173 protein-coding genes, 5 tRNA genes and 2 pseudogenes are annotated in these 174,715 nt (G+C 66.2%); 119 read left to right on the plus strand and 61 right to left on the minus strand.

Annotation, left to right across the window (positions count from 1 at the left end; genetic code table 11):
* The 3 genes from DIE04_RS18515 to DIE04_RS18525 all read left to right on the plus strand — a co-directional run bounded on the left by DIE04_RS18515 (position 1) and on the right by DIE04_RS18525 (position 1,006).
* A tRNA-Glu gene (locus DIE04_RS18515) sits at positions 1 to 76 on the plus strand.
* 73 nt (positions 77 to 149) lie between these two features.
* Positions 150 to 226: transfer RNA gene (locus DIE04_RS18520), tRNA-Asp, on the plus strand.
* A 315-nt stretch (positions 227 to 541) separates the two neighbouring features.
* Positions 542 to 1,006, plus strand: a complete 465-nt coding sequence (locus DIE04_RS18525; RefSeq protein ID WP_014896698.1) for a GNAT family N-acetyltransferase — start codon at positions 542 to 544, stop codon at positions 1,004 to 1,006.
* 41 nt (positions 1,007 to 1,047) lie between these two features.
* On the opposite strand, the gene DIE04_RS18530 is transcribed toward DIE04_RS18525, so the two are convergent.
* Positions 1,048 to 1,914, minus strand: coding sequence for a helix-turn-helix domain-containing protein (locus DIE04_RS18530; protein WP_124519979.1), 867 nt, complete (start codon positions 1,912 to 1,914; stop codon positions 1,048 to 1,050).
* Between the two features lie 302 nt (positions 1,915 to 2,216).
* Between DIE04_RS18530 and DIE04_RS18535 the strand changes: the two genes are divergently transcribed.
* The gene (locus DIE04_RS18535) at positions 2,217 to 2,642 is read left to right on the plus strand and encodes a gamma-glutamylcyclotransferase (protein WP_124486168.1); all 426 of its coding nucleotides are present in this window, start codon (positions 2,217 to 2,219) and stop codon (positions 2,640 to 2,642) included.
* 106 nt (positions 2,643 to 2,748) lie between these two features.
* Here DIE04_RS18535 and aceB read toward each other — a convergent pair whose 3' ends face one another.
* Together aceB and DIE04_RS18545 are read right to left on the minus strand one after the other, a co-directional pair.
* Complete coding sequence (gene aceB / locus DIE04_RS18540; RefSeq protein ID WP_124519982.1) at positions 2,749 to 4,341, minus strand: malate synthase A; 1,593 nt, start codon at positions 4,339 to 4,341, stop codon at positions 2,749 to 2,751.
* A gap of 67 nt (positions 4,342 to 4,408) precedes the next feature.
* Positions 4,409 to 5,170, minus strand: a complete 762-nt coding sequence (locus DIE04_RS18545; protein WP_124519984.1) for a haloacid dehalogenase type II — start codon at positions 5,168 to 5,170, stop codon at positions 4,409 to 4,411.
* Between the two features lie 153 nt (positions 5,171 to 5,323).
* Between DIE04_RS18545 and DIE04_RS18550 the strand changes: the two genes are divergently transcribed.
* Positions 5,324 to 6,229 carry a LysR family transcriptional regulator gene (locus tag DIE04_RS18550; RefSeq protein WP_044847957.1) on the plus strand — a complete coding sequence of 302 codons (906 nt, stop codon included), beginning with the start codon at positions 5,324 to 5,326 and terminating at the stop codon, positions 6,227 to 6,229.
* Positions 6,230 to 6,402: 173 nt separating this feature from the next.
* Positions 6,403 to 6,837 (plus strand): universal stress protein, encoded by a 435-nt coding sequence (locus DIE04_RS18555; protein ID WP_044848000.1) that lies wholly within the window; start codon positions 6,403 to 6,405, stop codon positions 6,835 to 6,837.
* Positions 6,838 to 7,066: 229 nt separating this feature from the next.
* Here the strand turns inward: DIE04_RS18555 and aceA are convergent, their stop codons facing one another.
* The 3 genes from aceA to DIE04_RS18570 all read right to left on the minus strand — a co-directional run bounded on the left by aceA (position 7,067) and on the right by DIE04_RS18570 (position 10,934).
* Entirely contained in the window at positions 7,067 to 8,374 is a 1,308-nt protein-coding gene (aceA, locus tag DIE04_RS18560) for an isocitrate lyase (protein WP_124486171.1), read from the minus strand.
* Positions 8,375 to 8,754: 380 nt separating this feature from the next.
* A complete protein-coding gene (locus tag DIE04_RS18565; RefSeq protein WP_044847955.1) occupies positions 8,755 to 10,296 on the minus strand; it encodes a DEAD/DEAH box helicase in 1,542 nt (513 codons plus the stop codon).
* Positions 10,297 to 10,664: 368 nt separating this feature from the next.
* Positions 10,665 to 10,934, minus strand: coding sequence for an acyl-CoA-binding protein (locus DIE04_RS18570; RefSeq protein ID WP_044847954.1), 270 nt, complete (start codon positions 10,932 to 10,934; stop codon positions 10,665 to 10,667).
* A gap of 147 nt (positions 10,935 to 11,081) precedes the next feature.
* On the opposite strand from DIE04_RS18570, the gene tsaB reads away from it, so the two are divergent.
* The 4 genes from tsaB to DIE04_RS18590 are packed head-to-tail and all read left to right on the plus strand — an operon-like array spanning position 11,082 to position 14,368.
* Complete coding sequence (gene tsaB, locus DIE04_RS18575; protein WP_124486172.1) at positions 11,082 to 11,849, plus strand: tRNA (adenosine(37)-N6)-threonylcarbamoyltransferase complex dimerization subunit type 1 TsaB; 768 nt, start codon at positions 11,082 to 11,084, stop codon at positions 11,847 to 11,849.
* The gene (gene rimI, locus DIE04_RS18580) at positions 11,846 to 12,346 is read left to right on the plus strand and encodes a ribosomal protein S18-alanine N-acetyltransferase (RefSeq protein WP_044847952.1); all 501 of its coding nucleotides are present in this window, start codon (positions 11,846 to 11,848) and stop codon (positions 12,344 to 12,346) included. The genes tsaB and rimI overlap by 4 nt, the downstream gene beginning before the upstream one ends.
* Entirely contained in the window at positions 12,333 to 13,412 is a 1,080-nt protein-coding gene (locus DIE04_RS18585; RefSeq protein WP_124519986.1) for a uracil-DNA glycosylase family protein, read from the plus strand. Before rimI ends, DIE04_RS18585 begins: the two co-directional genes overlap by 14 nt.
* A complete protein-coding gene (locus DIE04_RS18590; RefSeq protein WP_124486175.1) occupies positions 13,409 to 14,368 on the plus strand; it encodes a DUF1853 family protein in 960 nt (319 codons plus the stop codon). The genes DIE04_RS18585 and DIE04_RS18590 overlap by 4 nt, the downstream gene beginning before the upstream one ends.
* An 18-nt stretch (positions 14,369 to 14,386) precedes the next feature.
* On the opposite strand, the gene thiD is transcribed toward DIE04_RS18590, so the two are convergent.
* Positions 14,387 to 15,196 carry a bifunctional hydroxymethylpyrimidine kinase/phosphomethylpyrimidine kinase gene (gene thiD / locus DIE04_RS18595; protein WP_124486176.1) on the minus strand — a complete coding sequence of 270 codons (810 nt, stop codon included), beginning with the start codon at positions 15,194 to 15,196 and terminating at the stop codon, positions 14,387 to 14,389.
* Positions 15,197 to 15,254: 58 nt separating this feature from the next.
* Positions 15,255 to 16,562 carry a lysophospholipid transporter LplT gene (lplT, locus tag DIE04_RS18600; protein ID WP_044847948.1) on the minus strand — a complete coding sequence of 436 codons (1,308 nt, stop codon included), beginning with the start codon at positions 16,560 to 16,562 and terminating at the stop codon, positions 15,255 to 15,257.
* 218 nt (positions 16,563 to 16,780) lie between these two features.
* On the opposite strand from lplT, the gene alr reads away from it, so the two are divergent.
* From alr to DIE04_RS18615, 3 genes are all read left to right on the plus strand, one after another.
* Positions 16,781 to 17,851, plus strand: a complete 1,071-nt coding sequence (gene alr, locus DIE04_RS18605; RefSeq protein ID WP_044847947.1) for an alanine racemase — start codon at positions 16,781 to 16,783, stop codon at positions 17,849 to 17,851.
* Positions 17,852 to 17,862: 11 nt separating this feature from the next.
* Entirely contained in the window at positions 17,863 to 19,239 is a 1,377-nt protein-coding gene (gene radA, locus DIE04_RS18610) for a DNA repair protein RadA (protein ID WP_124519988.1), read from the plus strand.
* A 148-nt stretch (positions 19,240 to 19,387) separates the two neighbouring features.
* Positions 19,388 to 19,654 (plus strand): DUF2866 domain-containing protein, encoded by a 267-nt coding sequence (locus DIE04_RS18615; protein WP_044847945.1) that lies wholly within the window; start codon positions 19,388 to 19,390, stop codon positions 19,652 to 19,654.
* A 195-nt stretch (positions 19,655 to 19,849) separates the two neighbouring features.
* Here the strand turns inward: DIE04_RS18615 and DIE04_RS18620 are convergent, their stop codons facing one another.
* Positions 19,850 to 21,781 (minus strand): ATP-binding cassette domain-containing protein, encoded by a 1,932-nt coding sequence (locus DIE04_RS18620; RefSeq protein WP_124486177.1) that lies wholly within the window; start codon positions 21,779 to 21,781, stop codon positions 19,850 to 19,852.
* Between the two features lie 136 nt (positions 21,782 to 21,917).
* Between DIE04_RS18620 and DIE04_RS18625 the strand changes: the two genes are divergently transcribed.
* Positions 21,918 to 22,397, plus strand: a complete 480-nt coding sequence (locus tag DIE04_RS18625; RefSeq protein WP_069745053.1) for a glutathione peroxidase — start codon at positions 21,918 to 21,920, stop codon at positions 22,395 to 22,397.
* A gap of 119 nt (positions 22,398 to 22,516) precedes the next feature.
* Here the strand turns inward: DIE04_RS18625 and cls are convergent, their stop codons facing one another.
* The 6 genes from cls to dapC form a co-directional block, all read right to left on the minus strand.
* Positions 22,517 to 23,956: a cardiolipin synthase gene (gene cls / locus DIE04_RS18630; protein ID WP_124519990.1), complete on the minus strand. Its 1,440-nt coding sequence runs from the start codon at positions 23,954 to 23,956 to the stop codon at positions 22,517 to 22,519.
* A gap of 113 nt (positions 23,957 to 24,069) precedes the next feature.
* A complete protein-coding gene (gene prmB, locus DIE04_RS18635; protein ID WP_124519992.1) occupies positions 24,070 to 24,978 on the minus strand; it encodes a 50S ribosomal protein L3 N(5)-glutamine methyltransferase in 909 nt (302 codons plus the stop codon).
* Positions 24,979 to 24,989: 11 nt separating this feature from the next.
* A complete protein-coding gene (dapE, locus tag DIE04_RS18640; RefSeq protein ID WP_124486180.1) occupies positions 24,990 to 26,129 on the minus strand; it encodes a succinyl-diaminopimelate desuccinylase in 1,140 nt (379 codons plus the stop codon).
* Between the two features lie 88 nt (positions 26,130 to 26,217).
* A complete protein-coding gene (locus tag DIE04_RS18645) occupies positions 26,218 to 26,586 on the minus strand; it encodes an ArsC family reductase (RefSeq protein ID WP_124486181.1) in 369 nt (122 codons plus the stop codon).
* Entirely contained in the window at positions 26,586 to 27,413 is an 828-nt protein-coding gene (dapD, locus tag DIE04_RS18650; protein WP_006478479.1) for a 2,3,4,5-tetrahydropyridine-2,6-dicarboxylate N-succinyltransferase, read from the minus strand. Before dapD ends, DIE04_RS18645 begins: the two co-directional genes overlap by 1 nt.
* A 45-nt stretch (positions 27,414 to 27,458) precedes the next feature.
* A complete protein-coding gene (dapC, locus tag DIE04_RS18655) occupies positions 27,459 to 28,691 on the minus strand; it encodes a succinyldiaminopimelate transaminase (protein ID WP_124519994.1) in 1,233 nt (410 codons plus the stop codon).
* A 167-nt stretch (positions 28,692 to 28,858) separates the two neighbouring features.
* Here dapC and DIE04_RS18660 point away from each other — a divergent pair, with 167 nt between their 5' ends.
* The 5 genes from DIE04_RS18660 to def all read left to right on the plus strand — a co-directional run bounded on the left by DIE04_RS18660 (position 28,859) and on the right by def (position 37,613).
* Positions 28,859 to 29,800 (plus strand): DMT family transporter, encoded by a 942-nt coding sequence (locus DIE04_RS18660; protein ID WP_124519996.1) that lies wholly within the window; start codon positions 28,859 to 28,861, stop codon positions 29,798 to 29,800.
* Positions 29,801 to 29,941: 141 nt separating this feature from the next.
* Positions 29,942 to 33,454, plus strand: coding sequence for a chromosome segregation protein SMC (smc, locus tag DIE04_RS18665; RefSeq protein WP_044847936.1), 3,513 nt, complete (start codon positions 29,942 to 29,944; stop codon positions 33,452 to 33,454).
* An 85-nt stretch (positions 33,455 to 33,539) separates the two neighbouring features.
* On the plus strand, positions 33,540 to 34,829 hold the full coding sequence (locus DIE04_RS18670) for a cell division protein ZipA C-terminal FtsZ-binding domain-containing protein (RefSeq protein WP_124520000.1): 1,290 nt from the start codon (positions 33,540 to 33,542) through the stop codon (positions 34,827 to 34,829).
* 178 nt (positions 34,830 to 35,007) lie between these two features.
* Positions 35,008 to 37,083, plus strand: coding sequence for an NAD-dependent DNA ligase LigA (gene ligA / locus DIE04_RS18675; protein ID WP_124486185.1), 2,076 nt, complete (start codon positions 35,008 to 35,010; stop codon positions 37,081 to 37,083).
* Positions 37,080 to 37,613, plus strand: coding sequence for a peptide deformylase (gene def, locus DIE04_RS18680; protein ID WP_044847933.1), 534 nt, complete (start codon positions 37,080 to 37,082; stop codon positions 37,611 to 37,613). The genes ligA and def overlap by 4 nt, the downstream gene beginning before the upstream one ends.
* Before the next feature lie 108 nt (positions 37,614 to 37,721).
* On the opposite strand, the gene DIE04_RS18685 is transcribed toward def, so the two are convergent.
* Genes DIE04_RS18685 through map form a run of 3 tightly spaced genes read right to left on the minus strand, consistent with a single transcriptional unit; the run spans position 37,722 to position 43,047 of the window.
* Positions 37,722 to 39,584: a pseudouridine synthase gene (locus DIE04_RS18685; RefSeq protein WP_124573161.1), complete on the minus strand. Its 1,863-nt coding sequence runs from the start codon at positions 39,582 to 39,584 to the stop codon at positions 37,722 to 37,724.
* Between the two features lie 16 nt (positions 39,585 to 39,600).
* Entirely contained in the window at positions 39,601 to 42,177 is a 2,577-nt protein-coding gene (locus tag DIE04_RS18690) for a [protein-PII] uridylyltransferase (RefSeq protein ID WP_044843776.1), read from the minus strand.
* A 54-nt stretch (positions 42,178 to 42,231) separates the two neighbouring features.
* Positions 42,232 to 43,047: a type I methionyl aminopeptidase gene (gene map, locus DIE04_RS18695; protein WP_124520004.1), complete on the minus strand. Its 816-nt coding sequence runs from the start codon at positions 43,045 to 43,047 to the stop codon at positions 42,232 to 42,234.
* A 368-nt stretch (positions 43,048 to 43,415) separates the two neighbouring features.
* On the opposite strand from map, the gene rpsB reads away from it, so the two are divergent.
* The 16 genes from rpsB (at position 43,416) to DIE04_RS18780 (ending at position 59,066) form a co-directional block, all read left to right on the plus strand.
* The gene (gene rpsB / locus DIE04_RS18705; protein WP_006483818.1) at positions 43,416 to 44,156 is read left to right on the plus strand and encodes a 30S ribosomal protein S2; all 741 of its coding nucleotides are present in this window, start codon (positions 43,416 to 43,418) and stop codon (positions 44,154 to 44,156) included.
* A gap of 162 nt (positions 44,157 to 44,318) precedes the next feature.
* Positions 44,319 to 45,200: a translation elongation factor Ts gene (gene tsf / locus DIE04_RS18710; RefSeq protein ID WP_044843775.1), complete on the plus strand. Its 882-nt coding sequence runs from the start codon at positions 44,319 to 44,321 to the stop codon at positions 45,198 to 45,200.
* A gap of 156 nt (positions 45,201 to 45,356) precedes the next feature.
* Positions 45,357 to 46,070: a UMP kinase gene (gene pyrH, locus DIE04_RS18715; protein WP_011885142.1), complete on the plus strand. Its 714-nt coding sequence runs from the start codon at positions 45,357 to 45,359 to the stop codon at positions 46,068 to 46,070.
* A gap of 102 nt (positions 46,071 to 46,172) precedes the next feature.
* Positions 46,173 to 46,733: a ribosome recycling factor gene (gene frr, locus DIE04_RS18720; RefSeq protein ID WP_006752152.1), complete on the plus strand. Its 561-nt coding sequence runs from the start codon at positions 46,173 to 46,175 to the stop codon at positions 46,731 to 46,733.
* Between the two features lie 47 nt (positions 46,734 to 46,780).
* Positions 46,781 to 47,563 carry a polyprenyl diphosphate synthase gene (uppS, locus tag DIE04_RS18725; protein WP_044843774.1) on the plus strand — a complete coding sequence of 261 codons (783 nt, stop codon included), beginning with the start codon at positions 46,781 to 46,783 and terminating at the stop codon, positions 47,561 to 47,563.
* The gene (locus DIE04_RS18730; RefSeq protein WP_124486187.1) at positions 47,557 to 48,378 is read left to right on the plus strand and encodes a phosphatidate cytidylyltransferase; all 822 of its coding nucleotides are present in this window, start codon (positions 47,557 to 47,559) and stop codon (positions 48,376 to 48,378) included. Before uppS ends, DIE04_RS18730 begins: the two co-directional genes overlap by 7 nt.
* 15 nt (positions 48,379 to 48,393) lie before the next feature.
* On the plus strand, positions 48,394 to 49,590 hold the full coding sequence (locus DIE04_RS18735) for a 1-deoxy-D-xylulose-5-phosphate reductoisomerase (protein ID WP_044843772.1): 1,197 nt from the start codon (positions 48,394 to 48,396) through the stop codon (positions 49,588 to 49,590).
* An 11-nt stretch (positions 49,591 to 49,601) separates the two neighbouring features.
* A complete protein-coding gene (rseP, locus tag DIE04_RS18740; protein WP_124486188.1) occupies positions 49,602 to 50,990 on the plus strand; it encodes an RIP metalloprotease RseP in 1,389 nt (462 codons plus the stop codon).
* Positions 50,991 to 51,054: 64 nt separating this feature from the next.
* Entirely contained in the window at positions 51,055 to 53,361 is a 2,307-nt protein-coding gene (gene bamA, locus DIE04_RS18745) for an outer membrane protein assembly factor BamA (RefSeq protein ID WP_044843770.1), read from the plus strand.
* Between the two features lie 64 nt (positions 53,362 to 53,425).
* A complete protein-coding gene (locus DIE04_RS18750) occupies positions 53,426 to 53,923 on the plus strand; it encodes an OmpH family outer membrane protein (protein ID WP_040144479.1) in 498 nt (165 codons plus the stop codon).
* A 16-nt stretch (positions 53,924 to 53,939) separates the two neighbouring features.
* Positions 53,940 to 55,019, plus strand: a complete 1,080-nt coding sequence (gene lpxD, locus DIE04_RS18755) for a UDP-3-O-(3-hydroxymyristoyl)glucosamine N-acyltransferase (protein ID WP_124520006.1) — start codon at positions 53,940 to 53,942, stop codon at positions 55,017 to 55,019.
* Positions 55,020 to 55,149: 130 nt separating this feature from the next.
* Positions 55,150 to 55,617 carry a 3-hydroxyacyl-ACP dehydratase FabZ gene (fabZ, locus tag DIE04_RS18760; RefSeq protein WP_006402657.1) on the plus strand — a complete coding sequence of 156 codons (468 nt, stop codon included), beginning with the start codon at positions 55,150 to 55,152 and terminating at the stop codon, positions 55,615 to 55,617.
* A gap of 67 nt (positions 55,618 to 55,684) precedes the next feature.
* Complete coding sequence (gene lpxA / locus DIE04_RS18765) at positions 55,685 to 56,473, plus strand: acyl-ACP--UDP-N-acetylglucosamine O-acyltransferase (protein ID WP_124520008.1); 789 nt, start codon at positions 55,685 to 55,687, stop codon at positions 56,471 to 56,473.
* 3 nt (positions 56,474 to 56,476) lie between these two features.
* A complete protein-coding gene (gene lpxB, locus DIE04_RS18770) occupies positions 56,477 to 57,646 on the plus strand; it encodes a lipid-A-disaccharide synthase (protein WP_124486191.1) in 1,170 nt (389 codons plus the stop codon).
* Complete coding sequence (gene rnhB / locus DIE04_RS18775; RefSeq protein WP_044843766.1) at positions 57,643 to 58,287, plus strand: ribonuclease HII; 645 nt, start codon at positions 57,643 to 57,645, stop codon at positions 58,285 to 58,287. The genes lpxB and rnhB overlap by 4 nt, the downstream gene beginning before the upstream one ends.
* On the plus strand, positions 58,284 to 59,066 hold the full coding sequence (locus DIE04_RS18780) for an RNA methyltransferase (RefSeq protein ID WP_124520010.1): 783 nt from the start codon (positions 58,284 to 58,286) through the stop codon (positions 59,064 to 59,066). Before rnhB ends, DIE04_RS18780 begins: the two co-directional genes overlap by 4 nt.
* A gap of 121 nt (positions 59,067 to 59,187) precedes the next feature.
* Here the strand turns inward: DIE04_RS18780 and DIE04_RS18785 are convergent, their stop codons facing one another.
* Positions 59,188 to 60,003 carry a pyruvate, water dikinase regulatory protein gene (locus DIE04_RS18785; RefSeq protein ID WP_044843764.1) on the minus strand — a complete coding sequence of 272 codons (816 nt, stop codon included), beginning with the start codon at positions 60,001 to 60,003 and terminating at the stop codon, positions 59,188 to 59,190.
* Positions 60,004 to 60,377: 374 nt separating this feature from the next.
* Here DIE04_RS18785 and ppsA point away from each other — a divergent pair, with 374 nt between their 5' ends.
* From ppsA to DIE04_RS18800, 3 genes are all read left to right on the plus strand, one after another.
* Complete coding sequence (gene ppsA, locus DIE04_RS18790) at positions 60,378 to 62,777, plus strand: phosphoenolpyruvate synthase (protein WP_124486193.1); 2,400 nt, start codon at positions 60,378 to 60,380, stop codon at positions 62,775 to 62,777.
* Between the two features lie 210 nt (positions 62,778 to 62,987).
* A complete protein-coding gene (locus tag DIE04_RS18795; RefSeq protein WP_044843762.1) occupies positions 62,988 to 63,422 on the plus strand; it encodes an NfeD family protein in 435 nt (144 codons plus the stop codon).
* Between the two features lie 33 nt (positions 63,423 to 63,455).
* A complete protein-coding gene (locus tag DIE04_RS18800) occupies positions 63,456 to 64,391 on the plus strand; it encodes an SPFH domain-containing protein (protein WP_044843761.1) in 936 nt (311 codons plus the stop codon).
* Positions 64,392 to 64,694: 303 nt separating this feature from the next.
* On the opposite strand, the gene smpB is transcribed toward DIE04_RS18800, so the two are convergent.
* Positions 64,695 to 65,141 (minus strand): SsrA-binding protein SmpB, encoded by a 447-nt coding sequence (smpB, locus tag DIE04_RS18805; protein ID WP_050012888.1) that lies wholly within the window; start codon positions 65,139 to 65,141, stop codon positions 64,695 to 64,697.
* Positions 65,142 to 65,239: 98 nt separating this feature from the next.
* Between smpB and DIE04_RS18810 the strand changes: the two genes are divergently transcribed.
* A complete protein-coding gene (locus tag DIE04_RS18810; protein ID WP_044843759.1) occupies positions 65,240 to 65,677 on the plus strand; it encodes a type II toxin-antitoxin system RatA family toxin in 438 nt (145 codons plus the stop codon).
* Positions 65,678 to 65,681: 4 nt separating this feature from the next.
* Positions 65,682 to 66,005, plus strand: coding sequence for an RnfH family protein (locus DIE04_RS18815; protein WP_124520012.1), 324 nt, complete (start codon positions 65,682 to 65,684; stop codon positions 66,003 to 66,005).
* A gap of 63 nt (positions 66,006 to 66,068) precedes the next feature.
* Here the strand turns inward: DIE04_RS18815 and DIE04_RS18820 are convergent, their stop codons facing one another.
* The 3 genes from DIE04_RS18820 to DIE04_RS18830 all read right to left on the minus strand — a co-directional run bounded on the left by DIE04_RS18820 (position 66,069) and on the right by DIE04_RS18830 (position 69,168).
* Entirely contained in the window at positions 66,069 to 67,052 is a 984-nt protein-coding gene (locus tag DIE04_RS18820; protein ID WP_124520014.1) for a DMT family transporter, read from the minus strand.
* A 181-nt stretch (positions 67,053 to 67,233) separates the two neighbouring features.
* Positions 67,234 to 67,917 (minus strand): glutaminyl-peptide cyclotransferase, encoded by a 684-nt coding sequence (locus tag DIE04_RS18825; protein WP_124520016.1) that lies wholly within the window; start codon positions 67,915 to 67,917, stop codon positions 67,234 to 67,236.
* Between the two features lie 30 nt (positions 67,918 to 67,947).
* Positions 67,948 to 69,168, minus strand: a complete 1,221-nt coding sequence (locus tag DIE04_RS18830) for a helix-turn-helix domain-containing protein (protein WP_124520213.1) — start codon at positions 69,166 to 69,168, stop codon at positions 67,948 to 67,950.
* 113 nt (positions 69,169 to 69,281) lie between these two features.
* Between DIE04_RS18830 and DIE04_RS18835 the strand changes: the two genes are divergently transcribed.
* From DIE04_RS18835 to guaA, 5 genes are all read left to right on the plus strand, one after another.
* Positions 69,282 to 70,046, plus strand: coding sequence for a DUF899 domain-containing protein (locus DIE04_RS18835; RefSeq protein WP_124486198.1), 765 nt, complete (start codon positions 69,282 to 69,284; stop codon positions 70,044 to 70,046).
* Positions 70,047 to 70,076: 30 nt separating this feature from the next.
* A complete protein-coding gene (locus DIE04_RS18840) occupies positions 70,077 to 70,904 on the plus strand; it encodes a DUF2182 domain-containing protein (protein WP_124520020.1) in 828 nt (275 codons plus the stop codon).
* Positions 70,905 to 71,183: 279 nt separating this feature from the next.
* Entirely contained in the window at positions 71,184 to 72,644 is a 1,461-nt protein-coding gene (gene guaB, locus DIE04_RS18850) for an IMP dehydrogenase (RefSeq protein WP_059464274.1), read from the plus strand.
* 6 nt (positions 72,645 to 72,650) lie between these two features.
* The gene (locus DIE04_RS18855) at positions 72,651 to 73,268 is read left to right on the plus strand and encodes a hypothetical protein (RefSeq protein WP_124520024.1); all 618 of its coding nucleotides are present in this window, start codon (positions 72,651 to 72,653) and stop codon (positions 73,266 to 73,268) included.
* A 107-nt stretch (positions 73,269 to 73,375) separates the two neighbouring features.
* Complete coding sequence (guaA, locus tag DIE04_RS18860; protein WP_124520026.1) at positions 73,376 to 74,995, plus strand: glutamine-hydrolyzing GMP synthase; 1,620 nt, start codon at positions 73,376 to 73,378, stop codon at positions 74,993 to 74,995.
* Positions 74,996 to 75,211: 216 nt separating this feature from the next.
* On the opposite strand, the gene DIE04_RS18865 is transcribed toward guaA, so the two are convergent.
* Positions 75,212 to 75,865, minus strand: a complete 654-nt coding sequence (locus DIE04_RS18865; RefSeq protein WP_124486201.1) for a DJ-1/PfpI family protein — start codon at positions 75,863 to 75,865, stop codon at positions 75,212 to 75,214.
* A gap of 108 nt (positions 75,866 to 75,973) precedes the next feature.
* Here DIE04_RS18865 and DIE04_RS18870 point away from each other — a divergent pair, with 108 nt between their 5' ends.
* Positions 75,974 to 76,528, plus strand: a complete 555-nt coding sequence (locus DIE04_RS18870) for a TetR/AcrR family transcriptional regulator (RefSeq protein WP_124520028.1) — start codon at positions 75,974 to 75,976, stop codon at positions 76,526 to 76,528.
* A gap of 154 nt (positions 76,529 to 76,682) precedes the next feature.
* Here DIE04_RS18870 and DIE04_RS18875 read toward each other — a convergent pair.
* The 6 genes and pseudogenes from DIE04_RS18875 to DIE04_RS18900 form a co-directional block, all read right to left on the minus strand.
* Positions 76,683 to 76,995, minus strand: a pseudogene (locus tag DIE04_RS18875) (acetyltransferase); the annotation flags it as partial.
* Positions 76,996 to 77,337 carry a gamma-butyrobetaine hydroxylase-like domain-containing protein gene (locus DIE04_RS18880; RefSeq protein ID WP_124520030.1) on the minus strand — a complete coding sequence of 114 codons (342 nt, stop codon included), beginning with the start codon at positions 77,335 to 77,337 and terminating at the stop codon, positions 76,996 to 76,998.
* Positions 77,334 to 78,296: a HEAT repeat domain-containing protein gene (locus tag DIE04_RS18885; RefSeq protein WP_124520032.1), complete on the minus strand. Its 963-nt coding sequence runs from the start codon at positions 78,294 to 78,296 to the stop codon at positions 77,334 to 77,336. The genes DIE04_RS18880 and DIE04_RS18885 overlap by 4 nt, the downstream gene beginning before the upstream one ends.
* A 38-nt stretch (positions 78,297 to 78,334) precedes the next feature.
* Positions 78,335 to 78,580 (minus strand): ferredoxin family protein, encoded by a 246-nt coding sequence (locus tag DIE04_RS18890; RefSeq protein ID WP_006755644.1) that lies wholly within the window; start codon positions 78,578 to 78,580, stop codon positions 78,335 to 78,337.
* 17 nt (positions 78,581 to 78,597) lie between these two features.
* The gene (locus tag DIE04_RS18895) at positions 78,598 to 80,337 is read right to left on the minus strand and encodes a fumarate reductase/succinate dehydrogenase flavoprotein subunit (protein ID WP_124486206.1); all 1,740 of its coding nucleotides are present in this window, start codon (positions 80,335 to 80,337) and stop codon (positions 78,598 to 78,600) included.
* Positions 80,334 to 81,104 (minus strand): GntR family transcriptional regulator, encoded by a 771-nt coding sequence (locus DIE04_RS18900; protein ID WP_124486207.1) that lies wholly within the window; start codon positions 81,102 to 81,104, stop codon positions 80,334 to 80,336. Before DIE04_RS18900 ends, DIE04_RS18895 begins: the two co-directional genes overlap by 4 nt.
* A gap of 335 nt (positions 81,105 to 81,439) precedes the next feature.
* On the opposite strand from DIE04_RS18900, the gene DIE04_RS18905 reads away from it, so the two are divergent.
* The 11 genes from DIE04_RS18905 to DIE04_RS18955 all read left to right on the plus strand — a co-directional run bounded on the left by DIE04_RS18905 (position 81,440) and on the right by DIE04_RS18955 (position 90,895).
* Entirely contained in the window at positions 81,440 to 81,841 is a 402-nt protein-coding gene (locus DIE04_RS18905) for a DnaJ family domain-containing protein (RefSeq protein ID WP_044843744.1), read from the plus strand.
* Entirely contained in the window at positions 81,838 to 82,419 is a 582-nt protein-coding gene (gene tadA, locus DIE04_RS18910; protein WP_185500377.1) for a tRNA adenosine(34) deaminase TadA, read from the plus strand. The genes DIE04_RS18905 and tadA overlap by 4 nt, the downstream gene beginning before the upstream one ends.
* A 112-nt stretch (positions 82,420 to 82,531) precedes the next feature.
* Positions 82,532 to 83,470 carry a muramoyltetrapeptide carboxypeptidase gene (ldcA, locus tag DIE04_RS18915; RefSeq protein ID WP_124486208.1) on the plus strand — a complete coding sequence of 313 codons (939 nt, stop codon included), beginning with the start codon at positions 82,532 to 82,534 and terminating at the stop codon, positions 83,468 to 83,470.
* Between the two features lie 309 nt (positions 83,471 to 83,779).
* On the plus strand, positions 83,780 to 84,484 hold the full coding sequence (locus DIE04_RS18920; RefSeq protein WP_044843742.1) for a GntR family transcriptional regulator: 705 nt from the start codon (positions 83,780 to 83,782) through the stop codon (positions 84,482 to 84,484).
* A gap of 149 nt (positions 84,485 to 84,633) precedes the next feature.
* A complete protein-coding gene (locus DIE04_RS18925; protein ID WP_124486209.1) occupies positions 84,634 to 86,118 on the plus strand; it encodes an NCS1 family nucleobase:cation symporter-1 in 1,485 nt (494 codons plus the stop codon).
* 10 nt (positions 86,119 to 86,128) lie between these two features.
* Positions 86,129 to 86,965 (plus strand): aspartate/glutamate racemase family protein, encoded by an 837-nt coding sequence (locus tag DIE04_RS18930; RefSeq protein ID WP_124486210.1) that lies wholly within the window; start codon positions 86,129 to 86,131, stop codon positions 86,963 to 86,965.
* 150 nt (positions 86,966 to 87,115) lie between these two features.
* The gene (puuE, locus tag DIE04_RS18935; protein ID WP_124520036.1) at positions 87,116 to 88,069 is read left to right on the plus strand and encodes an allantoinase PuuE; all 954 of its coding nucleotides are present in this window, start codon (positions 87,116 to 87,118) and stop codon (positions 88,067 to 88,069) included.
* Complete coding sequence (uraD, locus tag DIE04_RS18940) at positions 88,066 to 88,587, plus strand: 2-oxo-4-hydroxy-4-carboxy-5-ureidoimidazoline decarboxylase (protein WP_044843738.1); 522 nt, start codon at positions 88,066 to 88,068, stop codon at positions 88,585 to 88,587. Before puuE ends, uraD begins: the two co-directional genes overlap by 4 nt.
* 62 nt (positions 88,588 to 88,649) lie before the next feature.
* A complete protein-coding gene (alc, locus tag DIE04_RS18945) occupies positions 88,650 to 89,663 on the plus strand; it encodes an allantoicase (RefSeq protein ID WP_044843737.1) in 1,014 nt (337 codons plus the stop codon).
* The gene (locus DIE04_RS18950) at positions 89,660 to 90,172 is read left to right on the plus strand and encodes an ureidoglycolate lyase (RefSeq protein ID WP_124486213.1); all 513 of its coding nucleotides are present in this window, start codon (positions 89,660 to 89,662) and stop codon (positions 90,170 to 90,172) included. The genes alc and DIE04_RS18950 overlap by 4 nt, the downstream gene beginning before the upstream one ends.
* A gap of 312 nt (positions 90,173 to 90,484) precedes the next feature.
* Positions 90,485 to 90,895 carry an ACT domain-containing protein gene (locus DIE04_RS18955; protein WP_124486214.1) on the plus strand — a complete coding sequence of 137 codons (411 nt, stop codon included), beginning with the start codon at positions 90,485 to 90,487 and terminating at the stop codon, positions 90,893 to 90,895.
* 99 nt (positions 90,896 to 90,994) lie between these two features.
* Here the strand turns inward: DIE04_RS18955 and DIE04_RS18960 are convergent, their stop codons facing one another.
* Together DIE04_RS18960 and uraH are read right to left on the minus strand one after the other, a co-directional pair.
* Positions 90,995 to 92,188: a urate hydroxylase PuuD gene (locus DIE04_RS18960; RefSeq protein WP_124520038.1), complete on the minus strand. Its 1,194-nt coding sequence runs from the start codon at positions 92,186 to 92,188 to the stop codon at positions 90,995 to 90,997.
* A gap of 53 nt (positions 92,189 to 92,241) precedes the next feature.
* Positions 92,242 to 92,595: a hydroxyisourate hydrolase gene (uraH, locus tag DIE04_RS18965; protein ID WP_011657188.1), complete on the minus strand. Its 354-nt coding sequence runs from the start codon at positions 92,593 to 92,595 to the stop codon at positions 92,242 to 92,244.
* Positions 92,596 to 93,089: 494 nt separating this feature from the next.
* On the opposite strand from uraH, the gene DIE04_RS18975 reads away from it, so the two are divergent.
* Positions 93,090 to 94,508 carry an 8-oxoguanine deaminase gene (locus tag DIE04_RS18975; protein WP_124520042.1) on the plus strand — a complete coding sequence of 473 codons (1,419 nt, stop codon included), beginning with the start codon at positions 93,090 to 93,092 and terminating at the stop codon, positions 94,506 to 94,508.
* 221 nt (positions 94,509 to 94,729) lie between these two features.
* On the opposite strand, the gene DIE04_RS18985 is transcribed toward DIE04_RS18975, so the two are convergent.
* Positions 94,730 to 95,659, minus strand: coding sequence for a LysR substrate-binding domain-containing protein (locus DIE04_RS18985; RefSeq protein ID WP_006762467.1), 930 nt, complete (start codon positions 95,657 to 95,659; stop codon positions 94,730 to 94,732).
* Between the two features lie 245 nt (positions 95,660 to 95,904).
* Positions 95,905 to 96,114, minus strand: coding sequence for a dodecin (locus DIE04_RS18990; protein WP_006755984.1), 210 nt, complete (start codon positions 96,112 to 96,114; stop codon positions 95,905 to 95,907).
* Positions 96,115 to 96,251: 137 nt separating this feature from the next.
* On the opposite strand from DIE04_RS18990, the gene DIE04_RS18995 reads away from it, so the two are divergent.
* The gene (locus tag DIE04_RS18995) at positions 96,252 to 97,145 is read left to right on the plus strand and encodes an NAD(P)-dependent oxidoreductase (protein WP_044843795.1); all 894 of its coding nucleotides are present in this window, start codon (positions 96,252 to 96,254) and stop codon (positions 97,143 to 97,145) included.
* 77 nt (positions 97,146 to 97,222) lie between these two features.
* On the opposite strand, the gene DIE04_RS19000 is transcribed toward DIE04_RS18995, so the two are convergent.
* The 4 genes from DIE04_RS19000 to DIE04_RS19015 all read right to left on the minus strand — a co-directional run bounded on the left by DIE04_RS19000 (position 97,223) and on the right by DIE04_RS19015 (position 100,645).
* The gene (locus DIE04_RS19000) at positions 97,223 to 97,669 is read right to left on the minus strand and encodes a hypothetical protein (RefSeq protein ID WP_185500383.1); all 447 of its coding nucleotides are present in this window, start codon (positions 97,667 to 97,669) and stop codon (positions 97,223 to 97,225) included.
* A gap of 349 nt (positions 97,670 to 98,018) precedes the next feature.
* Positions 98,019 to 98,450 (minus strand): large conductance mechanosensitive channel protein MscL, encoded by a 432-nt coding sequence (gene mscL, locus DIE04_RS19005; protein ID WP_006760677.1) that lies wholly within the window; start codon positions 98,448 to 98,450, stop codon positions 98,019 to 98,021.
* A gap of 232 nt (positions 98,451 to 98,682) precedes the next feature.
* Positions 98,683 to 99,882, minus strand: a complete 1,200-nt coding sequence (locus tag DIE04_RS19010) for a tetratricopeptide repeat protein (protein ID WP_124520044.1) — start codon at positions 99,880 to 99,882, stop codon at positions 98,683 to 98,685.
* 82 nt (positions 99,883 to 99,964) lie between these two features.
* Positions 99,965 to 100,645 carry a PspA/IM30 family protein gene (locus DIE04_RS19015; RefSeq protein WP_044843730.1) on the minus strand — a complete coding sequence of 227 codons (681 nt, stop codon included), beginning with the start codon at positions 100,643 to 100,645 and terminating at the stop codon, positions 99,965 to 99,967.
* Between the two features lie 437 nt (positions 100,646 to 101,082).
* Here DIE04_RS19015 and DIE04_RS19020 point away from each other — a divergent pair, with 437 nt between their 5' ends.
* Complete coding sequence (locus tag DIE04_RS19020) at positions 101,083 to 103,602, plus strand: penicillin-binding protein 1A (protein WP_124486218.1); 2,520 nt, start codon at positions 101,083 to 101,085, stop codon at positions 103,600 to 103,602.
* Positions 103,603 to 103,691: 89 nt separating this feature from the next.
* Here DIE04_RS19020 and DIE04_RS19025 read toward each other — a convergent pair whose 3' ends face one another.
* The 4 genes from DIE04_RS19025 to mfd all read right to left on the minus strand — a co-directional run bounded on the left by DIE04_RS19025 (position 103,692) and on the right by mfd (position 110,170).
* On the minus strand, positions 103,692 to 104,111 hold the full coding sequence (locus DIE04_RS19025; RefSeq protein ID WP_124486314.1) for a DUF3574 domain-containing protein: 420 nt from the start codon (positions 104,109 to 104,111) through the stop codon (positions 103,692 to 103,694).
* A gap of 184 nt (positions 104,112 to 104,295) precedes the next feature.
* Positions 104,296 to 105,315 carry a threonine/serine dehydratase gene (locus tag DIE04_RS19030; RefSeq protein ID WP_044843727.1) on the minus strand — a complete coding sequence of 340 codons (1,020 nt, stop codon included), beginning with the start codon at positions 105,313 to 105,315 and terminating at the stop codon, positions 104,296 to 104,298.
* Between the two features lie 67 nt (positions 105,316 to 105,382).
* Positions 105,383 to 106,603, minus strand: a complete 1,221-nt coding sequence (argE, locus tag DIE04_RS19035; protein WP_124520045.1) for an acetylornithine deacetylase — start codon at positions 106,601 to 106,603, stop codon at positions 105,383 to 105,385.
* A gap of 96 nt (positions 106,604 to 106,699) precedes the next feature.
* Positions 106,700 to 110,170 (minus strand): transcription-repair coupling factor, encoded by a 3,471-nt coding sequence (gene mfd, locus DIE04_RS19040; RefSeq protein ID WP_124486220.1) that lies wholly within the window; start codon positions 110,168 to 110,170, stop codon positions 106,700 to 106,702.
* A gap of 108 nt (positions 110,171 to 110,278) precedes the next feature.
* On the opposite strand from mfd, the gene ispD reads away from it, so the two are divergent.
* Both ispD and ispF read left to right on the plus strand, forming a co-directional pair.
* Positions 110,279 to 110,989, plus strand: a complete 711-nt coding sequence (gene ispD, locus DIE04_RS19045; protein WP_124486221.1) for a 2-C-methyl-D-erythritol 4-phosphate cytidylyltransferase — start codon at positions 110,279 to 110,281, stop codon at positions 110,987 to 110,989.
* Positions 110,990 to 111,018: 29 nt separating this feature from the next.
* Positions 111,019 to 111,504, plus strand: a complete 486-nt coding sequence (ispF, locus tag DIE04_RS19050) for a 2-C-methyl-D-erythritol 2,4-cyclodiphosphate synthase (RefSeq protein ID WP_044843723.1) — start codon at positions 111,019 to 111,021, stop codon at positions 111,502 to 111,504.
* 138 nt (positions 111,505 to 111,642) lie between these two features.
* Here the strand turns inward: ispF and DIE04_RS19055 are convergent, their stop codons facing one another.
* The 4 genes from DIE04_RS19055 to ompR form a co-directional block, all read right to left on the minus strand.
* Positions 111,643 to 112,170, minus strand: a complete 528-nt coding sequence (locus DIE04_RS19055; protein ID WP_124520047.1) for a carboxymuconolactone decarboxylase family protein — start codon at positions 112,168 to 112,170, stop codon at positions 111,643 to 111,645.
* Positions 112,171 to 112,246: 76 nt separating this feature from the next.
* Positions 112,247 to 112,795: a peroxiredoxin gene (locus tag DIE04_RS19060; RefSeq protein ID WP_006478563.1), complete on the minus strand. Its 549-nt coding sequence runs from the start codon at positions 112,793 to 112,795 to the stop codon at positions 112,247 to 112,249.
* Positions 112,796 to 112,984: 189 nt separating this feature from the next.
* A complete protein-coding gene (locus tag DIE04_RS19065) occupies positions 112,985 to 114,346 on the minus strand; it encodes an ATP-binding protein (protein WP_044843721.1) in 1,362 nt (453 codons plus the stop codon).
* A gap of 40 nt (positions 114,347 to 114,386) precedes the next feature.
* The gene (gene ompR / locus DIE04_RS19070; RefSeq protein WP_004192636.1) at positions 114,387 to 115,121 is read right to left on the minus strand and encodes a two-component system response regulator OmpR; all 735 of its coding nucleotides are present in this window, start codon (positions 115,119 to 115,121) and stop codon (positions 114,387 to 114,389) included.
* 258 nt (positions 115,122 to 115,379) lie between these two features.
* Between ompR and DIE04_RS19075 the strand changes: the two genes are divergently transcribed.
* From DIE04_RS19075 to DIE04_RS19085, 3 genes are all read left to right on the plus strand, one after another.
* Complete coding sequence (locus tag DIE04_RS19075; RefSeq protein WP_124486222.1) at positions 115,380 to 115,658, plus strand: hypothetical protein; 279 nt, start codon at positions 115,380 to 115,382, stop codon at positions 115,656 to 115,658.
* 120 nt (positions 115,659 to 115,778) lie between these two features.
* Positions 115,779 to 117,284 carry a DUF1800 family protein gene (locus DIE04_RS19080; RefSeq protein WP_124520049.1) on the plus strand — a complete coding sequence of 502 codons (1,506 nt, stop codon included), beginning with the start codon at positions 115,779 to 115,781 and terminating at the stop codon, positions 117,282 to 117,284.
* Between the two features lie 76 nt (positions 117,285 to 117,360).
* Positions 117,361 to 118,581: a DUF1501 domain-containing protein gene (locus DIE04_RS19085; RefSeq protein WP_124486224.1), complete on the plus strand. Its 1,221-nt coding sequence runs from the start codon at positions 117,361 to 117,363 to the stop codon at positions 118,579 to 118,581.
* 24 nt (positions 118,582 to 118,605) lie between these two features.
* Here the strand turns inward: DIE04_RS19085 and hpnD are convergent, their stop codons facing one another.
* Entirely contained in the window at positions 118,606 to 119,439 is an 834-nt protein-coding gene (gene hpnD, locus DIE04_RS19090; protein ID WP_124520051.1) for a presqualene diphosphate synthase HpnD, read from the minus strand.
* A gap of 245 nt (positions 119,440 to 119,684) precedes the next feature.
* Between hpnD and DIE04_RS19095 the strand changes: the two genes are divergently transcribed.
* The 3 genes from DIE04_RS19095 (at position 119,685) to DIE04_RS19105 (ending at position 121,544) form a co-directional block, all read left to right on the plus strand.
* A tRNA-Leu gene (locus DIE04_RS19095) sits at positions 119,685 to 119,771 on the plus strand.
* Positions 119,772 to 119,945: 174 nt separating this feature from the next.
* Entirely contained in the window at positions 119,946 to 121,154 is a 1,209-nt protein-coding gene (locus tag DIE04_RS19100; RefSeq protein WP_124573163.1) for a phage integrase central domain-containing protein, read from the plus strand.
* Between the two features lie 129 nt (positions 121,155 to 121,283).
* Positions 121,284 to 121,544 (plus strand): hypothetical protein, encoded by a 261-nt coding sequence (locus DIE04_RS19105; protein WP_124573165.1) that lies wholly within the window; start codon positions 121,284 to 121,286, stop codon positions 121,542 to 121,544.
* A 1,155-nt stretch (positions 121,545 to 122,699) separates the two neighbouring features.
* On the opposite strand, the gene DIE04_RS19110 is transcribed toward DIE04_RS19105, so the two are convergent.
* Positions 122,700 to 123,191, minus strand: coding sequence for a hypothetical protein (locus DIE04_RS19110; protein WP_124573167.1), 492 nt, complete (start codon positions 123,189 to 123,191; stop codon positions 122,700 to 122,702).
* Between the two features lie 55 nt (positions 123,192 to 123,246).
* On the opposite strand from DIE04_RS19110, the gene DIE04_RS19115 reads away from it, so the two are divergent.
* Entirely contained in the window at positions 123,247 to 123,936 is a 690-nt protein-coding gene (locus DIE04_RS19115; RefSeq protein WP_124573169.1) for an SOS response-associated peptidase family protein, read from the plus strand.
* 820 nt (positions 123,937 to 124,756) lie between these two features.
* Here DIE04_RS19115 and DIE04_RS19120 read toward each other — a convergent pair.
* From DIE04_RS19120 to DIE04_RS19130, 3 genes are read right to left on the minus strand one after another with little or no spacing between them, the layout of a single operon-like run.
* Positions 124,757 to 125,035, minus strand: a complete 279-nt coding sequence (locus DIE04_RS19120; RefSeq protein ID WP_124573170.1) for a pyocin activator PrtN family protein — start codon at positions 125,033 to 125,035, stop codon at positions 124,757 to 124,759.
* Positions 125,032 to 125,259, minus strand: a complete 228-nt coding sequence (locus tag DIE04_RS19125) for an AlpA family transcriptional regulator (protein ID WP_124573251.1) — start codon at positions 125,257 to 125,259, stop codon at positions 125,032 to 125,034. The genes DIE04_RS19120 and DIE04_RS19125 overlap by 4 nt, the downstream gene beginning before the upstream one ends.
* 43 nt (positions 125,260 to 125,302) lie before the next feature.
* Positions 125,303 to 125,827, minus strand: a complete 525-nt coding sequence (locus tag DIE04_RS19130) for an excisionase (protein WP_124573172.1) — start codon at positions 125,825 to 125,827, stop codon at positions 125,303 to 125,305.
* A 336-nt stretch (positions 125,828 to 126,163) separates the two neighbouring features.
* On the opposite strand from DIE04_RS19130, the gene DIE04_RS19135 reads away from it, so the two are divergent.
* The 15 genes and pseudogenes from DIE04_RS19135 to DIE04_RS19200 all read left to right on the plus strand — a co-directional run bounded on the left by DIE04_RS19135 (position 126,164) and on the right by DIE04_RS19200 (position 134,121).
* On the plus strand, positions 126,164 to 126,511 hold the full coding sequence (locus DIE04_RS19135; protein WP_124573174.1) for a hypothetical protein: 348 nt from the start codon (positions 126,164 to 126,166) through the stop codon (positions 126,509 to 126,511).
* Entirely contained in the window at positions 126,504 to 126,818 is a 315-nt protein-coding gene (locus DIE04_RS19140; protein ID WP_124573176.1) for a hypothetical protein, read from the plus strand. The genes DIE04_RS19135 and DIE04_RS19140 overlap by 8 nt, the downstream gene beginning before the upstream one ends.
* Complete coding sequence (locus tag DIE04_RS29805) at positions 126,811 to 126,987, plus strand: hypothetical protein (RefSeq protein ID WP_185500379.1); 177 nt, start codon at positions 126,811 to 126,813, stop codon at positions 126,985 to 126,987. Before DIE04_RS19140 ends, DIE04_RS29805 begins: the two co-directional genes overlap by 8 nt.
* Positions 126,980 to 127,201, plus strand: a complete 222-nt coding sequence (locus tag DIE04_RS19145) for a hypothetical protein (RefSeq protein WP_124573178.1) — start codon at positions 126,980 to 126,982, stop codon at positions 127,199 to 127,201. Before DIE04_RS29805 ends, DIE04_RS19145 begins: the two co-directional genes overlap by 8 nt.
* A gap of 56 nt (positions 127,202 to 127,257) precedes the next feature.
* Positions 127,258 to 127,527 (plus strand): AlpA family transcriptional regulator, encoded by a 270-nt coding sequence (locus DIE04_RS19150; protein WP_124573180.1) that lies wholly within the window; start codon positions 127,258 to 127,260, stop codon positions 127,525 to 127,527.
* Between the two features lie 96 nt (positions 127,528 to 127,623).
* Positions 127,624 to 128,256, plus strand: coding sequence for a hypothetical protein (locus tag DIE04_RS19155; protein ID WP_124573182.1), 633 nt, complete (start codon positions 127,624 to 127,626; stop codon positions 128,254 to 128,256).
* Between the two features lie 165 nt (positions 128,257 to 128,421).
* Positions 128,422 to 128,685 (plus strand): AlpA family transcriptional regulator, encoded by a 264-nt coding sequence (locus tag DIE04_RS30190; RefSeq protein WP_260426913.1) that lies wholly within the window; start codon positions 128,422 to 128,424, stop codon positions 128,683 to 128,685.
* A 109-nt stretch (positions 128,686 to 128,794) separates the two neighbouring features.
* A pseudogene (locus DIE04_RS30395) lies at positions 128,795 to 128,878 on the plus strand (hypothetical protein); the annotation flags it as partial.
* Between the two features lie 598 nt (positions 128,879 to 129,476).
* The gene (locus tag DIE04_RS19170) at positions 129,477 to 129,686 is read left to right on the plus strand and encodes a hypothetical protein (protein ID WP_124573186.1); all 210 of its coding nucleotides are present in this window, start codon (positions 129,477 to 129,479) and stop codon (positions 129,684 to 129,686) included.
* Positions 129,683 to 130,540: a helix-turn-helix domain-containing protein gene (locus tag DIE04_RS29960; protein ID WP_221621949.1), complete on the plus strand. Its 858-nt coding sequence runs from the start codon at positions 129,683 to 129,685 to the stop codon at positions 130,538 to 130,540. The genes DIE04_RS19170 and DIE04_RS29960 overlap by 4 nt, the downstream gene beginning before the upstream one ends.
* Positions 130,537 to 132,324 (plus strand): toprim domain-containing protein, encoded by a 1,788-nt coding sequence (locus DIE04_RS19180; RefSeq protein WP_124573187.1) that lies wholly within the window; start codon positions 130,537 to 130,539, stop codon positions 132,322 to 132,324. Before DIE04_RS29960 ends, DIE04_RS19180 begins: the two co-directional genes overlap by 4 nt.
* The gene (locus DIE04_RS19185; RefSeq protein ID WP_124573189.1) at positions 132,321 to 132,686 is read left to right on the plus strand and encodes a hypothetical protein; all 366 of its coding nucleotides are present in this window, start codon (positions 132,321 to 132,323) and stop codon (positions 132,684 to 132,686) included. Before DIE04_RS19180 ends, DIE04_RS19185 begins: the two co-directional genes overlap by 4 nt.
* Positions 132,687 to 132,691: 5 nt before the next feature.
* The gene (locus DIE04_RS19190; protein ID WP_124573191.1) at positions 132,692 to 133,045 is read left to right on the plus strand and encodes a hypothetical protein; all 354 of its coding nucleotides are present in this window, start codon (positions 132,692 to 132,694) and stop codon (positions 133,043 to 133,045) included.
* On the plus strand, positions 133,042 to 133,395 hold the full coding sequence (locus DIE04_RS19195; RefSeq protein WP_124573193.1) for a hypothetical protein: 354 nt from the start codon (positions 133,042 to 133,044) through the stop codon (positions 133,393 to 133,395). Before DIE04_RS19190 ends, DIE04_RS19195 begins: the two co-directional genes overlap by 4 nt.
* A 498-nt stretch (positions 133,396 to 133,893) precedes the next feature.
* The gene (locus DIE04_RS19200; protein ID WP_124573195.1) at positions 133,894 to 134,121 is read left to right on the plus strand and encodes a hypothetical protein; all 228 of its coding nucleotides are present in this window, start codon (positions 133,894 to 133,896) and stop codon (positions 134,119 to 134,121) included.
* Positions 134,122 to 134,132: 11 nt separating this feature from the next.
* Here DIE04_RS19200 and DIE04_RS19205 read toward each other — a convergent pair whose 3' ends face one another.
* Positions 134,133 to 134,312, minus strand: a complete 180-nt coding sequence (locus DIE04_RS19205; RefSeq protein WP_124573197.1) for a beta-lactoglobulin I — start codon at positions 134,310 to 134,312, stop codon at positions 134,133 to 134,135.
* 67 nt (positions 134,313 to 134,379) lie between these two features.
* Entirely contained in the window at positions 134,380 to 134,655 is a 276-nt protein-coding gene (locus DIE04_RS19210) for a hypothetical protein (protein WP_124573199.1), read from the minus strand.
* A 539-nt stretch (positions 134,656 to 135,194) separates the two neighbouring features.
* On the opposite strand from DIE04_RS19210, the gene DIE04_RS19215 reads away from it, so the two are divergent.
* The 22 genes from DIE04_RS19215 (at position 135,195) to DIE04_RS19310 (ending at position 152,943) form a co-directional block, all read left to right on the plus strand.
* Complete coding sequence (locus tag DIE04_RS19215; RefSeq protein ID WP_124573201.1) at positions 135,195 to 137,198, plus strand: hypothetical protein; 2,004 nt, start codon at positions 135,195 to 135,197, stop codon at positions 137,196 to 137,198.
* 2 nt (positions 137,199 to 137,200) lie between these two features.
* Positions 137,201 to 137,362, plus strand: a complete 162-nt coding sequence (locus tag DIE04_RS29810; RefSeq protein ID WP_185500380.1) for a hypothetical protein — start codon at positions 137,201 to 137,203, stop codon at positions 137,360 to 137,362.
* Positions 137,363 to 137,364: 2 nt separating this feature from the next.
* Positions 137,365 to 137,541: a hypothetical protein gene (locus tag DIE04_RS29815; RefSeq protein ID WP_157380965.1), complete on the plus strand. Its 177-nt coding sequence runs from the start codon at positions 137,365 to 137,367 to the stop codon at positions 137,539 to 137,541.
* Between the two features lie 7 nt (positions 137,542 to 137,548).
* A complete protein-coding gene (locus tag DIE04_RS19220) occupies positions 137,549 to 139,738 on the plus strand; it encodes a hypothetical protein (RefSeq protein ID WP_124573203.1) in 2,190 nt (729 codons plus the stop codon).
* A complete protein-coding gene (locus DIE04_RS19225; RefSeq protein ID WP_124573205.1) occupies positions 139,735 to 140,079 on the plus strand; it encodes a M48 family metalloprotease in 345 nt (114 codons plus the stop codon). Before DIE04_RS19220 ends, DIE04_RS19225 begins: the two co-directional genes overlap by 4 nt.
* Positions 140,072 to 140,320 carry a hypothetical protein gene (locus DIE04_RS19230; protein ID WP_124573207.1) on the plus strand — a complete coding sequence of 83 codons (249 nt, stop codon included), beginning with the start codon at positions 140,072 to 140,074 and terminating at the stop codon, positions 140,318 to 140,320. Before DIE04_RS19225 ends, DIE04_RS19230 begins: the two co-directional genes overlap by 8 nt.
* Positions 140,317 to 142,719, plus strand: coding sequence for a NosD domain-containing protein (locus DIE04_RS19235; protein WP_124573210.1), 2,403 nt, complete (start codon positions 140,317 to 140,319; stop codon positions 142,717 to 142,719). The genes DIE04_RS19230 and DIE04_RS19235 overlap by 4 nt, the downstream gene beginning before the upstream one ends.
* 152 nt (positions 142,720 to 142,871) lie before the next feature.
* A complete protein-coding gene (locus DIE04_RS19240; protein ID WP_124573212.1) occupies positions 142,872 to 143,390 on the plus strand; it encodes a hypothetical protein in 519 nt (172 codons plus the stop codon).
* 8 nt (positions 143,391 to 143,398) lie between these two features.
* A complete protein-coding gene (locus DIE04_RS19245) occupies positions 143,399 to 144,157 on the plus strand; it encodes a hypothetical protein (protein ID WP_124573214.1) in 759 nt (252 codons plus the stop codon).
* Positions 144,158 to 144,173: 16 nt separating this feature from the next.
* A complete protein-coding gene (locus DIE04_RS19250) occupies positions 144,174 to 145,589 on the plus strand; it encodes a N4-gp56 family major capsid protein (RefSeq protein WP_124573215.1) in 1,416 nt (471 codons plus the stop codon).
* 10 nt (positions 145,590 to 145,599) lie between these two features.
* Positions 145,600 to 146,115: a hypothetical protein gene (locus DIE04_RS19255; protein WP_124573217.1), complete on the plus strand. Its 516-nt coding sequence runs from the start codon at positions 145,600 to 145,602 to the stop codon at positions 146,113 to 146,115.
* 24 nt (positions 146,116 to 146,139) lie between these two features.
* Positions 146,140 to 146,565 (plus strand): hypothetical protein, encoded by a 426-nt coding sequence (locus tag DIE04_RS19260; RefSeq protein WP_124573219.1) that lies wholly within the window; start codon positions 146,140 to 146,142, stop codon positions 146,563 to 146,565.
* Between the two features lies 1 nt (position 146,566).
* Positions 146,567 to 147,271, plus strand: a complete 705-nt coding sequence (locus tag DIE04_RS19265; protein ID WP_124573221.1) for a hypothetical protein — start codon at positions 146,567 to 146,569, stop codon at positions 147,269 to 147,271.
* A gap of 4 nt (positions 147,272 to 147,275) precedes the next feature.
* The gene (locus DIE04_RS19270; protein WP_124573223.1) at positions 147,276 to 148,895 is read left to right on the plus strand and encodes a hypothetical protein; all 1,620 of its coding nucleotides are present in this window, start codon (positions 147,276 to 147,278) and stop codon (positions 148,893 to 148,895) included.
* Between the two features lie 2 nt (positions 148,896 to 148,897).
* Positions 148,898 to 149,719 (plus strand): hypothetical protein, encoded by an 822-nt coding sequence (locus tag DIE04_RS19275; RefSeq protein ID WP_124573225.1) that lies wholly within the window; start codon positions 148,898 to 148,900, stop codon positions 149,717 to 149,719.
* Between the two features lie 45 nt (positions 149,720 to 149,764).
* Positions 149,765 to 149,953 (plus strand): hypothetical protein, encoded by a 189-nt coding sequence (locus DIE04_RS19280; RefSeq protein WP_048806072.1) that lies wholly within the window; start codon positions 149,765 to 149,767, stop codon positions 149,951 to 149,953.
* Positions 149,954 to 149,962: 9 nt separating this feature from the next.
* Positions 149,963 to 150,181, plus strand: a complete 219-nt coding sequence (locus DIE04_RS19285) for a hypothetical protein (RefSeq protein WP_124573227.1) — start codon at positions 149,963 to 149,965, stop codon at positions 150,179 to 150,181.
* Positions 150,178 to 150,660: a glycoside hydrolase family 108 protein gene (locus DIE04_RS19290; protein WP_124573229.1), complete on the plus strand. Its 483-nt coding sequence runs from the start codon at positions 150,178 to 150,180 to the stop codon at positions 150,658 to 150,660. Before DIE04_RS19285 ends, DIE04_RS19290 begins: the two co-directional genes overlap by 4 nt.
* Positions 150,660 to 151,061: a 3TM-type holin gene (locus DIE04_RS19295; protein ID WP_185500381.1), complete on the plus strand. Its 402-nt coding sequence runs from the start codon at positions 150,660 to 150,662 to the stop codon at positions 151,059 to 151,061. Before DIE04_RS19290 ends, DIE04_RS19295 begins: the two co-directional genes overlap by 1 nt.
* Positions 151,058 to 151,621, plus strand: a complete 564-nt coding sequence (locus DIE04_RS19300) for an aspartyl/asparaginyl beta-hydroxylase domain-containing protein (protein ID WP_124573233.1) — start codon at positions 151,058 to 151,060, stop codon at positions 151,619 to 151,621. Before DIE04_RS19295 ends, DIE04_RS19300 begins: the two co-directional genes overlap by 4 nt.
* Complete coding sequence (locus DIE04_RS19305) at positions 151,618 to 151,905, plus strand: cupin domain-containing protein (protein WP_124573235.1); 288 nt, start codon at positions 151,618 to 151,620, stop codon at positions 151,903 to 151,905. The genes DIE04_RS19300 and DIE04_RS19305 overlap by 4 nt, the downstream gene beginning before the upstream one ends.
* A gap of 147 nt (positions 151,906 to 152,052) precedes the next feature.
* Positions 152,053 to 152,943 carry a hypothetical protein gene (locus tag DIE04_RS19310; protein ID WP_124573237.1) on the plus strand — a complete coding sequence of 297 codons (891 nt, stop codon included), beginning with the start codon at positions 152,053 to 152,055 and terminating at the stop codon, positions 152,941 to 152,943.
* On the opposite strand, the gene DIE04_RS19315 is transcribed toward DIE04_RS19310, so the two are convergent.
* The gene (locus tag DIE04_RS19315; protein ID WP_124573239.1) at positions 152,904 to 153,143 is read right to left on the minus strand and encodes a hypothetical protein; all 240 of its coding nucleotides are present in this window, start codon (positions 153,141 to 153,143) and stop codon (positions 152,904 to 152,906) included. The genes DIE04_RS19310 and DIE04_RS19315 overlap by 40 nt on opposite strands.
* 294 nt (positions 153,144 to 153,437) lie before the next feature.
* On the opposite strand from DIE04_RS19315, the gene DIE04_RS19320 reads away from it, so the two are divergent.
* From DIE04_RS19320 to DIE04_RS19335, 4 genes are read left to right on the plus strand one after another with little or no spacing between them, the layout of a single operon-like run.
* On the plus strand, positions 153,438 to 154,430 hold the full coding sequence (locus tag DIE04_RS19320; protein WP_124573241.1) for a hypothetical protein: 993 nt from the start codon (positions 153,438 to 153,440) through the stop codon (positions 154,428 to 154,430).
* The gene (locus DIE04_RS19325; RefSeq protein ID WP_124573243.1) at positions 154,430 to 155,989 is read left to right on the plus strand and encodes a hypothetical protein; all 1,560 of its coding nucleotides are present in this window, start codon (positions 154,430 to 154,432) and stop codon (positions 155,987 to 155,989) included. The genes DIE04_RS19320 and DIE04_RS19325 overlap by 1 nt, the downstream gene beginning before the upstream one ends.
* Positions 155,986 to 157,329 carry a hypothetical protein gene (locus tag DIE04_RS19330; RefSeq protein ID WP_185500382.1) on the plus strand — a complete coding sequence of 448 codons (1,344 nt, stop codon included), beginning with the start codon at positions 155,986 to 155,988 and terminating at the stop codon, positions 157,327 to 157,329. The genes DIE04_RS19325 and DIE04_RS19330 overlap by 4 nt, the downstream gene beginning before the upstream one ends.
* Positions 157,330 to 157,342: 13 nt before the next feature.
* Positions 157,343 to 157,864: a hypothetical protein gene (locus DIE04_RS19335; RefSeq protein WP_124573247.1), complete on the plus strand. Its 522-nt coding sequence runs from the start codon at positions 157,343 to 157,345 to the stop codon at positions 157,862 to 157,864.
* Here the strand turns inward: DIE04_RS19335 and DIE04_RS19340 are convergent.
* Positions 157,800 to 158,612, minus strand: coding sequence for a hypothetical protein (locus DIE04_RS19340; RefSeq protein ID WP_124573249.1), 813 nt, complete (start codon positions 158,610 to 158,612; stop codon positions 157,800 to 157,802). The genes DIE04_RS19335 and DIE04_RS19340 overlap by 65 nt on opposite strands.
* Before the next feature lie 584 nt (positions 158,613 to 159,196).
* Here DIE04_RS19340 and DIE04_RS19345 point away from each other — a divergent pair.
* A complete protein-coding gene (locus DIE04_RS19345) occupies positions 159,197 to 159,490 on the plus strand; it encodes a hypothetical protein (RefSeq protein WP_124520053.1) in 294 nt (97 codons plus the stop codon).
* A 92-nt stretch (positions 159,491 to 159,582) separates the two neighbouring features.
* Here DIE04_RS19345 and DIE04_RS19350 read toward each other — a convergent pair whose 3' ends face one another.
* The 4 genes from DIE04_RS19350 to DIE04_RS19365 form a co-directional block, all read right to left on the minus strand.
* Complete coding sequence (locus DIE04_RS19350; RefSeq protein WP_044843684.1) at positions 159,583 to 159,813, minus strand: hypothetical protein; 231 nt, start codon at positions 159,811 to 159,813, stop codon at positions 159,583 to 159,585.
* Positions 159,814 to 159,910: 97 nt separating this feature from the next.
* Positions 159,911 to 161,020 carry a class II histone deacetylase gene (locus DIE04_RS19355; RefSeq protein WP_124520055.1) on the minus strand — a complete coding sequence of 370 codons (1,110 nt, stop codon included), beginning with the start codon at positions 161,018 to 161,020 and terminating at the stop codon, positions 159,911 to 159,913.
* Positions 161,021 to 161,036: 16 nt separating this feature from the next.
* A complete protein-coding gene (locus tag DIE04_RS19360) occupies positions 161,037 to 162,257 on the minus strand; it encodes an MFS transporter (protein ID WP_124520057.1) in 1,221 nt (406 codons plus the stop codon).
* Between the two features lie 22 nt (positions 162,258 to 162,279).
* The gene (locus tag DIE04_RS19365) at positions 162,280 to 163,326 is read right to left on the minus strand and encodes a porin (protein WP_124486229.1); all 1,047 of its coding nucleotides are present in this window, start codon (positions 163,324 to 163,326) and stop codon (positions 162,280 to 162,282) included.
* Positions 163,327 to 163,628: 302 nt separating this feature from the next.
* Here DIE04_RS19365 and DIE04_RS19370 point away from each other — a divergent pair, with 302 nt between their 5' ends.
* A complete protein-coding gene (locus DIE04_RS19370; protein WP_124486230.1) occupies positions 163,629 to 164,774 on the plus strand; it encodes a helix-turn-helix transcriptional regulator in 1,146 nt (381 codons plus the stop codon).
* A gap of 101 nt (positions 164,775 to 164,875) precedes the next feature.
* Positions 164,876 to 165,874 (plus strand): 2-dehydropantoate 2-reductase, encoded by a 999-nt coding sequence (locus DIE04_RS19375; RefSeq protein ID WP_124520059.1) that lies wholly within the window; start codon positions 164,876 to 164,878, stop codon positions 165,872 to 165,874.
* A 229-nt stretch (positions 165,875 to 166,103) separates the two neighbouring features.
* Here the strand turns inward: DIE04_RS19375 and DIE04_RS19380 are convergent, their stop codons facing one another.
* Positions 166,104 to 166,553, minus strand: coding sequence for a MarR family winged helix-turn-helix transcriptional regulator (locus tag DIE04_RS19380; RefSeq protein ID WP_124486232.1), 450 nt, complete (start codon positions 166,551 to 166,553; stop codon positions 166,104 to 166,106).
* 62 nt (positions 166,554 to 166,615) lie between these two features.
* Positions 166,616 to 167,761, minus strand: coding sequence for a glycerate kinase (locus DIE04_RS19385; protein WP_124520061.1), 1,146 nt, complete (start codon positions 167,759 to 167,761; stop codon positions 166,616 to 166,618).
* Between the two features lie 375 nt (positions 167,762 to 168,136).
* Here DIE04_RS19385 and tig point away from each other — a divergent pair, with 375 nt between their 5' ends.
* The 6 genes from tig (at position 168,137) to DIE04_RS19415 (ending at position 174,715) form a co-directional block, all read left to right on the plus strand.
* Positions 168,137 to 169,483, plus strand: a complete 1,347-nt coding sequence (gene tig / locus DIE04_RS19390) for a trigger factor (protein ID WP_044843676.1) — start codon at positions 168,137 to 168,139, stop codon at positions 169,481 to 169,483.
* A gap of 140 nt (positions 169,484 to 169,623) precedes the next feature.
* Complete coding sequence (clpP, locus tag DIE04_RS19395) at positions 169,624 to 170,277, plus strand: ATP-dependent Clp endopeptidase proteolytic subunit ClpP (protein ID WP_006496351.1); 654 nt, start codon at positions 169,624 to 169,626, stop codon at positions 170,275 to 170,277.
* A gap of 164 nt (positions 170,278 to 170,441) precedes the next feature.
* On the plus strand, positions 170,442 to 171,713 hold the full coding sequence (clpX, locus tag DIE04_RS19400) for an ATP-dependent Clp protease ATP-binding subunit ClpX (protein WP_006754177.1): 1,272 nt from the start codon (positions 170,442 to 170,444) through the stop codon (positions 171,711 to 171,713).
* 197 nt (positions 171,714 to 171,910) lie between these two features.
* Entirely contained in the window at positions 171,911 to 174,334 is a 2,424-nt protein-coding gene (lon, locus tag DIE04_RS19405) for an endopeptidase La (RefSeq protein ID WP_044843675.1), read from the plus strand.
* Between the two features lie 205 nt (positions 174,335 to 174,539).
* Positions 174,540 to 174,615, plus strand: a tRNA-Val gene (locus DIE04_RS19410).
* Positions 174,616 to 174,638: 23 nt separating this feature from the next.
* Positions 174,639 to 174,715: transfer RNA gene (locus DIE04_RS19415), tRNA-Asp, on the plus strand.

Consider the following 174,715-nt stretch of genomic DNA (forward strand, 5'->3'; position numbering starts at 1 on the left):
GTCCCCTTCGTCTAGAGGCCTAGGACATCACCCTTTCACGGTGAGTACAGGGGTTCGAATCCCCTAGGGGACGCCAGATTTCGGCGTCGTTCGAACAAGCGATGCGCCGGCAGGAAGTAACCGACGCCTGCCAGGCAAGAAGCAAGACTGGAGCGGTAGTTCAGTCGGTTAGAATACCGGCCTGTCACGCCGGGGGTCGCGGGTTCGAGTCCCGTCCGCTCCGCCAGAAAATGAAAAAGCCCGCCTCGTGCGGGCTTTTTCATTTGCACCGTTGATCGTGCCCGCGTGCGGGCGCGTGACTGCGGAGTGGAGGAAGCCGCCTGCGCGGCTTCCGGCGGGACGCGAAGGGCTGCGCGTGCACGCGCAGCCGCGGCCTGCAGGATGTAGGCGAGTCCCGTCCGCTCCGCCAGAAAATGAAAAAGCCCGCCTCGTGCGGGCTTTTTCATTTGCATCGCCGATCCGGCGCCACTACGAGAAATTCGCGATTGCATCCACCCGCGACTGCGCTATCGTGGCGGAATGCGTTTTTGACCCCTGCGCGATGCTCGATCCGACCGACCTGCGATTGTTGTATCAGCTCCGGCCCGCGGAGCCTGGCGATTTTCCGTTTGCCGAGGCGCTGACGCACGGCAACATGGGCGGCTATTACAAGCGCCATGGGCTCGTCTGGCGCAGCGACCTGTTCTATGCGAGCTGGCGCGAATCCGAAAACTTCATCCTGGAAGCCGACGGCGAACGTATCGGCGTGCTGCGCGTGACCGAGGAGGGCGATTCGCTGCACATCCGCGACGTGCAGATCGCGGCCGGCCATCGCGGACAGGGCGCCGGCACCTACATGCTCGACATGTCGCATCGCTGGGCGCGCGCCCGCGGGCTGCACGAACTGCAGTTGCGTGTGTTCGTCGACAATCCGGCCGCGCGCCTCTACCTGCGTATGGGCTACCGCGTCACCGGGCCGAGGCTGGCCCAGCTCGGCTCGATTCGCCACATGGTGCGTCCGGTTTGAGCGCGTAACGGTTACCCACGCGGGGGGCCACGCGGCGACGGTCAGCGGGCGGCGTCGATCGCGTCGTCGTCGATTGCGATGCCGTCTTCCGCGCCGCGATGCTCGTAGCCGCGCAGCATGAACGCGCGCGGGCTTTCGCCGAACGCGCGCCGGAACATCGCCGAAAACGCGCTCTGGCTCTGGTAGCCGAGTTCGCGGGCGATATGCGACAGCGGGCGCCCCTGGTTCAACAGCGGAATCGCGCGCGCGAGCAGCGCCTGCTGCCGCCACTGCGAAAAACTCACGCCCAGTTCCTGCCTGAACAGCCGCGAGATCGTGCGCGTGCTCGCACCCACCTCGCTCGCCCAGTGTTCGAGCGATTCCGCATGCGCCGGTTGCGCGAGCACCGCCTCGCACAGCATGCGCAGCCGCTTCTCGTCGGGCATCGGCACCGCGAGCGGCAGCGGTTCGGCGCGGCTCAGCTCGTCGAGCACGAGCCCGCACAGCAGCCGTTCGCGGGTGCCGCTCAGGTCGCGCGCGTCGAGCGCGACGATCAGTTCGCGCAGCAAGCCCGTCACCTCGACCACCCGGCATGCGTCGAGCCCGTCCGGCACGACCGACTCATCGATGTACAGCGTGCGCAAGTACGCTTCCTCGACGATCACGACCTCGTGCGTGACGTGCGGCGGCACCCAGATCGCGCGGGAAGGCGGCACCATCCATGTCGTCCCGGTCGTCGCGACGCGCAGCACGCCGCGCGATGCATACGCGAGTTGCGCCCACGCGTGCGTGTGCAGCGGGATCCGGCGTCCGGCGTCGACCTGCCGTGCCCGGACACGCATCGGGTGGACGCGGGTCGGCGCGAACTCGGGCGGGATGTCGATGACGTCGTACGGGTTCGATGCGTCGGCTTGGGCTGGCGGGTTCATGGACGATTCGGTCGGCGCGGCGGCGATGCCGTCATTTTAGAAGGCGCCGCGCAGGCGCATGCGGCGGTTTTTCGGCCGATAATGCACGGTTCAAATGAACTTTGTATGGGGCAGCACGTGTGCCGGCCGGCGCAAGCCCTGGCCAGCGTGATGCGTCGCGCCGAAAAGAACCATCGTGCCGCCGGCGCGGTCTATCGATGCGGGCGCGTTTTCGCACAAGCAGCGCCCCAACGACGCCGGCGCCCGCGGCACGGCCGCGACGGCCCGGCACGGCAACACCTGAATCGAAGAGGAGGACCACGATGCGCCATGTATTCGTCTACGGCACGTTGAGAGCGGGAGAAGCCAACGACATCGGCCAGGCGGCCGCGCGGAACGGGATCGCCGCGCCGACGCTGCTCGGGGCGGCCGCACTGCCGGGCGAACTGTACGATTTCGGCACGTATCCGGGCATGGTGCCCGGGCCGGCCGGCCGGTCGCTCGTGTGGGGCGACGTCTACGAGATCGACGAGCGACTGGTGCCCGTGCTCGACGAGATCGAGCGCGTCTATCCGGGCGTCGACACGCTGTTCCGGCAGGAGCCGGTGACCGTCGAACTCGGCGGTCGTGCCTATGCGTGCGTCTACTATCCGGTCGCCGCGCATGCGGCAGCCGACCGTCCGCGCATCGTGTCGGGCGACTGGGTCCAGCACCGGCGCGAGCGGGAAGCCGCCGCCGCATCCGCATAGAGAACCCGCTGCCCAGCAAAGGAAAAGCGCCCCGCGGGGCGCTTTTTTCATGCCGCCGTGTTGCGCGACCGGCGGCGGGCAGGACCGGGCGACCCGGCCCGCGTCGTCAGATTTCCTCGTACAGCGGCAGCGTCAGGAATTCGGTGAAGCCTTCCGACGTCGACATCTGTTCGAAGATCGCCGCGGCACGCTCGTACGGCTGCGTGTTGCCGCCGACCGACCGCTTCACGTTGTCGAGCTCGGCCTTCGCGAATTCGCGCACGAGCTCGGCGGTGACCTTGCGGCCGTCGTCGAGCACGCCCTTCGGCGAGCGGATCCACTGCCACACCTGCGAGCGGGAGATCTCGGCGGTCGCCGCGTCTTCCATCAGGTTGTGGATCGGCACGCAGCCGTTGCCGTCGAGCCAGGCGCCGAGATAGTGGATGCCGACGTTGATGTTGTTGCGCAGGCCGGCTTCGGTGATCGGCGCTTCAGGCTGGAAGTCGAGCAGGTTCTTGCCTTCGATCTGCACGTCGTCGCGTTGCTTCGCGATCTGGTTCGGCTTGTCGCCGAGCACCTTGACGAATTCATCCATCGCGATCGGCACGAGGCCCGGGTGCGCGACCCAGCCGCCGTCGTAGCCGTCGGTCGCGTCGCGCTGCTTGTCCGAGCGCACGCCGCCCATCGCCTTGTCGTTCGCTTCCGGATCGTTCTTGATCGGGATCAGCGCGCTCATTCCGCCGATCGCCGGCGCATTGCGCTTGTGACAGGTCTTCAGCAGCAGCAGCGCGTACGCGCGCATGAACGGCACCGTCATCGTGATCTTCGAGCGATCGGCCAGGCAGAAGTCGCGGTCGTTCTTGAACTTCTTGATCGCCGAGAAGATGTAGTCCCAGCGGCCGGCGTTCAGGCCCGAGCTGTGTTCGCGCAGTTCGTACAGGATCTCGTCCATCTCGAACGCGGCGAGGATCGTCTCGATCAGCACCGTCGCGCGGATCGTGCCGCGCGGCACGCCGACTGCCTCCTGTGCCGCGACGAAGATGTCGTTCCACAGGCGCGCTTCGAGATGGCTTTCCATCTTCGGGAGGTAGAAGTACGGGCCCGAGCCGCGCGCGATCAGTTCCTTCGCGTTGTGGAACAGGAACAGCGCGAAATCGAAGATGCCGCCGGACACGCGCTGGCCGTCGACCGTCACGTGCTTCTCGTCGAGATGCCAGCCGCGCGGACGCACGATCAGCGTCGCGACCTTGTCGTTCAGCCGGTACGACTTGCCGTTCTGTTCGAGCGAGATCGTGCGGCGCACCGCGTCCTTCAGGTTGATCTGGCCGTCGATCTGGTTCGTCCAGCTCGGCGCGTTCGAATCCTCGAAGTCCGTCATGTACGAATCGGCGCCCGAGTTCAGCGCGTTGATGATCATCTTGCGCTCGACGGGGCCGGTGATCTCGACGCGGCGGCATTGCAGGTCGGCCGGCAGCGGCGCGACCTTCCAGTCGCCCTCGCGGATCGCCTTCGTGTCGGCCAGGAAATCGGGGCGCTCGCCGGCGTCGAGGCGCTTGGTGCGTTCGACGCGGGCCTGCAGCAGCGCCTGGCGGCGCGGCTCGAACGCGCGGTGCAGCGCCGCGACGAGCGCGAGTGCTTCAGGCGTCAGGATCGCTTCGTAACCCGGCTTGATTTCGCCGGTGATCGCCATGCCTTGCGGCAGCGTGATCGGGGTGCTCATGAGTCTCATCTCCTTGGTCGGTCAGTTGCGGTTTCGGTGAAGGGGGAAGGCGGCAGCGCAGCGAACGTCATGCGCCCGGGCCGGGGCGCGCGCGGTTCGCGGGTCTGCCGGCCGGGGCCGGGGTGGCGAGGAATGCGAGCAGGTCGGCCATGCCGCTGCCGGTGCCGTCGGGCGGCGCGCCGAGTTCCTCGACGGGCGCACCCGTGCGGTTGAGCCAGAACGTCGTGTAGCCGAACCAGGCGGCCCCCGCGACGTCCCAGGCGTTCGACGACACGAACACGATGTCGCGCGGGTTCGCGCCGAACGCGGCGGTGCCGAGCGCGTACGCGGCCGGGCTCGGCTTGTACGCGCGTACCGCGTCGGCCGACAGCACGCGATCGAACAGGCCGGTCATGCCGGCGCTCTTGATCGCGATGTCGAGCATCTCCGGGTTGCCGTTCGACAGGATCGCGAGCGGCGGGCGCGGGTCGAGCGCGCGCAGCTTGCGCAGCGCGGGCACCGTGTCGGGATAGGTGGACAGGCACGCGTATTCGTCCATCAGCCGCTTCTCGGCCGCGCTGTTCAGCGCGAGCCCGAGCCTGCGCGCGGCGAACCGCAACGCGTCGAGCGTGATGTCGCGGAACGGGCGATAGCGGGCGCCGGACGGATCGGCGAGCGTGCGCAACTGCGAGTATTCGATTTGCTTGCGTCGCCACAGCCGCGACAACCGGTCCCCGTGACCGGGAAACATCTGCTCTGCCGCGGCCACGACCGCATGCACGTCGAACAACGTGCCGAATGCATCGAAGAGGATTGCGTCGGGAGAGGAGAGTGTCGTTGTGGCCGACATAGCCTTGCGCTCCAGTTTCAGAGGTCGGAAACGATTTTATTCGTGCTCGTCAGTGCTAAAAAAGACGCTAAACATCACTTGATCTTTTACTTTCATATACCTAATCTTGACGGCTCAAGCTATTTGAAGGGCGGGAGCGCCGCCCTGCGAGTCATGGACCGGTTCAAACAGATCGAAACGTTCGCCGCGGTCGCGGCGAAGGGCAGCCTGTCGGCGGCCGCGCATGCGGAAGGCGTCGCGCCGGCGATCATCGGCCGCCGCCTCGACGCGCTCGAGGAGCGGCTCGGCGTGAAGCTGCTGGTGCGGACTACGCGCAAGCTCACGCTGACCTTCGAGGGGTCGGCCTTCCTCGAGGATTGCCAGCGGATCATCAACGACATGCAGAACGCGGAGGCGAGCGTGTCCGCCGGCGGCGTGAAGGCGAGCGGCCACCTGCGCATTTCCGCGCCGGCCGGCTTCGGGCGGCGCCACGTCGCGCCGCTCGTGCCCGAATTCAGCGGCGCGCATCCGGACGTGTCGGTCACGCTCGACCTGTCCGACCGGATGGTCGACCTCGTCAACGAAGGGTTCGATTGCGCGGTGCGGCTCGGCGAGCTGCCCGATTCGTCGCTGGTGTCGCTGAAGCTCGGCGAGAACCGGCGCGTGTGCGTCGCGTCCCCCGCGTATCTCGCGCGGCGCGGCACGCCGGCCACGCTTGCGGAACTCGCGCGCCACAACTGCCTCGCGCTTGCCGCGAATGCGAACCAGCAGCGCGGCTGGGCGTTCCAGGAGGGCGACAAGGTGGTGTCGATCCGCGTGAACGGCACGATGGAATGCTCGGACGGCGCGGTGCTGCACGAATGGTGCCTCGCCGGCTACGGCCTGGCATGGCGATCGTGGTGGGAGGTCGGCGACGACATCGCGGCCGGCCGCCTCGTCACCGTGCTCGACGCGTTCGCGGCACCACCGATCGGCATCCACGCGGTGTTTCCGCAGCGCCGTCACCTGCCGCTGCGCGTGCGGCTGTTTCTCGATTACCTGAAACATACGTACGAACGGCCGGGGTATTGGGGCGAGTAGGGCGGGGCGAGCAGGGCGCACCGGCCCGCGCGTTTCCGATATGAGGGCGAACCCGCTGCCGGCGCCGGTCGCCCGGTTTCGCGCACTACAATCGAAACTGGCATGCGCGACGCGCCGGAGCCGGCCCGCATGGGTTCGCGGTGCGCGCGGTGCGTCTGACGCAGGAGGGCGCGATGTTCCGGCACATCCTCGTTCCAACCGACGGTTCCGAACTGTCGCAGAAGGCGATCGACGGCGCGATCGACCTGGCGCGCGCGGTCGGCGCGCGGGTCACGGCCTATGCGTGCCTGCCGCAGTATCCGTACTCGCCGTTTTCCGAAGTGATCATCGAGCCGCCCGCCGATTTCCGGGCGCGCAGCGAGCGCGAGGCGCGCGCGCACCTGGACGACGTGCAGGCAGCCGCGAAGGCGGCCGGCGTCGATTGCGACAGCTGGACGAGCGTGCATCCGTCGCCGTACCTCGGCATCATCGAGGCGGCCGAACGTGGCGGCTGCGACGTGATCTTCATGGCGTCCCACGGACGCCGCGGGCTCGGCAGCCTGCTGATCGGCAGCGAAACGCAGCGCGTGCTGACCCATACGAAAATTCCGGTGATCGTCTATCGGTAGACGCGGCGCCCGTCGTTCGTAGCCGCGCGGGCGACAGCACGGCGGCGCCGCTGAAAAAAGGGCGCGCCGGACGAAGCCGGCGCGCGTCGTTGCTGGCGGCCACTGGCCGCGCGCGACCGGTCGCGCGACGTCGATCGCGCGCCAGCCGTCTCCTCCCTGATTGTTGTCCGGTGCCGCCGATGCCGCGCCGTCGCGTGACGGGCCGGCATCGGCGTGACGCTTGCGCGCGTTACGCGACCTTCTTGCCGTCGAAGAACTGTTCGTCTTCGGTCGAGCCGTGCAGCGCGGTCGTCGAGGCTTCCCGCTCGACCGTCTGCGTGACCGCGTCGAAGTAGCCGGTGCCGACTTCGCGCTGGTGCTTGACGGCCGTGAAGCCCTTGTCGGCCGCCGCGAACTCGGCCTGCTGCAGTTCGACGAACGCGCTCATCTGCGTGCGGGCATAGCCGTGCGCGAGGTTGAACATCGAGTAGTTCAGCGCATGGAAGCCGGCCAGCGTGATGAACTGGAACTTGTAGCCCATCGCGCCGAGTTCCTTCTGGAACTTCGCGATCGTCGCGTCGTCGAGGTTCTTCTTCCAGTTGAACGACGGCGAGCAGTTGTACGACAGCATCTTGCCGGGGAACTGCTTTTGGATCGCTTCCGCGAATTTCTTCGCGTACTCGAGATCCGGCTTGCCCGTCTCGCACCAGACGAGGTCGGCGTACGGCGCATACGCGAGGCCGCGCGAGATCGCCTGCCCGATGCCCGGCTTCGTGCGGAAGAAGCCTTCGACCGTGCGCTCGCCCGTCAGGAACGGCTTGTCGTTGTCGTCGATGTCGGACGTGATCAGGTCCGCCGCTTCCGCGTCGGTCCGCGCGACCAGCACGGTCGGCGTGCCCATTACGTCGGCCGCGAGACGCGCCGCCGACAGCTTCGCGACCGCTTCGCGGGTCGGCACCAGCACCTTGCCGCCCATGTGGCCGCACTTCTTTACCGACGCGAGCTGATCCTCGAAGTGCACGCCCGAGGCGCCGGCCTCGATCATCGCTTTCATCAGTTCGAACGCGTTCAGCACGCCGCCGAAGCCGGCTTCCGCGTCCGCGACGATCGGCGCGAAGAAATCGACGTAGCCTTCGTCGCCCGGATTCTTGCCTTCCGACCACTGGATCTGGTCGGCGCGCGTCAGCGTGTTGTTGATGCGCTTGACGACGAGCGGCACCGAGTTCGCCGGGTACAGCGACTGGTCCGGGTACATTTCGCCCGCGACGTTCGCGTCGCCGGCCACTTGCCAGCCCGACAGGTAGATCGCCTTCAGGCCGGCCTTCACCTGCTGCATCGCCTGGTTGCCGGTCAGCGCACCGAGTGCGTTGACGAACGGCTCTTCGTTGATGAGGTGCCACAGCTTTTCCGCGCCGCGCTTGGCCAGCGTGTGCTCGACGGCGATCGAGCCGCGCAGGCGCACCACGTCCTCAGCCGTGTAGCTGCGCTTGATGCCCTTCCAGCGCGGATCGGTTTCCCATTGCTTTTGCAGTTCCTGTGCCTGTTGCTGTCGCGACATGATGAGCTCCTTGATGCGGTGTGTTGCCAGATCGGTCGAATCGGACGGTGCTGATGCTGTTCTCGAAGCGGGGCGCGGTGCGTGCCGCTTTGAGAAGTCTTGTATAAGAGTCTAGGCAAACCGATCCGAGTGAAACAGGGGCTATACCAGGAAGTTTGAAACTTTTTAATCGTTTTTAATCAACAACTTGTGTTTTGTGTTTCGCAATGAGAAACGATTTTTCCCATCTCGCAATTGTAAGGTTGTGCCGCGCAGCATGATTTTTTACGACGCAAAAAAATTTTCCGCATCGTGAAATTTGGCGCGGGACGAAAAAAAACCGGCGCGGGTGCGCCGGTTTGCCGGATGGGCGGGCGGCCACGGGGGCCGCCGGGGCGTGCTTACGACGCCGAATTGCTGCGACGCGGGCCGCCGCTGCGCTGGCCGTCGCGACGCGGGCCGCCGTCACGGCTGCCGCCCGGCTTGCCGCTCCAGCCGCCGCCATTGCCGCCGCCGTAGCTGCGGCCGTTGCCGCCATGACCGCCGCCCGGCTTGCCGCCGAAACGACGACCGCCGTTACCGCCGCCCGGACGGCCGCGGCCGCCGGTGCCGCGATCGTTGCGCGGGGGTGCCTTGCGGGGCTCGAAGCCTTCGATCACGTTGACCGGCAGCGGCGAGCGCACGAAGCGCTCGATGCGCTTGAGCGCGCCTTGCTCGGCGTGGTGCACGAGGCTCACCGCGGTGCCCGAACGGCCGGCACGGCCCGTACGGCCGATACGGTGCACGTAGTCTTCCGCGAACTTCGGCAGGTCGTAGTTGAACACGTGCGTGATGCCCGGGATGTCGATGCCGCGGGCTGCGACGTCGGTCGCGACCAGCACGCGCACGCGGCGCTCGCGCAGCGCACGGATCGTGCGGTTGCGCGCGCCCTGCGGCAGGTCACCGTGCAGCGCGGCCGATTCGAAGCCGGCGTCGGCGAGACGGCCGGCGAGCTGGTCGGCATCGATCTTGGTCGCCGTGAAGATGATCGCCTGGTCGAGCGCGTCGTCGCGCAGCAGGTGATCGAGCAGGCGGTCCTTGTGGTCGCGATCGTCGACGTAATGGACGGTCTGTGCGATGTTCGCGCGCGATTCGAGGCGCTGCTGGATCTCGATGCGTTCCGGATCCTTCAGCAGGCGGCTCGTCAGCGAACCGATCTTGCCGTCGAGCGTGGCCGAGAACAGCATCGTCTGGCGCGACTCGGGCGTCGCGGCGACGATCGTCTCGATGTCTTCGATGAAGCCCATGTCGAGCATGCGGTCGGCTTCGTCGAGCACGAGCATCTTCAGTTCGGACAGGTCGATGCGGCCGCGCTCGAGGTGATCGAGCAGACGGCCCGGCGTGGCGACCAGGATCTCGGGGTTCTTCGCGAGCAGCATCAGCTGCTGGCCGTAGGCGACGCCGCCGAGGATGCTGACCGTGCGCAGGCGCTTCAGGTGCTTGCCGTAGGTCGACGCGGCCGTGGTGACCTGCATCGCGAGCTCACGGGTCGGCGTCAGCACGAGCAGGCCCGGGCGGGCGACGGGCTGCGGGCGGCGCGCACGGCGGTCGCCCTGATTCGGTTCGCGCGGCGCACGCGGTTGCTGCGCCTGCGCCTTCTGGAGCTGCGCGAAACGTTCGATCGCGGGCAGCATGAATGCGGCCGTCTTGCCCGAACCGGTCGGGCTCGACACCAGCAGGTCCCGACCGGCGATGCCGGCCGGAATCGCGCGCTGCTGGACCGGCGTCGGCTTGGCGTAGCCGGCGGCCTGCAGCGCGGAGACGATCTCCGGCGACAACCCGAGCGACGCGAAAGTCGGCTCGTCCGACGCCGGTTCGACCGCGGCCGGTGCGGCGGCGTTCTCGAGACCGAGCGCCTGGTCGGCGATCGCGTTGAGCGGGCTGGAGTTGATGCTCGAAGTCATAACAATCCTTGAAACACAGTGGGTGAAACGTCGGCGCCAATCGCGCATACCCAAGTCGTCGGATTCAGCGAGCAAATCGGGAAACGGGTGCAATCCGCCGAACCGTCGGCGGATGAGGCATTAGAAGCTGTTTTGGGTGCGGCGCGCTTCTGGAGCGGGGGCCGCCAGCCTAGTTGACGACCGCGAGGGTCGAAGCAGGAGGGGACAGGTTCTAAACCGGATTGGAGCTTAACGCTACGAGGCGTCGGGCCGGAACGGCTTGCGAGCCGAGCGCGGGAGGTGACGCAGCCAGCATTATAGAGATATTTGCTGCGCTGCGCCACTGATTTGATTGCCTATTGATTGACTGTCGCGGCAGGCGGGACAGATCAGGACGCCGTGCCGTTCTTCAGCGATTCGACGAGTTCGATGTATTGCTGCTTCGCCGCATCCTGGGTCGTGCCTTTCAGCGCTTCCCACGCGTCGTACTTGTACTTGCCGACGATGTCGGTGAAGCCCGGCTTGTCGCCGTGCGCGTCGCCGTCGGTCGCCTGCTTGAAGAGCGCATACAGGCGCAGCAGCGTCAGGTTGCCCGGTCGCTCTGTCAGTTGCTTGACGTCGACCTGGGCCTGGTCGAATTGGGCGGTGAGTTCGCTCATCGTGTGTCTCCGTAAGGGTTTCAGGTCGGGCGATCTTAACAAGCGCCGCGCCGCGCGGGGTCGAGCGATCCTTCCAAACCGCCAGCCGCGCGGCGCGCGCATCGCGATCGGGTCCGACCGCCCGTGGGAGCGGGGCGCCGCATTACAATGTCGGCCATGACGCAAACAGTGCTCCTCGCCATCGATACGTCGACCGAATACTGCTCGGTCGCGCTGCTGCGCTCGGCTTTCGCCGATGACGCCGTTTCCACCACGCAAACCTGGGTCCGCCACGAGCTGACGGGCGCCGTGTCGAGCACGCGCGTGCTGCCGGCCATCCAGGAACTCTTCGCCGAATCGGGCCTCACGTTCGCCGATTGCGACGCGATCGCGTTCGGCGCGGGCCCCGGCTCGTTCACCGGGCTGCGCACCGCGACCGGCATTACCCAGGGGCTCGCGTTCGGGCGCGGGCTGCCGGTCGTGCCGGTCAGCACGCTGCTCGCGTGCGCCGAACACGCGCGGCTGCGCGCACCCGGCACGACGCGCGTGCTGGCCGCGCTCGACGCGCGGATGGACGAAGCGTACTGGGCCGACTTCGCATGGGACGAGCAGGCGGGCGACTGGCGCACGCTGCATCCGGCGTCGCTCGATGCACCGGGCGCCGTCGGCGTGCCCGACGCGCCGTTCACGCTCGCGGGCAACGCGGCCGCCGCGTTCGGCGCGCAACTGCCGGCCGCGGCGGCCGCGGCCGTGATCGACGGCGACGCGCTGCCGCATGCGCTGGCGGTCGCGCATGCCGCGCTGCGGGCATTCCGCGCCGGCCGGACGGTGCCGGCCGACCAGGCCGCACCCGAATACGTGCGCGACAAGGTCGCGCAGACCACCGCCGAGCGCATGGCCGCGCGTGCCGCGCAGACGGACGGAGCAAAACGATGACGGGCGTCCTGTTGAGCGACCGCTATCTGTCGCCGATGACCGACACCGATCTCGACGAGGTCGTCGCGATCGAGCAGGTCGCGTACGAATTCCCGTGGAGCCGCGGCAATTTCCAGGATTCGTTGCGCAACGGCTATTTCGGCGTGTGCCTGCGGCACGTGACGGGCGCGCTCGTCGGCTATTGCGTGCTGATGCCGGTGATCGACGAAATGCACCTGCTGAACCTGTGCGTCGCGCCGGCCGCCCAGCAGTCGGGCGCGGGCCTCGCGCTGCTGCGCGAAGCCGTGCGCATCTCGCGCGCGGAGGGGCTCGACGGCGTGCTGCTCGAGGTGCGGCCGTCCAATCCGCGGGCGATCCATCTGTACGAGCGCTTCGGCTTCGTGACGATCGGCCGGCGCAAGAACTACTATCCGGCGCGGCATCGCAGCCGGGAGGACGCGATCGTGATGCGTCTGACGCTGAACAAGGACGAAGGGGACGCGCATGGCGTGGGCTGAAGCAGCGCTCGAGGAAATGGGGCTCGCGCAGATCTGGGTGCGGCGCGGGTCGCGCGCGGAAGGCGCCGAAGCGGGTGGGGCGGGGGCCGGGCCGGTTGGCGTGCCGGGCGCGGCCGACGATGCGTCCGCCGTTGCGGCCGCAACCGTCGCGCCCGCGTCGCGGCCGACGTCGGAGCAGCCGCGTGACACGCAGGCGGCTGCACGCGTGTTCCCGCGCGGCGATATGCCGCTGGCGGATACGCCGCCCGCTGGGGGCGCCGCGCGCTCCGCGGCACCGGCTGCGGAAACGGGCAGCGGCGCGCGTGCCGCGATCGACGAAGAGCGCGCATCCGCCGGGCCGGCATCGTCCCCGGCCGCCGCCGCCGCCGCGGACGACCTGCCGCCGCTCACCGAAGACGATTTCGCGTGGTTCGACGCGGCGCCGCCTGGCGATCCGCTGCCGCCGGCCGAAGCGCGTCCTGCTGCAACGCCGGTCGCGATGCTCGACTGGGATGCGCTCGCCGCACGCGTCGCCGGCTGCACGAGCTGCCGCCTGTGCGAGAAGCGCACCAATACCGTGTTCGGTGTCGGCGATCGGGAAGCGGACTGGATGCTGATCGGCGAAGCGCCGGGCGAGAACGAGGACAGGCAGGGCGAGCCGTTCGTCGGCCAGGCCGGCAAGCTGCTCGACAACATGCTGCAGTCGCTCGCGCTCAAGCGCGGCGACAACGTCTACATCGCGAACGTGATCAAGTGCCGCCCGCCCGGCAACCGCAACCCGGAACCGGACGAGGTCGCGCGCTGCGAGCCGTACCTGCAGCGCCAGGTCGCGCTCGTGAAACCGAAGCTGATCGTCGCGCTCGGCCGCTTCGCCGCGCAGACGCTGCTGAAGACGGACGCGAGCATCGCATCGCTGCGCGGCCGCGTGCACACGTACGAAGGCGTGCCGGTGATCGTCACCTACCACCCGGCGTACCTGCTGCGTAGCCTGCAGGACAAGTCGAAGGCGTGGGCCGACCTGTGCCTGGCGCGCGATACGTTCCAGCGGGCGGAGGGCGCCGCCGCGCACGGGCCGGCCGGACAATGACGCGCGGCGCGGCGGTCGCGTTCGTCGATACGCTGCACGATGCCGCGGTCCGCGATCTGGGCTGGCTCCTCGCGAGCCCGAGCCTGCTCACTGCCGCGCCCGGGGCGCCGCTCGCGCATCCGTGGGCGGATGCGGTCGAGCGGGTGGCCGTCGAAGCGTGGCTCGTCGCGCTCGATGCCGCGCCCGAGCCGCTGCACCGCGCGCTCGACGGGCTGCGGCCCGTGCGACTCGGCCGCTATGCCGAATGCCTGCTCGAGTATTTCCTCACGCACGGGCCGTCGCTGCGGCTCGTCGCCGCCAACCTGCCGCTGCGCAGCAACGGCAAGACGCTCGGCGAGGTCGATTTCCTCGTCGATGCGCCGGGCGGGCTGCGCCTGCACTGGGAACTCGCGGTCAAGTGCTATCTATGCGCGCCGGTCGACGGCGACGCGTCGCTCGCGGATTTCGTCGGGCCGAATCTCGTCGACCGCCTCGACCGCAAGCGCAGCCGGCTGCTCGAGCATCAGCTGCGGCTGAGCGATCGCCACGGGTTCGCGCTGCTGGGCTACGGCGCGCCGTCCGATGCGCAGATGTTCATCAAGGGCTGGCTGTTCTATCCGCACGGCGTGCCGCTGCCGCCGGTGGCCGCGGAAATCGCGGCCGATCATCCGCGCGGGTTCTGGCTCACGCACGCGCAGTGGCCGGCGTGGGCATCCGCACAGCCCGACGGTGCGGCATGGAACGTGCTGCCGCGGCTCGCATGGCTCGCGCCGCGGCGGGTGGCGGCCGACGCCGCGCCCGAACCGCTGGCGCATTCGCTCGAATTGCCGTCCGCCTTGACGGCGCGCCAGGCGCCCGCGCTGATCGGCGTCCATCGACTGGACGGCAACGGCGTATGGCGGGAGACGGCGCGCGGTTTCATCGTGCCGGACGACTGGCCCGCGCGTGCGCAGGCGTTCGCTGCCCAGGACCACTGACGCCGCATCAGCCGGCGCTTACCACCAGCGATGGAAGTGATGGACGGGGCCGACGCCGTGGCCGACGTCGAGCTGGCCGCTCGCGGCGATCGCGCCGGTCAGGTAGGCCTTCGCTTCGCGCACCGCGCTGTCGAGATCGGGCCGCTGCGGCAGCAGCGCGGCGATCGCCGACGACAGCGTGCAGCCCGTGCCGTGCGTGTTGCTGACCGGCACGCGCGTGCCGTCGAACCGCACCGCATGCGCCGCATCGACGAGCCAGTCGGGGCTCGCGGCCGCGTCGGGCAGGTGGCCGCCCTTCATCAGCACGGCGCGCGCGCCGGTCTTCAGCAGCGCCTGGCCTTGCCGGACCATGTCGTCTTCGGTCATCGCGGGCGTGTCGCCGAGCAGGGCGGCCGCTTCGGGCAGGTTCGGCGTGACGACGGTCGCGAGCGGCAGCAGCGCGTCGCGCAATGCGTCGACCGCATCGGGCGCGAGCAGCGCGTGCGAACTCTTCGAAATCATCACCGTATCGAGCACGACGAAACGCGGCGCATGGCGCCGCAGCGCGTCGGCGACCGCGTGCACGATCGCCGCGTTCGCGAGCATGCCGATCTTGACCGCGTCGATGCGGATGTCGTCGAACACCGCGTCGAGCTGCGCGGTCACGAACGCGGCGTCCGGAGCGTGCACGCCGGTCACGCCGCGCGTGTTCTGCGCGGTCAGCGCGGTGATCACGCTCGCGCCGTACGCGCCGAGCGCGGAGAAGGTCTTGAGGTCGGCCTGGATGCCCGCGCCGCCGCCCGAGTCGGAGCCGGCGATCGTCAGGACGTTGGGTATCGGGTGCGTCATGATGGCAAGGCGCCGGTTCGAAGACCGGCGCCGACGGACGGAAACAGGAAGTGTAGCGTCAGTGCCGCGATTCGCCGATCAGCGCGACCGAGTCGAACTGGCGCTGGTTCGCCTGGTGGCGGCGCATCACGAGCCACATCGTCAGGCACACGAACGTGCCGAACAGCACGATCACGACGCCGACCGGCACGTCGAGCCAGACCAGCACCGCATACAGGCACAGCATCACGAGCACCGACAGGTTCTCGTTGAAGTTCTGCACCGCGATCGAATGGCCGGCCGACAGCAGCACGTGGCCGCGATGCTGCAGCAGCGCGTTCATCGGAACCACGAAGTAGCCGGACAGCGCGCCGACGCAGATCAGGAAGATGTACGCGACGATCAGGTACACCGGCAGGCGCAGGTGGCCGAAATGCACGGCCCAGTGCGCCGGGAACAGGTCGCGCGTGTAGAACGCCATCAGCATGACCGCGATGCCCATGATGATGCCGACCGGCAGCACGCTGAGCGACTTCTTCAGCGGGATCCGCGCGGCGGCGGCGATCGCACCGCCCGCGACGCCGACCGCGACCACCGCCTGCAGGATCGCGCCTTCGGACAGCGACATGTTGAGCGACACTTCGGCCCACTTCAGCACGATGAACTGCAGCGTCGCGCCCGCGCCCCAGAACAGCGTCGTGACCGCGAGCGAGATCTGGCCGAGCTTGTCGCGCCAGAGCACCATGAAGCAGTCGGCGAAGTCGGTGAGGAGCTTGACCGGGCCGCGCTCCTGCTTCGGGTAGCGCGCGCCGGTATCGGGGATCCGCAGATTGAAGATGGCGGCGATCACGTAGATCGCCATGATGATCACCATCGCCGCTTCGGCGGGCGTGGCGATCCAGGCTGGCGTGTGCGCGATCACGTGCGACGCGATGTGCGGGCTGATCAGCGCGCCGCCGAGCACGGTGCCGAGGATGATCGAGCTGACGGTCGTGCCTTCGATCCAGCCGTTCGCGGCGACGAGCCGGTCGGCCGGCAGCAGCTCGGTCAGAATGCCGTACTTCGCGGGCGAGTAGGCCGCGGCGCCGAACCCGACGATGCCGTATGCGATCAGCGGATGGGCGCCGAGCAGCATGATCAGGCAGCCGACCACCTTGATCGAATTGGTGATGAACATCACGCGCCCCTTCGGACGCGAATCGGCGAACGCACCGACATAGGCCGCCAGCACCACATACGACAACACGAAGAACAGCTTGAGCAGCGGTGTCATCCAGTTGGGGGCGTGGAGGTCTTTCAGCAGGGCGATGGCGGCGATGAGAAGCGCATTGTCGGCCAGCGACGAGAAAAACTGCGCGGCCATGATGGTGTAAAAACCTTTTTTCATCTGATGCGATGCTTTCGTCGCTGCGGCAGGGCCGCGTAGGCCGCCTAGTATGCGATCGGCTTATTCCGTTCGAAATGGGTTGTGCGCACGGCTTTATAACACGAAAATACGGCAATTCGGACTAGCAAGATTCCCCGATCGTTCCGCAAATTGTCGGCTTCGGTGCTCAAAAGGCGCGGTAAGCTGATGATTCGCAAGCGTCTTTACGTAAATTTCCCATGCCGCGCCCGATCTCCGCCACCATCCACACCGCCGCCCTCGCGAACAATCTCTCCGTCGTCCGCCGCTTTGCCGGCCCGTCCAAGGTCTGGGCGGTCGTCAAGGCCAACGCGTACGGCCACGGTCTCGCGCGCGTGTTTCCCGGCCTGCGCGGCACCGACGGCTTCGGCCTGCTCGACCTCGACGAGGCCGTGAAGCTGCGCGAGCTCGGCTGGGCCGGCCCCATCCTGCTGCTCGAAGGGTTCTTCCGGTCGACCGACATCGACGTGATCGACCGCTACAGCCTCACGACCACCGTCCACAACGACGAGCAGATGCGGATGCTGGAGACGGCGCGGCTGTCGAAGCCCGTCAACGTGCAGCTCAAGATGAACAGCGGGATGAACCGGCTCGGCTACGTGCCGGAGAAGTACCGCGCCGCGTGGGAGCGCGCCCGTGCGTGCCCCGGCATCGGCCAGATCACGTTGATGACCCATTTTTCGGACGCCGACAACGAGCGCGGCGTCGCCGAGCAGCTCGCGACGTTCGAGCGCGGCGCGGCAAGCATCGCGGGCGCGCGCAGCCTCGCGAATTCGGCGGCCGTGCTGTGGCATCCGGATACGCACTTCGACTGGGTGCGGCCGGGGATCGTGCTGTACGGCGCATCGCCGTCGGGGCTGTCGTCCGACATCGCCGATACGGGCCTGAAGCCTGCGATGACGCTCGCCTCCGAGCTGATCGCCGTGCAGACGATCGCGAAGGGGCAGGCGATCGGCTATGGCTCGACGTTCTCCGCGCAAGCGCAGATGCGCATCGGCGTCGTCGCGTGCGGCTATGCGGACGGCTATCCGCGCGTCGCACCCGAAGGCACGCCCGTGATCGTCGACGGCATCCGCACGCGGATCGTCGGCCGCGTGTCGATGGACATGATTACCGTCGACCTGACGCCGTGCCCGCAGGCCGGCGTCGGCGCGCGGGTCGAGCTGTGGGGCAACGCGCTGCCGATCGACGACGTCGCGCGCCATTGCGGGACCATCGGCTATGAACTGATGTGCGCGGTCGCCGCCCGCGTACCGGTGCGCGCGGAATAAGGGCAGCACGCGTGGCCAAACAGAAAACCGTCTACGTCTGCAGCGAGTGCGGCGGACAAACCCCGAAGTGGCAGGGGCAATGCCCGTCGTGCCAGGCCTGGAACACGCTCGTCGAATCGGTCGCCGAGTCGCCGGCCGCCCATCGCTTCCAGTCGCTCGCGAAACGCGCGCCCGTGCAGCGCCTCGTCGACATCGAGGCGGCCGACGTGCCGCGCTTCTCCACCGGCATCGGCGAATTCGATCGCGTGCTGGGCGGCGGGCTGGTCCCTGGCGGCGTCGTGCTGATCGGCGGCGATCCCGGCATCGGCAAGTCGACGCTGTTGCTGCAGTCGCTCGCGGACATCGCGAGCGAGCGGCGCGCACTCTATATCAGCGGCGAGGAATCGGCCGCGCAGATCGCGTTGCGCGCGCAACGGCTCGCACTGCTCGACGGCGGCGCGCCGGCGGCCGAGCTGAAGCTGCTCGCCGAGATCCAGCTCGAGAAGATCCAGGCCGCGATCGACGCGGAACGGCCGGACGTCGCCGTCATCGACTCGATCCAGACCGTCTATTCCGAAGCGCTGACATCGGCGCCCGGCTCGGTCGCGCAGGTGCGCGAGTGCGCGGCGCAGCTCACGCGCATCGCGAAGCAGTCCGGCACCGCGATCATCATGGTCGGGCACGTGACGAAGGAGGGCAACCTCGCGGGCCCGCGCGTGCTCGAGCATATCGTCGACACGGTGCTGTACTTCGAGGGCGACACCCATTCGTCGTTCCGGCTCGTGCGCGCGTTCAAGAACCGCTTCGGCGCGGTCAACGAGCTCGGCGTGTTCGCGATGACCGAGCGCGGGCTGCGTGGCGTCGCGAACCCGTCCGCGCTGTTCCTGTCGCAGCACGAGCAGGTCGTGCCGGGTTCCTGCGTGCTCGTCACGCAGGAGGGAACGCGCCCGCTGCTCGTCGAGATCCAGGCGCTCGTCGATACGGCCCACGTGCCGAACCCGCGCCGGCTCGCGGTCGGCCTCGAGCAGAACCGGCTCGCGATGCTGCTCGCGGTGCTGCACCGGCACGCGGGCATCGCGTGTTTCGACCAGGACGTGTTCCTGAACGCGGTGGGCGGCGTGAAGATCACCGAGCCGGCCGCCGACCTGGCGGTGCTGCTCGCGATCCATTCGTCGATGCGCAACAAGGCGCTGCCGAAGGGCCTGATCGTGTTCGGCGAAGTGGGGCTGGCGGGCGAGATCCGGCCATCCCCACGCGGCCAGGAACGCCTGCGCGAGGCGGCGAAGCTCGGTTTCACCGCCGCGCTGATCCCGAAGGCGAATGCACCGAAACAGCCGATCGAAGGACTGAACGTGATGGCCGTCGATCGGATCGAGCAGGCGATCGACCGTGTGCGCGATCTCGAATAGCCGTGGCTGGCCAGCGCCGCCGTGCATTGGCCACGGTGATCTGTCGCGTAATTGAATGTAATGAATATGTAGGCTGATGTAACCCGCCGGACATCGCTTTTCCCTATCCTTTGCCGGATTGTCGAACCGCGCAATGCGAAGGGAACCTATGTTTAAACAGTATGGGGAAGCGCCGAGCGGACGCAGTTACAACCTGCGCGGCTGCCGTGTGTCGGAGCCGATCGTTCAGCCGTGGGGCGGCGGATGCCGGATCGTCGAATGGATCGACGACGAAGGGCGCCTGGCGCGCCGGGTCGTGTCCGAGGACGTGACGGAAGCGGAGGTCGCCGCGGCGATCCGCCGGCCGACCGAAGGGCGGCGTCACCTGATGGGCGATGACGAGCAGATGCCGCGCGATACGTTGCCGCGGCGTTGAGCGGATGGCGCGGCCGGCGGCCGGCGGACGGCCGACGCGATCACGTCGAACGCAACAATGACAAAGAGGCCGGGCCCGGGCGCCCGGCCTTGTCGTTTCCGCGCCCGGTGCGGCCGGGCGGGTTCGCCGGTCGTGGATCGTGCCTAGGCGTGCGGCCGCCGCTGAAACGACCGGCTGACGGCGCGCCGGGCGCGTTCAGCCGATCTGCTCGAGTTCTTCCTGCACGGCGAGCCAGTCCGCCTCGACCGTTTCGAGCCGGGCATTGACCTCGCCCAGCTTGCGGATCGCTTCGGTCAGTTCCGTCTTGCGCGCGGCTTCGTAGCTCGCCGGATCGGCGACGAACGCGTCGAGGCGCGCCTTCTCCGCGTGCAGCGTTTCCATTTCCCTTTCGAGCTTCGTGATGCGGTTCTGCAGCGGTTTCTTCAGCTGCGACAGCCGCTGGCGCTCCTCGGCCGCCTGACGCTTCTGATCCTTGCGGTTGATGCCCGGATCCGTGCCCGCTGCTGCGGCGCTGTCGGCCTTCGCGGCCGCGCGTTGCTCGGCCGCATGCTGCAGCAGCCAGTCGCGGTAATCGTCGAGGTCGCCGTCGAACGGCTGCAGCCGGTGCTTCGCGACGAGCATGAACTGGTCGGTGGTCGCGCGCAGCAGGTGGCGGTCGTGCGAGACGAGGATCAGCGTGCCTTCGAACTGCGCGAGCGCCATCGTCAGCGCGTGACGCGTCTCGAGGTCGAGGTGGTTGGTCGGCTCGTCGAGCAGCAGCAGGTTCGGTTTCTGCCAGATGATCAGCGCAAGCGCGAGCCGCGCCTTCTCGCCGCCCGAGAACGGGCCGACCGGGCTCGTCGCCATGTCGCCGGAGAAATTGAAGCCGCCGAGGAAGTCGCGCAGTTCCTGCTCGCGCGTATCGGGGGCGAGCCGTGCGAGATGCGCGAGCGGCGAATCGTCCTCGCGCAGGGTTTCGAGCTGGTGCTGCGCGAAATAGCCGATCGTCAGCCCCTTGCCGTCGCGCACGTGGCCCGACAGCGGCGCGAGCGTGCCGGCCAGCGTCTTGATCAGCGTCGACTTGCCCTGGCCGTTCGCGCCGAGCAGGCCGATGCGCTGGCCGTTCTGGATCGACAGCGCCACGCGTTCGACGATCGGGATGTCCGTGCCGTCCTCTGCGTGGTAGCCGCAGCGGACGTCTTCCATCACCATCATCGGGTTCGGCGCGGCGTCGGGCGTGCGGAATTCGAACGTGAACGGCGACGCGATGTGCGCGGGCGCGATCAGCTCCATCTTCTCGAGCGCCTTCATCCGGCTTTGCGCCTGCTTGGCCTTGGTCGCCTTGGCCTTGAAGCGGTCGACGAAGCTCTGCAGGTGCTCGATCGTCTTCTGCTGCTTTTCGTACGCGCTTTGCTGCAGCGCCAGCTGCTGCGCACGCAGCACTTCGAATTGCGAGTAATTGCCGCCGTAGCGCTTCACCTGGCGATTTTCCAGATGCAGCGTGACGTTGCAGATCGAGTCGAGGAATTCGCGGTCGTGCGAGATCACGACGAGCGTGCCGGCGTAGCGGTGCAGCCAGTCTTCGAGCCAGACGATCGCGTCGAGGTCGAGGTGGTTGGTCGGTTCGTCGAGCAGCAGCAGGTCGGAGCGGCACATCAGCGCCTGCGCGAGGTTCAGCCGCATGCGCCAGCCGCCGGAGAAGCTGGCGACCGATTCGCGCGTCTGCGCGAGCGTGAAGCCGAGGCCGAGCAGCAGCGCTTCGGCGCGCGCGGGGGCCGTATAGCCGTCGGCGTCGGCGAACGCCGCGTGCGCGTCGGCTTCGGCCGCGCCGTCGTGCGCGGCCGAGGCGGCGGCGATACGCGCCTCGATCTCGCGCAGCGCGGTGTCGCCGTCGAGCGTGTAGTCGAGCGCGGAGCGGTCGACGGCGGGCGTTTCCTGCGACACGTGGGCGATCCGCCACGACGGCGGCATCGCGAAATCGCCGCCGTCGGAATGCAGCTCGCCGCGCAGGACCGAGAAGAGCGTCGATTTGCCGGCGCCGTTCGCGCCGATCAGGCCGGCTTTCTCGCCGGGATTGAGCACGAACGAGGCCGACTCGAACAGCGGCTTGGTGCCGCGCGCAAGGCTGAACTGATTGAAACGGATCACGGCGGGAATGACTGACCAAAACCGCTATTCTAGACTGCGCGCGCGTCGCCCCGGATATCGGCCGTTCGGCAGGTGCCGCAACGGCGCGATTTCGCCTAGACTCCACGTCGATACGGTTTCGTAAAAGGAGTGCCCGATGTCCACCCTGTATTCGTTCAGCGCAGAGACGCTCGCCGGTGCGCCGGCGTCGCTCGACGCGTATCGCGGCAAGGTGCTGCTGATCGTCAATACCGCGAGCGAGTGCGGTTTCACGCCGCAGTATGCGGGCCTGCAGAAGCTGTATGACCAGTACGCGGCCCGCGGTTTCTTCGTGCTCGGCTTCCCGTGCAACCAGTTCGGCAAGCAGGAGCCGGGCGACGCCACGCAGATCGGCGCGTTCTGCGAGCGCAACTACGGCGTCACGTTCCCGATGTTCGCGAAGATCGACGTGAAGGGCGACCACGCGCATCCGCTGTACCGCTACCTGACCGACGAGGCGCCCGGCATCCTCGGCCTCAAGGCGATCAAGTGGAATTTCACGAAATTCCTGATCGACCGCGACGGGCGGATCGTCAAGCGCTACGCGCCGTCGACGAAGCCCGAGGAAATCGCCGCGGATATCGACAAGCTGCTTTGACGGTTCGATGCGGCGAGCGGGCGGTTCGGATCGAGCCTGCCTGGGTCGCGGCGCCGGGGCATGCCGTGCGAAAGCATGCGCCGCCGGGCGGCGGCGCCGGGCCGGCGCTCGCGCAACCGCTACAGGATCGGCGCGAACAGGCGCGCGACGTGCATTGCGATACGCCGCCACGCGGGCGAGTGCCGATACTCGTTCGCATCGACTTCGTAGGCCAGCGCGAAATCGGCGTCGAGCATCGCTTCGACTTCGGCGGCGAACGCGCGGTCGACGGTCAGCACCATGATTTCGAAGTTCAGCCGGAACGAGCGGTTGTCGAGATTCGCGCTGCCGATGGCGGCCGCGACGCGGTCGATCAGCAGCACTTTCTGATGCAGGAAGCCGGGCCGGTAGCGAAACACCTTGACGCCAGCGTCGACGAGATCGCGCGCATAGAGCTTCGACGCTTCGAACACCACGTAGTGATCGCGCCGGCTCGGAATCAGGATGCGCACGTCGACGCCGCGCATCACCGCGAGCTTCAGCGCGGCGATCACCGCTTCGTCGGGCACGAGATACGGCGTCGTGATCCAGATCCGCTCGCGCGCGGCGTTGATCGCCTCGACGAAGAACAGCGAGCCGGTTTCCTGCTTGTCGGCCGGCCCCATCGGCACGGCGAGGCAATGCATCGCGTCGTCGGGCAGCGCCTCCGGCGGCGCGGCGAGCGGCGGCAGCGTCTGCGTGGCCCAGTGCCAGTCTTCGGCGAACACGTACTGGATGCTGGCCACCACCGGGCCGCGAATCTCGATATGGGTGTCGCGCCACGGCGACAGGCGCCGGTTCGCACCGAGATATTCGATACCGACGTTGAGGCCGCCGACGAACGCGCGATTGCCGTCGACGACGACGATCTTGCGATGGTTGCGGAAGTTGAGCTGGAAGCGGTTGACGAACTTGCGGTGGGTCGCGAACGGATGGACCTCGACGCCGCCGCGGCGCAGCGTGTCGACGTAACCGCGCGGCAGGTCGAAGCTGCCGATGCTGTCGTACAGCAGGTAGCAGCGCACGCCGGCCGCCGTGCGGGCGAGCAGCGCGTCGCGCAGCATCTGGCCGAGCGCGTCGTCGCGCACGATGAAGAACTGGACGATCACGTAGTCGCGCGCGGCGTCGATCGCCGACAGGATCGCCGAGAAGGTTGCGTCGCCGTTCACGAGCGTGCGCACCGCATTGCCGCCGACGAACGGCATTCCACCCAGCCGCGTGAGCGCGAGCACGGCGGCCCGGCCGATCGCGTCGGCGGCCTGCCCGTCGGTTGCGTCCGCAGCGAGCCATGGCGCGCGCGGCGTGTGCGTGCGCAGCGCTTCCATCTCGTGGCGTCGTGCATCGACGTAGCCGGAGAACTTGCTGCGGCCGAGGAACAGGTACGGGATGAGCGTCAGGTACGGCATCGCGGCGAGCGACACGGCCCATGCGATCGCGCCTTGCGACGTGCGGGTATTCATGAGCGCATGACACGCCGCGATGATCCCGAGCACATGGATGGCCAGGACCAGGGTGCCGAGATGTAGCCAGTCGAGGGTCATGGGCGCGTGACGGACTCCTGAAGTCGTGCGGCGCGACGGCCGCGTACGCGCATCTTACCCAACCGTGCGGGACAGCGGTGTGCCGTACCGCACGGTTCGGTCGCGGCGCGCCGTCAGGCCTTGCGCGGCAGGTCCGACGCCTGGATCAGGAACACGGCGTCGTCGCCCGCGCTGGTGGGCAGCCACGTGAGCTCGAGGCCGCCGAACGCGGCTTCGACGTGCTCGCGCTCGTTGCCGATCTCGACGACGAGCACGCCGTCGTCGTGCAGCCAGTTGTGCGCTTGCCCGATGATGCGCCGCACGATGTCCATCCCGTCGTCGCCGCCCGCGAGCGCCATTTCCGGCTCGTGCCGGTACTCGGGCGGGAGGGCCGCCATCGACGTCGCGTTCACGTACGGCGGGTTCGTCAGGATCACGTCGTAGCGCGTGTCGGGTTCGGCGCGGAACGCGGGCAGCGGCGTGTAGAGGTCGCCGCGATGCAGGGTGATGCGATCGTCGAGGCCGTAGTCGCGCACGTTGATCTCGGCGACTTCGAGTGCCTTCTCGGACAGGTCGACCGCGTCGATCTCGGCATTCGGGAACGCGCTGGCCGCGAGGATCGCGAGGCAGCCGGAGCCGGTGCACAGCTCGAGCACCGCGCCGACCTGCTCGGGATCGGCGACATACGGCTGCAGCCCGTCGTCGAGCAGTTCGCCGATGAACGAGCGCGGCACGATCACGCGCTCGTCGACGTAGAAGCGGTGGCCGTGCATCCACGCTTCATGCGTGAGATACGCGGCCGGCACGCGGTCGGTCGCGCGTCGCTCGATCACCGCGAGCACGGCCGCGATTTCGTCGGGCAGCAGGCGGGCATCGAGGAACGGCTCGAGCGTGTCGAGCGGCAGGTCGAGCGTGTGAAGTACGAGGTAGGCGGCTTCGTCGTATGCGTTGTCCGAGCCGTGGCCGAACGCGAGCTTCGCCTTCGAGAAGCGCGTGACCGCATAGCGCAGCAGGTCGCGAACAGTTGCAAAAGGTGTCGTCATGCGAGGCTCCGTCAGGCGATCAGTTGTTCGAGCACGCGGCGGTACACGTTCTTCAGCGGGTCGACGAAGCGCACGTCGATGTGCTCGTCGATCTTGTGGATGCTGCCGTTTGGCGGACCGAACTCGATCACCTGCGGGCAGATGCGCGCGATGAAGCGCCCGTCGGACGTGCCGCCCGTCGTCGACAGCTCGGTCGTGAGGCCGGTCTCGGCGCGGATCGCGTTCTCCAGCGCGTTCGACAGGTCGCCGCGCGGCGTGAGGAACGGCAGGCCGCTCACCGACCACTTCAGCGAATATTCGAGGCCGTGCTTGTCGAGGATCGCATGCACGCGCGCCTGCAGGCCCTCGACGGTGCTCGCCGTCGAAAAGCGGAAATTGAACATCAGGTCCGCGTGGCCGGGGATCACGTTGGTCGCACCGGTGCCGGCGTGCAGGTTCGACACCTGCCAGGTGGTCGGCGGGAAGTATTCGTTGCCTTCGTCCCACTGTTCGGCGGCGAGCTCGGCGAGCGCCGGCGCGAGCAGGTGGATCGGGTTCTTCGCGAGGTGAGGGTAGGCGATGTGGCCCTGCACGCCCTTGACGATCAGTTCGCCCGACATCGAGCCGCGGCGGCCGTTCTTCACGACGTCGCCGAGTTCGGTGGTCGACGTCGGCTCGCCGACGATGCAGTAGTCGAGACGTTCGCCGCGCGCTTCGAGCAGCTCGACGACTTTCACGGTGCCGTCGGTGGCCGGGCCTTCCTCGTCGCTCGTGATCAGGAACGCGATCGCGCCGCGGTGGCCGGGGTGGGCCGCGACGAATTCCTCGGACGCGACGACGAACGCCGCGAGCGACGTCTTCATGTCGGCCGCGCCGCGGCCGTACAGCTTGCCGTCACGATGCGCGGGAATGAACGGCGGCGAGGTCCACTGCTCGAGCGGGCCGGTCGGCACGACGTCGGTGTGGCCCGCGAACGCGAGCAGCTTGCCGTCGCGGCCGTCGGCGCCGCGCTTGACGGCCCACAGGTTGGTCACGCCGTGCGACGCGATGGTTTCGCATTCGAAGCCGAGCGCGGCGAGGCGCTCGGTCATGATCTGCTGGCAATGCTGGTCGTCGGGCGTGACGGACGCGCGGGCGATCAGCTGTTCGGTAAGGGCTAGGGTGGCGGACATGGTTCGGACCACTTTCGATAAAAAATGCCGGCGCGGTGGCCGGCAGCGATGAGGCGTCGTGTGCAGCGTGGGCGCCGCGCGGGCCGCCCTAGGCGGCAAACAGCGCCGCGTACTGATCGGCCACGAAGCCGAGCGATTTCACGCGGCCGTTGACGACGAGCACGGGGCGCTTGATGACCGACGGCTTGTGGATCATCAGCGCAACCGCGCCGGACTTCGTTTCCGCGGCCGCCTTCATGGCGTCGTCCAGGCCGCGCCACGTCGTGCCGCGCTTGTTCACGAGCGCGTCGAGCGATACGTCCTTCAGCCAGTCTTCGACCAGCGGTGCGCTGACGCCGAGCTTCTTGAAGTCGTGGAACTCGAACGCGACGCCGTGATCGTCGAGCCACACGCGGGCCTTCTTCACGGTGTCGCAGTTCGGAATGCCGTAGACGACCACGGTGCGCGGCTTCGCCATCAGTCGCCTCGCAGCAGCTCGTTCAGACCGACCTTCGCGCGGGTCTTCGCGTCGACCTTCTTCACGATCACCGCGCAGTACAGGCTGTGCGAGCCGTCCTTCGACGGCAGGTTGCCGGCGACGACGACCGAGCCGGCCGGGATGCGGCCGTAGCTGACTTCGCCCGTTTCGCGATCGTAGATCTTGGTGCTCTGGCCGAGGTACACGCCCATCGAGATCACCGAGTTCTCCTCGACGATCACGCCTTCGACGACTTCCGAGCGCGCGCCGATGAAGCAGTTGTCTTCGATGATGACCGGGTTGGCCTGCAGCGGCTCGAGCACGCCGCCGATGCCGACGCCGCCCGACAGGTGCACGTTCTTGCCGATCTGCGCGCACGAGCCGACCGTCGCCCACGTGTCGACCATCGTGCCTTCGTCGACGTACGCGCCGATGTTGGTGTACGACGGCATCAGCACGACGTTCTTCGCGATGAACGAGCCGCGGCGCGCGATGGCCGGCGGCACGACGCGGAAGCCGCCCGCGGCGAAGTCTTCGGCCGTGTAGTTCGCGAACTTCGACGGCACCTTGTCGTAGAACTGCGAGTAGCCGCCCGCCGGCATCGGTGCGTTGTCCTCCAGGCGGAACGACAGCAGCACGGCCTTCTTCAGCCACTGATGGACGGTCCAGTTGCCGTCGATCTTCTCGGCGACGCGCAGTGCACCCTTGTCGAGCTGCTCGATCGCGTGCGCGACGGCTTCGCGGACGTCGGCGGGCGCGGCCTTCGGCGACAGCTCGGCGCGGTTTTCCCAGGCGGTATCGATGATTTGCTGAAGTTGTTGCGACATGTTCGTTTTCGCAGGAGATGAATGGAATTGATCGGGATGGACGTCTTACCGCGCGAGAGCCCGGCAGAAATCGACGATGCGTTGCGCGCCCTCGACGCATTCGGGGGTGCCCGCGACGAGCGCGATCCGGATGAAATCGCGGCCCGGATTCGTGCCGTGCGCATCGCGCGCGAGGTACGAGCCGGGCAGAACCGTCACATTATAGTCGGCGTACAGGCGGCGGGCGAACTCGGTGTCCGACAGGCCAGTGCGCGCGACGTTGGCCCACAGGTAGAACGCGGCGTCGGGTAGCTTCACGTCGATCACGTCGGCCAGCATCGGCGTGACCGTGCTGAACTTCTGCAGGTACAGCGCGCGGTTCTCGCGCACGTGCGCTTCGTCGTTCCACGCGGCGATGCTCGCATGCTGCCAGACCGGCGACAGCGCGGCGCCGTGGTACGTGCGGTACAGCAGGAATTTCTTCAGCAGCGCGGCGTCGCCGGCGACGAAGCCCGAGCGCATGCCCGGCACGTTCGAGCGCTTCGACAGGCTCGACAGCATCACGAGCCGCTCGAAGCCGCGGCCGAGGCGGTGCGCGGCCTCGAGGCCGCCGAGCGGCGGCGCCGCTTCGTCGAAATAGATCTCCGAATAGCACTCGTCGGACGCGATCACGAAACCGTGGCGGTCGGACAGCGCGAACAGCTCGCGCCAGTCGTCGAGCGTCAGCACGGCGCCCGTCGGGTTGCCCGGCGAGCACACGTACAGCAGCTGGGTGCGCGCCCACACTTCATCGGGCACGGCCGCGTAGTCGCACGCGAAGTTGCGGGCCGGGTCGCTGTTCGCGAAATAGGGTTCGGCACCGGCCAGCAGCGCCGCGCCTTCGTAAATTTGATAGAACGGATTCGGACAGAGTACGATCGCCTTCTTGCCATCCGCGCGCGGGCGCGCGTCGATCACCGTCTGCGCGAGCGAGAACAGCGCCTCGCGCGACCCCGACACCGGCAGCACCTGCGTGGCCGGGTCGATTGCAGGCAGCCCGTAGCGGCGTTCGAGCCAGTGTGCGATCGACGTGCGCAGCGCGTCCGAGCCGGCCGTGGCCGGGTACGACGCGAGACCGTCGAGCGCGGCCACCACGGCGTCGCGGATCAGCGCCGGCGTCGGGTGCTTGGGCTCGCCGATGCCGAAGCTGATCGGTTTCAGGTCGCCGGAAGGCGTCACGTCCTTGAACAGGGCGCGCAGCTTTTCGAAGGGATAGGGCTGGAGCGAGTCGAGTCGAGGGTTCACGGGCGAAGCGGCCATCGCGGCCGGTTGGAGCGAAAGGGCGAAAGGGGCGGCGCGGGTGCCGCACGGCTGCGAGCGGGCGCCGACGGCGCGCGGCTCGCAACGGATGATTATAACGTGACGCAATGCGGTCGCGGCCCGCCGGAACGGCGGCCGGGCCGCTCGAATAAAGGGTAGCGAATCAAATGAATAACGCGGTACGCGGCAGCCTGCCGACGCTGGCCATCCTGATCGGCGCGTCGGTATGGGGCCTGATCTGGTATCCGCTGCGGATTCTCGCGTCGCTCGGGCTCACCGGCACGCTGGCGAGCGCGCTGACGAGCGCGGTCGCGTTCCTGTTCGTGGTCGTCGTGCGGCACCGCACGATCGCCACGCTGCGCTGGCACTGGGTGCTGCCGGGCATCGCGATCACGGCGGGCGTGACCAACCTCGGTTTCGTGTGGGGCACGATCCACGGCGAAGTGCTGCGCGTGATGCTGCTGTTCTACCTGACCCCGGCATGGACCGCGATCTACGCGCATTTCCTGCTGCGCGAGCGGCTGACCTGGGCCGGCGCGGCGCTCGCGGCGCTGTCGATCGGCGGCGCGATGCTGATGCTGTGGTCGCCGCAGCTCGGCGTGCCGCTGCCGGCCAACCCGGCCGAATGGGCGGGGCTCGCGGCCGGCCTGAGTTTCGCGATGAGCAACGTGCTCGTGATCAAGGCGAGCCGCGAGCTGCCGGAGATGCGCGCCGAGATGCGCACGGCGACGCTGTTCGGCGGCGCGGCGGTGTTCGGCGCGGTCGCGTCGCTGTTCGAGGGGCTGCCGGCCGCGCCGGCGGGAAGCCAGCTCGGCGTCGCGGCAGCGATCATCGCCGCGATCGGCGTGACGATGGCCGCCAACAACCTGCTCGTGCAATACGGGCTCGCGCGCGTGCCGGCGAACCGCGCGTCGATCATCATGCTGTTCGAGATCGTGATCACCGCGCTGTCGGCGTGGGTGTTCGCGAGCGAACTGCCGAGCGCGCGAGAGTGGGCGGGCGGCGCGTGCATCGTGCTGGCGACGCTGCTGTCGAGCCGGGTCCATCGTGCCGCGCCGGCATCGGGCAAACCCGGCGACGGGCGGGACGGCGCACGCGCGATGGTATGATGGAAGCCGTTTGCGGGGCCCAACGCTTGAGATGCGCGCGGCCCCGCTTTTGAATTCCGGGGCGCATCGCGCGCACGGGCCGTCCGGCCCCGCGCGTCGCGGCCCCGTCCGTTTCACCTCTTCTTCACATCCGATACCGCCGTGCGTCTGAGCTCGATCAAACTCGCTGGCTTCAAATCCTTTGTCGATCCCACGCATTTCCAGGTTCCGGGCCAGCTTGTCGGCGTGGTGGGCCCGAACGGGTGCGGCAAGTCCAACATCATCGATGCCGTGCGCTGGGTGCTCGGCGAGTCGCGCGCGTCCGAGCTGCGCGGCGAGTCGATGCAGGACGTGATCTTCAACGGCTCGACCGCCCGCAAGCCCGGCAGCCGGGCCAGCGTCGAACTGATCTTCGACAACTCCGACGGCCGCGCGGCCGGGCAGTGGGGCCAGTACGGCGAGATTGCCGTGAAGCGCGTGCTGACGCGCGACGGCACGTCGAGCTACTACATCAACAACCTGCCGGCGCGCCGCCGCGACATCCAGGACATCTTCCTCGGCACGGGCCTCGGGCCCCGCGCGTACGCGATCATCGGGCAGGGCATGATCGCGCGGATCATCGAGGCGAAGCCGGAAGAGCTGCGCGTGTTCCTCGAGGAAGCCGCGGGCGTGTCGAAGTACAAGGAGCGCCGCCGCGAGACCGAGAACCGCCTGCACGACACGCGCGAGAACCTGACGCGCGTCGAGGACATCGTCCGCGAGCTCGGCGCGAACCTCGAGAAGCTCGAGGCGCAGGCCGTCGTCGCGACCAAGTACAAGGAACTCGTCGCCGACGGCGAGGAGAAGCAGCGCCTGTTGTGGCTGCTGCGCAAGAACGAGGCCGCCGGCGAGCAGCAGAAGCAGCAGCGCGCGATCGAACAGGCGCAGATCGACCTCGAGGCGCAGACGGCGAAACTGCGCGAGGTCGAATCGCAGCTCGAGACGCTGCGGGTCGCGCATTACTCGGCGAGCGACGCGATGCAGGGCGCGCAGGGCGCGCTCTACGAGGCCAACGCCGAAGTGAGCCGCCTCGAGGCCGAGATCAAGTTCATCGTCGAATCGCGCAACCGCGTGCAGGCGCAGATCGCCGCGCTGAACGCGCAGCGCGAGCAATGGCGCGCGCAGGCCGAGAAGGCGCAGGACGAGCTCGAGGAAGCCGAGGAAGCGCGCGCGATGGCCGACGAGAAGGCCGCGCTCGCCGAAGACAACGCGGCCGCGAAACACGACGCGCTGCCGGCGCTCGAGGCGAAATGGCGCGATGCGCAGGCGCAGCTCAACGACGAGCGCGCGCGGATCGCGCAGACCGAACAGTCGCTGAAGCTCGAGGCCGCACACCAGCGCAATGCCGACCAGCAGCTCCAGCAGCTTCAACAGCGCCACGAGCGCCTGAAGTCCGAGGCGGGCGGGCTCGACGCGCCCGACGAAGCGCAGCTCGAGGAACTGCGCATGCAGCTCGCCGAGCAGGAAGAAATCCTCGCCGAAGCCCAGGCGCGCCTCGCCGATGCGCAGGAAACGGTACCGCGTCTCGACGGCGAGCGCCGCGCGGCCCAGGAGCGCGTGCAGGCCGAAAGCGCGCAGATCCACCAGCTCGAGGCGCGGCTCGCCGCGCTCAAGCAGCTGCAGGAGAACGTGCAGACCGAAGGCAAGATCCAGCCGTGGCTCGACAAGCACGAGCTCGGCGCGCTGCCGCGTCTCTGGAAGAAGCTGCACGTCGAGGCCGGCTGGGAAGCGGCGCTCGAGGCCGTGCTGCGCGAGCGGCTGGCCGCGCTCGAAGTGTCGAATCTCGACTGGGTGAAGGCGTTCGCGACCGATGCGCCGCCCGCGAAGCTCGCGTTCTACGCGCCGCCCGTGGCCGGCGAGCCGCCGGCCGCCGCGGCCGGGCTGCGCCCGGTGCTGTCGCTCGTGCGCATCGACGATGCAGGCATCCGCGCGGTGCTGAACGACTGGCTCGGCAACGTGTACGTCGCCGACGACGTCGCGCAGGCACTCGCGACGCGCGCGCAACTGCCGGCCGGCGGCGCGTTCGTCGTGAAGGCCGGCCACATCGTCACGCGTGTCGGCGTGCAGCTGTACGCGGCCGATTCGGAGCAGGCCGGGATGCTGGCCCGCCAGCAGGAGATCGAAAACCTGACGCGCCAGGTGCGCGCGCAGGCGCTGCTGGCCGACGAGGCCCGCACGGCGGCGGTGCGCGCGGAAGCCGCGCACACGCAGGCCACGCAGGCGCTCGGCGACGTGCGCGCGCAGGCCGAACGCGCGACCCAGCGCGTGCATGCATTGCAGATGGACGTGCTGAAGCTCGCCCAGGCGCATGAACGCTACACGCAGCGCAGCACGCAGATCCGCGAGGAACTCGAGGAGATCGGCGCGCAGATCGACGAGCAGCGCGCATTGCGCGCGGAATCGGAAGCGAACTTCGAGCGCTTCGACGGCGAACTCGCGGAACTGCAGGCGCGCTTCGAGGACAACCAGCTCGCGTTCGAGGCGCTCGACGAATCGCTGACGCAGGCGCGCCAGGAAGCGCGCGATCTCGAGCGCGGCGCGAACGACGCGCGCTTCGCCGCGCGCAACGCGGTCACGCGGATCGACGAACTGAAGCGCAGCATCCAGGTCGCGCACGAGCAGAGCGAGCGCGTCGCCGCGTCGCTGGAAGACGCGCGCGCCGAACTCGAAACGATCAACGAGCAGACCGCGCACACGGGCCTGCAGGACGCGCTCGAAATTCGCGCGGTGAAGGAAGAGGCGCTGCAGGCCGCGCGGATCGAACTCGACGACCTGACTGCGAAGCTGCGCGCGTCGGACGAGCAGCGTCTCGTCGCCGAGCGTTCGCTGCAGCCGCTGCGCGACCGCATCACCGAGCTGCAGCTGAAGGAGCAGGCCGCGCGCCTGTCCGTCGAGCAGTTTGCCGAGCAGCTCGCGGCGGCCGAGGTCGACGAGGAAGCGCTGCGCGAGAAGCTGACGCCGGACCTGAAACCGTCGTACCTGCAGGGCGAGGTCACGCGCCTGAACAACGCGATCAACGCGCTGGGTCCGGTCAACATGGCCGCGCTCGACGAGCTGAAGGCCGCGAGCGAGCGCAAGGTGTTCCTCGATGCGCAGTCGGCCGACCTGACCGACGCGATCACGACGCTCGAGGATGCGATCCACAAGATCGACCAGGAAACCCGCACGCTGCTGCAGGGTACCTTCGACGAGGTCAACCGTCACTTCAGCGACCTGTTCCCGCGCCTGTTCGGCGGCGGCCAGGCGAAGCTGATCATGACGGGCGACGAAATCCTCGATGCGGGCGTGCAGGTGATGGCGCAGCCGCCGGGCAAGAAGAACGCGACCATCCACCTGCTGTCGGGTGGCGAAAAGGCGCTGACCGCCACCGCACTGGTGTTCGCGATGTTCCAGTTGAACCCGGCGCCGTTCTGTCTGCTAGACGAGGTCGACGCGCCGCTCGACGACGCGAACACCGAGCGTTTCGCGAATCTCGTGCGCGCGATGTCCGACAAGACGCAGTTCCTCTTCATCTCGCACAACAAGATCGCGATGGAGATGGCGCAGCAACTGATCGGCGTGACGATGCAGGAGCAGGGCGTGTCGCGGATCGTCGCGGTGGACATGGAAACCGCCGCGGGTTTTGCCCAGAATTGACGTTTGAAGAAACCGGACCGCGTTCGCGCGGCGCATGGGCGCCCGTTCGCGGTTCCGACGAACAAGAATTGCTGATGGAGCGTGCATGGACGAGTTGACACTCGGTTTGATCGGCGCGGGCGCCGTCGTGGTGGGCGGCGTCGTGGTCTACAACGCGTGGCAGGGCGCGAAGGTGCGGCGCAGGATGCCGCGCCCGATGCCGGAAGAGGCGGTCGAGGCGATGAATCGCCCCGAGCGCGACGAAGAGCTGCCGTTCATCGAGCCGGTGCGCCAGCCCGCACGCCGCGAGCCCGCGGCGCCGGCACCGGCCGCCGCCGCCGCGAGCGCGCCGGTCGAAGCCGCGCGCGTCGAGCCGACCTTCGGCGGCGTGGCGCCTGCCGACACGCCGGCCGACCTGCAGGCCGAAGCCACCGGAGGCGACGCGCCGTCGGGGTCGACCGAGTCGGCCGAGCAGGCCGTCGACGATGCAGCCGCCGCGCAGGAAGCGCCGGCCGCCGCCGCATCGCACGAACCGGCCGAACCCGTGCTGCCGGCCGCCACGACGATTTCGTCGGCGCCGCCCGCGATCGTCGACCGCCGGATCGACTGCATCGTGCCGATTCGCCTCGGCGCGCCGCTGCCGGGCGACAAGATCCTGCCGGCCGCGCAGCGGCTGCGCCGCGCGGGCAGCAAGCCCGTGCATATCGAAGGCAAGCCGGAGGGCGGCCAATGGGAGCTGCTGCAGAACGGCGTGCGCTATGAAGAGCTGCGCGCGGCCGCGCAGCTCGCGAACCGCAGCGGCGCGCTGAACGAGCTCGAATTCTCCGAGTTCGTGACGGGCGTCCAGCAGTTCGCCGACACGATCGACGGCGCACCGGAATTCCCCGACATGATGGAGACGGTCGCGATGGCGCGCGAGCTCGACGGCTTTGCCGCGCAGTGCGACGCGCAGTTGTCGATCAACGTGATGTCGGACGGCGCGCCGTGGTCGGCGAACTACGTGCAGGCCGTCGCGTCCCAGGACGGGTTGCTGCTGTCGCGTGACGGCACGCGGTTCGTGAAGCTCGACGCGAAGCAGAACCCCGTGTTCATGCTGCAGTTCGGCGACACGAACTTCCTGCGCGACGACCTGACCTACAAGGGCGGCAACATCATCACGCTGGTGCTCGACGTGCCGGTCGCCGAAGAGGACATCCTGCCATTCCGGCTGATGTGCGATTACGCGAAGTCGCTGTCCGAGCGGATCGGCGCGCGGGTCGTCGACGATTCGCGCCGGCCGCTGCCGGAATCGACGCTCGTCGCGATCGACCAGCAACTGATGAAGCTGTACGCGAAGCTCGAGGAAGCGGGCATCCCGGCCGGTTCGCCGGTCACGCGCCGTCTCTTCAGCCAGTAACGCGTTGCACGGGCGGCGGCCTGACGTGCCGTCGCCCGTCGGTCGCTGCTGCTGCAGTGCACACACCCCGCCTGGGTGTGCTGCAGCGGGCCTGCGCGGCACGCATCGCGCGCCCCCGTCGCGGCGTCAAACTGAGATAATCGGACATCCGATTTTTCAGAACGAATCTGCCGCCAGCATGGCCCGAACCCAAGCCGAACCGCCAGCCAGCCAGCCCGACGCGCGTGCCGCGTGGCTGCGCGACCAACTCGAGCGGGCGAATTACGCCTATTACGTGCTCGACCAGCCGGACCTGCCCGACGCCGAATACGATCGGCTGTTCGGCGAGCTGCAGCAACTCGAAACCGATCATCCCGAACTCGTGACGCCCGATTCGCCGACGCAGCGCGTCGGAGGCGAAGTGGCGGGCGGTTTCACGCCGGTCGTCCACGACGCGCCGATGCTGTCGCTGAACAACGGCTTCGCCGACGAAGACATCGTCGCATTCGACAAGCGCGTCGCCGATGCGCTCGACAAGACGACTGATCTCGCCGGCTCGGTGACGGACCCGGTCGAATACGCGTGCGAGCTGAAGTTCGACGGGCTTGCGATCTCGCTGCGCTACGAGCAGGGCATGTTCGTGCAGGCGTCGACGCGCGGCGACGGCACGACCGGCGAGGACGTGACCGAGAACGTCCGCACGATCCGCTCGATCCCGCTGAAGCTGAAGGGCAAGCACGTGCCGGCCGTGCTCGACGTGCGCGGCGAGGTGCTGATGTTCAAGCGTGATTTCGCACGCCTGAACGAACGCCAGCGCGCGGCCGAGCAGCGCGAATTCGCGAACCCGCGCAATGCGGCGGCCGGCAGCCTGCGCCAGCTCGACCCGAAGATCACCGCGCAGCGTCCGCTGTCGTTCTTCGCGTACGGGGTCGGCAGGCTCGACGGGATGCCGATGCCGGACACGCACAGCGCGCTGCTCGACTGGTACGAGACGCTCGGCCTGCCGGTGAACCGCGAACGCGCGGTCGTGCAGGGCGCCGACGGCCTGCTCGGCTTCTTCCGCAAGGTCGGCGAGAAGCGCGAGTCGCTGCCGTACGACATCGACGGCGTCGTCTACAAGGTGAACCGGCGCGACGAGCAGGACCGCCTCGGCTTCGTGTCGCGCGCGCCGCGCTTCGCGCTCGCGCACAAGTTCCCGGCGCAGGAAGCGCTGACGAAGCTCGTCGCGATCGACGTGCAGGTCGGCCGCACGGGCGCGATCACGCCGGTCGCGCGGCTCGAACCCGTGTTCGTCGGCGGCGCGACGGTGACCAACGCGACGCTGCACAACGAGGACGAAGTGCGCCGCAAGGACATCCGGATCGGCGATACCGTGATCGTGCGGCGCGCGGGCGACGTGATCCCCGAGGTCGTCGGTGCGTTGCTCGAGCGCCGGCCGGATGATGCGGCCGAGTTCGTGATGCCGACCGAGTGCCCGGTGTGCGGCTCGAAGATCGAGCGCCTGCCGGACGAGGCGATCGCGCGCTGCACGGGCGGGCTGTTCTGCCCGGCGCAGCGCAAGCAGGCGCTGTGGCACTTCGCGCAGCGCCGCGCGCTCGACATCGACGGGCTCGGCGAGAAGATCATCGATCAGCTCGTCGAACTGAATCTCGTACGCACGCCGGCCGACCTGTTCAATCTCGGTTTCGCGACGCTCGCTGAACTCGACCGGTTCGCCGAGAAGTCCGCGCAGAATCTGCTCGACTCGCTCGAGAAGGCGAAGCACACGACGCTCGCGCGCTTCATCTACGGGCTCGGGATCCGCCATGTCGGCGAATCGACCGCGAAGGATCTCGCGAAGCATTTCGGGTCGCTGACCCCGATCATGGACGCGTCGATCGAGGAGCTGCTCGAAGTGAACGACGTCGGGCCGATCGTGGCCGAGTCGATTCACCAGTTCTTCGCGGAAGAGCACAACCGCACGGTGATCGAGCAATTGCGCGCGCCCGGCAAGGTCACGTGGCCCGAAGGCCCGCCCGCGCCGAAGGCGCCGCAGGGCGTGCTCGCCGGCAAGACGGTCGTGCTGACGGGCACGCTGCCGAACCTCACGCGCGACGCGGCGAAGGAGATGCTCGAAGCGGCCGGCGCGAAAGTCGCGGGCTCGGTATCGAAGAAGACGGATTATGTGGTCGCGGGCGCCGACGCCGGCAGCAAGCTCGCGAAGGCCGAGGAACTCGGCATCCCCGTGCTGGACGAAGACGGACTGCACCAACTCCTGGAGGGCAACACGCCATGATTCGCGAGATCCTGAAGATGGGCGATCCGCGCCTGCTCGAAGTCGCCAAGCCGGTCGAGCGGTTCGACACCCCCGAGCTGCACGAGATCGTCGCGGACATGTTCGAGACGATGCATCACGCGAACGGCGCGGGGCTTGCCGCGCCGCAGATCGGCGTCGGGCTGCAGATCATCATCTTCGGCTTCGGCAGCAACAACCGTTATCCGGACGCACCGCCGGTGCCCGAGACCGTGCTGATCAACCCGAAGCTCGAGTACATGCCGCCGGACATGGAAGAGGGCTGGGAAGGCTGCCTGTCGGTGCCGGGCATGCGCGGCGTCGTCAGCCGCTACGCGAAGGTGCGTTACAGCGGCTTCGACCAGTTCGGCGCGAAGCTCGACCGTGTCGCGGAAGGCTTCCATGCGCGGGTCGTCCAGCACGAATACGATCACCTGATCGGCAAGCTGTATCCGATGCGGATCACCGACTTCACGCGCTTCGGCTTCACCGAGGTGCTGTTCCCGGGGCTCGATCCGGCAGCCGACGACTGACCTTGATGCGGCTGCGCGCGCCGTGTTGCGCGTGGTTTCGTACCGGACACGAAAAAGCCCGCTTGCGCGGGCTTGTTTCATGGTGCGGCACGCAGCGCGTGCCCGCTGTCAGAACGACTCGTCGGCCGACAGGTAGCGCCATTGCCCCTGCGGCAGCGCGCCGAGCATCACGCGGCCCATCCGCACGCGCTTCAGGCCGATCACTTCGAGACCGACCAGTTCGCACATGCGGCGGATCTGGCGCTTCTTGCCTTCACGCAGCACGAAACGCAGCTGTTCGCCATTCTGCCAACTCACCATCGCCGGCTTCAGCGGGACGCCGTCGAGTTCGAGGCCGTGGCGCAGCTTCGCGAGCGATTCCGCGGGGAAGTGCTGGTCGATGTCGATCAGCCGTTCGCCGAAGCGCACGCGCACCAGATACTCCTTGTCGATGTCCGACTGCTCGCCGATCAGCTGCTTCGCGATCACGCCATTCTGCGTCAGTACGAGCAGGCCGGTGGAGTCGATGTCGAGCCGGCCGGCCGGCGCGAGCGCGTGCAGGTGCTGCGGCGGGAAGCGCAGCGGCGAGCGGTCGCCGCTCCACTGGTTGGCGCGCGTGATCAGCACCGATGCCGGCTCATAGCCGTCTTCCGCCTGACCCGACACGTAGCCGACCGGCTTGTGCAGCAGGATCGTCACCTGCGCGGCCTGCGCGGCGCTCGCGCGCTCGTCGATCTCGATCTTCTGGTCCGGGCGGACCTTGGTGCCGAGCGTGTCGATGCGTTCGCCGTCGACGAGCACCCAGCCCTTTTCGATCCATTCGTCGGCTTCGCGGCGCGAGCACAGGCCGAGTTCGGACATGCGCTTCGACAGGCGCATCAGGCCGGTTTCGTCGCCGTGGTCGACGTCGGCCGCCGCGCGCTTGACCGGTTGCGCGGTCTTGACCGCACCGAACGAGCGGCGTTCGCCGTCGCGTGCGGGGCGCGTCGGGCGTTCGCCGAAGCTGCGCTTCGCGCCTTCGCCGGATGCCTTGTCGCGATAGGACGGGCGTTTGCCTTCATCGGCGCCTGCGCGGCGCGGGCGGGCGTCGTCATCACGACGCGGCGGGCGATCGGACGACGTGCGACGGTCGCCGAAGCTGCGTTTTGCGCCTTCGCCGGATGCGTTGTCGCGATAGGGCGCACGTGCGCCGCCTTCGCCACCCGCGCGACGCGGACGTGCATCGTCGTCGCGACGCGGCGGGCGATCCGACGACGTGCGACGGTCGCCGAAACTGCGTTTTGCGCCTTCGCCGGATGCGTTGTCGCGATACGGCGCACGTGCGCCGCCTTCGCCACCCGCGCGACGCGGACGTGCATCGTCGTCACGACGGGGCGGGCGATCCGACGACGTGCGACGGTCGCCGAAACTGCGCTTCGCCCCTTCGCCGGATGCGTTGTCGCGATACGGCGCACGCGGGCCACCTTCGCCACCCGCGCGACGCGGACGTGCATCGTCATCACGGCGCGGCGGACGATCCGACGACGTGCGACGGTCGCCGAAACTGCGCTTTGCGCCTTCGCCGGATGCGTTGTCGCGATAGGGCGCACGCGGGCCGCCTTCGCCACCCGCGCGACGCGGACGTGCATCGTCGTCACGACGGGGCGGACGATCGGACGACGTGCGACGGTCGCCGAAACTGCGCTTTGCGCCTTCGCCGGATGCGTTGTCGCGATACGGCGCGCGCGTGCCGCGTTCGGCACCGCCCTCACGCGGCGCACGCTTGGCCGGTGCGCGATCCGCGCCCGGGCGCTCGGCGCCTGCCGCGCCGCGCGGCTTGAACGAGCGTTCGCCGGCGGCGGCCGGCGCGGCCTTCTTCGGGCGCGCCGGCTTGTCGCCTGCGGGTAGCGCGGCTGGGCGCACCGCCTTGCGGGCGACGAGGCTGCCGGAGCGGACAGGGGCGCGGGTCGGCGACGCCGGCTTCGGATTCTTGACGGTTAATTTGGTGCGCATAAACGCTGGGATTCATTCAGACTGCGATCGCGCGCAGCAATTCGGTTTCGAGCTGGATCTGCAGGCGGTTGTCGGACAGGCCGGCACCGTCGAGCAGGAAGATGTCCTCGACGCGTTCGCCGAGCGTATTGATCCGCGCCGCGTGGACGCCGACCTGATGCTCGGCCAGGACGCGCGCGATCGAATAGAGAAGGCCCGGCCGGTCGTTGGCGGACACGGACAGGATGTAGTACTGGCCGCGCTCGTCGGCCCGGAGGTCGACGCGCGGCGTGATCGGAAACGTCCGCGACAACCGCGACAGGCGGCCCTTGGACGGCTCCGGCAGCGACGCGGTTTCGGCCAGGCGCGCTGCGAGTTGCTGTTCGACGAGATTCGCGATGTCGCGGTAGCGCACGTCGCGTTCGGTCTGCGTGACGATGAAGTTGTCGAGCGCATAGCCGTGCCGCGTCGTGCTGACACGTGCATCGAGCACCGACAGCCCGTTGCGGTCGAAGTACGCGCAGATGCCCGCGAACAGGTCGGGGCGATCCTTCACGTACACGAGCACCTGCAGCGCGTCGCCGATCGGCGACGGCCGCGCGCGCACGATCGCGGTTTCGGCGTTCACGTGCCGGTACAGCACGCGCGTCTGCCATGCGATGTCGGCCGCGTCGTGACGCAGGAAGAAGCCGACGTCGAGCTGGTCCCACAGCGCGCGGTGCGCGTCGTCGGGCACGGTCTCTAGGCGCAGCAGCGCGAGCGCCTGCTCCTGCCGCGACTTCAGTTCCGAATGCGCGTCGGGGTTCGCTCCGCCGAGCACCGCGAGCGTGATGCGGTACAGGTCCTCGAGCAGCTTGCCCTTCCACGTGTTCCACACCTTCGGGCTCGTGCCGCGGATATCGGCGACGGTCAGCAGGTAGAGTGCGGTGAGGTAGCGCTCGTTGCCGACGACTTCGGCGAAGCGCTTGATGACTTCCGGGTCGCTCGTGTCCTGCTTCTGCGCGACCTGGCTCATCGTCAGGTGATGCTGGACGAGCCACACGATCAGCGACGCGTCGTCGCCGGTGATCCCGTGCTCGCGGCAGAAGCGCCGCGCGTCGGCCATCCCGAGCGTCGAGTGGTCGCCGCCGCGGCCTTTCGCGATGTCGTGGAACAGCGCCGCGACGTACAGCACCCACGGGCGCTCGAAGTTGCCGATCAGCTGGCTGCAGAACGGGTACTCGTGCGCATGCTCGGCCACCGCGAAGCGGCGGATGTTGCGCAACACCATCAGGATGTGCTGGTCGACCGTGTACACGTGGTACAGGTCGTGCTGCATCTGGCCGACGATGCGGCGGAAATTCAGCAGGTAGCGGCCGAGCACGCTCGTCTGGTTCATCAGCCGGAACGCATGCGTGATGCCTTCGGGCTGCTGCAGGATCTGCATGAACGTGCGGCGGTTCTGCGGATCGCGCCGCCACGTGTGGTTCATGATCTCGCGCGAGTTGTAGAGCGCGCGCAGCGTGCGGGCGGACAGGCCCTTCACGCCGCGGGTCGCCTCGTACAGCAGGAACGCCTCGAGGATCGCGTCGGGATGGCGTTCGAACACGCCGTCGTCGACGATCTCGAGCATGCCCTGCTTCTCGACGAAGCGATCGGGCGACAGCACGCGCGTGATGCCGCTCGTCGCGGGGAACAGCTGCGCCTCGATGTTCTGGATCAGGATCGTCGCCAGCTGCGTGACCGCTTTCGCGGCCCAGTAGTAGCGGCGCATCAGCTGCTCGCTCGCGCGCTTGGCCTGCGTCGGCCGGTAGCCGAAGCTCTCGGCGGCCTGCGTCTGCAGGTCGAACACGAGCATGTCCTGGCGGCGTCCGGCGATCACGTGCAGGCGCGCGCGCAGCGTCTTCAGGAATCCTTCGTTGCGGCGCAGCTCGCGCGCCTCGCGATCGGTGATGAGGCCGCGCGTGTCGAGCTCGCGCCAGCTGCTGCCGAAGCCGGCCGCGCGCGCGATCCACAGGATCGTCTGCAGGTCGCGCAGCCCGCCGGGGCTCTCCTTCACGTTCGGCTCGAGGCTGTACGGCGTGTCCTGGAACTTCGCGTGGCGCTGACGCATCTCGAGCACCTTCGCGGTGAAGAAGGCGCGCGCGTCGAGCGCCTCGTGATACCGCACGGTGAAGCGCTCGAACAGCGCGGTGCTGCCGACGATGCGGCGCGCTTCGAGCAGCGAGGTCTGCACGGTGACGTCCTGCGACGCCTCCTCGATGCATTGCTCGACCGTGCGCACGCTGCTGCCGATCTCGAGGCCGAGATCCCACGCCATCCCGATGAAGCGCTCGATCCGCGCGTCGAGCGCCGGGTCGTGCGCATCGGGCAGCAGCACCAGGATGTCGACGTCGGAGTGGGGCGCGAGCTCGCCGCGCCCGTAGCCGCCGACGGCGACGAGCGCGAGCGTCGCGGGCAGCCCGCAGTCGTCCCACACGCGCTTGAGCGCATCGTCGGTGAGTCTCGACAGCGCGTGCATCAGCGACGTGACGTTCGTCGCGCTGCGAAAGCGCTCGAGCAGGTCGGCCTTGGCGGCCTTGAATTCGGCGCGCCGCGACAGCGCTGCGGGCGAGGGGGCGGCGTGAGCGCTCATGGGCGGCCGTTCAGGTCAGCAGGTGAGGGGTGGGCGGGGCGGGCGCGACGGCGCTCAGACCGCGGCGGCCGGTTGCGCGAACACCGGGCGTGCCGGCGTGCCGGCGGACACGGTCAGCACCTCGTAGCCGGTTTCGGTGACGAGCACCGTGTGCTCCCATTGCGCGGACAGGCTACGATCGCGCGTCTTGACCGTCCACTGGTCGGGCATCGTGCGGATGTCGCGCTTGCCGGCGTTGATCATCGGCTCGATCGTGAAGATCATCCCGGCCTTCAGTTCGATGCCGGTGCCCGGGCGCCCGTAGTGGACGACCTGCGGATCCTCGTGGAACACCGTGCCGATGCCGTGGCCGCAGTATTCGCGCACGACGCTGTAGCCGTGCGCTTCGGCGTGCTTCTGGATCGCGTAGCCGATGTCGCCAAGGTGCGCGCCGGGCTTGACCTGGTCGATGCCGAGCCACATGCACTCGTAGGTGGTCTGCACGAGGCGCTTCGCGAGGATCGAGCCTTCGCCTACGATGAACATCCGGCTGGTGTCGCCGAAGTAGCCGTTCTTGATCACGGTGATGTCGATGTTCAGCGCGTCGCCGTTCTTGATCACCTTCTCGCCGGGAATGCCGTGGCAGATCACGTCGTTGACCGAGATGCAGGTGGCCTTCGGGTACGGCGGATAGCCGGGCGGCTGGTAGTTCAGCGGCGCGGGGATCGTGCCCTGCTCGTTGAGCATGAATTCGTGACAGAGCCGGTCGAGTTCGGCGGTCGTGATGCCCGCGACGACGTGCGGCGTGATGAAGTCGAGCACTTCGCTCGCGAGACGGCAGGCGACGCGCATCTCGGCGATGTCGTGTTCGTTTTTGAGCGTAATAGCCATCGAGGTATGCCTGGAATGCGGTGAATTGACGGATTATCGCACCTTATGGCGGGCCTCGCAGCCCCTGCCGGCGGTGCCGGTGCGGGTTTTCGCGGATTGTCCGGCCGGCTGCCCCGCGGCAGGCGAAAGTGGCGGGCGACTTGAGAGCCGACAAATCGGCGTGCTATACTCTTTGGCTAAGTCGACATCCAAATGCCGAACATGCCCCGATGTGGGGTGGTATCGCGACGGCATCAGGATGAAAGGCTTGCGGCACGGGCAGTTTCGCACGTGCCGAATCGCAAGCCGGCGCAACCAGGGTGCCGGCCGCGCGGAACGCGCGGCGGTACGGCAGCCGGCTTAAGACCCAACCCTCGTGGAGAATTTACATGGCAGTCACGATGCGCCAAATGCTGGAAGCGGGTGTCCACTTCGGTCACCAGACGCGCTTCTGGAACCCGAAGATGGCCCCGTTCATTTTCGGTCACCGCAACAAGATTCACATCATCAACCTCGAAAAGACGCTGCCGATGTTCACGGACGCACAGAAGTACGTGCGCCAGCTGGCAGCGAACCGCGGCACGATCCTGTTCGTCGGCACGAAGCGCCAGTCGCGTGACACGATCGCCCAGGAAGCGCAACGTGCGGGCATGCCGTACGTCAACGCACGCTGGCTCGGCGGCATGATGACCAACTTCAAGACGCTGAAGGTATCGATCAAGCGCCTGAAGGACATGGAAGCGGCAGTCGAGGCGGGCGAGCTCGAGAAGATGAGCAAGAAGGAAGCGCTGCTGTTCGAACGCGAAATCGCCAAGCTGCAGAAGTCGATCGGCGGCGTGAAGGACATGGGCGGCATTCCGGACGCAATCTTCGTCGTCGACGTCGGCTACCACAAGATCGCCGTCACGGAAGCGAACAAGCTGGGCGTGCCGGTCATCGCCGTGGTCGACACGAACCACTCGCCGGAAGGTGTGGACTACGTGATCCCGGGCAACGACGACTCGAGCAAGGCAGTCGCGCTGTACGCTGAAGGCGTGGCCGACGCGATCCTGGAAGGCCGTGCGAACGCGGTCAACGAAGTGGTCCAGGCAGCGCGTGGCGACGACGAGTACGTCGAGGAAAACGCGTAACTGGCCCCGAGCCGGCGCAAAAAGGGGGCTCTCAACAGGCCCCCTTTTTTTAAGCTTGTGCGCCGGACCTGATCGCGCCGAATCGGCGCGGGTCCGGAAACGATTTTCGGCCGTTCGCGTCCAAGCGGGCGGCGTTGTGAATACAGACTCAAGGAGCGAATGATGGCGGCAATTACCGCAAGCATGGTGGCAGAACTGCGCGCAAAGACCGACGCACCGATGATGGAGTGCAAGAAGGCGCTGACGGAAGCCGACGGCGACCTGGCCAAGGCTGAAGAGCTGCTGCGCGTCAAGCTCGGCAACAAGGCGAGCAAGGCGGCATCGCGCGTGACGGCAGAAGGCGTCGTCGCATCGTTCGTCGGCGGCAACGCGGGCGCGCTGGTCGAGCTGAACTGCGAAACCGACTTCGTCGCGAAGAACGACGACTTCCTCGCATTCTCGAAGACGGTTGCAGAACTCGTCGCGACGCAAAACCCGGCCGACGTGGCAGCGCTGTCGGCACTGCCGCTCGACGGTTCGACGGTCGACGCAGTCCGCCTGGCCCTGATCGGCAAGATCGGCGAGAACGTCTCGATCCGCCGTTTCGTCCGTTTCGAAACCGCGAACAAGATCGCAACGTACCTGCACGGCGCGCGTATCGGCGTGATCGTCGAGTACACGGGTGCGGAAGAGCAGGTCGGCAAGGACGTCGCGATGCACATCGCCGCGATGAAGCCGGTCGCCCTGTCGTCGGCCGACGTGCCGGCGGAACTGATCGAGACGGAACGCCGCGTCGCCGAGCAGAAGGCTGCCGAATCGGGCAAGCCGGCTGAAATCGTCGCGAAGATGGTCGACGGCAGCGTCCAGAAGTACCTGAAGGAAGTGTCGCTGCTGAACCAGACGTTCGTGAAGAACGACAAGCAGACGATCGAGCAGATGCTGAAGGCAGCGAACGCGACCGTGCAGAAGTTCGCGCTGTTCGTCGTCGGCGAAGGCATCGAGAAGCGCCAGGACGACTTCGCCGCCGAAGTGGCCGCGCAAGTCGCAGCAGCAAAGCAGCAGTAAGCAGTCAGGCAGTATCCGCGGCGGGCGTCCGCTCCGCCGCGGCCGGCGGCGCCGCCGGCCGGCCGGGAAACCCGGTCCGGTCGCCGGCGCTTGCCCGAATCAGTATTTCGCCCCTACAGTTCGTGGTTGTCATCCTCTCGTCGCTCGGAAGCCCCTATGTCCAATGCCTATAAACGCGTCCTCCTCAAACTCTCCGGCGAAGCGCTGATGGGCGACGATGCCTTCGGCATCAATCGCGCGACGATCGAACGGATGGTGGCGGATATCGCCGAAGTCGTGGGTCTCGGTACGCAACTCGCGGTCGTGATCGGCGGCGGTAACATTTTCCGCGGTGTCGCGGGCGGTGCGGCCGGCATGGACCGTGCGACGGCCGACTACATGGGGATGCTGGCGACGATGATGAACGCGCTGGCGCTGCAGGACGCGATGCGCCACGCCGGCATCGTCGCGCGCGTGCAGTCCGCGCTGCGCATGGATCAGGTCGTCGAGCCGTACATCCGGCCGCGCGCGATCCGCCAGCTCGAGGAAGGCAAGGTCGTGATCTTCGCGGCCGGCACGGGCAACCCGTTCTTCACGACGGACACGGCCGCCGCGCTGCGCGGTTCGGAAGTGGGCGCCGAGGTCGTTTTGAAGGCGACCAAGGTCGATGGCGTATATTCTGCCGATCCGAAGAAGGATCCGTCGGCCACGCGCTACACGACGATCAGCTTCGACGAGGCGATCAGCCGCAATCTGCAGGTGATGGACGCGACGGCCTTCGCGCTGTGCCGCGACCAGAAGCTGCCGATCCGCGTGTTTTCGATCAACAAGCCGGGCGCGCTCAAGCGCATCGTGCTGGGCGAGGACGAAGGTACGCTCGTCCACGTGTAAACTCCCGCGGATGCGGGCAAGCGGCGCGGGTCGCCGGCCGTGGTGCGTGGCGCACCGGGCGCGGCCCGCGTTCATTGAAGGTTGGAAGGTTCGGAGGTTGAAATGAGTGTCGCTGATGTCAAGAAGGGCGTAGAGCAGAAGATGCAGCGCTCGATCGAAGCGTTCAAGAACGATCTGGCGAAGATCCGTACGGGCCGTGCGCATACCGGTCTGCTCGATCACGTGCAGGTCGACTACTACGGTTCGATGGTGCCGATCTCGCAGGTTGCGAACCTGACGCTCGTCGACGCACGCACGATCGGCGTGCAGCCGTGGGAAAAGAACATGGTCGCGAAGGTCGAGAAGGCCATCCGCGAAGCCGATCTGGGCCTGAACCCGGCCACGGCCGGCGACCTGATCCGCGTGCCGATGCCCGCGCTGACGGAAGAGCGCCGCCGCGAGCTCACTAAGGTGGTCAAGAGCGAAGGCGAAACGGCCAAGGTCGCGATCCGCAACCTGCGCCGCGACGCGAACGAAGCGCTCAAGAAGCTCGTGAAGGACAAGGAAATCTCGGAAGACGACGAGCGCCGTGCGAGCGACGACGTGCAGAAGCTGACCGACAAGCACGTCGCCGAAGTCGACAAGCTCGTGCAGAGCAAGGAAGCCGAGATCATGACGGTCTGACGACCGTCCTCGCGCGCCGCCTTCTTCCCGCAACTGTCTCAACGGCCATGACCTATACCAGCTCTACCGTTCGCGTGCCTGACGTCGGCGCCGTGCCGCGTCATATCGCGATCATCATGGACGGCAACGGCCGTTGGGCGACCGAACGCCGCTTGCCGCGCGTCGCGGGGCACACCCGCGGCGTCGACGCCGTGCGGTCGGTGGTCGAAGGCTGCGCGCGCGCCGGCGTCGAATACCTGACGCTGTTCGCGTTCAGTTCGGAGAACTGGCGCCGGCCGAACGACGAAGTGTCGTTCCTGATGCGGCTGTTCATCACCGCGCTCGAGCGCGAGATCGGCAAGCTGCATGCGAACGGGATCCGCCTGCGCGTCGTGGGCGATCTCGAGCGTTTCGAGCCGCGCATCCGCGAACTGATCCGCCGCGCCGAAACCAAGACGGCGCGCAACACCCGCCTGACCCTGACGATCGCCGCGAACTACGGCGGCCGCTGGGACATCCTGCAGGCGACGAAGAAACTCGTCGAGCAGGCCGTGCGCGAGGGCCGCGAGGTCGAGGTGACCGAAGACGCGTTCGCGCCGCACCTGGCGATGGCCTATGCGCCGGAGCCCGATCTCTTCATCCGCACCGGCGGCGAGCAGCGCGTCAGCAATTTCCTGCTGTGGCAGCTCGCGTACGCCGAATTCTATTTCACCGACAAATACTGGCCGGATTTCGACGGCGCGGCGCTGGCCGACGCGATCGCGTCGTATACCGAGCGCGAGCGCCGTTTCGGGCGCACCAGCGCGCAGCTCGAACCGCAATCGCAGAACGCCGATTCCCTTTCATGCTGAAGACCCGTGTGATCACGGCGGTCGTGATGCTGGCCGTGTTGCTGCCGGTGACGCTGTTCGCGCCGCTCGCGGCCTTCGGCGCGCTGATCGGCGTCGTGCTCGTGTTCGCCGCGTGGGAATGGGCGCGCCTGCTGAAGCTCGGCGCGGCCGGTTCGGTCGTTTATGCGATCGTCGCCGCGCTGGCGCTCGCGGCGACCGCGCCGCTCGGCGTCGAGGCCGCTTCGTCCCGTCCCCTTTTCATGGCGGCCGGCGTGTTCTGGCTGCTGGTCGGCCCGTTCTCGCTGCGCCGCAAGCCGGAACTCGCGGGCGGCGTGTGGCGGCCGTTCCTGCTCGCGGCCGGGCTCGTGGTGTTCGCGGCCTGCTGGCACGCGGTCGTCGCGGCGCGTGCGCAGGGCGTTCCGTTCGTGCTCTCGCTGCTGCTGGTCGTGTGGCTGGCCGATATTGGTGCATATTTCGCGGGCAAGGCCTTCGGAAAGCGTAAACTGGCCGTTACGATCAGTCCCGGGAAGAGCTGGGAAGGCGCGATCGGCGGCTGGCTCGCCGTGATGGTCGTCGCGGGAGCCGCGATGGCCGCGCACTGGTTCGAGCCGACCCTGTTTTCCGCATTCGCGACGCGCTACGGGATGCCCGGCGCGTGGGCCGCGCTGACGCTGCTGGTTGCGTACAGCGTGATCGGCGACCTGTTCGAGTCGCTGCTCAAGCGTCAGGCGGGCGTGAAGGATTCGAGCGGCCTGCTGCCCGGTCACGGCGGCGTGCTCGACCGCGTCGACGCGCTGCTGCCGGTGCTGCCGCTCGCAATGCTGCTGCTTGGTTAAACCACTATTTCTGTTATGCAAAAACGTCTGACACTGCTCGGTTCCACGGGCTCGATCGGAGACAGCACGCTCGACGTGGTCGCCCGCCATCCCGAGCGTTTCTCGGTCTATGCGTTGACCGCGCACCGCAATGGCGACAAGCTCGTCGAGCAGTGCCTGCGCTTCGCACCCGAAGTCGCGGTGGTCGGCGATGCGAACACGGCAGCGCACGTCGAGGCGAAGCTGCGCGCGGCGGGCAACAAGACCACGGTGCTGTACGGGCCGCAGGCGCTCGTCGACGTGTCGAACAGCGACGGCTGCGACACGGTCGTCGCGGCGATCGTCGGCGCGGCCGGCCTCGCGCCGAGCCTGGCGGCCGCGCGCGCCGGCAAGCGCATCCTGCTCGCGAACAAGGAATCGCTCGTGATGTCGGGCGCGATCTTCATGGACGCCGTGCGCGACCATGGCGCGATCCTGCTGCCGGTCGACAGCGAACACAACGCGATCTTCCAGTGCATGCCGCGCGACGCGAACGAGCACGGCGGGATCTCGAAGATCATCCTGACCGCGTCGGGCGGCCCGTTCCGCACGCGCGAGCCGGCCACGCTCGTCGACGTGACGCCGGACGAGGCCTGCAAGCATCCGAACTGGGTGATGGGCCGCAAGATTTCCGTCGATTCCGCGACGATGATGAACAAGGGCCTCGAAGTGATCGAGGCGCACTGGATCTTCGGCCTGCCGGGCGACCGGATCGACGTGCTGATCCACCCGCAGAGCGTGATCCATTCGCTTGTGTCGTACCGCGACGGCTCGGTGCTCGCGCAGCTCGGCAACCCCGACATGCGTACGCCGATCGCGCACGCGCTGGCGTTCCCGGAGCGCGTCGACGCCGGTGTCGAGCAGCTCGACCTCGCGCAGATCGCCCAGCTGTCGTTCGAGAAGCCCGACTACACGCGCTTCCCGTGCCTCGCGCTCGCGCTGAAGGCGCTCGAGGAGGGCGGCATCGCGAGCGCCGCGTTGAACGCGGCGAACGAAATCGCGGTCGAAGCGTTTCTCGAGCGCCGGATCGGCTTCATGGCGATCGCGGCGACGGTCGACGCGGTGCTCAACGCACTGCCGAACCGCAACCCGAACGGGCTCGACGACGTCCTTGCGGCGGATGCCGAGGCACGCCGCCTCGCTGCCGAGATCATTGCGAAAGCGCCTGCGCCACGCGTGGAGCGCACTGTCTGAATGAGGTGCTCATGAACGTGCTGGTCGAACTGATCGCGTTTGCGGTGGCGATCGGGGTGCTGGTCGTCGTGCATGAGTACGGACATTATCGCGTCGCGCGCTGGTGCGGCGTGAAGGTGCTGCGTTTCTCGATCGGCTTCGGCCAGCCCGTCGCGCGCTGGGTCAGCCGCAAGACGGGCACCGAATGGACGCTCTCCGCGCTGCCGCTCGGCGGCTACGTGAAGATGCTCGACGAGCGCGAGCCGGGGGCGGGCGTCAAACCCGAGGAGCTCGGCCAGGCGTTCAACCGGCAATCGGTGTTCAAGCGCATCGCGATCGTCGCCGCCGGCCCGATCGCGAACTTCCTGTTGGCAATCGTCCTGTTTTCCGCCGTATTCGCAACCGGCGTGACCGAGCCGGCCGCGGTGCTCGCGCCGCCGGCCGCCGGCACGGCGGCCGCCCGCGCGGGCTTCGACGGCAGCGAGACGATCGTATCGATCCGCGACGTGCGCGTAGGCGACGCGCAGGGCGGCGACGCCGTGCCGGTGCGCTCGTGGTCGGACCTGCGCTGGAAGCTGCTGGCGGCCGCGTTCGATCATCGTGAGGTCGTGCTCGGCGCGCGCGACGGCGGCGCGGCGACGTTCGACTTCCGCGTCGACCTGCGCAATGTTCCCGAAAGCGCGCTCGACGACGATTTCATGCTGCACCTGGGCTTCGAGACCGGCGGCGGCGCGCTGTCGGTGGCGTCGGTGCAGCCCGGCAGCGCGGCCGAGCAGGCGGGCCTGAAGGCCGGCGACAAGCTGCTTGCGCTCGACGGCAAGCCCATCGGCGGCGCCACGCGCTTCATCGACGCGGTGAAGCACCATGCGGGCCAGGCAGTCGAACTGCAGATCGAGCGCGGCGGTGCCTCCCGGACGGTGTCGATCGTGCCGCAGGCGCAGCGCGACGACGAAACGGGGCAGCAGGTCGGCCGCATCGGCGCGGCGCTGTCGATGCACACGCCGTCGGTCGACGTCCGCTACGGGCCGATCGAGAGTCTGCGCCTCGGCGCGCACCGCACGTGGGACATCGCCGTCTACTCGCTGAGGATGTTCGGGCGGATGATCACGGGCGATGCGTCGCTGAAGAACCTGTCCGGCCCGGTGACGATTGCGGACTACGCGGGCAAGAGCGCGCGGCTCGGTCCGTCGGCCTTCCTGTCGTTCCTCGCCCTTGTCAGCATTAGCCTCGGGGTGCTGAACTTGCTGCCGATTCCCGTTTTGGACGGGGGGCATCTGTTATATTATCTGGTTGAAGCCGCGACCGGGAAAGCCGTATCGGAGCGCTGGCAGCTGATTCTGCAAAGAGCCGGGTTGATCTGCATCGTCGCGTTGTCGGCGATCGCGCTGTTCAACGACCTGGCTCGGTTAATCCATTTCTGAAGCGTCAGGCGGCGGCCAGTCGGCCGCCGCCTGATTTGATGCAGCTAAATATTGGGGATGCACGTTGTTCAAACCTCATCGCTTTGTACCTAAGACAGTTGCAGCGGCCGCGCTCGCCGCGCACGGCCTCGCGGCGCATGCAGCGGCACCGTTCGTGGTGCAAGACATCAAGATCGAGGGGTTGCAGCGCGTCGAAGCCGGTTCGGTGTTCGCCTACCTGCCGATCAAGCAGGGCGATACCTTCACCGACGACAAGGCATCCGAAGCAATCCGGGCGCTGTACGCGACGGGCTTCTTCAACGACGTGCGCATCGCCACCCAAGGCAACGTCGTGATCGTGCAGGTGCAGGAGCGTCCGGCCATCGCGTCGATCGACTTCACCGGCACGAAGGAATTCGACAAGGACAACCTGACGAAGGCGCTGCGCGCGGTGGGTCTGGCCGACGGCCGCTACTACGACAAGGCGCTCGTCGACAAGGCGGAGCAGGAGCTCAAGCGTCAGTACCTGACGCGCGGCTTCTATGCGGCCGAGGTCAAGACGACGATCACGCCGGTCGACGCGAACCGCGTGTCGATCCTGTTCGCGGTCGCCGAAGGCCCGAGCGCGAAGATCCGCCAGATCAACTTCATCGGCAACAAGGCGTTCAGCACCAGCACGCTGCGCGACGAAATGCAGCTGTCGACGCCGAACTGGTTCTCCTGGTACACGAAGAACGACCTGTACTCGAAGGAAAAGCTCACGGGCGACCTCGAGGCCGTGCGCTCGTACTACCTGAACCGCGGCTACCTCGAGTTCAACATCGAATCGACGCAGGTGTCGATCTCGCCCGACAAGAAGGACATGTACCTGACGGTCACGCTGCACGAAGGCGAGCCGTACACGGTGTCGGGCATCAAGCTGTCGGGCAACCTGCTCGATCGCGAAGCCGAACTGAACAAGCTGATCAAGATCAAGCCGGGCGATCGCTTCTCGGCCGAAAAGCTGCAGCAAACGACGAAGTCGATCGTCGACAAGCTCGGTGAATACGGCTACGCATTCGCGACCGTCAACGCGCAGCCGGACATCGACCAGGCGAACCACAAGGTGAACCTGAACCTCGTCGTCGATCCGAGCCGCCGCGTGTACGTGCGCCGCATCAACGTGGTCGGCAACACGCGCACGCGCGACGAAGTCGTGCGCCGCGAAATGCGCCAGCTCGAAAGCTCGTGGTTCGATTCGAACCGCCTCGCGCTGTCGAAGGACCGCGTGAACCGTCTCGGCTATTTCACCAACGTCGACGTGACGACGGTGCCGGTCGAAGGCACGAACGACCAGGTCGACGTGAACGTGAAGGTCGACGAAAAGCCGACCGGCGCGATCACGCTGGGCGCGGGCTTCTCGTCGACGGACAAGGTGGTGCTGTCGGCCGGCGTGTCGCAGGACAACGTGTTCGGCTCGGGCACGAGCCTGTCGGTGAACGTCAACACCGCGAAGAGCTACCGCACGCTGACCGTCACGCAGGTCGACCCGTACTTCACGGTCGACGGCATCAAGCGGATCACCGACGTCTACTACCGCACGTACCAGCCGCTTTACTACTCGACGAGCTCGAGCTTCCGGATCATCAGCGCGGGCGGCAACCTGAAGTTCGGCATTCCGTTCTCGGAAGTCGACACCGTCTACTTCGGCGCGGGCTTCGAGCAGAACCGTCTCGACGTCGACTCGAACACGCCGCAGAGCTACCAGGATTACGTGAACGAGTTCGGCCGCGTGTCGAACACGGTGCCGCTGACGGTGGCATGGTCGCGCGACGCGCGTGACAGCGCGCTGATCCCGAGCCGCGGCTACTTCACGCAGGCGAACGTCGAATACGGCGTGCCGGTCGGCAAGATCCAGTACTACAAGGCCGACCTGCAGGCGCAGTACTACTATTCGTTCTCGCGCGGCTTCATCCTGGGCCTGAACCTGCAAGGCGGCTACGGTAACGGCATCGGCAACCCATACCCGATCTTCAAGAACTACTACGCGGGCGGTATCGGCTCCGTGCGTGGCTACGAGCCGAGCTCGCTGGGCCCGCGCGACACGAAGACGAACGACCCGATCGGCGGTTCGAAGATGGTGGTCGGCAACATCGAGCTGACGTTCCCGCTGCCGGGCACCGGCTACGACCGCACGCTGCGCGTGTTCACGTTCCTCGACGGCGGTAACGTGTGGGGCAACGCGCCGGGCGGCACGAGTACCGGCGCGAACGGCCTGCGTTACGGCTACGGTGTGGGTCTCGCGTGGATCTCGCCGATCGGCCCGCTGAAGCTGAGCCTCGGCTTCCCGCTGCAGAAGCACGAAGGCGACCAGTACCAGAAATTCCAGTTCCAGATCGGGACGGCGTTCTGATCGAACGCATGACAACAGTAACGAGAGGGTAATTTTGCTAACCGGTAAGTTTTCGAAACGAGTGATGTGTGCGCTGACCGTTGCGCTGGCCTTGGGCGCGGCGACGGCGCATGCTCAGGACGTCGCCCGCATCGCGGCGGTCAATTCGGATCGGATCCTGCGCGAGTCGGCGCCCGCCAAGGCGGCGCAGACGAAGCTCGAAGCCGAGTTCGCGAAGCGCGACAAGGATCTGCAGGACCTCGCGGCGCGCCTGAAGTCGATGTCCGATTCGCTGGACAAGAACGGTGCGTCGCTGTCGGCGGCCGATCGCGCGCAGAAGCAGCGCGATCTCGCGCAGCTCGACACCGACTTCCAGCGCAAGCAGCGCGAGTTTCGCGAAGACCTGAACCAGCGCCGCAACGAGGAGCTCGCGGCCGTGCTGGAGCGTGCGAACAAGGTCATCAAGCAGATCGCCGAGCAGCAGAATTACGACCTGATCGTGCAGGAAGCCGTGTACGTCAGCCCGCGCATCGACATCACCGACAAGGTGCTCAAGGCGCTCGCGTCCGGCTCGACGAACTGAACGGAGCAGACGACGAATGGCATTGACGCTTGAGGCACTCGTAACGCGGTTCGGCGGCGAGATCGCCGGCGACGCCCAGTGCATGGTGGGCGGCCTCGCGCCGCTCGACCAGGCAGGCCCTCAGCAACTCGCGTTTCTCGCGAACCCGAAGTACCTGTCGCAGGTCGAGACGACCCGCGCCGGCGCGGTGCTGATCGCGCCGAAGGATCTCGAAAAGCTGGGCGCGGCCGCGAGCGGCCGCAACTTCATCGTGACGCCGAATCCGTACGCGTACTTCGCGCGCGTCGCGCAGATGTTCATCGATCTCGCCACGCCGCCGCGCGCGGCCGGCGTGCATCCGAGCGCGACGATCGATCCGGCCGCGCAGGTCGCCGCGACCGCGGTGATCGGCCCGCACGTGACGGTCGAGGCCGGCGCGGTGATCGAAGACGACGTGCAACTCGACGCGAACGTGTTCGTCGGCCGCGGCACGACGATCGGCGCCGGCTCGCACCTGTATCCGAACGCGTCGGTGTACCACGGCTGCAAGATCGGCCCGCGCGCGATCATCCACGCGGGTGCCGTGATCGGTTCCGACGGCTTCGGCTTCGCGCCGGATTTCGTCGGCGACGGCGACGCGCGCACCGGCAGCTGGGTCAAGATTCCGCAGGTCGGTGGCGTGTCGATCGGCCCGGACGTCGAGATCGGCGCGAACACGACGATCGACCGCGGCGCGATGGCGGACACCGTCATCGAAGAATGCGTGAAGATCGACAACCAGGTGCAGATCGCCCACAACTGCCGGATCGGCGCCTACACGGTGATCGCCGGCAAGGCGGGCATCGCGGGCAGCACGACGATCGGCCGCCACTGCATGATCGGTGGCGCGGCGGGGATCGCCGGCCACGTGACGCTTGGCGACTATGTCATCATCACGGCGAATTCGGGCGTGTCGAAGTCGCTGCCGAAGGCCGGCATCTACACGAGCGCGTTCCCGGCCGTCGACCACGGCGAATGGAACCGGAGCGCCGCGCTCGTGCGCAACCTCGACAAGCTGCGCGACCGCATCAAGGCGCTCGAAACCGCGCTGGCCGCCCAGGGCGGCACGCACGCCTGACCGACACCATGCGAGACCACGAACCGGGCACGGCCAGCGCATCCGGCCCGGTTTGCCAGACTGGGCCGCACGGCGGCCCGCTTCAGCCTTTGCATCACCACCGCGCAGCCTCTGCGTGAGACGAACCATCATGAGCACTGAAAAAATCAATCTCGACATCCACAAGATCCTCACGCTGCTGCCGCATCGCTATCCGATTCTGCTCGTCGATCGCGTGCTCGAACTCGAGCCGCACAAGGGGATCAAAGCGCTGAAGAACGTGTCGATCAACGAGCCGTTCTTCCAGGGGCACTTCCCGAAGCGGCCGGTGATGCCGGGGGTGCTGATCCTCGAGGCGCTCGCTCAGGCGGCCGCGCTGCTGACGTTCTCGGAAGAGCAGCCGAAGGATCCGGAAAACACGCTGTACTACTTCGTCGGGATCGACGGCGCGCGCTTCAAGCGCGTGGTCGAACCGGGCGACCAGCTGATTCTGAACGTGACGTTCGAACGTTACATCCGCGGCATCTGGAAGTTCAAGGCAGTGGCGGAAGTGGACGGCAAGGTGGCGGCGGAAGCCGAACTGATGTGCACGGTCAAGACGGCCGACGCGGCGCCCTGAGCGACGCGGCACGCATGGGTAACGTAACGCGGGCAACGCGACACATCACATCGAGAGGCAACGGCGCATGACCAGGATTCATCCTACCGCGATCGTCGAACCGGGCGCACAGATCGACGAGTCCGTCGAGATCGGGCCGTACGCGATCGTCGGGCCGCACGTCACGATCGGCGCGCGCACGACGATCGGCTCGCACAGCGTGATCGAAGGTCACACGACGCTCGGCGAGGACAACCGCATCGGCCATTACGCGTCGGTGGGCGGCCGTCCGCAGGACATGAAGTACAAGGACGAGCCGACGAAGCTCGTGATCGGCAACCGCAACACGATCCGCGAATTCACGACGATCCACACCGGCACCGTGCAGGACGTCGGCGTGACGACGCTCGGCGACGACAACTGGATCATGGCCTATGTGCACATCGGCCATGACTGCCGCGTCGGCAGCAACGTGATCCTGTCGAGCAACGCGCAGATGGCCGGTCACGTCGAGATCGGCGACTTCGCGATCGTCGGCGGGATGTCGGGTGTGCACCAGTTCGTGCGCATCGGCGCGCACTCGATGCTGGGCGGCGCCTCGGCGCTCGTGCAGGACGTGCCGCCGTTCGTGATCGCGGCCGGCAACAAGGCCGAGCCGCACGGCATCAACGTCGAAGGCCTGCGCCGGCGCGATTTCTCGCCCGACGCGATCTCGGCGCTGCGCAGCGCGTACCGCCTGCTGTACAAGAACGGCCTGTCGCTCGAGGAAGCGAAGGTACAGTTGCGCGAGCTGGCGGCCGCGGGCGGCGAAGGCGACGCAGCGGTCACCGCGCTCGTCGAGTTCATCGACGCGTCCCAACGCGGCATCATCCGCTAAGCGATGTCGCTCCCGACCAATCAGCTCCGGCTCGCGATGGTGGCCGGCGAGCCGTCGGGCGACCTGCTCGCGGCGTCGCTGCTCGGCGGGCTTCAGGCGCGGCTGCCCGCATCGACCCGCTACTACGGGATCGGCGGGCAGCGGATGCTCGCGCACGGCTTCGACTCGCACTGGCAGATGGACAAGCTGACGGTGCGCGGCTACGTCGAGGCGCTGGGCCAGATTCCCGAGATCCTGCGGATTCGCGGCGAGCTGAAGCGCCAGCTGCTCGCGGAGCGGCCCGACGCCTTCATCGGCGTCGACGCGCCCGATTTCAACTTCAGCGTGGAGCAGGCCGCGCGCGACGCGGGCATCCCGTCGATCCACTTCGTGTGCCCGTCGATCTGGGCGTGGCGCGGCGGCCGGATCAAGAAGATCGCGAAGTCCGTCGACCACATGCTGTGCCTGTTCCCGTTCGAACCGGCGATCCTCGACAAGGCGGGCGTCGCGTCGACGTATGTCGGCCACCCGCTGGCCGACGAGATTCCGCTCGAGCCCGACACGCACGGCGCGCGCATCGCGCTCGGCCTGCCGGCCGAGGGCCCCGTGATCGCGGTGCTGCCGGGCAGCCGGCGCTCGGAGATCGGGCTGATCGGCCCGACGTTCTTCGCCGCGATGGCGCTGATGCAGCAGCGCGAGCCCGGCGTGCGGTTCGTGATGCCGGCGGCGACGCCCGCGCTGCGCGAACTGCTGCAGCCGCTCGTCGACGCCCATCCGCAACTCGCGCTGACGATCACCGACGGCCGCTCGCAGGTCGCGATGACGGCCGCCGACGCGATCCTCGTGAAGAGCGGCACCGTCACGCTGGAAGCCGCGCTGCTGAAGAAGCCGATGGTGATCTCGTACAAGGTGCCCTGGCTGACCGGACAGATCATGCGCCGGCAGGGCTATCTGCCGTACGTCGGCTTGCCGAACATCCTGGCGGGGCGCTTCGTCGTGCCCGAGCTGCTGCAGCATTTCGCGACGCCCGAGGCGCTCGCCGATGCGACGCTCACGCAGCTGCGCGACGACGCGAACCGCCGCACGCTGACCGAAGTGTTTACCGAAATGCATCTCTCGCTGCGGCAGAACACGGCCGCGAAGGCGGCCGAAGCGGTCGTGCGCGTACTCGAGCAACGCAAGGGGCGCGCATGACGGCAGCCCGTGCACCACGCCGCCGCGCGTCGACCGACGTGCAGGGCGGCTTCGACTTCAGCCGGCCCGACGAGATCGTCTGCGGCGTCGACGAAGCGGGCCGTGGCCCGCTCGCGGGGCCGGTGGTCGCCGCCGCGGTGATCCTCGATCCCGCGCAGCCGATCGACGGGCTCGACGATTCGAAGGCGCTGTCCGCGAAAAAGCGCGACGCGCTGTACGACCTGATCGTCGCGCGCTCGCGCGCGTATTGCGTCGCGTCGGCCAGCGTCGACGAGATCGACACGCTCAACATCCTGCACGCGACGATGCTCGCGATGAAGCGGGCCGTCGAAGGCCTGTCGGTGCTGCCGACGCTCGCGCAGATCGACGGCAACCGCTGCCCGACGCTGATGGTGCGTGCCGAGGCGATCGTCAGCGGCGACGCGCTCGTGCCGAGCATCTCGGCCGCGTCGATCCTCGCGAAGGTCGCGCGTGACCGCATGCTCGTCGAGCTGCACGAACGCTTCCCGGTGTACGGGTTCAACGTGCATGCGGGCTACGGCACCGAGAAACATCTCGCCGCGCTGCGCGAGCACGGCCCGTGTGAAGCGCATCGGCGCTCGTTCGCACCCGTGCGCGCGGCACTCGACCTGATTCGATGAAAAGCATTACTTCCCGCGACAACCCGCTGTACAAGCGCCTGAAGGCGCTTGCGGGTTCGACGTCCCAGCAGCGCCGCGGTGGCCAGGCGCTGCTCGAAGGTTTTCACCTCGCCAGCGCGTATCTCGATACGGGCGCGATACCCGAGCTGTGCGTCGCCACCGAAGGCGCGCTCGCGCACGACGAAGCGCAGGCGATCATCGCGCGCGTCGACGTGCAGCGGGTCGTCACGCTGCCCGATGCGCTGTTCGGACAACTGTCGAACGTGGTGAGCGGCGTCGGTTTCCTGCTGCTCGTCGATCGTCCCGCGCAGCCGCTGCCGGAGCGTGTCACGCACACGTCGGTCGTGCTCGACGGCGTGCAGGACGCCGGCAACGTCGGCTCGATCCTGCGCAGCGCGGCCGCGGCCGGTGTGCGGCACGTGTTCTGCGCGCCGGGCACCGCCTATGCGTGGTCGTCGAAGGTGCTGCGCTCGGGAATGGGCGCGCACTTCCTGTTGTCGATCCACGAGGATGTCGAGGCCGGCGCGCTCGCCGAACGCCTCGACGTGCCGGTCGCGCTGACCGATTCGCACGGCGCGCAGGCGATCTACGACTGCGACCTGGCCGGTCCCGTCGCATGGGTGTTCGGCAACGAGGGCGCCGGCGTGTCGGCGTTCTGGCGCGACGTGGCCACGCATCGCGTGACGATCCCGCAGCCGGGCGGCATGGAGTCGCTGAATGTGGCGGCTGCGGCGGCGGTGTGCCTGTTCGAGCAGGTGCGGCAGCAGCGGCACGCATGACTTGATGACGTGACGCGCGGCGTTGGCCGGGCGGTATCCCGCACCACGAAACAAGGCCGCGATCGACGCGGCCTTGTTGCTTCTGGCGACGGCGGCCCGGCGGCCGCCCGTGCGCCGGTCGTCAGTACGACTGCCGGTCGAGGCGGATTTCCTGCAGGATCGTCGTCGCGATCTCCTCGATCGACTTGTGCGTCGACGACAGCCACTTGATCCCTTCGCGGCGCATCATCGCCTCGGCCTCGTTGATCTCGTAGCGGCAATTCTCGGGCGCCGCGTACTTGCTGCCGGGGCGGCGCTCGTTGCGGATCTCCGACAGGCGCTGCGGATCGATCGACAGCCCGAACAGCTTGTCGCGATGCGGCGACAGCGCCGACGGCAGCTTGCCGCGCTCGAAGTCTTCCGGAATCAGCGGATAGTTGGCGGCCTTCACGCCGTACTGCATCGCGAGATACAGGCTCGTCGGCGTCTTGCCGCTGCGCGACACGCCGACCAGGATCACGTCGGCTTCCGACAGGTTGCGGTTCGACTGGCCGTCGTCGTGCGCGAGCGAGAAGTTGATCGCCTCGATCCGCGTCTTGTATTCCTCGGTGTCGGCGTTCTGGTGGCCGCGGCCCATCGCGTGGCTCGACTTCAGCTCCAGTTCCTGCTCGAGCGGCTCGACGAAGCGCTGGAACATGTCCAGCACGAGCGCGTTCGAGCGCTTGACGATGTCGTTCGACTCGCTGTCGACGAGCGTCGTGAACACGATCGCGCGGCGGCCGTCGTGCACCGCGGCTTCGTTGATCTTCTCGACGGTCGAAAAGGCCTTGTCGAGCGAGTCGACGAACGGCACGCGCACGAGCCGGAATTTCTGGTCGAACTGGGAGAGGATCGAGTGCGCGAAGGTTTCGGCAGTGATCCCGGTGCCGTCGGAGACGATGAAAACGGTAGGCAGCATGAATCTGGGCGTCGAGCGTGAAGGGCGGTTGCGCGGGCGGCTGGAGGTCCGCCTCCAGGCACAGTGACAAGGTCGCGCCACATCCGGCAGCCGGCACGGTAGAATAGCGGCAACCTGTTGGATAAGCAATTGCGGGGGCGGGGTGCGAACGGCACGCCAGACTTGCCGCGAACGTTCCAGAACTCCCGGCAAGTTCGGCGATTCGTCTGAATATATCGCCCTTCTGCCGGGATTTTTGCAAATCGGGTCGGAAGATTTCCCGCCTGCGATTGTTTCTCCAACAGGTTGCGCAAGACGCGCCGCGCCTTTTTGCAAGCGCCCGCGTCCGAGCCCACTTGCGCAATCGAGCATTTTTTTCACACTTAGGGGCTTGTATGACTAACGCAGCAAACGTCGCAAAGGACCAGGCGTATGTAATCCCGTTCGAGCAGTTGCGGATGACCGATGTGGAGATCGTGGGCGGCAAGAATGCGTCGCTCGGCGAGATGATCAGCCAGCTTTCCGAAGCAGGCGTTCGCGTACCCACCGGTTTCGCCACGACCGCGCTCGCATTCCGCGATTTCCTCAAGCACAACGATCTGACCGATCGCATCGCCAAGCGTCTCGAGTCGCTCGACATCGACGACGTGAAGGCGCTCGCCGAAGCCGGTGCCGAAATCCGCAAGTGGATCGTCGACGCGCCGCTGCAGGCACGTCTCGAGGAGGAAATCCGCGCACAGTTCGAAATCCTGAAGAACGGCTCGCCGGGCGAGCTGTCGTTCGCCGTGCGTTCGTCCGCGACCGCGGAAGACCTGCCCGACGCGTCGTTCGCCGGCCAGCAGGAGTCGTACCTGAACGTCGTCGGCATCGACGACGTGCTCGACCGCATGAAGCACGTGTTCGCGTCGCTGTACAACGACCGCGCGATCTCGTATCGCGTGCACAAGGGTTTCACGCACGCTGAAGTCGCGCTGTCGGCCGGTGTGCAGCGCATGGTCCGCTCGGACGTCGGCGCGGCCGGCGTGATGTTCACGATCGACACCGAATCGGGCTTCAAGGACGCCGTGTTCATCACGTCGAGCTACGGCCTGGGCGAAACCGTCGTGCAGGGCGCCGTGAACCCGGACGAGTTCTACGTGTTCAAGACGACGCTCGCACAGGACAAGTACCCGATCATCCGCCGCTCGATCGGCTCGAAGCTGATCAAGATGGAATTCACGCAGCCGGGCGAGCCGGGCCGCGTGAAGACGGTCGACGTGCCGCACGAGCAGCGCAACCGCTACTCGATCACCGACGAAGACGTGATCGAACTCGCGAAGTACGCGGTCATCATCGAGAAGCACTACCAGCGTCCGATGGACATCGAGTGGGGCAAGGACGGCCGCGACGGCAAGATCTTCATCCTGCAGGCGCGTCCGGAAACGGTGAAGAGCCAGGCGAGCGGCAAGGCCGAGCAGCGCTTCAAGCTGAAGGGCCAGTCGCAGGTGCTGGCAACGGGCCGCGCGATCGGCCAGAAGATCGGCGCGGGCCCCGTGCGCGTGATCCAGGACCCGTCGGAAATGGAACGCGTGCAGCCGGGCGACGTGCTGGTGGCGGACATGACCGACCCGAACTGGGAGCCGGTGATGAAGCGTGCGGCGGCGATCGTCACGAACCGTGGCGGCCGCACCTGCCACGCGGCGATCATCGCGCGTGAGCTCGGCGTGCCGGCAGTCGTCGGCTGCGGCGACGCGACCGACGTGCTGAAGGACGGCGCGCTCGTCACGGTGTCGTGCGCGGAAGGCGACGAAGGCAAGATCTACGACGGGCTGCTCGAGACGGAAGTCACGGAAGTGCAGCGCGGCGAACTGCCGGAAATCCCGGTCAAGATCATGATGAACGTCGGCAACCCGCAGCTCGCGTTCGACTTCTCGCAACTGCCGAACGGTGGTGTTGGCCTCGCGCGTCTCGAGTTCATCATCAACAACAACATCGGCGTGCACCCGAAGGCGATCCTCGAGTACCCGAACATCGACCAGGACCTGAAGAAGGCGGTCGAGAGCGTCGCGCGCGGTCACGCGTCGCCGCGCCAGTTCTACGTCGACAAGCTGACGGAAGGCGTCGCGACGATCGCCGCGGCGTTCTATCCGAAGCCCGTGATCGTGCGTCTGTCCGACTTCAAGTCGAACGAGTACAAGAAGCTGATCGGCGGTTCGCGCTACGAGCCGGACGAGGAAAACCCGATGCTGGGCTTCCGCGGCGCATCGCGCTACATCGCCGAAGACTTCGCGCAGGCGTTCGAGATGGAATGCCGTGCACTGAAGCGCGTGCGCGACGAGATGGGCCTGACCAACGTCGAGATCATGGTGCCGTTCGTGCGTACCGTGAAGCAGGCGGAGCGTGTCGTCGGCCTGCTCGAGAAGTTCGGCCTGAAGCGCGGCGAGAACGGCCTGCGCCTCGTGATGATGTGCGAAGTCCCGACCAACGCGATCCTCGCAGAAGAGTTCCTCGAGCACTTCGACGGTTTCTCGATCGGTTCGAACGACCTTACGCAGCTCACGCTCGGCCTCGACCGTGACTCGGGCATGGAACTGCTGGCCGTCGACTTCGACGAACGCGACCCGGCCGTCAAGTTCCTGCTCAAGCGTGCGATCGATACCTGCCGCAAGATGGGCAAGTACGTCGGTATCTGCGGCCAGGGCCCGTCCGATCACCCGGACTTCGCGCAATGGCTGACCGACGAAGGCATCGTGTCGATCTCGCTGAACCCGGACACGATCATCGATACGTGGCAAGCGCTCGCCAACCGGAAGTAACGGTCGGTAACGCTTATTCGGCGCAAGCGCGGTACGCCGCGCTTGCGCTGAAGGCAAAATGCAAGGTTCGTGTTATAAACACCCCGGTAAGCACCGGGGTGTTTTTTTTCGTCGGTACGCACCGCGTTGCGTCATGCGTGTCGACCGCGGCCCACGGACGGGCGCGCAGCGAATATAGTGAGCAGCGGGGACGTTTTTCGGGAGACCACAATGATGTCGGGGCATCTGTTCTGGTGGGTCGGAGTCGGCGTGCTGGTCGTCGCCGAATTGCTGACCGGCACGTTCTATCTGCTGATGATCGCGCTCGGCTTTCTCGCGGGCGCGCTGCTGCAGCTCGCCGGTTTCGCGCCGCACGTGCAGTTCGGTGCGGCCGCCGTGGTCGCGATCGTCGCGATGATCGTGCTGCGCCGCTCGGGGCTCGGGCGCAAGCAGAAGCGCGACACGTCGACGAATCCGGACGTCAATCTCGATATCGGCGCGACCGTCACGGTCGACGCGTGGCACGACCGCCGCGCGCGTGTGCAGTATCGCGGCGCCGACTGGGACGTCGAACTCGCGGCCGGCGAGCGCGACGATGCACGCGTGTATCAGGTGCGTGCCGTGCGCGGCAACAGTCTCGTCGTCATCGCGAAACCCGCGGGCTGATCGTCCACTGATACAACAAGGAGGGAATATTTCATGGATTCGCTGATCATCTGGGTCGTCCTGCTCGTCATCGCCATCGTGATCGTGTCGAAGACGGTGAAGATCGTGCCGCAGCAGCATGCGTGGGTGCTCGAACGCTTCGGGCGCTATCACGCGACGCTGTCGCCCGGTCTCAATATCGTGCTGCCGTTCGTCGACCGGATCGCCTACCGGCACGTGCTGAAGGAAATTCCGCTCGACGTGCCGAGCCAGGTCTGCATCACGCGCGACAACACGCAGCTGCAGGTCGACGGCGTGCTGTACTTCCAGGTGACCGATCCGATGAAGGCGTCGTACGGGTCGAGCAACTTCGTGCTCGCGATCACGCAGCTCGCGCAGACGACGCTGCGCTCGGTGGTCGGCAAGCTCGAACTCGACAAGACCTTCGAGGAGCGCGACTTCATCAACCACAACATCGTGTCGGCGCTCGACCAGGCCGCCGCGAACTGGGGGGTGAAGGTGCTGCGCTACGAGATCAAGGACCTGACGCCGCCGAAGGAGATCCTCCATGCGATGCAGGCGCAGATCACCGCGGAGCGGGAAAAGCGCGCGCTGATCGCTGCTTCCGAAGGCCGCAAGCAGGAGCAGATCAACCTCGCGTCGGGCGCGCGCGAAGCGGCGATCCAGAAGTCGGAAGGCGAGCGGCAGGCCGCGATCAACCAGGCGCAGGGCGAGGCGGCCGCGATTCTCGCGGTGGCCGAGGCGAACGCGCAGGCGATCCAGAAGATCGCGAACGCGATCCAGTCGCAGGGCGGGATGGATGCCGTGAACCTGAAGGTCGCCGAGCAGTACGTCGGCGCGTTCTCGAACCTCGCGAAACAGGGCAATACGCTGATCGTGCCGGCGAACTTGTCGGATCTCGGCACCGCGATCGCGTCGGCGCTGACGATCGTCAAGAACGCGGCACCGGCGGCGAGCGGGCGGGGCTGAGCGGCACGCGCGGGTTACGCGTGCCGGCGATCGCCGCGAGCGTCGCCGGGTGTGCGCCGCTCGTGCGCCCGTCGTGTGCCCGGTATGTGCCGGTCATGTGCCGGTCATGTGCCCGGCATGCGGCGAATCGTCGCGCGACCTCGGGCGCGATCGCGCCCGCATGTCAGCAGTACAGGTTGCGCAGCGGTTCGTCCCGGAAGGCGAGCGGCGGTCCGGCAGCCGCTCATGCGCTTCGCACCGCACACAGCAACACGGCCCGCTTCGAGCGGGCCGTGTCGTTTGTGAGGCTGGCTTTCCCGAGCGTCAGGTGCCGGCGCGCATGATGCGCGCCTTTTCGCGTTCCCAGTCGCGCTTCTTCTCGGTTTCGCGCTTGTCGTGCAGCTTCTTGCCCTTCGCGAGCGCGATGTCGCATTTCACGCGACCGCCCTTGTAGTGGAAGTTCAGCGGCACGAGCGTGTAGCCACGCTGCTCGACCTTGCCGATCAGTTTCTTGATTTCGTCACGGTGCAGCAGCAGCTTGCGCGTGCGGACCGGATCGGGCTTGATGTGCGTCGAGGCTTCGGGCAGCGGGCTGATGTGGGTACCGATCAGGAAGATCTCGGCGTTCTTCACCACGACGTAGCCTTCCTTGATCTGGCCGCGCCCGGCGCGCAGCGCCTTGACTTCCCAGCCCTCGAGCACGAGCCCCGCCTCGTAGCGTTCCTCGATGTGATAATCGAAGTGCGCTTTCCTGTTGTCGATGATGCTCATGAAAGGATCGGGCCAACTCGTTTAAAATCACGATTTTAGCAAAGCAGGGCGGGAATCGCCCGGCTTGCGTTCTCACCTCGAGCGATGCCGCGCGATTTATGGCAGATGTCCAGAAAACCGTATTGATCCGTCATTCGGCGGAACAGATGTTCGACCTCGTCACCGACGTGGCCGATTACCCCAATTTCCTGCCCTGGTGCGGTGGCGTCGAGATTCGCCGTCAGGACGACAGCGGTATGGAAGCGCGCATCGACATCAACTTCAAGGGCATCAAGCAGCATTTCGCGACGCGCAACACGCAGCAGCGCCCGACGCGGATCGACATGGAGTTCGCGGACGGCCCGTTCCGGAAGTTCACGGGCTCGTGGCGCTTCATCCCGCTGCGCGCCGATGCATGCAAGATCGAATTCGCGCTGCACTACGAGTTCTCGAGCATCCTGCTCGAGAAGATCATCGGGCCGGTGTTCAGCCATATCGCGAACACGTTCGTCGATTCGTTCGTCAAGCGCGCCGACCAGCGCTACGGGAAGGGGTGACGCGATGCTGTCGATCGAAGTCTGCTACGCGCTGCCGGATCGCCAGACGCTGATTCCGGTGTCGCTGCCCGAAGGCGCGACCGTGCGCGCGGCGATCGACGCGAGCGGCGTGCTCGCGCTGCACCCGGAAATCGACCTCGCGCACACGAAAACCGGCATATTCGGCAAGCTCGCGCCGCTCGACGCGCCGCTCGCCGACCACGACCGCGTCGAGATCTACCGCCCGTTGATCGTCGATCCGAAGCTCGCGCGTCAGCGGCGCGTCGACAAGACCCGCCGCGAGGGCTCCGTCGAGGGCCGCAAGTGGATGCACAAGGACGCGCGCTGACGCGTCGCGTCGGCGTTGCTGCATCTTCTCCGTTCCGATTCGTCAGACCAGGCGCGGCGGCGCTCAGTGCGCCGTGACGTTCGCGTTCACGGCCGCGCTGCCGGGCGTGTTGCCGCCCGCATGCGTGTCGTTGTGCCGGCGCACCGACCCGTAGACGCCCGCCAGCAGCAGGGCGAGCGCCACGATCTCGAGTACGCGCGGCATCCGCTGATCGTAGACGAACGCATAGAGCATCGCTAACACGGTTTCGAACACGATCAGCTGGCCGGACAGCGTGAGCGGCAGCCGCTTCGACGCCGCGTTCCACAGTCCGTTGCCGAGCCACGACGCGCCGATCGCAAGCACGAGGTTCAGCAGCCAGAACAGGTGCCAGCGCGATGCCGGAACGGCGGCCTGCACCGTGCCGGCCGGCAGCGCGAGGATCGCGAGCCAGCAGAGGCCGCCGATCAGCCCCGTCACGACACCCCACAGCACCGACCACTCGTTGCCGCCGAAATGAGGGTGGCGCTGCAGGTAGCGCGTGTTCGCGACCGCGTACCAGGTCCAGCTCGCGAGTGCGCCGCTTGCGCACGCGATGCCCGCGAGCTTCTGGCCGAGCGTCGTCGCCTGCGCGGCTTCCGACGTGAAGAGGTCGATGTTGATGCAGACGATGCCGGCGATCACCAGCGCGAGCGGGGCGGCGAGGCGCCGCAGCGGCATCGCGCCGTGGTCGCCGAGGCCCGCGAGCGTGACGGTCACGGGCAGCACGCCGACGATCAGCGAGCTGGGTGCGATGCCGATCAGGTGCACGGCACCGGACAGCAGCATGTAGTACGCAACGTTGCCGATCAGCGCGAGCTTCGCGAGCGCGACGAGGTCCTCGCGGGTCAGCCGGGCGAGCAGCGAGCGGGCGGCCGGCAGGGCCGCCGCCAGCGACACGAGGCCGTACATCGCATAGCGGCCCGCGCTCAGCAGCAGCGGCGAGAAGTCGGTCATCAGCCGCGGCACGAGAAAGACCATGCCCCACAACGCGCCCGCGAGGACGCCATACACCACACCGCGCTGCATCGACTGCTCCGAACGAAAGACTGACGAGCGCGCATCTTAACGACGGCTACGCGACCGCGTCTTGTTCATTCCTGCACTCGGGAGCGGGGTGTGGCAGGGACCGGCTGCAAGCGCCGCCGCGCCCCGGTCCTGTTTAACCGGTGGCTGCGGCGGGTCGCGTTGCCCTTCGACGATCAACCGATCAGCGCTCGACCGGCTCGGCCGCCGCCGCACTGTTGCCCGCCGCGGCTGCCCCTGCGGGGCGGCGCACGGCGCGCAGCTTGCCGCTGTTGCCGCCGCCGCAGTAGAAGAGGTCGTGGCCGTCGGACTCCAGCCCCGACACGCCGACGCCGGGCGGCATGTCGACCTGTTCGAGCACTTGCCCGGTGCGCGGGTCGATCCGCCGCAACTCGCTCTCGTCCGCTTCCCAGGTGCCGTGCCACAGCTCGCCGTCCACCCACGTCACGCCGGTGACGAAGCGGTTCGATTCGATCGTGCGCAGCACGGCGCCCGATTGCGGATCCACCTGATGAATCTTGCGTTCGCGGTACTGGCCGACCCACAGCGTGCCTTCCGCCCAGGCCAGCCCCGAATCGGCGCCGCCGCCGGGCGCGGGGATCGTCGCGAGCACGCGGCCGGAGTCGGGATCGATCTTCTCGATACGGTCCTCGACGATCTGGAACAGGTGGCGCCCGTCGAACGCGGTGCCTGCGTGCGCGGCGACGTCGAGTGCGCGCACGGTCGTGCCGCGTTCCGGGTCGAGCGCGTTCAGCTTGTCGCCGGACGCGAACCACACGTGCCGCCCGTCGAACGTGACGCCGTGTACGCCGTCGACGCCCGGAAACGGGCCGTATTCGCGGAGGATGTCTGCGGTGGAGCGTTTCATGTTTGTCACCTCGTCGTTGGTATCCCCATCCTAGTCGCCCGGCAGCGGCGCGGGGAGTAACAAGGTCGTCGCGAATCCGGGCAGCGGCGGCGTCATCCAGCGGCGCGCGCGACCGCGGCCGACCGCCTGCACCTTGTCCGCTTCGGCGAGCGCATCGAGCGCGCGCTGCACGGTGCGCGGGTTCACGCCGAGTGCGAGCGCCAGCGCGGAGCTCGACCACGCCTCGCCGTCCGCGAGCAGCGCGAGCACGGCCGCGTGGCGGTCGTCGACCGGACGCGCGAGCACGACGGCCTCGTGCGGGCCGAGCGGTTCGAGCGCGAAGCCGCTCGGCGTCGCAGTGATGTTCGCGAGCGGCCGCAGCACCGCGCGCAAGCGGCCGATCTCGACGCGCAGGCGGGCGCGATGCGATTCGTCCGCATGTCTCGCGCGAAACGCCGCGGCGACGAGCGTGTTTCTCGACACGTCGCCGGGCCACGCCTCGCCCAGTGCGCGGGCGAGCACGAACAGCACCGGGCGGCGTGCGAGCGACACGGTCGTGCGCGCGTCGCGCACCGCGTGGCGGCATGCATCGACGACCAGCGCGTTCGATGCCAGCAGCGCCTCGACCTCGTCGAGCAGCACGAGCCGCGACGCACCGCGCGCGATGAGTCGCGCGGCCGGCGTATCGAGCATGCGGGCGGCCGTGTCGACTTCGGCCGTCAGCGCGGCGATGCCGGCGTCCCGTGCGGCCGCGCGCGCACGGGCGAGCGCCAGGCGCGCCGCGTGCGGGCGGATGCGGCGCATCGCGATGCCGGCCGCGATCAGTTCATGAGCTGCGCGCGATGCGGCGGGCAGCGGTGCGGGATCGAGGCTCGCGAGCCGCTGTTCGGCATCCCCGACGTGCCCGATCAGCAGCAGCCGGCGCACGCCGAGATAGCGCGCATGCGCGGCGTTCGTGCGGTCGCCGTGTGCGTCGAGCGTCGCGCAGGCGGCGTCGAGGGCGCGCGACGGCCAGCCGAGGTCGCGTGACGCCAGCGCGATCTCGGCCTCCGCGACGACGCAGCGCGCCCGCGCGACGGCTTCCTTCGCGCCGAACGCGCGAGCCGCGCTGCGCACGAGCGCGCGTGCGCGCTCGAAATCGCCGAGCTGGGCCATCGCGATGCCGCGCAACGCGAGCGCCGGTGCGTCGTCGCGCAACGCGACGCGGTTCAGCGCGCCGAGCGGGTCGCCCGCCGCGAGCGCCCGCGCGGCGGCCGTGATCAGCGAATCCATCCGAATCCCGACACAGTTGTCACTCCCTCCGGTTCGACGCCCGGTCCTAATCTAGCACCACGCACACGGCAGATGCGCCGTGCCCGGATATCCATCGAAAGGAGGAACCCGTAATGACGAACCATCTCACCGGAACGCGCGCCGAATGGCTGGCTGCGCGCCGCGCGCTGCTCGATGCGGAAAAGGCGCTGACCCGGCAGGGCGACGAACTCGCGCGGCGGCGCCAGGCGCTGCCGTGGGTGCGCGTCGACAAGGCCTACCGGTTCGACACCGAACGCGGCCCGGCGACGCTCGACGATCTGTTCGGCGGCCGCTCGCAACTGCTCGTCTATCACTTCATGTTCGGCCCCGACTACAAGGCCGGCTGCCCGTCGTGCTCGGCGCTCGCCGACGGCTTCGACGGTTTCGCGGTCCACCTCGCGAACCACGACGTGACGCTCGCGGCGGTGTCGCGCGCGCCGCTTGCGAAGCTGCTGGCATACCGGCAGCGGATGGGCTGGCACTTTCCGTGGGCGTCATCGGACGGCGGCGAGTTCAACTTCGACTTCAACGTGTCGTTCACCGAAGCGCAGCAGCGCGCCGGCGACGTCGAATACAACTATGCGCGGGCCGGCCACGCGATGGACATGGACCCGCCGCCCGCCGCGCTCGCCCAGTTCGCGGCGACGTGCGGCACCGACGCCGCGACGTACGCGCGCGACCGGCCGGGGATGAGCGCGTTCGTGCGCGAGGACGGCATCGTCTATCACACGTATTCGACGTACGCGCGCGGGCTCGACGGGCTGTGGGGGATGTACCAGTGGCTCGATCGCGCGCCGCTCGGGCGCAACGAGACGGGCGTGTGGTGGCGCCGTCATGACGAGTATGCACGCGGTTGAGCACGGCCCGGCGAGCCGCGGGAGCGGGCGATGAGCACGGCGACGAAACGGGCTGTTGCTGCTGACGCGGGCGGCGGCCGGCGGGTGTTCGGCGCCGCGCTCGTCGCGGTATGGGCCGCCGCGATCTGGGCGACGCTCGCGCAGCACGCATCGATGGACGCGATGGGCGGCATGCCGATGGCCGGCGGCTGGACGCTGTCGGCCGGGTGGCTCAGGCCGTGCGGATGGCAGGCTGGGCGCGCGTTCGCCGCATTCGCCGGGATGTGGGGCGCGATGACGGTGACGATGATGCTGCCGGTGCTGGCGCCGGTGCTCTGGCGATGTCGGCAACGTCTCGGCGCGGCGGACGACGCGCGTGCGGCATGGTTCGTCGCGGTCGCGGGCACCGCGTATTTCTCCGTGTGGATGGCGCTCGGCGCGCTGGTGTTTCCGGTCGGCACTGCATGGGCGGCGGCCGCCGCGCGGCTGCCCGCGCTCGCCGCCACGGTGCCGTTCGCGGCTGGCGCGATCGTGCTCGGCGCGGGCGTGCTGCAGTTTTCCGGCTGGAAGGCGCGCCGGCTCGCTTGCTGCCGGCATGCGCCGGACGACGCATGCGCGCCGCGGGCGGCAGCCCGGGCCGCGGTCGCGTGGCGGTACGGCGTGCGTACCGCGCTACGGTGCGGCGCCTGCTGCGGGAACTTGACGGCCGTCGCACTGGCGGCCGGCATGATGGACCTGCGCGTGATGGCCGTCGTGACCGTGGCGGTCGCCGCCGAGCGGCTGGCGCCGGCTGGCGTTCGCGTCGCGCGGCTTGTCGGCGGCGTGGCGATCGGCGCCGGCGCGGCGATGATCGCGTGGGCCGCGGCCGGACTGGCCTAGCGGCGCCCCGGGGGGCTGCCGGTGCGCGTCGAACGGGGCCGGCGCAGGCGCCGTCGGCAGGTCCGGCGTCGTGCGGCAACGGCGGGCGATCGGCCCGATTCCGGCCGGCTGCGCGAATGGGCCGATGCGGGGGTGAAACGAAAGGCGATCGAAAACGAACCGAACGGCGATCCGAACGATTCGGCCCCCGGGCGCCTGAAGGCGGCTAACCCGTTGTTCGTGTTGTGAAAATTCGCAGCGCTTCGCGTATAATTCGCTTTTGCGCCCATAGGATTTGCCATGCGTCTGATCCAAAAAGCACTCACTTTCGATGATGTGCTCCTCGTTCCCGCCTTTTCCGACGTTCTCCCGCGCGACACCAGCCTGAAGACCAAGCTGACCCGCAACATCTCCCTGAACATGCCGCTCGTGTCCGCCGCGATGGACACGGTCACCGAAGGTCGCCTCGCGATCGCGATGGCGCAGCAGGGTGGTGTGGGCATCGTCCACAAGAACCTCACGCCGGCCGAGCAGGCTCGCGAAGTCGCGAAGGTCAAGCGTTTCGAATCGGGCGTCGTGCGCGACCCGATCACGGTTCCGCCGCAGATGAAGGTGCGCGACGTGATCGCGCTGTCGCGTCAGCATGGCATCTCGGGCTTCCCGGTCGTCGAAGGCCCGCAGCTCGTCGGCATCGTCACGAACCGCGACCTGCGTTTCGAATCGCGCCTCGACGAACCGGTCAAGTCGATCATGACGCCGCGCGAGCGTCTCGTCACCGTCAAGGAAGGCACGCCGCTCGCCGAAGCGAAGGCGCTGATGCACAGCCACCGCCTCGAGCGCGTGCTGGTCGTCAACGACGCGTTCGAACTGCGCGGCCTGATGACCGTGAAGGACATCACGAAGCAGACCGAACACCCGGATGCGTGCAAGGACGAACACGGCAAGCTGCGCGCAGGCGCGGCGGTCGGCGTCGGCCCGGACAACGAAGAGCGCGTCGAGCTGCTGGTGCAGGCGGGCGTCGACGTGATCGTCGTCGATACCGCGCACGGCCACAGCAAGGGCGTGCTCGAGCGCGTGCGCTGGGTCAAGCAGAACTTCCCGCACGTCGAGGTGATCGGCGGCAACATCGCGACGGCTGCCGCCGCGAAGGCGCTCGTCGAATACGGCGCGGACGCGGTCAAGGTCGGTATCGGCCCGGGCTCGATCTGCACGACGCGGATCGTCGCGGGCGTCGGCGTGCCGCAGATCAGCGCGATCGCGAACGTCGCGGAAGCGCTGAAGGGCACCGGCGTGCCGTGCATCGCCGACGGCGGCGTGCGTTTCTCGGGCGACGTGTCGAAGGCCCTCGCGGCCGGCGCGAACGCGGTGATGATGGGCAGCATGTTCGCGGGTACCGAAGAGGCGCCGGGTGACGTGTTCCTGTACCAGGGCCGCCAGTACAAGTCGTACCGCGGCATGGGTTCGGTCGGCGCGATGAAGGACGGCGCGGCGGACCGCTACTTCCAGGACAACTCGGCGAACATCGACAAGCTCGTGCCGGAAGGCATCGAGGGCCGCGTCGCGTACAAGGGTTCGGTCAACGCGATCCTGTTCCAGCTGGTCGGCGGCGTGCGCGCGAGCATGGGCTACTGCGGTTGCCGCACGATCGACGAACTGCACGACAAGGCCGAATTCGTCCAGATCACCGCGGCGGGCATGCGCGAGTCGCACGTGCACGACGTGCAGATCACGAAGGAAGCACCGAACTACCACGTGGACTGATCGCCGATGAAACCGCTGCTGCGAGCCGTGCTGATCGTCGATGCCGTGCTGCTGCTGGCGTTCGGCGTGCTGTTCGTGCTGACGCCCTGGCAGGCGCTGTTCAACGCGCTGCAGCTGGCGAACATCCAGCCGGCGATGCTCGGCCAGGCGTTCGGCATCGCGCTGCTCGGCCTCGCGTGGCTCGCGTTTCATGCGGCGCTCAACGGTGATCTCACGGCGCCCGTCGCACGTGCGGTCGGCCATGTGAACTGGCTGATCGGCGTGCTGGCGGTCGTGTGGTCGTTCGGCACCGGCAACGGTCCCGCGCTCGCGGCCGCCGGCCGCGTGCTGTCGGCGATGGCCGGGGTCGCGCTGATCTTGCTGGGCCTCGGCGGCGTGCGGCTGGCATCGACCGTGCGGCGGCGCGAGAAGGCGGAAAGGGTGGAACGGGCGCAGGCGCCCGACGCTCGGGACGCGAAGCGCCCGGCCGAATCAGCGGTGGCCTCCGCGCCGCGGCAGCGGGTCGAACCGGTCGTCAGCCGTCCGGCGGCGCCCTCGGCGCCGGCCGCGGCCACCACGTCGGCCGCATCCGACCGCGCGTCAGGCAGCGTCGCATTCGACGCCCGCCCGCCGTTGCAGGATTGACCGGCGATGCGTCGCGCGAGCCGCCTGCCGCCCGACGCCGCTGTCCATGCTTTTGACGCAGCGCTTCGTGCGCTGCTTTTCTTATTCTCTTCATCCCGTCCGCAGCCATGCACGACAAAATCCTGATTCTCGACTTCGGTTCGCAAGTCACCCAACTGATCGCGCGCCGCGTGCGCGAAGCGCACGTCTACTGCGAAATCCACCCGAACGACGTGTCCGACGACTTCGTCCGCGAGTTCGCGCCGAAGGCGGTGATCCTGTCGGGCAGCCACGCGAGCACGTACGAAGACCACCAGCTGCGCGCGCCGCAGGCCGTGTGGGATCTCGGCGTGCCGGTGCTCGGCATTTGCTACGGCATGCAGACGATGGCCGTGCAGCTTGGCGGCAAGGTCGAGTGGAGCGACCATCGCGAATTCGGCTATGCGGAAATGCGCGCGCACGGCCATACGCGCCTGCTCGACGGCATCGAGGATTTCAAGACGGACGAAGGCCACGGGATGCTGAAGGTCTGGATGAGCCACGGCGACAAGGTTGCCGAGCTGCCGCCGGGCTTCGCGCTGATGGCGTCGACGCCGAGCTGCCCGATCGCCGGCATGGCCGACGAGGCGCGCGGCTACTACGCGGTGCAGTTCCACCCGGAAGTCACGCACACGGTGAAGGGCCGCCAGATCATCGAACGCTTCGTGCTGCAGATCGCCGGCGCGAAGCCCGACTGGATCATGAAGAACCACATCGAGGAAGCCGTCGCGAAGATTCGCGAGCAGGTCGGTGACGAGGAAGTGATTCTCGGCCTGTCGGGCGGCGTCGATTCGAGCGTCGCGGCCGCGCTGATCCACCGCGCGATCGGCGACCAGCTGACCTGCGTGTTCGTCGACCACGGTCTGCTGCGCCTGAACGAAGGCAAGATGGTGCTCGACATGTTCGAGGGCCGCCTGCATGCGAAGGTCGTGCACGTCGACGCATCCGAGCAGTTCCTCGGCCACCTGGCCGGCGTGACCGATCCGGAAGCGAAGCGCAAGATCATCGGCCGCGAGTTCGTCGAGGTGTTCCAGGCCGAGGCGAAGAAGCTGTCGAAGGCGAAGTGGCTCGCGCAGGGCACGATCTATCCGGACGTGGTCGAATCGGGCGGCACGAAGACGAAGAAGGCGACGACGATCAAGAGCCACCACAACGTCGGCGGCCTGCCGGAAACGCTCGGCCTGAAGCTGCTCGAGCCGCTGCGCGACCTGTTCAAGGACGAAGTGCGCGAACTCGGCGTCGCGCTCGGCCTGCCGCCGGAGATGGTGTACCGCCATCCGTTCCCGGGCCCGGGCCTCGGCGTGCGGATTCTCGGCGAAGTGAAGCGCGAATACGCGGACCTGCTGCGTCGCGCGGATGCGATCTTCATCGAGGAGTTGCGCGGCACGACCGCCACCGCGCAGGACGCGGCAGCGGGCCTGTGCGGCGAGGCCGACGTCGGCAAGACCTGGTACGACCTGACGAGCCAGGCGTTCGCGGTGTTCCTGCCGGTGAAGTCGGTCGGCGTGATGGGCGATGGCCGCACGTACGACTACGTGACGTCGCTGCGCGCGGTGCAGACCACCGACTTCATGACCGCGCACTGGGCGCACCTGCCGTACGCGCTGCTCGGCCGTGCGTCGAACCGGATCATCAACGAGGTGCGCGGGATCAACCGCGTGGTGTACGACATCTCGGGCAAGCCGCCGGCGACGATCGAGTGGGAGTGAGCGTCGGCGTCGAGGCGTGCCTCGATGACCGATAGCGGCATCGGATGATGCGCAACGCCCGGCAGGGGAACCTGCCGGGCGTTGTCGTTGGTGCGGTTGGCGGCCGTGATTCGATGGCCGCCGGCGCGCAGTGTTTTCCTTGCCTGCATGCCGGGTCCGGGCACCGAGGTGCGGGACAGCCCGGCCACTACAAGCGACGCGTCTGCATGTCGCGCACTAGGGCAGCCGACGACCGCCGGCATCGATCATCCTGATCGAGCCCGAAGTCTGCCCCTGTCCTTGTCGAATGCTGAATTCGATGATGTCCTCGTAGAGTTCCCGTTGTCCGGCGGGCAGGACCGGCAGCAACGTCTCGCGCCGCTTGTCCGCATCGAACATCGATTCCACGAGCCATCCCGTCAGATAGAGCGCCGCCACGCAGCCGCCCGCCGTCGCAACATTGCCGTGGCACACGAGCGGCTGGTCCGGCACATGCAGCCCGCGATCCGTCAGCCCGTGTCGCGCGTCGGGGTGCGTCGTTGCGCGACGGTCCGGCAAAAGCCCGAGCCGCTCCAGGACGAAGGCGCCCGCGCAGATCGATCCGATGTATTGGCGCGCCGGATCGAGATCGAACGACGGCAGGAAATCCGGGCTCGCGAGCGCGGCCGGGATGCCCAGCCTGCCGCTCGAGAACAGCACGGCGTCGGCGCGATTGGCTTCCTCGAGCGGGCCGTGCACGGGGATGGCCAGACCATGCGCGGAACGCAACAGCGGCTGCGCGCCGAGAATCCGGACACGCCAGTCCGTGGTATTGCGGCCGAGGATGTCCCACATCAGGAACAGGTCGATGTCGGTGAACTGGTCGAATGCGACGAGAGCGATGTCTTTCAACGTGAACTCCGTGAGTCGTGGCGCGTTGCAGGAAGCGGTGGCGGCCGTGATAGAGTTCGCAGCCTATCTGCCCATGCCGCGCCATACACAGCCTGTATGGCGATACCGATGCGCACACTGACTCGAAACGACTGGATCGCCGCGGGCTTCGACGCCCTCGACGGGGAAGGGTATGCGGGGATTTCGGCCGAGCGTCTCGCACGACGGCTGAACGTGACCCGCGGCTCGTTCCATCACCACTTCCGGAATCGGGAGGACTTCGTCAGGACGTTGCTGACCGCGTGGGAGGACGATTACACCGCACGCATGCTCGCCTACGCGGCGGACGGCCGCGGCGCGGCCGACACGCTGACGCGCTACCTGCGCATCGCGGCGGAGAAGCGACCGGGGCGCGAAGCGGCGATCCGCGCCTGGGCAATGCAGGACGCGCTGGTCGCGGAATTCCAGCAGCGCGTCGATGCCACGCGTCTCGCATTCGCGCTCGAGACGTCCCGTCGGTGGGTTCGCATGCCGGGCGAAGCCGAGATCGTCGGGCAGATCGCGCACCTGTGTCTGATCGGCGGCCAGCAGGCCGGACTGCGGCGCGATGCCGAGCGGTTCAACCACTTCATGCAGCGTGCGTTCGCGGTCGCCGAGCGCATGCTGCCACGCCGACGCGCGTAGCGGTGCGATGCCCGCGATGCCCGCGATGCCCGTGCTGCACGGATGGCTCGCGTATCGCAGAGCAGAAGGCGGGCGGGTGCTCCGTTGTAGCGTCGGTGGAAAGCGCGGCTTTCGATGCAGCGCAAGGCGACGTCACGCGCTGTCCCGATCCTGCTCAGTCTTGCCCGCCACTACGATAACGAAGGTGAATCAGCGGATAAGGGCGCCCTTGTCCATCGCGCGCCGATCGTCCGCAGCGCTCGAATCCGAGCCGTTCGTAGAATCCCGCCGCCGCTTCGTTCTGCTCGTTGACGTCTGTCGACAGGTCGGGATGGCGTCGGAGGGCCGCTTCGACCAGCCGCCGCCCGACACTCCGCGCCGTGGTGCGCGGGATCGACGAACAGTGCTTCCATGTGACTGCCGTCGAGCAGCATGAAGCCGACCGGACGATCGTGCTCGTCGACGGCCAGATCGAGCTTCGCCGACGGTCAGTTCGCGGGATGGCCGGATGCGGGCACGTCGGGCGCTGCGACGCCCGCATCCGTCTCGTCTGCGCCGAGTTCCGCCAGAAACGGCCACGGATAGATGCCGCGCGCGTGACCGTCGCCGAACAGCAGGCGGATGCCGTAACCGGCCGCTTCCACGCCGTCCAGCGTCAGGTCGGGTGGCGCGTCGACCTGCCCGCCATCGAGTCGGATCTTCCGGCATGCGGCGCATGGGCAAGCGCTGCGCAAGTGCGCATAGCCGATGTGCTGCGTGTCGGCGTCCGGCCAGCACAGCGTCAATGCGCGGGCCGCATGATCGAGCAGGATCTCGGTCGGCGGCGTCATCGTGCATCTTCCCCGATCTGCGCGATCGCGATCCGCACGGCCTTGCGTACTTCGGGATCGCGATCGTCGAGCGCGTCGTGCAGCGCGGGCAGCGTCGCGGGATCGCGCAGTTCGCCGAGCGCGAGCGCGGCCTCCTTGCGCAGGTTGCTGATCGCGTGCGACAGCAGCGCGGCGACGGCCTGCGCCGCGGCGGCGTCGCGCAATTGCCCGAGTGCGCGCACCGCACGCAAGCGCACTTGCCAGTAATCGTCGTCGAGCGAGGCGACGAGCGGTGCGCGCGCGGCCGCGACACGCAGCTTGCCGAGCGTCGCGGCCGCTTCCTCGCGGACCTGCCATTCGGCGTCGCGCAGCGCCGCCAGCAAGGCGGTGACGACGGCCGTGTCGGCGGACGCCGCGAATCCGACCGCGCCGACCGCGATACGCCGTACGTCCGCATGCGTGTCGGTCGTGGCGATGCGTGCGAGCGGCGCCAGCGCGCGGGCGTCCTTGAGCCAGCCGAGCACGGCGACGGCCTCGGCGCGCACGGCCGACGCCGGCGCGTCGAGTGCGCGCAGCGCCGGCGCGAACGCGTCGGGGTCGCGCAGTTCACGCAGCGCGCGCAGCACGGCGCCGCGCACGAACGGTTCGGCGTGCTCGACCCAGCGGCACAGCGCGGCGCCGGATGCGACGTCCTTCAGTTCGGACAGGCTGTGTGCGGCGGTCGCGCGCACGTCGTCGTCCGGATCGAGCAGCGCGCGGCACAGCGCGTCGACGACGTCGGGCTGCTCCCAGGCGGCGAGCACACGCGCGGCTTCGCCGCGCACGTCGGCGGACGGATCGTCGCGCAGCGCGGCTACGAAGATCGGCACGAGATCGGGATCCTCGAGATCGGCGAGTTCGAGCAGCGCGATCCGGCGCACCGATGCATCGGGTGCGGCAACGCGCGCGACGAGCGCGGCATGGTCGGAAGCAGGTTTCATGTGTCGTGAGTCCGGTAGTGGGGAAGCGGCGCGCCAGGTCAGCGCAACAGGTACGGAATGTCGACCTTGACCGCGCCGGTCGGGCAGTCGCGTTCGCACGGCATGCAGTACCAGCATTCGTCGAACTGCATGTAGGCCTTGCCCTTGGTCACGTCGATTGCGAGCAGGTCGAGCGGGCACACGTCGACGCAGACGGTGCAGCCCTTGTCGGCGATGCAGCGGTCCTCGTCGATCGTCACGGGCGCGCTGCTGCGCAGGAAGATGTCGTGCGGGGTATGGGGCACGGTAAGGCTCCTCGGAGTCAGAGGGCGGCCGCGTGTGCGGCCGGTTCGCGGATGCGCAGGTGCGCGTAGGCGCTGCGTTCGTCGTCGGCGAGCGGCACGACGTAGGGTTCGACCGGTCGTTTCTCGCTGCGCATCGTGCCGTCGGCACCCTTGCGCAGCCACGTGTGGCAGAACCACTCGGCATCGTTGCGATGCGGAAAGTCGACGCGATGGTGGTACAGCCCCCAGCGGCTCTCGGTGCGGAACAGCGACGCGCGCGCGGCCATTTCGGCGCAGTCGCGGATCGCGCGCACTTCGGCCGCGCGCATCAGTTCATGCGGGTGGCTCGCCTTGATTTCTTCGATATCCTCAGTAATGCCGTCAAAACGTTGCAGCCCGATCTCCATCTTGCGCGTCACCTTCGGCGGTTGCAGGTAATCGTTCACCATGCGGCGCAGCTTGTATTCGACCTGCGCCGGCGCGAGGCCGCGCTCGCGCGTGAGCGGCGCAAGCACGCGGGCGCGTTCGGCGGCGACCTGTTCGTCGTCCACCGGCGCGTGAGCGCGGCCGGCCACGTAGTCGGCCGCGTTCTGTCCGGCGAACCAGCCGTAGGTGAATGCGCCGAGCATGTAGTTGTGCGGGACCGCCGCCATGTCGCCGGCCGCGTAGAGCCCCGGCACGGTCGTTTCCGCGCGGGCGTTCACGTAGACGCCGGATGCGCTGTGGCCGCTGCAGAAGCCGATCTCGGAGATGTGCATCTCGACCATCTGGCGCCGGTAGTCGGTGCCGCGCCCCGCGTGAAAGCGGCCGCGGCTCGGCCGCTCGTTGGTGTGCAGGATCTGCTCGATGGTCTGGATCGTTTCTTCCGCGAGATGGTCGAGCTTCAGGAACACCGGGCCGTTGCCGCTTTGCAGTTCCTGGTAGAACTCCCACATCATCTGGCCGCTCCAGTAGTCGCACTCGATGAAGCGCTCGCCCTTGCCGTTCGCGGTGAAGCCGCCGAGCGGGCCCGTCACGTATGCGCAGGCCGGGCCGTTGTAGTCCTTGATCAGCGGATTGATCTGGAAGCACTCGAGGTTCGCGAGCGCCGCGCCCGCGTGGTACGCCATCGCGTAGCCGTCGCCCGCATTGGTCGGGTTCTCGTAGGTGCCCATCAGGTAGCCGGACGCCGGCAGGCCGAGCCGGCCGGCCGCGCCGCAGCACAGGATCACGGCCTTCGCGCGGATCACGTGGAACTCGGCCGTGCGGCAGTCGAAGCCGAGCACGCCGCTCGCGCGGCCCTGCGCGTCGGTCAGCACGCGCGTCGCGACGGTCCGGTTCGTGATCGCGATGCGCGCGCGCTTCAGCTGCCGGTACAGCACCTTCTTGATGTCGTGGCCTTCCGGCATCGGCAGCACGTACGAACCCATGTGGTGGACCTTCTTCACCGCGTAGTCACCGGTGCCGTCCTTCTCGAACTTCACGCCCCAGCGGTCGAGCTGCTCGATCGTCGCAAAGCTGTGCGTCGCATACGCGTACACGGCTTCCTGATCGACGATCCCGTCGTTGGCGATCGTGATCTCGCGCGTGTACTGCTCGGGTGTCGCGTGGCCCGGGATCACCGCGTTGTTCAGCCCGTCCATCCCCATCGAGATCGCGCCGCTGCGCTTCACGTTGGCCTTCTCCAGCAGCAGCACGCGCAGCGACGGGTCGCGCTCCTTCGCCTTGATCGCCGCCATCGGGCCGGCCGTGCCGCCGCCGACCACGACGATGTCGTATTCGAGTACATGGGTATTCATTGAGGATTCCTTGCAGGTTGGCGGGTCTTCTGCCGGTCGATGCGCAGCCGGTACTGGAAGGCGTCGCCGCGGAAGTACAGGTGTTCGTAGTCGATCGGCGTGCCCGACGCGTCGTGCGTCAGGCGCTCGATCCGCAGCACGGGGCTGCTTTCCTCGACGCGCAGCGCGTCGACGATTTCATCGTCGGCGAGGATCGCGTCGATCGACACGTCGGCGTGGCCGAGCGGCACGCCGCAGTCGTTCTCGAGGATCAGGAAGATGTCGCGGGTCGCGAGATCGGCGCCGGCGAGCCGCTTGCCGAGCGCCTCGGGCACCCACGTCTGCTCGAGCGACACCGGCTCGCGGTTCAGCAGCCGCACGCGGTGGATCTCGATGAGCGGCGCGCCTTCCGGCACGTTCAGCTTCGTCGCGAGGTGCCGATCGGCCTTCACGGTGCGAAAGCTGCGCAGCTGGTTGACGATCTCGTAGCCCATCGACGACATCGCCTCGGCGAAGCCCTGAAGCGACGTCACGTTCTGGAACGCCTTCGGCTTCGACACGAACGTGCCCTTGCCGTGCAGCTTGAACAGCAGGCCTTCCTTCTGCAGGTCGCCGAGTGCCTGGCGCACCGTGATGCGACTCACGTCGAACATCGCGCAGAGTTCGTGCTCGGACGGCATCCGGCTGTGTGGTGCATAGGTGCCGTCGAGGATGCGCGTGCGCAGCGTGTCCTTGATCTGCACGTAGAGCGGCGCCGCCGACAGCGGCACGACGTTGGGTGGGGTCATCGGTCAACTTGTTATGACAAGATGGCTCGAGTGTAGTGAGCGCGCTCGCGCGCCCCAACCAACTATTTCTGATTTCGACTTTCCGATTCCGGAAAAGCGGGGCGGCGGCGACCCGCGCGAAAATAAAAAAACAGGGCGCGACACGGCCCGCGCAAACGGCGCCGAATCCGCGCGGAGCCTGCTGCGGCGCAGCACAGCGGCAAGTCGCGGCGATCGGCACGCATGCGCGCCGATTCGGCCCCTAAAAAACACAATATCGAGCATGCGTTCGAAGGGCCTGTCATACGCACGTCACCCTGCTAGAATTCGGCTGCCGCATTTGTTCCGATTGACTGATGAGATTGCTTGACGCACTGGTCGAACAACGCATTGCCGCCGCCGCCGCGCGGGGCGAGTTCGACGATTTGCCGGGTACCGGCGCGCCGCAGGCGCTGGATGACGACCTGCTCGTACCCGAGGAGGTGCGGGTGGCCAACCGTATCCTGAAGAATGCGGGCTTCGTGCCGCCGGCCGTCGAGCAACTGCGCGCGCTGCGCAACCTGCAGGACGAACTGCAGGCGGTCAGCGACCGCGCCGCGCGCTGCCGGCTGCAGGCGAAGATCCTCGCCCTCGACATGGCGCTCGAATCGCTGCGCGGCGGCCCGATGGTGATGCCGCGCGACTATTGCCGGCGCATCGCGGAACGTCTGTGCGAGCGCGGGCTCGACGACGCGCCCGCCGAAGCGGGGCCGATGTGAGCGCCAACGCGCTGCCCGACGCGGCAGCCGGACCGGCTGTCGTTCCCGATGCTCCCGTTCCCGAAGCCGCGCCGGTGTCGGCGCGCGACCTGCATTTCATGCGGCTCGCGCAGGCTGCCGCCGAAGAGGCGCGCGCGGCCGGCGAAGTGCCGGTCGGCGCGGTGCTCGTGCGCGGCGACGAAGTGATCGCACGCGGCTTCAACCATCCGATCGGCGGGCACGACCCGTCGGCCCACGCGGAAATGGCCGCGCTGCGCATGGCCGCGCAGCATCTGCAGAATTACCGAATGCCCGGCTGCGAGCTGTACGTGACGCTCGAGCCGTGCCTGATGTGCGCGGGCGCGATCATGCACGCGCGCATCGCGCGGGTCGTCTACGGCGCCGCCGACCCGAAGACGGGCGCGTGCGGCAGCGTGATCGACGCGTTCGCGAATCCGCAGCTCAATCACCATACCGACGTGACCGGCGGCGTGCTCGCCGACGAGTGCGGCGCCGCGCTGAAATCGTTCTTCGCGGAGCGCCGTCGCGCGCTGCGGGAAGCACGGCTCGCCCGCGACGCCGCATCCGGCGCGTCATAGCGCGCCCGCCGTGCCAGTGCCCGTCGCCCGGAGCGGGCGGGCCGCGCAGTTCCGTGAACCGGAGACGGTTCGGACCCTCTAAGCAGGTTTGACGATCCCGATATCTTTCGCCATGTCCTTCCAGCCCGCCGCGTCCTACACCATCCGCCTGCTGGCGCCGTCCGGTTATCCGCACGACCCCGATGCGATCAACCGCGCGCTCGAGCGCTTGAGCGGCGCGCAGCAGCGCATCGAGAACATCGAGGCGACGCAGCGTCGCTTTCAGCGCTTCGGCGGCACCGACGGCGAGCGGGCCGGCGACCTGAACCGTCTCGCGGATCCGGAGCGCGCGCTGCCGGATATCGCGCTCGCGGTGCGCGGCGGCTACGGCGCCGCGCGCATCCTGCACGGGCTCGACTATCGCGGGCTCGAGCGTCGGCTGCGCGACCAGCCGATCGCGCTCGTGGGCCACAGCGACTTCACCGCGATCCAGCTCGCGCTGTACGCGAAGGCGCGCATCAAGACCTTCGGCGGCCCGATGCTGTCGGCCGACTTCGGCGCGGAAACGCCGAGCGATTTCACGATGCAGCACTTCTGGCGGACGCTGTCGCAGCCGACCACGACGATCGTCACCGAGGCGCCGCAAGTGCAGACCGTGAACGTGACGGGGACGCTGTGGGGCGGCAACCTCGCGATCCTCACGTCGCTCGTCGGCACGCCGTACATGCCCGACATCGAGGGCGGCATCCTGTTCATCGAGGACGTGAACGAGCAGCCGTTCCGGATCGAACGGATGATCTACCAGCTGCACCTGTCGGGGCTGCTCGCGCGCCAGCAGGCGCTCGTGCTCGGCCAGTTCACGGGCGCGCGGCCGTTCGAGTACGACAACGGCTACGACATGCAGGCGATGATCGACCAGATGCGCGCGGTGATCGGCATTCCGGTCGTCACTGGGCTGCAGTTCGGTCACGTGCCCGACCTGCTGACGCTGCCGTTCGGCGCGCAGGCGCAGCTCGTCGCGAATGCGCACGGTTTCCGGCTCACGCTGTCGGACTATCCGCATCTCGGCTGAGGCCGGCAGGGGCCATCGAAAGGCGGGGTTTCCCGCCTTTTTCTTTAAAGTAAATGTGCAACTAACGGTCGGAAATTTTCATCGTCGCCGATCGGGTTGGTGTCGTGGCACGCACCATTTTTGTCAACAAAATGGCGGAGAGGGTATACACCGTGAGCCGCCATGGGCAAACGCGAGAGGCTTGTCGTGCCTGGATATCGGGCACAGCGCACCGCTCTGGCACAGGCCGATGCACACCGGTTGTGCGCATTCTCCGAAAAGAATTGTTGACAATCTTTATGTCCGTCCTAGGATGAGGACCATCACACGATGCAGAACATGAACGACTCCGCTACCCATCCGTCCGGCGCCGCCGGTCCCGAAGCGATCGCCGAGCGGATCCGCACCGCGATCCTCGAGCATCGGCTCGCGCCCGGCGCGAAGCTGACGGAGGCGCAGCTCTGCGACGTGTTCGGCGTGAAGCGCGGGACGATCCGCCAGGCACTTTCGCAGCTCGCCGCCGACAAGCTGGTCGATCTCGAGCCGAACCGCGGTGCGTTCGTCGCGAGCCCGACGCTGCAGGATGTGCACGAGGTGTTCGAGATGCGCCGGATCATCGAGCTGGCCGTCGTCGAGCGGCTCGCGACGGGGCCGGGCGCGAAGCGGTTGAAGGGCGTCGCCGCGCTGATCGACAAGGAACGCAAGGCGTTCGAGCGGCACGACTTCGCGGCGTGGATCCGCCTGTCGGGCGAATTCCATACGGCGCTCGCGGCGCTGACGGGCAACGCGACGCTCTGCGAGTGCCTCGACGGGCTCGTCGCACGCTCGACGCTGATGTCGGCGCTGTACGAATCGCACGGGCGCAGCCCGTGCTCGTGCGACGACCATGACGAGATCCTGACCGCGCTGGAAGCGGGCGATTCGAAGCGGGCGGTGACGCTGATGGCGCACCACCTGCAGCATGTCGAACTGAAGATGCTGGACCGGCCCGCGCAAGGGCAGGTCGATTTGCGCGAAGTGTTCGGCGGCGCCTGAGCGGCGACGCGAACCCGGCCGCGCGCCACACGACGAGAGCAATGCAGGCCGGCGGTTCGCGCCGCCGGCCGCCAGTCCGACTCCGGACGACGATCCGGAGCGATATCGATGACGGTGGAGCGGCTGCCAGGCCGCGTCAAGGAGAAGTCATGGCTCAGTTCAGTGTGGCGCACGACAGTGCGTATCCGGCGGAAGAAGGCGGCGAGGGCGGCGGCCCCGTGTTGCCGGACGGTTACAGCGAACGTTTGTACAACGAAGATTTGGCACCACTAAAGAATCAGACGTGGGGCTCATATAACATCTTCGCGTTCTGGATGTCGGACGTGCACAGCGTCGGCGGCTACGTGTTCGCGGGCAGCCTGTTCGCGCTCGGGCTGACGAGCTGGCAGGTGCTGATCGCGCTGATCGTCGGCATCACGATCGTGAATCGGCTGTGCAACCTCATCGCGCGGCCGAGCCAGCAGATCGGCGTGCCGTATCCGGTCGCGTGCCGCGCGACCTTCGGGGTGCTCGGCGCGAACGTACCGGCCGTGATCCGCGGGCTGATCGCGATCGCGTGGTACGGCATCCAGACCTATCTCGCGTCCAGCGCACTCGTGATCGTCGTGCTGAAGTTCTTTCCGCAATGGCTGCCGTACGCGGACGTCCACCGCTACGGCTTCCTCGGGCTGTCGGCGGTCGGCTGGGCCGGCTTCATGCTGCTGTGGGTGCTGCAGGCGCTCGTGTTCTGGAACGGGATGGAGACGATCAAGAAGTTCATCGACTTCGCGGGCCCGGCCGTCTACGTCGTGATGTTCATCCTGGCCGGCTACATGGTGTGGCGCGCGGGCTGGCGCAACATCGGCCTCAACCTCGGCGGCGTCAAGTATCACGGCGCGGAAGTGATTCCGGTGATGATCACGGCCGTGTCGCTCGTCGTGTCGTACTTCTCCGGGCCGATGCTCAATTTCGGCGACTTCTCGCGCTATTGCCGCTCGTTCGGCGACGTGAAGCGCGGCAACTTCTGGGGGCTGCCGGTCAACTTCCTCGCGTTCTCGCTCGTCACGGTGATCACCACCGCCGCGACGCTGCCGGTGTTCGGCGAACTGATCACCGACCCCGTCGAGACGGTCGGCCGCATCGACCATCCGACCGCGGTGATCCTCGGCGCGCTGACCTTCACGATCGCGACGATCGGCATCAACATCGTCGCGAACTTCGTGTCGCCCGCGTTCGACTTCTCGAACGTCGCGCCGCGGCTGATCAGCTGGCGCGCGGGCGGGATGCTCGCGGCCGTCGCGTCGATCTTCATCACGCCGTGGAACCTGTTCAACAACCCGGCCGTGATCCACTACACGCTCGACGTGCTCGGCGCGTTCATCGGCCCGTTGTACGGCGTGCTGATCGCCGACTTCTACCTCGTCAAGCGCGGCCGGCTCGTGCGCGACGACTTGTACACGATGTCGGAGCGCGGCACCTACTGGTACACCGGCGGCGTGAACCGCCGCGCGCTCGCCGCGCTGCTGCCGGCCGCGGTGATCGCCGTCGTCTGCGTGATGGTGCCGGGCTGGCAGGCCGCCGCGAACTTCTCGTGGTTCATCGGCGCGGGGCTCGGCTTCGTGTTCTACCGGCTGCTCGCGAGCACGAAGGCCTGAGGAGCGCGCGATGAAGATCAAGCTGATCAATCCGAACACGACGCAGCGGATGACCGACGCGATGGGCCGCTGCGCGCGCGAAGTCGCGGCGGCAGGCACCGAGATCGTCGCGGTGAGCCCGCCGATGGGGCCGCCGTCGATCGAAGGCTATTACGACGAAGCGCTCGCGACGCCCGGGCTGCTCGCCGAGATCGCGCAGGGCGAGCGTGACGGCTGCGATGCGTACGTGATCGCGTGTTTCGGCGATCCGGGGCTGTATGCGGCGCGCGAACTCGCGCGCGGGCCGGTGATCGGGATCGCCGAGGCGGCGATGCACGCGGCGAGCGTGCTCGCGCCGGGCTTCTCGGTCGTCACGACGCTCGCGCGCACTTGCGGGATGGCATGGCATCTCGCCGAGCGCTACGGGATGAAGCGGTTCTGCCGCAACGTGCGGGCGACCGACGTCGCGGTGCTCGAGCTCGACCGGCCCGGTTCGGCCGCGCGGCGGATCATCGTCGACGAATGCCGGCGCGCGCTCGACGAGGACGGTGCCGACGCGATCGTCCTCGGCTGTGCCGGGATGGCCGAATTCGCGCACGAGATCGAGCAGCAGATCGGCGCGCCGGTCGTGGAAGGTGTCACAGCAGCCGTCAAGTGGGCCGAGGCGCTCGTCGCGCTGCGCCTCGCGACCGCGAAGCGCGGCGACTATGCGCGGCCGCTGCCGAAGCGCTACGACGGCGAATTCGCGCATTTCAGCCCGCCGGAGGGCGCCTCGTCGGCCACGCCGGCCGCCGCCGGGGCGCGCAGCGGAAGCGCCGCACCGGAACCGGTCCCGACTTTGCCGCAACCGCACATACACGCCGTCTGACCTGCACTATCTGCGCCGCTGTATGGGCGCGTATGAACCTTTTCGCTACACTGGGCCGTCATCGCATCGGCCCGTGCGGCCGGCCTCCGGCACCCGCGCGGGTCGATGCGAACCCATTATTTCAGCACGCTTTCGCGGCACTTCGAACCCATGTCACTCGATCCCAACTATCCTCGCGACCTGATCGGCTACGGCCGCCATCCCGTGCAGGCGAACTGGCCCGGGCGCGCCCGCGTCGCCGTGCAATTCGTCCTGAACTACGAGGAGGGCGGCGAGAATTGCGTGCTGCACGGCGATCCGGGCTCCGAGCAGTTCCTGTCCGAAATCGTCGGCGCGGCCGCCTATCCGGACCGCCACATGAGCATGGAGTCGATCTACGAGTACGGTTCGCGTGCGGGCGTGTGGCGCATTCTGCGCGAATTCGAGAAGCGCGGGCTGCCGCTGACGGTGTTCGGCGTCGGCATGGCGATCGAGCGTCATCCGGAACTCGCGCGTGCCTTCGTCGAGCTCGGCCATGAGATCGCGTGCCACGGCTGGCGCTGGATCCACTACCAGAGCATGACGCCCGAGCTCGAGGCCGAGCACATGCGCCTCGGGATGGAAGCGATCGAGCGCGTGACGGGCGAGCGTCCGCTCGGCTGGTACACCGGCCGCGACAGCCCGAACACGCACCGCCTCGTCGCGGAATACGGTGGCTTCCTGTACGACTCCGACAACTACGGCGACGACCTGCCGTTCTGGATGGATGTCGAGGTGTCGGGCGGCAGCACGTCGCCGCAGCTGATCGTTCCGTACACGCTCGATACGAACGACATGCGCTTCGCGACGCCGCAGGGCTTCAACACCGGCGACCACTTCTTCGAGTACCTGCGTGACGCGTTCGACGTGCTGTACGCGGAGGGCGACGACGCGCCGAAGATGCTGTCGATCGGCATGCACTGCCGGCTGCTCGGCCGGCCGGGGCGTTTCCGCGGGCTGCAGCGTTTCCTCGATCACATCGAGAAGCACGATCGCGTATGGGTGACGCGGCGTGTCGATATCGCGCGTCATTGGCGCGAACATCATCCGTACCAGCCCAGTCATCGAAACGAAGGGAAAGCATGAAGGCGATGCGTTACACGTTGGAGCAACTGAACACGATGGCGCCGAGCGCATTCGTCGCGGCGCTGTCGGGGATCTTCGAACATTCGCCGTGGGTGGCCGAGGTCGCGGCGGGCAAGCGGCCGTTCGCGAGCATCGACGCGCTGCACGAGACGATGTCGAACGCGGTGGAGACGGGCGGCGAAGTCCGCCAGCTCGCACTGATCAATGCCCACCCGGAGCTGGCCGGCAAGGCCGCCGTGCGCGGTGAGCTGACGGCCGAGTCGACGCGCGAGCAGAGCGGCGCGGGTCTCGACCAGTGCACGCAGGAAGAGTTCGACAAGCTGCTGACGCTGAACCGCACGTATCGCGAGAAGTTCGGTTTCCCGTTCATCCTCGCGGTGCGCGGCTATGACCGGCACGGCATCATCGCGAACTTCGAGTCGCGCGTGAATCATTCGCGCACCGAGGAACTGCGCGCGAGCCTCGACCAGATCTACCGGATCGCGCGTTTCCGCCTCGACGACCTGATCGACGCCTGACACCTCACGACGGCCTGCTGCGTCGCAGCGGCCTGATCGCATCACTGAAACAAGGAAACATCATGGCTGTTCCGCTTCTCGATCCCGACGCACCCGACTTCACGCGGCGCTACGTGAACCTCGCCGACCCGCGTCTCGGTGCGCAGGCGCTCGAGGCCAGCGACGACTTCTTCGCGCCGAAGGAGCGGATGCTGAACCCCGAGCCGGCCGTTTTCATTCCCGGCAAGTACGACGACCACGGCAAGTGGATGGACGGCTGGGAGACGCGCCGCAAGCGCACGACGGGCTACGACTGGTGCATCGTCAAGCTCGCGCGTCCGGGCGTGATCAAGGGCTTCGACATCGACACGAGCCACTTCACCGGCAACTTCCCGCCGGCCGCGTCGATCGAGGCCGCGTACGTGGCCGACGGCGCGCCGACGCACGCGACCGAATGGGTCGAGATCGTGCCGTCGACGACGCTGCAAGGCAACAGCCACCACTACGTCGCGGCGAGCGACGCGCGCGCGTTCACGCACCTGCGCGTGAACATCTATCCGGACGGCGGCATCGCGCGCCTGCGCGTGTACGGCCAGCCGCAGCTCGACTGGGCCGGCGCCAGCGCGACCGAGCAGTTCGACCTCGCGGCGATGGAGAACGGCGGCTACGTGGTGGCGGCGAACAACCAGCACTTCGGCGTCGCGTCGAACCTGCTGCTGCCGGGCCGCGGCGTGAACATGGGCGACGGCTGGGAAACCCGCCGTCGCCGCGAGCCGGGCAACGACTGGGCGATCATCGCGCTCGCGCAGCCGGGCGTGATCCGCAAGATCGAAGTCGACACCGCGTTCTTCAAGGGCAACTATCCGGACCGCTGCTCGATCCAGGCCGCGTACGTGTCGGGCGGCACCGACAGCTCGCTGATCACGCAGTCGATGTTCTGGCCGGTGCTGCTCGGCGAACAGAAGCTGCAGATGGACAAGCAGCACTATTTCGAACACGAGATCGCATCGCTGGGCCCGGTGACCCACGTGCGCCTGAACATCATTCCGGACGGCGGCGTATCGCGCCTGCGTCTGTGGGGGACGCTCGACAAATGAAGACGCTCGCAATCGAACCGCTGACCAAGGAAGCTTTCGCGGCGTTCGGCGACGTGATCGAAACCGAAGGCGCGAAGCAGATTCCGATCAATCTCGGCACGACGATCCGCTTTCACGATCTTGCGAAGGTCGACGTGAGCGACGAAGACGGCCGCACGCTCGTTAACCTGTTCCGCGGCCAGCCGCGCACGCTGCCGTTCGAGGTGAAGATGCTCGAGCGCCATCCGCTCGGCAGCCAGGCGTTCGTGCCGCTGAACGACCAGCCGTATCTCGTCGTCGTCGCGCCGGCCGGCGATCTCGATCCGTCGAAGATCCGCGCGTTCGTGACGAGCGGCTGGCAGGGCGTCAATTATGCGAAGGGCGTGTGGCATCACCCGCTGATCGCGCTGGGCGGCGTCAGCGACTTCATCGTCGTCGATCGCGGCGGTGACGGGCTGAACCTGAACGAGCAGGACCTGCCGGAATCGCTGTGGCTCACCGAGGACGCGCTGGACGCTGTGACGGCCTGAGCGGCAGTTCGGCCCCGCCTGTCGAAGCAACCCGCGCGACCTGCGCGGGTTTTTTTATGCGCGCCGCGCGCGTCATGGCGCGACGAGCCGTGCGTGCTCGTACGCACGATGCGGCAGCGCGACGAACGGCGTCGCATCGGGGCGTGTCGCCGAGCCGAGCCGTGCCGTGCATCGTCGCGTCGCGCGGACCGGCTCGCGGACGACGTTGCGCTGACGCGGATGTGACGTTGCGGGGGCGTCGAGGCGGCCGGTCGCGTGCTATCGTGCCCGCATCGCCACCGCCCGACGTCCGGTTCCGGACGCGTTCCCCCGATGAGCCAACCTGAAAACGACCTCACGATACTGCTGCGCACGCTGCAGCCCGAACTGCATCGCGGTGCGTTCGCATTCGTCGCACTGCCGGCCGCTACGGAAATATCGTTATCCGAAACGATCGCGATCTTTCGCGAAGCGGAAGGCGTGACGGTCGTGGTCGACGAGGCGACGGCCGCGCGTCGCGGCTGGCCCGTGCTGTTCCGCGCCGCATGGATCACGCTGACCGTGCATTCGGATCTTGCCGCGGTCGGCCTGACGGCCGCGTTCGCGCGGGCATTGGGTGAGGCCGGCATCAGCTGCAACGTGATGGCCGCCGCGTATCACGATCACATCTTCGTGCCGTTCGACGACGGCCCGCGCGCGCTCGATGCGCTCGTCGCGCTGCAGCGCGACGCGATGCGCGGCTAGCGTACGACGCGCATTCCGCGCACGCAAAAAAACGGGCCCGTTGCCGGGCCCGCGAACGGAGAGGATCGCGCCGGCAATTGATAGCCGGCGCACCGTGGCTTACTTGACCGCGCCACCCTCGAACCAGGCGGCGAGCTTCACGCGCTCGTCGTCGGTCATGTGCGTGACGTTGCCGATCGGCATCGCCTTCAGGCGCACGGCCTGTTCGTAGATGCGTTGCGCGTTCTTCGACACTTCGTCCGGCGTGTCGAACATCACGCCGGCGGGCGCGCTGCCCATCAGCGTCGGCTTGGCCGAGTGGCACTCGACGCAGCGCTGCTGCAGGATCGGCATGATGTCGTTGATCACGATCTTCGGTGCGTTCGCCGCTTGTGCTTCCGGTGCGACCGGCTTTGGCATCGTCCACACCAGCGCGCCCGACAGCAGCGCGACGCCGCCGATCGGCAGGTACCACAGCTGCTTGCCGCGGTGACGCATCACGAAGAACTGACGGATCAGCGCGCCGGCCAGCATGATGAGCACGAGCACGACCCAGTTGAACTTGTTCGTGTACGTCATCGCATAGTGGTTCGACAGCATCGCGAACACGACCGGCAGCGTGAAGTACGTGTTGTGCACCGAGCGCTGCTTGCCGCGCTTGCCGTAGATCGGGTTCGGCTCCTCGCCCTTGAGCATCTTGTCGACCATCTTGCGCTGGCCGGGGATGATCACGAAGAACACGTTCGCCGACATGATCGTCGCGAGCATCGCGCCGACGATCAGGTACGCCGCACGGCCCGAGAAGATGTGGCACGCGAGGTACGCGGCGACGACGACGTAGAGGCCGACACAGATGCCCAGCACGCGATCGTTGGTGCCGAGGATGCGGCACAGCGTGTCGTAGACGATCCAGCCGGCCGCGAGGAAGCCGAGCGCGGACGCGACGGCGACCACCGGGCCCATGTCGAGCACGCTCTTGTCGATCAGGTAGGTGTTCGGCGCGAGCAGGTACAGCACGAAGAACAGCGAGAAGCCCGACAGCCAGGTCGTGTACGACGGCCACTTCGACCAGTGCAGGTCATCCGGCATTTCCGGCGGGGCGACCGTGTACTTCTGCATGTTGTAGAAACCGCCGCCGTGGACGTGCCACAGTTCGCCGAACACGCCGCGCTTGCGCTGGTTCGCGTCGGTCGGCGGTTTCAGGCTGTTGTCGAGCGCGACGAAATAGAAGGACTCGCCGATCCACGCAATGGCGACGATGACGTGCAGCCATCGCAGCGCGAGGTTCAGCCAGTCGGTGATGAAGCCTTCCATGAAACTCCTCCAGACTCAGATCGTTGTCTTTGATGCGGGCGCCGATGCGTGTGTCAGCTGCCGCGATAGGTGCTGTACGACCACGGCGACACGAGCAGCGGCACGTGGTAGTGCGATGCGGTGTCGGCGATGCCGAAGCGCAGCACGACGCGGTCGACGAAGCGCGGTTCGGGCACCTTCACGCCGAGCGACGCGAAGTAGTCGCCGGCATGGAACACGAGTTCGTATTCGCCGGCGGCGAGCGCGGCACCTTCGAGCAGGGGTTCGTCGCAGCGGCCGTCGCTATTGGTCAGCACGGTCTTGATCGCGCGGCGCGATTCGCCGTCCAGCGCGTAGAGGTCCACCTTGATGGCGGCGCCGGGACGGCCGTGCGCCGTATCGAGTACGTGGGTAGTGAGCTTTCCCATTCGCAATTGTCCTTGTGTGAATGCGAGGTTCGGCGGCGACTCGATCCATGACTGTGCGGCGGATCGAGGCTCCACGTCACGTGGCTACATACCCGTCGGCGAGATTGAAGCGAGCGCCGTGCAGGCATTGTAAAAAGGTTCCCCGCGCAAATACGGGCGCGATATCAAAGATAATGCGCCGCGCATGAACCGCTGTCGACGGCGGGAAAAAACCCGCCGCGCCGCGCCCGGCGGGCCGCTGCACGGCCCACGCGCGTACCATATCGAAACCGTGAAGCGCAGTATTCGGCGTCGCGCATTGTGCGGCGCGCGCGCATCGGCGATCCTCCCGCCGTGCGCGTCGGCCCGGCGGCCGGGGCGCACCCCGAAGACGGCGAGCACGCCGGGTAACCGGGCCAGGGCGTTCGAACGGACGCAGGCACCGGGGCGTGCCGCGAATCAGCGTTCGAACGGCTTTGCGACCGCCCGAAAGGGCTGACCGACGCGGAGAACGCATGAATCCCGAGCAACACCCCGGCGCGCACGCACGCGCGCCGCACCCATCCTCATCCCGCCCGACGACCCTGCTGGTCAAGCACGCCGACGTGCTCGTGACCATGGACGACACGCGCCGCGAACTGCGCGACGCGGGGCTCTATATCGAAGACAACCGGATCGTCGCGGTCGGCCCGAGCGCCGAGTTGCCCGATACTGCGGACGAAGTGCTCGACCTGCGCGGCCACCTCGTGATCCCGGGGCTCGTGAACACGCACCATCACATGTACCAGAGCCTCACGCGCGCGGTGCCGGCCGCGCAGAACGCGGAGCTGTTCGGCTGGCTCACGAACCTGTACCGGATCTGGGCGCACCTGACGCCCGAGATGATCGAGGTGTCGACGCTGACCGCGATGGCCGAGCTGTTGCAGTCGGGCTGCACGACGTCGAGCGACCATCTGTACATCTATCCGAACGGCAGCCGGCTCGACGACAGCATCGGCGCCGCGCAGCGGATCGGCATGCGCTTTCACGCGAGCCGCGGCGCGATGAGCGTCGGCCAGCGCGACGGCGGGCTGCCGCCCGATTCGGTCGTCGAGCGCGAGCCCGACATCCTGCGCGATGCGCAGCGCCTGATCGAGACCTATCACGACGAAGGCCGCTACGCGATGCTGCGGGTGGTCGTCGCGCCGTGCTCGCCGTTCTCGGTGAGCCGCGGCCTGATGCGCGACGCGGCCGTGCTGGCGCGCGACTACGGCGTGTCGCTCCACACGCACCTGGCCGAGAACGTCAACGACATCGCGTACAGCCGCGAGAAGTTCGGGATGACGCCTGCCGAATACGCGGAAGATCTCGGCTGGGTCGGCCACGACGTGTGGCACGCGCACTGCGTGCAGCTCGACGATGCGGGGATCGGCCTGTTCGCGCGCACCGGCACCGGCGTCGCGCACTGTCCGTGTTCGAACATGCGGCTCGCGTCGGGCATCGCGCCGGTGCGGAAGATGCGTCTGGCGGGCGTGCCGGTCGGCCTCGGTGTCGACGGTTCCGCGTCGAACGACGGCGCGCAGATGGTCGCGGAAGTGCGGCAGGCGCTGCTGCTGCAGCGGGTCGGTTTCGGGCCCGATGCGATGACCGCGCGCGAAGCGCTCGAGATCGCGACGCTGGGCGGCGCGAAGGTGCTGAACCGCGACGACATCGGCGCGCTGAAGCCCGGCATGGCCGCGGACTTCGCCGCGTTCGACCTGCGCCAGCCGCTGTTCGCGGGCGCGCTGCACGATCCGGTCGCGGCGCTCGTGTTCTGCGCGCCATCGCAGACGGCGTACACGGTGGTGAACGGGAAGGTGGTGGTGCGGGAAGGGCGGCTCGCGACGATCGACCTGCCGCCCGTCATCGAGCGCCACAACGCGCTGGCGCAGGCACTCGTGGAGGCGTCGCGCTGACCTCGTCGACGTGAGGTGAAGGCCGCGCGCCCGCACGCCGCGGATCGGGCGCGCGGCCGTGGCTACGGCTGAGGCTGAAGCTGGGGCTGAGGCTGAGGCTGAGGCTGAGGCTGAGGCTGAGGCTGAGGCTGAGGCTGAGGCTGAGAAGCCGCCAAGGGCCGCGCCGCGCGTCACCCCGGCCCACCCCGCAACGGCGTGGCCGGCGCGCGCGTCGCATGCGCTTACGCCTCGATCAGCGTGCGGGTCGCTTCGGCGACGAGGCTGCGCAGCCAGCGCACTTCGTCGGAGTAGTGGCAGCGTTCGTGCCACAGCTGGTAATACTGCATCGGCGGGAAGTCGAGCGGTGCCGGCACGACCGACAGCGGCAGGAACTTCGCGTAGTGATCGGCGAACAGGCGCGTCGTCGTGAAGATCAGGTCGGACTTCACCAGCACGTACGGTGCGAGGTTGAAGTACGGCAGCGTGACGACCACGTGACGCTTGAGCCGTTCGCGTGCGAGATGCACGTCGATCGCGCCGCGCTGGCCGACCGAGTACGGCGTCGGCGCGAGATGCGGCGCGTTCAGGTACTGGTCGAGCGTGAGCCCGCCGCGCTTCGCGAACGGGTGCGTGTTGCTCATCAGGCAGACGATTTCGTCGACGAACAGGTTCGACAGGTGCAGCTGCTCGGGCGGCTCGGGCCAGTTGCCGACGACGATGTCGAGCTTGCCGTCTTCCAGCGCGAGCTCGTAATCGAACGCGGGGCCGAGCGAATGGAACTCGAGCGTCGCGTTCGGCGCCGCCTGGCGGAAGCGTTCGACGACGGTCGGCACGAACAGCACGTTCAGGTAGTCGGGGCAGCCGATCCGGTAGCAGCGGATCGACGTGGCCGGGTCGAAATTGTGCTGCTGGAACTTGATGCGCTCGATTTCACGCAGTGCGTTCTGCACCGGCTCGAGCAGGCGCAGCCCGTATTCGGTCGGGACCATGCCGGACTTGCCGCGCACCAGCAGCGGGTCGCCGGTGATGTCGCGCAGGCGCCGCAGCGCGGCGCTGATCGCCGGTTGCGACTGGTTCAGTTTGACGGCCGCGCGCGTGACGCTGCGCTCCATCAACAAGGTGTGCAAGACGCGCAAGAGGTACGTGTCGATCGCCTCGCGTTGCTGACTCATGATTTCTCCGGTTTATATGGCTGGGCTGATCGATGGGGGAGGTGGGTATATGGTTTTTAATATGAACTAAAGTCAGCGTCAAGAGATGGATACCCGCAGACACCCGTCGCCGGGCCTCGCCAAGCGGACTGAAGAGGGCCGAACGGGGAGCGGGTGAAGGGGGCGGAATGCGGGCGTGCGCGGTACCGCGCGGATGCGCATTGCACGCATCCGGTGGTCAGGGCACCGCGCGTGACACGCGTGCGTCAGTCGTCGATGCGCATGCCGACTTTCAGCGTGACCTGCCAGTGGATGACTTGGTCGCCTTCGATGTGGCCGCGCGTTTCGGTCACCTGGAACCAGTGCAGGTTGTGCAGCGTCTTGCCGGCTTTCGAGATCGCGTTGCGGATGGCGTCGTCGCACGATTGCCGCGACGAACCGGTCAGTTCGATCAGCTTGTAGACGTGGTCGCTCATGATGCGCTCCCTGGGATGTCGGTGTGTGTGCGGCCGGCGCAAGCGGCGGGCCCGAAGCGGCGCCGCGCGTGTCCGGCTTCTTGAGTGATAGGTATGATGGGCGGCAAGTGCAACCTCAATTGGAGACGAGGAAGATCGTGGAAGTCGGATTTTGCGGACCGGGATTGATGGGCGCGCCGATGATTCGGCATTTGCTGGCGGCGGGCCACCGGGTCAGCGTATGGAACCGCACGCGCGGCAAGGCCGAGGCGCTTGAAAAGGACGGTGCGCAGGTGGTCGACACGCCGCGCGAACTGGCCGAGCGCGTCGACACGGTGTTCGTGTGCGTGCTCGACGGCCGTGCGGTCGGCGACGTCGCGTTCGGCGAGCACGGGCTGTTTGCCGGCGATGCGCATGCACGCCGGCTGAAGCGCATCGTCGATCACTCGAGCATTCCGCCTGCCGCGACGCGCGACTACGCGGCGCGTGCCGCCGCGCTCGGCGTCGGCTGGATCGATGCGCCGGTGTCGGGCGGCGTGCCCGGCGCGCAGGCCGGCACGCTTGCGGTGATGGCGGGCGGCGGCGCCGCCGACCTCGCTGCGGTGCGACCGCTGATCGATACCTACGCGTCGCGCGTCACGCACATGGGCGACGCTGGCGCGGGCCAGACCGCGAAGCTGTGCAACCAGGCGATCGTCACCGCGACGGTGACCGCGATCGCGGAAGCCGTCGGCCTGGCCCAGGCGAGCGGCATCGACGCCGCGCGTCTGGCCGACGCGCTGGCGGGCGGCTGGGCCGATTCGGTGCTGCTGCAGACCTTCGTGCCGCGCATGACGTCAGGCGGTCACGCGCCGATCGGCGCGCTCAGCACGTTCCAGAAGGATGTCGATGCGATCGCCGACGCCGCGCGCGACACGGGCGCGGTGATGCCCGTATCGGCCACGGTGCAGCAGGTGCTGCGCCTGGGCGCCGCGCAGGGGCTTGCCGGCGCCGATTTCGCCGCGTTCATCGACATCGTCCGGCCCGGCAACGGGCGCGGGACGGCGCAGTGAGCGCGCCGCGACGCTGAAGCGGGAGGCCTGAATGGCCGATGGGCCGCCCGGAGGCGGCCCATCGTGTCGGTGTCGGTTCAGCCGAGGGAGCGCGGTGTCGTGTCGCCGGCGTTCTGGCGTCCGAGCCCGCCACGCAGGCTCGCTTTCGTGCCTGCACCAAATTCGGGCAGGATACGCGCGCGGGCGCGGCTCGCGAACACGAGGAAGCCGAAGCCGTTCGCCTCGTACCAGTACCCGCCGTTCTCGAGGCCGTCGAGCGGCTGTTCGAGTGCGTTGGCGATCGATTCGAGGCAGCGCTTGCGCAGTTCGGCGATGGCCGGATAGGGCGGCTGTGCGCCGCGCACGCTGCACAGAAGCACGTCGAGGCCGGGTAGCACGTGCGCATAGAGGACGGGTTCGTCCTGCGCACGGGCGCGGGCAATCTTGGTGTCGAGCTGCGCGAACGGTTTCGAATGGCGCAATACCGCGAGGAAGGACTCCTGGCCATCCTGTTGCGCACGTCGACGTTTTTTCGGGAAGGACATAAACACTCGCCTGAAAAACAATTGCAAGAAATGCGGCACTTTCATGCGACCCACTCCCGGCTATGTACGCCGCATGTCGATCCTTTATAGCACACGAAAATGCTGCACTCCGCACTCGTGCGGTACGACGATCAATGTCTCCCGTCGACCCGCATGCCACGATGATCGACACAGCCAGCGTCTTGGCGCCCGTACTGTCGTTTAGTCTCCATCATAGACCTGCTTTTCCCGCGCGTGCATTCGCGCGTCACAAAAAAGTGAGATAGGCGCTCGCACGACGGTGCACGATGCGTGCCCATGAAAAAGGCCCGCACATGGCGGGCCCGGCAGTCGCAGCGTGGCGCGGTGCTCAGCGTTGCTTGAGCGAATCGCGGATCTCGCGCAGCAGCACGATGTCTTCCGGCGTCGCGGCCGGCGCCGCTTCTTCCGGCTTGCGCAGCTTGTTGATGAATTTCACCATCAGGAAGATGATGAACGCGAGGATCACGAAGTTGATCGCCACGGTGATGAACGAGCCGTAGCCGAATGCGGCGACGCCCGCGGCCTGCAGGTCCTTGAACGAATCGGGATTACCCTTGAACGTCGGGGGGATGGTGCCGAGCAGAACGAACTTGTTCGAGAAATCCAGACCGCCCGTCAGCACGCCGATGACCGGCATGATGAGGTCTTTCACGACCGAGTCGACGATCTTCGAGAACGCGCCGCCGATGATCACGCCGACGGCGAGATCCATCACGTTGCCTTTGACGGCGAACTCCTTGAATTCCTTGATTATGCTCATGAGCGGCTTTCTCCTGGTTGGGCGAGAGGAGGCGTGCCGCGACGCGCAGGGCTGCGAAGCGTCTGATGGGTCGGATCGGGGGCACGCCGATGGCCGCATGATAGCGAACGTGCCCCATTGCCGGTAGCCCATCTTGAAATGATTAACAAATCACCGGGCCGGCGCGAGTGGAAATGAAAGAAAGCGCGGGGGCGGGCGCGGCGCGATGCGTCGACGCCCGCGCGAGCCATGCTCAGGTGTTGTCGTCGGTCCAGCCGTCGTCGTTGCTGCCGAGATCGACGCCGCCGCCGCCATTGCCGTCGCTCCAGTTCGAATCGTCGCCGCGGCCGAGGTCGAAGCCCGGATCGTTGTTCTCCTGGCGCCGGCGCTGGTCGTCGACGATCACGTCGCGTTCGACTACGCGTTCGCGGCCGCCGGACATCGCTTCGCCGAGCAGCACGCCGGTCAGCAGCCCGCCCATTCCGCTGCCGAAACCGCCGCCTTGCTGAACCACGACGGGCGGCTGCTGTTGCGGATACGGTTGCGGCGGATACGGCTGTTGCGGGTACGGTTGCTGCTGATACGGCTGCCCTTGCATGCCGGTCACGCGATCGGCTTCCTGCGCATACACGGAGCCGCTGCCGTTCGCGGGCGCAGCGGGCGGCGCGCTCGGATCGGGGCGGCCTTCGACGCGCGCCTTCACGCTCGCATGCCGCTGTTCGAGTTCGTCGATGCGATACGGCGGCACCGGGTTCTTGCCGTTCGACAGCGCTTCGACGAGCGCGCGTGCATCGGTCTCGATGCCTTCGAGTTCGCTGGTGAGCGCGGCGGCACCGGGCGCCGTCGACAGTTTCGCGTCGAGTTTCAGCGGACGGATGTCGTTCAGCACGTCGGTCGCGCGTTTCAACTGCGCGCGGCGTTCGTCGCCGGCACGGCTGTCGTCGGCCGAGCGTGCGCGCCGCAACGTCCAGCGCAGCACCAGCGCGATGACCGCGACGAGCAGCCCGAGGCCGATCCACATGCCGGTCGACGGACCGTGTTTCGCAACCGGCGCGGCAGGTGCGAGCGACGACTGCAACGAACCGGCCTGCGTGGCCGACGGTGCGTTGCCGCTCGCGCCGCTCACGCGCGCGGCGTCGGCGCGAATGCGCGATTCGGTCTGCGCGAAATGCGACGCGTCGGTGAAGCGCAGTTGCGGATCGAGCGACTTCGCCCGCTGCAGTTGCGCGAGCGCGTCGGACGCGCGGCCTTCGCGGTCCAGCACCTGTGCGTACAGATAGCGCGCATGCGCATTGTTCGGATGGGCGTCGATGACTTGCGACAGCTGCGTGTCGGCGCGCTGCCAGTCACGTTGCGCGATCGACTGCTCGACTTGCTGCAGCGACGGAACCGCAAAGGCGGCGGACGACAGCAGCATCAGCGAGAAGCCGAGTGCGGCGAGAGATTTCTTCATGGTCGAACCGGGCGCGGGCGCCCGTCTCCTGACGATCGGTGCGCGCCGCGCGCCCGGCGGGCCGCGGCGCGGTTGCCTGCCGTTACTGCGCGGGCGTGTCGAGCTGCTTCTTCAGCGCGGCGAGGCGGTCCTCGACCGACGGGCCCTTGTTCAGCGCGGCGAGCTTGTCGTCGAGCGCCTTGCCGCTCGACGTGTCGGCCGAATTCAGGCGGGCGTCCGAACGCGCATTCTGCAGCGCGACCTTGTCCTCGAGCTTCTGGAAGTCCTCGGACAGGTTCTTGCCGCCGATGCCGCCCAACGCGCTTGCCGCGACATCCTTCGCCTGCGCGATTTCCTGCTTGGCCTGCAGGATGTTCGAGCGTGCGTTCAGGTCGTTGCGGCGCTGACGCATGTCGGCGATCTGCCCCTTCAGCTTGTCGACCGACGGCTCGAGCGTCGTCAGCTCGGCCGCGAGCGCATCGCGCTCGGCTTCGGCGTTCGACTGCGCGGCGAGCGCCTCGCGTGCGAGCGCTTCGTCGCCCGCCTGCAGCGCGCGCTTCGCGCCGTCCTCGTACTTCTTCACCTTGTCGTCGGCCGCATCGCGCTTGCTGCGCTGGGTCGCGACTTGTGCCTCGATCTCGATCAGCGAATTCTCGGCACGGCCGATGCTGTCGTCGAGCTCCCGCACGATCTGCCGTGCGTCGCGCGACGGATCCTGTACCGAGTCGGCCGCATCGTTCAGCAGGCCTTTGATCGTGCGCGAAACAGAGTCGAAAAGCGACATGAAATCCTCCGTGGTTGAAAGGTGCCGCGTCGGCGGCAATGCCCGTCGCGAATCGGTTCCGACCCGCGTGAGCCGGCGGATATTACACCGCCGGCCCCTTAAATACGGCTTAAGCGCTGGAGTTCAAGCGCCGTGCGTGTGCAGGTTTCCACCTTTCGCATCTGAAAGAAACGCCGCGGCGCGCACCGGGTCGCGAGTCCATGATAGGCGGAGCATGGCGCCAATACGTTCCGCAATTCATGCTTGTGCGGGAATTTTTACAAAAAATCGCGAAGCCGATCGGTCGATTTCATTAAAATGCGCTGTCACGTCGCGGGAACGGATCGCCGCGCGGCGGGGTCTGTCGACGTGACAGTTGCCACGATGCACCCACTCTGATTCATCCGCTTGCATTTTCCGCATGCGTCCGAGGGCGCCACGCCGCCCGCCATTCCGACATGCCAATCATCAAACGACCGTCTTCTCCTTCCGACCGGAACGAACCTCACTACACGTTGCGCCGTTCGCCGTCGGGGGCCTATTACCCCGATGACGACGAGCGCGGCGACGACCGGCGCGCGCAGCGCCGCGGCGGCGGGGACGGCGCGCGCCGCTCGTTCGGCTCGCGCGTCGCGCTGTGGTTCGTCGGCCTGATCGCGACGCTCGCGATCGTCGGTGCGCTGATCGTCGGCTACGCGCTCGTCGTGATGGCGCCGCAACTGCCGTCGCTCGATGCGCTGACCAACTACCAGCCGAAGGTGCCGCTGCGCGTGTTCAGCGCCGATCACGTGCTGATCGGCGAGTTCGGCGAGGAGCGCCGCAGCCTCGTGCGCTTCCAGGACATTCCCGACGTGATGAAGAAGGCGGTGCTCGCGATCGAGGACTACCGCTTCTACGAACACGGCGGCGTAGACTTCCTCGGCATCCTGCGCGCCGGCGTGGCCGACCTGATGCACGGTGGCGCGCGCCAGGGCGCGAGCACGATCACGATGCAGGTCGCGCGCAACTTCTTCCTGTCGAGCGAGAAGACGTATACGCGCAAGATCTACGAGATGCTGCTCGCGTACAAGATCGAGAAGGCGCTGACGAAGGACCAGATCCTCGAGCTGTACATGAACCAGATCTACCTGGGCCAGCGCTCGTACGGTTTCGCGGCCGCCGCGCGCGTGTATTTCGGCAAGGACCTGAAGGACATCACGCTCGCCGAGGCGGCGATGCTCGCGGGGCTGCCGAAGGCGCCGTCCGCGTACAACCCGGTCGTCAATCCGAAGCGCGCGAAGGTGCGCCAGGAGTACATCCTGAAGCGCATGCTCGAGATCGGCTACATCACGCAGCCGCAGTACGACCAGGCGGTGAAGGAAGAGATCCGCGTGCGCACGCCGGGCAACCAGTACGCGGTGCACGGCGAATACGTCGCCGAGATGGTGCGGCAGATGATGTACCAGCAGTACAAGGACGAAACCTATACGCGCGGGCTGACCGTCACGACGACGATCAACTCGGCCGACCAGGAAGCCGCGTACCAGGCCGTGCGCCGCGGCATTCTCGATTACGAGCGCCGCCACGGCTATCGCGGGCCGGAAGGCTCGATCAACTTGCCGGCGGCCGGCGACGATCGCGACGAGGCGATCGACGACGCGCTCGCCGATCACCCGGACAACGGCGACCTGCAGTCGGCGGTGGTGCTGTCGGCGTCGCCGAACGCGGTCGAGGTGCAGTTCGTCGGCGGCGCCACGACGACGATCGGCCCGGCCGGCCTGCGCTTCGTGTCGGCCGCGCTGAGCCCGCGCGCGAACGCGACGCTGCACATCAAGCCGGGCTCGATCGTGCGCGTGCTGAAGGACGGCAAGACGGGCTGGCAGATCGTGCAGCTGCCGCAGGTCGAAGGCGCGCTCGTCGCGATCGCGCCGCAGGACGGTGCGATCCGTTCGCTCGTCGGCGGCTTCGACTTCAACAAGAGCAAGTTCAACCACGTGACGCAGGCGTGGCGTCAGCCGGGTTCGTCGTTCAAGCCGTTCATTTATTCGGCGTCGCTCGACAAGGGCCTCGGGCCGGCGACGATCATCAACGATGCGCCGCTGTACTTCCCGCCGAGCGTGCCGGGCGGCACCGCGTGGGAACCGAAGGACGACGACCAGCCCGACGGCCCGATGTCGATGCGCACCGGCCTGCAGCGTTCGAAGAACCTCGTGTCGATCCGGATCCTCGCGTCGATCGGCACGCAGTACGCGCAGGAGTACGTGACGCAGCGCTTCGGCTTCGATCCGGCGAAGACGCCGCCGTACCTGCCGATGGCGCTCGGCGCCGGCCTCGTGACGCCGCTGCAGCTCGCGACCGGCTATGCGGTCTTCGCGAACGGCGGCTACAAGGTCGATCCGTACCTGATCGCCGAAGTCGACGACGCGCGCGGCCAGCCGCTGCAGAAATCGCAGCCGGTGATCGCCGGCGGCACCGCGCCGCGCACGATCGAAGGCCGCAACGCATACGTGATGAACAGCCTGCTGCACACGGTCGCGACGGCCGGTACGGGCGCGGGCACCAACGCGCTCGGCCGCAGCGACCTGCAGGGCAAGACGGGCACGACGAACGATGCGAAGGACGGCTGGTTCGCCGGCTACCAGCAGTCGCTCGTCGCGGTCGCGTGGATGGGCTTCGACCAGCCGAAGAGCCTCGGTAGCCGCGAATTCGGCGCGCAGCTCGCGTTGCCGATCTGGGTGAACTACATGCGCACCGCGCTGAACGGCGTGCCCGAGCAGCAGATGCCGATGCCGGACGGCCTGACCTCGATCGACGGCGAGCTGTACTACGCCGATCGCACGCCGGGCAACGGCTTCGTCGGCAGCGTGGACATCAACCCGGCCGCGAATGCGATCAGCGCGAACGACGCGCTCGGCTCGGCCGGCTCGGAGGGGCTCGCGCCGCCGCCCGTCACGCAGCAGGAGAAGCAGCAGATCATGGACATGTTCGAGAACAAGTAAGCGATACGCGGATGTGTCGCATGCGGCGGGCGCCTTCGGGCGCCCGTTTTTTTTATGTGTCTTCGCGCATCAGCCAGCGGGAGGACGAATCAGAACGACGCGCAGGCCGGTACGAGCGTGATGCCGACCGAGTCCTGCCGGAAGCGCTCGCGGTACGCGTGCCGGATCGCCACGAGCCGCGCGTGCGTATCGGCGGTGTCGTCGGCGACGATACGGACCACGAAACTCGCTTCGCCGATGATCCGGCCGGTGGCGCGGTCGCGCCATTGGCCGCGGGTGTCCCAGACCGTGAAACCGTCCGGAAAGCGCGGCGTGACGACCTCGGCGAGGAAGGCCGCGCGTTCCGTTTCGGTGACGGGGCCGCGTCCCGCGATATCGCGCCCGAACAGCAGGTCGGCCTGCAGCATCCGGTGCATGTCCGGCCGCAGACAGCCAACGGAAGCGTCGACGACGGGCGAGGGCGGGGCCGCGCAACCGGCAAGTAGCGCGACGGCTGCCGCGCCGATCATCTGCCGCGTACGACGTTGCCACGCCGCGGGCCATGCGTTCGGCGGCGCTATCTGCCTATTTCGCGTCCGGCGCGCTTCGCGCGCGTAAAACGCTGCGCGCTCAACCACTTGCGTGCTTGTCCGGCGGGTTATCAACAGGGCTGTCAACATAAACTGGGGATAACCCTGAGTATCGTGCGCGGGTTCAGTGCTGCAGTTTTGCGTGCGCGAGATGCATGCCGAGCGTCGCGGGATCGGTGTTCGTGCCCGACAGCAGCACGCCGACCCGCTTGCCCTGCAGCGTTTCGCGCAGCGGGCCGAGCAGCGCCGCGAGCGCAGCCGCGCACGCCGGTTCGACCGACAGCTTCAGTTGCGAGAACAGGAACAACATCGCCGCGCGCAGCGCGTCGTCGGACACCGTGACGATGCGGTCGACGTGGCGCCGGCACAGCTGGTAGCTGTACTCCTCGGTGTGCGGCGCCATCAGCGAGTCGGCGATGGTCTGCATCGCGCTCATCTGGATCGTGTGATTCGCCGCGAAGCTGCGGCTCATCGCGTCGGCGCCTTCCGGCTCGACGCCGTACACGTGCACGCGCGGATTCGCGAGCCGCAGCGCGGTCGCCATGCCGGCCGCGAGCCCGCCGCCGCCGATCGGCACGATCACCGCGTCGAGATCGGGCGTCTGCGTCGCCCATTCGTAGCCGAGCGTCGCGGTGCCGAGAATCGTGTGATAGCCATTGAACGGATGGATGAAGAAGCGACCTTCCTCGGCCTCGATCCGCCGCACGACGTCGAATGCCTGCGACGCGCTGCCGGCGAGCACGACTTCCGCGCGGTACTGCTTGCACTGCGCGATGCGCGCCGGGCTCGCGGTATGGAACATCACGACCTTCGCGCTGCTGCCGAGCCGCATCGCCGCATACGCGACGGCCGCCGCGTGATTGCCGGCCGACACGCACGTGACGCCGGCGTTCTTGCGCGCTTCGTCGAGGGCCAGCAGGTTCGTGAACGCACCGCGCGCCTTGAAGCTGCCGCTCACCTGCAGCAGCTCGAACTTGAAGTTGACGTGCGTGCCCTCGAGGGACGGCAGGTCGGCACGCTCGAACACGGGCGTGCGCGCGACCCACGGCGACAACGCGAAATGCTGCGCGGCGATTTCGTCGAGCGTCGGAATCGGTTCGCCGTCGATCGTCGTATGGGCAGTGCGCTGTTGGTCAGTCGACATGACGTGGCGGGTGGCGGGTGGCGGGAGGGGGCCGGCCCGCACACGCAGGCCGGCGTGGCGGGGGCAGTCAGTGTGCGTCGACCGACATGCTGCGGATGAACTTGCGCAGGAACTGCTCGCAGGCGGCGAGCTGCGCGAGCTCGACATACTCGTTCGGCTTGTGCGCCTGTTCGATGTTGCCGGGCCCGCAGACGATGCTCGGGATGCCCGCGCGCTCGAACAGGCCGGCTTCCGTGCCGTAGGCGACCTTGCGCTTGTCCTGGTCGGCCGTCAGCGCGCGCACCAGCTGCGTGATCGCTGCCTGTTCGGTCGCGTCGAGCCCGGGCGCCGCGGCGATCTTCGAGAACTCGATCGCCGCGTTCGGATGCTCGCGAAGCATCTGCGGCAGCAGCGTTTCCCGCGCATACGCTTCGATGCGCGCGAAGATCTGTTCGGGATCGAGCGTCGGCAGGTTGCGGAACTCGAAGTCGAACCGGCATTCGGCCGGGACCGTGTTGATCGCGTTGCCGCCCTGGATCGTGCTCGTCTGCGCGGTCGTGAACGGCACGTCGTACAGCGCGTCGAACGGGCCTTCGGCGCGAAAGCGCTCGGCGATGTCGCGGATGTGGCAGATGAGGCGCGCCGCATATTCGATCGCGTTCAGGCCCTTCGGCGTCAGCGACGAGTGCGCCGCGTGGCCGCGCACGCAGCAGCGGTACGCGTTGATGCCCTTGTGCGCGATGATCGGCCGCATGCTGGTCGGCTCGCCGACGATGCAGCCGGACGGCTTCACGCCGCGTTTGACCAGATCGGCGATCAGCAGCGGGGCGCCCGCGCAGCCGATTTCCTCGTCGTAGGACAGCGCGAAATGGATCGGCTTCGCGAGCTTCGTCGCCTGCATCTCCGGCAGCAGCGCGAGCGCCGCGCCGATGAAGCCCTTCATGTCGCACGTGCCGCGGCCGTACAGGCGGCCGTCGCGCAACTCCGGCTCGAACGGGTTGCTGTCCCACTGCTGGCCGTCGACCGGCACGACGTCGGTGTGCCCCGACAGCACGATGCCGCCGTCGGTCGAGCCGTCGTGCGCGGGCACGGTCGCGAACAGGTTGGCCCAGCCTTCGCGCGGATCGTGCGTGAGCGTCGACTGGATGCCCTTCGCGGCGAGCGCGTCGCGCACCGTTTCGATCAGGCCGAGGTTCGGCACGCGGCTCGTCGTGTCCATCGACACCAGCTGCTTGATCCAGGGCAGGCTGACGAGCGAGGCGTCGCCTTGGGTTGCGGCGGACGGCGCCGGCGCGTCGAGAGTGGACATGGCAAAACTCCGTCTGAGGAATGGGAAAATCATACTCAAAAACGCGCCGGCCCGCCTTCGCCGGCCGCGATGCGGTGCAGCATCGCGGCCGTGCCGTCAGCGTGCCGCGCTCGCCGCGTCGGCGCGCGGGGCGAGCGCGCGCAGCGTTTCCTTGATCGTCGACACGCGGATCGCGAGATCGGGCGAGCGCGTCTCGATGCGCAGCTTGTCCTGGCCCGCGAGCTTGATGTGCCGGTGCTTCTGCACCATCTCGATGATCCGCATCGGATCGATCGGCGGGTTCGGCTCGAACTGCAGCCCGATCGCGGCCTCGCTCGCGTCGATCTTGACGATGCCGAGCGGCTTCGCGGCGAGCCGCAGCCGGTGCGTCTCGACGAGCGCGTGCGCCTGCGGCGGCAGCTTGCCGAAGCGGTCGATCAGCTCTTCCTGGATGCCGTCGATCGCGTCGCCGTGCTCGCAGTTCGCGAGCCGCTTGTACAGCGACAGCCGCTCCTGCACGTCCACGCAGTAGTCGGCCGGCAGGATCGCGGGCGCATGCAGGTTGATTTCCGTCGTCGCGGCGAGCGGGGCCGTGAGGTCGGGCTCCTTGCCGTTCTTCAGCGCCTTCACGGCGTCGTTCAGCATGTCGGTATACAGCTGGAAGCCGATCTCGTGGATCTCGCCCGACTGCTTGTCGCCGAGCACCTCGCCGGTGCCGCGGATCTCGAGGTCGTGCATCGCGAGATAGAAGCCCGAACCGAGTTCCTCCATCTGCTGGATCGCCTCGAGGCGGCGTTGCGCCTGCTTGGTCAGCGACTGCGGGTCGTGGACCAGCAGGTATGCGTACGCCTGGTGGTGCGAACGGCCGACGCGGCCGCGCAACTGGTGAAGCTGCGCGAGGCCGAACTTGTCGGCGCGATGCATGATGATCGTGTTCGCGCTCGGCACGTCGATGCCGGTCTCGATGATCGTCGTGCACAGCAGCACGTTCGCGCGCTGCGCGACGAAATCGCGCATCACGCGTTCGAGCTCGCGCTCGTGCATCTGGCCGTGCGCGATCACGATCCGCGCTTCAGGCACGAGCTCCTCGAGCATCGCCTTGCGGTTCTCGATCGTCTCGACTTCGTTGTGCAGGAAATACACCTGGCCGCCGCGCTTCAGCTCGCGCAGCATCGCCTCGCGGATCACGCTTTCCTCCTCGCGGCGCACGAAGGTCTTGATCGCGAGCCGCTTCTGCGGCGCGGTCGCGATCACCGAGAAATCGCGCAAGCCCTCGAGCGCCATCCCGAGCGTGCGCGGGATCGGCGTCGCGGTCAGCGTCAGCACGTCGACTTCCGCGCGCAACGCCTTCAGCGCTTCCTTCTGGCGCACGCCGAAGCGGTGTTCCTCGTCGATGATCACGAGGCCGAGGCGCTTGAACTGCACGTCCGACGACAGCAGCTTGTGCGTGCCGATCACGATGTCGACGCTGCCTTCGTTGATCTGCGCGATCGCCGCGTTCACTTCCTTCGCGGTCTTGAAGCGCGACAGCTCGACGATGCGCACCGGCCAGTCGGCGAAGCGATCGGCGAAGGTCTGCGTGTGCTGCTCGGCGAGCAGCGTGGTCGGCGACAGCAGCGCGACCTGCTTGCCGCCCATCACCGCGATGAATGCGGCGCGCAGCGCGACCTCGGTCTTGCCGAAGCCGACGTCGCCGCACACGAGGCGGTCCATCGGCTTGCCGCTCGTCATGTCGCCGATCACGGCCGCGATCGCCGCGGCCTGGTCGGGCGTTTCCTCGAACCCGAAGCTTTCCGCGAACTTCACGTAGTCGCGCGGCTCGAGCGCGAACGCGTGACCTTCGCGGGCCGCGCGGCGCGCGTACAGGTTCAGCAGCTCGGCCGCCGTATCGCGGATCTGCTGCGCGGCCTTGCGCTTCGCGCGCTCCCACTGGCCCGAACCGAGCGCGTGCAGCGGCGCGCTGTCGGGATCGGCGCCGCTGTAGCGCGAGATCACGTGCAGCTGCGCGACCGGCACGTAGAGCTTGCTGTCGCCCGCGTATTCGAGATGCAGGAATTCGGTCTCGCCTTCGCCGAGATCCATCGACACGAGGCCCATGTAGCGGCCGATGCCGTGCTGCGCATGCACGACCGGATCGCCGACCTTCAGCTCCGACAGGTCGCGCACCATCGCGTCGACGTTGCTCGCCTGTTCCTGGCGGCGGCGCCCGGCGCGGCGGCCGAGCGCGCCGTACAGCTCGGTTTCGGTGACGATCGCGTAGCCTTCGCCCGGCACCGCGAAGCCGCTCGCGAGCGGCGCGACGCCGAGCGCGAAGGGCGCGTCGCTTTCGAGCCAGCCCGCGAAGTGGTCGTTCGACGCCGGACGCAGGCGATGCTCGGCGAGCAGTTGCAGGATCGTCTCGCGGCGGCCGGCCGATTCGACCGTCAGCAGCACGCGCTTGCCCGACGCTTCGACGAAGGTGCGCAGCGCGGCGAGCGGATCGTCCGCGTGGCGATCGACGGTGAGCTCGGGCAAGGCCGTCGCCCAGCCGCCGGCCGGCTGCGCGGGCAGCACGACGCGCGCGAACGGCTTCGCGAACGCGAAGAAATCCTCGTCGGACAGGAACAGCCGCTGCGGCTCCAGGATCGGCCGCTCGCGGTCGTGCGCGAGGAACGCATGACGCTGCTTCGTATCGGCCGTGAAGCGGCGGATCGACGCTTCGAGGTCGCCGGCGAACACGAGGTGCGCATCCTGCGGCAGGTAGTGAAACAGCGTGGCCGTCTCGTCGAAGAACAGCGGCAGGTAGTACTCGATGCCGGCCGACGGCACGCCGTTGCCGATGTCCTTGTAGATCGGCGCGCGGCTCGGGTCGCCTTCGAAGGTCTCGCGCCAGCGGCTGCGGAAGGCCGTGCGCGCCGCTTCGTCGAACGGAAACTCGCGGCCGGGCAGGAGGCGCACGTCGCGCACCGGATAGAGGCTGCGCTGCGTATCGGGATCGAACGCGCGGATCGAGTCGACCTGGTCGTCGAACAGGTCGATCCGGTACGGCAGCGGCGAGCCCATCGGGTACAGGTCGATCAGCGAGCCGCGCACGCAGTATTCGCCGGGCCGCACGACCTGGCTCACGTGCTCGTAGCCGGCCAGCGTGAGCTGCGCCTTCAGCTTCGCCTCGTCGAGCCGCTCGCCCTGCGCGAACGCGAACGTGTACGCGGCCATGAACGACGCGGGCGGCATCCGGTACAGCGCGGTGGTCGCGGGCACCAGCAGGATGTCGCAGCGGCCCTCGCCGAGGTCGTGCAGCGTCGCGAGCCGCTCGGAGACGAGATCCTGGTGCGGCGAGAACGTGTCGTACGGCAGCGTTTCCCAGTCCGGCAGCAGGCGCACGCGCGCCTCCGGCGAGAAGTAGCGGAGTTCCTGCGACAGCCGCTGCGCGTCGACCGCGTTCGCGCAGATCACCGCAAGGAGCGGGACCGCGTCGCGGTTGTCGGCGAGATAGCGGGCGATGGCGAGTGCGTCGGCGGAGCCGTGCGCGCCGTCGAAGGCGAACCGCTGGCCCGGCTTGACGCGGGCGACGGGCGAGGCGAACGGGGTGGAAGCGTTGTCTGGCATAGGGACGGCAGGGGTGGCGGGCACGGGCGCGACGCGGCGCGCCGGTCGAGACGAAAGACCTATTATAAAATCCGCTTCTCGATTTCATCTTTCCGGCGTTTCCCCTTCGTGACTCCCCGACTTTTCGCCCTGATTCCTTGCGCCGGCACGGGCAGCCGTTCCGGCTCGGCCGTGCCGAAGCAATACCGCACGCTGGCCGGCCGCGCGCTCCTGCATTACACGCTCGCCGCGTTCGACGCGTGCAGCGAATTCGCGCAGACGCTCGTCGTCCTCGCGCCCGACGACACGCACTTCGATGCGCGCCGCTTCGCGGGCCTGCGCTTCGCGGTGCGCCGCTGCGGCGGCGGCTCGCGGCAGGCGTCGGTGCTCAACGGGCTGCTCGAGCTGGCCGAATTCGGCGCGACCGAGCAGGACTGGGTGCTCGTGCACGACGCCGCGCGCCCTGGCATCACGCCGGCGCTGATCCGCACGCTGGTCGCGACGCTGAAGGACGACCCGGTCGGCGGCATCGTCGCGCTGCCGGTGGCCGATACGCTCAAGCGCGTGCCGGCCGGCGGCGACGCGATCGCGCGCACCGAGTCGCGCGACGCGCTGTGGCAGGCGCAGACGCCGCAGATGTTCCGCATCGGCATGCTGCGCGACGCGATCCTGCGCGCGCAGCGCGAAGGGCACGACCTGACCGACGAGGCCAGCGCGATCGAATGGGCCGGCCATACGCCGCGCGTCGTGCAGGGCAGCCTGCGCAACTTCAAGGTCACGTACCCGGAAGATTTCGCGCTCGCGGAAGCGATCCTCGCGCGCCCCGCGAACGCTTCCTGACTTTCACCTCATCTCAAACCGGATTACGCATGGACTTCAGAATCGGACAAGGCTACGACGTGCACCAGCTCGTCCCGGGGCGCCCCCTCATCATCGGCGGCGTGACGATTCCGTACGAGCGCGGCCTGCTCGGCCATTCGGACGCGGACGTGCTGCTGCACGCGATCACCGACGCGCTGTTCGGCGCGGCGGCGCTCGGCGACATCGGCCGCCATTTCTCCGACACCGACGCGGCGTTCAAGGGCGCGGACAGCCGCGTGCTGCTGCGCGAATGCGTCGCCCGCGTGAAGGCGGCCGGCTTCACGATCCAGAACGTCGACAGCACGGTGATCGCGCAGGCGCCGAAGCTCGCGCCGCACATCGACGGGATGCGCGCGAACCTCGCGGCCGATCTCGGCCTGCCGCTCGAGCGCGTGAACGTGAAGGCGAAGACCAACGAGAAGCTCGGCTACCTCGGCCGCGGCGAGGGCATCGAGGCGCAGGCCGCCGCGCTGCTGGTGAAGCAGGGCGCGTGAGCGCCCGACGCCGGTCCGAAGCGGCGCGCAGGTTGCGCCGCCGGAATGAAAAATGCCACGCGCTTGCGTGGCATTTTCGTTTTGCGGCGCGATCCGGCGCGCTTGACCGCCGTATCGCGCTGCCGTTCGCGTGGCTGCTTATTCGCCTTCGGCGGCGATCACCTGCGCGGCGGCGTTGATCACCGACGCGATGCGGCCGACGTCGCGCAGCTGCGTCGTCGACATCCCTTGCTCGTTCTTCAGCAGCGCGTAGTGCGACTTCACGCAGAAGTGGCACTTGCCGACGATCGACGCGGCGAGCGCGTACATCTCGAAGCGGCGCTTGTCGACGCCGCCGTGCGACGCATACGCGCCCATCCGCAGCTCGGCGCGCTGCGTCTTCAGGTCGGCATCGTCGGCCATCTCGACATACGGATACCAGGTGTTGTTCATCCCCATCAGCGCGGCCGCCGTCAGCACGGCGTTCGTCTCTTCGGGCGACAGCACGCCGGCTTCGCGGATCGTCTTCACGAGCACGGTACTCTTCGCCGCGACCGCCGCCGCCAGCGCGACGCCGACTGCATCGGTGCCTTCGAGCGACGAGCGCGAGATCGTGCCGTCGAGGTTCAGGCGAATGTCCTTCGCGTAGTCGGGGATACGTGCCTTAATCGAATCGATGAATTCCATTGATATCTCCTATGGGTTGGCCGTTAAAAAAGCCCGCAGGCAGGACGTGCGCCGCGGGCTTCGTGCATCGATGCGCTTACAGCGTTGCGCCGCCGACTGCACGGTTGCACGGGCACAGTTCGTCCGTTTGCAGGCCGTCCAGAATGCGCAGGACTTCTTCCGGGCTACGGCCGACGTTCAGGTTGTTCACCGAAACGTGCTGGATCGTGTTGTCCGGATCGACGATGAACGTTGCACGCAGGGCCACGCCGGCTTCCTTGTCGCGCACGCCGAGCTGGTCGATCAGCTCGCCCTTGACGTCGCCGAACGAGTAGTGGTTCAGCTTGTCGAGGTCCTTGTGCTCACGGCGCCATGCGAGCTTCACGAATTCGTTGTCCGAGCTGCCGCCGAGCAGGACGGCATCGCGCTCTTCGAACTGCTTCGTCAGCTTCGCGAACTCGACGATTTCCGTCGGGCACACGAACGTGAAATCCTTCGGATAGAAGTAGATGATCTTCCACTTGCCCGGGAACGACGCTTCGGTGACGGTCTCGAACGCCGACTGGCCGTTTTCCTCGTGATTGTTGAAGCCCGGCTTCGCGGCTACGACGGTGAATGCTTCGAGTTTATCGCCCACGGTTTTCATGCGGATACTCCTGTGTGAGTTGGGAAGAAGACTGAGTCAAGCTACCTCGGTGCTGCAACGTTGATGTGACAGCATGGGCACGACTATAACACTATTAATAAATCGCTTCAATAGTTTTTGGCTAACGATTCCCATAGTTTTTTTCAACCGCGCCGATAGTGTGACGCGCAAGAAGCGTGCGCGAACGCGTCACGCCGTCGCACGCGCCTTGCCGGCGCCGGGGAATTCGAGCGTGACTTCGAGGCCCGCTTCGGGGCTGCGGTTGCGCAGGCGCAGCGCGCCGCGATAGCGGCCGACGAGGCGCAGCACGATCGCCATGCCGAGCCCCGTGCCGTCCGCCTTGGTGCGCGCCGTGTCGACGCGGTAGAACGGCCGCATCACGAGCGGCAACTGGTCCTCGGGGATGCCCGGGCCCTCGTCGCTCACCGACAGCTCGACGCGCGCGTGCGTCACGCGCGTCTCGAGCGTGATGCGCGACACACCGTCGTCGCGGCTCTGGCCGTATTTGCGCGCGTTCTCGACGAGGTTGCCGATCACGCGGCGCATGTCGGTCTCGTCGGCTTCGATCACGGCGGTCGGCGCGAGCCGCGTGCGGATCTCGACGCCGTCCTCGCCCGACACGCGCGCGGCGACTTCGTGCGCGATCGACGACAGGTCGACCGGCTCCGGCTTGCGCTGGGTCGGACGCGCGTAGTCGATGAAGGCCGCGATGATGCGGTCCATCTGCTCGATGTCGTCGACCATCGCGTCCTTGGTCGCCTGGTCGGACGGGCTCATCTCGGTCTCGAGCCGCAGCCGCGCGAGCGGCGTGCGCAGGTCGTGCGAGATGCCCGCGAGCATCAGCGCGCGGTCGGCCTCGAGCTGTTCGAGGTCGCGCACCATCTGGTTGAAGCTGCGGTTGGTGTCGGCCGCGACGCCCATCCCGCGCTCGGGCAGCAGCTCGGGCGTCTGGCCCGAGCCGATCTGCCGCGCGGCGAGCGCGAGCCGCGAGAACGGCCGGTTCACGAGGCTCGTGATGAACGCCGAGCCGAACAGCGACAGCGCGAGCGCGAACAGGCCCCAGCCGGCCCACTGCAGGCCCGTGACGCTGTCGAGCTGGTCGCGGTCGAGCGCGACCCAGTAATCGTCGTCGTCGATCTTGAAGCTGATCCACACGCCCGGGATGTCGTTGACCGACTGCGCGATCACGGTATCGTCGCCGAGCCGGCTGCGGATGTCGTGTTCGATCAGGCGGTTCAGCGATTCGTCGGGCTGCAGCTTGAACTTGTCGGTCTTTTCGCGCGGGTACACGCGCACGCCCTCGTTGCTCTCGAGATCCTGCAGCAGCGCGCGCCGCAGATCGGGATCGGAATAGAGCAGGGCGGTGCGCGTGAGCTTCACGATCGCGACGAGCTGGAGCGCGACGCGCTGCGCGCGCGGCTCGCGCTCGATCACGCGAAAGCTCTGGAACCACGCGGCGAGACTGACCGAGATCAGCAGCGCGATCAGCAGGAAGGTGCGCCAGAACAGCCCGCCGAACGCGAGCTGCAGGAGGCGCCGGTCGATACGCATGGGACGGGCCGTGGACGGGCGAAACCGGAAAGAGAAAAGATCAGGCGGCGCCGTCCGGAATGAACACGTAGCCGAGGCCCCAGACGGTCTGGATGAAACGCGGGCTGCCCGGATCCGGTTCGATCAGCTTGCGCAGGCGCGAGATCTGCACGTCGAGGCTGCGGTCGAACACTTCGTATTCACGGCCGCGCGCGAGCTCCATCAGCTTTTCGCGCGACAGCGGCTGGCGCGGATGGCGCGCGAACACCTTCAGCACCGAGAATTCGCCGGTCGTCAGCGGAATTTCCTGGCCCGACTTCGTCAGCGTGCGCGTCGCGAGGTTCAGCGAGAACTCGCCGAACTCGAACACCTCGGTGGTTTCCGACGGTGCGCCAGGCAGTTCGGCCGGCGCCTGGCGGCGCAGCACCGCGTGAATGCGCGCGACGAGTTCGCGCGGGTTGAACGGTTTCGGCAGGTAGTCGTCGGCGCCCATCTCGAGGCCGACGATGCGGTCGACGTCCTCGCCCTTCGCGGTGAGCATGATGATCGGCGTGCGGTCGTTGCTGCCGCGCAGGCGGCGGCAGATCGACAGGCCGTCTTCACCCGGCAGCATCAGGTCGAGCACCAGCAGGTCGAAGCGCTCGCGCACCCAGAGCTTGTTCATCGCGGTCGCGTTCTCCGCGACGTACACGTTGAAACCCTGCTCGCCGAGATAGCGGCGCAGCAGATCGCGCAGGCGCGGGTCGTCGTCGACGACGAGAATCTTGGAGGGGTTTTTCGTTTCCATGAGCGGCATCTTATCGCGAATGGGAAATCACGCACGGTCGCGTATTTTCGCGCGTTACAGTCCGTTACAAAATTTACCCGTAGTGTCGCGCGGAGTAAAGGCAGGCTATAGAGATTCCTTTACTCGAAGCTGAAATTCGGTAGATACTCCCCTGCACTCCATCTTTCATCTTTGTACACCCGAATTCCGCAGGGTTTTTCAAGTACCAGAGGTAACCGGTTGCCGCGTGACGAAGGGAACAAATCGACCAAAGAAGCGAGGACGGTCATGCGATCTGCCCGGATTGCACTGATGCTGACGATCGCACTTGCCGGTCCATATGCGTCGAACTTCGCGTATGCGCAGCGCCCCGAGCAGGGCGCCTCGTCGCGCAAGCTGCCGCGCGGCAAAGCGCCGCAGCCCGACCGCGCCGCCGACACGGCGGTCCGTTCCGCCGTGCCTCCCGATCTCGATCAGCACCGTCGCGACGGGCACATGACGCCCGAGGAGCGCCACCTGCTGCGCCAGCACATCGAGGACGCCGTTCGCGAGCTGTACAAGCGCTGACACGCACGCGCGTTCGCACGGCGCGGAAAGATTCCGTAGCAATTTTTCGGTCAACTTTCGGATGCGTGCCGCCGTTGAACCGGCATCCGCACCGCCGGTGCGCTCCGGGAGTCCACGACGATGAAAGCGAACGCTGCCGCCCCGGCGCCGTCGCCTGCCATGCAGTCGCCGCTCGATGCCGACGACGCACTGTTTTTCCTCAGCCGCACCGGGTTCTCTCCCGCGCCCGCCGACGTCGCGCGCGTCGTCGGCATGACGCGCGCGCAGGTCGTGGCCGACACGCTCGACAGCGTGCGGCGCGAGCCCGTGACGACGTGGCCCGACTGGATCGCCGAGCTGCCGCCGACGCGCGCGCAGCGTCAGGCGCTGACGCCCGACATGCGCCGCGACGAGCAGCGCGAGCGCAATGTCCGCTACGATGCGCTGCGCGCCGCCTGGGTCAACGAGATGATCGTCACGCCGTCGCCGCTCACCGAGCGCATGACGCTGTTCTGGCACGGGCACTTCACGTCCGGGCAGGACAAGGTCCCGTATCCGCAGACGATGGCCGCGCAGAATGCATTGTTTCGGCGCGAGGCGCTCGGCAACTTCGGCACGCTGCTGCATGCGGTCGCGAAGGATCCGGCGATGCTCCAGTATCTCGACGGCGCGAGCAACCGCAAGGGCCGCCCGAACGAGAATTTCGCGCGCGAGGTGATGGAGCTGTTCACGCTCGGCGAAGGGCATTACTCGCAGCGGGACGTGACCGAAGCCGCGCGCGCGATGACCGGCTGGAGCGTCGATCCCGATACGCTGCGCTTCGAGGTGCGGCCCGACTGGCACGACGCGGGCGACAAGACGATCCTCGGCGAGACCGGCGCGTTCGACGGCGACGGGTTTCTCGACATCCTGTTGAAGCGGCCCGAGACGGCAAGCTTCATCGCCGGCAAGCTGTGGCACGAATTCGTGTCCGATACGCCCGACGCCGGCGCGCTCGATGCCGTGGCCGAGCGGTTTCGCGCCAGCGGCTACGACATACGCGCGGCGCTCGCCGCGCTCTGGTCGACCGACGCGTTCTGGGATCCGCGCAATCGCGGCGTGCTCGTGAAGTCGCCGGCCGAGTTCGTCGTCGGGTCGGTGCGGCTGTTCGACGTCGCGTACGGCGATCCGCAGACGCTCGCGAACACCGTGCGCACGCTCGGGCAGAACCTGTTCTATCCGCCGAACGTGAAGGGCTGGCCGGGCGGCGCGATGTGGATCAACAGCACCACGCTGCTGGCGCGCAAGCAGTTCGTCGAGCAGTTGTTCCGCGCGACCGAGACGGCCGGCATGCGCTCGCCCGCGCATGCGATGGCGCCGCCGTCGCCGAATGCGCGGGCGCAGGCGATACCGGTTGCGGACGCCGCGTCGGTTGCCGGCATGCGCGGCGCGCTGGTCAAACTCGCGCGCGGCGGCCTGCGATTCGACCTCGAACGCTGGCTCGCGCAGTATCGTGCGCGGCCGCAGGCGATTGCGGGATTGTCGACCGAGCTCCAGCTGCAGCATGCGGTGCTGCCGGTGTCGCCGGTCGCGGCGATCGATACGGACTCGACCGGCAGCGCGTATCTCGAGGCGCTACTGATGGATCCGGCCTATCAACTGAAATGACTGAAACGACCGAAACGACGACGAACAGGCACGCTGCCGCGGTGGCCATGCCGCACGGCGAGCCGAAGGATGCACGATGAACCGACGTGATTTTCTGACGCTGACGGGCGCCGCGGCCGCGGCGGGCGTGTCGTTGTGGCAGCCGCCCGCGCAGGCGGCATCGATGGTCGCGGTCAGGCGCCAGCCGGCGACCGGTTATGCGAACGTGCTGATCCTCGTCGAACTGAAGGGCGGCAACGACGGCCTCAACACGGTGGTGCCCTATGCGGATCCGCTCTACTACCAGTTCCGCCGCAGCATCGGCATCAAGCGCGACCAGGTGCTGCAGCTCGACGCGCAGACGGGGCTGCACCCGTCGCTCGCGCCGTTGATGCCGCTGTGGCGCGACGGACAGGTCGCGATCGTGCAGGGCGTCGGTTATCCGCAGCCGAACCTGTCGCATTTCCGCTCGATCGAGATCTGGGACACCGCGTCGCGCTCGGACCAGTACCTGCACGAAGGCTGGCTCACGCGCACGTTCGCGCAGGCGCCGGTGCCGCCCGGCTTCGCGGCGGACGGCGTCGTGCTCGGCAGTGCGGAGATGGGACCGCTCGCGAACGGCGCGCGCGCGATCGCGCTCGTCAATCCCGCGCAGTTCATCCGCGCGGCGCGGTTGGCCGAACCGTCGTCGCTGCGCGAACGGAACCCGGCGCTCGCGCACATCATCGAGGTCGAGAACGACATCGTGAAGGCGGCCGACCGGCTGCGCCCGCGCGGCGGGATGCGCGAGTTCAGGACGGCCTTTCCGGCCGGTACGTTCGGGACCTCGGTGAAGACCGCGATGCAGGTGCTCGCGGCATGCGAGGCGTCCGGGCCCGGCGCGCAGGACGGCGTCGCGGTGCTGCGGCTCACGCTCAACGGTTTCGATACGCACCAGAACCAGCCGGGGCAGCAGGCGGCGCTGCTCAGGCAGTTCGCGGAAGGGATGAGTGCGATGCGCGGCGCGCTGGTCGAGCTCGGGCGCTGGAACCAGACGCTCGTGATGACGTATGCGGAATTCGGGCGGCGCGTGCGCGAGAACCAGAGCAACGGCACCGATCACGGTACCGCCGCGCCGCATTTCGTGATGGGCGGCCGCGTGGCCGGCGGGCTGTACGGCGCGACGCCGGCACTCGGGCATCTCGACGGCAACGGCAACCTGCCGGTCGCCGTCGATTTCCGCCAGCTCTATGCGACCGTGCTCGGGCCGTGGTGGGGGCTCGATGCGACGCACGTGCTGCAGCAGCGCTTCGAGACGCTGCCGCTGCTGAAGGTGTGAGGCGGTCGTGCGTGACGGGGCGGATCAGCGGCCGCGTGCGGCGCGCCACGCGATCCACAGCTTGCGGATCGGCGTCAGCGCGATACGCTGGTGCAGCACCTGGTAGCCGTCGCGCTCGATTTCGTCGAGCAGCGCGCCGGCCAGTGCGATCTGCGCACGCAGCGTGCGTTGCGCGCGGCGTTCGGACGCGGGGATCGCCGCGTCGGCGGCGGCGAGCGCTTCGCGCGCGCGGGCCGTCTGAAACTGCAGCAGCTCGCTGAAGGCCGGGCTGTAGCGGCGATTCAGCAGGTCGGCGGCGGTCACGTTGTAGCGTTGCAGTTCGTCGATCGGCAGATAGATGCGGCCGTGGCGCGCATCGTTGCCGAGTTCCTGCACGAATTGCGCGAGCATCAGCGCGTGGCCGGCCTGCGCGGCCCACGGTTGCGGTTCGGCCGGATTCGCGGCGCTTGCGCGCGCGACCAGCGACGCAAAGGTGCCGCCGACCTGCGCGATGTAGCGCTGCAGGTTCGCGAAATCCAGGTAACGCGCCTGTTCCAGATCCATCCCGTAACCGTTGACGAGCGTGCGCAGCGCGTTGGTTTCTGCGCCGATCGCCGGGTGGTGCTGCGCGAGCGCCTTCGTGACCGGGTGCGACGGTTCGCCGGCGGCGAGCGCCGCGAGTTCCTTGTGCCACCACGCGAGTTTCGTGTGTCCGACGGTCGGATCGCTGGTTTCCTTGACGGTTTCCTCGAGTTCGCGGCGCAGCGCGAACAGGGCCGTCAGGCGCGGTGCGGCGGCGAGCGGCGCCTGGCGCAGCGCGTAGTAGACGCTGGAGCCCGCGGGGGCGGCCTTTTGCTGACAGTAGTCGTCGAAGTTCACGGGTGGGGTCGTGGCGGAGGCGGGTTCGGGGGGGCGCGTGCCGGCGCGTGGCCGGCACGTCGAGCGCGGCATTCTAGCACCGCTGTCCGACGGGCGCCGGCGGGGCGAGACAATGCTGCGCGGATCGGGTAGAATCTCGCGCTCGCCTGATCGGGCGTGCCGGTTTTCGGGTTTTCGGGCCGGCATGACGCCCGGGCGCGTGGAGCACGCTTCTTGCGTGCCGCGCGGTCAGGCGACAGGAATGCGCGTGAGTGGCGAAATTGGTAGACGCACCAGGTTTAGGTCCTGACGCCCGCAAGGGTGTGCCGGTTCGAGTCCGGCCTCACGCACCACATATACTCCCAAGCAATCCCATGTTTGGCCAAAAAGCCCCGTCAGTCAAGCACTTACGGGGTTTTTTGTTGCCAGCGTTGCCCAGCGTTTCCCATTGACACCCACGGAACCCGGGGGCATCGTAGGGGGCAGTTTTCTCCGATCAGGGGCATCGAAATGCCCCCGCGCTCAAAATGCCCCTTACCGATGTCGCTGTTCGTGCGGCCAAGCCCCGCGAAAAATCCTACAAGCTTGCCGACGGCCAAGGCATGTACCTCGAGGTCATGCCGACCGGCTCGAAATACTGGCGACTGAAGTATCGCATCGACGGCAAGGAGAAACGGATGGCCCTAGGGGTCTATCCGGCTGTCACCTTGCTGGCTGCTCGGAAGGCCCGCGACGAGATCAAAGAACAGCTCCGTGGCGGCCTCGATCCCTCACACGAAAAGAAGCGCGTGAAGGCTCAGCGCAGCCTGGACCGCGCGAACTCGTTCGAGCCGATCGCACGGGAGTGGCATGAGCAGAAGAAGGGCGCTTGGAGCGAGCGTCACGCTGACCGGATCATGAAGCTGCTCGAGCGCGAACTGTTTCCGGTGCTCGGCGCACGGCCGATCGCCGAGATCACAGCGCCCGAGTTGCTCGCAGTGATTCGAAAGATTGAAGCGCGCGACGCGATCGAACTAGCGCACAAGGCGATCCAGGCAACGAGTCAGATCTTTCGGTACGCGATTGCCACCGGCCGGGCGGAGCGCGACCCAGTCCCGGATCTCCGCGGCGCGCTGAAGACCCGTACCGTCGTGCACATGAGGCGCGTGAGCGAAGCCGAGCTGCCGGAGCTCATGCAGAAGATCAGCGCGTACGACGGCGACTTTCAGACGCGCCTGGCGCTGCATTTCATGGCGTTGACGTTCGTCCGTACGAGCGAGCTCCGGTTCGCTGAGTGGACAGAGATCGACGAGAAGAAGAAGGAGTGGCGCATCCCGCCCGAGAAGATGAAGATGCGCACGCCCCACATCGTGCCGCTGTCGAAGCAGGCGCTCGAGGTGATCGCGAAACTGCGGGAGTTGAACGGCCAAGGTCAGTTTCTGTTCCCGAGCCGGTCAAGCTCCAAGAAGCCGATGAGCGAGAACACGATCTTGTACGCGCTGTACCGGATGGGCTACCACTCACGGATGACGGGGCACGGCTTTCGCGGCCTCGCGTCGACCATCCTCAACGAGCACAACTTCAACCGGGACTGGATCGAGCGCCAGCTGGCTCACAGCGAGCGCGACGGCGTTCGGGCGGCTTACAACCACGCCGAGTACCTGCCCGAGCGCCGGAAGATGATGCAGTGGTGGGGCGACTATCTCGAGGGGCATCACTGCCGCGAGACGTCAGAACAGATCGCGGCTCAGCTTTGATCGGGCGAGCCAGATGGCACCTCGGAAGCGTACAATCACGCCGAAAATCTGCCATAGCGTCGCAAGTTGATGTAATGGTGGGGAGACGACTTGATACGTGCATCATCCTAACAATCGAAGACCACACGTATGGCAGAAAATTCACAAGTAAAGGCGGTCATGGCTTTTGCCGGCCACGCCACCGCAGGCGCAGTAATTTTCGTAATTCTGGCCCTTTTATCGTTTCTCCTCGAGAAGTTCATCCACCTTCTTGAGATGTGGGGGGCAGACGGATTCCTTGTAACCGCTCTCACGGGGTTAGAGTATGTGCTACTCGGTGCTGACGGACTCTCCCTGATATTCTTCGTCTATAGTGCAGTGAAAGCCGCCTACAAGGAGATGCAAAAATGAGGCAAGCGGTGAAAGTATTTGTTGACGCGGTAAAGGAGACGCCGCGGCTGTACTTTGCTCCCCTTGTGGCTGCTATAAACGCTGTAGGGCGCGTTGAGCGCGAGATGGTAACGAAGGGAGAGCAAGGTTCGGGTCGCACACGCATTTCTATGAGAGCAACCGGCTTGGGCAAGATGAAGCTCGAGTCCGCTCGAAAGGGCTTCGCCAAAAAGTTGCGCACAGGAAAGACCGCGAAAAAGAGGGCTTTGAAGCACGCTAAGCGCTGAGATTTCTTGCTTCGTCGGATTTCGTGATGCCCTGTGCGTGATCGCCGGCAATGTTTCAGTGGTTGTTCCCCCGCCCATTCAATCGCTCTGGAAGACCTGCTCTCCGTATTCGCGCTCGAAATGGCCCCGCCCCGAACGGGGCTTTTCATTTTGTGCTCCCCCAACGACCAGTCCTAGTGCCAATCGCTCTATGCGAACTGGCTCCAATCAGTGCTACGATCGCCGCGGTGCGAAATTTCACAATTCACTTGATCGAATAGGAAACCAACGCATGAGTTGGCACCTCGGGGACTGGTTGTCTTTTTCACAAGCTGCTGCGTCGACTGCGGCGATCGTGGGAGCATTTGGCGTGGTCTTCTGTCAGCATTCTCTCGAACAGAGGCGTCGCCGACGAGATGAGCGCACAGGCGCTTGGCGAGTACTCCGGGTCACTTCAATGCTTGCGAGAGGTGCAAAAGATCGTGCTGAGGGTATAGGAAGCACGCGCTCTCGGGAAGATTTTGATGAGACCCCCAAGATGAGGGTTTGGCAGAAACAGACTATGTCAGAAATCCTAAGCGAACTTGAGGCAATCCCGTTGTCAAGCATTCCTACCATGGAGGCGATGGAGTATTTCATTAAGGTCAAGCGACTAGTTCGAGAGGCCCTAGTCGAGATCGATAGATGTCCGATCCCAACATCGAACATGGAATGCGGAGGTGCCTATGGCAGACCGTGGATTCGATTTCGAAATGAGCTCGATGAGGCCACACATGTGCTCGAATGGCAAACAAAGCAGTTCGGAAGCGGAAGGCGCGAACCTCGGGTTTCATACGAGATCACCGATTTCTGAACAAGGAGCAATATTCCTCCAGTACCTGTACGGCGAGACGTTATCGGGCTCCAATCGCTATCGCATCCCCGCCCGCTGCATCTCCTCGCGCAGCAGATGCATCAGGCGGTGCAACTGTCCCTGTGCGCCAGCAAGATCGCCTTTGTTCGCGACGTTCGTATCGGTATAGTCGTACCACTCCTCGATGCGCTCGAGTGACTTCCTGAGCGCGCGGATCTCGAGGATCAGCCATCGCACCTGAAGGTCGGTGTACTGGCGCCATAGCGCGCGCAGTTCGTCCTCGGTCGGCGCGTCAAATTCCGGCACCGCCGGCCGCAGCTTGAACCGCGGATCTGTGAGCGGGACGCGGTTGCGGTCGATCCTGGTCGCTTCGATTGGCATGGATGTGACTAGGGCACTCGACCTTGGATCCTTGTCGAGCCAAAACTCAAATTCACGTTTCGTGAGCTCGATCGGGGTCCTCAGGCGGTTCTTGTCGCCCTGGAATCCGTACTCCCAAATGTAGGCCCACTGTGGCTTGATCACGGCATAAATGCTGTATAAAAACACAGTATATTTCGAGATAAGCTACCGTGGTCAAGACCGAAATTGGGGGAGACGGGCGATGTGCACGAACTACGTGGCGCCGGGCGAGGATCCGGGCCTCAGTGAGCTGCGGATCGACAGCTTCGTCGACCTGTACCGCTGGACGCCCTGGAAGCCGGAGATCTACCAGGACTATGACGCGCCTATCGTCGCGAGCATCGACGGACAGTTCAAACCGCTGATCGCAGGCTTCGGCTTTTGGCCGCGGGCGCTACAGAAGGCGAACGTCGAGAAGGCGAAGGAGCAGGGCCGCAAGCCGCCGATCATCCGCAGCACGATGAATGTGCGCGACGACAACCTCGGCAAATCCCCCTTGTATGGACCGTCATGGCGCGCCGGCAAGCGATGCCTCATCCCCGCCAAATGGATCTACGAACCGAATTGGGAGACCGGCAAGCACGTCCGCTACAGGATTGGTCTCACCGGCTGGCGACCCTTGTGCGTCGCCGGCATCTGGCGGACGCTGCAGTATCCGGATGGCGCCGAGCATCACACCATGGCGATGATCACGGTGAACGCCGACGAGCACCCGATCATGAAGCATATGCACCGGCCGGGAGAGGAAAAACGGTCGGTCGTGATCCTGCGGCCCGACGATTGGGAGGAGTGGCTGACGACGTCAAACGTCGAGGCGGCGCGTGCGATGCTGCAGCTTTACCCGGCTGACGAGATGGCCGCCGAGCCATCGGCAATGAATGAAGGTACGTAGATATATCAAAAGGGAAATGCAAACGATGAGTGACGGGGAAGCAATACATGTCACGCTGAATCCCGACGGGGTCGGGCGGCCTGGCTTGTTGGCGGCGAGGGACGTCAGCGAAATTGTGCGCTTCGCCTTCAACGCAATGGAGCAGAGCGATTTGTCCACGCCTCCACCTATAGCAGGTGGGGCTATATCATATGACATGGGTTCCGGCCCGGAGTCTGCGGAGGAGCGACGCCGGTTATACGAGAACTGGATCCTTTCGAAGGGATTTACCGAACTAGCACGAGGCATCCGGGAGACGCTTGAGGAGGCGTACCGTTATACGCGGATAGTCGAATTACTACAAAGGCCGACTACAGTCGATGAATTAGTGAGCGAAGTAGCGCGAACGCGGCGGTGGGCTCAGCGGGAGCCGTTTCCTGCATTGATTGCCGCTGTAAGTGCGGCACTGACAGAACCGCTAAGTTTTTCTTCAGAGTTTGAATCGCTTCAGAAAGTGCGCAATTGCTTGGAACATCGAGCTGGGGTTGTCGGCGCGCAGGACATAGACCGTTCCGGATCGTTGGTGCTAAGCCTTCCGCGACTGAGACTCTTCTACTATCGCGAGACGGAGGAGGTTGAACTGGAAGTCGGTGCAAGGATTGAGACTGGTGACGATCGCGAGCACGTCGAAGTCTTCGCCGGAAGGGTGGCGCGAGAACGAGCGTATGCCGTCGGTGAACGGGTAACGTTCTCGGCCGACGATTTTCACGAGATCGCGTTTTCTTGTCACTTGTTTGTCTATGATCTCGTTAGTAAGCTCCCGCGGCTGCGAGCACACTAGCTATTCAGCGATCCACTTCCTCCCGTGGAATGTCTCGTACTCCTTGATAGCTGCGGCGCGCTGCTTGTCGATGTAGGCCGCTAGATCCATGATGTGTACGCCTAGCGTAGTCTTCTGCGAATGCTCCATTCGAACGACCGGTATCTTGATGTCTCCTCGATTGATTTTGCGAATGAGGACCTCCCGGCTAAGGTGTGGGAAGTAGTCTTTGCAGACAGTTTCGATCGGGACAATAGCGGTGGCGCCGTACTGTGCCATGAGTATGAACACCGTGTTCATGGCACTGAGGGGGCAATGGACGGTTGTGCGCCTGGCGGCAACATCTCGGAGATCGGTCGTGCCTCAGCCCACTCCTCAAGTTCCCTGACCAGCCAGCCGACGCGTTTCTTCGAAATGGCGCGAGGGGCCGGGAACTCCTTCGATGCGACCAGTTTTTGGATGATGGCCTTGGACAAGGATGTTGCCTCGGCCACTTGATGAACGTTCAAGAAGATCGGTTTCATTGTGACGATTGCTGGCGGGACCTTCTTTGCTATGGACATGGTATTAGTGGCCATCGATCATCCTTTGAATCTTCTGGGCGACCGGGTCGATGTACTCAGCCTCGGGAGTCACAAAATACCGGCGCCCGACCTTCTTCGGGAAGGGGCAGATCTTCCCGTTTTTCACCCAGCTTAGCAGCGTGTTGCGATGGGGCGCGTACTCGCCAAACGTTTGTTCCGCCCAGACTTGCAGCGGTATCAGCTTCGGCTTATGTTTCGTTGCCGCTGACGTCGGTGGCCGGGTCTTCGGAGCACTGTCGAGCGCTGCTTGAACTCTTCCTCGACCGTTCTCAATGTCGCGAGCGACTCTCTCGAATAGAGGCAGCTTACGAGTTTCCTTTTCCTCCTCCAACCATCGCAGGTACTCGGTAACGTTCAGCTCGAACTCACCGTCGCCTATTCGGCGAAAGTGTCGGCCACGCTGAAGTCGACCATTTAGCATCTGACTTCTGATCCGAGACAGGCTGCGGTTCATGATGCTCGCGGCGTCTTTCAGAGGCATCCATCGATCATCTTCTTGCTGCGTCATTGGCGCTTCCCAAGCTGTTGACCATATGTTCTCACCGTGGCGAACAGTTTACAAAATTCCCCTTGACCGAGGGTTTTCTCGGGGCTACTCTGGTTACATCGCTGAAACAACAGCGATCGGGTTTGGCGACCCGAGACGAAGGCGGACAAAACCGCCGCCCTAGGCGGTATTTTTTCGTCCGTTGTATCATTGCATCCATCCTCTATGGGCGGGCTGCAGTGGGGAGACCTTCGGGTCTGCCGGTTCCTTCGTTCCGGTTCGCCAACCTCGCTGTATGCCTGCCCACCACTCCGTTTGGCGACGGACAGGGCAGGTTCCTCAAACGAAGGAGCCATAATGTCTTCCAATGCATCCGCTCGTCCTGAGCAATCCACCGACATCCGCCAACTCCTCGATCAGATCGAGTCGATCGATTCGATGTGCCAGACGCAACTCGGGCAGATCAATGCAACGATCACGTCTACGCTTCGTGCGATGGAGTCGCAGGAGTTTTGGCGTAACCCGCTCGTCATCATGGAATCGCTAGGCTTGATGGAATATCTCGCCTCCGATTTGATGAACTTCGTCAACGTGTGCGCAGAAGAGGTTGGGAGCAATTTTGTCGATGAGATCGACGACGCGCGCAAAACCCGCATCCTCGCCGCATACCGCGCGGCTGCCAACGCGGGAGTTAATCATGGATAAGCGTCCATCTCTGACTGCAGATCGCTGGGTCGCTGTCGACGAACCGGAGTTCATTCGGGTAAGGACCGGCACAATAAACGAGATAGCACGTGCGTCCCGGGCTATCGCCGCGATCGGTCGCATTCTTCACAACTCGATCAGCGATGACGATGACGGGATAGAGATCGCCAGCTTGGACAACTGGACAAAGCAAAACTTGGCTGGTGCAGTCGAATGCCTGAGCGATTTTATATATGACTTCGTCGAAGACGCGGGGTACACGGGCCGGGCCGAGGCGCATGGTACTCGGGAGGATCGCCATGACTGACATCGTGACCATCGAAGCCGCCGCGGCGGTGATCCTAAGGATTTGCGTGGATGAAGTTGACGTGCGGACGAAGCTCGAGCGTATCTCGTACGCGGCTGCGATCATCCAACGGGAAGCGATTGTAGGTCTTGCTCAACTCAATTCGTCGACGGAGGTGGGGCATGGCTGAGATCATCCACATGCCGACGCGCCAACTTCGGAAAGGTCGACGCCGTGAGAAACCCATTCAGGGTGCCCCGTTGGCGGATGTCATCGATGACATTGATTTCCGCGCGGCCAGCAAGCCGACGTACGAGGAGATCAAGGCATCGCTCGATAAACTTGCGTATCACCTCATATGGGCGTCCAGAGCGGCGAAGGAGATATTCCCGGCATACGAATGATGCTGATTCGTCTTTGCGGTCTGTGATGACCGCGGTGCGAGGCAAAGGAGGACTCGATGAAATCGCTGTTTTTACTTATGGGTCAGTTCGACTGCAAATTGGTACTCTCGCTGGACGAAGTCTGCGAGGCGATCGGCTATGCGAAGCAGACTGCATACAATGAGATATGCGCCGGACGGTTCCCCATTCCTATGCAGAAGCGTGCGAATAAGTGGGTAGCGGATATTCGCGACGTTGCGCAATTTCTGGACGATGAGAGAATGGCGGCCCGAGTGAAATTCGACGAGCTACGGGTCTCCCTTTCCCGGAGTGCTGGGCAGTTCTGAAAATTGTTTCAACCGCGCCTAGCTCGACGGAGCGAACGCAGGGCTCCCTTACCCTGTTGGCGCGGTTCAATATAAGGCGCGCTGTCGGGGACGTAGATGAAGAAAGAAATCCAAGCTCTCAAACGCGATGCGTTGGATCGTGCTCGTAGAACTCCTATCACGCAGGCCGGATCTGTATTGGAGGGTCTGGCGACTGCTTGGGCGCAAGTGAGCGGGAACGACGGAGGAGAAGTGATTGAACGGTACTTCGGCCCTATGTGGAGAGACGAAGATACGAACGGCGACGCATTTCTCGACGAGTTCTACGAAGCTGCGAACAGAAAAGATCCGGACTTCCTCGGCCATGCAATGTTGCTGCTCATAATGATCTCCTGCGCATACTGCGTGCAGGCGATGAAAGCAGATAAGGATGGCCGTCGAGACGAAGCATGGTCTTACGTGGATGATGCCAGATACTGGCAAGCAATCGTCACGGCAACTTTCGCAGCTCAATCAGAGGGGCAGGAGAGCGTATCCGGACTTGCGAGAAAAGCTGCAGCTGCGCGCCATGCAGAGAATTACGCCATGAAGGCCGACGTCTTCAAGTGGTGCGACGACAACCTCAATCAGTATTCGAGCACCGACAGCGCGGCGAGTGCGGTGGCGGAAAAGATCGTACCGGCCAAATTTCGCACGGTTCAGAAATGGATTTCCGAATACAAGAAAGGCATACAGTCTGCGTGCAGATAGTATCGTTTGCTGCAAAATGAACTGCGTGCTCGTTGGATGCATTACAAAGCATCGAGACAGCACTTAGGATTAGCTCACCGTAACCAATATTCGACGATTTTAGGCGTTGCACGGAATTTTCCCGCTGCCTAACCTGAGATCGTCGAAAGTGCCAGGTGAGCGAGCGTGAAGAATACATCCCAGACGGCCGACTCCGGCCAACCGGCCGCGCCGGTCCTCCCGACGATCGGCCTGTCCAAATGGGCGCAGATCGCGCCCTTTATTCCGATGTGCCGTGAATCCTGGCGAAAGCTGGGGCTAGCCGGCAAGGCACCCCAGCCGATCCGCATGAGCCGTACGCACTCGTGCTACAGCAACGCCGAAGTGCACCGGTGGTTGGCGGATCCGCTCGGCTACCGAGTTGATACTGGCCTCGGCGAGGCTGCTTAAGTGGCCTTGCGAGAATCAAAAAATGGAACCGATCATAGAGGGCAGTGAACTGCCGAAGATCGCCGAGAACACCAACAAGCCGACACCCGGACTGTTCGTGAACATGGTGATCTTCGCGAACAAGGTCATCAAGGTGTATCCGGCATTCCGTGAACTCTACGGAATGGAGAAAGTGATCGAGCAGGTGGTCGCGACCGTCGAGATGTTCAAGAACACCACGGTCTGAATCGGCTCCGTGACAGTTTCAAGATCATCGAAAGCACCGGTGTTTCGACTACTTCCAAGGCTTTCGCCCAGTTCCAGAAAGGCGTTGGCGGCTTTATTGGGCGCGCTTGGAGCACGCCAAGACGGCCTCCTTAACCTACATACCTGCTCGGGGCCAGCGTTTGAAGAGAAGATAATTTATCGTGGTCTGTGAGGTTGCTTGATCCAGACCACTATCACTCACCTTGGTTGACGGCGCTCGCATGTGCCGGAAATAGCCGGGAAACCGAGTTAGATTATGTCTGTCGACTGCCAATCGATGGACGAAGAGGGAAGCCCCGCTTGGGGAGAGTTGAGGTAAGCCGAACCCTCCGGCAAACCGAACCGGCTTGGCCGCCGGCAGCTTTCCCCAAGCGGGGTTTTTATTTGTCCGTTTAGGAATCCTTAATGGATTGTGGGCAGAGGTGGTGAGCATGAATCGTGTTGAATCTGACGTCGTTTTAAGTAATCCCCCGTGTCAGGGTTATCGATCCGTTTCGCGGAGCCGGTGGTTTGTTCGTCCGGATCTTCGACTCTGGTCCATCAACTTGCTCGAGGAAACCGAATTGACGGGCCAGCGCCGACATGACGCCGAGCGCGAGGCTCGCATTTCGCAGATTGGCCGCTTGATTGATTCCGATGCCGCCACGCCACTCTGGCAGCGCGTATGCAAGCACGCGATGTACAGCGAGATCCGCCTCAGGAGCGACGACCAGCGGGTCGCGATGGAGTTGGCGATCCTGGAGTCGATGCGATGAGCGTTCAGGCGATGACATGGGCCATCGAGCAACAGGACATTCGAGACGCCACCGCGCGTCACGTGTTGCTCTGTTTGGCGAACTACGCCGACGCAGACGGCAAGGCGGCATTTCCCTCGACCTCGAGACTCGAATTGGACACGGGCCTTTCCGAGAGCACGATCCGTCGGAAACTGGATGTGCTGGAGGAGTTGGGGCTGATCAAGAAAGGCAACCAGGCGATCGTTGCGGCATACATTGATCGCGGTGATCGGCGCCCGGTTTGCTACGACATAGTGATGAAAAAACGGGGTGTCGCGGTGACACCCGGTGACGAACGGGGTGTCACGGTGACGCCAACGGGGTGTCACGGTGACGCCAACGGGGTGTCACTGACGAGCGGACGGGGTGTCACGGTGACACCCAATCCGTCCTTAACCATCAATAAACCGTCAAAGAACCGTTCTCGTTCGTGCGATTCGAAATTCGACGATGCATGGCGGCAGTATCCGAAACGTGAAGGCTCGAATTCGAAGCAGGCAGCTCAGCGGGCTTGGAACGCTCGGATCCGTGAAGGCGTCGATCCGGACGTGCTCGTCAGGGCAGTGGTCGCCTACGCTGCGGCGATGAAGGCTGCAGGGAACATCGGTACGCCGTACGTGAAGCAGGCGTCGACGTTCTTCGGTCGTGATCGGCACTTCGAGGAATTCGCGAAACCCCAGGCGGTCGACGGAGAACTCTTCGGTGGCGGCACGGCGGTTCCGTGGTGGAAGGCCGCGGGGTTCACGTACCAGTGGCAGGCAACCAACGCCGGCTGCAGCGAGCGCTCGGCGCACCTCTGGGCCAATGGGGTTCGGCAGGAGGCTGGGGCATGAACGCACGAGAACTCGCTGAGCTGATGGCGCAGAACGCGCAGGCCATCGCGGAGCACCTGCTGCCAAATGGCCGCAAGTCGGGCAAGGAATGGAAATCCGGCAGCACGGCGGGCGAGAAGGGACAGAGCCTGTCGGTATGCCTCGGCGGCGCCAAGCGGGGCGTGTGGAGGGATTTCGCAGGCGAAGACGGCGGGGATCTGCTCGACCTCTGGTGTGCATGCCGGTCGATGTCAGTCGCAGATGCAATGCGCGAGGCGAAGCAGTTCCTCGGCGTACGGGATGACATACCCAAACGGCAGGCACCGACGTACCAGCGTCCGGGCCGGCCGAAAGCCACGCGCCCGACCAGCTTGCTCGACGAATGGTTCGACGGTCGCGGCATTACGCCCGAAACCGTCAAGGCATTCCAGATCGCCGAGCAGACCAACGGGCCGAAGACGCACATCGTCTTCCCGTACCTCCGCGGCGGCGAGCTGATCAACGCCAAATACCGGAACATCGCGGACAAGAAGGACATGCGGCAGGAGGCCGGCGCTGAGCCGTGCCTGTTCGGCTGGAACCTGATCGACCCGGCCCAACGCGTCGTCGCGATCGCCGAGGGCGAGATCGATGCCATGACGTTGCACCAGGTCGGTATCCCGGCGCTGTCAGTCAACGCCGGTGCCGGCAACCACCAGTGGATCGACAGCGACTGGGAGCGGCTCGAGCGCTTCAGCGAGATCCTGCTCTGCTACGACAACGACGAAGCCGGCCGGAAGGGCGCTCAGGAGGTTGCAAACCGCCTCGGTATCGAGCGTTGCCGCGTCGTGTTCTTCGGCGAATCGAAGGACGCGAACGAATACCTGCTGTCCGGTGCTACGGCTGAGGATTTCCGCCGGTGCTGCGATCAGGCATCGGGCTTCGACCCGGACGAGCTCAAGTCGATCGAACGCTTCTGGTCGAACGTCAAATCGTTGTTCTATCCGGCGCACGAAGACGCGAATTTTCCATACCTGTCGTTCTGCGGTCGCAACGAACTCTGGTTCGAGTTCCGACCGGGCGAAGTGACGGTCTGGACGGGCATCAACGGGCATGGGAAGTCGCTGCTGCTTGGCCAGGTGCTCATCGGCCTGATGTGCCAAGGCGAGCGCGCGTGCGTCTTCTCGGGCGAGATGCGGCCGGAGATGCAGGGCAAGCGGCTCGCGAAGCAACTGGGCGGACTTGATCGGCCGGCGCCGGAGTATCTCGACCACATGGGCGCGTGGCTGCGCGATCGGATGTGGGTCTTCGATCTCGTCGGCGTCGCAGCGATCGAGCGGCTGGTGATGGTCTTCACCTACGGCTTTAAGCGCTACGGGATCCGCCACTTCGTGATCGACAGTCTGATGATGACCGACGTCCCGGAGGACGGCCACGGCGCCATGACGGCGCAGAAGGAAGCGATGCGTTTGCTCGCCAACTTCGCGCGCCAGTACAACGTCCACGTGCATCTCGTTGCTCACCCGCGCAAGGGCCAAGACGAAAAGCGCAGTCCCGGAAAGATGGACGTCGGCGGGAGCGGGAAGATCACGGACGCCGCGGACAACGTGTTTTCCGTGTGGTCGGCACAGAAGGACCACGACGACGAGAGCGTCGACGAACCGGACGCGTTCCTGACGCTACTGAAGGCACGGAACGGGGAAACGCAACGCCGGTCGCTCGCGCTGTTCTTTAACCGGGACTGCATGCAGTTCGGGCCGAGCGAGAGCCGCCGTCCCTACACCTATCTACCCTACAGCCGTTTCGGCGAGGAGCAGCCAGCATGAATGCAGAGCAATTGAAGCAGGATCTGAACTCGACGTTTACGAAGTTGAAAGTCGTCATCGACTATCCGTTCAGCTCGGAATTGACGGGCGTTGCAATCAAAGCGGACTCATCGATCTTGATGCCGGATGGGCTGCCATTCTTCGACGAGTACGAGTCGAGCGTCACACACGACGACGGTATCCATAGCGGATTCGCTGAATGGTTGAGGTCGCGTGGCTGGTACGTGGAACCGTACGGATACGGAGAATGGTGTGCGATACCTCTGCTCAGTGCGAATGAGATTGTGTTCTGGGCTGGCCAGCGGGAATTCATGAACACCGTTTTCCAAGGTCCCAAAGTTCCCGACGACTGCCCGTTCTGACAATCATGAAGCAGATCGAGCGTAACGGATCGGCGCAGCGATGCATCTGCGAACTGCTCGCGCGACGCGGTGCGATGACCATCAACGAGATCGCCGAGGTGCGGGGCATCCATCCGCGGGCGACGGCTCGTCAGCTCGATGCATTGGCCGCAGCTGGATTCGTTTCCGCGTCGGGCAGCCCCAAGCGCTATACGCGTACCAAGAAGCCGATCCCGGCCATTGTGCCGCTCGCGCCGAAGTCCGCGCGTATCGCGGAGAGCAGGCGGCGCGACGCGGAGCGTGTTTCGATGCCGTTCCGGATTCCGGCGCCGACGGAACTCGATCGGGTGATGCTGTCCTGGGTCGGAGTAGGGGCATGATCTCGCTGCGCAACCTGTCCAATCCGGACCTCGTTGGCCACCGCATCTGCGAGCTGCTCGAGCAGCAGGGCATGCTCACCCAAGCGAGTCTCGGTTTGCAGATCGGCGTGCCCCGGGGGACGATCTCGAAATACCTCACGGCCCTGACTGACGAGGGCTATACGTACATCGCCAACTCCATCTCCTACGCAAAATCGAGCGGGGCACGAGGGATCAGACGCGGCGTAATCCTGCTCTACGCTCGGACGAAAAAGCCGCTGCCCACTGTTCTCGAAGATCGGGACGAGGTCACTCCGGCCGAACTGCACCGGATCATGTGCGGGATCGTTCAGCGAGGGAAACAGATTTAACGTGGTCGCGTCTCCTTCACTACGGTGATTCGCCCGGCACGTCCGGGCATTCTTTTCTGGAATGCGCCTCGAATCCTCCATCTGCCCGCAATGCAAGCGCCTCTGGCGGCTGAACATCGTTGCCATGCTGCGTGAAGCGAAAGGGAAGAGATGGGTGTGTCGCGTCTGCCAGATCGCCAACGAAGCGGATGCCGCAAATAGGCAGCGCGGGATAGAAGAAACGTCCGACGGGGGCCCATTAGCCCAGGCCCGAACAACTGGTGTCGCGCCAGCTCGATAAACGTGGCTGAATGGCGGAGTAGCACCGCCAGGACCGACCGGAATGGCTGAACGCACCAAGGCGCAGCAGGTCGACCAAGCCGGATATACCCGCCGCGACCTAGCAACGCTTCTAAAAAAAGCGGGTGGGAGGTTGCGCTCGTTGCAGGCGGTCAAATGCTTATAGTATCGTCTCCTAGGCCTGCCACCGAGCGGGCTTTTGCACGTAATGGAGACCAAATGACCATCATTATCGATCAGCAAACAGAACAGGCGCAGTGGGTATCGGATGTGAGAATGCAGTTGGACAAACTGAACAAGCTTCTCGCCTCGGCCCCCGAGGGCGTTGATGTAGAGGTTACGACTGGCAAGTACATTGCCCAAGTTGGCGTCATCGCCGGCTTTGACGATGCAGATGAGGTTTGGCAGATCAGCGTCCGGGCGACGAAGACCGAAACGCTTATCTGATCAGGACGGATCTATTGAACCGGCGCGTAGGCAATTGCCTCGACGCCGGTCGCTTCCATCCACTCATCGCGATTTGCGAATCCCGCGAACTCCGCGCAGTAGTCAGCCAACTCCTCAACTGTCGGTGCGAACGCTGAGTCGAAGTAGCCGATCGGTGCTTCCTCTTCCGGCGTCAAGATGGCGTAGAGCATGTGAACCTCCTGTCTCTACCCATCTTAACTGCGTTACCCCGCAAGGCTTGACGCGGGGAATCGAGAGTCAGGCTCCCGCTCCGAACTTTCGGCGGAGCGCGTCAAGCGTCGTGACCTTCAGTTCTTCAGCGTCCTTGTCAGTCGCCTCGCGATACTCGCGCTCCACCTTCGTTTGAAATCCGGCAGCAACTGGTGTGTCGCGTTTCTTCACAGCCAGGTCATATTCGGTAGTAAGCGCCTTGCGCACGGCCTCCCAAGCCTTCGGATTCTCCTTCAGCGCGGCAATGAGAGCGACTTCCAGGGCATTGATACGGGCGTGCAGGCGTTTGACTTCGTAGTCCATTGTTGTGGTCTCCAGGTTGTCAGCGACCGGCCGATCGCCACCCGTGACGGTAGCAGGTTTTGAATGACAGTCGGCTGAGCAAAGACAACCCCTCGCGTGCGCGCACGTACGCGCGTGGAAAGGCTCAGGGACGGAGAGGGGAAAGGGAGGAAAGGCGGCGCAAGAAGCTGTCCTGCGTGCCTCAAAAACACTCGTTTCCTGCGTCGCCTAAATTCATTCAAATACCTTTCCGGCATATTAAAAAGCTTTCATGTTGCGGCGCGATCGCCGTGAACAGACTGACGCTAGACTTGGAGAAACGCATAAGTTGTTGATTACATTGAGTTGGTGCGCTGCACATAGATTTGACATAATGGGTGCTATCAGTCGAAACGGGGCATTATCACCTCATAATGAGAGCAATTCTCATCCTTGCCTTACGAAATCCTAACTTTGGGACCACCCCAGGGCCCCACGGACGGGGTGACAAAATTTTGCGAACCCTCTCCCCAATCTGCGCACGGGAAAAACATTGATGATCCTCCGCGAGGAGGAATCTCATGGCCCTGACCAATGGAGCGCTGCTTACCGCGATCTCGGAGGACCGCGCGCTGGGTTCCGCGATGCTGTTCCCACATCGACATCCGCAGGCGTCGCCGGCGTTCCACGTCGAGGTCATGGACCTCTGGCGGTGCGCAGATGAATGGGTGCTGATCGAGGCATTCCGGGAGGGGGCGAAGTCGACCTTGTCGGAAGAGCACCTGTTGATCGAGGCGTGCTTCGTCAACTTCGGGTACTGCCTGATCATCGGTGAGACGTACACGAAGGCTTGCCAGCGTCTCGAGGCGATCAAGTTCGAAGCGACCCGGAACATGAAGCTGCAAGGCCTTTTCGGCCGGCTGAAGGAGTCAGGGAGGGTCTGGAACGAGCACCAGATGGAGCTTTCGAACGGTGTCTTGCTCGAGGCTCACGGCTGGGAGGAGGAATTCCGCGGCTTCAAGTGGCGCGACATCCGTCCTGACCGGGCGTACCTCGACGACATCGAGAACAAGGAGCGGGTCAAGGACAAGGCGGCGGTCGACGCGTCGATGCGCAAGCTCTACCTCGAACTGATCCCGGCGATGGACAAGGTCAAGGGCAAGATCCGGGTCACCGGCACGCCGCTGGCCGAGGACTGCATGATCACCCGGCTTCGCGATAACCCGGACTGGACGAGCCGGCGGTATCCGATCTGCAACGGCGACATCGACGATCCTGAGACGCAGGCGTTGTGGCCCGAGCGCTATCCGATGGACTGGGTCCGCCGGAAGCGCGATGAGATGGAGCGGGCCGGGCAGCTCCGTGGCTTCATGCAGGAGTACATGCTCATGGCGATCGGCTCGCAGGACAAGCCCTTCGAGAGTGAGCATATCCGGGAGTGCGCGGTCGATCCGGCGCCGTGGCTGCCGAAGGTCGTGATCACCGACCCGGCCCGGACGACGGACGTGAAGAAGAGCGACCGTACTGGGCGAGTGGTGGTGAGCCGCCTCGGTACGAAGATCTACGTCCATGCATCGTCGGGTGAGTTCTGGAAGCCGGATGAGGTGATCGAAGACGCCTTCAAGACATCCTCTCGCTATGGCGATGCGGCCGTCGCGATTGAGAAGAACTCCCTCGACGAGTGGCTGCTGCAGCCGATGCGCGCGGAGATGCTCCGCCGCGGCGTGACGCTGGCGCTTCGCCCGCTCACTGCACCCCAGGATCGAGACAAGGTGCAGTTCATCATGGGCATGCAGCCTTTCTTCGAGGCCGGCGACATCGTGCTGGTCGGCGGACAAGGGCAACACCCGAAACTCGTCGCCGAGATCCTGAATTTCCCCAGCGGCAAACGGGACATCCTGAACGCCCTTGCGTACTTTCAGCGCGTGTTTTCGGGCTCTCCGGTGTACGAGGACTTCGGGCAGTGGAACATCGCGTCGGAGTACCAGCCGAGTCAGCAGCATCCCCTTGCCTTGGCGTTCAATTCGAACGGCACGGAGACAACCGCGGCCTTGGTTTGCATCGAGGGTCAGCGAATCGTCGTCGTGGCTGACTGGATCTCGCCAGTACCCCCCAAAGAAGCGGTATCCGACATCACGCAGCTCGTGCGTGCTGCGTTTCCACGCGCACGCGTGACGACATGGCTGCCGGCCGATGTGCTCGACCAGGCCGACCGCATGCCGATTGTGGCTGCCCTTCGCGCAGCGAACATGTACCCGATGCGCGGGGCATACGTGAACGTCTCGCGAGGTGCGCTTTCTCCGCTCATCCGCACCGAGGCCAAGGCTCGACGTCTGTTCCAGGTCGACCAGGACGGCGCGAAGCACACGCTGAACGCGATGGCCGGTGGCTACAACTACCCGGTCGATCGCGCGGGAAACAGGAATACGCTCCCCGAGACTGGTCCGCACCGTACCCTCGTCGAGGGACTCGAAGCGGCCGTGTACGTGATCTGCTCGCAGCAAGCGGACGTCCTGCCGGAAGGCGTGAACATGGGCGTCAACCCGCAGGGTGTGAGCTACCTGACCACTTTGCCGCGGAGATGACCATGGCAGTCGATCGAAACCATCACCACAAAGCGCCGACGCAACGGCCGTCGGACTTCTACAAGGGCAAGCAGCAGGGTGGCGCGTACGGCAAGCCGGAGAAGGTCGGCGAGCGCATGCAGGGCGGCCCGATGCGCGAAAAGCTGTCGAAGCCGGGTCTGTGATCGTGAAGAAGCGCCGCGAATTTCAGGGTACGCGCTCCGAGTCGCGCCCGGTCGGCGACTTCTTCGCCGAGAAGACGGCGAAGAAACCGAACGCGGACGATCGGCCGAAGCGCACGCCGCGCGATCGCGGCACCGGCACTTCGCTCGAGCGCAAGCTCCGCGGCAAGGTGATCGGCTGATCCTTCCATGGCCCGCTCGAAGAAGCCGAAGAAGCAGGACGACAAGCCCGCGGTCGAAACACTGGACGCGCGGGCGCTCGACGCTGAGAAGACGGGCGAAGAGATCGAGAACTGGGCCGACAAGCCCGATTCCGATGCCTACACCGAAGCCGCGAAGCTGTACCCGAAGATCGCGAAGTGCTACCAGAACAAGCAGGAGCAGATGGACCGCTGCGAGGAATACTGGTCCATCTATAACGCGCAGCCGGACGAGAATCAGCAGTATTCCGGCAACTCCCAATGCTACATCCCCGCCGTGCGCAACGCGGTCAACGCGCGCGTGAAGCGCACGATCGCACAGCTTTTCCCGGTGAACCACAAGCACGTCGGCGCCACCGGCCCGGACGGCAACATCCCGTTTGCGCAGATCAGCCTGCTCGAGCATTACATCCGCTCGGCCGCGATCAAGGACGTCGTGCGCGCCGACCTGATCGCGGGAGACGTGACGGGGCAGTGGAACCTCTATGTCGATTGGTCGCGAACGCAGCGCCGGGTGACCGAGCTGATCAAGAAGCCGCCGATCCTCGAGGACCATGAGCTCGGCGGGGAAGTCGAAGACCTCGCCGCGGACGAGGACGACTGGAGCTGGGAAAAGGAAGAGAAGGAAGTGACGACCGAAGGTCCGGACATCGTGCAGTTCGCGACCGAGGACCTGGCCGTCTACCCGCCGACCTGCAACGACATCGAGAAGGCCACCGCGACCGCGATCCGGCTGCGTCTGACGATCGACGCCGTCGAACGGTTCGTCGACGAGGGGATCTTCGTCGGCGTCGAGGCGAAGGAACTGATCGACAACCTCGCGAAGCCGGACGCCGGCCGCGAGAAGTACGTGCCGCCGAAGAAGCGCACCGGCGATGCCGGCATCCGCACCGAAGGCACGTTCAAGTACGCGCTGATTTACGAGGTCCACACGAACCTGGATCTGGGCAACGGCAAGGAGCCGTGCTTCGTGTACTTCGCCGGCCAGGACGTGATCCTCGGGATCATCCGGAATCCGTTCTGGTCGGGCAAGCGGCCGATCATCTCGGCGCCGATCGAGCGCATTACGGGCTCGTTCTTCGGTATCTCGAAGATCGAGCCGGTCAAGTTCCTGCAGTGGAACCTGAACGACTTCTGGAACATGGGGCAGGACTCGGCGCAATACAGCCTGCTGCCGATCACGATGGTCGACCCGCTGTCGAACCCGAACTATCAGTCGATGGTGGTGGGACTCGCCGCGGTATGGCTGACCGACCCGAACAAGACGAAGTTCGCAAACTTCCCGGCGATCTACAAGGACGCGATCCCCCTCTGCGAGAACCTGAAGCAGCAGATCAACGAGTCGATGGACGTCAACGACGCCATGCTCGGGAAGATGCCGGCCGGCCGGAAGAATCAGGCGCAGATGGCTGCGATGGCGCAGCAGCAGGAATCGAACATCATCGACAACGCGAAGCGGTACGAGGAGGTGATCCTCAATCCGCTGGTCGAATGGATGTTCGAACTCGACCGGCAGTTCCGCACGGAAGAGCTGACCGTCGAGGTTCTCGGCGAGCTCGGCGCGCGCGCGAACCTGCAGACGATCCCGGTGCAGGCATTCGGCGAGCGCTATTTCTTCCGCTGGTGCGGTACGTCGTACCAACAGAACCTGCAGCGCATGCAGCAGATGATCGCGTGGATGAACGTCCTGCGCGGCATCCCGCCACAACAGCTCGACGGCCGGCGCCTGAATATCGGACCGATTCTCGAGTACGGCACGGAGCAGATCTTCGGGCCCGAAGTGGCGCCGCGCATCCTGATCGACGAGCGGAACCTGTTCCACCTCGATCCGCAGGACGAGAACCTGATGATGCACAACGGCCTGCCGGCCGAGATCCATCAGGCCGACGACGACCGCGCACACATCGCCGCGCACCTGCAGGCCGCGCAGCTCACCGGCGACGCGGCCGGTCTGTTCCGCGCACACATCCAGCAGCACCAGCAGGCAATGCAGGCGAAGCTCCAGGCGCAACAGGCACCGAAGCAGCCGCAGGGGCAACCCGGCGTGCCGGGCGGCGCGGGACCGGGCGTTGCCGGCACGCCGCGCGCGGGCGCGCAGCCCGGGCAGCCGCGGCCACAAGGGCCGGCCGGCATGATCCATCCCGACCAGATCGCCTCACCGATGGCGGGGCCGCGATGAAGCGCTTCGTGGCCCGGTGCACGCCGTGGGGAACCATCCAGACCGGCATCTTCTTCCGCTCGCTGTCGGCGATCGAGAAGGAGGCTGTGCTCGCGCACGAGCGCGCGCACTTGATCCGCCGCGATCCGCTGCGCCGGCTCTGGTGGCTGCTGACGCTTCAGCTGATCTTCCGTCCGGATTGGGTCTTCGCGCGCGTACGCGAGCAGGAGCTCGCCGCCGACCGGTACGTGAAAGAGCAGGGGATGGCGGCGGGACTGCGCATGTTCCTGCGCCGGCACCCGCATCCGGGCAGCGTGCTGCATCCGAGCTCACAAGAAAGGCTGGAGGCGCTCCATGTCTGACGCATTCCGAGTCACTCCATACCAAGTCAAGGCCGAAGGAAAAGACGTTCCGCCGAACGAGATTCAGGCTGCGATCAATTCGCTCGCGAACCAGACCACCTTCGAATTGAACCAGATCGGTAACGGCGCCGGCCCAATCTTCGCCGCAATCATGCTGGCCTGGTTCCAAAGCCTGCCAACTTCGCCCGGTGCATCCGGAACTTTCTGGAATGACGGCAACACGCTCGCGTACGTACCATGAAAAAAATTCTCATCGCCTTCTTTGCGCTGGCTATTTCCGGAATTGCATTCGGCCAGACGTATCCGACACCGACTTATGGTTCAACGACTGTCATCGGAACAAGCGGCACGGCGCCGGCTGTTACGAGTAGCAATTTGAAATCGTGGATGTCGAACGGGCCAGTGATCTCGTTCGTCGATTCCGGGCGTAGCGTGGACAATCACGAAGCGTTCCTGACCTGGGGCGCAGCTACGCTTGGCCTGGGGTTCAGCAACGACGCATACACAGCATGGCGCAATGCTCTGACGATCGGGGGCGGTTATGCCACCGGCATCACCGGCATCACGTCGAACAGCGGTTCTGGTTCGTGGGCGCATACGGGACCGTTCAGCATATCCGGGCTGGCCACACTCAGCGGCGGCGCAACGGTCACGGGGAGTTTTACTGCCACCGGTCTTGTGACGACCGCCGATCTCGCGACGCAAGCCGCGAATACGATACTTGCGAATGCGACAGGTTCGGTTGCGAGCCCTGCGGCCGTGGCAATGCCATCGTGCAGTGGTTCGTCGAACGCGCTCGGTTGGTCTTCGGGTAGCGGACCCGTTTGCAACAGCAGCATCAATGCCGCCACTCTTGGTGGCGCGACGTTCGCGGCGCCCGGTCCCATCGGGTCTACAACTCCCGGCACGGGGGCCTTTACCACCCTCACGTCATCGAGCACTACCACGCTGGGGGCGACGCGTGCGACATCGCTGGACAATACGCCGATCGGCTCCACCACGCCGTCGACTGGCGCATTCACAACGCTATCGTCGACGTCGCCACCGACGGTCGGTGCGGCGACTATCTATCCTGCGGTGGCGAGCAACACCGCTCTGCAGGCCCTGTCCACGGCGACGACTGGCACAGTTATTCGCCTCGGTTTCAATGCGTCCGGAGATACACCGCCTCTCACTTACACGGCGTCCACTAGCGCATGTTCGTTGAACTCGGGGGCGGGAGACGGCGGCTCTCAAGTCAAGAGCGCGGACGGCAAATGTTGGCTCGCGAAATTTCCACCGGGCGGTGCAGACATCAGATGGTTCGGAGCCCAAACCGGGCCGAGCAATAATTCGACCACGGCATTCCAGAATGCAGTGGCTGCATCTAACGATGTCTATGTGCCGCCTGGCCAGTTCTATATGAACGCCACAGTCACCGGGATTTCCGGTGTCTTGATTCACGGGACTTGGAGTTCGGTTCTTTCGCCTTATGCAGCAGGGAACGTCCTGACAATCACGAACGGCAACTTCAGCACGGTTCGAGACCTCGCATTTAGTGGAAACGCCGGTCTGTCTGGGTCAGGTCTGGTCCTTACAACAACCGCCAACACGACGCTCGACAATCTGCTCGTACAGTCATTCCCCGTGTATGGCGTCGCATGCCAGGGAACCAGTGGAAATCAATCAAGCGGTGTCATTGTCAAGAACAACGCGCTTCTGTACAACGGCACGGCGGACCTTTACTTTTCGTACTGCAACGATTTCCATATCACTGGGAATCAGATGGGTTCGAATGTGAGCAGTCCGTTCACAACTTATGGAATCCAGCTTGCGAACTCTGGCGCAGGGCAAATCACCGACAACTTTGTCTGGCAAAACGCGACTGGCATCTCGCTTTCGTCGAGTCACTACAACTGGATTTCTCGCAACCGGATCACGCAATCTCAACAGTCTGGTCTTGTCATCAGCACTGGGAACTACAACCACATTACCGACAATCAGTTCTATACCAACTCACTTGTCACATCGGCTGGCTATCCGGACATCTCGTTGACAGGTGGCAACACGACCATGATTGCTGCGAACCAGTTCTACTCATGGGACGGGACGGCACATGTCAACTACAACCTAACGGTGGATGCGACAAGTTCGGTAACGACGATCACCGGGAATCAGTTTTCGTGGTACCTCACGCAGCCGACGAACATTTCTACGAGCGCTGCTTCGACCGTGATGTCGGGGAACCACCCGATACAAAACGGTACATCGAACAACGTATCGACTGGCACCTTCACTGGCATCACGACCGGCGCAACAGGGGGGAGTGGCGCGACGATCTATCTCGGTAATGGTGGGGCGTCCACAACCGAATCGAATGTCTATTTTCCAATTTCGTCCCCCAGCGCAATCTCGTGTTTCGTCGTCAATACATCTGCTGCACCAGGCGCTGGTCAAAGTTATACCGTCACGCTTCGCAAGAACAATGCGTCGACGGGCCTTACGGGGACGATCTCTGGTGGTTCATCGTTCGGCGTCAATGTTTGCGCGAATGGCAACTGGGTAGGCGTTAATCCAAGCGATTCGGTTGACATTCAGGCCCTATCCAGTGCCGGTGCAGCATCAGCAGTTTTCCGATACTCCATTTCGTTGCAGCAATAGTAAGCGTGCGTGTCGTCGATGAGGCACAAATCGATCTCTTCTCGTCCCCTCGGCCGTGCCGGGGGGCGTGACGTTGGCGGAACGCAATCGCGTTGTTTGGTCTCCGAGGGAAACCGGAATAAAAAGTGCGGAACCCTGATCAGGAGATCATCGTGCGCAAAACCATTCTGGCCCGTCTCGTCAGCCTCGTCTTCCCGGCCATCGGCCCCGGCCAGATCCCGAGCATTCAGGATCTCGGGGCGATGCCGGATCAGGTCAGCCTGACGAACGCGATTCTGGGCATCAATCCGTTGCAGGAAGCGATCTATAACACCGCGGCGAACACGACAGCGTTCACGGCAGCGGGCAGCCAGATCTCCGGCGCGGCTCAAACGTTCTTCAACCTGACCGGCACACTCGCCGCGGGCCAGGCACTCACGCTGCCGACGGTGGCGAACCTGATTGCCGCGCTTCCCGCTTCGGTGCAGCAAAACCCGGTCGGCATCACGTGGCAGCTGCGTGTCATCAACAGCTCCGGCGGCGCATTCGCCTGGACGGTCACGACGAACACCGGCTGGACGCTGGGCGGCTCGATGGGCGTCAACCAGAACACATTCCGTGACTTCGTGATCACGATCACCAGCGCGACGACCGCGACGATCCAGTCGGTCGGTACGGGCACGCAATCGTAAGGGCGGCCATGAGCAAGCTCCTGCAGCGACTTTTCGATTTTCTGTTTCCCGGCGTCGACGATGGCGATCCGTCGGACCCTGGTCTTGATGCTGGGGGTGACGACGCTGGTGCTGGTGATCCTGGCGGCGGCGATCCTGATGCTGGCGGCGCTCATGGCGATCTGTCGGATGACGATCTCGAGTTCGATTTCGTCGAGCCGACAGCACCTGCCCGCCGCGGGACGACGGACGCCGAACGACTCGCGGCGCTGGAAGCTGAAGTAGAACGCCGCGGCCGCGCGGTCGACACCGCGCGCTCACCGGCAGCACCGACGACGGATCGTGATTTCGAAGCCGAAGAAGCACGCCTGCGCGATCCGAATCTGGATCCGATGGAGCGCTGGCAGATCCAGTCGAACCGCACGTTGCGCCAGAGCCAACAGGCCGCGCAAGCGGCGCTGTTTCAAGCGCAGGACCTTCGCGATCAGACGCTGTTCGAATCGAAGATCGCCAGCGACCCGCACCGCGCGCGCTATCGCGATCGCGTCGAAGCCGCGGTGCAGGAAGAGCGCCGCGCAGGCCGCAACGCCTCGCGCGAGGCCGTCTACTACTACATGCTCGGCAAGGACATCGCTGACGGCAAGCTGAAGCCGAAGGCGAAAGCGAAGACTCCCGCTGCGGACGTTCCGCGCGGCAAGCCGCCGGGTGTGCGCTCGAACGTGCCGCCGGCGCGCGGGCAAACCGAACACCAGAAGCGCGCCGCGCGGCTGGCCGACGTGAACATCTGACCAGCACGAGGACACCATGCTGACGAAAATTCTGGCCCTCCTGACGGGCCTCATGTTCCCCGGAGTGACGAACCAGTCGTCGAGTTTCACGGCTGACGTCGAAGCGTACATCCAGGAAGAAGTCGAGCCGCTCGCGCGCCGCCAACTGGTTGCGTACCAGTTCGGCAAGCCGCTGAAACTCGACACGAACCGCGGCACGACGTACACCGCGTCGCGCTACCAGCGCTTGCCGCTGCCGTACGCGCCGCTGCAGGAAGGCGTCGCGCCCCCGGGTGAAGCGATGACGCTGCAACAGGTCAGCGCCACCGCGCAGCAGTGGGGCGACCGCGTCATCATCACCGACGTGGCGAACCTCACGATCAAGCACCCGCTGTTCCAGCAAGCGTGCGAACTGGTGTCGCTGCAGATGCCGGAAACGCTCGAGCGTAATACGCTGAACACGCTGCTGTCCGCGCCGCAGGTGAACTACGCCGGCGGCGCCGCGAACCGCGCCGCCCTGACGGCATCCAACGTGATGTCGCCGCACGAATCGAACCGCTTGTTCGCGTCGATGGCTGCGTACGGCGTGCCGCGCTTCAACGGCGACGAGCGCGAAGACATGATGATCGAGGCGGGCGCGTACCGCGATCCGTCGCAGACGCCTCGCGTCAAGCAGCATTACGTCGCGCTGATCAGCCCGTTTTCGGCGCAGGACATGCGCGAGAACTCGTCGGTGCAGCAAGCGTGGGCCTACAGTGACGTCAACCGGCTCTACAACAACGAGCTCGGCGACTTCGGTGGCATCCGCTACTGCGAAACGAACATGATGCCGTACTGGACGGGAGCCGCCGCGATCAATGGCTCCGCGTCGACGTCGGGCGGCCAGCTCGCGACGGGCACGTACTACATCCAGGTGACGGCCGCGCCGGCTCTGACGTCGGTCGAGCAGACGATCTACCAGGTGTCGTCGTCGATCAGCGTCACGGGCCCGACGGGCTCGATCTCGGTGACCCTGCCGTCGTTCCCGAACTACGTGTTCAACGTGTATATCGGGACGACCGCGAACCCGGCCAACCTCGCCACGGCGATCGGCAATGGCGTTCCGGTGACCGGCGTGCTCGCCGGCCAGGCGACGCAACTGCAACCGAACCAGACGGTCACGCTGACGGGCATCGGAGTCACGCAGACGCCGCCGGCCGCGCCCGCAACCGGCGTGTCGGTGTTCCCGGTGCTATTCATCGGCAACCACAGCTACGGTCAGGTGCTGCTCGAGAACCCCGAGTTCCACTACCTGACGGGCGCCGACAAGTCCGATCCGCTGAACCAAACCCGGGTTGTGTCGTGGAAGGTGTTCTACGGCTCGATCCTGCTCAACACGGCCTTCCTGGCCCGCGTCGAATGCGGCTCCGCGTTCGCACCGGGCTACCAGGGCGGTACCGTGACCACCGCGTAAGGAGTAACTAATGGTCGCACGTAACTCGCAGGAACCGGGCAAACCGGCTCCGGGGGCGGCTGATGCCGACGAATTACTCGGCGGTGCCGCACCGGTCGAGGAAAGCCGCGAAGACCTGCTCGAGCGCATCAAGGCGCTTGAAGCCGAAAACGCCAAGCTGGGCGCCGCGAAGGAGATCGCCGAGGAAGAATCGGCGCGCCTTTCCGCGCAGGCGCAGTCGTCGCTGCTCACGTCGGGCGTCGTCGAGCGTTTCGCAGGCAAAGCCGAGGACGGCGAGACGGATCTCTGGTGGTATCGCATCGATCTCGCGCCGTGCGGCGGCGAACATCTGAAGATCAACGGCACGCCGTATCTGCACGGCCACACGTACAAGTTCGACACGGACACCCTGCGCTCGATCAAGGAAATGGTCGCACGCACCTGGGTGCACGAGAACGACATCAATGGCCACGCGTTCAACCCGTACCGTCAGGCGCAGAACAAGGTGCTCGGAGGCGGCCCCGTGCCGGCCTGGGCGCGATCGTAATTCCCCACCCCCGAAAGGAAGACCATGTCGCAAGCCTCTCAGGAAGTTACGGCTGCAACGGTGATCGGCAACTTCACGATCACCCTCCCGGCGCCGAACCAGGCACAGCTCTCGGCCAGCGGTTATCTGGTCGAGGGCGAATCGAAGGATTCCCTCGACAGCCGCATGGACCTGGTGCGCGAAGCGCTCCAGCGCCAGCAACGCATGCTCGAGATCCCGGTCCTCGAAGCCCACATCGAACAGTGGGAAAAAGCGCGTGACGACGTCGCGCGCGCGTATGCGGATCTGCTCGAGCGGCAGAACGCGAAGAGTTCCGGCAAGTCCGGGGCAAAGACGCTGTCGAGTCAGGAGCAGGCGAACCTGAAGAACGCGCCGCAGCAGCTGAAGGGCATCGAGGCCGAGCTCGAGAAGGCGCGCAAGAAGGTCGCCGACGCCCGCGGAGGAGCGTGAAATGGCCTACCTCCAGGCCCAACAGATCGTCGCGCGCGCCTGCGCGATTGCGAAGGCGCCGGGCTGGCTTTCGCAGGGCGGCGTCTATCTGAACATGGTCCTGGAGGACCTCTGGCTGCATCGTGACCTGAAGATCAACCGGGTCACCGAATTCGTGACGGTCCAGGCGAACAACTACGGTCCGTTCGTCCTGCCGCTGAATTACCTGCGCACGTACGACCTGTTCTTCCAACAGAACAACCTGCCATATTTCCTGCACCCGATTTCACCGGAAGAGTGGGACCAGGAGTTCAAGGATCCGTCGATCGCGAACTATCCGTACGAGTTCATGACGCTGCTGCACGACGAGACGACGGCGCAGGCGAACAACTCGGCGGGCCAGCTCTTCATCTATCCGCAGTCGTCCGGGCAGATCGTCCTGACGCATCGGTACATGGTGAAGCAGCCGGACATCGCGACACCGGAAACGTCGACGACGATCCCCTGGTTCCCGGACCAGCACTACCTGATCAAGGCCACGGCGGCGGAACTGATGAGCGAGACGGACGATGCCCGTCAGGAATCGTTCCGCGCGCAGTGCGAGGCAATGCTGCGCACACACCTGATCATGGAAGGCGACGAGCAGCAGGTCGTCAAGTCGGTGCGGCTCGATCCGCGGCGCTTCCACACGAACCGCACGCTGAAGCCGACGAAGATCACGGACTAGGACCATGGCGATCCGCAACGCGAAGCCGGTCCGCTTCACGCCGAAAGGCCTGTGCGACGCGTTCGACGCGACGGACGCCTTCGCCGGCGCGTGCCAGCTCCTGAGCAATCTCGTATTCGACCAGGGCAACCCGGAAATCGTTGTTGCACGCCCGGGCGTGGGCAACGCTGCGACGACGTTCAGCAGCTTCACGTCGCCGACTTTCGTGTCCGTGCATACTGTGGTCGGCAACATCGCGTACGGCATGGTGTCGAGCGGACGCAATCCCGGATTCGACGAGCCTTTCGCGTTCAACCTCGCGACGAACGCATTCATCACGATCAGCGGGGTGACGTCGTCAAATGTTCCGGCCTCGCCTTCGACGAGCGGGGCGTGGACGCCCCCGACGATGGCGGTTGTGGGCACGAAAGTCCTCATCACGCATCCGGGATTCACCGGCACTGGCGCGAACTTCTTCGGCGTGATCGACATCTCGAACCCCGCCGCGCCGGCGTGGTCGTCGTCGAACCTGGCCACGAACGGGCTGAGTGGTGTGCCGACGTCGGTCGCGAACTTCAACAACCGCGCCTGGTTTGCCGTCGGCAATACACTGCAATTCAGCGATCCGCTGGCCCCGCTGACGCGTACGAACGCTTCGCAGGCCGTGACGATCGGTGATACGACGCCGATCACCGCGGAGTCTGGCCTGCCGATTCAAACCACATCGGCCGGTGTTATCGGCGCGCTGGTGGTGTTCAAGGCCGGCCAGATCTGGCAGATCACGGGCGACCCGACGACGAACAACCTGGCGTTGAATTACATCTCGTTGACGACTGGATGCATCGCACCGCGGAGCGTCGTGCAGGGTCCATTCGGCATCTTCTTCGCGGGCGTGGACGCACCGTACATCCTGAACTTCCTGGGCACACTCGTACCGCTGTCGAGCCGGCCGGGTACTGACTTCCCAGCGGATCTGCAGGTGCCGTTCCAGAACACCACGCAGCCATCGCGCATCAGCGCGGCGTTTGCCGGGAACATCTACCGTACGTGCGTGCCGACCCTGATCCAGGGGCAGCAACAGACGAACGACTACTGGTACGACATTCGGCGCAAGCGTTGGACCGGCCCGCACACATTTCTTTACGACTGCGCGTCGCAGTACGGTGAGGCGTTCGTGCTGTCGGGCGCCGGGCAGGGCGCGGCGTTGTTCGTCAGCACGACGATCCCATCGGCGAACTCGAGCTATCTCGATGCGGGCGCGACGTTCGTCAGCCATCTACGCTCGTCGGATTTTCCGAAGACCGGCCACATGCAGCAGCTGCAGGTAGTGGAATCGACGCTGGAGCTGGGGTCGACAGGGAGCCAGGTGTTTTTCAACCTGACCGCGCTGAACGACCAGAACAACACGATCGCATCCGCTTTCGTGACGACGCCCGCTCAGGGATCGATCTGGGGTGCATTCGTATGGGGGCGTGCGAACTGGTCATCGAATTCCAGTATCCCGCACGTCTACACAATCCCGTGGCCGATTGCGCTCGTCTTTCAGAAGATGTCGCTCGATGTGACCGTCACGCCGACCAATGAAGTGCAGATCGGGACGTTCTTTGCGCGGTATCAGGACGCCGGATATACGAACCAGGGGTAGTCATGAGCATCATCGGATCGCTTCCCGCCAACCTACAGAACGGCACGATCGCGGACGCATCGCAGGTCATGGCCGACCTGAATTACATCGTCAACCAGGTGAACGCGAATGCGCTGGCCACTTCTGCGCTGACCGCCGCCATGGCCGCCGCAGGACTCGGTGCGCTCGTCAACATCCAGGTTTTGACGTCGTCCGGTACGTACACGCCGTCCACGAACGCCAACAGCGCGATCGTGGCCGGTGTCGGTGGCGGCGCCGCTGGCGGAGGTACCAGCGCTGTTTCGCCGGGCCCGGCCGTACCGGTCGCAGGATCTGGCGGTGGCTCAGGGACGTTTGGCGCGATCTGGATTCCATCTGGCCTCACCACGCAAACCGTGACGATTGGCGCAGGCGGAACGGGTATCGCCGGCGCCACCGGCAACAACGGCGGCCAGTCCAGTTTCGGCGGATTGCTGGTCCTCCCGGGTGGCCTCGCGGGTCTTCTGGGCGGTGGCAACCCGGGATCGAGTACGTCAGCGATGGGGGCGCCTCCTCCGCAATTGCCCGCTGCGCCGAGCGGTTCGGGGATTTTCATCTTCTCGAATCAAGGCCAGCCGGGCACCGCCGGCCTGGACTTCCCGAACAACTCTCTGGGCGGTAGCGGCGGGAATAGCCCGTTCGGTTCCGGGGGGACGGGAGGGGTCGGCGGTACGACTACCAATGGCACGAACGGAAACGGGCGAGGAGCGGGCGGCGCTGGCGGCGCGATCTATTCATCCGGGGTTTCGGGAACGGCCGGCTTTAACGGAACCGCGGGTATGTTCATCGTCCTCGAATTCGTTTAAGCGAAGGGAAACAAAACCACAATTCGCACAACTATCGGGAAAAACATGGGAAACCGGACACTCACCGAAGACGACGTCAAGGCGATTGCCGAGCAGATCGAAAGCGGCATCACCCAGCGTTTCCAGCTCAATGTCGGCCGGGGTGTCCTCGGTCTGGCGTGGCGGGTTTTCATGTACGCCCTCGTCGCGCTCGCCGCGTATGGCGCCGGCGGCGGATTCAAGAAGTTCCTCTAGGAGAAAGTCATGCTCGAAGCGATCAAATCCGCCATCGAGGCGCGTTTCCAGGCACTGGCAAACGACGGCCGTGCTTTCGTCGACAAGGTCGAGGAAATCGTCGGCCTCGGCAATGCTGCGAAGGAGCTCACCGATCTCGAATCGCGCGTGACGACGATCGTTACCGACGCCGAGGCCACCGCCGAGCAGAAGGTCGAGCAGATCCTGCACGCGGTGGGCAAGCTGTGAGCAGCTTCGACGAAGCCTTCGTTGCACTGATGGGGAACGAAGGCGGCTACTCGAACAACCCGGCCGACCCAGGCGGCGAGACGATGTGGGGCATCACGGCCCGCGTCGCGCGTGCCCACGGGTACGGCGGCGACATGCATGCACTGTCGCAGGAGATCGCCAAGCAGATCGCGAAGCGGGTCTACTGGGATACGTACTACTGCGACCAGTTCGATCCGCGCGTGGCCTTCCAGGTATTCGATGCCGCGTACAACGGGGGGCTTCCGGTGACGTGGCTGCAGCAGGCGGCCGGGCTTGAACCGGACGGCCGAATTGGGCCAGTCACGATCGCCAAGGTGAATGCGACGGACCCGCTGCGCATCGTCTCGCGCTTTCTCGCATACCGGCTGAAGTATCTCGCTGACCTGCACAACTGGCCGGCATTCAGCCACGGATGGGCGAACCGCATCGCCAACAACCTTTTGAAGGGAGCCGCGTGATGGGATTCCTCGATCCGATTTCCGCAGTCTCCGACGTCGTCGGGAAGATCATCGATCGCGTCTGGCCGGATCCGCAGCAGGCCGCCGCGGCGAAGCTTCAACTGCTCCAACTGCAGCAGACGGGCGAGCTCGCGCAGATCACCGGGCAGATGCAAATCAACCAGGCCGAGGCGCAGAGCAGCGATCCGTTGCAGCACTGGCGCGGCGGGATGGGATGGGTGTGCGTCGCCGGATACGCGTACAACTTCGTCGTCGAGCCGCTGATGAACGCGTGCGCGGCGATCGCGGGCCACCCTCTGAATCTGCCGCCGCTCGACCTCACGCAGCTCGCGACCATCACGATCGGCATGCTGGGGCTCGGTGGCATGCATGTCTACCAGCAGGTGAAGGGCGTCCAATGAACAACCTGATCCGGATCGGCGCAGGCATCGATACGGCGCCCGTACTGCTCGCGATCGCGCGACAGCCGGGCCTCTGGAATCGACATGTTTTTCGCACGGATCGCGAGGGCAGCCCACACGCTGACGTCTCGGATATCTGGCTGCGGTACAACGACGAGAAGCCGTACAAGGCCGCCGGGGACTATACGGGTTTCAACGATGCGCATGACGCGATCTTCTACCCGGAGTGGTACGCACTGCCGCAGCTCAGGCCGATCGTGTTCGGCCTGATGGCACGTGTCGAGGGTACCCGCCTGGGCGGCATACTGATCACAAAGCTGCCGCCGGGTAAGCGGATCCTGCCTCACGCTGACGATACTTGGCACGTGCGGCACTACAACACGAAGCTGTACGTGCCATTGCAGACGAATCCGAAATGCTGGAACCGAGTCGAGGACGAGCGCGTCGTTATGGCGCCGGGTGATGTCTGGTACTTCGATAACACGAAAGAGCACGAAGTGGTCAACGAGGGCGACGACGATCGGATCACGCTGATCGTGTCGATTCGGTGCGAGAAATGACCGTCAAGCACCATTTCACGGCCGGCGGCGTGTACGCGCGCGAGCAGACACTGCGCGCCGGTGAGGAAGTGCAGAAGCACGTGCACGACTACGATCATCTGAGCTACCTCGCACATGGCACGGCGATGCTCGATGTCGAGGGGGAACTGCAGGTGTTGCACGGTCCGTGCATGCTCGAGGTGAAGGCTGGCCTCACACATCGCATTACGGCGCTGACGGACCTGACGTGGCTCTGTATCCACGCTGAGAGCGTGGCGGATCCGGAAGTCTTGGAAAGGGAGTAAGCCATGCCTTGGGGTGTCGCAGCTGCTGTAGGGGGATCAATCGCGGGCTCGCTAGTCTCCGGGGCTATGTCACCCAGCACTAGCGGGGGCGGCCCATCGTACTACGTACCGACCGGTCTGCCCCAAGCCGATACGACCTGGCAGAGCTTGCTCGATCAGATGAAGGGCAACCAGACGCAGATCCAGTGGCAGAATCCGTATCTGTATCAATCGTTGTCACAGGGGCTGACCGCGAACAGTCAATACCAGCCCGCTTACCAGACCGCGGCAAACCAGGCCGGTATCGGATACACGAACGCCGGCAACGCGCTGACCGGCCTCGGCAATCTAGACCTGATGACGCAAGGAAACTTGCTGACTGCAGGCCAGAACGTTTACCAAATGGGACTGGACCCGCAGAGCGCACTCTACGACCGCAGTCTGAATAATGTGCAACAACAGGTCAATGCTAACAACTCGATGTACGGGCTGGGGTCGTCCGCGGCCGGTGCGGGGGTAGCCAACCAAGCGCTGTCGAACTTCAACATTGATTGGCAGAACAACCAGCTGTCGCGCGCGCTACAGGGGTTACAGGGCTATGCCGGCGCCGCAAACACGGCGGGGAGCTACGGCCAAGCCGGCGCGAATGCCCTCACTCAAGCTCCGCAATACACGCTGCTTGGCGGACAACTGCCATATACGATTGCAATGAACTTGGCGGACGTACCGGGGCAGTTGGCTAGTACGTATAACTCCAGAATGGAGCAGGGCCCGTTGGCTTCCGCTTCATCGATTCAAGGGCAGATCATCCCGTACCTGAACTACGGCGCCGGCGCGCAATCGGTGCCGTTCCAGGCGCAGGCGCAGGGCGCCGGCGCGCTCGGCAGCCTGGTATCGCAGGGCATTTCGGGTCTGGGTAACTCGATCCAGAATGCCGGCGGCTTCGGCAACTTCTTCAACGGTACTACCGGCTCGTTCGGCGGTGGCGACTTCAGCGGCGCGTTCACGTCGAGCCCGTATTACTCGGGCGGCGGGAACTCGTACGGGTTCACGATGTGAGGTGAGATATGGCCGGACTCGCGGGGCTCCCTTACTTCCTTCAGTATCAACAGGCTGCGGACCAGCAGGCCGCGCAACGCCAGTTGCGCATGCTTCAGCTCGCGCAGTTCCAGACGGAGCAGCAGGACCGTCAGCGTAAGCAGGCTGCGCTCGAGGCTGCCGGCAATGCGTTGCCGTTGTTGCTTGGACAGCAGGGCCAACCCGCGCAGATGCCGCCCCCGCCGCAAGCGCCGAATCCCGGTCAACCGTCCATGCCCGCGCAACCGTCAATGGCGGGCCCGGCGCCGGGGCAGATGCCTCCGCTTCCGCCTGGCATGCCGCCGGGAATGGGAACCGGCGCGCCCGGCAAACCGCCACTGCCCGCGTTTCGGCCGATGCCGACGGCGGGGAGTCCTGCGCAGGCTACGCCACCGCAAATTCCCGCGCCGCCGTCGAATGCTCCGGGCCCGACTCAGCAAGCATCGGGACCGCTGTCGCTCGACGGCGCGATCAAGGTGCTGAAGGACCAGGGCTTGTCGGGCGCCGATCTGATGGCCGGCCTGCAGCAGCTGACGCCGATCCTCGACTCGCAGGCGAAACAGCAAGCCGCGCAGATCCAGCAACAGTTCCAGCATCAGCTGCAGATCGCGCAGCTGCAGGAACGTTACGATGCGCTGCGCCAACGCGCCGAGGACAACGCGCTTAACCGCGAAGACCGTCGGCAGGCGCGCGCCGAGTCGAATGCGTTGCGCGCTGAATCCATCGCGCTGCGCCGGCAGTCGATCGCGATGGCCAACGGAGACGATGCGAAGTTCTCGCCGGAAGACCTGAAGTTTCTGGCGGAACAGGCACGCGCGGGCGATACGTCGGTCTACCAGAACCTCGGCCGCGGCGCGCAGGGCGCGAAGAACATCATCGCGCTGCGCCGTGAGGTGATGCGCCAGGAACGCGAGGCGGGCGGCACCGGCGCGGATATCGCCGCCGCGAACGCCGGCTTCCAGGGCGAGAAGGCGGCCGCGCGGACGGGCGCCACGCGCGCGGCGAACATCGGCATGGCCGTCGCGGAAGCGCAGAAGACTTTCCCGCTCGTGCGCGAAGCGTCGGCTGCGCTGCCGCGCACCGAGTTTCCGGGCGTGAACCGCGCGATGCAGGCGGCCCAGACCGGTACCGGCGATCCCCGTGTTGTTGCGCTCGGCACCGCGCTGAACACGTCGGTGAATGCCTACGCGCGCGCGATCAGCCCGACCGGCGTGCCCACGGTGTCCGACAAGGAGCATGCACGCGAACTGCTGTCCACCGCGAGCACGCCGGAGCAACTGAACGCGGTGTTGTCGATGATGGAAAAGGAAATGTCGGCGGCCCGCCAGGCGCCAACCGAAGTGCAGGCGCAGCAGAAGGCCCGCATTTCCGGCCGCGGTGAAGGCGCGCCGGCGGTCGGCACGGTCGAGGGCGGTTACCGGTTCAAGGGCGGCGATCCGTCGAAGCAAAGCAACTGGGAGAAGATGTAATGGCCGGCCCGTGGGAAAAATACGCGCAGGACACTGCAGCTTCCGCTACGGGGCCGTGGGACAAGTACGGCGCTGCGCCGGCGGCACCGCGCGGCGCGGTCGCACCTCTCGATCGCTTGCCGCCTGATGGACCGACGCCAACCCCCGCGTCGAAGCACGCCGATACCATCGCGGAGCGCCTGCTCGGTCTGGGAAAGAGCGCGGTCGGGCTCGGCGAGGCCGGCCTGTCGGCCGCAACCGGCGCGCTGGCCGCGCCCGTGGGCGCCGCGTATGGCATCGGCAAGACGCTCACGAGCGGCAAGTACGGCACGCAGCAGGGCATCGAGGAAGGCGACCGGGCCGGCGCCGCGCTGGCCAGCAAGCTGACGTATCAGCCGCGCACCGAGGCCGGCCGGAACGATGTCGAGGCGCTCGGCCAGATGATGGACGCCAGCAAGCTCGCGGGTCTGCCCGTGGAAGGGCCGATGCTCGCACGGATCCCGGAAGTGCCGCGCGGCGTGCTGGCCACCGGTGAGGGTGCGGCAGGCGCCGCTCGAGCTGGTGCGAACTCCGTCGGCCGTGGTGCCGCGCGCGCCGCTGCTCGAGCGCTGCCGGAAGTCGATCCCGAGACGCTGCGGCTCGCGCGCGAGGCGCACGAGATGGGATTCCGCTTCCGGCCGGACCAGATGTACGAGAACAAATTCGGGCGCATCGCCGGGCAACTGTCGTCGGACGTGCCGTTCTCCGGCGAGACGTCGGGCGCCAACCAGCGCGTATTCAACCAGCGCTTGATCCAGGCGATCGGCGGCGAAGGCGACAAGCTGACGCGCCAGGTGTACGCCAACGCGATGAAGAAGTCGGGGACCGAGATCGACGCGATTACGGCTGCGCACAGCATCCCGATCGACAACGCATTCCTGAATCGCCTGCAGCGCGCAAAGGGCAACCAGCTGCCGGAAGTGCAGGGCGTGGTTCAGGGGTATATCGACGATCTGGAAGCCTTGGCCGGCCCGCGCCAAGCGCTCTCCGGTGGCGGGGCGACGTCGGCCGCGCGGCAGCTCGATGGGGCGAAGCTCCGGCCGTACCTGACGAAGCTGAAGTCGACCATCCGCAGCACGTCTAACGGCGACCTGCGGCACGCGCTGAGCGACCTGCAGGGCGAAATCGAAGACGCGTTTCTGCCGCAGCTGTCGTCCGACGAGGCGGCGCGTTACGCGGCGGCGCGCCGGCAGTATGCGATGGGGAAGACGATCGAGCCGCTCGTGGCGAAGTCGCCCGGCGGGAACATCAGCCCGAAGGCGCTGATGGGAGCGGTCACGTCGAACGCGTACGGCAAGCGCGCGATGGCGATGGGCCAGGGTGGCGAATTGGGCAAGCTGGCGGACATCGGCTCGCTGTTCCTGCGCGAGCCCGGGACGTCGAACACGGCCGAGCGCGGCATCGTCGCCGGCGTGCTAGGGGGTGCGGGGCTCGGCGTCAACCCCGCTGCCGCTGTGGCGCCATGGGCCGCCGCGAACCTGTACAACCGTGCCGGTCCTGCCATCACCGAACAACTCCTTCAGCGGCCGCCTGCCCCATGAGAATTCTGGCGATCGACGTCGGTTCGAACTGCCTCGATTGGCTGATGCGCTGCCAGGAGTGGGGGCATCAGGTCCTCTGGTACGACAAGCCGCGCCCGGATGGTACCGACCGTCACGCGGGCGAAGGCATCGTGCCGAAGATCCGCGACTATGACGAGCTGCGCCGGAAGTGGCTCGGCTGGGCCGACCTGATCTATACGCCGGACAACGTCAGCTACCTCGAGATGCTCGAGCCGTACCGCCGGATCGGGTATCCGATCTACGGCTGCAACCTCGCGGCCGTCGAGTGGGAGCTCGACCGCGAGGTCGGGCAGAAAGTCATGGAAGAGTGCGGGATGCGGATCATTCCCGGCAAGACGTTCCACGACTACGAGTCGGCGATCGCGTACGTGAAGAAGCAGGGCAACGCGTTCGTGTCGAAACCGTCCGGTGATGGCGAGCGCGCGATGTCCTACGTTGCCGACAGCGCGGCCGACATGGTGTACATGCTAGGACGCTGGAACAAGATCGACAAATACCGCTCTGCGGCGCGCAAGGACGGCTTCATCCTGCAGGAGAAGATCAGCGGCATCGAGATGGCCGTGGGAGGCTTCTTCGGCCCCGACGGCTGGTCGCGCGGCTGGGTAGAGAACTGGGAAAATAAGAAACTGATGAACGGCGACCTCGGCGTGAACACCGGCGAGATGGGCACCACGGTACGCGTCGTCCGGCAATCGAAGCTTGCCGACGAGGTGCTGAAGCCCGCCACGGAGCACCTGAAGCGGATTGGGTACGTCGGGTACGTCGACGTGAACTGCATGATCCCGACCGACGGGAAGGGCCCGTATCCGCTCGAGTGGACAATGCGCGACGGCTGGCCGATCCGCCACAACCTGACCGCGCTGATCGAGGGCGACCCCGCGCAGTGGATGGCCGACAAGATCCAGGGCCGCGACACGCTGAAGATCCGCATGGACGAGGTGTGCATCTCGGTGCTGATGGCGCTGCCCGACTTCCCGTACTCGAAGATCACGAACAAGGAGCTGTGCGGGATCCCGATCTACGGCGCCGAGGACATGGAGCACCTGCACTTCTCCGAGGTGATGATGGGCGTCGCGCCGCGCGAGGTGAACGGCAAGGTCGTGGACTTGCCGGGCCCGGTGACAGCCGGCGACTACGTGCTGATTGCGACTGGTACCGGCGAGACGATTACCGGCGCGCGCCGCTCGGCGTACAGTGCCATCAAGAAGGTGAAGATCCCGAACAGTCCGTTCTACCGCACCGACATCGGTGTCGGTCGGCTGAAGAAGCAGCTGCCCGAGCTGCAGTCCATGGGATACGCAAAAGGGCTGAGCTACTGAGATGAGACGCTCCATGCGCGCCGGCCTGATCTCCGAGGAATCGATCAAGACCGCCCTGACCGAAGCCAAGGGGGACATCTTCCTGGCTGCCTCGACGCTCGACTGCACCGCCCATGAGTTGGACGGGTACATCCGTGCGTCCACCGAACTCCAAGGATTCGCCGCGGCAATCGAGAAGATCAAGGTCGATCCAGCATATTCCCGCATGAGCAGCGAGCAGTTCGAGGCACGCATCGCAGATCTCTCGCGCGCATACAAGGTAGTCGGTCTCGAGGAGCTTCATGGCCTCGCGACGATGGATCACAAAGATAGCGCCGCGATGGCGAAGGTGAAGCTGCAAGCAGCAATTGCGCTCAGGGGCGGGGAGCAACGCGCAGTGGGAGACCGAGAAATCGACCTGGCGCTGTCCGAGTTGAACCAGCTCTACCACCAGAACGCACCACGGATCAAAGAGATCCGGCAGACGGTCGTCAAGCTTGAAGATGGTCGTGAAGCGACTCAACGAGTGATCGAACTTCGGCAAGATCAGCAATAGCGACTTTGCGCTTGCGCTCGAGGAACTCCCAGTCGGGTTCGTCGTTCCTGTAGACCTGCCACTTGGTCAACGAGATGTGTCCAAGGCGAGCCATCTCCTTGATGGCGGCCTTGTGACCTTCCTCTCGGACAATTTTCTTCAGCTCCGTGCGGCCGCATCCGATCCAGCCCCATGCGGGCGACAAGCCGAGCGCGTCCGGTGCCAGCCGTGGACGCATTTCCCATTCCTCTACGGGCTTGAGGCTCTTGCGCATGTAGGTAGCGCGCTGACGCGGGATGCCAGTCTTGGACTCCAACTGATCATCGGTAATGCGCTGTCCTCGGCATGCGCTCCAAATCGTGCGCAGGTCATCGACTCTCGGTGTTCGGAGGTCGATGCATTCCTCGTGCACGCGCCAGGTATGCGGGACTGGGATCACGGCGTATTCGGACGTATTCGCGTAGGAGCGTGTCAGCCTGTCCATGGTCATCGGGCATTCCACGAAGACGAGTACGTCAGCCGGGCCGGCACGGTCAGAATACGTGTAGCGATCCAGCAACACACCGCCGTTGTCTCGCCACCTCGCCAGCTGCCCATCGCTTGCACGATCCCACCATGCCCAGACGTAGACGGGGAGATCGGCGATCGATGCGCTCTTGAAGAATGCCGGCTTGATCGTGGTGTAACCGCGGTTCACGAGCACGTGAGTGAAGTCAGCGAACGCCTTGCGGATCGAGCCGGCAGTATCGGAGGTCGAATAGAGCTTCACTGCGTCGTCACTTCCGGAGGCCGCCTTGAGCTTGCGAAGCCGGGCAGGGCGCCTCTGGTGCTTCGCAAGGCCGGAGTGCTGGACCGACTTGTCCGCCGGCCGTCGCGTTGCGTGCTACAAGAGGACCGGGGTCGTCACCGCCGCCGCATGCGGCACATGCGAGCAGTACGGCAACAGCCAACGAAAAACGAAATGCCCCGACGAGGTTCTTTGCCATGACGATCTCCTTGCGCGATGATGGAAGCCGCCGATTTGTTGTGCCGATGAGACACAAAATCGACAGCTTGAACGCAAGGGGGCATATGTGGGGGCATCCGCAAAAGACGAACTCGCAGAAACCCAATGGCAGAAAGTCAGAACGGTTCTAGTGTGGCTCCGGCCTCAGCACCATGAAGTCGAACGGGCTCCGCCCAGGACCGTTCAAAAAAAGCGCTGCCGGTCGGCTGACCGGCAGCGCTTTTTTGTTGATGACGATTTTCGCCGATACACGGCTCCTGTCCAGCGCACGGAAATTCGGGTCGCGTAGCGCGTATCATCTCTTCATTACAGTTCCCGTACGCAGTGCTCCCTGCCGAGGACCGTCCATGAAGAAGAACATCGCACACACATCGATTGCCGTACTCACGCTCGCGCTGGCCGTACCGGCATCTGCCACGACGGCCGCCGACAACGTCGCGTGGAGCGCCAGGTCCGTGCAGACCGGCGCAGCCTCCCCGGAGTGTTCGGCCTATTCGGGCCGGCTGATTTCGAGCGGGGTGTCGCTGTCGGGCGAAACCGTCCTGAAATCGATCGGCACGGCGCTGCTCGGTTCCGCACTGGGTTTCGCCAGCGGGTATCAGGGCGCGGTTCCCAACCCGTGTCGGCACGCGGGCTTGTGAGCGGCCGGGAGCGGACCGCCAATATTGCTACCGCATTTGATGAAAGGCGCCGCGCGTCGACCGACCGCGGCGCTTTGTCGTTCGGCGCGCGCCTAGTCCCAGAAACTCCGCACCGCGACCGCCACGATCACCGGCACCGAAAACACCAGCGGAATCGCGAAATACTGCGCTTCGCGATCGACGATCCAGCTATAGATCAACCACGCGACGCCGATCGCGAACGTGACGAGGCCGACCAGCACCGCGGCGATATTCAGGGCGAGCTTCGAAGGCTGGCGGCGCGCTTTGTCGTTGGTGTCGGGTTCGCGCGGAGACGATTTCATCTGAAGAGGGGCCCGGGCCTGGCAGGTATAAAAGCACAGGAAACCCCATCCGCACCGATCGCGCAAGGGCCGGCCCCATCTCGTTGGTGAGCGCGCGTTACAACCCGAACGACGCGGCCAGTTCGTCGAGCAGCTCGCGCTGGAACGTGACGAACCGCTCGCCCGGCTGCTGCGCGATCGCGAGGTCGAGCATCGGATCGGCGACCTCGGTGCGGATGCCGGCCAGTTCCTCGACGATCGCGAGTCCGCAGAACGGCACGTAAGCCTCCGAATAGCCGCCTTCGTGCACGATCACGAGCCGTCCGCCGCAGTGGCGCCGTGCCGCCTCCTTCACCGCCCGCGTCATGTACCGGTAACTGTCGGTATGCAACTGCATGCGCGCGAGCGGGTCGACCGCGCTGGCATCGAGACCGCTCGCGACGACGATCAGCTCCGGCCGGAACCGTTCCAGCGCCGGCAGCACGATCCGCTCGAACGCATGGCGATACGCGTCGTCGCCGCTGCCCGCGAGCAGCGGCACGTTCAGGTTCGCGCCGACGCCCGCGCCTTCGCCGCGCTCGTCGCCGCCGCTGTAGCCGGGCGGAAAGCAGCGGTCCTGGTGCAGCGAGATCGTCAGCGTGTCCGGATCGTCGTAGTAGATCGACTGCGTGCCGTTGCCGTGATGCACGTCCCAGTCGATCACCGCGACGCGCTCGATCGCATGCTTCGCGCGCGCGGCCTCGATCGCGATCGGGATGTTCGCGAGCAGGCAGAAGCCCATCGGGCGATCGCGCAGGCAGTGATGGCCGGGCGGGCGCGACAGCGAGAACGCGTTGGCCGCATGCCCGCCGACGACCGTGTCGACTGCCGCGATCGCGAGGCCGGCGGACAGCGCGGCGATCTCGTAGCTCCCTTTGCCGAACGGCGCGAGATCGCCGAGGTCGCCGCCGTTCGCATCGCTGAGCGCGCGGAACGCGTCGAGATAGCTCGCCGGATGAATCCGCAGCAGATCGCCGGTGGTGGCCGGCGCGGCACCGCGCAGGTCGAGGTGAGCGGCAAGGCCCGACGCCTGCACGAGCGACAGGAAGCGGCGCTTCGAATCGGGCGATTCCGCGTAGCCGGTGCTCGATGGCGGCTGGACCCAGCCGCCGACCGGGAAGAACAGCGCGTGCGTGCCGCCGGTGTGCCAGAACGTGCGTTCGTCGGTGAAGAAGGCAGTGCGATTCATGGATGTGCTTGACCTGTCACGGTTGGGAGGAAATGGCAGCCGCGGCAATCCGCGCGCGGCGATCGATATGGCGCAGCGCGGCGAACGACGCGATCGCGACGGCAGTGGCGGCCGCGAACAGCGCGTGCATCGTGCCGCCGGCATCGAGCAACAGCCCGGCGAGCAGCGGGCCGGCCGCGAGGCCCGTACCGATCACGAAATTGAGCGTCGCGACGAGGCGCCCGGACGTATCGATCTGTGCGACGGTCGCGAGAATGAACGGCAGTACGAACGTCCACGCGAACTTGAACGCGAAGATCGCGGCGCTGTAGCCGCGCGCATGCGGCAGCGCGGCGAGTGCGACGAGCGACGCCGCGAGCAGCGCGTAACCGGTGGCCAGCATCGTGCGCCGCGCAAGCCGGCCGCCCGCGCAGGATGCGAGCGCCGCGCCGGCAATCCCCATCACGCTCGCGATCGCGAGCACGTTGCCGGTCGCTTGCGGATCGAGTCCGGCTTCCGCTGCCGCGCGGCTCGCGAAGGTCCACACGCTGCCGATCGCGAGATAGAAGGTCAGCACCGCACCGATCGCGAGCGCGACGAAGCGCTGCGGCGTATTCGTCGCAGCGCCGCGCGCGGCCCGCGCCGACGCGCTCCGCGCACCGAGCGTCGCCGGAAAGCCGCGCGACAGCGGCGCGGCAAGCAGCGCGAGCACGGCCAGCGCGACGTACAGCGCGCGCAGCCCGAACCCGGCGAACACGTGTGGCAGCACGAACAGGCCGATCGCGCCGGCGATCAACTGGCCGACAACCCAGAGGCCGTACACGCGATCGCTGTTCTCGCTCGTGGCCGCACTGGTCATGCAGAGCACCATCAGCGAGCCGCCGCCGAGCGCGGTGACGGCACGCAACGCGAGCAGCGTGACGAAGCCGGGCATCCAAAGCGCGGTCAGGAGATTGCCCGCGCCGAACAGCGCGATCGCGCAGGCGGCAACGCGGCGCGCATCGACACGGCCGAGCCACAGGTACGACGGCACGGTCGCGAGGCTGAACGCACCGAGTTCGACGAAGAAGTAGGTGCCGATCTGCGACGCGGACAGCCCGAGCTGTGTCGCCAACTGACCGGCGACGGCCGGCGCGACGAGCAGCAGCAGCGGCGTGATGGCCGCGAACACGACGAGGGCGACGAGCGTCGAGCGCGCGAACCGCGACGCGCGGCCGTCGGACGGCAGTGCTGCATCGGTGGAGCAAAGGGTTTTCATGGCGGAATCTCGCTGGACGGAATCAGAACAGGTGGTACATGCCGACCATCGCGCCGAACTGCGATGCGCCGGCGAGCGGTGTCGGGTCGTATTCGTAGACGGTCTGCGAACTCTGGCCGCTGTTGCGCGCATAACCGAGGTTCAGGTAGGCGACGGTGCGTTTCGACAGCGCGTAGGTGGTGCTCGCGATGAACAGCGTCGGGCGGCCGATCGTCGGCGTGTGCGAATCGGTGTGGTAGACGCCCGCGTTCAGCCCGATTCCGCCCGACGTCAGGTAGCGCGCGCCGCCCCAGACGATCGTGCGCGCCGCATCGAGGTCGCCGGTCAGGCGTTCGACGCCCGCGTAGACGGTGAGCGGCAGCGTCGCGAACGCATAACGCGCGGCGAGCGTGCCGAGCTCGCGGCGGCGCGCGGACGCGTCGCCCGCCGCCGACGCGTCGCCGTGCGCCTGATGCAGCACCGCGCTGACCGACAGCCCGTTGCTCGTGTACTGGCCGCCGAGTTCGAGCACGCGCCCCGCGCGCGTATTGCCCGCGACGCCGGCCGTCGCGGCGAGGGCCTCGACATCGAAGCCGGCGAACGCCGGCGACTGGTACTTGATCGAGTGGTCGATGAAGTTCGCGTTCATCGGCACGACCACACCCTGGCCGCTGTACGACGCGTACCACAGCGGGTCGTAGAACAGCGTCTTGTCGAACAGCACGCTGAACTGCCGGCCGAGCGTGACGGTGCCGACGGGCCCCGCGATGCCGACGTACGCGCCGCGGAAGAACGCGTAGCCGGGGACGGTCGCGGTGCCGTCGTTGATGTTGAGACCCTGTTCGAGCTTGAACAGCGCGCGCCAGCCGCCGCCGAGATCCTCGGTGCCCTTGAGCCCGACCTGCGACGGCAGGATGCCGTAGTTCTGCAACTGCACGGCCGCGTGCCGTCCGTCGGCATGCGTCAGGTACTGCACGCCGGCGTCGAGCGCGCCGTACAGCGTGAGGGTCGATTGCGCGTGTGCGGCGAAGCTGCACGCAGCGAGCGCAGCGGCGGCCGTCGCCGTGCGGATGAAGCGGGGTGTCATCACGTGGGGTTCTCCATACCGTCCTGCATCGTTTGTCGTTGGTGTTGTCGCGACGCAGTGTCCGCAGCGGGAAAACCGGCGAACAGTCGTGCAGATGAACGGTATGGAAAACCCGCGGTGCACGGCATGGACGCGCCGCGACGCCGCGGCGCGGCGTGCTGCGCGGCAGCAACGGGCGGCGTCCCGTTCAAATGGATGGGGCTGTCGTGTACTCCGGCGGCGGCGCCCGCCAAAAATGCCGGTCGCTATAATCGGCCGGTCTGCGTTGCGCGCATCAGCGGCCCGATCGGGCAGGGGAGCGGAAGGTGAGGATCACGACGGATATCGGGCAGGATCTCGACGCGTTGCGCGACGTGCCGGCCGCGATCGTGCTCGAGGAATCCGCCTGGCCGCCGCTGCCGCCGCGCCGCGCCGATTTCGACGGCGTGACCCGCGGCGACGCGGCGCGGCGCGAACTCGGCCTGATGCTGCTCGATCTGTACGCGCTCGCCGCGCAGTCGGGCATCGGCGAATTCGAGTGCCGCTTCTTTTCGCTGCTGCAGGGGCTCATCCCGTTCGACGCCGCGTGGACCGGCGTCGCGACGCACGTGCCGACCGGCCCCGTGATGCACAACAGTTTCCTCTACCGTCTGCCGCATGCGTTCTTCAGCGACTGGAAACGCGTGCGCGACTGCGATCCGCTCGCGCAGCGCACGCTGCTCGGCGCGCACGGTCGCGCGGTGCGATTGTCGGTCGTCGAGCCCGGGTTCGACGCGCGGTTTCGCGACTGGTGCGTGAAGTACGGGCTGGCGCAACTGATGTGCGTGTGTACGCTCGACCGCCGCTTCGGGCTGACGACGTTCATGTCGATCTACCGCCAGGGCCTGAACCGTCCGTTCAGCGACGACGACGCGAGCCGCTTCGAGGAAGTGATCCCGCATCTGGCGGCCGCGCTGACGATCAATCGCGCGGCGCAGCTCACGCGCGAGCGCGGCGACGCGGTGGCGCCGGCGGCGCGCGCGCTGTGCGACAACTTCGGCGTGCTGCATCACGCCGATCACGGCTTCGACGACGTGCTGCGCACCGAATGGCCGGCGTGGACGGGCCCGCGCGTACCGGAGCCGCTGGTCGCGCACGTGCGGCGCCAGTCGGGCCAGCCGTTCATCGGCGATGCGTTGCGCATCCAGTGCGTGCCCGTCGCGGGACTGTTCCAGATCGAGGCGCGGCCGCGCTCGCTGCTCGACCGGCTGAGTCCGCGAGAGCTGGCGGCGATCCGCTATTACGGTGCCGGCCGTTCGCACAAGGAGGTCGCGCAGCAGATGGCGATTTCGCCGACGACCGTGCGTCACTACCTGCGCTGCGCGTACCGCAAGCTCGGCATGCACGACAAGAGCCAGATCGCCGGCGTGCTCGGCGCGACGGGCGGCCCGACCGACGACGAGCCGGTGGAGGCAGGTGGCGCGGCGCGCTGAATCGTTCGTGCCGGCACAGGCATGCGGGTGCTGGCACGAATGGTTGTATCCGCAACCATTGAGCGTTATGCTCGTCAGCTCCCGGTAGACGGATTTCCATCATGAACGACACGAATTCAGGGTCGGTGCGCGTGGCGGTGGTCGGTGTCGGCGCGATCGGCGGGTTGCTCGCGGCCGCGCTGTCGCGGGCCGGCATGACGGTGAGCGCATTCGCGCGCGGTGCGACGCTCGATGCACTGGACACGCACGGCGTGCGCGTGATCGACGAGGCGGGCGTCATGTCGTCGGTCCCGGTGCGCGCGAGCGACGACGCGGTTGCGCTCGGCGTGCAGGACTACGTGGTGATCGCGCTGAAGGCGCAGGCGCTGCCGGCGCTGGCCGCGCGCATCGCGCCGCTGGTCGGGCCCGGCACGGTGATCGTCGCCGCGATGAACGGGCTGCCGTGGTGGTTCACGCACGGGCTCGCGGGCCCGCTCGACGGCGTGCCGCTCGACGCGGTCGACCCGGCGGGTGCAGTCTCGGCGGCGTTGCCGCCCGCACAGGCGATCGGCTGCGTCGTGCACCTGTCGTCGAGCACCGATGCACCGGGTGTCGTGCGCCGCGGCCGCGGCAACCGCCTGATCGTCGGCTCGCCCGACCATCGGCTCGCCGCGCCGACCGCGCGGTTCGCGGCGGCGCTTGCCGCGGGCGGCTTCGACGTCGAGTCGACGCCGGCGATCCGCACCGAGATCTGGGCGAAGCTGTGGGGCAACATGAACATGAATCCGTTGAGCGCGCTGACGGGGTCGACCGCCGAGCAGCTGCTCGACGATCCGTTCACGCGGGATCTCGCGTTGCGGATGATGGAGGAGGCGGCCGCGATCGGCGCGAAGCTCGGCCTCGATGCGGGGATGAGCGGGCCGGAGCGGATTGCCGTGACGCGCAAGCTCGGCGCGTTCAAGACATCGATGCTGCAGGATTTCGAGGCCGGGCGGCCGCTGGAAATCGGGCCGATCCTCGGCGTGTTTCCTGAACTGGGGCGCAAGCTCGGCGTGCCGACGCCGTATTGCGACGCGGTGCTGGGGTTGCTGCGTCAGCGTGCGGCGAACAGCGGGCTGTAGCGGAGGGAGAGCGCGGCGGCGATGGCCGGCATGCAGGGAAGAATGACGAAACGGCGAGCGGTCGCCCGGGCCGCCGCCCACGCTTGCGCGACTCGGGCGGCCCGCGGGATTCATCCGAATAAATCCGGGTAAAGCGGCAGGCGCCTGAAACATGTGCGCGGCCGCAGCGATTGCAGCCCATGCCGCACCTTCGCGATAGGGGCGGCGCCGACTACGCCCGCCAAGCGGTTCAGTCGTCGCGTTCGATCGCGCTCGCGACCACCTTGTCGAGCAGCCGCTCGAACGTCTGGCGCTCGCTGTCGGACAGGCACGCGAGCAAGCCTTCATTCCACTTGCGCACGATCGGCATGATCTTGCGATGCAGCGCGCGGCCGTCGGTGGTCAGCGCGATCAGCACGATCCGGCCATCCTCCTCGCTCGCGCTTCGCTCGAGCAGCCCCTGGCGCAGCAGCGCTTCCGCCGCGCGGCTCGCCTGGCTCTTGTCGAGATTGGTGTGGCGCGCGAGATCCATGATCGAAAACGGACCGAAGGCGCCGACGGCGGCGATCACGCGCGCCTCGGGCAGCGAGATGTCCAGCTTGTGCCGGTACACGTCGGCGATCCCGCGGTCGGATCGCTTCGCGAGCGCATGGAGGCGATAGGTCAGAAACTGGTCGAGCCCGGCTTGTCGGCCTTTCATGTCGAATCCTGAAGAAAAAGGGCGGGCCCGATTGTTCCTGTATCGCGCGCTCGGGTCAACGGTCAGTGTGCGCCGTACTTCAGCCGTGTCAACTGTTCCGCTTCGTTCGCGAGCAGGTTCGCCGCGTCGCGGATCGCGACGTCGAGCGTGATCGGGCCGGGCGCCGGCGAGAAGCAGCCGGAAAAGTGTTCGGACAGGCGCGGCAGTGCGGCCGGGTCGACCGCGCCCGACAGCAGCGACGCGGGCACGCCCGCGACCCGCGCGTGGCGGCACGCGATGAACGGCGCCTTGCCGTGCAGCGTCTGCACGTCGGAGCGGCCTTCGCCGGTGATCAGCCAGTCGGCGCCGGCCAGTGCCGCATCGAGCCCGACCTGCCGCGCGACGACTTCCGCGCCGGCTTCGAACTGCGCGCCGAGCATGTGCAGCGCGAAGCCGAGGCCGCCCGCGGCGCCGGCACCGGCCAGGTCGCGGCAGCGCCGGTCGAGCGCGGTCTCGAGCAGGTCGGCGAAATGGCCGAGCGCGGCGTCGAGGGTCGCGACCTGCGCGGGCGTCACGCCCTTTTGCGGACCGAACACCGCGGTTGCGCCATGCGCGCCCGTCAGCGGGTTGTCGACGTCGGACATGCCGATGAATTCCGCGTCCTGCAGGCGCGGATCGAGCCCCGCCGCGTCGATCCGCGCGATGTCGGCGAGTCGTGCCGGCACGGGTTCGACCGGCTGGCCGGCCGCGTCGAAGCATTGCAGGCCGAGGCCCGCGAGCAACCCTGCGCCCGCGTCGTTGGTGCTGCTGCCGCCGAGCGCGACGAAGAAGCGGCGCACGCCCTCGTCGAGCAGCGTGCGGATCGCTTCGCCCATGCCGCGCGTGCTGCGCGCGTCGACCGGCACGCTCATGCCGACCGCATCGGTAATGCCGACGATCTCGGCAGTCTCGACGATCGCGGTGCGCGCGTCGATCACGCCGACCGCCGCATCGCGTGCGGCGAGCGACGCGCCGGCCACCTGCAGCGTGCGCCGCGTGCCGCCGCCCGCCAGCATCGCGTCGAGCGTGCCTTCGCCGCCGTCGGCCATCGGGCAGCGGCGCACGACCGCATCGGGCCGGGCGCGGCGGATGCCGGTGGCGATCGCGTCCGCGACCTGCTCGGCGGAAAGCGAGCCTTTGAACGAATCGGGCGCGATGACGACGACAGGCGCGGACGGGTGTTGCGGCATGGTGTCTCCGGAAGGCGTGATTGGTGTGAAGAATGGCGGCCGCGGCCGCGGCGTACCTTCAATCGGAGCTTACAGGATGGTGGGCCCGCGGTGGATACGGCGTTCGGCATAGCGGCGATCCGCGCGCGGGAGCGGGCGGCACCGCGGGTGCGCACGGTTGTCGTGCCGATCTGGCGGTATGAGGAAGATTGTTTGCTAGAATAGTCGATTCTTCCGGCCAAAGCCGTGCTCCGAGCCGCTTGCGCTAGCCATCCGGCGCGTGCAGGGATGGCGTGGCGCTCCGGCGCGGCGTGTGCGTGAGACGCACCTCACGCCGCAGGCAGGCACGGCAAGGAAAACCCGATTCGCTCGAATAATTTTAGGACGATTGAAGCCATGGCTAACGTTGTTGAGAACCTCGGCAAGCTTGAACGCCGCGTGACGATTTCCCTGCCGAAGGACACCGTGCAGAAGGAAATCGACGCCCGTATCCAGAAACTCGCGAAGAACGTTCGCATGCCGGGTTTCCGCCCGGGCAAGGTGCCGCTGAAGATGGTCGCCCAGCAATACTCGGGTCAGGTCGAGGCGGAAGTGCTGAGCGACAAGATCGGCCAGGAATTCTTCACGATCAGCCGCGCGGAAAACCTGCGCGTCGCCGGCCAGCCGAGCTTCGAGCCGAAGCAGGAACAGGCTGAAGATGCGTACGCGTTCGACGCGACGTTCGAGGTCTACCCGGAAGTGAAGATCGGCGATCTGGCGACGGCTGAAGTCGAGCGCTCGACGACGTCGATCGGCGACGCCGAAATCGACCGCACGCTGGACATCCTGCGCAAGCAGCGCGTGCACTACCACGCTCGTGGCGAAGCCGGCGAGCACGGCGACGGCGGTGAGGACACCGCAGCGAAGAACGGCGACCGCGTGACGGTCGACTTCGTCGGCAAGATCGACGACGTCGCGTTCCAGGGCGGCACGGCCGAAGACTTCCCGTTCGTGCTCGGCGAAGGCCGCATGCTGCCGGAATTCGAAACGGCGGCGCTCGGCCTGAAGGCCGGCGAACAGCGCACGTTCGAGCTGAAGTTCCCGGACGACTACCACGGCAAGGACGTGGCGGGCAAGACGGCGCAATTCACGGTCACGATGAAGAAGATCGAATGGCCGCACCTGCCGGAAATCGACGCCGAATTCGCGAAGTCGCTCGGCATCGAAGACGGCGACCTGACGAAGATGCGCGCCGAAATCAAGGAAAACCTCGAGCGCGAAGCGAAGCGTCGCACGCAAGCCATCGTCAAGAACCAGGTGATGGACGCGCTGCTGAAGATTTCCGAACTCGACGTGCCGAAGGCCCTGATCGAACAAGACCAGCAACGTCTCGTCGAAATGGCTCGCCAGGATCTGGCGCAGCGCGGCGTGCCGAACGCGAAGGACGCACCGATCCCGGCCGAGATGTTCGCCGAGCAGGCGGAGCGTCGCGTGAAGCTGGGCCTCGTGCTGGCCGAGCTCGTGAAGTCGAACGGCCTCGAAGCGAAGCCGGAACAGATCCGCGCGGAAGTCGACGAGTTCGCGAAGAGCTACGAAGACCCGAAGGAAGTGGTCCGCTGGTATTATTCGAACCAGCAGCGCCTCGCCGAGATGGAAGCGTTCGTCGTTGAAAGCAACGTCGTCGACTTCGTGCTGGGCAAGGCAAAGGTGACGGACAAGGAAGTGAGCTTCGAGGCACTCGCGAGCGCATCGGCGCAAGCGTAAGTGTTGCTCTAGCGGCGTGCCGGCTGTCGGAGCGACGGCCCGCACGCCGTTTTTACGTCAAGCGCACGGTTGCCATTAATATGGCGATTGAGCGGGCGGCTTCCCTCCGTTCAATTTTCCATTCGAACAAGGTTCATTGAATGATCACTCGCGCTGAATTGCTGGACATGCTTGCTTCGAACGCGCCGCAGGGTTTCGAGGCGCAAGCGCTGGGGCTGGTGCCGATCGTCGTCGAAACGAGCGGCCGCGGCGAGCGTTCGTACGATATCTATTCGCGTCTCCTGAAGGAGCGCCTGGTGTTCATGGTCGGCGAAGTGAACGACCAGACCGCCAACCTCGTGGTCGCGCAATTGCTGTTCCTCGAGAGCGAGAATCCCGACAAGGACATCAGCCTCTACATCAACAGCCCGGGCGGCTCGGTGTCGGCCGGCATGGCGATCTACGACACGATGCAGTTCATCAAGCCGGACGTGTCGACGCTGTGCATGGGTCTCGCGGCCAGCATGGGCGCATTCCTGCTCGCGTCGGGCGCGAAGGGCAAGCGCTTCGCGCTGCCGAACTCGCGCGTGATGATTCACCAGCCGCTCGGCGGCGCACGCGGCCAGGCGTCCGACATCGAGATCCAGGCACGCGAGATCCTCTACCTGAAGGAACGGCTGAACAACCTGCTCGCGCAGCATACGGGCCAGGACGTGGAGCGCATCGCGCGCGACACCGACCGTGATAACTTCATGTCGAGCGAGGACGCGAAGGCTTACGGGCTGATCGATCAGGTGCTGCTGAAGCGCCCGTGAGCTTAAGTGGGGTGCCGCCCCGATTTGCGCGGCGCCCCTGCAACGTCCCGAGTGCCCTGAGCATCTGCGGCAAGCGCATCCAGCCGACTCCGGTCGCGCCCTAGGCGCGGCGTTCGGAGCATTCGGCGTATCATGTCATCTACCTGTCCGGAGGCTCTACATTCATGGCGGACAAAAAAGGTTCGAACAGCGAGAAGCTGTTGTATTGCTCGTTTTGCGGGAAGAGCCAGCATGAGGTGAAGAAACTCATCGCGGGCCCGTCGGTATTCATCTGCGATGAGTGCATCGACCTCTGCAACGAGATCATTCGCGACGAGGCGGCTGCCGCCGGCGTCGAGGCCAGCCTGTCCCGGTCGGATCTGCCGAGCCCGCAGGAAATTCGCGACATCCTCGATCAGTACGTGATCGGCCAGGAGCGTGCGAAGAAGATCCTCGCGGTGGCCGTGTACAACCACTACAAGCGCCTGAAGCATCTCGACAAGAAGGACGACGTCGAGCTGTCGAAGAGCAACATCCTGCTGATCGGCCCGACGGGCTCCGGCAAGACGCTGCTCGCGCAGACGCTCGCGCGGTTGCTGAACGTGCCGTTCGTGATCGCCGATGCGACGACGCTGACCGAAGCCGGCTACGTCGGCGAGGACGTCGAGAACATCATCCAGAAGCTGTTGCAGAACTGCAACTACGAGGTCGACAAGGCCCAGCGCGGGATCGTCTACATCGACGAAATCGACAAGATCAGCCGCAAGTCGGACAACCCGTCGATCACGCGCGACGTGTCGGGCGAGGGCGTCCAGCAGGCGCTGCTGAAGCTCGTCGAGGGCACGATGGCGTCGGTGCCGCCGCAGGGTGGCCGCAAGCATCCGAACCAGGATTTCATCCAGGTCGACACGACCAACATCCTGTTCATCTGCGGCGGCGCGTTCGACGGCCTCGAGAAGGTGATCACCGATCGCACCGAAAAGACGGGCATCGGCTTCGGCGCGACGGTCAAGAGCAAGCAGGAACGCGACGCGGGCGAAGTGCTGCGCGAAACGGAACCGGAAGACCTGATCAAATTCGGTCTGATCCCCGAATTGATCGGCCGTCTGCCGGTGGTCGCGACGCTCGGCAAGCTCGATGAAGCCGCGCTGATGAAGATCCTGGTCGAGCCGAAGAACGCGCTCGTCAAGCAGTATCACAAGCTGTTCGCGATGGAGCGCGTCGAGCTGGAAATCCGGCCGGGCGCGTTGCAGGCAGTCGCCCGCAAGGCGATCCGCCGCAAGACCGGCGCGCGCGGCTTGCGTTCGATCATCGAACAGGCGCTGCTCGACGTGATGTACGAGCTGCCGGCGATGAAAGGGGTCAGCAAGGTCATCATCGACGAGAACGTGATCGATGGCGACGGCAAACCCCTGCTGATCTATGAGGACACGCCGAAGGTGGCGGGTTCGAACTGACCGGCTTGCCGACGATGTTCTGCGAAAAAGGCCGTTCATGAGATCGTGGGCGGCTTTTTTTCGTTTATCTTGTGGGTAACTCTGACTCGACACGCGGTGGTTACTTTCTTACCGAATATTTCCCGCACTTGAAGGCTTGCAATTCGTTGTGGCGGCCTCAATTACCGAACAATTGATTCCACTCATGGGGAAATGAAATGTCAGGCACCCAACTTCTCCCGCCGGAACGCATCACGCTCCCGCTGCTGCCGCTGCGGGACGTCGTCGTTTTCCCGCACATGGTCATTCCGCTCTTCGTGGGCCGGCCGAAATCGATCAAGGCCCTCGAAGCAGCGATGGAAGGCGGCAAGCACATCATGCTCGTCGCCCAGAAAACCGCGGCCAAGGACGAACCGACCGAAAAGGACATGTACGAGGTCGGCTGTATCGCCAACATCCTGCAGATGCTGAAGCTGCCGGACGGCACCGTGAAGGTGCTCGTCGAGGGCCTGCAGCGCGCGAAGGCGTTGTCGATCGAAGAACAGGAGACGCAGTTCTCCTGCGAAGTGATGCCGCTCGAGCCCGATCACGCCGACAGCGCTGAAACGGAAGCGCTGCGCCGCGCGATCGTGTCGCAGTTCGACCAGTACGTGAAGCTGAACAAGAAGATCCCGCCGGAGATTCTCACGTCGCTGTCCGGCATCGACGAAGCCGGCCGTCTCGCGGACATGATCGCCGAGCGTCTGCCGCTGAAGCTCGACCAGAAGCAGCACATCCTCGAGATGTTCCCGGTCATCGAGCGCCTCGAGCACCTGCTCGCGCAGCTCGAAGCCGAGATCGACATCCTGCAGGTCGAGAAGCGCATCCGCGGGCGCGTGAAGCGCCAGATGGAAAAGAGCCAGCGCGAGTACTACCTGAACGAACAGGTCAAGGCGATCCAGAAGGAACTGGGCGAAGGCGAAGAGGGCGCGGATCTCGAGGAACTCGAGAAGCGCATCAACGCCGCGCGCATGCCGAAGGAAGCGAAGAAGAAGGCCGACGCCGAGCTCAAGAAGCTGAAGCTGATGTCGCCGATGTCGGCGGAAGCGACCGTCGTGCGCAACTACATCGACACGCTGATCGGCCTGCCGTGGCGCAAGAAGAGCAAGGTCAACAACGATCTGTCGAACGCCGAGCAGGTGCTCGACGAGGATCACTTCGGCCTCGAGAAGGTGAAGGAACGCATTCTCGAGTACCTCGCGGTGCAACAGCGCGTGGACAAGGTCAAGGCGCCGATCCTGTGCCTCGTCGGGCCTCCGGGCGTCGGCAAGACCTCGCTCGGCCAGTCGATCGCTCGCGCGACGAACCGCAAGTTCGTCCGGATGGCGCTCGGCGGCGTGCGTGACGAAGCCGAGATCCGCGGTCACCGCCGCACGTACATCGGCTCGATGCCGGGCAAGATCCTGCAGAGCCTCGCGAAGGTCGGCGTGCGCAATCCGCTCTTCCTGCTCGACGAAGTCGACAAGATGGGCATGGATTTCCGCGGCGATCCGTCGTCGGCGCTGCTCGAAGTGCTCGATCCGGAACAGAACCACACGTTCGCCGACCACTACATCGAGGTCGACTTCGACCTGTCGGACGTGATGTTCGTCGCGACGTCGAACTCGCTGAACATCCCGCCGCCGCTGCTCGACCGGATGGAAGTGATTCGTCTGTCGGGCTACACGGAAGACGAGAAGGTCAGCATCGCGCAGCGTTACCTGCTGCCGAAGCAGAAGAAGAACAACGGTCTGAAGGACGGCGAGATCGAGGTCACCGAGCAGGCGATCCGCGACATCATCCGCTACTACACGCGCGAAGCCGGTGTGCGTTCGCTCGAGCGGGAAGTGTCGAAGATCTGCCGCAAGGTCGTGAAGATGCTGCTGCTGAAGAAGGCATCGGGCGCGATCAAGGTCGACGGCGAGAACCTCGATACGTTCCTCGGCGTGCGCAAGTACGACTTCGGCCTCGCGGCGAAGGAAAACCAGGTCGGTCAGGTGACGGGCCTCGCGTGGACGGAAGTCGGCGGCGACCTGCTGACGATCGAAGCCGCGGTGATGCCGGGCAAGGGCAACGTGATTCGCACGGGTTCGCTCGGCGACGTGATGAAGGAGTCGGTCGAGGCCGCACGTTCGGTCGTGCGCTCGCGTTCGCGGCGTCTGGGCATCAAGGACGAAGCGTTCGAGAAGCAGGACATCCACATCCACGTGCCGGAAGGCGCGACGCCGAAGGACGGTCCGTCCGCCGGCGGTGCGATGACGACCGCGCTGGTGTCGGTGCTGACGGGCATTCCCGTGCGTGCCGATGTCGCGATGACGGGCGAGATCACGCTGCGTGGCGAAGTGCTGCCGATCGGCGGGCTGAAGGAAAAGCTGCTGGCTGCGCATCGCGGCGGCATCAAGCTCGTGCTGATCCCGGAAGAGAACGTGAAGGATCTCGCGGACATTCCGGACAACGTGAAGAACGCGATCGAGATCGTGCCGGTCCGCTGGATCGACAAGGTGCTCGAGCTCGCGCTCGAACGTACGCCGACCCCGCTGCCGCCGGAAGAAGAGGCGAAGGCTGCGGCACCGGTCGGCGAGGCGGCCAAGGATGCCGGTTCGACGGAAGTCGTGAAGCACTGAGAACCTGAACGCCGTCGCTGACGGTGGTTCGCGAAACCCGCGGCGAGTCCGCGGGTTTTTTTATGCGCGTCGGGATCGTGTGTAGCGTCGCGCGTTAAAAATTTTTGCGCATGGGCTTGGCAAAATGATCGGGGATGAATTAAACTTGCGGGCTCGCTGGTTGTTGATGCCGAAACGCAGATCGCAGCCAGAACGAATCGGAAACGGGTGCTTAGCTCAGCTGGTAGAGCGGCGCCCTTACAAGGCGTAGGTCGGGGGTTCGAACCCCTCAGCACCCACCAGTTTCACGATTCAGCCAGACCAAGGAGCGGTAGTTCAGTCGGTTAGAATACCGGCCTGTCACGCCGGGGGTCGCGGGTTCGAGTCCCGTCCGCTCCGCCA

The sequence above is a fragment of the Burkholderia sp. Bp8994 genome (assembly GCF_003853805.1).
GTDB lineage: Bacteria > Pseudomonadota > Gammaproteobacteria > Burkholderiales > Burkholderiaceae > Burkholderia.

Excerpts from the sequence above, each read along its gene's own strand:
- DIE04_RS29960 (WP_221621949.1), top strand. The coding sequence starts at position 129,683 with ATGAGCGTTCAGGCGATGACATGGGCCATCGAGCAACAGGACATTCGA.
- DIE04_RS18570 (WP_044847954.1), bottom strand. The coding sequence starts at position 10,934 with ATGAGCGAACTCACCGCCCAATTCGACCAGGCCCAGGTCGACGTCAAG.
- lpxD (WP_124520006.1), top strand. The coding sequence starts at position 53,940 with ATGGCATTGACGCTTGAGGCACTCGTAACGCGGTTCGGCGGCGAGATC.
- DIE04_RS18975 (WP_124520042.1), top strand. The coding sequence starts at position 93,090 with ATGAATCCCGAGCAACACCCCGGCGCGCACGCACGCGCGCCGCACCCA.
- DIE04_RS19185 (WP_124573189.1), top strand. The coding sequence starts at position 132,321 with ATGAATGCAGAGCAATTGAAGCAGGATCTGAACTCGACGTTTACGAAG.
- DIE04_RS18960 (WP_124520038.1), bottom strand. The coding sequence starts at position 92,188 with ATGGAAGGCTTCATCACCGACTGGCTGAACCTCGCGCTGCGATGGCTG.
- DIE04_RS19245 (WP_124573214.1), top strand. The coding sequence starts at position 143,399 with ATGAGCAAGCTCCTGCAGCGACTTTTCGATTTTCTGTTTCCCGGCGTC.
- clpP (WP_006496351.1), top strand. The coding sequence starts at position 169,624 with ATGATCACTCGCGCTGAATTGCTGGACATGCTTGCTTCGAACGCGCCG.
- DIE04_RS18930 (WP_124486210.1), top strand. The coding sequence starts at position 86,129 with ATGAAGATCAAGCTGATCAATCCGAACACGACGCAGCGGATGACCGAC.
- rnhB (WP_044843766.1), top strand. The coding sequence starts at position 57,643 with ATGACGGCAGCCCGTGCACCACGCCGCCGCGCGTCGACCGACGTGCAG.
- DIE04_RS19190 (WP_124573191.1), top strand. The coding sequence starts at position 132,692 with ATGAAGCAGATCGAGCGTAACGGATCGGCGCAGCGATGCATCTGCGAA.
- DIE04_RS18780 (WP_124520010.1), top strand. The coding sequence starts at position 58,284 with ATGAAAAGCATTACTTCCCGCGACAACCCGCTGTACAAGCGCCTGAAG.
- DIE04_RS18565 (WP_044847955.1), bottom strand. The coding sequence starts at position 10,296 with ATGACTTCGAGCATCAACTCCAGCCCGCTCAACGCGATCGCCGACCAG.
- lpxB (WP_124486191.1), top strand. The coding sequence starts at position 56,477 with ATGTCGCTCCCGACCAATCAGCTCCGGCTCGCGATGGTGGCCGGCGAG.
- DIE04_RS18885 (WP_124520032.1), bottom strand. The coding sequence starts at position 78,296 with ATGAAACCTGCTTCCGACCATGCCGCGCTCGTCGCGCGCGTTGCCGCA.
- DIE04_RS18670 (WP_124520000.1), top strand. The coding sequence starts at position 33,540 with ATGGACGAGTTGACACTCGGTTTGATCGGCGCGGGCGCCGTCGTGGTG.
- DIE04_RS19235 (WP_124573210.1), top strand. The coding sequence starts at position 140,317 with ATGAAAAAAATTCTCATCGCCTTCTTTGCGCTGGCTATTTCCGGAATT.
- DIE04_RS19150 (WP_124573180.1), top strand. The coding sequence starts at position 127,258 with ATGAAATCGCTGTTTTTACTTATGGGTCAGTTCGACTGCAAATTGGTA.
- DIE04_RS19015 (WP_044843730.1), bottom strand. The coding sequence starts at position 100,645 with ATGTCGCTTTTCGACTCTGTTTCGCGCACGATCAAAGGCCTGCTGAAC.
- rimI (WP_044847952.1), top strand. The coding sequence starts at position 11,846 with ATGACGGGCGTCCTGTTGAGCGACCGCTATCTGTCGCCGATGACCGAC.
- DIE04_RS19120 (WP_124573170.1), bottom strand. The coding sequence starts at position 125,035 with ATGAACACGGTGTTCATACTCATGGCACAGTACGGCGCCACCGCTATT.
- DIE04_RS19100 (WP_124573163.1), top strand. The coding sequence starts at position 119,946 with ATGCCCCTTACCGATGTCGCTGTTCGTGCGGCCAAGCCCCGCGAAAAA.
- rseP (WP_124486188.1), top strand. The coding sequence starts at position 49,602 with ATGAACGTGCTGGTCGAACTGATCGCGTTTGCGGTGGCGATCGGGGTG.
- ldcA (WP_124486208.1), top strand. The coding sequence starts at position 82,532 with ATGTCCTTCCAGCCCGCCGCGTCCTACACCATCCGCCTGCTGGCGCCG.
- dapC (WP_124519994.1), bottom strand. The coding sequence starts at position 28,691 with ATGGCCGCTTCGCCCGTGAACCCTCGACTCGACTCGCTCCAGCCCTAT.
- DIE04_RS18920 (WP_044843742.1), top strand. The coding sequence starts at position 83,780 with ATGCAGAACATGAACGACTCCGCTACCCATCCGTCCGGCGCCGCCGGT.
- DIE04_RS19295 (WP_185500381.1), top strand. The coding sequence starts at position 150,660 with ATGGGATTCCTCGATCCGATTTCCGCAGTCTCCGACGTCGTCGGGAAG.
- DIE04_RS19230 (WP_124573207.1), top strand. The coding sequence starts at position 140,072 with ATGTCTGACGCATTCCGAGTCACTCCATACCAAGTCAAGGCCGAAGGA.
- DIE04_RS19375 (WP_124520059.1), top strand. The coding sequence starts at position 164,876 with ATGAACGACACGAATTCAGGGTCGGTGCGCGTGGCGGTGGTCGGTGTC.
- def (WP_044847933.1), top strand. The coding sequence starts at position 37,080 with ATGATTCGCGAGATCCTGAAGATGGGCGATCCGCGCCTGCTCGAAGTC.
- DIE04_RS19260 (WP_124573219.1), top strand. The coding sequence starts at position 146,140 with ATGTCGCAAGCCTCTCAGGAAGTTACGGCTGCAACGGTGATCGGCAAC.
- DIE04_RS19105 (WP_124573165.1), top strand. The coding sequence starts at position 121,284 with ATGGCAGAAAATTCACAAGTAAAGGCGGTCATGGCTTTTGCCGGCCAC.
- DIE04_RS18990 (WP_006755984.1), bottom strand. The coding sequence starts at position 96,114 with ATGAGCGACCACGTCTACAAGCTGATCGAACTGACCGGTTCGTCGCGG.
- DIE04_RS18815 (WP_124520012.1), top strand. The coding sequence starts at position 65,682 with ATGCTGTCGATCGAAGTCTGCTACGCGCTGCCGGATCGCCAGACGCTG.
- ligA (WP_124486185.1), top strand. The coding sequence starts at position 35,008 with ATGGCCCGAACCCAAGCCGAACCGCCAGCCAGCCAGCCCGACGCGCGT.
- DIE04_RS18900 (WP_124486207.1), bottom strand. The coding sequence starts at position 81,104 with ATGACCCCACCCAACGTCGTGCCGCTGTCGGCGGCGCCGCTCTACGTG.
- DIE04_RS19280 (WP_048806072.1), top strand. The coding sequence starts at position 149,765 with ATGGGAAACCGGACACTCACCGAAGACGACGTCAAGGCGATTGCCGAG.
- DIE04_RS18555 (WP_044848000.1), top strand. The coding sequence starts at position 6,403 with ATGTTCCGGCACATCCTCGTTCCAACCGACGGTTCCGAACTGTCGCAG.
- DIE04_RS19225 (WP_124573205.1), top strand. The coding sequence starts at position 139,735 with ATGAAGCGCTTCGTGGCCCGGTGCACGCCGTGGGGAACCATCCAGACC.
- DIE04_RS19345 (WP_124520053.1), top strand. The coding sequence starts at position 159,197 with ATGAAGAAGAACATCGCACACACATCGATTGCCGTACTCACGCTCGCG.
- prmB (WP_124519992.1), bottom strand. The coding sequence starts at position 24,978 with ATGACGACACCTTTTGCAACTGTTCGCGACCTGCTGCGCTATGCGGTC.
- thiD (WP_124486176.1), bottom strand. The coding sequence starts at position 15,196 with ATGACGCACCCGATACCCAACGTCCTGACGATCGCCGGCTCCGACTCG.
- DIE04_RS18685 (WP_124573161.1), bottom strand. The coding sequence starts at position 39,584 with ATGCGCACCAAATTAACCGTCAAGAATCCGAAGCCGGCGTCGCCGACC.
- DIE04_RS18785 (WP_044843764.1), bottom strand. The coding sequence starts at position 60,003 with ATGCTGCCTACCGTTTTCATCGTCTCCGACGGCACCGGGATCACTGCC.
- DIE04_RS19275 (WP_124573225.1), top strand. The coding sequence starts at position 148,898 with ATGAGCATCATCGGATCGCTTCCCGCCAACCTACAGAACGGCACGATC.
- DIE04_RS29810 (WP_185500380.1), top strand. The coding sequence starts at position 137,201 with ATGGCAGTCGATCGAAACCATCACCACAAAGCGCCGACGCAACGGCCG.
- DIE04_RS18905 (WP_044843744.1), top strand. The coding sequence starts at position 81,440 with ATGAGATTGCTTGACGCACTGGTCGAACAACGCATTGCCGCCGCCGCC.
- lplT (WP_044847948.1), bottom strand. The coding sequence starts at position 16,562 with ATGAAAAAAGGTTTTTACACCATCATGGCCGCGCAGTTTTTCTCGTCG.
- DIE04_RS19360 (WP_124520057.1), bottom strand. The coding sequence starts at position 162,257 with ATGAAAACCCTTTGCTCCACCGATGCAGCACTGCCGTCCGACGGCCGC.
- aceA (WP_124486171.1), bottom strand. The coding sequence starts at position 8,374 with ATGTCGCGACAGCAACAGGCACAGGAACTGCAAAAGCAATGGGAAACC.
- aceB (WP_124519982.1), bottom strand. The coding sequence starts at position 4,341 with ATGAGCACCCCGATCACGCTGCCGCAAGGCATGGCGATCACCGGCGAA.
- DIE04_RS18545 (WP_124519984.1), bottom strand. The coding sequence starts at position 5,170 with ATGTCGGCCACAACGACACTCTCCTCTCCCGACGCAATCCTCTTCGAT.
- lpxA (WP_124520008.1), top strand. The coding sequence starts at position 55,685 with ATGACCAGGATTCATCCTACCGCGATCGTCGAACCGGGCGCACAGATC.
- DIE04_RS18880 (WP_124520030.1), bottom strand. The coding sequence starts at position 77,337 with ATGACGCCGCCGACCGAGATCCTGCTCGATCATGCGGCCCGCGCATTG.
- cls (WP_124519990.1), bottom strand. The coding sequence starts at position 23,956 with ATGACCCTCGACTGGCTACATCTCGGCACCCTGGTCCTGGCCATCCAT.
- DIE04_RS18825 (WP_124520016.1), bottom strand. The coding sequence starts at position 67,917 with ATGAAACGCTCCACCGCAGACATCCTCCGCGAATACGGCCCGTTTCCG.
- DIE04_RS18590 (WP_124486175.1), top strand. The coding sequence starts at position 13,409 with ATGACGCGCGGCGCGGCGGTCGCGTTCGTCGATACGCTGCACGATGCC.
- DIE04_RS19145 (WP_124573178.1), top strand. The coding sequence starts at position 126,980 with ATGGCTGAGATCATCCACATGCCGACGCGCCAACTTCGGAAAGGTCGA.
- rpsB (WP_006483818.1), top strand. The coding sequence starts at position 43,416 with ATGGCAGTCACGATGCGCCAAATGCTGGAAGCGGGTGTCCACTTCGGT.
- DIE04_RS18800 (WP_044843761.1), top strand. The coding sequence starts at position 63,456 with ATGGATTCGCTGATCATCTGGGTCGTCCTGCTCGTCATCGCCATCGTG.
- DIE04_RS19020 (WP_124486218.1), top strand. The coding sequence starts at position 101,083 with ATGCCAATCATCAAACGACCGTCTTCTCCTTCCGACCGGAACGAACCT.
- DIE04_RS18840 (WP_124520020.1), top strand. The coding sequence starts at position 70,077 with ATGAGCACGGCGACGAAACGGGCTGTTGCTGCTGACGCGGGCGGCGGC.
- DIE04_RS18835 (WP_124486198.1), top strand. The coding sequence starts at position 69,282 with ATGACGAACCATCTCACCGGAACGCGCGCCGAATGGCTGGCTGCGCGC.
- DIE04_RS19350 (WP_044843684.1), bottom strand. The coding sequence starts at position 159,813 with ATGAAATCGTCTCCGCGCGAACCCGACACCAACGACAAAGCGCGCCGC.
- DIE04_RS18855 (WP_124520024.1), top strand. The coding sequence starts at position 72,651 with ATGAAACCGCTGCTGCGAGCCGTGCTGATCGTCGATGCCGTGCTGCTG.
- mfd (WP_124486220.1), bottom strand. The coding sequence starts at position 110,170 with ATGCCAGACAACGCTTCCACCCCGTTCGCCTCGCCCGTCGCCCGCGTC.
- DIE04_RS19025 (WP_124486314.1), bottom strand. The coding sequence starts at position 104,111 with ATGATCGGCGCGGCAGCCGTCGCGCTACTTGCCGGTTGCGCGGCCCCG.
- ispF (WP_044843723.1), top strand. The coding sequence starts at position 111,019 with ATGGACTTCAGAATCGGACAAGGCTACGACGTGCACCAGCTCGTCCCG.
- tig (WP_044843676.1), top strand. The coding sequence starts at position 168,137 with ATGGCTAACGTTGTTGAGAACCTCGGCAAGCTTGAACGCCGCGTGACG.
- DIE04_RS18730 (WP_124486187.1), top strand. The coding sequence starts at position 47,557 with ATGCTGAAGACCCGTGTGATCACGGCGGTCGTGATGCTGGCCGTGTTG.
- DIE04_RS18795 (WP_044843762.1), top strand. The coding sequence starts at position 62,988 with ATGATGTCGGGGCATCTGTTCTGGTGGGTCGGAGTCGGCGTGCTGGTC.
- DIE04_RS19285 (WP_124573227.1), top strand. The coding sequence starts at position 149,963 with ATGCTCGAAGCGATCAAATCCGCCATCGAGGCGCGTTTCCAGGCACTG.
- uraD (WP_044843738.1), top strand. The coding sequence starts at position 88,066 with ATGAAGGCGATGCGTTACACGTTGGAGCAACTGAACACGATGGCGCCG.
- DIE04_RS19255 (WP_124573217.1), top strand. The coding sequence starts at position 145,600 with ATGGTCGCACGTAACTCGCAGGAACCGGGCAAACCGGCTCCGGGGGCG.
- DIE04_RS19250 (WP_124573215.1), top strand. The coding sequence starts at position 144,174 with ATGCTGACGAAAATTCTGGCCCTCCTGACGGGCCTCATGTTCCCCGGA.
- DIE04_RS19330 (WP_185500382.1), top strand. The coding sequence starts at position 155,986 with ATGAGAATTCTGGCGATCGACGTCGGTTCGAACTGCCTCGATTGGCTG.
- DIE04_RS29805 (WP_185500379.1), top strand. The coding sequence starts at position 126,811 with ATGACTGACATCGTGACCATCGAAGCCGCCGCGGCGGTGATCCTAAGG.
- tsf (WP_044843775.1), top strand. The coding sequence starts at position 44,319 with ATGGCGGCAATTACCGCAAGCATGGTGGCAGAACTGCGCGCAAAGACC.
- DIE04_RS19355 (WP_124520055.1), bottom strand. The coding sequence starts at position 161,020 with ATGAATCGCACTGCCTTCTTCACCGACGAACGCACGTTCTGGCACACC.
- tsaB (WP_124486172.1), top strand. The coding sequence starts at position 11,082 with ATGTCGGCCATGACGCAAACAGTGCTCCTCGCCATCGATACGTCGACC.
- DIE04_RS18530 (WP_124519979.1), bottom strand. The coding sequence starts at position 1,914 with ATGAACCCGCCAGCCCAAGCCGACGCATCGAACCCGTACGACGTCATC.
- clpX (WP_006754177.1), top strand. The coding sequence starts at position 170,442 with ATGGCGGACAAAAAAGGTTCGAACAGCGAGAAGCTGTTGTATTGCTCG.
- DIE04_RS19380 (WP_124486232.1), bottom strand. The coding sequence starts at position 166,553 with ATGAAAGGCCGACAAGCCGGGCTCGACCAGTTTCTGACCTATCGCCTC.
- DIE04_RS18870 (WP_124520028.1), top strand. The coding sequence starts at position 75,974 with ATGCGCACACTGACTCGAAACGACTGGATCGCCGCGGGCTTCGACGCC.
- DIE04_RS19215 (WP_124573201.1), top strand. The coding sequence starts at position 135,195 with ATGGCCCTGACCAATGGAGCGCTGCTTACCGCGATCTCGGAGGACCGC.
- DIE04_RS19135 (WP_124573174.1), top strand. The coding sequence starts at position 126,164 with ATGTCTTCCAATGCATCCGCTCGTCCTGAGCAATCCACCGACATCCGC.
- DIE04_RS19300 (WP_124573233.1), top strand. The coding sequence starts at position 151,058 with ATGAACAACCTGATCCGGATCGGCGCAGGCATCGATACGGCGCCCGTA.
- DIE04_RS18895 (WP_124486206.1), bottom strand. The coding sequence starts at position 80,337 with ATGAATACCCATGTACTCGAATACGACATCGTCGTGGTCGGCGGCGGC.
- DIE04_RS18985 (WP_006762467.1), bottom strand. The coding sequence starts at position 95,659 with ATGAGTCAGCAACGCGAGGCGATCGACACGTACCTCTTGCGCGTCTTG.
- DIE04_RS19265 (WP_124573221.1), top strand. The coding sequence starts at position 146,567 with ATGGCCTACCTCCAGGCCCAACAGATCGTCGCGCGCGCCTGCGCGATT.
- DIE04_RS18810 (WP_044843759.1), top strand. The coding sequence starts at position 65,240 with ATGGCAGATGTCCAGAAAACCGTATTGATCCGTCATTCGGCGGAACAG.
- dapE (WP_124486180.1), bottom strand. The coding sequence starts at position 26,129 with ATGTCCGCCACCCTAGCCCTTACCGAACAGCTGATCGCCCGCGCGTCC.
- dapD (WP_006478479.1), bottom strand. The coding sequence starts at position 27,413 with ATGTCGCAACAACTTCAGCAAATCATCGATACCGCCTGGGAAAACCGC.
- DIE04_RS19115 (WP_124573169.1), top strand. The coding sequence starts at position 123,247 with ATGTGCACGAACTACGTGGCGCCGGGCGAGGATCCGGGCCTCAGTGAG.
- DIE04_RS18625 (WP_069745053.1), top strand. The coding sequence starts at position 21,918 with ATGTCCACCCTGTATTCGTTCAGCGCAGAGACGCTCGCCGGTGCGCCG.
- DIE04_RS18615 (WP_044847945.1), top strand. The coding sequence starts at position 19,388 with ATGTTTAAACAGTATGGGGAAGCGCCGAGCGGACGCAGTTACAACCTG.
- uraH (WP_011657188.1), bottom strand. The coding sequence starts at position 92,595 with ATGGGAAAGCTCACTACCCACGTACTCGATACGGCGCACGGCCGTCCC.
- DIE04_RS19270 (WP_124573223.1), top strand. The coding sequence starts at position 147,276 with ATGGCGATCCGCAACGCGAAGCCGGTCCGCTTCACGCCGAAAGGCCTG.
- DIE04_RS19385 (WP_124520061.1), bottom strand. The coding sequence starts at position 167,761 with ATGCCGCAACACCCGTCCGCGCCTGTCGTCGTCATCGCGCCCGATTCG.
- ompR (WP_004192636.1), bottom strand. The coding sequence starts at position 115,121 with ATGCCGCTCATGGAAACGAAAAACCCCTCCAAGATTCTCGTCGTCGAC.
- DIE04_RS18950 (WP_124486213.1), top strand. The coding sequence starts at position 89,660 with ATGAAGACGCTCGCAATCGAACCGCTGACCAAGGAAGCTTTCGCGGCG.
- DIE04_RS19030 (WP_044843727.1), bottom strand. The coding sequence starts at position 105,315 with ATGTCGACTGACCAACAGCGCACTGCCCATACGACGATCGACGGCGAA.
- DIE04_RS19195 (WP_124573193.1), top strand. The coding sequence starts at position 133,042 with ATGATCTCGCTGCGCAACCTGTCCAATCCGGACCTCGTTGGCCACCGC.
- mscL (WP_006760677.1), bottom strand. The coding sequence starts at position 98,450 with ATGAGCATAATCAAGGAATTCAAGGAGTTCGCCGTCAAAGGCAACGTG.
- DIE04_RS19210 (WP_124573199.1), bottom strand. The coding sequence starts at position 134,655 with ATGGACTACGAAGTCAAACGCCTGCACGCCCGTATCAATGCCCTGGAA.
- DIE04_RS19085 (WP_124486224.1), top strand. The coding sequence starts at position 117,361 with ATGAACCGACGTGATTTTCTGACGCTGACGGGCGCCGCGGCCGCGGCG.
- ppsA (WP_124486193.1), top strand. The coding sequence starts at position 60,378 with ATGACTAACGCAGCAAACGTCGCAAAGGACCAGGCGTATGTAATCCCG.
- DIE04_RS19325 (WP_124573243.1), top strand. The coding sequence starts at position 154,430 with ATGGCCGGCCCGTGGGAAAAATACGCGCAGGACACTGCAGCTTCCGCT.
- DIE04_RS18645 (WP_124486181.1), bottom strand. The coding sequence starts at position 26,586 with ATGGCGAAGCCGCGCACCGTGGTCGTCTACGGCATTCCGAACTGCGAC.
- DIE04_RS19060 (WP_006478563.1), bottom strand. The coding sequence starts at position 112,795 with ATGAAAACCGTGGGCGATAAACTCGAAGCATTCACCGTCGTAGCCGCG.
- DIE04_RS19055 (WP_124520047.1), bottom strand. The coding sequence starts at position 112,170 with ATGGAATTCATCGATTCGATTAAGGCACGTATCCCCGACTACGCGAAG.
- DIE04_RS19180 (WP_124573187.1), top strand. The coding sequence starts at position 130,537 with ATGAACGCACGAGAACTCGCTGAGCTGATGGCGCAGAACGCGCAGGCC.
- DIE04_RS18750 (WP_040144479.1), top strand. The coding sequence starts at position 53,426 with ATGTGTGCGCTGACCGTTGCGCTGGCCTTGGGCGCGGCGACGGCGCAT.
- DIE04_RS19130 (WP_124573172.1), bottom strand. The coding sequence starts at position 125,827 with ATGACGCAGCAAGAAGATGATCGATGGATGCCTCTGAAAGACGCCGCG.
- guaB (WP_059464274.1), top strand. The coding sequence starts at position 71,184 with ATGCGTCTGATCCAAAAAGCACTCACTTTCGATGATGTGCTCCTCGTT.
- puuE (WP_124520036.1), top strand. The coding sequence starts at position 87,116 with ATGTCACTCGATCCCAACTATCCTCGCGACCTGATCGGCTACGGCCGC.
- DIE04_RS19075 (WP_124486222.1), top strand. The coding sequence starts at position 115,380 with ATGCGATCTGCCCGGATTGCACTGATGCTGACGATCGCACTTGCCGGT.
- DIE04_RS18525 (WP_014896698.1), top strand. The coding sequence starts at position 542 with ATGCTCGATCCGACCGACCTGCGATTGTTGTATCAGCTCCGGCCCGCG.
- DIE04_RS19335 (WP_124573247.1), top strand. The coding sequence starts at position 157,343 with ATGCGCGCCGGCCTGATCTCCGAGGAATCGATCAAGACCGCCCTGACC.
- DIE04_RS19140 (WP_124573176.1), top strand. The coding sequence starts at position 126,504 with ATGGATAAGCGTCCATCTCTGACTGCAGATCGCTGGGTCGCTGTCGAC.
- fabZ (WP_006402657.1), top strand. The coding sequence starts at position 55,150 with ATGAGCACTGAAAAAATCAATCTCGACATCCACAAGATCCTCACGCTG.
- DIE04_RS18585 (WP_124519986.1), top strand. The coding sequence starts at position 12,333 with ATGGCGTGGGCTGAAGCAGCGCTCGAGGAAATGGGGCTCGCGCAGATC.
- DIE04_RS19305 (WP_124573235.1), top strand. The coding sequence starts at position 151,618 with ATGACCGTCAAGCACCATTTCACGGCCGGCGGCGTGTACGCGCGCGAG.
- DIE04_RS18660 (WP_124519996.1), top strand. The coding sequence starts at position 28,859 with ATGAATAACGCGGTACGCGGCAGCCTGCCGACGCTGGCCATCCTGATC.
- DIE04_RS19220 (WP_124573203.1), top strand. The coding sequence starts at position 137,549 with ATGGCCCGCTCGAAGAAGCCGAAGAAGCAGGACGACAAGCCCGCGGTC.
- DIE04_RS18690 (WP_044843776.1), bottom strand. The coding sequence starts at position 42,177 with ATGAGCGCTCACGCCGCCCCCTCGCCCGCAGCGCTGTCGCGGCGCGCC.
- pyrH (WP_011885142.1), top strand. The coding sequence starts at position 45,357 with ATGTCCAATGCCTATAAACGCGTCCTCCTCAAACTCTCCGGCGAAGCG.
- DIE04_RS19010 (WP_124520044.1), bottom strand. The coding sequence starts at position 99,882 with ATGAAGAAATCTCTCGCCGCACTCGGCTTCTCGCTGATGCTGCTGTCG.
- frr (WP_006752152.1), top strand. The coding sequence starts at position 46,173 with ATGAGTGTCGCTGATGTCAAGAAGGGCGTAGAGCAGAAGATGCAGCGC.
- DIE04_RS19000 (WP_185500383.1), bottom strand. The coding sequence starts at position 97,669 with ATGTCCTTCCCGAAAAAACGTCGACGTGCGCAACAGGATGGCCAGGAG.
- lon (WP_044843675.1), top strand. The coding sequence starts at position 171,911 with ATGTCAGGCACCCAACTTCTCCCGCCGGAACGCATCACGCTCCCGCTG.
- DIE04_RS19065 (WP_044843721.1), bottom strand. The coding sequence starts at position 114,346 with ATGCGTATCGACCGGCGCCTCCTGCAGCTCGCGTTCGGCGGGCTGTTC.
- DIE04_RS19080 (WP_124520049.1), top strand. The coding sequence starts at position 115,779 with ATGAAAGCGAACGCTGCCGCCCCGGCGCCGTCGCCTGCCATGCAGTCG.
- DIE04_RS18925 (WP_124486209.1), top strand. The coding sequence starts at position 84,634 with ATGGCTCAGTTCAGTGTGGCGCACGACAGTGCGTATCCGGCGGAAGAA.
- map (WP_124520004.1), bottom strand. The coding sequence starts at position 43,047 with ATGGCTATTACGCTCAAAAACGAACACGACATCGCCGAGATGCGCGTC.
- DIE04_RS19155 (WP_124573182.1), top strand. The coding sequence starts at position 127,624 with ATGAAGAAAGAAATCCAAGCTCTCAAACGCGATGCGTTGGATCGTGCT.
- alr (WP_044847947.1), top strand. The coding sequence starts at position 16,781 with ATGCCGCGCCCGATCTCCGCCACCATCCACACCGCCGCCCTCGCGAAC.
- guaA (WP_124520026.1), top strand. The coding sequence starts at position 73,376 with ATGCACGACAAAATCCTGATTCTCGACTTCGGTTCGCAAGTCACCCAA.
- DIE04_RS18820 (WP_124520014.1), bottom strand. The coding sequence starts at position 67,052 with ATGCAGCGCGGTGTGGTGTATGGCGTCCTCGCGGGCGCGTTGTGGGGC.
- smpB (WP_050012888.1), bottom strand. The coding sequence starts at position 65,141 with ATGAGCATCATCGACAACAGGAAAGCGCACTTCGATTATCACATCGAG.
- DIE04_RS19125 (WP_124573251.1), bottom strand. The coding sequence starts at position 125,259 with ATGAAACCGATCTTCTTGAACGTTCATCAAGTGGCCGAGGCAACATCC.
- argE (WP_124520045.1), bottom strand. The coding sequence starts at position 106,603 with ATGTCCACTCTCGACGCGCCGGCGCCGTCCGCCGCAACCCAAGGCGAC.
- DIE04_RS18735 (WP_044843772.1), top strand. The coding sequence starts at position 48,394 with ATGCAAAAACGTCTGACACTGCTCGGTTCCACGGGCTCGATCGGAGAC.
- DIE04_RS18955 (WP_124486214.1), top strand. The coding sequence starts at position 90,485 with ATGAGCCAACCTGAAAACGACCTCACGATACTGCTGCGCACGCTGCAG.
- DIE04_RS19200 (WP_124573195.1), top strand. The coding sequence starts at position 133,894 with ATGACCATCATTATCGATCAGCAAACAGAACAGGCGCAGTGGGTATCG.
- DIE04_RS18550 (WP_044847957.1), top strand. The coding sequence starts at position 5,324 with ATGGACCGGTTCAAACAGATCGAAACGTTCGCCGCGGTCGCGGCGAAG.
- DIE04_RS18535 (WP_124486168.1), top strand. The coding sequence starts at position 2,217 with ATGCGCCATGTATTCGTCTACGGCACGTTGAGAGCGGGAGAAGCCAAC.
- alc (WP_044843737.1), top strand. The coding sequence starts at position 88,650 with ATGGCTGTTCCGCTTCTCGATCCCGACGCACCCGACTTCACGCGGCGC.
- DIE04_RS18830 (WP_124520213.1), bottom strand. The coding sequence starts at position 69,168 with ATGGATTCGCTGATCACGGCCGCCGCGCGGGCGCTCGCGGCGGGCGAC.
- DIE04_RS19205 (WP_124573197.1), bottom strand. The coding sequence starts at position 134,312 with ATGCTCTACGCCATCTTGACGCCGGAAGAGGAAGCACCGATCGGCTAC.
- uppS (WP_044843774.1), top strand. The coding sequence starts at position 46,781 with ATGACCTATACCAGCTCTACCGTTCGCGTGCCTGACGTCGGCGCCGTG.